The 228162-nt window shown below is 64.4% G+C and carries 206 protein-coding genes, 5 tRNA genes, 1 pseudogene and 2 riboswitches (2 of these 214 only partly in view); of the genes and pseudogenes, 57 read left to right on the top strand and 155 right to left on the bottom strand.

The annotated features are described in order from the left end of the window. From DLM85_RS11885 to DLM85_RS11840, 9 genes are all read right to left on the bottom strand, one after another. A protein-coding gene (locus DLM85_RS11885; protein WP_243635937.1) for a DUF5777 family beta-barrel protein crosses the window boundary here: on the bottom strand, positions 1 to 762 show its 5' portion. It extends 153 nt beyond the left edge of the window; 762 of the gene's 915 nt are visible here — the first part of the coding sequence; its start codon is at positions 760 to 762; its stop codon lies off the left edge, out of view. A gap of 38 nt (positions 763 to 800) precedes the next feature. Further along, positions 801 to 1400 (bottom strand): YceI family protein, encoded by a 600-nt coding sequence (locus DLM85_RS11880; RefSeq protein WP_111478322.1) that lies wholly within the window; start codon positions 1398 to 1400, stop codon positions 801 to 803. 22 nt (positions 1401 to 1422) lie between these two features. Further along, positions 1423 to 1824 (bottom strand): c-type cytochrome, encoded by a 402-nt coding sequence (locus tag DLM85_RS11875; protein WP_133257026.1) that lies wholly within the window; start codon positions 1822 to 1824, stop codon positions 1423 to 1425. A gap of 53 nt (positions 1825 to 1877) precedes the next feature. Then, positions 1878 to 3575 carry a hypothetical protein gene (locus tag DLM85_RS25070; RefSeq protein ID WP_133257025.1) on the bottom strand — a complete coding sequence of 566 codons (1698 nt, stop codon included), beginning with the start codon at positions 3573 to 3575 and terminating at the stop codon, positions 1878 to 1880. Then, on the bottom strand, positions 3550 to 4158 hold the full coding sequence (locus DLM85_RS11860) for an RNA polymerase sigma factor (protein WP_243635936.1): 609 nt from the start codon (positions 4156 to 4158) through the stop codon (positions 3550 to 3552). The genes DLM85_RS25070 and DLM85_RS11860 overlap by 26 nt, the downstream gene beginning before the upstream one ends. Before the next feature lie 441 nt (positions 4159 to 4599). Next, positions 4600 to 7611, bottom strand: coding sequence for a protein translocase subunit SecDF (secDF, locus tag DLM85_RS11855; protein WP_111478318.1), 3012 nt, complete (start codon positions 7609 to 7611; stop codon positions 4600 to 4602). A gap of 167 nt (positions 7612 to 7778) precedes the next feature. Next, complete coding sequence (locus DLM85_RS11850) at positions 7779 to 8147, bottom strand: hypothetical protein (protein WP_111478317.1); 369 nt, start codon at positions 8145 to 8147, stop codon at positions 7779 to 7781. Between the two features lie 179 nt (positions 8148 to 8326). Continuing rightward, a complete protein-coding gene (locus DLM85_RS11845) occupies positions 8327 to 8647 on the bottom strand; it encodes a hypothetical protein (protein WP_133257024.1) in 321 nt (106 codons plus the stop codon). A gap of 34 nt (positions 8648 to 8681) precedes the next feature. Further along, positions 8682 to 11189 carry a TonB-dependent receptor gene (locus DLM85_RS11840; RefSeq protein ID WP_243635935.1) on the bottom strand — a complete coding sequence of 836 codons (2508 nt, stop codon included), beginning with the start codon at positions 11187 to 11189 and terminating at the stop codon, positions 8682 to 8684. 59 nt (positions 11190 to 11248) lie between these two features. Next, positions 11249 to 11352, bottom strand: a riboswitch (TPP riboswitch). A 302-nt stretch (positions 11353 to 11654) separates the two neighbouring features. Here DLM85_RS11840 and DLM85_RS11835 point away from each other — a divergent pair. Further along, positions 11655 to 11891 (top strand): hypothetical protein, encoded by a 237-nt coding sequence (locus DLM85_RS11835; protein WP_111478314.1) that lies wholly within the window; start codon positions 11655 to 11657, stop codon positions 11889 to 11891. Between the two features lie 4 nt (positions 11892 to 11895). Here DLM85_RS11835 and DLM85_RS11830 read toward each other — a convergent pair whose 3' ends face one another. The 4 genes from DLM85_RS11830 to pnuC are packed head-to-tail and all read right to left on the bottom strand — an operon-like array spanning position 11896 to position 14485. Further along, the gene (locus tag DLM85_RS11830) at positions 11896 to 12312 is read right to left on the bottom strand and encodes a GNAT family N-acetyltransferase (protein ID WP_341537765.1); all 417 of its coding nucleotides are present in this window, start codon (positions 12310 to 12312) and stop codon (positions 11896 to 11898) included. Between the two features lie 3 nt (positions 12313 to 12315). Continuing rightward, complete coding sequence (locus DLM85_RS11825; protein ID WP_111478312.1) at positions 12316 to 13197, bottom strand: aldose 1-epimerase family protein; 882 nt, start codon at positions 13195 to 13197, stop codon at positions 12316 to 12318. After that, positions 13194 to 13775: an AAA family ATPase gene (locus tag DLM85_RS11820; protein ID WP_111478311.1), complete on the bottom strand. Its 582-nt coding sequence runs from the start codon at positions 13773 to 13775 to the stop codon at positions 13194 to 13196. The genes DLM85_RS11825 and DLM85_RS11820 overlap by 4 nt, the downstream gene beginning before the upstream one ends. A gap of 32 nt (positions 13776 to 13807) precedes the next feature. Continuing rightward, on the bottom strand, positions 13808 to 14485 hold the full coding sequence (gene pnuC, locus DLM85_RS11815) for a nicotinamide riboside transporter PnuC (protein ID WP_165822118.1): 678 nt from the start codon (positions 14483 to 14485) through the stop codon (positions 13808 to 13810). Positions 14486 to 14689: 204 nt separating this feature from the next. Between pnuC and DLM85_RS11810 the strand changes: the two genes are divergently transcribed. Together DLM85_RS11810 and hrpB are read left to right on the top strand one after the other, a co-directional pair. Beyond that, complete coding sequence (locus DLM85_RS11810; protein WP_111478309.1) at positions 14690 to 15016, top strand: rhodanese-like domain-containing protein; 327 nt, start codon at positions 14690 to 14692, stop codon at positions 15014 to 15016. An 88-nt stretch (positions 15017 to 15104) separates the two neighbouring features. Next, complete coding sequence (hrpB, locus tag DLM85_RS11805) at positions 15105 to 17639, top strand: ATP-dependent helicase HrpB (protein WP_111478308.1); 2535 nt, start codon at positions 15105 to 15107, stop codon at positions 17637 to 17639. A 156-nt stretch (positions 17640 to 17795) separates the two neighbouring features. Here the strand turns inward: hrpB and DLM85_RS11800 are convergent, their stop codons facing one another. After that, positions 17796 to 18617, bottom strand: coding sequence for a phosphodiesterase (locus DLM85_RS11800; protein WP_111478307.1), 822 nt, complete (start codon positions 18615 to 18617; stop codon positions 17796 to 17798). 86 nt (positions 18618 to 18703) lie between these two features. Beyond that, positions 18704 to 19552, bottom strand: a complete 849-nt coding sequence (locus DLM85_RS11795; protein ID WP_111478306.1) for an FRG domain-containing protein — start codon at positions 19550 to 19552, stop codon at positions 18704 to 18706. Between the two features lie 220 nt (positions 19553 to 19772). Here DLM85_RS11795 and DLM85_RS11790 point away from each other — a divergent pair, with 220 nt between their 5' ends. The 10 genes from DLM85_RS11790 to DLM85_RS11745 all read left to right on the top strand — a co-directional run bounded on the left by DLM85_RS11790 (position 19773) and on the right by DLM85_RS11745 (position 31918). Beyond that, a complete protein-coding gene (locus DLM85_RS11790; RefSeq protein ID WP_111478305.1) occupies positions 19773 to 20552 on the top strand; it encodes a DUF2490 domain-containing protein in 780 nt (259 codons plus the stop codon). Between the two features lie 190 nt (positions 20553 to 20742). Beyond that, positions 20743 to 22221 (top strand): IMP dehydrogenase, encoded by a 1479-nt coding sequence (guaB, locus tag DLM85_RS11785; protein ID WP_111478304.1) that lies wholly within the window; start codon positions 20743 to 20745, stop codon positions 22219 to 22221. Positions 22222 to 22455: 234 nt separating this feature from the next. Continuing rightward, complete coding sequence (locus DLM85_RS11780; RefSeq protein WP_111478303.1) at positions 22456 to 24540, top strand: GAF domain-containing SpoIIE family protein phosphatase; 2085 nt, start codon at positions 22456 to 22458, stop codon at positions 24538 to 24540. 20 nt (positions 24541 to 24560) lie between these two features. Continuing rightward, on the top strand, positions 24561 to 24890 hold the full coding sequence (locus tag DLM85_RS11775; protein ID WP_111478302.1) for an STAS domain-containing protein: 330 nt from the start codon (positions 24561 to 24563) through the stop codon (positions 24888 to 24890). Between the two features lie 26 nt (positions 24891 to 24916). Continuing rightward, a complete protein-coding gene (locus tag DLM85_RS11770; RefSeq protein WP_111478301.1) occupies positions 24917 to 25327 on the top strand; it encodes an ATP-binding protein in 411 nt (136 codons plus the stop codon). A 119-nt stretch (positions 25328 to 25446) separates the two neighbouring features. Beyond that, a complete protein-coding gene (locus tag DLM85_RS11765) occupies positions 25447 to 27777 on the top strand; it encodes a peptidylprolyl isomerase (RefSeq protein WP_111478300.1) in 2331 nt (776 codons plus the stop codon). 369 nt (positions 27778 to 28146) lie between these two features. Then, complete coding sequence (locus tag DLM85_RS11760; RefSeq protein WP_111478299.1) at positions 28147 to 29529, top strand: peptidylprolyl isomerase; 1383 nt, start codon at positions 28147 to 28149, stop codon at positions 29527 to 29529. Positions 29530 to 29640: 111 nt separating this feature from the next. After that, a complete protein-coding gene (locus DLM85_RS11755) occupies positions 29641 to 30606 on the top strand; it encodes an AAA family ATPase (RefSeq protein WP_111478298.1) in 966 nt (321 codons plus the stop codon). A 111-nt stretch (positions 30607 to 30717) separates the two neighbouring features. Continuing rightward, positions 30718 to 31179, top strand: a complete 462-nt coding sequence (locus DLM85_RS11750) for a hypothetical protein (RefSeq protein ID WP_111478297.1) — start codon at positions 30718 to 30720, stop codon at positions 31177 to 31179. Between the two features lie 205 nt (positions 31180 to 31384). Beyond that, positions 31385 to 31918: a GNAT family N-acetyltransferase gene (locus DLM85_RS11745; RefSeq protein WP_165822117.1), complete on the top strand. Its 534-nt coding sequence runs from the start codon at positions 31385 to 31387 to the stop codon at positions 31916 to 31918. Between the two features lie 96 nt (positions 31919 to 32014). Here the strand turns inward: DLM85_RS11745 and DLM85_RS11740 are convergent, their stop codons facing one another. Further along, the gene (locus DLM85_RS11740) at positions 32015 to 33145 is read right to left on the bottom strand and encodes a hypothetical protein (protein WP_133257023.1); all 1131 of its coding nucleotides are present in this window, start codon (positions 33143 to 33145) and stop codon (positions 32015 to 32017) included. Between the two features lie 174 nt (positions 33146 to 33319). Here DLM85_RS11740 and recA point away from each other — a divergent pair, with 174 nt between their 5' ends. The 4 genes from recA to DLM85_RS11720 all read left to right on the top strand — a co-directional run bounded on the left by recA (position 33320) and on the right by DLM85_RS11720 (position 37832). Next, entirely contained in the window at positions 33320 to 34408 is a 1089-nt protein-coding gene (gene recA / locus DLM85_RS11735; protein WP_111478294.1) for a recombinase RecA, read from the top strand. Between the two features lie 344 nt (positions 34409 to 34752). After that, positions 34753 to 35580 carry a DUF3108 domain-containing protein gene (locus DLM85_RS11730; RefSeq protein WP_111478293.1) on the top strand — a complete coding sequence of 276 codons (828 nt, stop codon included), beginning with the start codon at positions 34753 to 34755 and terminating at the stop codon, positions 35578 to 35580. 253 nt (positions 35581 to 35833) lie between these two features. Then, positions 35834 to 36544: a response regulator transcription factor gene (locus DLM85_RS11725; RefSeq protein WP_111478292.1), complete on the top strand. Its 711-nt coding sequence runs from the start codon at positions 35834 to 35836 to the stop codon at positions 36542 to 36544. Positions 36545 to 36653: 109 nt separating this feature from the next. Continuing rightward, positions 36654 to 37832, top strand: a complete 1179-nt coding sequence (locus DLM85_RS11720; RefSeq protein WP_243635934.1) for a sensor histidine kinase — start codon at positions 36654 to 36656, stop codon at positions 37830 to 37832. A 102-nt stretch (positions 37833 to 37934) separates the two neighbouring features. Here DLM85_RS11720 and DLM85_RS11715 read toward each other — a convergent pair whose 3' ends face one another. Then, the gene (locus DLM85_RS11715; RefSeq protein ID WP_111478291.1) at positions 37935 to 38117 is read right to left on the bottom strand and encodes a hypothetical protein; all 183 of its coding nucleotides are present in this window, start codon (positions 38115 to 38117) and stop codon (positions 37935 to 37937) included. Positions 38118 to 38246: 129 nt separating this feature from the next. Here DLM85_RS11715 and DLM85_RS11710 point away from each other — a divergent pair, with 129 nt between their 5' ends. Genes DLM85_RS11710 through DLM85_RS11695 form a run of 4 tightly spaced genes read left to right on the top strand, consistent with a single transcriptional unit; the run spans position 38247 to position 41509 of the window. Continuing rightward, complete coding sequence (locus DLM85_RS11710; protein WP_111478290.1) at positions 38247 to 38498, top strand: hypothetical protein; 252 nt, start codon at positions 38247 to 38249, stop codon at positions 38496 to 38498. Between the two features lie 38 nt (positions 38499 to 38536). Further along, positions 38537 to 39277, top strand: coding sequence for a hypothetical protein (locus DLM85_RS11705; protein WP_111478289.1), 741 nt, complete (start codon positions 38537 to 38539; stop codon positions 39275 to 39277). A gap of 29 nt (positions 39278 to 39306) precedes the next feature. Further along, entirely contained in the window at positions 39307 to 40449 is a 1143-nt protein-coding gene (locus DLM85_RS11700) for an SHOCT domain-containing protein (protein WP_111478288.1), read from the top strand. Positions 40450 to 40453: 4 nt separating this feature from the next. After that, positions 40454 to 41509, top strand: a complete 1056-nt coding sequence (locus DLM85_RS11695) for a DUF3089 domain-containing protein (protein ID WP_111478287.1) — start codon at positions 40454 to 40456, stop codon at positions 41507 to 41509. Positions 41510 to 41603: 94 nt separating this feature from the next. Here the strand turns inward: DLM85_RS11695 and DLM85_RS11690 are convergent, their stop codons facing one another. The 7 genes from DLM85_RS11690 to rplM all read right to left on the bottom strand — a co-directional run bounded on the left by DLM85_RS11690 (position 41604) and on the right by rplM (position 46370). After that, positions 41604 to 41972, bottom strand: coding sequence for a hypothetical protein (locus tag DLM85_RS11690; protein ID WP_111478286.1), 369 nt, complete (start codon positions 41970 to 41972; stop codon positions 41604 to 41606). A gap of 36 nt (positions 41973 to 42008) precedes the next feature. Beyond that, the gene (locus DLM85_RS11685) at positions 42009 to 42431 is read right to left on the bottom strand and encodes a hypothetical protein (RefSeq protein ID WP_133257022.1); all 423 of its coding nucleotides are present in this window, start codon (positions 42429 to 42431) and stop codon (positions 42009 to 42011) included. 159 nt (positions 42432 to 42590) lie between these two features. Then, positions 42591 to 43271 carry a carboxypeptidase-like regulatory domain-containing protein gene (locus tag DLM85_RS11680; protein WP_111478284.1) on the bottom strand — a complete coding sequence of 227 codons (681 nt, stop codon included), beginning with the start codon at positions 43269 to 43271 and terminating at the stop codon, positions 42591 to 42593. Positions 43272 to 43663: 392 nt separating this feature from the next. Beyond that, positions 43664 to 44500 (bottom strand): translation elongation factor Ts, encoded by an 837-nt coding sequence (tsf, locus tag DLM85_RS11675; RefSeq protein ID WP_111478283.1) that lies wholly within the window; start codon positions 44498 to 44500, stop codon positions 43664 to 43666. Between the two features lie 193 nt (positions 44501 to 44693). After that, a complete protein-coding gene (gene rpsB, locus DLM85_RS11670; RefSeq protein ID WP_111478282.1) occupies positions 44694 to 45461 on the bottom strand; it encodes a 30S ribosomal protein S2 in 768 nt (255 codons plus the stop codon). Positions 45462 to 45482: 21 nt separating this feature from the next. Next, the gene (gene rpsI / locus DLM85_RS11665; protein WP_111478281.1) at positions 45483 to 45869 is read right to left on the bottom strand and encodes a 30S ribosomal protein S9; all 387 of its coding nucleotides are present in this window, start codon (positions 45867 to 45869) and stop codon (positions 45483 to 45485) included. Between the two features lie 48 nt (positions 45870 to 45917). After that, positions 45918 to 46370, bottom strand: a complete 453-nt coding sequence (gene rplM / locus DLM85_RS11660; RefSeq protein WP_111478280.1) for a 50S ribosomal protein L13 — start codon at positions 46368 to 46370, stop codon at positions 45918 to 45920. A 192-nt stretch (positions 46371 to 46562) separates the two neighbouring features. On the opposite strand from rplM, the gene DLM85_RS11655 reads away from it, so the two are divergent. Further along, complete coding sequence (locus DLM85_RS11655) at positions 46563 to 48041, top strand: hypothetical protein (protein ID WP_111478279.1); 1479 nt, start codon at positions 46563 to 46565, stop codon at positions 48039 to 48041. Positions 48042 to 48121: 80 nt separating this feature from the next. Here DLM85_RS11655 and DLM85_RS11650 read toward each other — a convergent pair whose 3' ends face one another. The 5 genes from DLM85_RS11650 to DLM85_RS25465 all read right to left on the bottom strand — a co-directional run bounded on the left by DLM85_RS11650 (position 48122) and on the right by DLM85_RS25465 (position 52854). Further along, positions 48122 to 48835: an RluA family pseudouridine synthase gene (locus DLM85_RS11650; protein ID WP_111478278.1), complete on the bottom strand. Its 714-nt coding sequence runs from the start codon at positions 48833 to 48835 to the stop codon at positions 48122 to 48124. 220 nt (positions 48836 to 49055) lie between these two features. Beyond that, on the bottom strand, positions 49056 to 50081 hold the full coding sequence (locus tag DLM85_RS11645; RefSeq protein WP_243635933.1) for a YeiH family protein: 1026 nt from the start codon (positions 50079 to 50081) through the stop codon (positions 49056 to 49058). 246 nt (positions 50082 to 50327) lie between these two features. Next, positions 50328 to 51233: a LysR substrate-binding domain-containing protein gene (locus DLM85_RS11640; protein ID WP_111478276.1), complete on the bottom strand. Its 906-nt coding sequence runs from the start codon at positions 51231 to 51233 to the stop codon at positions 50328 to 50330. A 135-nt stretch (positions 51234 to 51368) separates the two neighbouring features. Beyond that, entirely contained in the window at positions 51369 to 52256 is an 888-nt protein-coding gene (locus DLM85_RS11635; protein WP_111478275.1) for a YitT family protein, read from the bottom strand. Positions 52257 to 52437: 181 nt separating this feature from the next. Continuing rightward, positions 52438 to 52854, bottom strand: coding sequence for a hypothetical protein (locus tag DLM85_RS25465; protein ID WP_165822116.1), 417 nt, complete (start codon positions 52852 to 52854; stop codon positions 52438 to 52440). 96 nt (positions 52855 to 52950) lie between these two features. On the opposite strand from DLM85_RS25465, the gene DLM85_RS11630 reads away from it, so the two are divergent. Further along, positions 52951 to 55005: a S9 family peptidase gene (locus DLM85_RS11630; protein ID WP_111478274.1), complete on the top strand. Its 2055-nt coding sequence runs from the start codon at positions 52951 to 52953 to the stop codon at positions 55003 to 55005. A gap of 216 nt (positions 55006 to 55221) precedes the next feature. Further along, complete coding sequence (locus DLM85_RS11625; protein WP_111478273.1) at positions 55222 to 56439, top strand: hypothetical protein; 1218 nt, start codon at positions 55222 to 55224, stop codon at positions 56437 to 56439. Between the two features lie 8 nt (positions 56440 to 56447). On the opposite strand, the gene DLM85_RS11620 is transcribed toward DLM85_RS11625, so the two are convergent. From DLM85_RS11620 to DLM85_RS11585, 8 genes are all read right to left on the bottom strand, one after another. Beyond that, positions 56448 to 58595, bottom strand: a complete 2148-nt coding sequence (locus tag DLM85_RS11620; protein WP_111478272.1) for an FUSC family membrane protein — start codon at positions 58593 to 58595, stop codon at positions 56448 to 56450. Between the two features lie 171 nt (positions 58596 to 58766). Continuing rightward, positions 58767 to 59135, bottom strand: coding sequence for an STAS domain-containing protein (locus DLM85_RS11615; RefSeq protein WP_111478271.1), 369 nt, complete (start codon positions 59133 to 59135; stop codon positions 58767 to 58769). Between the two features lie 426 nt (positions 59136 to 59561). Then, complete coding sequence (locus DLM85_RS11610; protein WP_111478270.1) at positions 59562 to 60536, bottom strand: bestrophin family protein; 975 nt, start codon at positions 60534 to 60536, stop codon at positions 59562 to 59564. Positions 60537 to 60675: 139 nt separating this feature from the next. Next, on the bottom strand, positions 60676 to 61029 hold the full coding sequence (locus tag DLM85_RS11605) for a hypothetical protein (RefSeq protein WP_111478269.1): 354 nt from the start codon (positions 61027 to 61029) through the stop codon (positions 60676 to 60678). Positions 61030 to 61092: 63 nt separating this feature from the next. Continuing rightward, the gene (locus DLM85_RS11600) at positions 61093 to 62925 is read right to left on the bottom strand and encodes a MutS-related protein (protein ID WP_111478268.1); all 1833 of its coding nucleotides are present in this window, start codon (positions 62923 to 62925) and stop codon (positions 61093 to 61095) included. Between the two features lie 38 nt (positions 62926 to 62963). Beyond that, positions 62964 to 64520 carry an FAD-dependent oxidoreductase gene (locus tag DLM85_RS11595; protein WP_111478267.1) on the bottom strand — a complete coding sequence of 519 codons (1557 nt, stop codon included), beginning with the start codon at positions 64518 to 64520 and terminating at the stop codon, positions 62964 to 62966. A 101-nt stretch (positions 64521 to 64621) separates the two neighbouring features. Then, positions 64622 to 68899, bottom strand: a complete 4278-nt coding sequence (locus DLM85_RS11590; protein ID WP_111478266.1) for a PAS domain S-box protein — start codon at positions 68897 to 68899, stop codon at positions 64622 to 64624. Positions 68900 to 69074: 175 nt separating this feature from the next. Continuing rightward, the gene (locus DLM85_RS11585; RefSeq protein ID WP_111478265.1) at positions 69075 to 72149 is read right to left on the bottom strand and encodes a chemotaxis protein CheB; all 3075 of its coding nucleotides are present in this window, start codon (positions 72147 to 72149) and stop codon (positions 69075 to 69077) included. 834 nt (positions 72150 to 72983) lie between these two features. Between DLM85_RS11585 and DLM85_RS11580 the strand changes: the two genes are divergently transcribed. Beyond that, positions 72984 to 73786, top strand: a protein-coding gene (locus tag DLM85_RS11580) for an IS5 family transposase (RefSeq protein ID WP_111478264.1) whose coding sequence is annotated in 2 segments (ribosomal slippage) — positions 72984 to 73314 and positions 73314 to 73786 — 804 coding nt in all. Because the reading frame shifts where the segments join, the coding sequence is not laid out codon by codon here. Positions 73787 to 73850: 64 nt separating this feature from the next. Here DLM85_RS11580 and DLM85_RS11575 read toward each other — a convergent pair. Continuing rightward, a complete protein-coding gene (locus DLM85_RS11575; protein ID WP_111478263.1) occupies positions 73851 to 74492 on the bottom strand; it encodes a response regulator in 642 nt (213 codons plus the stop codon). Between the two features lie 369 nt (positions 74493 to 74861). Between DLM85_RS11575 and DLM85_RS11570 the strand changes: the two genes are divergently transcribed. After that, on the top strand, positions 74862 to 75122 hold the full coding sequence (locus DLM85_RS11570; RefSeq protein WP_111478262.1) for a KGG domain-containing protein: 261 nt from the start codon (positions 74862 to 74864) through the stop codon (positions 75120 to 75122). Between the two features lie 75 nt (positions 75123 to 75197). Here DLM85_RS11570 and DLM85_RS11565 read toward each other — a convergent pair whose 3' ends face one another. Next, the gene (locus DLM85_RS11565) at positions 75198 to 76094 is read right to left on the bottom strand and encodes a cyanophycinase (protein ID WP_111478261.1); all 897 of its coding nucleotides are present in this window, start codon (positions 76092 to 76094) and stop codon (positions 75198 to 75200) included. 418 nt (positions 76095 to 76512) lie between these two features. Next, positions 76513 to 76968, bottom strand: coding sequence for a RidA family protein (locus DLM85_RS11560; RefSeq protein ID WP_111478260.1), 456 nt, complete (start codon positions 76966 to 76968; stop codon positions 76513 to 76515). Between the two features lie 206 nt (positions 76969 to 77174). Between DLM85_RS11560 and DLM85_RS11555 the strand changes: the two genes are divergently transcribed. Both DLM85_RS11555 and DLM85_RS11550 read left to right on the top strand, forming a co-directional pair. Then, complete coding sequence (locus DLM85_RS11555; protein ID WP_111478259.1) at positions 77175 to 77984, top strand: energy transducer TonB; 810 nt, start codon at positions 77175 to 77177, stop codon at positions 77982 to 77984. Positions 77985 to 78072: 88 nt separating this feature from the next. After that, the gene (locus DLM85_RS11550) at positions 78073 to 79617 is read left to right on the top strand and encodes a DNA integrity scanning protein DisA nucleotide-binding domain protein (protein WP_111478258.1); all 1545 of its coding nucleotides are present in this window, start codon (positions 78073 to 78075) and stop codon (positions 79615 to 79617) included. A 108-nt stretch (positions 79618 to 79725) separates the two neighbouring features. Here the strand turns inward: DLM85_RS11550 and DLM85_RS11545 are convergent, their stop codons facing one another. After that, positions 79726 to 80724 (bottom strand): MBL fold metallo-hydrolase, encoded by a 999-nt coding sequence (locus tag DLM85_RS11545; RefSeq protein ID WP_111478257.1) that lies wholly within the window; start codon positions 80722 to 80724, stop codon positions 79726 to 79728. 78 nt (positions 80725 to 80802) lie between these two features. Continuing rightward, entirely contained in the window at positions 80803 to 81312 is a 510-nt protein-coding gene (locus tag DLM85_RS11540) for a DUF4442 domain-containing protein (RefSeq protein WP_111478256.1), read from the bottom strand. A 105-nt stretch (positions 81313 to 81417) separates the two neighbouring features. Between DLM85_RS11540 and DLM85_RS11535 the strand changes: the two genes are divergently transcribed. Then, the gene (locus DLM85_RS11535; protein ID WP_133257021.1) at positions 81418 to 81930 is read left to right on the top strand and encodes a hypothetical protein; all 513 of its coding nucleotides are present in this window, start codon (positions 81418 to 81420) and stop codon (positions 81928 to 81930) included. 80 nt (positions 81931 to 82010) lie between these two features. Here DLM85_RS11535 and DLM85_RS11530 read toward each other — a convergent pair whose 3' ends face one another. The 7 genes from DLM85_RS11530 to DLM85_RS11500 form a co-directional block, all read right to left on the bottom strand. Further along, positions 82011 to 84014, bottom strand: a complete 2004-nt coding sequence (locus tag DLM85_RS11530) for a DUF3857 domain-containing protein (RefSeq protein ID WP_111478254.1) — start codon at positions 84012 to 84014, stop codon at positions 82011 to 82013. 106 nt (positions 84015 to 84120) lie between these two features. Then, positions 84121 to 86082, bottom strand: coding sequence for a DUF3857 domain-containing protein (locus DLM85_RS11525; RefSeq protein WP_165822115.1), 1962 nt, complete (start codon positions 86080 to 86082; stop codon positions 84121 to 84123). Further along, positions 86069 to 89440, bottom strand: coding sequence for a toxin-antitoxin system YwqK family antitoxin (locus DLM85_RS11520; protein WP_111478252.1), 3372 nt, complete (start codon positions 89438 to 89440; stop codon positions 86069 to 86071). The genes DLM85_RS11525 and DLM85_RS11520 overlap by 14 nt, the downstream gene beginning before the upstream one ends. Positions 89441 to 89551: 111 nt before the next feature. Next, the gene (locus DLM85_RS11515; protein WP_243635932.1) at positions 89552 to 90118 is read right to left on the bottom strand and encodes a PPC domain-containing DNA-binding protein; all 567 of its coding nucleotides are present in this window, start codon (positions 90116 to 90118) and stop codon (positions 89552 to 89554) included. Positions 90119 to 90471: 353 nt separating this feature from the next. Beyond that, complete coding sequence (locus DLM85_RS11510; protein WP_111478251.1) at positions 90472 to 91749, bottom strand: hypothetical protein; 1278 nt, start codon at positions 91747 to 91749, stop codon at positions 90472 to 90474. Positions 91750 to 91770: 21 nt separating this feature from the next. Then, on the bottom strand, positions 91771 to 92526 hold the full coding sequence (locus DLM85_RS11505; protein WP_111478250.1) for a hypothetical protein: 756 nt from the start codon (positions 92524 to 92526) through the stop codon (positions 91771 to 91773). Positions 92527 to 92618: 92 nt separating this feature from the next. Continuing rightward, positions 92619 to 93182: an RNA polymerase sigma factor gene (locus DLM85_RS11500; protein WP_111478249.1), complete on the bottom strand. Its 564-nt coding sequence runs from the start codon at positions 93180 to 93182 to the stop codon at positions 92619 to 92621. A gap of 216 nt (positions 93183 to 93398) precedes the next feature. Between DLM85_RS11500 and DLM85_RS11495 the strand changes: the two genes are divergently transcribed. Together DLM85_RS11495 and DLM85_RS11490 are read left to right on the top strand one after the other, a co-directional pair. Continuing rightward, positions 93399 to 94124: an FkbM family methyltransferase gene (locus tag DLM85_RS11495; RefSeq protein WP_111478248.1), complete on the top strand. Its 726-nt coding sequence runs from the start codon at positions 93399 to 93401 to the stop codon at positions 94122 to 94124. Positions 94125 to 94146: 22 nt separating this feature from the next. After that, positions 94147 to 94683 carry a hypothetical protein gene (locus DLM85_RS11490; RefSeq protein ID WP_133257020.1) on the top strand — a complete coding sequence of 179 codons (537 nt, stop codon included), beginning with the start codon at positions 94147 to 94149 and terminating at the stop codon, positions 94681 to 94683. 58 nt (positions 94684 to 94741) lie between these two features. On the opposite strand, the gene amaB is transcribed toward DLM85_RS11490, so the two are convergent. Beyond that, entirely contained in the window at positions 94742 to 96340 is a 1599-nt protein-coding gene (gene amaB, locus DLM85_RS11485; protein ID WP_111478246.1) for an L-piperidine-6-carboxylate dehydrogenase, read from the bottom strand. 453 nt (positions 96341 to 96793) lie between these two features. Between amaB and DLM85_RS11480 the strand changes: the two genes are divergently transcribed. Continuing rightward, entirely contained in the window at positions 96794 to 97786 is a 993-nt protein-coding gene (locus tag DLM85_RS11480; protein WP_111478245.1) for a T9SS type A sorting domain-containing protein, read from the top strand. Between the two features lie 200 nt (positions 97787 to 97986). Here DLM85_RS11480 and DLM85_RS11475 read toward each other — a convergent pair whose 3' ends face one another. The 16 genes from DLM85_RS11475 to DLM85_RS25065 form a co-directional block, all read right to left on the bottom strand. Then, positions 97987 to 99492, bottom strand: a complete 1506-nt coding sequence (locus DLM85_RS11475; RefSeq protein WP_243635931.1) for a Do family serine endopeptidase — start codon at positions 99490 to 99492, stop codon at positions 97987 to 97989. Positions 99493 to 99692: 200 nt separating this feature from the next. Next, positions 99693 to 100133, bottom strand: coding sequence for an Hsp20/alpha crystallin family protein (locus tag DLM85_RS11470; RefSeq protein ID WP_111478244.1), 441 nt, complete (start codon positions 100131 to 100133; stop codon positions 99693 to 99695). 221 nt (positions 100134 to 100354) lie between these two features. Beyond that, complete coding sequence (locus DLM85_RS11465) at positions 100355 to 101179, bottom strand: hypothetical protein (RefSeq protein WP_133257019.1); 825 nt, start codon at positions 101177 to 101179, stop codon at positions 100355 to 100357. Between the two features lie 33 nt (positions 101180 to 101212). Further along, a complete protein-coding gene (locus tag DLM85_RS11460; protein ID WP_111478242.1) occupies positions 101213 to 102409 on the bottom strand; it encodes a M20 metallopeptidase family protein in 1197 nt (398 codons plus the stop codon). 48 nt (positions 102410 to 102457) lie between these two features. After that, positions 102458 to 102853: a hypothetical protein gene (locus DLM85_RS11455; RefSeq protein ID WP_111478241.1), complete on the bottom strand. Its 396-nt coding sequence runs from the start codon at positions 102851 to 102853 to the stop codon at positions 102458 to 102460. 3 nt (positions 102854 to 102856) lie between these two features. Continuing rightward, positions 102857 to 103417, bottom strand: a complete 561-nt coding sequence (locus DLM85_RS11450) for an SPOR domain-containing protein (RefSeq protein WP_133257018.1) — start codon at positions 103415 to 103417, stop codon at positions 102857 to 102859. Then, the gene (gene deoC, locus DLM85_RS11445; protein ID WP_243635930.1) at positions 103398 to 104108 is read right to left on the bottom strand and encodes a deoxyribose-phosphate aldolase; all 711 of its coding nucleotides are present in this window, start codon (positions 104106 to 104108) and stop codon (positions 103398 to 103400) included. Before deoC ends, DLM85_RS11450 begins: the two co-directional genes overlap by 20 nt. 277 nt (positions 104109 to 104385) lie before the next feature. Continuing rightward, the gene (secA, locus tag DLM85_RS11440) at positions 104386 to 107787 is read right to left on the bottom strand and encodes a preprotein translocase subunit SecA (RefSeq protein ID WP_111478239.1); all 3402 of its coding nucleotides are present in this window, start codon (positions 107785 to 107787) and stop codon (positions 104386 to 104388) included. A gap of 210 nt (positions 107788 to 107997) precedes the next feature. Next, the gene (locus tag DLM85_RS25760) at positions 107998 to 108909 is read right to left on the bottom strand and encodes an SDR family oxidoreductase (protein ID WP_207891015.1); all 912 of its coding nucleotides are present in this window, start codon (positions 108907 to 108909) and stop codon (positions 107998 to 108000) included. Between the two features lie 3 nt (positions 108910 to 108912). Beyond that, positions 108913 to 110214, bottom strand: a complete 1302-nt coding sequence (locus DLM85_RS25755; protein WP_207891014.1) for a family 1 glycosylhydrolase — start codon at positions 110212 to 110214, stop codon at positions 108913 to 108915. Between the two features lie 73 nt (positions 110215 to 110287). Then, the gene (glf, locus tag DLM85_RS11430) at positions 110288 to 111472 is read right to left on the bottom strand and encodes a UDP-galactopyranose mutase (RefSeq protein ID WP_111478238.1); all 1185 of its coding nucleotides are present in this window, start codon (positions 111470 to 111472) and stop codon (positions 110288 to 110290) included. Between the two features lie 66 nt (positions 111473 to 111538). Beyond that, positions 111539 to 112762 (bottom strand): glycosyltransferase family 1 protein, encoded by a 1224-nt coding sequence (locus DLM85_RS11425; protein WP_111478237.1) that lies wholly within the window; start codon positions 112760 to 112762, stop codon positions 111539 to 111541. 174 nt (positions 112763 to 112936) lie between these two features. Next, a complete protein-coding gene (locus DLM85_RS11420) occupies positions 112937 to 113464 on the bottom strand; it encodes a GNAT family N-acetyltransferase (protein ID WP_111478236.1) in 528 nt (175 codons plus the stop codon). A gap of 3 nt (positions 113465 to 113467) precedes the next feature. Then, positions 113468 to 114256, bottom strand: coding sequence for a diaminopimelate epimerase (dapF, locus tag DLM85_RS11415; RefSeq protein WP_111478235.1), 789 nt, complete (start codon positions 114254 to 114256; stop codon positions 113468 to 113470). Between the two features lie 21 nt (positions 114257 to 114277). Next, positions 114278 to 114760 carry a DinB family protein gene (locus DLM85_RS11410; RefSeq protein WP_111478234.1) on the bottom strand — a complete coding sequence of 161 codons (483 nt, stop codon included), beginning with the start codon at positions 114758 to 114760 and terminating at the stop codon, positions 114278 to 114280. A gap of 92 nt (positions 114761 to 114852) precedes the next feature. Continuing rightward, complete coding sequence (locus DLM85_RS25065) at positions 114853 to 116025, bottom strand: hypothetical protein (protein WP_133257017.1); 1173 nt, start codon at positions 116023 to 116025, stop codon at positions 114853 to 114855. A gap of 85 nt (positions 116026 to 116110) precedes the next feature. On the opposite strand from DLM85_RS25065, the gene DLM85_RS11405 reads away from it, so the two are divergent. The 3 genes from DLM85_RS11405 (at position 116111) to DLM85_RS11395 (ending at position 119461) form a co-directional block, all read left to right on the top strand. Next, complete coding sequence (locus DLM85_RS11405) at positions 116111 to 117004, top strand: class I SAM-dependent methyltransferase (protein WP_111478233.1); 894 nt, start codon at positions 116111 to 116113, stop codon at positions 117002 to 117004. Positions 117005 to 117136: 132 nt separating this feature from the next. After that, positions 117137 to 118078, top strand: coding sequence for a Ppx/GppA phosphatase family protein (locus tag DLM85_RS11400; protein WP_111478232.1), 942 nt, complete (start codon positions 117137 to 117139; stop codon positions 118076 to 118078). Between the two features lie 321 nt (positions 118079 to 118399). Beyond that, positions 118400 to 119461, top strand: coding sequence for an Ldh family oxidoreductase (locus DLM85_RS11395; protein ID WP_111478231.1), 1062 nt, complete (start codon positions 118400 to 118402; stop codon positions 119459 to 119461). 82 nt (positions 119462 to 119543) lie between these two features. On the opposite strand, the gene DLM85_RS11390 is transcribed toward DLM85_RS11395, so the two are convergent. Beyond that, positions 119544 to 120665, bottom strand: a complete 1122-nt coding sequence (locus tag DLM85_RS11390; RefSeq protein ID WP_111478230.1) for an FUSC family protein — start codon at positions 120663 to 120665, stop codon at positions 119544 to 119546. Between the two features lie 211 nt (positions 120666 to 120876). Next, positions 120877 to 121725 carry a murein L,D-transpeptidase catalytic domain family protein gene (locus tag DLM85_RS11385; RefSeq protein ID WP_111478229.1) on the bottom strand — a complete coding sequence of 283 codons (849 nt, stop codon included), beginning with the start codon at positions 121723 to 121725 and terminating at the stop codon, positions 120877 to 120879. Between the two features lie 242 nt (positions 121726 to 121967). Here DLM85_RS11385 and DLM85_RS11380 point away from each other — a divergent pair, with 242 nt between their 5' ends. Next, on the top strand, positions 121968 to 124343 hold the full coding sequence (locus DLM85_RS11380; RefSeq protein WP_165822114.1) for an alpha-amylase family glycosyl hydrolase: 2376 nt from the start codon (positions 121968 to 121970) through the stop codon (positions 124341 to 124343). 216 nt (positions 124344 to 124559) lie between these two features. Here DLM85_RS11380 and DLM85_RS11375 read toward each other — a convergent pair whose 3' ends face one another. From DLM85_RS11375 to DLM85_RS11350, 6 genes are all read right to left on the bottom strand, one after another. Next, positions 124560 to 126872 carry a TonB-dependent receptor gene (locus tag DLM85_RS11375; protein WP_111478227.1) on the bottom strand — a complete coding sequence of 771 codons (2313 nt, stop codon included), beginning with the start codon at positions 126870 to 126872 and terminating at the stop codon, positions 124560 to 124562. 166 nt (positions 126873 to 127038) lie between these two features. Further along, positions 127039 to 127434, bottom strand: coding sequence for a hypothetical protein (locus DLM85_RS11370; RefSeq protein WP_111478226.1), 396 nt, complete (start codon positions 127432 to 127434; stop codon positions 127039 to 127041). Between the two features lie 148 nt (positions 127435 to 127582). Further along, positions 127583 to 128278 (bottom strand): HupE/UreJ family protein, encoded by a 696-nt coding sequence (locus DLM85_RS11365; protein WP_243635929.1) that lies wholly within the window; start codon positions 128276 to 128278, stop codon positions 127583 to 127585. Positions 128279 to 128305: 27 nt separating this feature from the next. Then, entirely contained in the window at positions 128306 to 129643 is a 1338-nt protein-coding gene (locus tag DLM85_RS11360) for a tetratricopeptide repeat protein (protein ID WP_111478224.1), read from the bottom strand. A gap of 137 nt (positions 129644 to 129780) precedes the next feature. Then, a complete protein-coding gene (locus DLM85_RS11355; protein ID WP_111478223.1) occupies positions 129781 to 131901 on the bottom strand; it encodes a DUF4331 family protein in 2121 nt (706 codons plus the stop codon). Positions 131902 to 132279: 378 nt separating this feature from the next. Then, positions 132280 to 133122: a murein L,D-transpeptidase catalytic domain family protein gene (locus tag DLM85_RS11350; RefSeq protein WP_111478222.1), complete on the bottom strand. Its 843-nt coding sequence runs from the start codon at positions 133120 to 133122 to the stop codon at positions 132280 to 132282. 101 nt (positions 133123 to 133223) lie between these two features. On the opposite strand from DLM85_RS11350, the gene hscA reads away from it, so the two are divergent. Further along, positions 133224 to 135086 carry a Fe-S protein assembly chaperone HscA gene (gene hscA / locus DLM85_RS11345; RefSeq protein ID WP_111478221.1) on the top strand — a complete coding sequence of 621 codons (1863 nt, stop codon included), beginning with the start codon at positions 133224 to 133226 and terminating at the stop codon, positions 135084 to 135086. A gap of 206 nt (positions 135087 to 135292) precedes the next feature. On the opposite strand, the gene DLM85_RS11340 is transcribed toward hscA, so the two are convergent. Then, the gene (locus DLM85_RS11340; RefSeq protein WP_111478220.1) at positions 135293 to 136153 is read right to left on the bottom strand and encodes an aldo/keto reductase; all 861 of its coding nucleotides are present in this window, start codon (positions 136151 to 136153) and stop codon (positions 135293 to 135295) included. A gap of 210 nt (positions 136154 to 136363) precedes the next feature. Continuing rightward, the gene (locus tag DLM85_RS11335; protein ID WP_111478219.1) at positions 136364 to 136990 is read right to left on the bottom strand and encodes a YdeI/OmpD-associated family protein; all 627 of its coding nucleotides are present in this window, start codon (positions 136988 to 136990) and stop codon (positions 136364 to 136366) included. A gap of 65 nt (positions 136991 to 137055) precedes the next feature. On the opposite strand from DLM85_RS11335, the gene DLM85_RS11330 reads away from it, so the two are divergent. After that, positions 137056 to 138261 (top strand): anhydro-N-acetylmuramic acid kinase, encoded by a 1206-nt coding sequence (locus DLM85_RS11330; RefSeq protein WP_111478218.1) that lies wholly within the window; start codon positions 137056 to 137058, stop codon positions 138259 to 138261. Here DLM85_RS11330 and DLM85_RS11325 read toward each other — a convergent pair. The 57 genes and pseudogenes from DLM85_RS11325 to DLM85_RS11045 all read right to left on the bottom strand — a co-directional run bounded on the left by DLM85_RS11325 (position 138258) and on the right by DLM85_RS11045 (position 185701). Then, on the bottom strand, positions 138258 to 138671 hold the full coding sequence (locus tag DLM85_RS11325; protein WP_111478217.1) for a hypothetical protein: 414 nt from the start codon (positions 138669 to 138671) through the stop codon (positions 138258 to 138260). The two genes, DLM85_RS11330 and DLM85_RS11325, sit on opposite strands and share 4 nt — an antisense overlap. Positions 138672 to 138854: 183 nt before the next feature. After that, positions 138855 to 142865 (bottom strand): CARDB domain-containing protein, encoded by a 4011-nt coding sequence (locus DLM85_RS11320; protein WP_111478216.1) that lies wholly within the window; start codon positions 142863 to 142865, stop codon positions 138855 to 138857. 194 nt (positions 142866 to 143059) lie between these two features. Beyond that, entirely contained in the window at positions 143060 to 143374 is a 315-nt protein-coding gene (locus DLM85_RS11315; RefSeq protein ID WP_111478215.1) for an FtsB family cell division protein, read from the bottom strand. A 184-nt stretch (positions 143375 to 143558) separates the two neighbouring features. Further along, complete coding sequence (gene eno / locus DLM85_RS11310) at positions 143559 to 144830, bottom strand: phosphopyruvate hydratase (RefSeq protein WP_111478214.1); 1272 nt, start codon at positions 144828 to 144830, stop codon at positions 143559 to 143561. Between the two features lie 417 nt (positions 144831 to 145247). After that, complete coding sequence (rplQ, locus tag DLM85_RS11305) at positions 145248 to 145820, bottom strand: 50S ribosomal protein L17 (protein ID WP_111478213.1); 573 nt, start codon at positions 145818 to 145820, stop codon at positions 145248 to 145250. Between the two features lie 154 nt (positions 145821 to 145974). Then, positions 145975 to 146964: a DNA-directed RNA polymerase subunit alpha gene (locus DLM85_RS11300; RefSeq protein ID WP_111478212.1), complete on the bottom strand. Its 990-nt coding sequence runs from the start codon at positions 146962 to 146964 to the stop codon at positions 145975 to 145977. Between the two features lie 101 nt (positions 146965 to 147065). Continuing rightward, positions 147066 to 147671 carry a 30S ribosomal protein S4 gene (gene rpsD, locus DLM85_RS11295; RefSeq protein ID WP_111478211.1) on the bottom strand — a complete coding sequence of 202 codons (606 nt, stop codon included), beginning with the start codon at positions 147669 to 147671 and terminating at the stop codon, positions 147066 to 147068. 92 nt (positions 147672 to 147763) lie between these two features. Then, positions 147764 to 148156: a 30S ribosomal protein S11 gene (rpsK, locus tag DLM85_RS11290; RefSeq protein WP_078013176.1), complete on the bottom strand. Its 393-nt coding sequence runs from the start codon at positions 148154 to 148156 to the stop codon at positions 147764 to 147766. Positions 148157 to 148237: 81 nt separating this feature from the next. After that, a complete protein-coding gene (gene rpsM / locus DLM85_RS11285) occupies positions 148238 to 148615 on the bottom strand; it encodes a 30S ribosomal protein S13 (RefSeq protein WP_059072190.1) in 378 nt (125 codons plus the stop codon). Positions 148616 to 148636: 21 nt separating this feature from the next. Beyond that, positions 148637 to 148753, bottom strand: coding sequence for a 50S ribosomal protein L36 (gene rpmJ / locus DLM85_RS11280; RefSeq protein WP_071890035.1), 117 nt, complete (start codon positions 148751 to 148753; stop codon positions 148637 to 148639). A 9-nt stretch (positions 148754 to 148762) separates the two neighbouring features. Then, positions 148763 to 148981, bottom strand: a complete 219-nt coding sequence (gene infA / locus DLM85_RS11275; protein WP_078013177.1) for a translation initiation factor IF-1 — start codon at positions 148979 to 148981, stop codon at positions 148763 to 148765. Beyond that, positions 148959 to 149765: a type I methionyl aminopeptidase gene (gene map / locus DLM85_RS11270; RefSeq protein ID WP_111478210.1), complete on the bottom strand. Its 807-nt coding sequence runs from the start codon at positions 149763 to 149765 to the stop codon at positions 148959 to 148961. Before map ends, infA begins: the two co-directional genes overlap by 23 nt. Before the next feature lie 3 nt (positions 149766 to 149768). Next, positions 149769 to 151082 carry a preprotein translocase subunit SecY gene (gene secY / locus DLM85_RS11265; RefSeq protein WP_111478209.1) on the bottom strand — a complete coding sequence of 438 codons (1314 nt, stop codon included), beginning with the start codon at positions 151080 to 151082 and terminating at the stop codon, positions 149769 to 149771. Positions 151083 to 151098: 16 nt separating this feature from the next. Then, positions 151099 to 151545, bottom strand: a complete 447-nt coding sequence (rplO, locus tag DLM85_RS11260) for a 50S ribosomal protein L15 (protein WP_111478208.1) — start codon at positions 151543 to 151545, stop codon at positions 151099 to 151101. Positions 151546 to 151558: 13 nt separating this feature from the next. Continuing rightward, positions 151559 to 151738 carry a 50S ribosomal protein L30 gene (gene rpmD, locus DLM85_RS11255; RefSeq protein ID WP_111478207.1) on the bottom strand — a complete coding sequence of 60 codons (180 nt, stop codon included), beginning with the start codon at positions 151736 to 151738 and terminating at the stop codon, positions 151559 to 151561. Positions 151739 to 151744: 6 nt separating this feature from the next. After that, positions 151745 to 152263, bottom strand: a complete 519-nt coding sequence (rpsE, locus tag DLM85_RS11250) for a 30S ribosomal protein S5 (protein ID WP_078013182.1) — start codon at positions 152261 to 152263, stop codon at positions 151745 to 151747. Between the two features lie 6 nt (positions 152264 to 152269). Continuing rightward, positions 152270 to 152617, bottom strand: a complete 348-nt coding sequence (gene rplR / locus DLM85_RS11245) for a 50S ribosomal protein L18 (protein WP_078013183.1) — start codon at positions 152615 to 152617, stop codon at positions 152270 to 152272. Between the two features lie 9 nt (positions 152618 to 152626). Next, complete coding sequence (rplF, locus tag DLM85_RS11240) at positions 152627 to 153181, bottom strand: 50S ribosomal protein L6 (protein ID WP_078013184.1); 555 nt, start codon at positions 153179 to 153181, stop codon at positions 152627 to 152629. A gap of 29 nt (positions 153182 to 153210) precedes the next feature. Continuing rightward, positions 153211 to 153609, bottom strand: coding sequence for a 30S ribosomal protein S8 (gene rpsH / locus DLM85_RS11235; RefSeq protein ID WP_059072181.1), 399 nt, complete (start codon positions 153607 to 153609; stop codon positions 153211 to 153213). Between the two features lie 275 nt (positions 153610 to 153884). Further along, a complete protein-coding gene (locus DLM85_RS11230) occupies positions 153885 to 154424 on the bottom strand; it encodes a suppressor of fused domain protein (protein WP_165822113.1) in 540 nt (179 codons plus the stop codon). 126 nt (positions 154425 to 154550) lie between these two features. After that, complete coding sequence (gene rpsN, locus DLM85_RS11225; protein ID WP_111478205.1) at positions 154551 to 154820, bottom strand: 30S ribosomal protein S14; 270 nt, start codon at positions 154818 to 154820, stop codon at positions 154551 to 154553. A gap of 3 nt (positions 154821 to 154823) precedes the next feature. Next, the gene (gene rplE, locus DLM85_RS11220) at positions 154824 to 155378 is read right to left on the bottom strand and encodes a 50S ribosomal protein L5 (protein WP_111478204.1); all 555 of its coding nucleotides are present in this window, start codon (positions 155376 to 155378) and stop codon (positions 154824 to 154826) included. 14 nt (positions 155379 to 155392) lie between these two features. Beyond that, complete coding sequence (gene rplX, locus DLM85_RS11215) at positions 155393 to 155659, bottom strand: 50S ribosomal protein L24 (protein ID WP_111478203.1); 267 nt, start codon at positions 155657 to 155659, stop codon at positions 155393 to 155395. Between the two features lie 5 nt (positions 155660 to 155664). Continuing rightward, positions 155665 to 156033 carry a 50S ribosomal protein L14 gene (rplN, locus tag DLM85_RS11210; protein WP_111478202.1) on the bottom strand — a complete coding sequence of 123 codons (369 nt, stop codon included), beginning with the start codon at positions 156031 to 156033 and terminating at the stop codon, positions 155665 to 155667. Between the two features lies 1 nt (position 156034). Further along, on the bottom strand, positions 156035 to 156325 hold the full coding sequence (gene rpsQ / locus DLM85_RS11205; protein ID WP_111478201.1) for a 30S ribosomal protein S17: 291 nt from the start codon (positions 156323 to 156325) through the stop codon (positions 156035 to 156037). A gap of 13 nt (positions 156326 to 156338) precedes the next feature. Then, positions 156339 to 156539, bottom strand: coding sequence for a 50S ribosomal protein L29 (rpmC, locus tag DLM85_RS11200; RefSeq protein WP_111478200.1), 201 nt, complete (start codon positions 156537 to 156539; stop codon positions 156339 to 156341). Positions 156540 to 156544: 5 nt separating this feature from the next. Continuing rightward, on the bottom strand, positions 156545 to 156967 hold the full coding sequence (rplP, locus tag DLM85_RS11195; RefSeq protein WP_078013190.1) for a 50S ribosomal protein L16: 423 nt from the start codon (positions 156965 to 156967) through the stop codon (positions 156545 to 156547). Positions 156968 to 157003: 36 nt separating this feature from the next. After that, positions 157004 to 157918, bottom strand: a complete 915-nt coding sequence (rpsC, locus tag DLM85_RS11190; RefSeq protein WP_111478199.1) for a 30S ribosomal protein S3 — start codon at positions 157916 to 157918, stop codon at positions 157004 to 157006. A 161-nt stretch (positions 157919 to 158079) separates the two neighbouring features. Beyond that, a pseudogene (gene rplV / locus DLM85_RS11185) lies at positions 158080 to 158424 on the bottom strand (50S ribosomal protein L22); the annotation flags it as partial. A gap of 3 nt (positions 158425 to 158427) precedes the next feature. Continuing rightward, the gene (rpsS, locus tag DLM85_RS11180) at positions 158428 to 158706 is read right to left on the bottom strand and encodes a 30S ribosomal protein S19 (RefSeq protein WP_078013193.1); all 279 of its coding nucleotides are present in this window, start codon (positions 158704 to 158706) and stop codon (positions 158428 to 158430) included. Further along, positions 158706 to 159533, bottom strand: coding sequence for a 50S ribosomal protein L2 (gene rplB / locus DLM85_RS11175; protein WP_111478197.1), 828 nt, complete (start codon positions 159531 to 159533; stop codon positions 158706 to 158708). Before rplB ends, rpsS begins: the two co-directional genes overlap by 1 nt. A gap of 51 nt (positions 159534 to 159584) precedes the next feature. Continuing rightward, complete coding sequence (rplW, locus tag DLM85_RS11170) at positions 159585 to 159872, bottom strand: 50S ribosomal protein L23 (RefSeq protein ID WP_078013195.1); 288 nt, start codon at positions 159870 to 159872, stop codon at positions 159585 to 159587. Next, a complete protein-coding gene (gene rplD, locus DLM85_RS11165) occupies positions 159872 to 160510 on the bottom strand; it encodes a 50S ribosomal protein L4 (RefSeq protein ID WP_111478196.1) in 639 nt (212 codons plus the stop codon). Before rplD ends, rplW begins: the two co-directional genes overlap by 1 nt. A 5-nt stretch (positions 160511 to 160515) precedes the next feature. Further along, entirely contained in the window at positions 160516 to 161136 is a 621-nt protein-coding gene (gene rplC / locus DLM85_RS11160) for a 50S ribosomal protein L3 (RefSeq protein ID WP_111478195.1), read from the bottom strand. Between the two features lie 263 nt (positions 161137 to 161399). Then, positions 161400 to 162782 (bottom strand): O-antigen ligase family protein, encoded by a 1383-nt coding sequence (locus DLM85_RS11155; protein ID WP_133257016.1) that lies wholly within the window; start codon positions 162780 to 162782, stop codon positions 161400 to 161402. Positions 162783 to 162886: 104 nt separating this feature from the next. Then, positions 162887 to 163192, bottom strand: coding sequence for a 30S ribosomal protein S10 (rpsJ, locus tag DLM85_RS11150; RefSeq protein ID WP_111478193.1), 306 nt, complete (start codon positions 163190 to 163192; stop codon positions 162887 to 162889). Positions 163193 to 163216: 24 nt separating this feature from the next. Then, complete coding sequence (fusA, locus tag DLM85_RS11145; protein ID WP_111478192.1) at positions 163217 to 165355, bottom strand: elongation factor G; 2139 nt, start codon at positions 165353 to 165355, stop codon at positions 163217 to 163219. Between the two features lie 99 nt (positions 165356 to 165454). Further along, positions 165455 to 165922 (bottom strand): 30S ribosomal protein S7, encoded by a 468-nt coding sequence (gene rpsG, locus DLM85_RS11140; protein ID WP_111478191.1) that lies wholly within the window; start codon positions 165920 to 165922, stop codon positions 165455 to 165457. 109 nt (positions 165923 to 166031) lie between these two features. Then, positions 166032 to 166460, bottom strand: coding sequence for a 30S ribosomal protein S12 (gene rpsL / locus DLM85_RS11135; protein WP_078013202.1), 429 nt, complete (start codon positions 166458 to 166460; stop codon positions 166032 to 166034). Between the two features lie 225 nt (positions 166461 to 166685). Beyond that, positions 166686 to 166979 (bottom strand): hypothetical protein, encoded by a 294-nt coding sequence (locus DLM85_RS11130; RefSeq protein WP_111478190.1) that lies wholly within the window; start codon positions 166977 to 166979, stop codon positions 166686 to 166688. A gap of 53 nt (positions 166980 to 167032) precedes the next feature. After that, the gene (locus DLM85_RS11125) at positions 167033 to 167773 is read right to left on the bottom strand and encodes a class I SAM-dependent methyltransferase (protein WP_111478189.1); all 741 of its coding nucleotides are present in this window, start codon (positions 167771 to 167773) and stop codon (positions 167033 to 167035) included. Between the two features lie 69 nt (positions 167774 to 167842). Further along, positions 167843 to 168172, bottom strand: coding sequence for a DUF3467 domain-containing protein (locus tag DLM85_RS11120; RefSeq protein ID WP_111478188.1), 330 nt, complete (start codon positions 168170 to 168172; stop codon positions 167843 to 167845). A 46-nt stretch (positions 168173 to 168218) separates the two neighbouring features. Further along, entirely contained in the window at positions 168219 to 168701 is a 483-nt protein-coding gene (locus DLM85_RS11115; protein ID WP_111478187.1) for a hypothetical protein, read from the bottom strand. An 88-nt stretch (positions 168702 to 168789) separates the two neighbouring features. Then, a complete protein-coding gene (gene rpoC / locus DLM85_RS11110; protein WP_111478186.1) occupies positions 168790 to 173136 on the bottom strand; it encodes a DNA-directed RNA polymerase subunit beta' in 4347 nt (1448 codons plus the stop codon). A gap of 377 nt (positions 173137 to 173513) precedes the next feature. Continuing rightward, on the bottom strand, positions 173514 to 177398 hold the full coding sequence (gene rpoB, locus DLM85_RS11105; RefSeq protein WP_243635928.1) for a DNA-directed RNA polymerase subunit beta: 3885 nt from the start codon (positions 177396 to 177398) through the stop codon (positions 173514 to 173516). Positions 177399 to 177745: 347 nt separating this feature from the next. Beyond that, positions 177746 to 178123 (bottom strand): 50S ribosomal protein L7/L12, encoded by a 378-nt coding sequence (gene rplL / locus DLM85_RS11100; protein ID WP_111478185.1) that lies wholly within the window; start codon positions 178121 to 178123, stop codon positions 177746 to 177748. Between the two features lie 60 nt (positions 178124 to 178183). Next, positions 178184 to 178738: a 50S ribosomal protein L10 gene (gene rplJ, locus DLM85_RS11095; protein WP_111478184.1), complete on the bottom strand. Its 555-nt coding sequence runs from the start codon at positions 178736 to 178738 to the stop codon at positions 178184 to 178186. Positions 178739 to 178752: 14 nt separating this feature from the next. Then, entirely contained in the window at positions 178753 to 179451 is a 699-nt protein-coding gene (rplA, locus tag DLM85_RS11090) for a 50S ribosomal protein L1 (RefSeq protein WP_111478183.1), read from the bottom strand. Positions 179452 to 179463: 12 nt separating this feature from the next. After that, the gene (rplK, locus tag DLM85_RS11085) at positions 179464 to 179907 is read right to left on the bottom strand and encodes a 50S ribosomal protein L11 (protein WP_078013211.1); all 444 of its coding nucleotides are present in this window, start codon (positions 179905 to 179907) and stop codon (positions 179464 to 179466) included. A 110-nt stretch (positions 179908 to 180017) separates the two neighbouring features. Next, a complete protein-coding gene (gene nusG / locus DLM85_RS11080) occupies positions 180018 to 180578 on the bottom strand; it encodes a transcription termination/antitermination protein NusG (protein WP_111478182.1) in 561 nt (186 codons plus the stop codon). 25 nt (positions 180579 to 180603) lie between these two features. Next, positions 180604 to 180798, bottom strand: coding sequence for a preprotein translocase subunit SecE (secE, locus tag DLM85_RS11075; protein ID WP_111478181.1), 195 nt, complete (start codon positions 180796 to 180798; stop codon positions 180604 to 180606). Between the two features lie 70 nt (positions 180799 to 180868). Further along, a tRNA-Trp gene (locus DLM85_RS11070) sits at positions 180869 to 180939 on the bottom strand. A gap of 351 nt (positions 180940 to 181290) precedes the next feature. After that, positions 181291 to 182478, bottom strand: a complete 1188-nt coding sequence (gene tuf, locus DLM85_RS11065; RefSeq protein ID WP_111478180.1) for an elongation factor Tu — start codon at positions 182476 to 182478, stop codon at positions 181291 to 181293. Positions 182479 to 182641: 163 nt separating this feature from the next. Further along, positions 182642 to 182713, bottom strand: a tRNA-Thr gene (locus tag DLM85_RS11060). A 38-nt stretch (positions 182714 to 182751) separates the two neighbouring features. Next, positions 182752 to 182824, bottom strand: a tRNA-Gly gene (locus DLM85_RS11055). Positions 182825 to 182856: 32 nt separating this feature from the next. Further along, positions 182857 to 182939, bottom strand: a tRNA-Tyr gene (locus tag DLM85_RS11050). A 179-nt stretch (positions 182940 to 183118) separates the two neighbouring features. After that, positions 183119 to 185701: a M1 family metallopeptidase gene (locus DLM85_RS11045; RefSeq protein ID WP_243635927.1), complete on the bottom strand. Its 2583-nt coding sequence runs from the start codon at positions 185699 to 185701 to the stop codon at positions 183119 to 183121. A 110-nt stretch (positions 185702 to 185811) separates the two neighbouring features. Here DLM85_RS11045 and DLM85_RS11040 point away from each other — a divergent pair, with 110 nt between their 5' ends. From DLM85_RS11040 to frr, 3 genes are all read left to right on the top strand, one after another. Further along, positions 185812 to 186312, top strand: coding sequence for an acyl-CoA carboxylase biotin carboxyl carrier protein subunit (locus DLM85_RS11040; protein WP_111478179.1), 501 nt, complete (start codon positions 185812 to 185814; stop codon positions 186310 to 186312). A 65-nt stretch (positions 186313 to 186377) separates the two neighbouring features. Beyond that, complete coding sequence (pyrH, locus tag DLM85_RS11035) at positions 186378 to 187175, top strand: UMP kinase (RefSeq protein ID WP_111478178.1); 798 nt, start codon at positions 186378 to 186380, stop codon at positions 187173 to 187175. 112 nt (positions 187176 to 187287) lie between these two features. Continuing rightward, positions 187288 to 187851 carry a ribosome recycling factor gene (gene frr / locus DLM85_RS11030; RefSeq protein WP_111478177.1) on the top strand — a complete coding sequence of 188 codons (564 nt, stop codon included), beginning with the start codon at positions 187288 to 187290 and terminating at the stop codon, positions 187849 to 187851. Positions 187852 to 187914: 63 nt separating this feature from the next. Here the strand turns inward: frr and nadD are convergent, their stop codons facing one another. From nadD to DLM85_RS10995, 7 genes are read right to left on the bottom strand one after another with little or no spacing between them, the layout of a single operon-like run. Next, positions 187915 to 188511 (bottom strand): nicotinate (nicotinamide) nucleotide adenylyltransferase, encoded by a 597-nt coding sequence (nadD, locus tag DLM85_RS11025; protein ID WP_111478176.1) that lies wholly within the window; start codon positions 188509 to 188511, stop codon positions 187915 to 187917. After that, positions 188511 to 189095: a guanylate kinase gene (gene gmk, locus DLM85_RS11020; protein ID WP_111478175.1), complete on the bottom strand. Its 585-nt coding sequence runs from the start codon at positions 189093 to 189095 to the stop codon at positions 188511 to 188513. The genes nadD and gmk overlap by 1 nt, the downstream gene beginning before the upstream one ends. Before the next feature lie 9 nt (positions 189096 to 189104). Further along, positions 189105 to 189395: a hypothetical protein gene (locus tag DLM85_RS11015; protein ID WP_111478174.1), complete on the bottom strand. Its 291-nt coding sequence runs from the start codon at positions 189393 to 189395 to the stop codon at positions 189105 to 189107. A gap of 39 nt (positions 189396 to 189434) precedes the next feature. Then, on the bottom strand, positions 189435 to 190085 hold the full coding sequence (locus tag DLM85_RS11010) for a sigma-70 family RNA polymerase sigma factor (RefSeq protein ID WP_111478173.1): 651 nt from the start codon (positions 190083 to 190085) through the stop codon (positions 189435 to 189437). 60 nt (positions 190086 to 190145) lie between these two features. Next, complete coding sequence (locus DLM85_RS11005) at positions 190146 to 191420, bottom strand: O-antigen ligase family protein (RefSeq protein ID WP_111478172.1); 1275 nt, start codon at positions 191418 to 191420, stop codon at positions 190146 to 190148. A gap of 28 nt (positions 191421 to 191448) precedes the next feature. After that, the gene (locus tag DLM85_RS11000; RefSeq protein ID WP_111478171.1) at positions 191449 to 192480 is read right to left on the bottom strand and encodes a glycosyltransferase family 9 protein; all 1032 of its coding nucleotides are present in this window, start codon (positions 192478 to 192480) and stop codon (positions 191449 to 191451) included. Beyond that, positions 192477 to 193247 (bottom strand): glycosyltransferase family 2 protein, encoded by a 771-nt coding sequence (locus DLM85_RS10995; protein ID WP_111478170.1) that lies wholly within the window; start codon positions 193245 to 193247, stop codon positions 192477 to 192479. Before DLM85_RS10995 ends, DLM85_RS11000 begins: the two co-directional genes overlap by 4 nt. Before the next feature lie 117 nt (positions 193248 to 193364). Between DLM85_RS10995 and DLM85_RS10990 the strand changes: the two genes are divergently transcribed. Further along, the gene (locus tag DLM85_RS10990; RefSeq protein ID WP_133257015.1) at positions 193365 to 194111 is read left to right on the top strand and encodes a tetratricopeptide repeat protein; all 747 of its coding nucleotides are present in this window, start codon (positions 193365 to 193367) and stop codon (positions 194109 to 194111) included. A 371-nt stretch (positions 194112 to 194482) separates the two neighbouring features. Here the strand turns inward: DLM85_RS10990 and ahcY are convergent, their stop codons facing one another. Together ahcY and DLM85_RS10980 are read right to left on the bottom strand one after the other, a co-directional pair. Continuing rightward, positions 194483 to 195796, bottom strand: a complete 1314-nt coding sequence (gene ahcY, locus DLM85_RS10985) for an adenosylhomocysteinase (protein WP_207891013.1) — start codon at positions 195794 to 195796, stop codon at positions 194483 to 194485. 121 nt (positions 195797 to 195917) lie between these two features. Further along, complete coding sequence (locus DLM85_RS10980) at positions 195918 to 196682, bottom strand: DUF4397 domain-containing protein (protein WP_111478167.1); 765 nt, start codon at positions 196680 to 196682, stop codon at positions 195918 to 195920. Positions 196683 to 196803: 121 nt separating this feature from the next. On the opposite strand from DLM85_RS10980, the gene DLM85_RS10975 reads away from it, so the two are divergent. Beyond that, the gene (locus DLM85_RS10975; protein WP_111478166.1) at positions 196804 to 197418 is read left to right on the top strand and encodes a hypothetical protein; all 615 of its coding nucleotides are present in this window, start codon (positions 196804 to 196806) and stop codon (positions 197416 to 197418) included. 46 nt (positions 197419 to 197464) lie between these two features. Beyond that, on the top strand, positions 197465 to 198661 hold the full coding sequence (locus tag DLM85_RS10970) for a class I SAM-dependent methyltransferase (RefSeq protein WP_111478165.1): 1197 nt from the start codon (positions 197465 to 197467) through the stop codon (positions 198659 to 198661). A gap of 150 nt (positions 198662 to 198811) precedes the next feature. On the opposite strand, the gene DLM85_RS10965 is transcribed toward DLM85_RS10970, so the two are convergent. Then, positions 198812 to 199411: a DNA-3-methyladenine glycosylase gene (locus tag DLM85_RS10965; RefSeq protein WP_111478164.1), complete on the bottom strand. Its 600-nt coding sequence runs from the start codon at positions 199409 to 199411 to the stop codon at positions 198812 to 198814. A gap of 140 nt (positions 199412 to 199551) precedes the next feature. After that, a riboswitch (cobalamin riboswitch) is annotated at positions 199552 to 199774 on the top strand. Between the two features lie 164 nt (positions 199775 to 199938). On the opposite strand from DLM85_RS10965, the gene DLM85_RS10960 reads away from it, so the two are divergent. Then, positions 199939 to 201885: a TonB-dependent receptor gene (locus DLM85_RS10960; RefSeq protein ID WP_207891012.1), complete on the top strand. Its 1947-nt coding sequence runs from the start codon at positions 199939 to 199941 to the stop codon at positions 201883 to 201885. 27 nt (positions 201886 to 201912) lie between these two features. Continuing rightward, positions 201913 to 202989, top strand: a complete 1077-nt coding sequence (locus DLM85_RS10955; RefSeq protein WP_111478162.1) for a YncE family protein — start codon at positions 201913 to 201915, stop codon at positions 202987 to 202989. Positions 202990 to 203078: 89 nt separating this feature from the next. On the opposite strand, the gene DLM85_RS10950 is transcribed toward DLM85_RS10955, so the two are convergent. Further along, positions 203079 to 203351: a hypothetical protein gene (locus DLM85_RS10950; protein ID WP_111478161.1), complete on the bottom strand. Its 273-nt coding sequence runs from the start codon at positions 203349 to 203351 to the stop codon at positions 203079 to 203081. 225 nt (positions 203352 to 203576) lie between these two features. Here DLM85_RS10950 and DLM85_RS10945 point away from each other — a divergent pair, with 225 nt between their 5' ends. After that, positions 203577 to 203954, top strand: coding sequence for a magnesium transporter (locus DLM85_RS10945; protein ID WP_133257014.1), 378 nt, complete (start codon positions 203577 to 203579; stop codon positions 203952 to 203954). A gap of 11 nt (positions 203955 to 203965) precedes the next feature. Then, on the top strand, positions 203966 to 204529 hold the full coding sequence (locus tag DLM85_RS10940; RefSeq protein WP_111478159.1) for a helix-turn-helix domain-containing protein: 564 nt from the start codon (positions 203966 to 203968) through the stop codon (positions 204527 to 204529). An 11-nt stretch (positions 204530 to 204540) separates the two neighbouring features. Here the strand turns inward: DLM85_RS10940 and DLM85_RS10935 are convergent, their stop codons facing one another. Next, positions 204541 to 204867, bottom strand: a complete 327-nt coding sequence (locus tag DLM85_RS10935) for a hypothetical protein (RefSeq protein WP_111478158.1) — start codon at positions 204865 to 204867, stop codon at positions 204541 to 204543. A gap of 165 nt (positions 204868 to 205032) precedes the next feature. Between DLM85_RS10935 and DLM85_RS10930 the strand changes: the two genes are divergently transcribed. Beyond that, positions 205033 to 206511 (top strand): hypothetical protein, encoded by a 1479-nt coding sequence (locus DLM85_RS10930; RefSeq protein WP_111478157.1) that lies wholly within the window; start codon positions 205033 to 205035, stop codon positions 206509 to 206511. A 2-nt stretch (positions 206512 to 206513) separates the two neighbouring features. On the opposite strand, the gene DLM85_RS10925 is transcribed toward DLM85_RS10930, so the two are convergent. Then, positions 206514 to 207047 carry a hypothetical protein gene (locus DLM85_RS10925; RefSeq protein ID WP_111478156.1) on the bottom strand — a complete coding sequence of 178 codons (534 nt, stop codon included), beginning with the start codon at positions 207045 to 207047 and terminating at the stop codon, positions 206514 to 206516. 465 nt (positions 207048 to 207512) lie between these two features. Here DLM85_RS10925 and DLM85_RS10920 point away from each other — a divergent pair, with 465 nt between their 5' ends. Then, positions 207513 to 209825, top strand: a complete 2313-nt coding sequence (locus DLM85_RS10920; protein WP_424321693.1) for a B12-binding domain-containing radical SAM protein — start codon at positions 207513 to 207515, stop codon at positions 209823 to 209825. Between the two features lie 10 nt (positions 209826 to 209835). Here DLM85_RS10920 and DLM85_RS10915 read toward each other — a convergent pair whose 3' ends face one another. From DLM85_RS10915 to DLM85_RS10905, 3 genes are read right to left on the bottom strand one after another with little or no spacing between them, the layout of a single operon-like run. Beyond that, complete coding sequence (locus DLM85_RS10915; protein WP_133257013.1) at positions 209836 to 210843, bottom strand: dienelactone hydrolase family protein; 1008 nt, start codon at positions 210841 to 210843, stop codon at positions 209836 to 209838. Between the two features lie 56 nt (positions 210844 to 210899). After that, a complete protein-coding gene (locus tag DLM85_RS10910) occupies positions 210900 to 211436 on the bottom strand; it encodes a GNAT family N-acetyltransferase (RefSeq protein ID WP_111478154.1) in 537 nt (178 codons plus the stop codon). Between the two features lie 34 nt (positions 211437 to 211470). Then, complete coding sequence (locus DLM85_RS10905; RefSeq protein ID WP_133257012.1) at positions 211471 to 211737, bottom strand: hypothetical protein; 267 nt, start codon at positions 211735 to 211737, stop codon at positions 211471 to 211473. A gap of 159 nt (positions 211738 to 211896) precedes the next feature. Here DLM85_RS10905 and DLM85_RS10900 point away from each other — a divergent pair. Together DLM85_RS10900 and DLM85_RS10895 are read left to right on the top strand one after the other, a co-directional pair. Further along, positions 211897 to 211969, top strand: a tRNA-Gly gene (locus DLM85_RS10900). An 897-nt stretch (positions 211970 to 212866) separates the two neighbouring features. Beyond that, positions 212867 to 213898: a LacI family DNA-binding transcriptional regulator gene (locus DLM85_RS10895; RefSeq protein ID WP_165822110.1), complete on the top strand. Its 1032-nt coding sequence runs from the start codon at positions 212867 to 212869 to the stop codon at positions 213896 to 213898. Positions 213899 to 214303: 405 nt separating this feature from the next. Here the strand turns inward: DLM85_RS10895 and DLM85_RS10890 are convergent, their stop codons facing one another. From DLM85_RS10890 to DLM85_RS10875, 4 genes are all read right to left on the bottom strand, one after another. Then, positions 214304 to 214714 (bottom strand): hypothetical protein, encoded by a 411-nt coding sequence (locus tag DLM85_RS10890; protein ID WP_111478151.1) that lies wholly within the window; start codon positions 214712 to 214714, stop codon positions 214304 to 214306. A gap of 393 nt (positions 214715 to 215107) precedes the next feature. After that, complete coding sequence (gene uvrB, locus DLM85_RS10885; RefSeq protein ID WP_111478150.1) at positions 215108 to 217147, bottom strand: excinuclease ABC subunit UvrB; 2040 nt, start codon at positions 217145 to 217147, stop codon at positions 215108 to 215110. A 426-nt stretch (positions 217148 to 217573) separates the two neighbouring features. Beyond that, positions 217574 to 219202, bottom strand: a complete 1629-nt coding sequence (locus tag DLM85_RS10880) for an outer membrane beta-barrel protein (protein WP_111478149.1) — start codon at positions 219200 to 219202, stop codon at positions 217574 to 217576. Further along, positions 219183 to 219860: an RNA polymerase sigma factor gene (locus DLM85_RS10875; protein WP_111478148.1), complete on the bottom strand. Its 678-nt coding sequence runs from the start codon at positions 219858 to 219860 to the stop codon at positions 219183 to 219185. Before DLM85_RS10875 ends, DLM85_RS10880 begins: the two co-directional genes overlap by 20 nt. Before the next feature lie 286 nt (positions 219861 to 220146). On the opposite strand from DLM85_RS10875, the gene wrbA reads away from it, so the two are divergent. Further along, positions 220147 to 220761, top strand: coding sequence for an NAD(P)H:quinone oxidoreductase (gene wrbA / locus DLM85_RS10870; RefSeq protein ID WP_111478147.1), 615 nt, complete (start codon positions 220147 to 220149; stop codon positions 220759 to 220761). A 62-nt stretch (positions 220762 to 220823) separates the two neighbouring features. On the opposite strand, the gene DLM85_RS10865 is transcribed toward wrbA, so the two are convergent. Together DLM85_RS10865 and DLM85_RS10860 are read right to left on the bottom strand one after the other, a co-directional pair. Continuing rightward, positions 220824 to 221567 (bottom strand): LytR/AlgR family response regulator transcription factor, encoded by a 744-nt coding sequence (locus tag DLM85_RS10865; RefSeq protein ID WP_111478146.1) that lies wholly within the window; start codon positions 221565 to 221567, stop codon positions 220824 to 220826. A gap of 125 nt (positions 221568 to 221692) precedes the next feature. Further along, positions 221693 to 222838, bottom strand: a complete 1146-nt coding sequence (locus tag DLM85_RS10860; protein WP_165822109.1) for a sensor histidine kinase — start codon at positions 222836 to 222838, stop codon at positions 221693 to 221695. 256 nt (positions 222839 to 223094) lie between these two features. On the opposite strand from DLM85_RS10860, the gene DLM85_RS10855 reads away from it, so the two are divergent. From DLM85_RS10855 to DLM85_RS10840, 4 genes are all read left to right on the top strand, one after another. Continuing rightward, positions 223095 to 224021, top strand: coding sequence for an ABC transporter ATP-binding protein (locus DLM85_RS10855; protein ID WP_111478564.1), 927 nt, complete (start codon positions 223095 to 223097; stop codon positions 224019 to 224021). Further along, positions 224021 to 224839: an ABC transporter permease gene (locus DLM85_RS10850; RefSeq protein ID WP_111478144.1), complete on the top strand. Its 819-nt coding sequence runs from the start codon at positions 224021 to 224023 to the stop codon at positions 224837 to 224839. Before DLM85_RS10855 ends, DLM85_RS10850 begins: the two co-directional genes overlap by 1 nt. Positions 224840 to 225194: 355 nt before the next feature. Then, positions 225195 to 227801, top strand: a complete 2607-nt coding sequence (locus DLM85_RS10845; RefSeq protein WP_111478143.1) for a TonB-dependent receptor domain-containing protein — start codon at positions 225195 to 225197, stop codon at positions 227799 to 227801. Positions 227802 to 228060: 259 nt separating this feature from the next. Further along, a protein-coding gene (locus tag DLM85_RS10840) for a TonB-dependent receptor (RefSeq protein WP_111478142.1) crosses the window boundary here: on the top strand, positions 228061 to 228162 show its 5' portion. 2391 nt of this gene lie beyond the right edge of the window; only the first 102 of its 2493 coding nucleotides appear in the window; it begins with the start codon at positions 228061 to 228063; the stop codon falls past the right edge of the window.

Here is a 228162-nt window from a genome sequence, read left to right as displayed (position 1 = left end):
GGTTTCGATGTCGAAGCCCACGGCCAGTGGGTTGCGCGCCTGCTGCGCGGTGGCCTCCGACAGCACGTAGTAGTACTCGGCCGTGAGGGCAATGCGCTTGGTGAGCTTCTGCCGCACGGCCCCGCCCACGGCGTACACGTCGTTGTCGTCGCCGGGCTGGGGCACCAGGTTACGGTGTACCAGCGTGGGCATCAGCTGGGCCGAGAGGCCGGGGCTGAACTTGCGCGCCAGCAGCGCCTGGTAGCTGTAGGCCATGCGCGCGGCCGTGCTGCGGTCGGCCCCCACGGGAAACTTCAGCGTGGTGATGGTGCTGGTGGCCAGCAAGGTGAGCGTGACGGGCACGGCGCGGGGGCCCGAGTGCTGCCGCAGCGCCTTGTACTTCACGAAGCCGTCGAAGGTCTTGTCCAGGGAGCTGCGCCCGAGGCCCACGGCCAGCCGGTCGTTCAGCCCGTATTCCAGCCCGAGCCGGATGGTGGCCTGGTCGAGCCCGAAGAAGTTGTAGGCGCCGCTGTTGAGCTGCCCGAAGCGGTGCCCGATCAGAAACTGCAGGGAGCCGCTGGCCGGCGTTTCCACCGACTGCCCGTTGACGATGCGCGTGCCCTTGAAGGTAGCGGTGGCGAAGTCGGGCTTGGTCTGGGTAGTGGCTTGCTGCTCCAGCTGCTGCAGCAGGTCGTCCTGGGCGGCGGCCGTCAGGTGCAGGCCCAGCAGCAGGGTCCCGCTCAGCGCAAGCCGCCGCAGCGGCGTGGGGTAAAGAGTAAGCATACGGACGGAGGAGGGAGTGAAAAAGGCAGGCGAGGTTATCAGGGGCGGGTCGGCGGCGCGGCCTGCTGCTGCGACACGGGCGGGGCCAGCTGCGGGCTGCACACGGCGTACACCGTAATGTCCACGGACTTGGCAATGTGCTCCTTGATCAGGCTCGGAATGTCAATCTTGTAGTCGGCCGGGGCCACGGAGAATTTGGCTTTGGCCACCAGCTGCTTGTCGATAAACTCCAGCGTGCCCGGCACCCGCACGCGGCGCTTCACGCCGTGAATGGTCAGGTCGCCCTCCACTTCCACCGGCACCACGCCCGCGGTGGGCAGGCCGCCGTCCGGAATGCCCAGTAGCCGCCCGCTGAAGGTGGCGCGCGGGTACTTCTCCGACTCCACGAAGTTCTCGTTGAAGTGCGCCTGCATCAGCCCGTCGGGAAACGCAAAGTCCTTCATCGTCGCCACGAAGGCCAGCTGCTGGCTGAGCAGGTCGATGGCGGCCGTGACCTGGGTGTTCTTCGCCGAAATGTCTTCCAGCGGCGCATCGGAGAAGAAGTCGATGCTGGCCGAGCGCGTGGTGTAGCGTTGCTGGGCCGAAAGGGGCGCGGCCAGCAGCAGGGCGGCAGCCAGCAGGGAGAAGAGGCGTTTCATGGTGGGGAGCGGTAGGGTAGACTTAGTTATCGGGCATGCCGGCGCGCACCCAGATCTTGACTTTGTTGATGTCGCAGGGGGCGAGCATGGGCCCGCCGTCGGGCATGGCCGGGTAGCCGGGCTTGTGCTGAATCACGCCCAGCAGCTGGCCGGTGCGGCCCAGCGTCTGCACGTCGTGGTGGGCCGTGACGACCACCCCGCTCTCGGCGCGGGTGGGCCCGTGGCAGCGCTGGCAGTGCTGGGCCAGCAGCGGGGCAATGGTGCCGCGGTAGGTGACGCTGACGGTGTCGCAGGTGAGCTGCTCGCTGGCAAACAGCTCCTGCTCGTTCTGGTAGGCGCAGCTGCTCAGGCCCAGTCCGGCGCCGGCGGCCAGGGCCAGCCGCACCGCCACCCCCGCCACGCGGGGCATATGCCGTGAAAACATGGTGTGAAGGAATGTAGCCCGGACCAACGGCCCGCGCCCGGTGGAATGAGGAGTTACAAGCCGTATTTGAGGCCGAAAAACACGCCGCCGCTGCTCAGGCGCACCTTGCCCGCCCCTACCCCGCCCAGGGGCATCTTCAGGTAGGGCTCGGCCTGCACCGACCAGCGCGGCGAGAGTTGGCGCTCCAGCCCGGCCGAGAGGTTCACCACGCTGAACGGGTGCTTGGAGCCTTTCCGGACCTGCCGGGTGTAGGTGTAAGCGGTGCCGGAGTAGATGTAGCGGTACTGCTCATCGCGCATCAGCAGCGACGACAGCCCCGCCCCGACAAAGGCCCGGTACCGCACGCCCTGCCACGCCTCGTAGCGCAGGTTGACGGGAATATCGGTGATGCGACAGGTGGCGTCAATGTACTCGATGGGGTACAGCGGGGGGCGCGCCGGGGCGTAGTCTTTGCTGGAGGCGCGGTAGTATTTCATCGAGCTGAGCAGGCCCACGGTCAGGCGCAGCCGCGGCCGCAGCAGGTACTCCACCTGCAGGCCCGCGCTGTGGCCCGGCCGCTCGAAGCCGGCGCGGCGCACGGTGCTCAGCTCCGGGGCGTAGAGCCCGGTGATGAAGAGGCGACTAGGCACAAACGGCCGCGGACGCCGCCGTACGATGCTGCCGCTGGGCAGCTCCGTGGGCAGCTCCCCGGCTGCTTGCAGCTGCAACGGGGTCGTCAGCGGCAGCAGAGCGGCGGTGTCGTCGGCCACCTCCCCGGCGGCCGTGGTACCGGTAGCGGTGCCATCCGTAGCGGCGCCCGGGGCAGCCAGCGTTGTCGGTTCGCTGGTCGGCGGCAAAGCTCCTTCGTGGTTACTGCCGCTAAGTGCCAGCGGCGGCGCGCCCGCCGAAGCCGTAGTGGCTTGCCCGCCGTTGTGCCCGGGGCCGCGGTTGCTACGGTCGCCGGCAATGCTCCCCGTGCCAGTTTCCCCGACAGCCAACCCCGAACCTTCAGTCAGCGGGGCACCCGTGGCCTGAGTGGTGCTGCCCGGCCACCGAGCATTCCTTTCACGGCGGGCAGCGCTGGGCACCAAGGCCTGCCGGCCCGCGGTACCCGCGGCTAGTAGCGCCGCGTTCGGTTCTGCTTGGTGCCGGCGGCGGCTGTGCCGCGGGCCGGTTGATCTGCCAGAGGCCTCGCCGGCGTCCGTTGCCGCGCCCGGCTCCGCGGCGGTCAGGCCCACTGCGGGCAGCGGTACGCGGCGCGTTTTGCGGCGCGAGGCCGGCCCGGCAGCCAGGTTGACGGGGGCTGATACCGCCCCGGTGGCGGCGCTGGCAAGCAGCGGTTCGGGCACCGCATTTCCAACCTCGGCCGATTCAGCGGACGAGGAAGATGCTGAGGCGGCGTTTGCGGGGGCGGCATGTGTCGCGGCGGCCGTTTTGTGCGCCGCGCCGGATACTGCTCCGCCCCGACTCCGCACCGCTGCAGCCCCTCCGGGGGCGGCCGGGCTGGCCGCGGCCGCGTTCGTGGCCGGTGCGGCTGCCGCCGGCAGGTATTCGCGGTAGCCGCCCCAGAGCAGCAGCAGCACCGCCACAATGCCGATTTCGGCCGCGAACAGGCGGGCTACCTTGCGGTTGACCAGCCGCTGCACGCGGGCCTCGTCCAGTTGCTGCTCCATGCGCGCCCACGCTCCCAGGTTCAGCTCCTCGGGGTAGCGCTCGGCGCCCTGCCGAAACAGCGCGTCGAGTTCCTCATCCGATAGATCCGGCGTATGCATGGTGGCGGTTTTTAAAGAGCAAGGTTTTCAGGTGGGCCCGGGCCTTGGAGAGATTGGACTTGGAAGCACCCACCGAAATGCCCAGCTGGCTGGCAATTTCCTCGTGGGTGTAGCCGTCGATGACGTAGAGGTTGAACACGGCCCGGTAGCCGGGGGTGAGCTGGCCGACCAGCTCAATGATTTCGTCGTAGCTCAGCGCGTCGAGGGCGGTGTAGTGGTCGTCGGCGTACTGCAGGGCCGGCGTGTCGTCGATGGATTGTTGCAGGCGGTGCTTGCCGCTGGCCCGGTACTGGTCGATGGCGGTGTGAATCATGATGCGCTTCAGCCACCCCCGGAACGTGCTGGTCAGCTGGTCGTACTTCGTCGTGTCGAAGCGGGCCACGTCGCGGAACACCTTCATAAACCCGTCGTTGACGGCTTCCATGGCTTCGTCGCGGGTGCGGGCGTAGCGCAGGCAGATGCCCATGGCGTAGCTGTAGTACAGCATATAGAGCCGGCGCTGGCTGCCGCGGTCGGCCCGCTGGCAGCCGCCAAGCAGGCCAAGCAGCAAATCGGGGTCGTGGTCGGGCTGAGCGGAGGACACGGCGGGGAGGAAGTTTACATCAGGCAACTCGCGGGGCAGCGCCCAAACGGTTGCTTGATAGTTGCTAAAATTCCGTGAAATGATGTACCTACATGAAATTCAGGCACAAAGCTTTTCATCGCGTGTTCTGAAAGCAAGAAAGCAGTGAAAAACAGCCGACTAGGCTGTACCTGCGCATGGGAAGCAACCTTCATAGTTAAAGAAAATATTAGCTAGTGTCAATATTTTATTAAGGGTTTTAATCTGGGGCTCGGAGGGCCAAAAGCAAAGCGGCGCGGCCCGTCAAGACCGGGCCGCACCCTTGTTCCCTGTTGACCATCGGCCCTCGCTGAAGCTGGCCAGCCGGATAAAAAAAGTGGTGCCCCGGCATTAGCCGGGGCACCACTACAATCGTCCACGACAGCCGTGGAATCCGCAATAATCCGTCTAAATCCGTGGTCCTTATTGCAGGGCCGTCGACAGCTTGGGGGCGGCGGCATCGGTCGGGGCGCCGGGCTCCGAGCCTTTGGCCTTGCCGGCCGAGGTGTCGAGGATAAGCGGGGCGGCAATGAACAGCGAGGAGTACGTCCCGATGATCATCCCGACAATCATGGCGAAGGAGAACGAGCGCAGCGTCTCGCCGCCGAAGAAGAAGAGCACCGTCACGACCATCAGGATGGTGGTGGCGGTAATCATCGTGCGGGAGAAGGTGCTGTTCAGGGCCGGGTTCACCACCTGCGCGAAGGTCAGGCTGGGGTTTTCCTTGAGGTACTCGCGGATCCGGTCGTAGATAACCACGGTGTCGTTCATCGAGTAACCGATTACCGTGAGCACAGCGGCCACGAATACCTGGTCGATTTCCAGGTTCATGCCCAGGGCCCGGGCAATCGGGTAGCAGGCAATTACGAACAAGGCATCGTGGAACAGCGCCACCACGGCGGCCATCGAGTACTGCCACTTCTCGAAGCGGAAAAGCACGTACACGAAGATGGCCAACAGGGTCAGGCCCAGGCTCAGCACCGAGGTCTTCTTGATGTCGTCGGCAATGGTAGCGCCCACTTTCGAGGTGCTCTGCACCACCGGCGCAGACGAGGCGTACTGCTGCAGGCCGCGGTCGAGGGCGGCGCGCACTTTCTGGTCGGCGGCCACGCTTTCGTCATCGGCCAGGTAGCCGGTGGTGATGCGCAGGCGGTCGGGCGAGCCGTAGGTTTTCACTTCGGTGCCGGCGTCCTGGAACACCTCGTGCAGGTGCTCCCGCACGTCGGAAGCCACCATTTCCTTGTTGAAGTCCACCACGTAGGCGCGGCCCCCGCGGAAGTCCACGCCCAGGTTCGGGCCGCCCTGAATAAACATCAGGATAAAGCCAATCACGATGATCGACGACGAGAGGGCGTAGGCCAGGTAGCGCTTGCCCACAATGTCGAAGTTCACGTTCTGGAACAGGTTGCGCGAGAGGAAGGTCGAGAAGGTGATGCGGGTCGTTTCCTTGCCCTTGATCAGCCACTCGATGATGAGGCGCGACACGAAGAAGGCCGAGAGGAACGAGGTAAACACGCCGATGCCCAGCGTCACGGCGAAGTTCTGCACCGGACCCGTGCCGAAGAAGCCCAGGATGATGGCAATAATCAGCGTGGTGACGTTGGTGTCGAAGATGGCCGTGAAGGCGCGCGAGTAGCCCTTGTTGATGGCGTCCTTGTGCGAGAGGCCGTGGTTGAGCTCTTCGCGAATCCGCTCGAAGATCAGCACGTTGGCGTCAACCGAGGTAGCAATAACCAGGATCATACCGGCAATGCCGGGCAGCGTGAGGGCCGTGCTGAACTGGGCCAGTACGCCCAGGATCAGGAACATGTTGAAGAGCAGCACGGCATCGGCTACCAGACCGGCGCGGCCGTAGTAGAAGGCCATAAACAGCATGATGACGCCCAGACCAGCCAGCGAGGAGTACAGGCCCTGGTTGATGGCTTCCTGACCGAGCGAAGGACCCACTACGGCTTCTTCCACGATGCGCGTGGGAGCCGGCAGCGTACCCGACTTCAGCTTGGTGGCCAGGTCTTGTGCTTCTTCGATGGAGAAGGAGCCCGAGATGCTGGAGTTGCCCCCGGCAATTTCGCCGTTGACGCGCGGGGCCGACTGCACCTGGTCGTCGAGCACGATGGCCACCTGGCGGCCGGCGTTGGCACCGGTCAGCTTCTGCCACTTCTTGGCGCCCGAGGGGTTCATCTGCATCGATACCTCCGGCTGGCCGCTCTGGTCGTAGTCCTGGCGGGCATCGGTTACCACTTCGCCGCCGATGGGGGCCTGCCCGTCGCGCGACTTGCGGATGGGGTAGATGGTCAGCATTTCCTCCTTGCCCACTACGTCGGGCTTGAAGCTCCACAGGAAGGTCAGGTTCGGGGGCAGCGCGGCGCGTACTTCGGGCGAGGCCAGCAGCTTGTTCACGCGGGCGGTGTCGCGCAGGCGGGCACCCAGGGTGCCGGGGCCCACGGCCGTCAGGTAGCGGAACAGGCCCTGGCCCTGCTGGGCGGCGGCGCTGGTGTCCTTGGCGGCGGCTTTGGCGTCCTTGTTTTTGTTGGCCAGCTGGCCGGCCAGCGAGGTGGTGTCGGCGGCAGCGGTAGCGGCCGTGGCGGAGGTGTCGCCGGGAATGGCGGCAGCCGGGGTAGCGGTGCCGGCTTTAGCGGCTTTTTCCTGGGCAATAACCAGCTCGTTGGCCTGGGTCAGGAACGGGCCGATTTCGTCGATGTTCCATACTTCCCAGAACTCCAGCTTGGCCTGGCTTTGCAGCAGCTTGCGGATACGGTCGGGGTTGTCCACGCCGGGCATTTCCACCTGGATGCGGCCCGTGCCCTTCACGCGCTGAATGTTGGGCTGGTTCACGCCGAACTTGTCGACGCGGGTACGCAGGATGGTGAAGGCGCGGGTAATGGCCTCTTCCACTTCCTGGTCGATGGTGCGCAGCACTTTCTCGTCGGTGGTGCCGGCGTCGATGTTGCGGCTGCGGTTGGTGGTGTTGGCGAAGATGCGGGCCAGCCGGTCGCCGGGGGCCACTTCGCGCCAGGCCTGACCAAACAGGGCCGTAAACGAGGTGCTCGGGTTCTGCTTTTGCAGCTGCTGGGCGCGGCTCAGGGCCTGGTTGAACTTGGCATCCTTGGAGTTGCCGGCCATGGCCCGCACAATCTCCACCGGCGACACTTCCAGCGTCACGTGCATGCCGCCCTTCAGGTCGAGGCCGAGGCCCAGCTCCGAGGCGCGCACGTCGCGGTAGGTGTAATCGGCGCCGAGCACGCTGGTGACGGGCGCGCGCCATACCGAGTCGAGGTAGCGCTGGCGCTGGGGTTGGTTGACTTCACCGTTGTGGGTGGCGTAGCGCACGGCATCGGCCTGCACGCGCCGCGAGACGAACGTGAAGTAGAGGAAGTAGACGCACAACGCCGACACGATAAGCGTCAGCGCAATGACTATACCTTTATTACGCATGAAAAAAGGGGTAAATGAATTGCGGGGGTTGGGGTGCGGCCGTTGAAATTCAGCGGCGGCGGCGGCTTTGCGCCGCCTCTTCGGCTAAGGCAAGTCCCGTAGACTTGCTCCCGTTCACCGGCCATCCGTTCGGGCTTTGCCCAAAGCCGGGGCCGGCGCGCGGCCCCTTAGGGCGCGTGCGGCGACAGCGCCGCTTCCAGCAGGCGCGTGCGGAACCAGTCGGGGACGGCCGAGGGCCGTACGGCGGGCGCGGTGGCCCGGAACCAGGCAATTCGGGTAACGGCCACGGGGGCCGCGGGCTCCCAGGCTTCGGCGGCGGGCTGCAGCCAGGGGCCGAGCTGGCTGGTGGCTTCCAGCATCACCTTCTGCTTCACCACCGTGCCCTTGGGCGCGCCCGTCACCCGCACCGGCGCGCCCGCCTTGGCCGCGACGCGGAAGGTGGCTACGGCCTGGTTGTTCAGCCCCACGACCAGCAGCAGGGTAGCGGCCAGCAGGGTGAAGCGCAGACGGGGCAATATGGTGGTGAGAAACAGCACGATGCGAAGCGGGGGCTACAAATATAGTTAATCCTGCTGCTCGGGGAAAGGGATATTGCCTTTGACTGGGGCCGGAATTGGATGTTGACCGGCCGGATAACACCCAAAACGAAAGCCCGGCGCGTCAGACCGACGCGCCGGGCTTGGAACAAAGCAGCGGAGCTCAGCGCGGGCTTTGGTTACGCATCATAGATGGCGTAATGCAGCACACGTTCCGCTTTTGCCAGAGGACCGCTGCCTTTTGCTCCTTCGAGCAACTCGGCAGCCAGGTTTGCCTCCAACATGTAGCGGTACTGAACTCCATCCTTTTGAAACTCCAGCAGGTCGTCCGTTTCAGCGGCCTCGAACAGCCTTACTTCCGACTCCAGATTCAGCGAGTTTTCCATGTAAATGGCCACTTCTCCATCTTCCAGCGCTTCTTCACTGATGCCCAGCATCTGGCACAGGGCTCTGAGCCGGGACGGTGAGGCAAGATAATCGGCAAGTTCGGGGAGTTTCATGGGAGGGATAGTTTGCTTAAAGCTAACGACCTGCTCAGAACTTCACCCCCACCGAGGCCAGGAAGTTGCGCGGGGCCTGCGGGAAGTACCAGTTGAAGCTTTGCAGGCGGCCGTCGGCGCCGGGGTAGGCGTAGGTGTAGCCGTTGGCCGCGTACCGGCGGTTCAGCACGTTATTGACCAGCAGCCCCAGCTCGATTTCCTTTACGAATGACGGACGGAAGCTGTAGCGGACTCGGAAGTCGACCACCTTATAGGCCGCGAGGCGCCGCTCGGCGCTGGCCGTGTTGTCGAGGTACTGCTCGCTGACGGCCTTGCCCAGCAGCGCGAGGCGCAGGCCCTTCAGCGGCTGGCCCTCGAGGGTGGTGGCGCCGACAAAACTGGGCGAGTAGGAAATGGTAGTGGTGCGGGCCACGTCGCCGGGCAGGCTGTCGTTCCGGTAGTTCAGGATGCGGTTGCGGCTCAGCGTGCCATTGGCACTCACGCTCAGGCGGTCGGCAAACAGGGCTACCCGGCCACTCAGCTCCACGCCGGTGCGGTAGCTGCGGGCCACGTTGGTGCGCAGCGCCGTACCCACGTCGTTGAGCTGCCCGGTGGCCACCAGCTGATTGCGGTAGTCCATGCGAAAGTAGTTGGCCTCGAGGCGCACGGCCTGGCGCAGGCCGAACAGGAAGGGCACATCGGGCCAGCTAGCCCGGTAGCCGCCCTCGAAATCCTGAAGCTTCTCCGGCTTGGCGCCGACGTCGCCGGCGGGGCGGTCGGTGAAGTCGGCGCGCACCGGCTCGCGCTGCCCGATGGCGTAGCTGGCGTAGAGCTGCTGGCCCTCGGCCAGGGCGAAGGTGACGCCCGCCTTGGGGTTGAAGAAGGTGTAGTCTACGTGGGTGCTCACGTCCACTACGCCCTTCACGGCCCGGGGCGAGTTGGGCTCGTGCTCCACCCCGTCGATGTTGTAGCGGATGTGGCGCACCTGCGCGTCGCCGTACACGCCCAGGCGCGGCAGCAGCTGCCAGGTGGCGCGGGCGTAAGCGTTGTAGTCGGTCTTGGTGGCGTCGTTGAAGTAGTAGCGCTGGCGGATGCTGCCGCTGGAAGCGTACTGGGCCCAGATGATTTCGCCGTAGTGGTCGTTGAGGAAGCGGTTCCAGGCTCCGCCCACGGTGGCCTGCAGCCGGTCATTGGCGCGGGGCTGGTAGTTCAGGGCGAAGGTGCCGCCATAGAAGTAGTTGTCCAGCCACTTGCGGTCCACCAGGTCGGTGCGCGTAATCGATTGAGCACCCACCACCACGTTGGGCAGGCCGTAGTTGACGAATTTGCGGCCGGCTCGGTAGCTTTCGTAGTAGCCGAAGCCGCGCGTGAGGTGGGCCGTGGCGGCCAGGTTCCAGTTCGCGCCGAGCCCCTGCGCCAGGTGCAGCTGGTAGTGGTTTTGCTGGTAGTTGTCGGTCTGGTTGTCGTAGGTGTAGTAGCTGAAGCGGCGGCCTTCGCGCAGGGCCCGCTCGGCCTCGGCTTCCGACAGCTCGAAGTTATCGACGTACTGCTGCTTCAGCGTCTGGCTGCCGGTCAGGGCAAACTCGGGCACGCCGTTCCATGCCTGGTAGGTTTTTTCGCGGCCCGAGAAGGTGATGAACTTCAGCAGCGTGTTCTTCTGCTGATAGCCGGCCGCCAGGTAGTACGACTTCAGGTCCGACGAGGCGCGGTTCATGTACCCGTCGGAAGCCACGCGCGAGAGGCGGCCGTCGAAGGTGAAGTACTTACCCACCAGCCCGGAGCCGAACTGCACGGTGTTTTTCCAGGTGCTGAAGGAACCGTAGGAGTTCTGCGTCTCGGCGTAGGCTTCGCGGCGGTTGTCGAGGGTGCTGATGTTGATGCTGGCCCCGAAGGCCGCGCCGCCGTTCTGGCTGGTGCCCACTCCGCGCTGAATCTGCAGGCTGCTGACGGAGGAAGCCAGATCGGGCACGTTGACCAGAAAGGAGCCCCGCGACTCGGCATCGTTCAGCGGCACCCCGTTGATGGTCATGTTGATGCCCGTGTTGCTGGTGCCGCGGATGCGGATGTCGGTGTAGCCCACGCCCGCCCCCGCGTCGGAGGTGACGACCACCGAGGGCGTCTGGTCGAGCAGGTAGGGCAGGTCCTGGCCGAAGTTGCGCTTGGCCAGGTCTTCCCGGCTCACGTTGGTGTAGGCCGTGCCGGTGCGGTCGTTGGCGCGCTGGGCCGTTACCAGCGCCTCGCCGATCAGTACGCGGCCGGGCTGCAACGCCAGGCTCAGCTGCTGGGCGCCGGGCTGGCCCTGCACCGAGCGCGTGGCCGCGTCGTAGCCCACGAAGGTGATACGCAGCTCGTGCGCCCCGGCCGCCACGGCCGGCACTTGAAACGCCCCGCTGGCGTCGGTAGCGCCCACGGGGGCGCCGTCGAGCAGGATGATGGCCCCGGGCAGGCCCTGCTGGGTGCGGCCGTCGGTGACGGTGCCGCTGACGGGGCCCTGGGCCCACGCCGCGCCGACGGGCAGGCACGCTAGCAGCGCTGCCCCCGGCAGATTCAACAACTTAAACAAGGTGTGAATGGAAAAAAATGGAACGAAGCCATACCCCAGGGGTCGGAGTCATGGTTTGCTCGCTCGCGGACCGTTTGTTCCCTTCGTCGGTATTAGCCGCATCAGGTTCAATGGGTATTATCTCAGCCTTGCTGCGTACGGCAAAGCACCCCTAAACGCGCCGCAAAGGTAGGCGCGGGCGCGGATTGCCGCAACCCTCGGCGGCAACATCCCGGGCGGCGGGGTCGATGCGACGGGCGTTTTTGGCCGTGGCGGGCCGAGTCGGGCGGTCCGGCGCCCGCCGCTGATTCGGCTTGCCTGGCGGCCGCTGGCGCTAGGATAACCCGCTACCCTTAAGTATATTACCTGTGGTTATACTCCTGCGCAAAAAACCGGGCCCGACCAAAACCAGGCCGGCCTTTGTCCCGTTACCTGCTACATAGCCGACGCCGTGGCGCCGGTGGTCACCCCAGCTCGGAAACCGCCATGATTAGCCTTATCTACTCCCTCGTGGTCCTCACCATTCTGGCTTACTTCATGGTGATGCCGCGCCCCACGCCCGCCCGTCCGCCCGCCACCGACAACGACGACGACGGCGGCGAGCCGCTCGACGACGGCCTGCCCGACCTGGATTTGCCGCCGGGCATCTCGCGCCCCATCAACGACTGGGAGCCCGACTACAACCGCCGCCCGGTGCGCCCGCGCGAGCCGATGCTGCTTTGAGGCTCTAGCTCCCGGCCGGCAGCGCGCAGCTCATGCGCACGTACGAAACCGGGCCCTTGTAAAACGCCTCCCCGTCCACGCCGAAGCCAAACTTCCGGTAAAATCCGGCTGTTGACTGCCGGGCATCACACCACAGCCGCCGGGCCCCGCGCTCGGCGGCTGCTTGCATGAGGTACCGCAGCAAAGCCGAGCCGATGCCCCGCCCCTGCCACGCGGGCTCGGTGGCAAACTTGCGGAAGCGCGCTACTTCCCCATCCACGAACAACGATACCACGCTCACCAGCTTTCCATCTTCGAACGCGCCGAAATGCCAGCCCGCCGCATCTTCGGGCAGCTCGACGTAGGCCGGCGGCCGGTCGGGCCAGAGCACGCGGTGGCGCAGGTCGTAGGTAGTGGCGGCGGGAATAGGGCGGATTTCCACCAGCTACTCGGCGCTGATGGTGTACGTGGCCCGGAACGTGGCGCCGGGGGCCAACGTCAGGATGCCTTCCTTGTCGGCCAGCTCGGTGGGGCCACCCACGCTGCTGGCAATGCCGTGCCAGGGCTCGATGCACACGAACGGGGCGCCGGGGCCTTTGGTCCAGAGGCCGAGGTAGGGAAAGCCGTCGAACTGCAGCTGCACGGCGCGGGGGCTGCGGCGGCTCACCAGCGCGAGGCGGGTGAAGTCGTAGTGCTTCAGCACCAGCGCGTCGTGGGCGAATAGCGCGTAAGTCAGCGGCAGCTCCGGGCCGGTGGTCGGCACGGCTTCGCTCTGCCCGTTGAGCAGGCCGCCCTGCAGCAAGTGGCGCTCCAGCTGCACCGGGTGGTCGAAGCGGAAGGCGTAGTCCTCAAAGGTTTCGTCGGGCAGCAGCGGGCAGCGGAAGGCCGGGTGCGCCCCGATGCTGAACAGCAGCTCCGCGTCGGCCGCCGGGTTGCGCACTTCCCAGATGACGTGCACGGTGGTTCCCTGGAGCCGGTGGGTGATGGTCAGCTCGAAGGCGAAGGGAAACCCCTGCCGGCTGTCGGCGTCGTCCATCAGGCGCAGCTGCACCTCCGTGGCCGACGCGCGCACCAGCTCGAAGGCCCGGTCGCGGGCGAAGCCGTGCTGGGGCAGGCGGTAGGCCTGGCCCTGGTGGTAGTAGGTGTCCTCGGGCAGGCGGCCGACGATGGGAAACAGCACCGGCGCGTGGCGGGCCCACACCGCCGGGTCGGCCGGCCAGAGGTATTCGAGGTGGTCGAGGTCTTTGCGGACGAGGCTGCTCAGCTCGGCGCCGTGCTGGTTGACGCGCACGCGGCACTGCGCGTTTTCAAGGAAATAGGCGCTCATAAGGGAAGTTGAAACGGGTCGCGGCCGGGCAGAATGGAATCGGGCACCCGGCCCAGCAGGGTATCGACCAGAAAGCAGGCTTCTTCGAGGCGGTGGGCCTCTGAGCCGCTGATTTCGGCGAAGTTCGAGAGCTGCCCGCTCAGCTCGCGGCGGTACAGCTCGTAGAAGTACTGGCGCAGGTGCGGATGCTCGCGCCGCGGGTCCGGCTCCCAGGGAATGTCGGTGCCCAGCAGCAGAATCAGGTCGTAGCGGTGCTGCTCGATTTGCTCGCGCACCCAGTTGGGGCACTGCCCGAAGGCGTGCTCGGCCCACACTTTGATGACCAGCAGCTCGGTGTCGCAGAAAATGACCGGCAGGCCGCGCGCTTCGGCTTCGGCCACGGCGGCGGCTTCGGCGGCCAGCTGCCCGCGGGCAATGGCTTCGAGGTCGTCGGGGGTGTAGTCGAGCCCGATGCCGCGTCGGTCGAGGTACTCGCGGGCGTACTCGGGCACCCACAGCGTGCCGTAGCGGGCGGCCAGCTGCTGGCTCAGGGTGGTTTTGCCCGTTGATTCGGGGCCAGTGAGGGCAACGCGCAGCATCAGCGGGCGGCGGAGTACAGGTGCGACATAGACTAGCGGCGGGGTTGTTCTTCGAGGGCGGCGACGACGGGCGGCACGACGGGCGGAGCGGCAGCTTCGCGGCGCTGGCGCATCAGCGCCCACCACTGCCAGAGACCGTACACGGCCAGGCCCAGAAATATCACGTACTGCACGCTGAACAGCACAATGCCGCGCTGCCAATACAGCCCCACGTACAGCACGTCGACACCAATCCAAAGCAGCCAGTTTTCCAGCTTCTTACGCGCAATCTGGTACTGGGCCGCGATGCTAACGGCCGTGGCGAAGTTGTCGAGGTAGGGCGCGGCGGCGTCGGTGTAGGTATCGAACAGGTAGCCGGCAACGGCGGTGAAGCTGCCCACGAAAGCCAGCAGCAGCAGCCACAGCCGCCCGCTGGTGAAGGTGATGGGCAGTTCGGCTTCGGCCGGGGCGCCGGCGGGCTTACGCACCCATTCCCACCAGCCGTAAATGCCGAGCACGATGAACACGCCCTGCAAACCGGCGTCGGAGTAAAGCTTGGCCCGCGCGTACACCACGGCGGCCAGGGCACAGGCCACCAGGGCCACGGGGAAGTTCCAGACCGAGGAGCGGGCCACCAGCCACACGCAGGCCAGCCCGGTGACGAAGCCCCAGACTTCCAGGGCGGAGCTGTTCAGTACGGCCGCCCAGAGTTCAGACCAGAATGCTGCCAAGCAAGGAAATATCGACGGAGGTGAGGACGTAGGCGGGCCGGCCGCTACCGGGCCCACCGCCAAAGCTAACGACTCCCGGCCTACTTTTGCCGGTGAAATGGCGGGATGGTGAAATGGTGAGTGACGCCCTGGCTGCACTATTCGCGCGGTTTTGCTCCTCCAACCATCAAACTCACCGTTTCACCACCCCGCCATTTCACCGCCATGTCCCTGCCCGAACTCACGCCCGAACAACTCCGCGACCGGCTGGCCGCCGGCGAAACCCTGCAGCTCATCGACGTGCGCCAGCCGGAAGAGTTTGAGTACTGCCGCATCGCGGGCAGCCAGCTGATTCCGCTGGGCGAGCTGGCCCGCCGCGCCGACGAAATCAGCCCGGAGCAGCCCGTGGTGCTTATCTGCCACCACGGCGTGCGCTCCATGCAGGCCCTCAGCTACCTGCAGCACCGCCGCGGCCTGCAGAACCTGCTGAACCTGCGCGGCGGCATCCACGCCTGGTCGGTGCGGGTGGACCCGGCAGTACCGGTGTATTAAGGGAAGTGGTGAGATGGTGAACTGGTGAGTGCCGTCTACCAAGCCAGAACGTCAAGCTCACCAGTTCACCATCTCACCACCTCCCCAGTTGACCTTCCCCGACCTGCCCATCCGCGCCGCGCTGCCCGAGCTGCTGGCGGCCCTCGAAGCCGGCAACCGGGCCGTGCTGCAGGCCCCGCCCGGCGCCGGCAAGACCACGCTGGTGCCGCTGGCCTTGCTGGCGGCGCCCTGGCGGCCGGCCGAAGGCAAAATCATCGTGCTGGAGCCGCGCCGGCTGGCCGCCCGCGCCGCCGCCACGCGCATGGCCCAGCTGCTGGGCGAGCCGGTGGGCCAGACCGTCGGCTACCGCGTGCGCCTCGAAAACAAGGTTTCGGCCCGCACCCGCATCGAAGTCGTGACCGAGGGCATCCTCACGCGCCTGGTGCAGGACGACCCAGCCCTGGAAGGCGTGGCCGCCGTGCTCTTCGACGAGTTCCACGAGCGCAGCCTGCAGGCCGACCTGGGCCTGGCCCTCGCCCTCGACGCCCAGCAGGTGCTGCGGCCCGACCTGCGCCTCGTCGTCATGTCGGCCACTTTGGATGCGGCCCGGCTCGGTCCTTGGCTGCAGGCGCCGGTGGTGACCAGCGAAGGCCGCATGTACCCCGTCGAGACCATCTACCTGAGCCCGCGCCGCGCCGCCGGCCTCTCGAACCGGCCCGGGGAGCGGCTGGCCGAGCTGACGCCCGCCGCCGTGCGCGAGGCCCTCGGCAGCCAGGCCGGCGACGTGCTGGTATTTTTGCCCGGCCTGGCCGACCAGCGCCGCGTGGGCGAAAAGCTCGAGGCCACGCTGCCCGCCGACGTGGACCTGCACGTGCTGCACGGCGAGCTGCCGCTGGACCGGCAGGACGCTGCCCTGCGCCCCGCCCCCGCCGGCCGCCGCAAGGTGGTGCTGGCCACCAGCATTGCCGAAACCAGCCTCACCATCGAAGGCGTGCGCGTGGTGGTCGACGGCGGCTTTGCCCGGGTGCCGCGCTTTGTTGCCCGCACCGGCCTGACCACATTGGAAACCGTGCCCGTCAGCCAGGCCGCCGCCGACCAGCGCCGGGGCCGCGCCGGCCGCCTCGGGCCCGGGGTGTGCTACCGCCTCTGGCCCGAAATCGACCAGGCGGTGCTGCCCGCGCACCTGCCGCCCGAAATTCTCACCGCCGACCTCAGCGCCCTGGCCCTGGAGCTGGCCCTCTGGGGCGCCGACGCCCCGAACCTGCTCTGGCTCGACGCACCGCCTGCCCCGGCCCTGGCCCTGGCCCGGGAGCTGCTCGGGCGCCTGGGGGCCCTCACACCCGCCGGCCAGCCCACCCCGCACGGCCGCGAGCTGGCCCGACTGGGTTTGCCGCCGCGCCTGGGCCACCTGGTGGTGCGCGGCCGGGAGCTGGGCCACGGCCCCACCGCCTGCGCCCTGGCGGCCCTGCTGGCCGAGCGCGACATTCTGCGCGCCACCGACGGCCGCCCCGCCCCGCCCGACCTGCGCCTGCGCCTCGAAGCCCTGCAAACCGGTCGCGCCCCCCTGCCCGGCCTGCTGCCCGACAGCCAGGGCCTGCGCCGCGTGCGCGAAGCCGCTACCGCCCTGCGCGGCCGGGCCGGCGTGCAAGCCGCCAACCTCGAGCCCGACCTCGCCGGCCTGCTGGCCGCGCTGGCCTACCCCGACCGCCTCGGCCAGCGCGAAGGCCCGGACCGCCTGCGCCTGGTCACCGGGCAGCGGGTGCAGCTGCCGGCCGAGTTCTTCGCCGGCTCCGACGTGTTTTTCGCCGCCGCCCACCTCGACGGGCCTGCCAACGCACCCCGCGCCGCCCTGGCCGCCCCGCTTTCGAAGGCGGAAGTCGAGGAATTATTCGGGGAGCAGATCAGCGAGCAGGCCGCCGTGCAGTTCGACGCCGCCACTGGCCGGGTGCTGGCCCGCCGGCTGCGCCGCCTGGGCGCGCTGGTGCTGGCGGAAACCAACCTGCCCAACCCCAGCGCCGACGACGTAGCGGCGGCCCTGCTCACGGCCGTGCTCGAGGGCGAACTGCGGGCCCTCAGCTGGACCGCCGCGGCCCAGCACGTGCGCGAGCGGCTGGGCTTCCTGCACCACCTCGCCCCGGCCGACTGGCCCGCCGTGTCCACCGAAGCGCTGCTGGCCGACGCGGCCGAGTGGCTGGCGCCCAACCTGGCCGGCCTGCGCAGCCTCGCCGATGTGGGCCGCCTCGACGTGGCGGAGCTGCTGCTGCAGCGCCTGCCCGGCGGCTGGAGCCAGCGCCAGGAACTGGACCGCCTCGCCCCCTCGCACCTGGAAGTGCCCAGCGGCTCGCACGTGCGCATCGACTACGGCGACGCGGCCGCGCCGGTGCTGGCCGTGAAGCTGCAGGAGCTGTTTGGGCTGGTGGAAACGCCCGCCGTGGCCGCCGGCCGGGTGCCGCTGCTGCTGCACCTGCTCAGCCCCGGCGGCCGCCCCGCCCAGGTCACCCGCGACCTGCGCAGCTTCTGGGAAAAAGGCTACTTCGAGGTGCGCAAGGACCTGAAGGGCCGCTACCCCCGCCACCCCTGGCCCGACGACCCGATGAACCACATTCCCACCAAGCTCACCAAGCGGCGCCTGGAAGGGCTGTAGCGCGGCAGCGGGCGTCTCCCGGCCAAGCGCCGGGGTGCGCCCGCTGCCGCGGCTAGCATTTCGCCCGTCCAGCGCGTCTGCGGGGCGCAAGCCAGTGCCGGGCAGCCCCCCGGCGCTGGTCGTGTCGGCCACCCGAATGCGCCTGGTGGCGCGGCGCTATTCCCGCACCGGCCTGGGCGGCATCAGCCACTCGGCGCCGTCGTACACCTCCACCACCGGGCCGTGCGCGCCGATGGTGCTGGTGTAGCTCAGCAGCCCGGCCGCGTCGTCCCACACGTGCAGCAGCACGGCGGGCGGCTCCATCACTACGTGCAGGCGCTGCTTCTCGCGTGCATCGGGCAGCAGCTGGTGCAGCGTGGAGGGGCAGGTCTGGGCGATGGTGCCGGCAAAGCGCCGCGTGATGCCCGTGTGCACGTGCCCGGCCACCACGCGCTGCACTTGCGGGTGCCGCGCCACCAGGGCCTCGAAGGCGGCGGCCCCGGCCAGCCCCATCTGTTCGTAGGCGTACAGGCCCGTCGGGAAAGGCGGGTGATGCATAAAAATCAGCGTCGGGCGCGCCGGGGCTTCCGCCAGCCGCTCGGCCAGCCAATCCAGGCGGGGCACGTCGAGCAGGCCGCTGTCGTGGCCCGGCAGCAGGGTATCCAGCCCGATGAGCCGCAGCGGGCCGGCGTCGTCCACCACGTACTGCACCAGCTCCGGCAGCGCCTGGCGGCCCTGCTCGCCCATCACGCGCCGCAGCCCGGGGCGCTGGTCGTGGTTGCCCGGAATGGCGTAGACGGGCATCGTCAGCGGCCGCAGCGCCTCCCGGAACGCGGCGTATTCGCTGGCCGAGCCGGTGTCCGTGCAGTCGCCGCTGACGATGACCACGGCGGGCGGGGCGGGCAGGCGCAGCAGGTGCGCCACGGCGGCCCGCAGCCGCTCGGTGGGTTCGTCGTGGCCGTCCTTGATGTGGGTGTCGCTGAGCTGGGCAATGAGCATGGGCTTGCTGATTGGGGGTGACGAATACGTTACGGCAGCACGTACGGCCCCGGGCGGGATGCCTGCTGCCGGTTCGGCCCGCGGTGCTAGCCCAGCAAGTCTTGGCCGGAGCCGAGCGGCTGCCCGCCGTGGCCGGTGGTGGGGCTGTAGTGGCGGTGCAGCCAGCGGCTCAGGCCGCCCAGGCCGGGGAACAGCACCCGCTCGGTGATGTTGGCCTGATCGAGCTTGTCGCGGGTTTCCCACTTCAGGCGGGCCGGCAAGATGATGCGGTAAAACAGCTCCGGGTGCTCTTCCAGCCAGCTGTCCAGGTTGGCGTGCGGCGTCGACATCAGGGCAAACAGTGCGTACTGGTGCACGATGCGCGCATCCAGCGAAGGCGGCTCCAGAAACAGCAGAAACGGCTGCTCGGGCTGCATTTCCTCCAGCTCGCGCAGATTCCGGCACACGGGCTGCAGCAGCTCGGGCGTAAACACGTTGGAGCCCTCGGCGCGCAGGGCCTCGCGCAGCCGGGCGGGCATGTATTCGGCTGCCTTCACGTAGTTCAGCGCCCAGATAACGCCGTCCTGGTGGTAGGCTTCCAGGTCGTCGGTGGCGAAGTGCAGGGCCACGTAGGGCGAGTACGTCCAGTCGAGCAGGCGGGTGGGCAGGCCGTGGTGCTGGGCCACGGCCAGCCAGTCCCACACCGAGGCCTGGTCGGGAATGGCCGTGTCGTGGGCGTACTTGCGGAAGTTGCGCAGCAGGTGGTGCTCCAGCTCGTGGTAGGGCCCGCCGAGACGCTGCAGGCTGGTGCTCAGGGTGTAGGCCCGGGAGCGGACGCCCCGGTACACAAACGGCGAGCGGAACCGGCCGATGCGGCCGTCCCAGGTGTCGCGGAACAGGACGTGCTGCAGCTCCTCCCAGGAGCTGACTTCAATTTCGTTCGGGGAGCTGGACACGGGCGGGGAGCGGTTGGGGAAGAGCGGCTCTGCAAGTACGCAAAGTTGGCGCGGGCGCCGCTACCGCCGGGCCCGCATTACCGGGGCGGCGCCCCGCCGAAAAACATAACATACCAAGGGCTAAAACTTAACATACCAGCGCCTAACATTCCCGTAACATTCCCCGATCTTCGGTAACAGTTTCTTAACACCGGTTGCCCGTCCGTTTTCCCACCCCGGTATGATTTCACGTTTCCGCGCCGCCGGGCTGCTCCTGGCCCTTGTTTTTCCCCTGCTTGCCACGGCCCAGCAGCTGCCCGAAGGCCGCGTGGCCGACCGCAACGACAACGTGTGGGGCGTCTACAACGGCCGCTTCCGCCTCAGCGACAAGTGGGGCCTCTACTCCGAAGCCCAGCTGCGCCGCACCGATTCGGGCCGCCGGCCCCAGCAAAGCGTGCTGCGCCTGGCCGCCGACTACTACGCCGGCCCCCAGCTGCTGCTCAGCGCCGGCGCCATCTACCAGAAAGTGTACCCCTACGGCGCCTTCCCGGCCGCCGACGTAGCCCCCGAGCACGGCTTCTACGAGCAGTTGCAGCTGGGCGACGCCAGCGGCCGGGTGCAGCTGCAGCAGCGCTACCGCCTGGAGCAGCGCTGGATTCGCTGGCCCGAAGCCAGCCGCTACACCTTCCAGCACCGCGCCCGCTACCAGCTGGGCGTGCTGCTGCCGCTGTTCGGCCCCCGCATTGCGCCGCGCATGCCCTACCTCACCGCCGCCGACGAAGTGATGCTCAACTTCGGCCGCCACGCCGCCAACGTGTTCGACCAAAACCGGCTGTACGTCGGGCTGGGCTACGCCGCCTCCCGCCTGGTGCGCCTGGAAGCCGGCTACCTGAATCAGCTGCTGCAGCAGCGCAACGGCCGCGTGTTCGAGCACAACCACACCCTGCAGCTGAGCTTGCTGCTCAACGTGGATCTGCGCCCGGAATCATCGGCGCCCGTTGCTTTGCCGGCGGTTTATTGAATCAGCTTGAACCGGGCCCCGGACCGTCATGCCTCGGCTGCGCTCGGCATGCCGGTCTAACAGCACACGAATCGGCCAACCCCGATCCGGTTAGCTTTCCATTAAGTAAGTCCCTGCGTTGGGCAGAGTAGGGAATTCGCCGTAGCTTTGCGTGGCAAGAGGAGTAAACCACGCTAAAAGCCTTTTGCCTATGGCCGCCGACCCCGCCGCCAAGATTGCCTTCGAGGCCCTGACCTACGACGACGTACTGCTGCTGCCAGCTTACTCCGAGGTTCTGCCCCGCGACGCCGACGCCGGCACCCGGCTCACCCGCCGCATCACCCTCAACATCCCGTTCGTTTCGGCCGCCATGGACACGGTGACCGAGGCCGACATGGCCATTGCTATGGCCCAGGAGGGCGGTATCGGGTTCATTCACAAGAACATGAGCATCAAGCAGCAGGCCAACCAGGTCCGCCGCGTGAAGCGCAGCGAAAGTGGTATGGTGCTCGACCCGATTACCCTCAGCAACACGGCCACCCTGGGCGACGCCCAGAAGCTGATGCGCGACAACAAAATCGGCGGTATTCCCATCGTCGACACCGAGCGCCGCCTGCTGGGCCTGCTCACCTCGCGGGATATGCGCTTCGAGAAGGACCCGGCCCGCCCCGTCACGGAGTTGATGACGCCCGGCAACCGGCTCATCACCACGCCCGTGGGTACCGACCTGGCTCAGGCCGAAATCGTGCTGCAGGACAACCGGGTGGAAAAGCTGCCGGTGGTGGACGCCGACGGCCGCCTGCAGGGCCTCATCACCTACCGCGACATCCGCAAGCGCCGCAGCCGCCCCCGCGCCTGCAAGGACGAGTTCGGCCGCCTGCGCGTCGGGGCTGCCGTGGGCGTGACGCCCGACACCCTGGACCGCGTGAAGGCGCTGGTGGAAGCCGGCGTCGACGTCATCAGCATCGACACCGCCCACGGCCACAGCAAGGGCGTGATTGACATGGTCAGCCGGGTGAAAAAGGAATTCCCGCAGCTGGAGCTGATTGCCGGCAACGTGGCCACCGCCGCGGGCGCCAAGGCCCTGGCCGACGCCGGCGCCGACGCCGTGAAAGTAGGCGTGGGCCCCGGCTCCATCTGCACTACCCGCATCATTGCCGGCATCGGCGTACCGCAGCTCTCGGCCGTGATGGAAGCCGCCCGCGGCCTCGCCGGCACCGGCGTGCCGGTCATTGCCGACGGCGGCATCAAGTTCTCCGGCGACGCGGTGAAGGCCCTGGCCGGTGGCGCGTCGAGCATCATGATTGGCTCCTTGCTGGCCGGCACCGAGGAGGCGCCCGGCGAGGTCATCATCTACGAGGGCCGCAAATTCAAAACCTACCGCGGCATGGGCTCGGTGGAAGCCATGGAGGAAGGTTCGAAGGACCGCTACTTCCAGGACGCCGAGGACGACGTGAAAAAGCTGGTGCCCGAGGGCATTGTGGGCCGCGTGGCCTTCAAGGGCAGCACCGCCGAAGTGCTGTACCAGCTGGTGGGCGGCCTGCGCGCCGGCATGGGCTACGTGGGCGCCGCCGACGTGCCCGCCCTGCAGCAGGCCCAGATGGTGCGCATCACCGGCGCCGGCCTGCGCGAGTCGCACCCCCACGACGTGCAGATTACCCGCGAGGCACCCAACTACAGCTCCCGCTAATTCTGGCTGTGGCCCGGAAGCGGCTGGCGCTGCTTCCGGGCGTTTTCAGGGTTGCTTTACGCCGAACCGCCGCCCACTTTGGGGCGGCGGTTTTGGTATCCCGCTGACTGCCAGCCGTTCCTTGTTAAAAGCCCGTTAAAGGGCTTATCTATTTTCTGGGGGGTTCGTATCTTGGACCTCCTGTCGCTTCCGTTGCCGTTTTTTGACGGCGCCTTGCCCTCTCCACCACCACGCATGATTGCACTGCTCCGCAAGCTTATTCCGCTAGCCCTGCCCGTGGCGGTGCTCAGTTGGCTGGGGCTGTTGCTGTGCATGTTGTTGCGCGCCAGCCCACCCGCGGCGGCCCGCTGGGGCCTGCCACCCGATTGGGTTATTCTGACTACCCAAGCCCTGTTTGCCGCCGGCGTGTTCTTGCACGAGCGCGCCCGCCCCGACCGCCTGCGCGGCACCGAGTTTGTGCCCCTGCTGCGCCAGCTGCTGGTGTGGCCCGGCGCCCTGGCGGCCGTGTGCGTGGTGCTGCACCTGGCCGAGCGCCTGCTGGCCGCCTACGTGCCCGACCGCGGCCCGGTGCTGCTGAATGCGTTCTACGTCATCAACCTCGGCCTCTTCGTCTACTTCCTGGCCCGCACCTGCTACACGTGGCGGTCCTTGGTGTTTTTCCGCTCCCAGCCGCGCATCCGGCAGGAATGGCGCTGGTTTGAGGTGCTGCTGGGCGTGGCCCTGATGTTCCGTCTGGTCAGCGGCGACTCGATTTCCTGGTTTATCCTGCCGGTGCTGCTGGTGCTGGCGGGCCTGGGCGTGTACCTGAGCGCGCACCAGCAGTGGATTGCCTACCTGAACCGCCGCCAGAAGTGGGAAATCGTATTTCTGCAGCTGGCCATCCTGGGCGTTATGACGGTGTTCGGGGCTTACTTCTACAGCTTGCAGAACGACCCGCAGCTGGCCGGTCCGCTGGCTCAGCACGCTTTTCTGGTGCTGACGAGCTTTTTCGCCGGTTTCTACGCCGTGATGGGCTTCCTCGTGACCCTGTTCAACCTGCCCACGGCGGGCGTGTTCGAGCAGAAGCGCGAGGAAATCCTGAGCATGCAGCGCCTTTCCCAGCTGATTCAGAAAGGGCAAAGCGAAAAGGAGGTTTACTCGCTCCTGTTTGACTCCGCCGTGCAAACGGTGGAGGCCGACGCCGCGTGGCTCGACCTCGACACCGACGGCGACGCGCCCGGCTTTTCTTATCAGGTAGATGCGCCCACCCGCGAGGGCATCTGCCGCCTGCTGGCCGACTACAACATCGGCCACATCGAGTACCTCAACAACGACCTGCCCAACAGCGCCGGCTTCCGCGCCCTGGAGCTACCCTACGGCTCGCTCATCGTGATGCCGCTGCGCTCCACCAAGCACCACTACGGCACGCTCTACCTGCTGAAGGAAACCCGCCAGGGCTTCGACCGCGAAAACCTGAGTTTGCTGCAAATCTTCACCAACCAGACGGTGCTCAGCATCGAAAACCTGCGCCTGCTGCAGGAGTCCTTGCAGACGGAGCGGGTAAAGGAGGAGCTGAAGATTGCCAGCCTGGTGCAGGAAAGCCTGATTCCGAAGACTTTGCCGGCCGACAGCTGGTTTGAAATCCGTTGGCACAGCCTGCCCGCCCGCGAGGTCGGCGGCGACTTCTACGACTTTCTGCAGCTCAGCGCCTCGCGCATTGCCATCATCATCGGCGACGTGTCGGGCAAGGGCACCACGGCGGCCTTCCACGTGGCCCAGATGAAGGGCATCTTCCACTCCCTGATGCTGCTCGATAAGCCCGAAAAGGGCCAGCCCCTGCAGCCGAGCAAGTTCATGGCCATGGCCAACCAGGCCCTGAGCCACTGCCTGGAGCGCAGCTCGTTTATCACCGCCTCCTTCTACATCGTCGATTACAAGGAGCGGGGCTTCGCGTTTGCGCGGGCCGGGCACTGCCACACGCTCTACTACAATGCCATTACCGAGGAAACCTTCTATTTCCAGACGGAAGGCCTCGGCCTGGGCATCCTGCGCGACCCGGCGGCCTACGAGAAGCGCATCAAAAACATGTACTACGACTACAATCCCGGCGACGTGATGGTCATGTACACCGACGGCATCGTGGAGGCGCGCAACGCCCAGGACGAGGAGTACGGCGAGGACCGCCTGCGCAAGCTCCTGGAACGCAGCCACTACCTCGAAGCCGAGGACATCAAGCAGAGCATCATCCGCGACGTGGAGGAGTTCAGCCGCGGCCTGCCGCCCTTCGACGACCAGACCCTGCTCATCATCAAGTTCAAGAACGCCCAACCCCTCGCCTGACCCGCGCGTAGAACTCAGCTATGAAAATTGTACCCCACGCCACCACCGATACCCTCACCCTCGCCCTCGACGGCGAACTGGACGCCAGCTCCTCGGTGTCGCTCGACACCGAGCTGACCAAGCCCGACGTGCTCGACTACCGCAAGGTAATGATTGACTGCCAGCGCCTTAACTACATTTCTTCGGCCGGCCTGGGCGTGTTCATCTCGCACCTGCAGCGCTTTCAGGATGCCGGCGTGAAGCTGGTGTTTTTCAACATGCAGGACAAAGTCCACAACGTGTTCGAGATTCTGGGCCTCGACTCGCTGATGACCATTGTGCCCACCCAGCAGGAGGCTACGGCCGTTTAATTTCGTTGTCTACGCCCGATTTCGCCATGCAGCACACCATCCGCGTCAGTTGCAGCCGCAGCAATCTGAAGACGGTGCGCGATTTTGTGGCGGGCGTGCTGCAGGAGCACCAGCTCTCCGATATTCTGCAGAACCAGATTATTCTGGCCGTCGACGAGATTGTGGCCAATCTGATCATTCACTCCAACCAGGAGGACGAGCACAAGCACCTCGACATCCGGGTGGAAATTGCCGACCACGAGTTTCGCTTCGAAGCCGAGGACGACGGGCAGTCCTTCTCCCCCACCGAATACCGCGACCCGGACCTGCAGGAGCACATCCGCATCGGCAAGAAGGGCGGCGTGGGCATTGCCCTCGTCAACCGCATCATGGACCACGTGGAGTACACCACCATTGGCACGCGCAATTTTTGCCGGCTGAGTAAGCGCCTGCCCTGAGCATCAGGCCGCCCCGGGGCTTCGGCAGGCGCCGATTTTTGCGTAACATTGCGACAAGCAGCCGTCCGCGCCGGGCGTGACCTAGCGTACGGACGGCTTTTTTGTGCCAATTAGTTTGTATGCGTAACAACCGCATTCTGTTTTCCGGCGCCGCCGCGGTGGCCGCCTTCCTGGCCGCTTGCCAGGCCGCTAAACCCACTACTGCAACCTCTACCCCGCAGCCGGTCCTGATGACCCTGGGCACCCACGAGGTGCCCGCGTCGGAGTTTGCCTACGTGTACCGCAAAAACAACAGCGCCGCCCCCGATGCCGGCAGCAAGGCCAGTGTGCAGGAATACCTGAACCTGTACACCAACTTCAAGCTGAAGGTCATCGAAGCCGAAGCCAAGGGCCTCGACACCACGCAGGCCTTCAAGCGCGAGCTGGAGGGCTACAAGCAGCAGCTGGCCCAGCCCTACCTGACGGAGAAAAGCGTCACGGATCAGCTGGTGCGCGAGGCTTACGAGCACATGCAGAAGGAGGTCAACGCCTCGCACATTCTCATCCGCGTCACGCCCGAGGCCGACCCCAAGGACACGCTGGCGGCCTACAACAAGGTGGTGGCCCTGCGCCAGCGCGTGACCGGCGGCGAGGACTTCGAGAAAGTGGCCCGCGAAACCTCGGAAGACCCTTCGGCCCGCGAAAACGGCGGCCGCCTGGGCTACTTCACGGCTCTGCAGATGGTGTACCCGTTTGAGGCCGCGGCCTACAAAACGCCGGTGGGCCAGGTGTCGCAGCCGATCCGCACGCGCTTCGGCTACCACATCATCAAGGTCAACGACCTGCGCCCGGCCCAGGGCGAAATCAAGGTGGCCCACCTGATGGTGCGCGCCACGCCCGGCATGCCCAAGGCCGACTCCGTTATGGCCAAGAAAAAGGTCGACGAGCTGTACAGCCGCCTGCAGAAGGGCGAAAACTGGGACAAGCTCGTGGCCCAGTTCTCGGAAGACCAGGGCTCGGCCGCCAACGCCGGGGAGCTGCCGCCCTTCGGCACCGGCCGCATGATTCCCTCGTTCGAGGAAGCCGCTTTCAAGCTGCAGACGCCCGGCCAGCTGGCCGGCCCCGTGCAGACGCCCTACGGCTGGCACATCATCAAGCTGATCGAAAAGCAGTCGGTGCCCACCTTTGAGCAGTCGGAAGCCGGGCTGAAGCAGAAAGTGGCCAAAGACTCCCGCTCGGAGCTGAACCGCGCCGCCTTCATCAAGCGCGTGCGCACCGAAAACCACTTCACCGAAGTGGCCCCGGTGAAAGACCTGCTGCTGGCCCAGGCCGATACCGCGCTGACGGCCGGCCGCTTCAAAACCGATGCCTACCTGACCCGGCTGACCAACGTACCGGCCGCCAAGGGTAAAAAGAGCACCGTGGCCGGCGCCACGCCCGTCTTCACCATCGGCGCCAAGCCCTACACAGTGAAGGACTTCGCCGGCTACGTGGAGCAGCACCAGCAGGCCCGCCCCGGCACCTCGCCCAGCTACGCCATGCAGCTGCTCTACGACCAGTTCGTGGACCAGTCGCTGATGGAGTACGAGCGCGCCAACCTGGAAACCAAGCACGAAGACTACCGCATGCTCGTGAAAGAGTACCGCGACGGAATTCTGCTGTTCCAGCTGATGGACGAGAAAGTGTGGTCGAAGGCCATCGAGGACACCGTGGGCCTGCAGAAGTACTTCACCGAAAACCAGGCGAAGTACCAGTGGGAGCCGCGCGTGCAGGCCACCGTCATCAACGCCGCTACGCCGGAGCTGCTCAAGAAAGCCCAGCAGCAGCTGGCCGTGGGCCAGTACGTGGTGCAGCGCGACATGCCGCCGGCCCTGGAATTCCGCCCCAACACGACGGAAATGACCAAGTCTGCCCTGCTGAACCGCACCCGGCTGCTGGAGCGCCTGGTTATGGATGGCGCCCTGAGCGTACGCATCACGGGCCAGACCAAAGCCGGTGAAAAAGCCAGCCTGGCCAAGGACCGCGCCCAGCGCGTGGTGAAATTCCTGACCGACAGCAAGCTGCCGATGAGCCGCATCAGCTCGGCTACGGCGGCCCGCCCCGGCGCGGCCGTGGCCAAAATCGAGCTGCTCAGCAACCAGACCAGCGTGCTGGAGGAAATGCTGAACAACCAGGCGCAGAACCCGCTGGGCGTGCAGATTCAGCAGCGCGCCTTCCCGAAAGGCGACAACAAAGTGGTGGATGGCGTGCCCCAGCAGCCCGGCACCTACACCGTGCAGCAGGACGGCCGCTACTACGCCGTTAAGGTGGAGAAAGTGCTGCCCGCTGGCCCCAAAACCCTCGCCGAAGCCCGCGGCCAGGCTACCTCCGACTACCAGAACTACCTGGAGCAGCAGTGGGTGCAGGAGCTGCGCGGCAAGTACCCGGTGAAGGTCAACGACGCCGAAGTGAGCAAGCTTACGACCAAGTAAACCACGGATTGGCTGCGCCGAACTTCGTTTCGACGGATTTTTCGGATTGTAGCTCCGCGGCGCTTCGGTTGTGGACGATTTAAGTGGTGCCACGGCGTGCAGCCGTGGCACCACTTTTTTACGCCGCTGGCATCGTCGCCCCTGGCTTTGCGGCGGCTCCCCGCCAAATGACATCCGGGAGCCGGCGGCCGGGTCTGCAACCTCCGCGCGTTTGCCGGGCTCTTTGGGGGTAGCGAAGCCGGCTTTTTGTCTGCGCAGCTATTTATGTTGAAATTTACCGGCCGCTTTTGGCGTTTGCCCCAGCGGGGTGGAGGTGCCGGCCGTCATCGGGCGTTTGCCGGGCCCGCCACCGTTGCTTTTTCTTCTGACATGACCCATTTGTTTCGTTTCGCCGCCCTGCTGCTGCTGGCCGTGCTGGCCTTCGGCAGTACCGAGGCGCAAACCCTGGCCGGGGTAGGCCGCTCGGGCCCCGCCCGCCAGACGGTCGACGGCATCATCGTGAAAGTCGACAACCAGATTGTGCTGCGCTCCGACCTGGACGGCATCTACCAGCAGCAGCTGCAGCAGGCCGAGGGCAAGCCCCTGCCGCCCGACATTCAGTGCAAGATTCTGCAGTCGCTCACGCTCAACAAGCTGCTGCTGGCCAAAGCCGAAACCGACTCGGTGGTGGTGGAAGACTCGCAGGTGAACAACGAGCTGAACCGCCGTATGAACTACTTCATCCAGCAGATCGGCTCGGAGAAGAAGCTGGAAGAGTACTACAACAAGCCCCTGCGCCAGCTCAAGGAAGAGCTGCGCATTCAGGTGAAGGAGCAGCTGGTGCAGCAGAAGATGCAGGACCAGATTGCGGGCAAGGTGACGGTGACGCCCCGCGAGGTGCGCCAGTTTTTCGGCAAGATTCCCAAGGACTCCCTGCCCTACTACTCCACCGAGGTGGAAGTGGGTCAGATCGTGAAGCTGGCCAAGCCCGACGAGAAGGCCGAGCAGGCCGTGCTGGCCAAAATGAACGATTTGCGCGCTCAGGTGCTGGCCGGCGCAGATTTTGCCGCCCTGGCCAAGCAGTATTCCGAAGATCCGGTGTCGGCCAAGGACGGCGGCAACCTGGGCTTCTTCAAGCGCAAGGAGCTGGTGCCCGAGTACGAGGCGGCGTCGCTGCGCCTGGAGCCGGGCGGCCTTTCGCCCATCGTCAAGTCGCAGTTCGGCTACCACCTGATTCAGCTGATCGAGAAGAAGGGCGACTCCTACAACACCCGCCACATCCTGATGAAGCCCGTCTCGGGCGGAGCCGACGTGGATGCGGCTTCGGCGGCGCTGCTCAAGCTCCGCTCGCGCATCCAGCACGACAGCATCACCTTTGCCAAGGCGGCCAAGGACATGTCGGAGGATAAAGAATCGGGTGCCAACGGCGGCCTGCTCGCCAACCGCCGCGACGGCAGCTCCTACATTCCGCTCGACCAGCTCGACCCGGCCATCTTCTTCACCATCGACACGATGAAAGTGGGCCGCATCAGCCAGCCCCTGCCCTACCGCACCGACGACGGCAAGGACGCGGTGCGCATCATCTGGCTGAAGTCGAATACCCCGCCCCACCAGGCCAACCTCAAGGACGACTACCAGAAGATTGCGCTGGCGGCCCTGAACCAGAAGAAAAATAAAGCCCTCGACGAGTGGTTTTTGCGCAACCGCGGCACCGTGTTTATCGAAGTAGACCCCGAGTATGCCGGCTGCAAAGTGCTGGATACCGAACAATAAGCGGTTGTCCGTTGTCAGTTTTTAGTTGTCAGGCCTGACGCAGCCTCCGGGCGCGGAACCTCGACCATACCATACTGACAACTCGCAACTGACAACTGATAACTCCCCTTAATGCGCACATACTCCTCGGACAAAGAAGCGGCTGACGCCCTGGCGCAGTCGTACCGCACCTTGCGGCAGGAAATCGGTAAAGTCATTATCGGGCAGGACGAAGTGGTGCAGCTGATGCTGACGGCCGTTTTCTCGCAGGGCCACGCCCTGCTGGTGGGCGTGCCGGGCCTGGCGAAGACCTTGCTGGTGCAAACCATCAGCAACGCGCTGGACCTTTCCTTCAACCGCATTCAGTTCACGCCCGACCTGATGCCCAGCGACATCGTGGGCTCGGAAACGCTCAACCAGCAGCGCGAATTTCACTTCGTGAAGGGGCCGATTTTCGCCAACATCATCCTGGCCGACGAAATCAACCGCACGCCGCCCAAGACGCAGGCGGCCCTGCTGGAAGCCATGCAGGAGCACGCCGTGACGGTGGCCGGGCAGCGCTACCAGCTGCCGCGCCCCTTCTTCGTACTGGCCACGCAGAACCCCATCGAGCAGGAAGGCACCTACCCGCTGCCCGAGGCGCAGCTGGACCGCTTCATGTTCAACATCACGCTGGACTACCCCAGCTACGAGGCCGAGCTGCAGATTGTGAAAAACACCACGGCCGACCTCAAGCCCGTGGTGCAAAAAATCCTGCACGCCGACGAAATCGAGGCCTTCCAACACCTGGTGCGCCGCGTGCCGGTAACGGACAACGTCATCGAGTACGCCGTGAACCTGGTGCACAAAACCCGCCCCGGCGGGCCCCGCGCCACTCCGCGCGCCACCCAGCTGCTGGAGTGGGGCGCCGGGCCCCGCGCCTCCCAGCACCTCATCGTGGGAGCCAAGTGCAACGCCCTGCTCCACGGCAAGTACTCCCCCGATATCGAGGACGTGCGCGCCGTGGCCCCGGCCATCCTGCGCCACCGCATCGTGCGCAACTTCAAGGCCGAAGCCGAAGGCGTGACGGTGGATCAAATCGTAAAAGAACTTTTGTAAGACATGAGACGATGAGACCTGAGAAGTGAGGTAATCGACCACGTACAACGAACTGGTTGCTGACGTCCATCCCACTTCTGATATCTCACCGTCTTACCTCTCAACTTCGAAATGGAAGTCCAAGGCTACTACGACAGCTTTTCCCGCAACCTGCACATGGCCGACGACGCGCTGCGTGCCGGCCTCGACCTGCGCACCACCGCCCTCGAAACCTCGCTGCCGCTGGAAATCTACGTGCTCAGCGAAGTGCTCAACCACGGCGGGGCGTCGTTTCAGCTCACCACCGACGGCCTGAGCCGCGTGGCCGAGTTCAAGCAGCAGTACGAAGCCAGCTTCGACAGCAGCAACGCCATCATGCGTCGCCTGCTCGACGACGCGAAGGACTACATGAAGACGCCCGAGGGCCGCGTGCTGACCAAGGAAATGCTGATCCGCCGCCTGGAGTTTTTCAACGAGGCCGCCCGGCAGATGAACGTGATGCGCACCCAGCAGTCCTTGGGCAGCCCGGCCCAGTACCGCCACCCGCACCTGCCCGAAGCTGCCCTGATTTCGACGCTGCCGGCTCAGCGCTAACCGCCCCGCCTCGGCATTGATCCAGGCCCAGGCTGCTCTGCGGAGCGGGCCTGGGCCTTTTCACGTCGTTGGCCCCTTCATGAACACGGGGTGGGGCTTCCCCGTGGTGGTGGCCCCGGCCCCGCTTCGGCCGGCTTTTTTGCCGCCAATACTCCTGCGGCGTGCAACCGTTTCGCCCCGCTTTTCGTGTGCCATAGCGCCGCCTATGACGCTTCTGCCTACGCTGCCGCCGACGCCCCTGCGCACGGCCCGCCTGCTGCTCCGCCCTTACCTGCTCACCGATGCGCCCGCCTTCTTCGCCCTGCTCGACGCGGAGGCGGAGCGCCTGCAACCCGCTTTCCCGCGCCGCGTGGCCTCGGTGCGCACCTACGCCGACGCGGAACAGCAGCTGCGCCTGTTCACGGAGCAGTGGCGGCAGCGGCGCCTGCTGGTGTGGGGCATCTGGCAGCTCGGCACCGGCCAGTACCTGGGCGACATCAGCCTGCAGCCCGATTCGCCCCGCATTCATACCGGCGAAATCGGCTACTACCTCGCCGCCGCCGCCGAGGGCCAGGGCTACGCCCGCGAGGCCCTGGCCGCCGTGGCCGATTACGCCTTCGCCGTGCTGCATGCCCGCCGCCTCACCCTGCGCTGCCGCTCCGACAACCAGCGCAGCCAGGCTACCGCCGAAGCCCTCGGCTTCCGCTGCGAAGGCCCCGATGAGGTCGGCATCTGGCACTACGCCCTAACGCGCAGCTGATAGACAGCGCAGAACCGGCGGATCAGGTGCCCTTTCCTATTGATTGCCTTGACTACCGGACTTCCCGACGGCCGTTCGGCTCCGTCTTTTCGCCGCTTATTCGCGCTTGAGCGTGGTCAGGCGGAATTCGCGGTTGAAGTTGATGTAGGTGCCGAAGGAAAACTCGATCTGCCGGTTGGTGAAGTCGTAGAACGGCTCGAAGCGCGTGCTGAGCGTCAGGCCGTCGGTGAGGCGGTAGTCGCTGAAGAAGCGCAGGATGAGCAGGTGACGGTTCCGCTCGGTGTAGGCGGGGTTGCGCACGGTGGCCGAAACCGACTGGTAGAGCGGCCCGCCCTGCGGCGCCACGAAGCCCTGGCCGCGCCAGTAGCTGAGCTGGATTTTCGAAAAGCGGGTGTCGGCGCCCAGGTTCAGGTAGAGGCCGGTGCCGTTCTTGTAGGGCAGCTCCCGCGTGAAGGAATAGTCGTGGAAGAAGGTGCCGTAGGCGTCGGCGTACCAGCTGTGCAAGAATTTGCGGCCTACCTCCTTGCGTACGCGCAGGCCGCTGGCTACGTTGAACAGGGTTTGCAGCGGCGTTTCGATGGTGTCGAGCTGCCCGCCGCGGTGCATGGCCAGAAACTGAAACGGCACCCGCACCAGCCAGCCGCTGGAGTCGCGCACTACAGCCGCATCGGCCACCAGCCCGCCGGCAATGCGCTCCTGGAAGTCGCTGAAGCGGTACTGTTGCCGCTGCCAGTCCACCCAGGCATCCAGGGCCCAGCGGCGGGTGGTGTACTGGTACTGCATGCCCTCTTCCAGCCGGTTGAGCATCACGCGCTCGAAGTCGAACAGCGGCTCGATGTAGTTGTGGTTGAGGTGGGCGTCGATGTTGCCGAACAGGATGCGGTGCGGCCCCGTCTGGTAAATGGCCGTGAACAGCGGCTGCACCTGCCGCAGGCGCGGGTTGCCGTAATCCTTGTAGAGGAAGATGCCGCCCTCCAGCCGCAGCTTGGGACTGGGAAAGTACGCCAGGCGCGTGGCCAGCTGGGTGCCGTAGTAGGTGCGGCCCTCGAAGATCTTGTTGAAATATTCGTTATCCTTCGTAAACAGAAAGGCCTGCACGGCCAGCCGCAGCTGGTTATCGTACTCCGGCCGGACCGGGGCGCGGTACTGAAACGCCCGGTTGTCGAGCTGGCCCCATACTAACGGGCTTATAAAACACAGAACCCCAGCTACTAATAGTTTTAGCAAAGATTTTCTCATATATTTATTGCGCAGTTGGCACAAAAAGGCGGTCGGCTGTGTTAGAAAAAGCTGCCTGCAACGGACGCTAGCGCGGTTTTTACCGTCGTAGCTTCGCCGCTGGCCGCCTGGCCCGAAAGGACTTTCAAACCTACATCATATCTCCCCAACCCCCAGCAACACATGGCTGCTACCACTGACAAGACGGTCAACCAACAAGCCGAGAAACTGAAGGCGCTTCAGCTCACGATGGACAAGCTTGACAAAGCCTACGGCAAGGGCACCGTCATGAAGCTGAGCGACAACAAGGTCGGCGACATTCCCGCCATCAGCACCGGTTCGCTCGGGCTCGACATTGCCCTCGGCATTGGTGGGCTGCCCCGGGGCCGCGTCGTTGAGATTTACGGCCCGGAATCCAGCGGTAAAACCACGCTGACCATGCACGCCATTGCCGAAGCCCAGAAGAAGGGCGGCATTGCCGCGTTCATCGACGCCGAGCACGCCTTCGACCCGCTGTACGCCCAGAAGCTCGGCATCGACACCGAAAACCTGATTATCTCGCAGCCCGACAACGGTGAGCAGGCCCTCGAAATTGCCGATCAGCTGATTTCCTCGGGTGCCATCGACATCATCGTTATTGACTCCGTGGCCGCCCTGGTGCCGAAAGGCGAACTGGAAGGCGACATGGGCGACTCGAAAGTGGGCCTGCACGCCCGCCTCATGTCGCAGGCCCTGCGCAAGCTCACCGGCACCATCAACAAGACCGGCTGCCTGTGCATCTTCATCAACCAGCTGCGCGAGAAAATCGGCGTAATGTTCGGCTCGCCCGAAACCACCACCGGCGGTAACGCCCTGAAATTCTACGCCTCCGTCCGCCTCGACATTCGCCGCATCGGCCAGATCAAGGAGGATAAAGACAACGTAACCGGCAACCGCACCAAGGTGAAGGTGGTGAAAAACAAAGTCGCGCCGCCCTTCAAAGTGGTCGAGTTTGACATCATCTACGGAGAGGGCATCAGCAAAGTCGGCGAAATCCTCGACCTGGCTACCGATATGGGTATTATTGCCAAGTCGGGCTCGTGGTTCTCGTACAACGGCAACCGCCTCGGCCAGGGCCGTGAGGGTGTGAAAACCATCCTGCAGGACAACCCCGAGCTGGCCGACGAAATCGAAGCCAAGGTGCGCGCCATGGCCAAGGGTGAGCCCGAAGCCGTAGCCGCCGCCATTCCGGTGGACCTGAGTGGCCCCGAGGACGGCGAAGACACGCTGTAAGCTCCGCTGATTTGCTGAAAAAGCCCGCTGCACTTCGCAGCGGGCTTTTTTGTGTCTTCTCGGTTTGTAGAGGCGCCTAGTTGCGTCTCGTCGTCCGCGCTACGCGGAAGTATTAAGGTGTGACCATTCAATGACCCGTCTGGAATCCGCGTCGCTCCGGCTGGGATGCCGCCGGATTATTTTCGCAGCGCGCAGAACTTCAACTATATAAACCGCCGTTAATCTGCGCAGCCAGCAAATCCCGTATAAGCCTTTCGCCGGGCAAAACGCCGCGGTATATTTGCTTGGCACCTGCTTTGCCTAGCGTCAAAAAGCCCCCGATTGCATATCGTTTACCTGTTTACATGAACCGTCGCCCCTGGCTTCTGCTTTCCCTACCTGCCCTGCTGAGCGTCGGCCTGATGGCCTTCGCGCCGAACGAGGCGCCGCGCACGATTCGCAACGACAGTTTCCGGCGCGGCGAAACGATGCAGTACAAAGTGCACTACGGCCTGATTACGGCCGCGGAAGCTACTATCGAGCTGGCGGACGACCTGCACAAGGTGAACGAGCGGCCCTGCTACAAGGCCACCGTGACGGGCCGCACCACCGGCTCCTTCGACCTGTTTCTGAAAGTGCGCGACACCTGGCGCTCCTACATCGACACGACGAGCATTCTGCCGCAGCGCTTTTTCCGCAACATCGAGGAAAACAACTACCGCAAGCGCGAAACCGTGGACTTCGACCACTACAAGAACACGGTGGACGTGGAGTCGCACAAACGGGACAAGACCAAGATCAAGCGCGAGTCGTACAAGGTGCCCGACAACGTGCAGGACCTCGTCAGCGGCTTCTATTTTCTGCGCACGCTCGACTACTCGAACCGCAAAGTGGGCGAAATGATCAACGTGAAGGGCTTCTTCGACGACGAGGTGTTCGACATGACGGTGAAGTACATGGGCCGGCAGAACGTGGAAACCAAGGCTGGCGTCATCCGCGCCATCCGCCTGACGCCCAGGATGCCCAAGAACAAGCTGTTCCGCGGCGAAGACGCCATTTCCGTGTACCTCTCCGACGACCGGAACAAGATTCCGGTGCTGTTCGAGGCGGAAATGTTCGTGGGCTCGGTGAAGATTGATATGTACAAAGTCAGCGGCCTGAAAAACAAGCTGGCCGTGGTGGCCAAGAACTAACCCACGGATTCGACGAATTCATCCGGATTACACGGATGCTGGGCAATTGCTATCCGGAAGGCACGGAGTAACCTAAATGGCGTCACGGCCTTAAGCCGCAGCACCATCCGGTTCCGAATCGTCTACGAAATCCGTGTAATCCGGATGAATCCGTCGAATCCGTGGTTCACAATATGGTAACACGCACACTCCCTGGCCAGGCGGTATTTTTGTGGCGCAACGCGTGCCTTTGCTCACCTAAGTCATTCCCGCCGTGCAACATTCTGCCGCTTCCGCTTCCACGCCCTACAAGATTCTGGTAGTCGACGACGACCCGGACATTGTGGAGCTGCTCGAATACAACCTGCGCAAGGAAGGCTACGAGGTGGCGACGGCCCCCGACGGCCGCAAAGCGCTGGAAGTGGCCCCGCAGTTCGGGCCCGATATCATCCTGCTCGACGTGATGATGCCTCACCTCGATGGCATTGCGGCCTGCCGCGAGCTGCGCGCCATGCCCCGCTTCAAGGACACCTACATCCTGTTTCTGACGGCCCGCTCGGAGGAGTTTTCGGAGGTGGCCGCCTTCGACGCCGGCGCCGACGACTACCTGAGCAAGCCCATCAAGCCCCGGGCGCTGATGAGCCGCCTGGCCGCCGTAGTGCGCCGCGACCTGGAGCCCGCCGGCCCGCAGTCCGACGTTATCGACATCAACGGGCTGCGCATCGACCGCACGGGCTTTGCCGTGTATCAGGACGGCCGCAAAATCACGCTGCCTAAGAAAGAATTCGAGCTGCTGGCCTTCCTGGCCGCCTCGCCCCACAAGGTGTTTGGCCGCGACGAGTTGCTGCAGAACATCTGGGGCAACGACGTGTTCGTGCTGGCCCGTACCGTGGACGTGCACGTGCGCAAGGTGCGCGAGAAAGTGGGGGAACACCACATCCAGACCATTAAGGGCGTGGGCTACAAGTTCAACGCGGATAATTAAGACTGATGGCTAAATGGTCAAATTGTTAAATGGCTGGTCGTTCTGACTTCTGGAACGACCAGCCATTTAACAATTTGACCATTTAGCCATTTAAACAACGACTTTTGCGGTGAAAACCAACCAAACCGTCGCCGGGCTGTGGCGCGCCGTGGTGGGCCGCGTCGTGCAGGAGCCGGCCGTCCGCAGCGCGTTTTCGGCCCAGGAGGCGCCCATTCCGTTCGTGTTTCGCCTCCATTTGTCGTCCCGGGCCATTGCCGTCATCATCGCGCTGCTGGTGGCGGGCGTGCTCACGCTGTTTGCCTCCACGGTGCCGCGGCTGCCGTTTCAGCAGGCCGTGCTGGCGGGTGGCATGACGGTGGCCGCCTGTTTTCTGCTGGTGTACCTCTCGTTTGAGGCCCTGATGTTCCGCGAGGTCAACCAGATCTACTCGGGCCTGGAGCACGTCAAGCGCAAGGAGTTCAAGAAGCTCTCCAACAAGTTCCTGTTCCGGCCCGAGCCGCTCAAGCGCATGCGCGAGGAAATCCTCGACATGGCCGTGCGCCGCCAGAAGGAAATCGACGAGCTGCGGCGGCTGCAGCAGCTGCGCTCCGACTTTCTGGCCGACGTGTCGCACGAGCTGAAAACGCCGATTTTCGCCGCCCAGGGCTTCGTCTACACCGTGCTCGACGCGGGCGAAGACGAGGTGTTTATCCGCGAGAAGTTCCTGCTCAAAGCCGCTTCTGCCCTCGATGCCCTCGATGCGCTGGTGCAGGACCTGGTGACGATTTCGCAGCTGGAGAAAGGCGTGGTGCGCATGCGCCGGCAGGCTTTCGACCTGGCCCTGCTGGTGCGCGAAATCTTCGACCAGCTGGAGCAGAAAGCCGCCAAACGGCACGTGACCCTGCACCTGCAGCCCGAAGTGCTACCCGCGGAGGGCATGCCGGTGCTGGCCGACCGCAACCGCATCCGCCAGGTGCTCATCAACCTGATCGACAACGCCATCAAGTACGGCCGCGAGCAGGGCCACGTCACGGTGCGGCTCGCCGACGTGAGCAAGTCGGTGCGCATCAGCGTGCACGACGACGGCGAAGGCATTGCCGAGGAGCACCAGCGCCGCATCTTCGAGCGGTTTTACCGCATCGACAAAAGCCGCTCGCGCGACGCGGGCGGCTCGGGCCTGGGCCTGGCCATCAGCAAGCACATCGTGGAGGCGCACAAATCCACCATCCGGGTGCGCAGCAGCGCCGGGCAGGGCACCACGCTGGAATTTAAGCTGCCGCGGGCCCGGCAGACGCCGCCCGCGGGCTAGCGCCGGGCATGCAGCGTCGTTGTGAAGGCGGCCTAGCCCGGTAAGCAGAAAACGGCCGCCGGGGCTTCCGGCGGCCGTTTTTCGTTTGTATCAGCAAGACGTTTAGCTGGACTTGCGGCCGGAGCCGCCGGGCTTTTTGCCGCCGCCGTCGTGCTTGTTGACGGTGGCCCAGGCGCGGCGCTCGGCTTCTTCTTCCGAGAGGCCGCGCTGTTCGTAGCCTTCCTCGATGTGCTCGGCCTGGCGTTTTTGCTTGTCCGTGTACTTGGACTTATCTCCCTGTGGCATGGCTGTGGATGGTTGGGGTGAAACAAGCGCGGCAGCTACGGTGGTGTACGAGCGGGCCCGAACCGCGGTTTGGGCGGCCCGGCGTTTGCCGTCCCAAGGTGGTATCTTCGTCCCGCCAAATACCCGCCCATGCGCCACGTAGCCGACATTCCGCACCCCGACATGAAACTCACGCTGCTGGCGTGGAACGGCAAGTACCTGCTCAAGTGCGAGCAGGGCCCGCTGGAACAAACCTACAAGGTGGCCGAGCTGGATTTGCTGGGCGGCGACGCCGAGCTGCCGCAGCTGCTCGACGAAACCTTCGTGGCCGCCGTGCTGCGACGCTTTGCCGATATGCGCACCGACTTCGGCGCCGCCCTCGAACGCCACGATTTGGTATAGCCTGGCTTCCACTCTCTCTCACCGCAACTTCCTCCCCGATGACAACCCCCTTCTTCCGCGGCCTGCTGGCCGGGCTGCTGCTGCTGGGCCTGCGCGCCGCCCCCGCCGCCGCGCAGGTATACGACGTGCGTACGAGTACCGTCAGCGTGGACAAGCGCGAACGGCCGGCCCTGAAAGTGCAGGTGGAAGGCCCCGCCAAGGAAGCCCGCGAGTTCTGGCAGCAGTTTCTGAAGGACAGTTACAACATCAAGCTGCGGGCGGGCGGCGTGCTCGGCATTGGCGGCAACAAGGACGTGCTGCTGGCCAAGCAGACGCCGGTATCGAGCGTGTCGGGCAAGCTGCTCGACCTCTATACCAACGTGGTGGCCCCCACCGACAGCACCGCCGAGCTGCAGGTCTTTGCCGCCTTCGACAACGGCAGCACCTGGCTCGACCCGGACAAGACTGCCTCGGAGTTTGCCGCCCTGCGCACCATGGTGCAGAACTTTGCCCGGGACTACCGCCCTTACCACTACAAGCGCGAGGTGGAAGCGGCCGAAAAGCAGCTGGCTGACGCCGAAAAGGAAAAAGTGCGGCTCGACAAGGAAATCAAGAGCCTGGCCGCCGACACGGTGAGCAACCTGGCCAAGATGCAGCAGCTGCGCGAGCAGAACGTGCAGCACGCCGCCAAAATCAAGGACGACCAGCAGAAACTCACCCAGAACGCCACCGAAACCGAGCGCCGCAAAATTCTGGTGCAGCGCCGGCGTGACCGACTGTCCGCGCTTGACCGTAAGTAGCCTGAACCGCCGGTCCTCCTCCGCTCCCCATGGATAAGCCTACCCCGTCTCCCCTCGACACCCTGCGTCAGCTCAAGGAAATGCTCGACGCGGGCGCCATCACCCAGGACGAATTCAACAAGCTGAAGCAGCAGCTGCTGTTTGGCGAAACCAACGCCGCCCCGGTAGCTGCCCCGGTCGATGTACCGGCCGAACCCGTGGCGGTGCCGCCGTTTTCGCTGGATGCGCCCGCCTCGGTGGCCGGCCCCCACGTCATCCCGCCGCCCATCGACGACCCGCTGCTGCCGCCGGTGGCCGCGCCCTACAACACGCCGCCCCTGGAGCCGGTGGTGCTCGACCCCGGTACCCACCGCCCCACGGAAGGCCCCGTGGGCCCGCCGTCCGCCGCGTACGACGCCCCCGTGGAAGATGCCCCGCGCCAGTCCCCGCTGGGGATGGTGCTCATCATCGGTGGTGTGTTGGCGCTGCTGGCGCTGATTGGCTACCTCGTGCTCGGCAACCGCAGCTCCGAGCGCCTGACCAGCAACTCCATCACTGCCGCCGATACCACCGCCGTAGCGGTGGAAGAAGGTCCGCAGGCCGCTCAGCTGGATCTGCCGCCCGTGCAGGCGCCCGAAACGGTGCGCGTGCAGCCCACCATTCCGCTGACCTCATCGCCCCTCGATTCGGCCGTAACCGGCAGCACCACCGACCCCGTCACCGACGCGGCCGCGCTGGAGGCAGCCACCCGCGCCCGGGTGCAGCGGGCCCTCACGGCCTTCTACAACGACCTGCTGACGGCCCCTTTCAACGCCAGTCAGCACTTTGCCCCCCAAGTCGAGCGTTTTTTCTCCCTGCAGAACACCACGCCCGCCGGCATCGAGGATGAGTTGAACCGCACGCACTTCCCTGAATTCACCGAAAGCCGCATCAGCTTCGACCCGAGCACGCTGCAGATCAGCGCCCCCGACGCCGACGGCGCCGTGACGGCCACCTTCCAGGAGCGCGGCCGCTCCCTGCGCAAGTCCTTGAACCAGTACCAGCAGACGCTGGCCCAGGTGCGCGCCCGCTTCGACCGCAGCGGCAAGCTGACGTACTTCCGCCAGGAGCGCCTGCTCGAAAACACGTTCACCGACGCCAAGCCCGCTGCGCCGACCACGCCGGACGCGGGCACCACGCCCCAGTCGAACTAGCCGCATGGGCGCCCCATTACGGCTGGGCTCCTTGTGGCTGGCGGGGCTGGTCGTGCTGCTGCTGGGCAGCGGCTGCATCCGGCTGCTCAAGCCCCTGCGCAGCTTCGCGCACTACACCCCGCCGCCCGTGCCCGACTACAGCCGGCCCGAGAGCTGGGCTACCCTGCCCACCCGCGCCGATTCGGCCGATGCCGTCCCGCTGCACTCCGGCCTGCGCAGCCGGCAGGCCAGTGCCCCGGCCGACGTGTTCTTTCTGCACCTGACCACGCGCGTCCGCCCGCGGGGCTGGAACACGGCTATTGCCAACCGCCACGTCAACCGCTACACCGACCGCTACAGCATCCGCACCCAGGCCAGCGTGTTCAATGCCGCCGGCCGCGTGTACGCCCCGCGCTACCGGCAAGCCACGCTCTACTCGTTTTTCGACAGTACCGCCAACAGCCGGCAGGCCCTGGCCCTAGCGTACGCCGATGTGAAGTCGGCTTTCGAGTACTACCTCGCCCACTACAATCAGAACCGGCCCATCATCATTGCCGCCCACAGCCAGGGTACCTACCACGCCCGGCGGCTGTTGCGCGAGTTTTTCGACCGCGACCCGGCCCTGCGCCGCCGCCTCGTGGCGGCCTACCTCGTCGGGCTGAACGTCGACACGCTGGGCTACCGGGTGCTGCGGCCCTGCCGCGACTCGCTGCAAACCGGCTGCTACGTGAGCTGGAACACCGGCTCCTGGGGCAACGACTACCCGCCCTACGACGGCGCCCTGGTCACTAATCCGCTCACCTGGCGCGTCGATACGGCCTACGCGCCCGCCCGCCTGAACCGCGGCAGCGTGCCCCTCTCCTTCAAGCGCCTCGACCAGCCCGGCGTAGCCGATGCCCAAGTGCACAAGGGCATCCTCTGGACGCACCCGTCGGGCCGCCGCGGCTACTTCCGGTTTCCGCTGCCCGGCAAGTGGGAGCTGCGCCACTCCTACCACCTCAACGACTACGGGCTGTACTACCTCAGCGTGCGGCGCAACGCCGACGCGCGGTTGCGCGCCTGGCAACGCGCCAATCCATGACCAGGCGCCGAAGTCGTTTCGGCTGCAGCACAGAAACGGAAAAGCCCGCTGGCGCAAGGCCAGCGGGCTTTTCTGTTACAGGCAAACGGGAAGCTTAGTTCAGCACCGAAGCCTGGCCTTTCAGTACCTGGCGAGCCATTGCCAGGTTCGTGTCGGCCGAGTTTACGGCCAGGTAGATGAACTTGCCGCCGTCGGCCGACAGCTTCAGCAGGTGCAGCTGGTCGGTCAGGGTCAGCAGGATGTCCTGCACCGTCTGGTTCAGCTTCAGGGCCTGGATGGCTTTCAGCTTTTGTTTGATAACCTCCGTGTTGTAGGCAGCGGCGGTTTCGGCGTCAAACGTAGCCAGGTTGGAATGGTGGGCCAGCGGCATGCCGGTTTCGGTTTCGACAACGGCAACTGCTACGAGCGAGGGCAGTTCTTTCAGAATGTTCTGAACGGCTTGTTGGGGGGTAATGTTTGCCATGAAAGGCGAGAAAAAAAAGGTGGATGTTTAAAAAAATCAGTTGGAATGACGACGCATCACGTCGCGGACCAGCGCCATGTTGGTGTCGGCCAGACGTACGGCTACGTAACACAGGCGCTGCCCGTCGGGCGTGGTGCGCAGGCAGTGCAGCTGTTCGTCGAGCACAATCACCAGGTCGTTGAGCTGCTGGCCGGCCAGCCACGGCGCGGTCAGGTTTTTCTGGGTCTGACTAATCAGCTCCGCGTTGCGGCTGCTGATTTTGTAGGGGTCGAAGCTGGCTACGGTGGTGTAGGCCGCCAACGTTTTCTTCGACTGGATATCCACTACCGCCGCCGCAACCAGCTCGGGCAGGTCGCGCAGCAGGTTGTTGATAACCGCGTCGGCCTTGTAACGTTCGATGCCTAATGCGTCTCCCGTAATTTTCTTCACAACCGTTTTGTGCAGAAAAGGAAGTCTCATGTAGCGGAGGTTCGGCAGTCAGGAAGCATGGAAACAATAGCCCGGCCGGGCTCGACAAAAGTCCCTCCACCGTGGCAGAGGGACTTTTGCAGTAAAGTCAAGCCCAGGCGGCGAACCGGCTTCTTGCGTTCAATGTTGCGCCGCTGGCCTTGCCTTCGGTTAGAAGAACAGCCAGCGCTTTTTCGGGGCCCGCTCAGCAGCGCGCGGTACCAGGGTTACGTTTTCGGTAGCGCCGGCCCGTACCTGCAGCTCTTCTTCGGCGTAGCCGCCGTAGGCGTACTGCAGCGTGGCTTTCTGGCCCACCGGCACCCGCATCGTGTAGGTACCGTTGGCATCGGTGCTGACGCCTACGCGCGTGCCCTTCTGCAGCACGGTGGCGCCCACCAGGGGCCGGCCGTTTTCATCAAGAATGCGGCCGCGCACGGCAACCATGCGCACGGCGCTGGCGGCCTCGGTGCCCATTGCGGCATCCGCCACTTCGGCCACGGCCGGCAGGTTCTCCGTCGGCGTGTTGGGCAGGTTGGTGCCGGCAAACACGGCCCCGCCAACGAGGGCACCGCCCATTACCAGGGTGGCTGCCCGGCGGCGGAAACGCTCCGGTTCGGTTCGGATCAGGTCGAATTGCCGCTGCACCCAGCCTACCGGCTTGACGCTGTGGCCCGTGTTTTTCAGTTCGTAGAAGCGGCGGAGCGTCTCGTCAGCCAGGTCCTTGTTGGCTTTCAGATAAGCATCCACCAGTTCGGTATTCTCGCTTGTGAGGTCCCCGCGCAGGTAAGCGTCCCTGTAAGCGGGCAGCAGTTCACCGGTGGCGCGGTGAAAAGGCGTAGCGCTAAGTTTCATTGTTGGAAAAAGTTAGATTGTTGCAGTGGCAAGAGGCCGGTGGAAGAGCGGGGTACAAAAATGGGCGTTACAGATCTGAATTCGCGGCCCGACAGCCTGCTTAAGGCCGTAATTTCGCCGAACCAGAGACTTTGCTGGCTTAACGCACCATTTTACTAGGTGAATAATATTCCCATTTTGATACCATCAAAGCTAACATTTTATCGGTATCATCCAAATAGTTAGGACGATATTAAATATTTAAACCTACTGTAATGAAGATATTTTAGCATGATATCATATGTGATTGGGAATGCATGTACGGCTGAAAAGCGTTCTAGTTCCCCTTTGTTCATAAAAAAAGCCCGCCGGCAGGGGCCGACGGGCTTTTTACGTATTAGTTACTAGGGGTTTTACGCACCAATGGTTACGCGCTTGAAGTCCGTCACCGTCATGCCTTTCGACGTCTTGTCGAGCAGCTGGGCGATGGTCAGCGAGCCGTCTTTCACGAACTCCTGGTTCAGCAGGGTGTTTTCCTTGTAAAACTTGTTCAGCTTGCCCTGAGCAATCTTTTCCAGCATAGCCTCCGGCTTGCCTTCGGCACGTGCCTGCTCTTTGCCGATTTCGATTTCACGCTCCACGGTAGCCGAGTCCACACCGTCTTTGTCAACGGCTACGGGGCGCATGGCGACGATCTGCATAGCGACGTCGCGGCCTACGCCGGCTACGTCGGTGCCGCCGGTGTTCTTCAGGCCCACCAGTACGCCTTTCTTGTTGTCCGAGTGGATGTACGAAGCCACTTTCTCAGCGTTCAGCGTAGCGTAAGCCACCACGTCGATTTTCTCGCCGATTTTGCCCATCAGATCGGTGATGTGCTCCTGCAGCGAGCGGCCGTCGGCCTGCGGAGCGGCCAGCAGGTCTTCCTTGGTCGCAGCGTTGCTCTTCACGGCCGCGTCGATGGCCAGCTGGGCCAGGGCTTTGAAGTCAGCTACTTTCGCTACCGGCTCGGTTTCGCAGGCCAGGGCCACCAGCTTGCCGTTGGTGCCGTCTTCGCTTACGCTAGCCAGCACGAGGCCTTCCGAGGTGGTGTTGTCCGAACGCTTGTCGGCAATTTTCTGGCCCTGCTTGCGCAGGATGTCCTTGGCCTGCTCGAAGTCACCATCGGCTTCGGTCAGTGCTTTTTTGCAGTCCATCATGCCGGCGCCGGTCATAGCGCGCAGCTTGTTCACGTCTTGGGCGGTAATTGCCATAGCGGTGAAAATTGGGAGAGGTTGATGAGGGTTTCTCGGTAGTTATCAGTTGTCAGTTGCTGGTTGTCAGCGCGAAGGGCTTCAGAACAGCCTGACAACTGACAACCCATAACTGTCAACTAAAAAAGAAGGGAACAACCGGAGCCTGTGTGCTTCGAATGTTCCCTCCTCTCAAATCAGGGGCAGTGCGGGACTATTCGTCGGCGGTCTGCTTTTCCTGGATGGCTTCTTCGTCAGCCTGCTTGCGGTCGGCGTCTTCTTTGTCCACCTTACGCTCCGACAGGCCTTCTTCGATGGCTTTGCCGACAGCGTTGATGATCAGCGAAATCGACTTCGAGGCGTCGTCGTTGGCCGGAATCGGGAAGTCGACCAGCTCGGGGTTGGAGTTGGTGTCGACGATGGCGAATACCGGGATACCCAGTTTCTGGGCCTCTTTCACGGCAATGTGCTCACGCTTCACGTCCACGATGAAGAGGGCGGCGGGCAGGCGGCTCAGGTCGGCAATGCCACCCAGTACGCGCTCCAGCTTCTCACGCTCGCGGTTCATCATGAGCTTTTCGCGCTTAGCCAGGGCGGCGTAGGCGGTATTCTCTTTCACCATCTTGTCGATGGTGCTCATCTTCTTCAGCGACTTACGCACGGTGGCGAAGTTGGTGAGCATGCCACCCAGCCAACGGTCGGTCACGTAGGGCATTTTCAGGCGCTTCGCTTCGTCCGAAACGATTTCCTGAGCCTGCTTCTTCGTGGCTACGAACATTACTTTGCGGCCCGACTTGGCGATGTTGCGGATGGCCGAGGTGGCCTGCTCCAGCGACGCCAGGGTCTTGTTCAGGTCGATGATGTGGATGCCGTTCTTCTCCATGAAGATGAACGGGGCCATTTTCGGGTCCCACTTACGGGTGAGGTGACCAAAGTGGGCACCAGCATCCAGCAGGTCTTTATAGGTTACGGACTGAGCCATGATAGGAGTTCCTCTGGAAGATTAGCGTTTCGAGAACTGGAACGAACGACGAGCCTTGCGGCGGCCCGGCTTCTTACGCTCCACCATGCGGGGGTCGCGGGTCAGGAAGCCTTCTTTCTTCAGGGCCGGACGGGCTTCGGCGTTTTCTTCAACCAGGGCCTTCGAAATAGCCAGGCGAATTGCTTCGGCCTGAGCGGCGATGCCTCCGCCGTGCACGTTTACTTGCACGTCGTACTTACCCACGGCATCGACCGTAGCGAAGGGCTGGTTGACGATGGTTTCCAGGAGCTCGTTGCTGAAGTACGACTTCATGTCCCGGTCGTTGATAGTGATATTCCCTTGCCCGGCTTGCATGTAGATGCGCGCCACCGAGGTTTTTCTTCTACCAGAGGTGTTGGTGATTTCCATGAGTTGAGAATCAATGAGACGCGGCCCGCAGCGGGGCTACGCGGTTTTTTACAGGTTGGTCAGCGAAACCGTGGTGGGCTGCTGGGCTTCGTGCGGGTGCTCGGCACCGGCGTACACGAACAGGTTGCGGTACTGGGCCGCGCCGAGGCGGTTGCCCTGCAGCATGCCTTTCACCGCGTGCTCGATAACCGAGGCCGAGTTCTTGGCCTTTTTGTCGCGGAGGTTGATGCTACGCTGACCGCCGGGGTAGCCCGTGTGGCGCAGGTAGATCTTGTCCGTCAACTTTTTGCCGGTCACGCGCAGCTTGTCGGCGTTGATGACGATGACGTAGTCGCCGCAGTCGGCGTTGGGCGTGAACGAGGGCTTGTGCTTGCCGCGCAGAATGTTGGCAATCTGGCTGGCCACTCGCCCGAGCGTGTTGTCGCTGGCGTCAACAACAACCCAGGCCTTATCGGCCGAGGCTTTGTTCACCGAGCGCGTCTTGAAGCTCAGATGATCCATGGATCAGTTTCTTGTGGGGTTGGGTAAGTATTTACGATTCAGCCCGAAACCCTGAGAAAGAAGAAAGGGTCCGGGAAAAACGGACACAAAATTAGTGCTTTTTGCTTGAGAAGCAAAGCAGTAGCGTAATTAATCCAATTCAGGCCCTCCCGACCGGGCTGCCGTATCTTCGGCGCCCCAACGCTGCTACGCATGATTTTCGCCGATTCCCTGGCTATTCCGCGCCTGCCGGCCCCTCCCCCACCGGCCCCGGCCGACCACCGCTGGGCCCTGCGCCTGACGCTGGCCGGCCTGCTGATTTCGGTGCTGACGGCCTTTCTGACGGGCAATACCTACGACCTGGGCGACAGTATCAACCACTACCTGTTCAGCCGCTACGCCCCCGCGCACCCCGACAACTTCTTTGACTCCTGGGCCAAGCCGGTGTTCGTGCTGCTGACGGTGCTGCCGAGCCAGGCGGGCTTTATCGGCATCAAGCTCTTCAACTGCGCGGTGGCGGCGCTGGCGGCCTGGCAGGCCTACCGCGTGGCCGCGGGGCTGCGGCTGCGCTGGCCCTGGCTGGCGGTGCTGTTCGTGTATTGCACCCCGGATTATTTCCGCATTCAGTTTTCGGGGCTGACCGAGCCGTTGTTCAGTTTGCTGCTGGTGAGCGGCGCGGCGCTGACGGTGCGCAACCGGGCTACCGCGGCGGCCATCGTGCTGTCGTTTCTGCCCTTCGTGCGCTCCGAGGGCTTCCTTATTTTGGCCGTGTGGGCGGTATACCTGGGGCTGACGCGGCAGTGGCGGGTGCTGCCTTGGCTACCCTTCGGCTACGTCGTTTATAGCGTGGCCGGCGCCGTGGTGTACCGCGACCTGGGCTGGGTGTTTCACCGCAACGCCTACGAAACCATTTCGCACTACGGCGCGGGCCGCTGGGGCCATTTCGTGCAGCAGCTGCCGGGAATATTGGGCTGGGTGCTGCTGGGGCTGTTCTGGCTGGGCATGCTGGCCGGGGTGCTGAACTGGCTCACGGCCCGCGACGCGGCCCGCCCGCCCGCCTACCGCTGGGCCGAGCGGCTGCTGGTATACGGCAGCGTGGTGACCTACCTCGGCGCGCACACGGTGTTCTGGGCCCTGGGCCTGTTTGCCTCCTTCGGCATGACGCGGGTGATGGACGCTATGGTGCCGCTGATGGCCGTCATTGCCCTCCAGGGCTTAGTGCTGCTGACCAGCCTCGCCCCGGAGCCGCGGCGGGCTACGGTGGCCTACGTGCTGGCCGCCGCCGTGCTAGTCTTCCCGCTCACTGGCGCCCGCACCGGTTTCCGCTGGCGCACCGACTTCAGCCGTCCGGCCGAGCAGCAGCTCATCGAAGACGTAGCCGCGCAGCTCCAGCCACGCACGGCCGGCCGCCTTCTGCTCTGGGACCACCCGTACTGGGGCATCGGGTTGGGCATCGACCCGTTTGATAGCACGCGGCACCAGCTGTCGAATACCTGGCGCGAGGATAAGCCCGTGCCGGCGGGTACGCTGCTGCTCTGGGACAACTGGTTCTCGCCCACCGAAGCGCGGGTGAGCTACGGGCAGCTACGGCAGGATGCGCGGCTGCGGCTGGTGCGCGAAGACTCGGTGCGCCGCGACGCCCGCAAGCCGGAGAAGGGCTACACGCGGCTAGCGGTGTTTGAGCGTCGGTAAGCCAGGCCAATAAAAACGGCCGGCGCCCCGGGAGCTTACATTGCTCCTGGCGCACCGGCCGTTACTGTCAACTGACTGGTCTAGCTGTACTGGCGCAGGGTGTCGACGAGCACGCGGAAGTCCTTGGGGTACTCGGCTTCTACGCTGATGGGCTCCCCGTCGAGGCCGGCGAAGGTGAGCTGGCGGGCGTGCAGGGCGAAGCGCTTGATGAAAGGCTGCTCCTCCTCGCCTTCCTTCATATTGAACTTGCGCTTGAGCGTGGAAAGGTAGAAATCCTCGCCGCCGTACATTTTGTCGCCGATGATGGGGGCCTGCAGGTACATTAGGTGCAGACGAATCTGGTGCATGCGGCCGGTGACGGGCAGGCACTCGAAGAGCGTGTGGCGGGTGTAGGTTTCGAGGGTGCGCACCAGGGTTTCGGCGTGCTTGCCGCCGGGCGCCAGGCGGGCCTTGCCCTTGGTGGTGGTTTCGATGTTGCGCTCCACCCGCAGGCCGTCGAAGTGGTGCACGCCCCAGCCCACGGCGTGGTAGACCTTGCGCACTTTCCGGTCTTCGAACTGCATGGCGAGGTTGCGGTAGGCCTCGGGGTTCTTGGCCAGGGCCAGGGCGCCGCTGGTTTCCTTGTCGAGGCGGTGGCAGGCCTGGATGTCGTCGTAGTGCTGCCGGGCCAGGCGCAGGATGTTGGGCGCACCCCCTACCCGCTCGTCGAGCGTGGCCAGGAAGGGCGGCTTGTTGATGACGATGTAGTCGTCGTTTTCGAAAATAATGAGGTCCTGAAAAGCGGGCAGCTTCATAAAGCACGGAGTTGACGAGGTTCCCGGATTACGCGGATTCGACGGACGATTTGGCCACCGATTCTGGTTCTGTTGACTGGCGGTCAAGGCTGAGTGGCGGCGCCAGCAGCTTTGCTCAGGCAACCACGCCGGTAATCCTGGGAAAGACTACAAAAGTAACAGAGCCCCGGCTTATCGGCCGGAGCTCTGCAGCGGGTGGGAGCGGCGGGAGGGGTTGGTATTAAGCGACGGTGTGCAGAATCACCCAGAGCGAGGCGGCCGAAATCGTTAGCCACAGCAGCACGCCTTGCATAAACGGCTTCGGCCCCACGGCCTTGAGCACCTGGGTGCTGAGGCCGGCGCCGATGAGAAACAGCGTCACCGTCAGGCCGATTTTGGCCAGCTTCACCATCCAGGGGCCCAGCGGCTGCAGCGCGGGCACGTAGGTGGTCAGCAGCATGGCCGCGATGAAGCCCAGGATGAAGTAGGGCAGCTTGACTTTGGCGCCGGGCGTGCGAAACAGCACCGCTGTACCCAGCGCCACCGGGATAATCCAGAGGGCGCGGGCCAGCTTCACGGTGGTAGCCACCTGCAGGGCCTGGTCGCCGTAGTGACTGGCGGCGCCCACGACCGACGAGGTGTCGTGAATGGCAATAGCGGCCCAGAGGCCGAACTGGTTTTGCGTCATGCTCAGCGCTTCGCCGATAACCGGGAAGAGGAACAGCGCCACGGCGTTGAGCACGAACACCGTGCCCAGCGCCACCGACATTTCCTCGTCCGAGGCCTTTACTACCGGGCCCACGGCCGCAATGGCCGAGCCGCCGCAGATGGCGGTGCCGCTGGCAATGAGGTGGGAGGTTTTGGGCGCAATGCCCAGCCAGCGCCCCACCAAGTAGCCCAGCGTGAGGGTGCCGAAAATGGAGGCCACGGTGAACAGCAGCCCCTCTTGCCCGGCCCGCAGCGCCGCGTGGGCGTTCATGCCGAAGCCCAGCCCGACCACCGACCACTGCAGCAGCTTGCTGGTGTACTGCTTGCTCTGCGCGGGGAAGGGGTTGCCGATGGTCAGTGCCAGCGCCAGGCCCAGGGCCAGGGCCAATGGTGGGGAGCCCCAGGGCGTGAGGCAGATCAGCAAGGCCAGCCCGAAGGCCAGCATTTGCAGCGTAACGCGGTGAGTACCGACAGTGAGCAGGGCGCGGTGCCCGAGCGGAACGGCGTGCCTACAGTCTTCTTCGGCAGGCGCCGCAGTGGGGTGGTGAGCGAGTTTCACGGGTGGAAGGGAACTAGGTGGGAGTCCCCAAAATTACGACCTTCCCTCCCCAACAGGTTATCAATAATATTTATCAGCAATTACTTCTGGTTATAGACTACCGATAAATGACGCGCCCCGGGCAGCCGATTATGCCAAATACACCCGCTGCCGCTGACATCATAGCCAGCCGTTTCAGCATCACGCGTTATCCGTGGGCCCGAACTTGGTGCCGGACGTAGGCATTCTGCGCCAGCCAGCTGACCATCATGCCTTATCCGTAGTTCCGAACTGCTGGTGGGCGTAGCGCAGAAACTGCTCGGCGGCCCGCAGCAGGGGCTGCCCCTGCAGCCACACGGCCTCGAAATGGCGCGTCAGCCGCAGCTCCTCGATGGGCACCACCGCCAGCTCGCCGCTGGCCAGCTCCTTTTTCAGCCCGCGCACCGACACGAAGCCCACGCACTCGGGCGCGGCTTCGAGGTAGGACTTGATGCCCTCGGTGTTGTCGAGGTAGATGGCCACGCGGCACTGGGCCAGGCGGATGCCCCGGTCGCGCAGGGCCAGCTCCAGCACTTCCAGCGTGCCGGAACCCCGCTCGCGCAGCACCAGCGGGTGCCGGAGCACCTCGGCTAGCGGCTGCGGGGCCAGGGCCGCGCCGGTGCCGCGGCGCACGGCCACCAGCTCATCGTCGAGCAGGAATTCGTAGTGCAGGTCGCGGTTTTTCACCTGGCCTTCCACCAGGCCCAGGTCGATTTCGCCGCGCAGCAGGGCTTCGGCCACCTGCTCGGAGTTGCCGATGAGCAAGGTCAGCTCGACGCGGGGGTAGCGGGCCTGGAAGCCGGGCAGAATGGGCGGCACCACGTACTGGGCCAGGGTGGAGCTGGCTCCGAGGCGCAGGCGGCCGGCGGTGGTGTCGTGCAGGGTGTGCAGCTGCTCGGCCAGCTGGTGGTGCAGCTCGTGTACCTGCCCGGCGTAACGCAGCAGCAATTGGCCGGCTTCGGTGAGGCTCACGCGGTTGCCGCGCCGCTCGAAGAGGCGCTGCTCGTAGCTGCGCTCCAGCTCGCGGATGTGCTTGGTGACGGCCGGCTGGGTGATGCACAGCTCCTGGGCCGCCTTGGTGAAGCTCAGGTGCTGGGCCACGGCCTGGAAAACGCGGAGGCGGAAATCGGGCATGATGCGAAGCGCCGGGCACGGCGCCGGGAAGTCAAAAGTAAAGCTGGTAGCTGGCTAGGAATGTGCAGATACTAAACAAAAAGAGCGTCATGCTTGGCGGGGCTCAGCATGACGCTCCAATTATTATCCCGCCTCTTAGTGCAGCGGCCGTTTCTTCACCATGCCGCCCTCCGCGTCGTCGACGGTTTGCTGGATGAGGAAGGCTGCGGGGTCGATGCGGCGGACTTCGGTGCGCAGCTGCGGCAGCTCCAGGCGGGTGACGACGGTGAAGACGATGTCGCGGTCCACGTTTCGGTCGCCGCGCTTGCCGTAGCCGCGCTTGCCCTGGTAGATGGTCACGCCGCGGCCCAGCTTCTCGGTAATGGCCTCGCGGATTTCCTCGCTCAGATCCGACACGATGGTGACGCCGGTGTACTGCTCCAGGCCGTTGAGCAGAAAATCCAGCGACTTGGAAGCCGCCACGTAGGTCAGGATGGAGTACAGCGCCGGCTCCTTGCCCAGAAAAAACGCGGCGGCGGTGAAGATGAACACGTTCAGAATCAGAATCACGTCGCTGACTTTAACCAGCGGGCTGTGCTTGGTGATGAGCAGGGCGGCTATTTCGGTGCCGTCGAGCACGGCGCCACCGCGCATGGCCAGGCCGATGCCGGCGCCGATGAACAAGCCGCCGAACACGGCCGTCAGCAGCTTGTCGGGGGTGATGTCGGGGATGGGGAGTACCGCCAGCGCCACCGACAGGCCGGCAATGGCCAGGGCGCTTTTCAGGGCGAACAGGCGACCGATCTGCCGGTAGCCCAGGATGACGAAGGGCAGGTTGATGACCAGCAGCAGGGCGGCCAGCGGCAGGCCCAGCACCTGGGCCAGCAGCATGGACACGCCGGTGACGCCGCCGTCGATGAAGTGGCTGCCGAGCAGAAAGCCCTTCAGCCCGAAGGCAGCGGAAAGAATGCCCAGAACGACGAGGGCGGTATTTTTGAGCGTATCGGCCAGCGACGACGCGGGTGGGGCAACGGTAGTGGGCATGGGAAGGGTGGCGGACACGCCGCAAAGGCGGTAGCTCGTCAGCCGACGGGCCACCGCAGGACTCGGAAGGGAAAAAGCACGGGCCGTTGCCGCCGGACAGCCGTCAGCCGACAGCCGCCCGGGGTGTGCCCGTGAACGAACGAAGTAAACAGCCGGGACGAAGCTCGACTGTACGGCCTTACTACGGCCCGTTCGGGACTTCCGATGTCAGGCGGGCGGTAGCGCCGAGGTGCGCACGCAGGCCCGGCCGGGTAGCGGCGGGCAGAGCCGGGCTGGGCAGGAAGTCCGGCAGCTGGAGTAGCGCTGGAAGAAGCAGGGCGGACGGCAATGGCAGCGGCTCGGGCGGTGGCTGCGGCGCGGCCACCTCGGCGCCCGGGAGCAGGGCCGCCAGCACCGCGTGCCGGGCGCAGGCGGCCAGGGCCTCGTCGGTTTGGCGGGCCACAACGGCGGTGGCAGCGGCCAAGGGCCGCTCGGGCCGCAGCAGGCCGCTGAGCAGCAGCGCCAGCAGCAGTACCAATTGGCGCGCGGGGCCGCGGGCGCCCCGCCCGCTGGGGGCCGGGCGCTGCAAAAGCTTCATCTGCCGGGAGTTTGCCGTCATGCTCCGGCAAAGGTACCCCAAAATGCGCCGACCCGCCGGCTCAAAAGCCCGCGGGGCTGCCTACCTTCGGGGCTTCACATTCCCCGCCTTTCCCCCATGAAAAAACCGTTGCTGCTGGCCGTGCTGGCCGGCGCTACGCTCTCCGCCTCGGCCCAGCAGACGCTCACGCCGGAGCTGCTCTGGAAGCTCGGCCGCCTGGGCGAGCTGCAGGTGTCGCCCGACCGCAAAACCGTGGCTTTTACCGTCACGCGCTACGACCTGGGCGCCAACCGCGGCAACACCGACATCTATACGGTGCCGGTGGCCGGCGGCACGGTGAAGCAGCTCACCAGCACGCCCTACAGCGAAAACACCCTGAACTGGCGCCCCGACGGCCGGCTGACCTTCCTGGCCGACGAAGGCCAGGGGCCGCAGCTCTACGCCATGAATGCCGACGGCGCAGGCCGGCAGAAACTCAGTGAGTTCACCGACGAAAGCCTCTCGAACCTGAAGTACGCCGGCTCGGGCAAGTTCATCCTCTACACCCAGGATGTGAAGGTGCGCCAGGGCCTGCCGGACCTCTACCCCGACCTGCCCAAGGCCGACGCCAAGCTCTACGACGACCTGTTTTACCGCCACTGGACGCAGTGGGAAGACGACAAGGCCTCGCACGTGTTTTTCCAGCCCGTGGGCGACGACGGCCGCCCGACCGGCTACGGCAAGGACGTGCTGGCCGGCGAAGCCTTCGACGCGCCGGTGCGGCCCCTGGCCGGCTCCGAGCAGCTGGCTTTTTCGCCCGACGGCTACTGGCTGGCCTACACCTCGCGCAAGCTCTCCGGCCGGGCCGAGGCCGCCAGCACCAACGCCGACATCTACCTGTACTCGGTGCGCGACGGGAAAACGCAGAACCTCTCGCAGGGCCTGGAAGGCTACGACATCGAGCCCGTGTTTTCGCCCGACGGCGGGCGGGTGGCCTGGCTGAGCATGGCCACGCCGGGCTTCGAGGCCGACCGCAACGCCATCGTCGTGCACGACCTGAAGACCGGCCGGCACGAGGACATTACCAAGGGCTCGGAGCTGAGCGCGGCCAACGTGCGCTGGGCGGCCGACGGCAAAACCATCTACTTCGCGGCCGTGGTGGAGGGCACCGAGCAGCTGTTTGCCGTCCCGAGCAAGGGCGGCAAGATCAAGCAGCTGACCAAAGGCCTGCAGAACTACAACAGCTTCGAGCTGGCCGGCCCCGACGTGGCCATCTGCAACCGCACGACCATGCAGAGCCCGGCCGAAGTGGTGCGCGTCAGCCTCAGGAATGGCCAGGAAACCCCGCTGACGCAGCTCAACCAGGACGTGCTGGGCCAGGTGAAAACCGGCAAGGTGGAAAACCGCCGCGTGACGACCACCGACGGCAAGCAGATGCAGGTGTACGTCATCTACCCGCCCGATTTCGACCCGGCCAAGAAGTACCCCACGCTGCTGTACTGCCAGGGCGGCCCGCAGAGCCCCATCACCCAGGCCTTTTCGTACCGCTGGAACTTCGCTCTGATGGCCGCGCAGGGCTACATCGTGGTGGCTCCCAACCGCCGCGGCCTGCCGGGCTTCGGGCGCGAGTGGAACGACCAGATCAGCGGCGACTGGGGCGGGCAGCCCATCCGCGACTACCTCTCCGCCATCGACAAGGTAAGTGAGGAGCCCTACGTGGACAAGGACCGCCGCGGCTGCGTGGGGGCCTCGTACGGCGGCTTTTCGGTGTACTACCTGGCGGGCCACCACCAGGCCCGCTTCAAGACCTTTATTGCCCACGCGGGCCTCTACGACCTGACGAGCTGGTACCCCACGACGGAGGAAATGTTCTTCGCCAACTACGAGTTTAAGGGCGCGCCCTGGGACAAAACCGCACCCAAGAGCTACCAGGAGTTCAGCCCGGCCAACTTCGTGGGCCAGTGGGATACGCCCATTCTGGTTATCCACGGCGGCAAGGACTTTCGCGTGCCGGAGGGTCAGGGCATGGAAGCCTTCGGGGCGGCGCAGCTGCGCGGCATTCCGAGCCGCTTCCTCTATTTCCCCAACGAGGGCCACTGGATCCAGAAACCCCAGAACTCGGTGCTCTGGAACCGCGTGTTCTTCGACTGGCTGGGCCGCACGCTGAAACCCGGCGGCCCGGCGGCCAAGTAAGCCCGGCTTGTAGAGCCCCTACGAAAAAGCCCGGCGCCGCCCAGCGGTGCCGGGCTTTTTCGTGCACGGGCGCCTGCTTGGCGCAGCCCGGGCCGCGTTTTCGGCCGCTTCAGCAGGCGGCTGGGCGGCGCCTCCCGACGCCGCGTGTATTCCGGCGGCCGACCTTTTATTTCGGCCGCGGCGGCGGTATGTTTAAGGGCTATATATCTGCCTCCTGTGTTTCGTACCTCACTACCTACGCGGCTGCTGGCAGGCAGCCTGCTGCTGGCCTTGCCGGCCGCAGGGCAGCGCAGCCCCTCGGCGGCCGCCGCCGCCGGCCCGATTCCGGCTCAGGCCCCGCCCCCGCCCCCGCCCCCGCCCCCCGCGCTGGACGACCCCACCGCGCCCCTGCTCCCGGAACCCGACCCGGCCACGCGGCAGCTGTACGCCCGACAGCGGGTGCGCGCAGTACTGAAGGTGCGCCTCGACGACGAAGGCGCCGTGCGCGACACCGTGGAATACCAGGAAATCGACGCGTACGGCCGCCGCACCCTGCTGTGCCGCACCGGCGGGGGCTGGCAGGAGCGCCGCCAGTGGAGCTACGACGATGCGGGTCATTGCACCTCCATGGTGATTCACCCGGTGCCGGGCCGCTCCTTCACCACCATCTACAGCTACAACCCGGCCCTCGGCCGGGGCCGCTGCGAGGTGCTGCAGCCCAGCGGCCGCCGCACCACGGTGTGCGAGCTGCAGCGCCGCGCCCTCGGCGACACGCTGCTGACGGAAGCCCGGTTCTGGTTTCTGACGGTAGGGCGCTATCATTTTCCCCAAACCGGCTTCCGCCGCACCTGGCGCTTTGCCCTGAGCGCCGACACGGTGCTGACGCTGGTGAGCAGCTACACCCCAAAGGGGCGCCACCGGAGCACGCAGCTGCAGTATGAGCTGCGGCGCGACGGGCAAACGCAGGAAACCGGCGCGGTGGATGTGGTCCGGGCTCTGCGGGCGGCTCGGCAGCGGGCCGGGCAGGTACCGTTTGGGCAGCTGCCCGCGCTGCTGCACCGCTCGCCGGCCAGCTTCCGGCCCACCGCCCTGTTTCGCTACGACGCCCGGCAGCGCCTGGCCGAGCACCAGCTGATAACTACCTGGGACTTTGTGCCGACGCCGGCTTACACGACGCTGGTGTCAACCAACGTCCGTCAGCCCCTGACCGCCAGCCCTGGGGCGCGTAGCGCAGCCTTCGGGCAGGCGTCCATTCGCACCGTCACCACCAACACCTACAACAACCAGGACCAGCTCATCGGGCAGCAGCGTCGGCTGCTTGGCACGCGCTACCTCTGGGAGCCCCGGTACTTGGTGCTGTCTTACCAGCCCGATGGGCTGCCGGCCGGCGAAACCACCCGCAGCAGCGCCGACAAACCGGCGTTTTACCGCTACCAGTACCAGTATTACGAGTAAGGCGGCGCCTACGCGGCCACTACGTCCGTCACCTTGCGCAGGTCGCTGCTGACTTTCTGCACAAACTCCAGCTGCTCCTGCAACAGCCGCTCCTCCCCGGCCGGGGCGGGCTTGGTGGCGGGCGGCGGCGGGGCGGCGGGCAGCGGTGCCAGCTCCGGCACGTCGGCGGGGCCCAGCTTGCGCAGGCTTTCCGTGAGCAGCATCAGCGCCTGCCGCACCGGTTTCAGCGCCTCGGCGGGCCGGGCGGGCAGACTGCCGCCGCGCGCCGCGGCGGCCAGCGTGGCAATGTTCGACGACAAAATCAGGTTCAGCACCACGAACTGGTGCACTTCGGCCTCGTGGCGCTGTTTGCTTTTGGGCTCGGAGAGCATGCGCTGAAACGCCGCCGCCAGGTTGGCCGAGCTGATGTACACATCCTTGCGGGCCAGCTTGTAGTCGGTGGTGCTGAGCGTGCCGCCGCCCAGGCACTCGCCCAGGCGGTGCAGGTAGTAGCGGTTGGCCTGCAGCGCGTCGCGCATGTAAGTGGTCAGCTGCTCCGATTCCCAGCGCGGAAACAGCACGTAGCCGGTAGTCAGGGCAATGGCGCAGCCGATAACCGTGTCGATAACGCGCTCCTCGATGACGGCCACGTAACGCACACCCAGGAAGTGAAACATGATGACCAGAAAGGGCGTCAGAAACGTGACCATCACCACGTAGTTCAGGCGCTGGAAGCTGTAGGCCGTTATCATAAACAGCAGCAGGAAGCCGAACTGCGCCAGCTCGTTGGGCACCAGCCAGATGACGGCCACCCCGATCAGGCCGCCCACCAGGGTGCCCGTCACGCGCTGAATGTTGCGCTCCTTGGTCAGGCTGAAGCCTGGCTTGAGCATATACACCGTGGTCATCACAATCCAGTAGCTGTGGTGCCCGCTCACCAGCAGCCGCGCCACCGCGAAGCCGATGATGGCCGCCACGCTCACCCGCAAGGCGTGCCGAAACGTGGCCGACGACATGGTCAGGTTGCCCAGCAGCAGCTCGGGGCTCAGGGACTGGTGCGACACGAAGCGGCTGTAGTCGGCTTCGGCGGCGCCGTTGGGGGCGGGGGCGCGGTAGGTCGGGTCGGTTTCGCGGCTGATGTCGGCCAGGCGCTGGTGCAGGTTGCGCAGCTGCACTAGGATCTTGCGCAGCACCAGGTTGGAGCCCGGCTCCTCTTCCCCGATGCGGTCGATGCGGGCCTTGAGCTGCTCCAGCTCGGGCAGCCGGTCGTGGGGCACGGCGGGGGCGCGGTTGGCCTGAATGGCCAGCCCGATGTGGTCCAGCTCCACGGCCATCACCCGAATCAGCCGGGCCACGTCGGCCAGCACGCCGGTGTGGTTGAAGCGCTGGCGCAGGGCGGCGTAGTCGTAGTAGGTGGCCGTAATCTGCTCGTAGAGGTCCACTGCATCCACGAAGGTCAGTACCAGGCGGCGGCCGGTGCCGGTGGTTTCGCGCACGATCATGCGCGACTTGAACAGCAGCTCGCGGGCCGCGTCCTGCTTTTCGCTCACCGCCACCTGCTGCTGCACCAGCTGGCGGTAGTCGCGGTCGAGGCTGGTTTCAGGGTCGTAGAATTCGGCCTTGAGGCGCAAATACTCGGCAATGGCGTGAATGCACTCCCCCAGAGCCCGCTGCGCCGGCCGGTAGGGCCGGATGCGAAAAAACAGCAGGCACAGCAGCGTGTACCACACCCCGCCCAGCAGCACCAGCCCCGCGTAGCCGGCCAGCTCGGGCAGGGTCATGGCGCGGTCCATGGTCAGAATCATGATCAGCAGCCCGGCCGAGCCGATGGCCCCGGCCCGGGCGCCGTAGACCAGCAGCATGGTCAGGGCAAAGCTGAGCAGCAGGATTTCGCCGCCCAGCACCCACACGTTCAGGCGGGCCACGCCGGTGAGCAGGGCCACCACAAAAATCAGCGCCGTGCAGATCCAGAGCCCGTTGCGCTTGTGAATCACTGGCCCGGGAATGTCCGTCAGGCTGGCGCACACCGCCCCCAGCGACACGGTCAGGCCCAGCTCGAACTGCCCAAGCTGGGCCAGCAGCAAGGTGGGCAGCAGAATGCCGAGCGTGACGCGCAAGCCGTCGGCGAAATCTTGTCCGAAAAAAAAGTATTGGAAGGTGCGTTCGTGTCGGCGCATAAGCGGAGGCGGGCGGCGCGGGCCGGGCCCAAAGCCCAGCCTTAAACGCAACCGCGCCCGAACGTAACCAACGCCCGCCGAAAAAACACCACATTCCCCGAGCAGCCGCTGCGCCCGGGGCGCGGCCGCAGTCCCTGATGCCCTTTGCTGAGCAGCGGCCGGGGCCTTGGCTCAGGAGGCGAAGCGCCGGAACGAGGCGGGGCCGTGGCAGTACCGCTCGGCGTCGAGCAGCGTCGACACCACGGGGAGCGGGGCGGCCGTCAGGGCCTGCAGCTCCAGGCGCACGTCCTCGGTCAGGTGGCAGAGCACCAGGCTCATGCCGTGCCGCGCCAGCCGGTCGTGGTAGTAGGCCAGCAGTTCGGCCGCATCGGGCGGCAGGTGATGCAGGTGGCTGCAATCGACCCACACACTGGATTTGCCGCTGCGGGCGGCGCGGCGCAGGGCGTAGTCGAGCGCATGCTCGCGCTCAAAGCTCGGCGGGACGTCGTCGGCCAGGATCAGCAAGTAGCTCTCCGGCAGAATTTCGCGGTAAACCTCCATAATTCGTGGGAGCAGGTGCGAGAATAGATGTGGCGGCTATAACGGTGGCGGGAGGTCGGGGCGGTCTGGTCAGATTACCAACCGACTTGCTTTTGTTCAAGTCAGTCTTGGCCTGATACCCCTAATATACAAACATCCTATTATTTCCCGGCTTTTTACTGCCTGAATTTTACCAGGTTAGCCTCTGCCTACCCCTTTGCCGCGCTGTTGCCCGCTCCAAGACACCTAAAAAAAAGCCACAACTATTCCTGCCCATCAACGCCCTGCTTTCCGGGTTGGGTGGCCGGCCGGCCCGATTACTCGTCCCGAAGTTTCGACCGGAATCCGTGGACAGCAATTAAAAAGCACGCCGTGCGGAGTGCAGGCTCCCCACGGCGTGCTTTTTAATTGCAGCACCAGCTTTTTTGCTGTTACCCTACGCCCATGCTAGAACAATATATCCTTGACGGGCAGGGTTTTCGGCGGCAGCTCGGTTTCGCCCAGCATCTCGCGCAGGTCGATTTCGATGGTGCGGCAGAGTGCGGTCATCGGCACGTCGTTCATCTGGTACTCGAAGGGGTTTTCGCTGGTGTGGCCTACCACTTCGATGGTATTGAACACCCAGCTCGTGAGCACCGAGAAGGGCACGGTGAGCCAGACCATACCGGGGCCCAACTGGTCGAACTCGCGCAGCAGGCCCAGGGGCAGCATCAGCGAGAACAGGCACACGAACAGGAAGCTGTAGAAGGCGTACTGGCGCGGGAAGGGCGTGTTTTTGATTCGCTCGCAGCCGCCCTGCAGGTCGAAGAGGCGCTCCAGGGTGCGCATCATGTTCACGTGCTGAAAATCGTTGAGCAGGCCGCGCTCCTCGCGCAGGATGCGCAGCTCGGCGGCCTGGCGGCGCAGCAGATGCGCCGGCGGATTGGCCCGCTGCCGCATAAAATCCGACTCTTCGGGCTGCAGAAACGGGGCCACGTCGCTGTCCCACAGGTCTTCGCGCTGCTGCCGCAGCTGCAGGCGCAGGGCGTTGCACCAGGCAATATGGCGGTACAGGAGCCGGTGGTGGCGCTCCGTCAGCTCGCGGGCCGTGGCCTGGGGCCGCACCTCCGTCAGCTCGGGCGCATCGACGCGGGAGGTGATGAACTCCAGCGCCTGAATGGCCCAGGTGCGGCTGGTATTGACGATGCCGCCCCAGATCTGGCGGCCCTCCCAGAACCGGTCGTAGGAGCCGTTGTTTTTGAAGCCGATGTAGAACGCCACCGCCGTGCCCAGCGTGGCCACGGGCTGCCAGGGAATGGAAAAATGGTTGAAGCCGTGGGTATAAAACCAGCAGATAACCAGGTTGTAGAGCGTCAGAATGAGCACACTGCGCCAGGCACTGCGCCAGATAATGCTCCATCGAAGGTTTTGTCGAACGTACATGCGGCTTGGTCGGCGAGTAAGCAGGCGTTGCCCGGCCGACGCCCCGCTTGTACGCAAAAATGCCCGAAGCGGCGGCTTCGGGCACGCAGAAGGTGCCGGCGCGCCGGTGAGGCGCGGGGCTCCAAGCGCGGGCGGGCCGTCAGAGACGCTGAAAACCCATATCCAGTACCGCCTGCAGGTCGGCCTGGCGTACGGTGGCCTGCAGAATTACGCCGGTGGGGCAGCTGCAGGCAGCGCACACGGCTGCCTGCCCGGTGCGGGCGGCATACACGTCGCTGGCCACGATGCCTTGCTGCTGCAAATAAGCCCTGGCCAGGGCTTCCAGCTGCTGGGTTGAGGTGGCCTGGCCCCAACGGTCGGCGCACTGGGTTTGGGCGTAGCTCACCGGCACCGGTCGTTCGGCGGCGGGCACTACGTCGTCATCCTCGCAGCTACCAATCGAGCTCAGCCCCAGGAAGCCAATCAGGCAAGCAAGTAGTCGTACGCTTTTCATAACTGGTGATACGGTTGGTTATATAGCAGAGGTCCGATAATTAGACGACGGTTGCAAGCCCGCTTATTTTTTTGCCAGCTCTATCCCCATGAGCTCCATCAGCTTACTGGCGTTGAATTCGCGGCAGAGGCCGGGCGTGAGGCGGTAGTCGAAGCGGATTTCGTCGCCCTCGATGTCGCTGTTGAAGCTGTAGTTCGTCACGAAGCCGGGCAGCTCCCGGGCCAGGTCGCCCAGCTCCAGGTCGTGGGTGCTCACGAGGCCGCTGGCGGGGCGGCGGTGCAGCTGCCGGATGAGGCCGCGGGCACCGTCGTGCCGGTCGCGGGAGTTGGTGCCCTTCAGAATTTCGTCGAGCAGGAAAAACACGGGCCGGCCGGCGGCCGTCAGGTCGAGCAGCTGGCGCAGGCGCTTGAGCTCGGCGTAGAACGAGGACGTGCTTTCGGCGAGGTTGTCTTGGGTGCGCATGGCCGTAAACAGCTCCAGCGGGCCGATGCGCAGCGCCTGGGCGCACACCGGCCCGCCGGCCAGGGCCAGCACGGCATTCACGCCAATGGTGCGCAGAAAGGTGGTTTTGCCCGACATGTTGGAGCCCGTCACCAGTCCGGTGCGGCCCGGGCCCTCGGTGGCGAAGTCGTTGGCCACGCGGCCGGGGCTGAAGATGAGCGGGTGGGCCAGCTGCGCGGCCACGAAGGTCAGCGGCGCCTCGGTCAGCGCGGGCACGGCCCAGGCGGGGTTGGCGTATTGCACGGCTGCGAGGCTGCCGAGGGCTTCCACTTCGGCCACCACTTCCAGCCAGGGCTCCAGCCGGCCGCCGAGCTGCCGCTTCCAGCGCTCCAGCCGCCACATCCAGAAGAAGTCCCACAGCAGCAGGTTGTTGGCGAAGAAGCCGGCCAGGGTACTCCAGCGCAGCGAGAAATTCTGCGCAATGCCCGCCAGCCGGCCCACGTAGGCCGAGGCCGGGGCGCCGTGGGCCAGCAGCACCTGCCGCAGCTCGGCCAGCCGCGGGGCCGCGCACGCGCGCTGCTCCAGGTGGCGCAGCTGGTCGCGGTAGGCGCGCAGCACGTCGTACATATCCATGCAGCGCTCAAACACGGTGTCGCGCTCCTGCCGGAAGCGGTAGTTGACGGCGTACATCAGCAGCACCGGCCCGGCGGCCAGCCAGCCCGAGGAGCCCGTCAGCCAGGCGGCAATACCCAGAATGGCCAGCGGGGGCAGCACCGGCAGCAACGCCAGCACCCAGCCGCGGCCCTGGTAGAAATCGGGGGCGTGCATCCAGGCCAGGAAGGGGCGCGGGTCGTCGGATTGCTTCGGAAACTGCCGGGCACGGGCCTGCCAGTGCTGCCGCCACGCCACGTCGGCGGCCAGCTCGGCCACGGCGGGCTGGCGCTGCTCCAGCTCGGCCACGGTGGCCGGGGCCTGCAGCCAGGCAGCCAGCCGGTCCTGCCCCAGGCGCGAGGTGGCGCGGCTCAGCAGCTGAAACAGGGAGTGCGGGCCGAACACGTCGAGGTCGGCGGTGTAGGGGTGAGCGGGGTTCTGGTAACGCGGGCCTTCGTCGAAGCCCGCGAACTGGCCGGCCAGACGCGCCAGCTCTTCCTGGTTGATCAGGCGCAGCAGCTGGCGCTGACGTAGCTGGTAGCCCACGCGGCCGTGCCAGCGCATCACCAGCACGAACACCGCGTAGCTGACGGCCAGCCAGCCAAAGGCCGCCAGGTTCTCGTCGCGGCGAAACAGCCACCACGCCCCGCCGGCCCCGGCCAGAAACACGGCCACCCGCAGCCAGCCGAGCAGGCTGTGGCGGCCGGCAAAGTGTTGCTCCTCGGCGGCGTAGGTGGCGAGGTTATCGGTGAAAATGTCCTGCGGCTCGATCTGCAGCGGGCGAATGGAATTGGCAACGGGCATGGGACAAAGCTACGACCCGCCGCCGGGCGGCCCCGCTCCTACTCCACCCGGTCCAGCCCGCGGTCGGCGGGGCCGTTCACCAGCTCGCCGTAGGCCGTGAAGCGGGAGCCGTGGCAGGGGCAGTCCCAGCTTTTTTCCTCGCTGTTCCAGTGCACCACGCAGCCCAGGTGCGGGCAGATGGCCGAGCACGCATGCGCCTGGCCCTGCGGGTCGCGGTACACGGCCACCTTGCTCAGGCCGCGGCGCAGCACGGCACCGTGGCCGGGCTCGATGTCGGCTTCGCTGGCCGCGTCGCCGCCGGTGACGAGGTCGGTGTACTGGGCGGCCACGTTCGCGTTTTCCCGCACGAATTCCTTGAGTGCCGACGGGTGGGCCGACACCCGGCCGGGGTCGTAGAGCTTGGCCCAGGGGTTGTCGCGGTCCATAATCAGGTCCGTCACCAGCATGGCCCCGAGGGTGCTGTGCGTCATGCCGTGGCCCGAGTCGCCGGTGATGATGTAGATGTTGTCGGCGTCGAGCGGGTTGCGCCCGGCGTAGCCCAGCGAGTCGACGGGCTCCAGCACCTGGCCCGACCAGCGGTACTCCACCTGCTGCGTCGTCGGGAAGTTTGCCCGGGCCCATTCTTCCAGGCAGCGAAACCGTTCGGCGTAATCGTCCTCCTGGCCGGTTTTGTGGTCTTCGCCGCCCACGATGAGCAGGTCGTAGGCCTCGCCGCTGGGCGCCGCGTCGTGTACTTCCTGCAGGCGGATGTAGTGGTACGGATCAGGCGTATCCCAGTACAGGGCCCTGGTCACCGAGCCTTTCGGCACCCGAAAGGCCAGCGCGTAGGTGCGGTAAGGGCTCTGCTTGGTGTGCATCACCACCTGGTCGTTGAAGGGCACGTTGGTGGCCACCACGATGTGCCGGGCCCGCACTTCCAGCCCGCTTTCCGTCACCACGCGGGTGTGGTGGCCGCTGTGCACCTCGCGCACCCGGGTGTTGGTGAAGATGCGCCCGCCGCCCTGCCCGATGGCCCGGGCCAGCCCCGCGGCGTAGCGCACCGGGTGAAACTGCCCCTGGTTCGGGAAGCGCAGGCACTCGCCCGAGCGGAAGCCCCGGGCCCCGGCGTCGGGCAGGCGCTGCACCTGCGTGAGGCCGGCGCGGTGGGCGGCTTCCAGCTCGTCGGCCAGCTCCTGCGCATCGCCGCCGGGGGGCAGAAACAAATAGCCGTCGAGGCGCTCAAAGTCGCAATCGATGTTTTCGGCCTGGGCAATGGCTTCGATGCGGTCGATGGCCGCGCCGTGGCTTTGGGCGGCTAGCCGGGCACCAGCCGGTCCGAAGAGCTTTTCGAGGTGGTAGTACCGGTCGTCGAGGGCGTTGGAGAGGTGGGCGGTGGTGCGCCCCGTCTCGCCCGACACGATTTCGCCGTCTTCCAGCAGCACCACGCGCCGGCCCTCGCGGGTGAGGAGGTAGGCCGTGGTCAGGCCCGCCAGCCCCGCCCCGACGACCACCACCTCGGCGTCCGTCGATTCGGAGAGGGCGGGAAAGGCGGGCCGCTCGGCGGTAGCCAGCCAGGAGGTGTTGTGGGCGCCGGAAGTCTGATCGGGGGTCTGCATAAGGTCGCGGGCAGTTGGTAGGGTTGGCTTTAGCTTACGCCCCGCGGCGCGCCGGGATACAGCCGAGGTTGGCCGTTGGCGGGGGCCGCCCGGCGCCCGACTCAGCCGACGGCGGGCTGCTCGGGCGTAGTCAGCGGCAGCTCGATGGTGATGGTGGTGCCCCGCCCGGGCTTGGAGCGAATGTCGAGGCGGCCACCGAGCAGGCTTACCCGGTTCTGAATGCCGGTGAGGCCAATGCCGCCGTGCTTCTGCGTGACGGTTGCCACGTCGAAGCCGGCGCCGTCGTCCTCCACGCTGGCGTGCAGCACCTGGTTTTGCACCTCCACGTAAATAAACGCTTCCCGGGCCTGCGCGTGCTTGATCACGTTGTTGAGCAGCTCCTGCACGATGCGGTACACGGCCGTTTCGAGCAGGCGCGGCAGCGGCTCCGGCAGCACGCCCACGTTCAGGTGCACGGCCAGGTTTTGCTGCGGAATGCGCTTGCATATCTCCTCCAGCGCGGTTTTCAGGCCAAAGTCCTCCAGCACGTTTGGCGTCAGTTCAAACGAGATGGTGCGCGTGGACTTGATGGCCTCGTTGAGCAGCCCCAGCGCCGAAGCGCGGTGCGCCTCGTCGACGGGCTGGTTGTAGAGGTGCAGCTTGGCCGCGTACAGCAACTGGCCCACCCCGTTGTGCAGGGCCTCGGCAATGCGCTTCCGCTCGTCTTCCTGGGTGTGCATGATGGCGCTGAGTACCTCCTTTTCGCGCTGCAGGCGCAGGCGGGTGGCCTCTTCCATCAGGCGGTTGCGCTCGGTCACGTCGCGGATAACGCCGAGCACCCCGGCCACGGCGCCCTGCGCGTCGCGCAGGGGCACGAAGGCCGCATCGAACACGCCCTCGCGCCGGCTGAAGGACACGTTGTAGTAGGTCTGGGCTTCGCCGGCCAGCGCGCGGCGCAGGATGTCGTGGTTGCGCGGAATATCGATGGCGGGCAGCGCCTTCGATATCGGCTGCCCGAGCACCGCCGCGCGCTTCACCTCCAGAAACTGCTCCATGAGGTAGTTCCACTCCGTCACGCGCAGTTCCGCGTCGAAGGCCATGATGCCCTCCTGGATGTTCGACACCAGGCCCTGCAGGAAGGCCGCGTCGGCGGCCAGGCGGGCGTTGGCCTGGTGCGTCTCGGTCACGTCGATGCCGAAGAGCACGCCGCTCTGCTTTTCCTCGTCGAAGAAGCCGTAGTTCTGAAAGTAGGTCTGCTCGCCGCGGCGGGGCGGCTCGCCCACGAACTGCACTTTCTCGCCCGCCAGCAGCCGCTGGATGTAGGGCGTGAGCTGAGGCCAGGCCTCGAACACGTTGCGGCCGGTTATGGCGTTGTCGGCCACGCCGAGGCGGCGCAGGCCGGCCCCCACCACTTCCTGCAGCGTGCCATCGGGGGCCACGCGCGAGAGGACCACGGGAATGGTTGTCAGGATGTGGTCGAGCAGGCGGTTTTTGGAGTTCAGCTCTTCCTGGGCGCGCCGGCGCTCGGTCACGTCGCGGATAAGGCCGGCCAGGCGCTGCGGCTGGCCGGCCTCGTCGTAGTGCACCTGCCCGGTGGAGGCCACGTGGCGCACCGAGCCGTCGGGGCGCACGATGCGGTGCTCCAGCTCGAAGGGCACCCCGTCGCGGATGGTGGTGGTCAGCGCCTCGGCCACGGCCGCCGCGTCGGCCGGGAGCACGGCCGCCCGAATGGCGTTGAAGCTCTGGCGCCGGTCCTCGTAGGGCCGGCCGAAAATGGCCTGGGTCCGCTCGTCCCAAAACAGCTCGTCGTTTTCGAAGCTCCACTCGAACACCCCGGTTTGCGAGGCTTGCAGGGCCAGGCGCAGGCGTTCCTCGCTCGTGCGCAGGCGCAGGTTGGCCCGCCGGAACTCGGTCACGTCGCGCACCACGCTCACCACCCGGCCGGGCTGGTTGTGGTCGTCGTAGAGGGCCTGGCCGCTGATGCGCACGTAGCGCAGCTCGGCCATGGGCGGGCGCAACACGCGCACGTTCAGCGAAAAAGCCAGGTGATTTTGCAGGCTGCGCTGAATCTGTTCCTCCACGCCGGGCAGGTCGTCGGGGTGCAGCAGGCCGCTCAGCCCGGCGGCGGGGTAGCGCCCCGGGCCTTCCCCGAGGCCGAATATTTCGGCCGCGCTGGCATCGACGACAACTTGCTGGGGCTGCGTTTCCCAGAGGCCCACGCCCATGTTGGCCGCGCTCAGGGCCGTGCGCAGCTGCTCTTCGCTTTCGCGCAGGCGCTGCTCGGCCAGGCGGCTCTGGGTCACGTCGTGCAGCACGCCGCTCATGCGCACGGGGTGGCCGGCTTCGTCGTACATCACCTGCCCGTTGGCGCACACGTGGCGCACGGTTCCGTCCGGGTGCTGCACGCGCACTTCCACGTCCAGCACCCCGTCGCCGGTGGCGGCGCGCTGCAGGGCTCCGGCGGCCAGTTCCCGGTCGAGGGGGTGCACCACGGCCAGCAGCTCGTCGAAGCTCAGATCGGGGCCCTCGGCGGGCAGGCCAAACATGTGCCGGGCCCGCGCGTCGACGTAGAACAGCTGGGTGTCGAAGTTCCAGATGCCGATGCCCAGCTCGGCGGCCTGCACGGCGGTGCTCAGGCGGGCCTCGCTTTCCTGCAGGCGCTGGGCGACCAGCTTTTTCTCGGTCACGTCCTGCACCACGCCGGTCATGCTCAGGGCCTGCCCCGTGGGGCTATAGGCCACCTGCCCGCTCGATACGATGTAGCGCACCGTGCCGTCGGGCAGCACCACGCGCTGGTCCATTTCCACGGGCAGGTGCTCCGCAACGGCGCGCTGCAGGGCCGCTTCCACCCGCTCCCGGTCGTCGGGGTGCAGCAGGCGGCGGATGTCGGGGAAGGTCAGCGGGGCCTCGTCGGCGGGCAGGCCGAACATGTGCCGGGCCCGCGCGTCGAAAAACACCTCGTCGGTGACGAAATTCCACTGAGCTACGCCCAGCTCGGCAGCCTGCAGGGCGGTGCTCAGGCGGGTTTCGCTTTCCTGCACGCGCTGCTCGGCGCGGCGGCGCTCGGTCACGTCGCGCCAGCAGATGTGGGTGAGCATGGGCTGTCCGGGCAGCTCGATGGGCGTGAGCACGCCTTCGATCAGCACTTCCTCGCCGGTGAAGCGCTGCATCAGCGTCTCGCAGCGCAGGGAGCCTTCGCGGCGGGCGGTTTCCACGTGGTCGGCAAACCACTCGGCCGTGCGGCGGCCGTCGGGCTGCTGCTCGGGCATGCACACCTCGGCGGGCTGGCCCACCAGCTGCTCGCGCCGCTGGGCCCCGATCAGGTGCAGGGCGGCGGCGTTGCAGTCCACGTAGCGGCCGTCCTCCAGCAGCAGCATGCCGTCGGAGCTTTGCTCGAACACGGTGCGGAAGCGCAGCTCACTGTCGCGCAGGCGTTGGTCGAGGCGCTTCTGCTCGGTGATGTCGCGCCAGACGGCGTGCTGCACCAGCTCGCCGTGCACGCGCATGGGCGTCAGCACGATTTCCTGCCAGATTTCTTCGCCCGTGAAGCGGTGCCGCAGCCACTCGTAGCGGTAGGAGCCGCGGCCCAGCGCCTGCTCCAGCGCCTGCACCAGGCGCTGGGCCGAGAGCGTGCCGTCGGGCTGCCGCTCGGGGCTGAGCAGCAGCGCCGGCTGCTCCACCACCTGTTCGCGGCGGGTGGCCCCCAGCATGGTCAGGGCGGCCTGGTTGCAGTCGACGATGGTGAAGTCGCGCAGGAGCACGGCCGCATCGGCCGACTCCTCGAACAGGGCCCGGAATTTCTGCTCGCTCGCGGCCAGGTCGGCCACGGCCCGGCGGCGGGCCGTGTCGTCGGTGAGGGCCAGGCGGCAGCGGGGGGCGCCTTCCTCGGGGCCCAGGCGCACGCCTTCGAGCAGGGCAAAGAAAGTGCTGCCGTCGGGGCGCTGCATTTCCAGCTCGCAGCTCTGGCTGGCGTCGGCCGCCAGCACCCGCTGCAAAAACGCGTAGAAGTGGGCCCGCTCGTCGCCCAGGGCAACGTACTGGGCGAAGCGCCGGCCCAGCACCGCGCCGCGAGGCGCGCCCAGCAGCTGGCTGGCGCGCAGGTTGAGCTGCTGCACCAGGCCCTGCGCATCGAGGGTGCAGTAGCCCACCGGGGCAAACTCGAAGAGGTCGACGTACTGGCGGTGCAGGGTTTCGCGCTCGGTCTGGGCCGTGAGCAGCTCCTCGTACTGCATTTCCAGCTCGATCTGGTGCGTCTGCAAGTCCTGCGCCAGCCGGCGCACGTCGCGCGGGCTCAGGTTGTCGATGCTGCTCGTGACCAGGCCGCGGCGTTTCTCGGCTTTGCGGCGCAGCTGGTTCATGCGGCGCCGCACCGCGTCATTTTCGTTGGAAGTAGGCTCCATAACGAAGGAATAATCGGGAAGGGCAGCCTGTCCGCGTGCGGCGGCGCGGCAGGGCTACCGTACTGTTACGCTGCGGGGCGGCAGCGGGCCAGTAATCTAAAGGGAATAAATCGACCAGCCGTGCCAGACCGGGCAACCGGGGCAGCCGGGCCGACGACCCGGTGCCCGGCCGGGGCTATTCGCTGAGCTGGCTTACGCCCAGCAGCAGCTGGTCCGTGGGCTTGCCGCCGCTGATAAGCTGGCGGCCGTAGAGCCGCAGGTGGCGCGGGCCCAGCTCCGGAAACGTGGTGTGCACCACCAGGTCGTCGAAGCCCTGGCCGGTGTCGAGGGTGCGGCGGATGGCCGCGGCCAGGGCGGGCTGGTGCCAGGCGCCGCGTCCGAGCTGGTCGAGCTGCTGGCCGCGGACCTGCTCCACCTCCACCTGGAAGGCCTGGGCGAAGGAGCGGTTGACGGACAGCACCCGGCCCGCGCCGTCTACCACCAGCAGCGGCTCGCGCAGGTTTTCGATGATGCTTTCGGCCAGGGCCGTGCTGGCCTGGAGCTGCTGCTCCAGCTGCTTGAGCGCGGTGATGTCGATAAAGGTGATGACGGCCCCGCTGATGTAGTTGTTGAGGGTGCGGTAGGGCAAAATGCGCATGGCAAACCACTCGCCGTTCCGGGTCTGGATGTTCGTCTCCACGCCCACCAGCCGGTCGAGCACCTGGCGCACGTCGGCGGGCAGGCCCTCGTAGCGCAGGTTGTTGGTCAGGTGCGTGATGGGCCGCCCGATATCGGTGGGCAGCAGCGGAATGATGCGCGCCACCGATGGGGTGAAGCGCTTGATGACCATGTCGTTGTCGAGGAAGATGGTGGCAATGCCCGTCGCGTCGAGCAGGTTCTTCATGTCGTTGGCGGCCAGGCTCAGCTCCTCGGTTTTGGTGAGGTACTGCACGTTCAGGGTCATCAGCTCCTCGTTCAGGGTCTGCATTTCCTCCCTGTTGGTTACGGCCTCCTCGTTGGTGCTCTGCAGCTCCTCGTTGGCCGACTGCAGCTCCTCGTTGGTGCTCTTGAGCTCTTCCAGCGACGACCTCATTTCCTCCACCATGGTCTGCAGGCGGTGCTTGGTGTACTGCAGCTCTTTTTCCAGGGCCAGCACCACCGAGTCACGGGTGAGTATTTCCTCCGCTCGCGCCTGCCTGCGCTGCCGCTTGCTGGTGGGCATGCCCTCGAACACGACCAGCAGCAGGCCGGCCAGCGCGTCGGGCGCGTCGAGGAACTTCACCGTGAGGCGAATCAGCTGGTAGCCGCTCTCGGTGCGCAGCTTGATGCCCTCCACCGTCACGTCCTCGTGCTGCTGGTGGGCGCGGTGCACGGCCCCGCTCAGCTCAAAGCCCATTTCCTCGCGGGCCATGTCAAACACGTTCATGGTGCCCAGGCCGGGGGCGGGCTCCAGGTAGCGGCCGGTGCGCCCGTTCACGAACAGGATTTCGCCCTTGCTGTTGATGACCACCGCCGGCGGCGCAAACGTGCGCAGCAGCATCTTCTGGATCAGCACGACGAAGTGGTCTTCTTTGCGCGGGGCCGGGCTCGTAACCGGCGGAGGGATGCTGGGAACGGCGGCTTGGTGCGTCAGCGAAAACGGGAAGTGGGAGATGCGCGCCAGCGAGTACGGCACGTTGTTGCGGCGCGAGATTTTCCACTTCACGTCCAGCGGGGTAAACAGCGTCTGGAAGCCCATCAGGTTTTCCGAGGGCCCGAGCAACAGCAGCCCGTCGGGGCTCAGGGCGTAGTGAAACACGGGCAGCAGGTTGCGCTGCAGCTCGCTGCTGAGGTAGATGAGCAGGTTGCGGCACACCAGCAGGTCGAGCTTGATGAAGGGCGCGTCCTTGTTGATGTTGTGCAGGGCAAACACCACCACGTCGCGCACTTCCTTGCGGATCTGGTAGCCGCCTTCCACCGGGCTGAAAAAGCGCTGGAGCCGGGCCGGGCTCACGTCGCCCTCGATGTTCGGCGGGTAGATGCCGGCCCGGGCGTGGTCGATGCCCTCGGGGTTGATGTCGGTGGCAAACACCTGCACTTTCAGGCACTTGGTGGGCAGCTGATCGAGGCACTCCTGCAGCAGCATGGCCAGGGTGTAGGCCTCCTCGCCGCTGGAGCAGCCCGGCGCCCACACCCGCACCACCGCGTCCACGGGCTTGCGCTGGAGCTGGGCCAGCAGGTAGCCCTGCAGCGCCTCGAAGGCCTCCGGGTCGCGGAAAAACTTCGTTACGCCGATGAGCAGCTCCTTGAACAGCAGCTCCACCTCCTGGGGCGTTTCCTGCAGAAAGCGCACGTACTGGGCAAAGTCGCGGATCTGGTGCGCGTTCATGCGCCGGTCGATGCGCCGGAACACGGTGTTGCGCTTGTAGAGCGAGAAGTCGTGCCCGGTCTGGGTGCGGATGAGCAGAAAGATTTTCTGCAGCGCGTTGGCGGGCCGGGCGTCGCCCCCGCGCAGCACCGCCGACGGGCGCTCCAACGGCGGCTGCCGGGCATACTCCAGCAGCTTGGCCGGTAGCTGCTCGGCCGGCAGCACGTAGTCGACAAACTCGGTGGCCAGCGCGGCGCGGGGCATGGCGGCGTACTCGGCCGTTTCGGGCTCCTGCGCCATAATCATCCCGAAGTTTTCCATCACCATCTTCAGGCCCAGCGCCCCGTCGGAGCCCATGCCGGAGAAGATGACGGCCACGGCCCGCTCGCGCACGTCCTTGGCCAGGCTCTGCAGAAAAAAGTCGATGGGCAGGCGGTGGCCCGGCGCCTGAGTGGGCGGCAACAGCAGCAAGGTGCCGCTGAGCAGGCTCAGGTCCTTGTCGGGCGGCAGCACGTACACCGTGTTGGGCCGCAGCCGCTGGCCGTCCTCCACTTCGTACACCAGCATGTTGGTGAACCGCTGCAGCACTTCGGGCAGGTGGCTGCGCTGGTTGGCGGCCAGGTGCACCACCACCACGAAGGCCATGCCCGGGGCGGCCGGCAGGTTCCGAAAAAACTGCTCGAGCGCCCCGATGCTCCCCGCCGAGCCGCACAGGGCCACTACCGGAAACCAGTCCAGCGGCTCGCCCGAAGCGGCCCCCAGCAGCGGGCCGCCTTCCGGCAGCTCGTCCTCGTCCATGAGCAGCAGCGCCTGATCGGCCAGCGGCTGCTCAGCGGATTCAAGCAGCTGGCCCTCGGATTGAAGGAGGGTACGTTGTTCCGGCGTCGAATCCGACGAGGGTTGATCAGCGGGAGTATCGGGCATAAACCGGAGCCCGGGGCCAACGGCCACCGGGCAGCAAAAGTGAAGGCAGACGGTTGAGCCGAGGCGGCGCGCTCGGCCCAAAGGTACTCCGTTCCCCACGAGTGCGCCCCGGCCGAGCCGGCGCGCAACCAGTAAGCGCCCGGCCCGCGGAGCGCAGTCGAACCGACGGCCGGCGCAGCCAGGCACCGCTGCCGCTTTGCCGAAGCAGCACAACAGCCCGGCGTGGCGCGCCCAGCCGAGGCATCCTGTCGAATGGCCCCGTCATACTCAGCCTACATGAAGCATCTCGTCCGCTTCGCCGGGGTAGCACAGCCGGCGCAGCCCGGAACGAACGTCCGGGCGAGCCTGTGGGGACCTTTCGCGTGTGGGCGTCGGATCCATTCCGCTTTCCTCGGCTTGTCGGGGCGGCTGTGCCCCGTCGGGGCCGCGGGAGGCGCACCGCAGCACGCGCCCTCAAACGCTCCGGGGAAGTAATGCTCCCGCACCGCAGCCCCGGGGCTTCGGCGAAGTTTTTTGGTTGATGACCAGCCGCTGTTGGCCCCTGCGTATAGCCCAGAACCCGCCGCCCCCTTCCGCCCCGCGCCGACGTGCCCACCGCCCCCGTGCAGGAGCCGCCCCCTGGGCAGGCAACGGCACGCCTTCGCCCTAAAATGGTATTCTTCCGCAGTAGCCGGTTCGGAGTGCCTTCCCGGTGGCTTCCCGGAAAAGGCCGGCCCGGCGCCGGGCCTACGCAGCTGCCGGCTTTCAGCACTACCGTTGTCGAGCCGCCAAACGCACGTAGCCTGGCTTCCGTACTAAGAGCACCTAACAAAACCGGCATGCGTATCAGTCGCTATGGCAAAGCCGTTGGTTACAGACGAGTTATGGGCGGTGGTAGCGCCGTTGCTGCCGCCCGCTGCGCCGCATCCGAAAGGCGGGCGGCCGCGCGTGGATGATCGGGCCGCGTTAACGGGGATTCTGTTCGTGTTGCGCAGTGGCATTCCGTGGGAGATGTTGCCCGCCGAAATGGGCTGTGGCTCCGGCATGACCTGCTGGCGGCGCTTGCGTGACTGGCACGCAGCCGGCGTGTGGCAGCGCTTGCACCACGTCTTGCTCGAGCGGCTGCACGTGGCCGGCCAGTTGGATTGGTCCCGCGCCAGCCTGGATGCGCAAAGCGTTCCGGCGGCAAAAGGGGGGCGCACACCGGCCCGAATTCTACGGACCGCGGTAAGCCGGGTACCAAGCGCCACCTGCTCGTAGACCGCCGCGGCACGCCGCTGGCCGTGCAGCTCAGCGCCGCTAACCAGCATGATTCGACCGTCTTTGAAACGCTACTTGACGCGGTCGAGCCCGTGCGCCAAGCCCGCGGCCGGCCCCGCCAGCGCCCCGCCAAGCTGCACGCGGACAAAGGATACGACTACCGAAAATGCCGGCTGGCGCTGCGCAAACGCGGCATCAAAGCGCGCATTGCCCGCCGCGGGGTGGAGTCCGGCCAGCGCTTGGGCCGCCACCGCTGGGTCGTCGAGCGCACCTTTGCTTGGCTCAACCGCTTCCGACGCCTGCGGGTACGCTACGAACGACGTGACGACATCCACCTCGCGTTTACCAAACTCGCCTGCGCCCTCATCACCCTCAAGGCCCTCAAACGGTTTTGTTAGACACTCTAAGCACCCCAAACGGCCACACAACCGCCGCTTACCATCTGCTCGATTCGGCCGCAGCTCAGGCCAGCAGGCCATTCTCCATGGCGAACTTGATGAGGGCGGCCGTGTTCTTGGCCTGGGTTTTCTCGATGATGTTCTGCCGGTGCGTTTCGATGGTGCGCTTGCTGGTGAAGAGCTTGTCGGCAATTTCGGCGTTGGTCAGGCCCTCCGCAATCAGCTTGAGCACCTCCGTTTCGCGGTTGGAGAGGTCGGAGGGCTTTTTGGCGGCCGGCGCGGCGGGGCCCTGCACCAGCTTGCTGAGCAGGTTCAGCCCGATTTCGGTGCAGAGGAAGGGCTTGCCGGCCGCTACCGTACGAATGGCGTGCACGATTTCCTCTTTGCTGGCATTCTTCAGCACGTAGCCCAGCGCCCCGGCTTCCAGCACCTGCTGCACGTACTTTTCGTGGTCGAGCATGCTTAGAATGAGTACCCGCACCTGCGGAAACTGCTGGCGCAGCAGCGGCACGGCCTCGAAGCCCGACAGCTCGGGCATGTTCAGATCCATCAGCACCACGTCGGCCGGGGTATCGGGCAGCGTGTCCAGCAGTTCGCGGCCGTTGCGGGCCTGCCCCACCACCTGAAAATCGGGTACGTCGGCCAGCAGGGCCTGGATACCGTCGCGGATAATGGTGTGGTCATCGACCAGCAGGAGGCGTATCATGGGCGGGGCGGGTGAGGAGCCGGATTCCAAACAATAACGGGGAAAGCCGCCGGTTGTCTGTCCGGCAGCAGCATTTTCAGCACTTGCACGGAAACCGAGGCTGGCCCTACGCAACGCCTCCGTATAAACACGCACGCTCCCCGCGCAAGCCCGCCCCGCGCCGCACCCTCGTGCCGTGCCGCGGCGGCCGGCCAGCCTCGCTATTTGTACGCAGTGATGCGGCTGGCCGGGGCTTGGGCATCCGTACAAAGCGGTAAAATGCGGCCAAGCGGCCGTTTTTCAGGCCCGGCCATTGGCTGTTGCCGCCGGGCTTGCGTTAGTACCAAGGCCCAGCGCATCCTGACTTTTCCTCAACCAAACCCTACTGTTATGGCAACGAACCAATTGACGCAACGCGCTACTTCCGCGGCTTCGGCCGCCAAAGCTGGTGGCAGCCGGCCCCAGGGCAACACCAGCAAGCGTGGCTTTGCTTCGATGGACCCCGAGCAGCAGCGCCGCATTGCCTCCGAGGGCGGCAAGGCCTCGCACGCCAGCGGCCGCGGCCACGAGTGGACTTCCCAGGAAGCCCGCGAAGCCGGCCGCAAGGGCGGGCAGAGCAGCACCCGCCGCAGCACCACCAAACCGGCTTAGGCAGCTTCGCCTCGTCACCAAAAAAGCCTCTGAACAGCTGTTCGGAGGCTTTTTTGATGACTGACTGCCAGCAGCCTACACGTACATATACTCCTGCACCGGCAGCGTGTAGCGCTGCCCGCGGGCCAGCAGGTGCACGCGCAGGTCGCGGATGCTGAACACCTCGCCGGGCCGGACTTCGTGGATGGTGTTGCCCAGGCACTGGCGCCCGTCGACGACGATGACCATGCCGTTGCCGATAACTTCCAGCTCCTGGCCCTCCGTCACCACCACGGCCGTGTCTTCCTCCAGCCCCAGCCCGATGGAGCCGGGATTGGTGGCAATGATCTGGGCCACGCGCACGATGCGGCCGCGGGCCACGAAGTGCGTATCGATGGCCACGTCGTGCATGAACTGCAGGCCCGTGGTAATGTGGATTTCGTCTTTGAAGAAGCCCGCATCGTTGCGGCCCTGGTAAATCATGGGCGTGCTCATGGCCGCCGCCCCCGCCGAGGTGCCCGCAATGACGAAGCGGCTGTGGGCGTAGCGCTCCTTCATCAGCCGGATCAGGGCCGTGCCGCCGAGCAGGGCCGTGAGCCGCAGCTGGTCGCCGCCCGTAAACATGACGCCGGCGGCCTCGCGCAGCACGTTGATGCATTCTTCGGTGTCGGCCTCTTCGCGCGTTTGGATGTTGAGCACCTCGACCCGCTTCACGCCCAGCTCCGTGAAGATCTTCACGTAGTCGGCGGCGGCCTCTTCGGGCACCTGCGAGGCCGTCGGAATCACCACCACGGGCCCGTCGCCGTGCAGCTCCTGCACGAAGCGCTTCAGAATGCTCTCCGGCGCCAGCTCGTCGTCGGAGCGGCCCTCTTCGCCGCCGATATCCTTGATTTCCTTTTGTTCGTGCCCCCCGATGGCAATGAGTACTCCTTTGGGGTGGGGACAATCGGAGGGGGCAGAGTGACGCGGCGCTGGTTTTTTGCTTTTGGACATCCTTAAGTCAGTTGACAAGGTTACGCGGCAGAGCTACATACGCAGCGCCGCGGCCACGGATGTAACCAAATTAGCTCGGCATAACCCGAAACTGCGCGCTTTGCACGCCTTAAGGCTAATTATTTCCAAGCCCTTACCCGCGGGCCGAGGAGCGGTGTGACCGGCCGGAAAAATGGCACAATTACGCGTTTTTCGCCTATGGCGTTCCGTACTAATCCCCCTGCTGGCCGCGCAGCTTCTTGGCTAACACCAGTGAGTCGGGTGCCCACCGTTACGGGATGCGGCGGGGTATTTCTGCTTGCGGCAGCCAAGCCCGGCGGCCCGCCCCAACAGGCAAGGCACCGGCCCCGGTACCGACGAAGCGGGGCCGCCGGAAACAATCCGGCGGCCCCGCTTGGCGTGGGGTCCGGGCTGCTTCCTACCGCTCGCCCACCCAGGCCACGCACTTCAGCTCGATGGCAATGGGCGTGGGCAGGCAGTTGATTTCGACGGTGGTGCGGCAGGGCTGGTTGGTGGCGAAGTACTCGGCGTAGAGGCGGTTGTAGGTCTGGAAGTCGTCCTGCATGTTGGTCAGGAACACGGTTACGTCCACCAGGTCGTCCCAGCGGGCCCCGGCCTCCTCCACAATGTAGCGTACGTTCTGAAACACGGCGTGGCACTGGCTCTCGAAGTCGTAGCGCAGGATGTTGCCGTCCTCGTCCAGCTCCACGCCGGGCACGTGCTTCTGCCCGCGCTGGCGCGGGCCCACGCCGGAAAGAAACAGCAGGTTGCCCACGCGGCGGGCGTGCGGGTACAGGCCCACCGGCTCGGGGGCGCGGGCCGAGTTGCGGGCCGAGGAATCGGGGGCGGGCGTAGAGGCGTCGGGGGTGGTCATGGGCCGAAAATAGCCGGATTTTGTGAGGGCAGGAGGGTATGAAGGTAGGAGGGCAGGAATTTGGGTAGCTAACAGGCCAGGACGCTGCCCGACGGCGCTGCCCGTCTGCCTATCGAAACTATGTCCGCTTACGTTTATAACTTCCTCCCTCCTACCCGCGCCAACTCCTGCCCTCCTACCTTCATACCCTCCTACCCTCGCCCCACATGCTCCGTCCCGTTTGCCTGGCCCTCGTCGTGGCCGCCCTCACCGCCGCCGCGCCCGCTGCCCTGGCCCAGAAAACCAAGCTGAAGTACCCCAAGCAGGCCGCTGCGCCCGAGGTGTACGACGCGGTGGAGAAGCCCGCCGTGCCCGTGGGCGGCGTGGAGGCCTACGGCAACTACATCGGCGACCGGCTGAACTACCCCACCACCGCGCTGCAGGCCGGCGTGCAGGGCACGGTGGAAGTGACGTTTGTGGTGGAGAAAACCGGCGCTACGTCCAATTGGGCAGTCACCAAAAGCCTCTCGCCCGAGTGCGACGCCGAGGCCCTGCGCCTGATCAAGGCCGGCCCGCGCTGGACGCCCGCCCAGCACAAGGGCGGCGTGGTGCGCCAGCGCGTGACCATGCCCATCACCTTCCAGATTCCGCCCGGCAGCGAAACGGCCCCGGCCGGCGCGGCCACCATCATGGGTACGAGCCCAACCAGCGCTGCTGCTACTCCCCTGCAAACCGTAGCTCCTGACGAGCCCGCCCGGCCGGTGGGCGGCACCGAGGCCTGGTTTGAGTGGGTGCAGCAGGTGCAGAAATACCCCGCCCTGGCCCGGCAGCGCAAGGTGCATGGCAAAGTGATGATGGAGTTTGTTATTGAGAAGGACGGCTCACTCACGGGCATCAAGCCCGTGAAGCGCCTGGGCTCCGGCCTCGACGAAGAAGCCATCCGCATCGTAAAATCCAGCCCAAAATGGGAGCCGGCAAAGTATAAGGGCGCCCCCATCCGTCAGAAGATGGTACTGCCGATCCTCTTCCAATTGTAGGCCCGGCCCGCGCCGCTGTATCCGCCGAAACATTTCGGGGCGCGGCGGGTACTTGTAGCACCATTCCTCCCCCTCCCCACGCCGCCCCATGTTCAGTCCGCTGCCCGTCGTCTCGCCCAACGCCATCATCGTCCCGGCGGCGGCCGAATTTACCATCTGGCCCTACCAGCACCGCTTTCAGCAGGCCGCGCAGCACATGGCCGAGGGCATTTTCGACGACCTCGACGCCGAGCTGCAGCCCGTGGTGATGCTCATCGGCATTCCGATGGAGGGCGGCGCGGCCATTTGCCTGGAGCCCGAAACCTGCGGCCTGCCCGCCGAGGCCTTTCGCAGCGTGGTGGCCCGCGGGCAGTATCTGCGCCGCACCGAATCGGAAAGCTGGCCGGCGCGCGAGGGCGACACGGCCGAAATCCGGCGGCGGCGCCACGAGTTCAAGGGCATCAAGCTGGCCGTGCAGGAAGTGCTCGACGAGCTCACGCCCCGCAACGGCGCCCGCCGCTCCTTTGCCGGCTGGCCGGTGCTCATCGGCGAGTTTTTCGTGGTGACGGTGCTGCAGCTGCGCCGCAAGGCCCTGCGCCACCACCCGGCCCTGAAGCCTTACCGCTACTACACCGATGGCCGCCCCTTGGCGTCTTCGCTGATCGAAGCCGCCATTGCGCGCTTCAGCGAGGAGTGCGTGAAGGCCCTGACCGAGCCCGAGCCCGGCTCGGGCCTGCTCACCCGCCCGCGGGATACCGACGAAATTGTGCGGGCCGCGGGCAAGTTCCTGATGGACACGCCCGCCCAGGCCCTGGGCCTCGACCCGGCCGGCGCCAAGCTGTTCAACGTGCTGAACACGGTGTCGTCGTTGCGCTACGAGGGCACGGCCGGCGTGGGGCAGCTGGTGCTGGCCCGCCGCGGCCACCCCAACGTGCAGGAAATCTTCGCCCTCACCTGCCCCACCCCGCTCAGCGACTACCGCGCCGTGCGCAAGCTGCTGCAGATGTCGACGGCCGACGTGAGCCTGCTCTCCGACGGCGAAAACGTGTACGCGCTGGGCCGCACCCTGGGCCAGTACGACGCCACCCGCGAGGACATGTTCGTCATCAGCTTCCTGCACCACTACGTGTGGGAGCTGCGCCACGACGGGCAGGTGCTGGTGCGCGCCGCCTACGGGCAGCCCAACCTGCCGCAGTCCCGCCTCAGCCGCTCGGAGTTCCGCCGCGGCCTGCGCGACACCTTCGGCGTGACGGAGCCCGAGAAAGTGGAGCGCCTGTGGGACGTGCTGCTCGAAGCCAGCCGGCAGAAACACGGTACGCTGGTCGTCATTACCACCGAAGCCCTGGCCGAGGCCGACCGCCTGAAGCTGCAGTGCACGCTCATCGAGCCCGTGCCGCTCACCCCGCTCATCACCCGCCTGGTCACCGCCATCGACGGGGCCGTGCTCATCGACCCGGAGGCGTACTGCTACTCCATCGGCGTGATTCTCGACGGCAAGGCCTCGGGCCGGGGCTCCAGCACCCGTGGGGCGCGCTACAACTCGGCCCTGCGCTACGTGGAAAGCAGCCCGTACCCGTGCATGGCCATCGTGGTGAGCGAAGACGGCCTGGTCGACATCCTGACCAAGGACACGCTGCCCTCGCGGCACGAGTAAGTGGCCGTAGCGCGGGCTTGGCTATGCCTTCCTGCGGTGCAGCCCGCGTCCGTCAGATAGTAACTCCAATCGTTCAGGCAAACGCGGGCTAAAGCCCGCACTACACCCCTACCGCTCCCACCAGCAGGAGCTGAAGCCGGCCGGCGCCACCTCCGTCGGCAGGCCGGGCGTGGGCAGCAGCAGCGGAATACCGGCCGCGGCGGCCAGCTGCTGCACCTGCTCCACCGGCTCGCGCCAGCTGTGGAAGGCCAGGTTGAAGGTGCCCCAGTGAATCGGCAGCAGCACCTTGCCGCCCAGGGCCTGGTGGGCCTGAATGGCGTTTTCGGGCCCGAGGTGGATATCGGGCCAGCCTTCCCCGTAGGCGCCCACTTCCAGCATGGTCAGATCGAAGGGCCCGTAAGCGGCACCGATTTCGGCGTGGCCAGCCAGGAAGGGCCCGGTGTCGCCGCCGAAAAACACGCGGTGCTGCGGCCCCTGCAGCACGTAGGAGGCCCACAGCGTCTGGTTCTGCCCCGTAATGCCGCGGCCCGAAAAGTGCCGGGCGGGCACGGCCGTCACGGTCAGGCCAGCCACCTGCACGGAGTCCGTCCAGTCCAGCTCGTGGATCAGCTGCGGTGCCCAGCCGGCCGCGGCGTAGTAGCGGCCCACCCGCAGCGGGCAGAGCACCGGCACCGTGGGCTGCAGCCGGGCCAGCTGGCGCAGCGTGGCCGGGTCGAGGTGGTCGTAGTGGTCGTGCGACTGAACGATGAGGTCCAGCGGCGGCAGATCGGCCAGGGCCAGCGGCACCGGAAAAAAGCGCCGGCCGAAGCCGAAGGGCAGCGGCGAGGCGTAGCCGGCCCACATCGGGTCGGTCAGGATGCGGCGGCCATCCAGCTCCAGCAGCACCGTGGAGTGGCCCAGCCAGGTCACGCGTAGGTCAGCGGCCGGGCCGGCACAGGCCGCGGCTTCGGTGCGAAATGGGGCCAGCGCGGGCTTGGGCACGCGCTCCTCGGGGCCGCGCAGCATCTTCCAGATGATGGGCAGCATGCCGTTTTCCACGCCTTTGGCGGTGGGCACGGGATTCAGAAACTCGGCGCCCCGACGACGGGCGCGCTGCAGCAAGGACATGGCAAAAACAATCCGCCGAACGGCAACGGGCCGCCGGGGTGCTACCAAGGACGCGCCAGCCGCCGGAATACTTTGCCGCTAGCCGCGCTTTTTTGCCCGAAACGACCAGGTGATGCGGAACACGGCCACCACGTCGCCGGCCGCGTCGCGGCCGGTGCTGGTGGCCTGCACGGTGCGGCCCTCGCCGGTGGCCCGGCTTTCGGCCACGGCCCGGGCAATGGCGGCCCCGTCGGGGCACTCGAAAGCAATGCGCGTGACGGCTTTCTTGGTGAAATCGGCTTCCAGCCCCACCACCAGCATCGATACCGGGGCGCCGGTGCTGGTGTGCATCATGGCCAGCACGCCCGAAGCCATTTCGGCGGCCATGCTCAGGCAGGCAAAGTAGATGCTGCGGAAAGGATTCTGGGTGAGAAACTTGAAGGGCACCGTCACGGTGGCGGCCTCCAGGCTCAGCTGCTGCACGCGCACGCCGGCCAGGCCCGCGGCGGGCAGCCGGCTAAGCAGAAACAGCCGCTGCTTGAGCGGGTGAAGCAACTGGCGGCGGAAAGCGGCCAGCGCGGGCGTATCGACGGGGGCGGGCTGGATCATGGCAGCGGGAGGAATGGCGGGCCGGTAAGGTAGCAGAAATACTCGGCATGCCGACTACTTGCGCACCAGCGCGTTTCCGCGCTTATCTTTCCTTTTTACTTCGCCATGTCCGCTCCCACTGCTCCCGCTTCGCCAGCCGCACTCGATCTGGCACTGGTTGATCAGCTCCTCGATTTTGTACGCCATACCGGCTTGTCCGTGCGCGAAGCCCCGGTGCCGGCCGACAGCTTTCTGCCCGGTCTACGGATCGAAAGCGGCGGGCTGGTGGTGGACCGCCAGCGCCTGCTCTACCCCGGCGACATTCTGCACGAGGCCGGCCACCTGGCCGTGGTGCCCGCCGCCGTGCGCGCCGGCCTCGGCCCCAACATTGCCCACTACCGCACGCCCGACGAAGCCCAGGGCGACGAAATCGTGGCCCAGCTCTGGAGCTACGCCGCCGCGGTGGCACTCGACTTATCGCCGGCCGTCGTCTTTCACGCCGACGGCTACCACGGCCACGGCCAGTGGTTTACGGAAACTTACCAGCGCGGCCAGTACCCCGGCCTGCCCCTGCTCGTCTGGATGGGCCTGACCACAACCGAGGAGTTTCCGCGCCTGACGCGCTGGCTGCGGGAGTAGCCCCGGTCCCGGAAAGCAGCACGGTCATCCTTCGGCCAGGCCTCAGCGTGACCGTGCTTTTACCGAACACTCGCCCCGCGTTACGAACCCTTTTCGAGCACCAGCACCACTTTGTTGAAGTTGGCGGAGGCATTGATGACCTGGCGGAAGGCCTCGAAGTCCTTTTTCGGCCAGTAGATCTGGTTGTAGCTTTCCTCGATCTGCACGGTCACCTGCTGGCCCTGCTGCCGAAAGCCGGAGTGGAAGAAGTACACCGGCTGGTCGGCGGGGCCGGCGTCGGCTTTGATGTTGAGGTCGGCGAGGTTGCGGATGCGGTAGCCGGCCGGAATGTCGAAGACGATGCGGCGGTTGAAGCGGTGGTTGTACACGTTTTCCACGTCGAGCTGCCGCTCCTCCTGCTGGTACAGCGAAGACTGCGGCCCGATCAGCTCCCCAACTTTGAAGAGGTATTTGGGCCCGGCGCGGTCAAGCACGGCGGCCGATTCCACGGTGGCGTCGATGGTGAGCGGGTGCTGCAGGGCGTTGCGGCCCGCCTCGGCGTTCTGGACTTCCAGCGACTTGAACGTGGCGTCGGGCACCGAATTCTTCACCAGCGTCTGCAGCACTTCGGTGCGCTTGTCGGCCGGCATCAGCGGGAAGTAGGGCTGAATGGGCTGGGCCTGGTAGCCGCCGAGCACCTGCCGGATGGCTACGGTGGCCTTGTCCAGCGCCGGGGCGAAGGCCACCCTGATGTCGAGGTCGTGGGGGCTCAGCTCGGCGGACAGGGCCGGCACGTCGCGCAGCACGCCCACGGCCGATTCGGCTGAGCCCAGCTGCACCAGTTTCACCGACAGGGCCTTGCCGGCCGTCCACTCGGCCGGAATCATGCCGTAGCGGTATTCGGGGCGGCCGGGGGCGAGGTACTGCTTGGTGGCGGGAAAGTAGAAGGCGTAATGGTCGAGCTGGTTCCAGGTGTCGAAGTCGCCGTCGAAGGGAATTTCGCTGCGGTCGGCCACCACCACCACCTCGTGAGTGATGTCGTGGGCGCGCAGCAGGCCGGCCAGCAGGCGGGCCATGCCCAGCTCCGAGGCCGTGCGCGTGGCCACCACCTGCCCCACGCGGTACACGCCCGGCCCCACGTTGATGCTGGTCTTGACGCCCTGCTCCAGCGCCCGGATCTGCTCCTCCACCGGCAGGGAAGAGGACACGCCCAGCTGCTTATCAAACTTGGCCACGGCTTTTTTCTCGTCCTTGTCCAGCTCCCATACCTGCCCGTATACCAGCTGGCTGGCGTCGTTCCAGGTGAAAAGGCGGCTGCGGCCGCGCTGGGCGGTGTAGGCAATCTTGAACTCGACGCGCATGCGCTGGGCCGAGCTGTGGGCAAAGGCCTCGTCGTGCAGGGCGGGCACGTCGGCCAGCTGCACGCGCAGGCGGCGCTTGTGGTTGCTGCTGAGCGTATCCACCTTGGCGGCGGGGCCGTGGTAAGTGCGCGCCTCGTAGGTCACGCTCGCCGGGGCAATCAGCTCAAAGTCCACGTCGTGGGCGGGCACCGCGTTCTGCAGCCACTCGCGGCCGAAGTAGTCGGCGTCGGAAAGGTGGGCGTAGATGTATTCGACTTCGCTGCCCTTCTCCACGCCTTCCACGGCGATGATGCGGTAGTTGCGGCGGCTGCCCTCGCCGTCCTTCAGCTCCTTCATGTCCTTGTCCGCCACCTCCACCACCTGTCCGCGGGGGCTCACGGTGCGCGCCCGCAGCTGCACCACCTGCCCGTCGCCGTCGATGGGCAGGTAGATTTTGTTGTACTGCTCGATGCCCTCGTCGGTGTTGACGCGCACGATGCGGTGCTCCACGGTGTACATCAGCGGCCGGTGGCGGGCGTCGAAGGCGTACTCGCGGGCCGTGAAGTCGCGCAGGATGACGGCCGGCTGGCTTTCATCGGCCGCCGACACGGGCAGGCGGGCGTGGCGGTCCTGCCACTTGTAGTCGGCGTAGGTCAACCCGGCGGGCAGCTCGGTCCTGGCGTTTTTCTGCGCCGGGGCCGGCAGCGCGGCGCCGGTGAGCAGCAGGGCCAGCAGCGGCAGGCGGAGGGTGGATATAGCAATCATAAGCGCGAGAATGGCGGGCTATAGCGCGAACTTTCAGTGCGCGTATCGCCGAACGACCACCGCCTGTGACGGAATCGGGCGGGCGTACGCGCACTGAACGGTCGCGCTACAGCGGCTTGCGTTTCAGAATCAAGGCGTCGCGGTAGGCTTCGCTGAGCTGCCCGACGACTTTGTTGTAGGCCGCGAACTGTTTGGGTTCGAGCAGCAGGTAGTTCACATACACTTCCTTGTCCTGCACTACTTTGTTGCCTTCGCGGCGGTAGCTGATGCGGAAGCCGGCCACCGCGTCGTCGGCCTGCACGTTGGCGGGCAGGTGGCTCAGGTCGTAGCCAGCGGGTATTTCAAACTCCGTCAGCTGGCTGGAGCGGCGGCAGTACTCATTGGCGCGGGGCAGGCGGCGGCGCGTCAGGTCGATCTGGTCGTTGGTCAGCTCCCGTTCCAGGTTCAGGTTCACGTACAGCTCGTCGCCGGCGCGCTGCACGTAGTCGTCGAGGTGAAACTGGTAATCCACCGTCAGCGGCTTTTCGGCTTCCGCGAGGCCGCCCACCGTGTACTTGTCGACGAAGAACTTGTTGGATCCGCGCTCCAGCACGCTGCGTACGGTGCGCTGCTGGGTGGTCTGGTCGGCGCCGCGCAGGGTGGCCGTGATGCGGCCCCGGGCGTAGCCGGCCAGGGCCAGCTGTCCGCTGCCGCGCAGGCTGGTGCCGTCGAGGCTGAGCCGGGTGGCGTCGGTGCGGGCGTTTTGCTCGCGGGCCACCACCGGCACTTCGGCCACGCGGCTGTGCTCCTTGTCGAGGCCAATCAGCGCCTCCTTGCCCTGAATCATGGCCGTGGGCAGGCCGAAGGGGTTGTAGGGGTCGGTGGCGTCGAGGAATACCAGCTCGCCGCCGGGCCGCTCGTACACCGCAATCATGTGGTTGTCGACGCCGGGCGTCGCCAGCTCGGAGTAGCGGTAGGGCAGGTCGCGGGTGCCGATCCAGGCCAGGTGCGACTTCAGCCCGGCCAGCTGCAACATTCCGTGGGTGAGGCTGGCCATGTCCTTACAGTCGCCGTAGCGGCGGGTGTACACGGCGGCCGGCGCGTGGGGCACGAAGCCGCGCATGCCCTGCTCGAAGGCAATGTAGCGCACGTGGTCCTGCACCCAGTGGTAGATGTTGCGGGCCTTGTCGTCGGGGGTGGCGGCTTTGGCCGTGAGCGAGTCGACCAGATGCTGCAGCACCGGCGCGGGCGCGGGCTGGTCGAGGTCCTTGACGAAGCTGCGGTAGAGCGTGTAGAGCTCGGGCACGCCCGAGAGCAGGCGCTGCGGCTTGCCGGCCAGCGGGGCTTCCTCCACGAAGTACACCACGTGGGGCAAATACCAGGCGTCGTCGGGCGCGTCGGCGTCGGTGGGCGGGGCGGGCAGGTTGTCGGCCACCCAGCGGTAGACCACGGTGCCGCCTTTCTCTTCCTTGGAAAATTGCACGTTGGCCCCGTCGGCGCCGAAGAGCTTGTAGTTCAGCTTCACCGCGCGCGGGGCCGTCACCGTCAGCTCGGCGTGGCGCACGGGCACGCCGGTGGCGAAGTAAAACGGCTGCAGAAAGCGCGCGTCGCGGAACTTCAGCGTGTAGTCGCTGATGGTGCGGGCGCCGGGGCCCACGTTGGGGTAGGTGAAGTTGGTGGCGCGCACATCGTCGAAGAAGATGCCCGGCCGGATTTCGAACTGCTCGTGAAACTGCTGCACCTTCTGGGCGCGGTAACTCGAACCTGCCGGCACCATCGTGCGGGCCTCAATCTTCTGCAGCCGGGAAAAGTGCGAGCTGAACACGCGGTCCGCAGCGTACGCGCCGGTGCCCTGGGCCACGTGCAGCAGGTCGCGGTGGTGCCGCGCCGACACGACCAGCGAGTCGCCGCGCAACTCCAGCAGCACGTCCTGCCGGTAGTCGAGGAAGACGGCGGGCTGACCGGGAAACTGCTGCCGGGCCTCGGCCAGCAGCTGCGCGGGCTGCTGGGCCTGGGCCGTGCGGGCGCTGCATACGCTCAGCCCTAGTGCGGCCACCAGGGCCGTGCGCTGCCAGTTACTTGCTGCCATAGACGTAGTTGTTCCAGTACGTGTCGGTGCGCTCGGGCTTGCCCTGGGCGGTGTAATGCACGGTGGGGCCGCTTTGCTCGCCGCTGCGCCAGCTTTCCTCGCGCAGCAGGGAGCCATCGGGGCGGAAGTAGCGGCTGCGGCCGTGCTTTTCGCCGTGGGCGTAGGCTTCGTCGGCCAGCAGCTTGCCGTCGGCGCCGTACTCGCGCTGCGGGCCCGTGCTCAGGCCGTCGCGCAGAGTGGTTTCGCGCAGGAGCTGGCCGTTGCTGTGGTAGAGCTTGCAGGTGCCGTCGAACTGCCCGTTGCGGTAGGTTTCCTCGGCGGCCAGCTGGCCGTTGGCGTAGTAGCTTTTCACCGTGCCGTTCTGGCTGCTGAGGTCTTGCCAGGCGCCGGGCTGGCCGCCCGGCTGCAGGCAGCGCCAGGCCATGATGTCGTCCTGCTGGTAGCGTTTTTCATAGATGAGCTGCCCGGCCGGGTCGAAGGTGCGGCACAGGCCGTGCAACTCGCCGCTGCGGTAAGTTTCCACCGCGGCCACCTGCCCGTTGGCGTAGTAGGTAGTCCACTCGCCGTCCTTCTCGCCGCCCGCGTAGCGGCCCTGGCTGCGCAGCCGGCCCTCGGCCGAGTAGTACTTCCACTCGCCGCTGGGCGCGTTGCTCTCGTAGCTGCCCGCCACGGCCAGCTGGCCGCCGGGGTAAAACGCGCGGAAGGCGCCGTCGCGGCGGCCCTGGCGCATGGCGGCGCTGGTTTCCACCTGTCCCGAGGGAAAGTACCACTCGTTGCCGGCGTACAGGCCGCAGGTCAGGCCGGTGCGCAGGCGGGGCTTGCCCGAAGGGTAGCTCAGCTGGTAATTCGGGGCGTCGACGGCCAGCTGCCGGTCGTCGAGCACGCGGCCGGTGGAGTCGTAGGCCACCACGCGGGTGGGCAGGCTGGCCTTGAACCACTGCTCGCCCGAGAGCCGGCCGGTGGGTGTGTAGCTGCGGCGCAGGCCGTTTTCGTTGTCCTGGTAGAAGCCGTATTCCTCGCTGAGCGTGCCATCGGCGTAGTAGTCGCGCCAGGCGCCCTGCCGCTGCCCGTTCACGTACCAGCCTTCCTGGCGCAGCACGCCGTCGGCGGCGTACTCCTCGAAGCGGCCGTGCCGGCTGCCGGCCTCGTAGGTGGTGCGGGTGCGCACGCGGCCGTTGGGGTGAAAGGCTTCCACCACGCCGTCGAGCTGGTCGTCGCGGTAGCGCTGGCGCACCGAGGGCGTGCCGTGGCGGTAGACGTAGGTCCACTCGCCCTGCTGCAGGCCTTGGCGGTAGGTGCCGCTGTAGGCGGGCGTGCCGTCGGGGCGCAGGCCGCGCACGGCCACCTCGCCGTTGCCCGCGAGGTTGTTTTGCTGCAGCGGCTTGCCCTGCCGGTCCAGGTACACCGACTTGCGGGCCCGGTCGTGGTCGTAGGTGATTTCGCTGTAGAGCTGGCCGTCCACGTCAAAGTCGCGGTACACGCCGTGCAGCTTGCCCTGCGCATCATAGGTCTGCTCGGTGGAGGGCTTGCCGTCGGCGTAGAAGGTTTTCCAGAGGCCGGTGCGCTTGCCCTTGGCGTAGCTGCCCTGCTCACGCACCTGCCCACCCGGGTGGTAGCCCGTGTAGGCGCCGTTCATCTCGCCCTGCTCCATCACGGCGCGGTACTCCACGCGCTTGCCGGGGCCGGGGTAGTACGAGGTTATCGGCCCTTGCTGCTTGCCGGCGGCCATGGTCACCTCGTACTCGGGCGTGCCGTCGGGGTAGAAATCCAGCAGCGGGCCGTCGGCCTGGTCCTGCCGGTAGGTGCCGCGCTCCTCCACCTGCCCGCTGGCGTAGTACTTCACGAAGGGGCCGTCCTGCTGGCCGGCGTCGTTGTAGCGCCGCTCCTCGCGCAGGGCGCCGCAAGGGTGGAAGATTTTGGCGGAGCCCACCGGCTCCCCGGCGCGGTACGTGCCGTCGATTTCCAGCTTGCCGGAATCGTAGTACTGCTTAAAGGCGCCCGTCAGCTTGCCCTGCGCGTCGTAGGTGCATTCGCGCTGCAGCTTGCCGTCGGCGAAGTAGTAGCGCCAGGCGCCGGTTTTCTCGCCGCTGGTGTAGCTGCCTTCGCCTTCGAGGTTGCCCTGGTTGTCGAAAAACTGCCAGGGGCCTTCGGGCGTGACCTTGCCCGCGGCGTCGCGCCGGGCGTCGCCGAGGCCGCTGAGCGCGCCTTCGTCGTAGTACCACGCTTCTACCCTGGTAGACTTGCCGCCGCGCTCCACAGTGGTGAAGTCGCGCAGCAGGTTGAGCTGGGGCCGGGCCGCCTCGTAGAGCTTGTTGACCTTGCCCATGTTACCCTTCACCCACTTCAGGGCCTTTTTGTCGTCGGCCGAGCAGAGGATGAGGTAGGTGAAGGTGGTCAGGTTGTCGCCCTGGCGCAGCACCTCCACCAGCGGCCCGTAGGCGCGCTGCCAGAAGTCGGCCGCGGCGGCATCCTTGGCCGCCGGGAATTTCTCCACCAGCAGCTTGGTCTGCTTCACCACGGCGGCCTGGAAGTTCACCGGGCTCGGGTAGTCCTTGCGCAGGGCCACGCGCGAGGCCAGCAGTTCGTCGAGCTCCGCGAAGGCCTCGTTGGGCGTGGTGGCGGGCCGCTTGTCCTTGGCTTCCACTTCCAGGCTGCCCGAGGAAAGCTGCTCGGCCAGGATCAGCACGCTTTGGCTGCCGTCGGCGTCGGGCTGCAGCATCAGGTAGGTCAGGTAGCCGAGCAGGGCGTGGGCCGCGTGGCCCTGCTGCAGCTCCACGCGGGCCAGCTGCAGGTGGCTGGCCGGGTGCAGGGGCCGTAGCTCCAGGCTGCGCTGGTACGAGGCCGCGGCGGCGGCCGTCTGGCCCGTTTGCCCGGCCAGGGTCACGGCCTGGTTGAACCACAGCGTGCCGGAATACGGGTACTGCTTCAGCCCGGTCTTGAAGGTGGCCAAGGCCTTATCGGCCTGCTTCAGCTCCTCCTGCGAGTTGCCGAGCGTGGCGTAGGGCATGGGGCTGCGCTGGCCCAGGTCGATGGCGCGCTGGGCGGCGGCGGCGGCTTCGGCGTACTGGTCGTTGGCCCAGTACGAGAGGGCCAGCTCGCCCTGCACGTCGGCGTAGGCCGAGTCGCTGGCGGGTACGCGCAGGTAGGCGACAATGGCGCCGCCGAAGTCGTTTTTATCGTGCAGCGCAATGCCCTGGCGCAGGGCGTCGCGGCCGAGCAGCGGCATCTGGGTGGGCGGGGCGGCAGCGGCAGGGCGGGTGGCCCGCGGTGGGCCATCGACGGCGGCAGAGGGCTGCGCGGCGGCGGCAGTAGCCAGCAGGCTCAGCAGCAGCGTGGAACCAGCGTAGCGGTGGGGCATAGAAACAGGGTACAAACACGAGCATCCATCCGGGCATAACGCTAGGCGCTATTCGGATATTACTACAATAATACTAAGGAAACGCCCGCAGATTGTACGCCGCCGCGTCACTTATTTTTTCCCTTTCGGCGACTTATGGCTGGCTTTTGCCGGGGCTGGCACGGCCGGACGCACCGCCAGCTCGCGGTAGCCGAAGGTCGGATCAACCTCCCGTTCGAAGGCTACGTCGTCGAGCACGCCCAGCACCAGCTCGGCGGTGGTATACACCACGTTACCGTCGAGCAGGTGCCCGCCGATGGTGCGCCCCGTGGAGTCGGCCACCGAGAGGTGCAGGTGGCTGCCGCTTTCGGCCAGCGTGCCCACCAGCGACACGATTTCGAAGTGGCCGCGGTACACCGTCGGGCCTTCCTGATTGGCCAGCCGCAGCGTCACCTGGGTCAGGCTGCCCACGCAGGTCAGCACGGCCGCGGCGCGCAGGTGCTGCTGCTGCACCAGGGCCGCGAGCTGCTGGCGCACGTCCTGCCCCGGCCGCAGCCGCAGCGTGAGCGTGTGCATGCGCGAGGCGTGGGCGGTAACTTCCGGAGCAGCGGGCGGCGTGGCAGGCATGGCGGCGGGACGTTGGGCACGGGCCGGCGCGCTGAGCAGCAACGCGGCGCCGGCAAGGAACAGAAAACGCATTGGGTAAAGGTACGGCCGCGCCTCCGTCATCCGCAGCCGAACCGTCGCTCGGCGCGGCCAAGGATCTGGTTCCCGCCCCGCCCAAACGGCCGAGCGCGGCCACCAACGCCCAATGATGCCGCGGGCTCGGCGGCTGCGCTACGCTGTTACCGGGAAAGCGTCCGCACTTCGGTGGCAGCGGCGGTACCGGGTGCCAGGAAGGTCCTGGGCTATGCCTCCGGGTGACCGGTCTTTTTTTGTTCCTGCACCTACTCTTACCCGCCGAAAAACAGAAAAAGCCGGTTGCAGCCGGCTTTTTCTCGTCACTCCGCTCGTCCTGCCTTTTCCGAAACAGGGCACGCGGTAAGTTCTGTCTAGCGGTTGAAGCTCACGCTGCTGTAGCGGGCTTTGATGTTCACGTTGCCAGCGGGTTTGGCCTGGGCGCCGCCGTACTGGCCCTGCATTTCAGTGCTCGACGAGCTGTTTTCCTCGCTGTGCACCTTCACCAGGCGCTTGTCCATCAGCACCTTGCCGTTTTCCGAATTCACGTCGAAGTTGAAGCCCGCGTCGTCGGGGAAGTTTAGCAGGATGGTGCTGTAGCCCCCGTCCACGCTGATGCGGCGGAAGTTGGGGCCGGTGGTGCGCACCTCGAAGGCGGGGCAGTACTGCACCTTCATGTCCAGCTGCTCGGCCACCTTGTCGATGCTGAAGCGCGAGTAGCCAGTGGAGCCCTGCAGGTTGTACACCGTGCCCAGGTTCACGTCGCCGTACTTGCTGAGCACGGCCAGGCTCTGCACCGTGCCCATATCAATGTCGGAGCCGTTGTTGCGCAAATCCACGCGCTGGCCTTCTTCCAGCCGCAGGCGCGAATGGTTGGCCTCGATGGTGGCCTGCCGGGCGTAGGGCAGCACGGCCGCGCCGTTGTTGAGGCGCACGTGGTTGCGCGGGCCCTCCAGGCGGCCGGTGCGCAGGCTGCCGTAGCACACAGCCAGGTCGGTGGGGCCGGTCAGGTCGCCGGTCAGGCTCACGTCGCCGAAGCTGTTCTTCACCTTCAGCGGCGTGCTCTTGGGCATCCAGATGGTGTAGTTGATTTCGTAGATGCGCTGCCGGCTCCAGCACTCCTTGGGCATTTCGCCCAGCTGGGTTTTGAGCAGCAGCCCGACTTCGGGGTTGGCGTTTTCCTGCATCAGCACCTGAATCATGTCGAGCAGGCGCTGGGCCTTGTCGTCCTCGTCGGCGCGGGCCACGATGTCGACTTCGGCTTTGATTTCGTTGCGCGTCCAGGTATTCACCTGCACGCGGCCGTAGCGCGTTTCCACCGTCAGCGGGCGGCCCGCCACGGCGGCGAAGGAACGGGTGATTTTGCGGGTTTTCTCGGCCGTCAGGCCGCCGTTGTTGCCGGGTTCGGGTTGCGGCTGCGCGGGGCTGGTCTGCGCCGGAGTCGTCTGCCCGTCAGCCGGCTGCTGCAGCTGCTGAAAGCGGGCGTCCAGGGTTTCATCCCAGAACCGGTCGGCGGGGCAGGGCTGCACGTACCCGCCGGCCGGCCGGGCTGCTGCGGACTGCGCCGCGGCGCCGCGGGGGCCGGCCGCCACGGCCAGCAGGGCCGTCAGCGCCAGGATGCCCTGCCGAAAAGGTCGAATCGGGGAATGCATGGGGTGGAGGGAAAACAAGGGTTACTTGTCGGCGGCGAGGGTGTACGCGTCGTCGTGGTACTGGCGAATCTGCTCGCGGGTGCGCAGCTGCTGGTTCAGGATGTCCAACCGGATTTGCAGGTTCTGGTTCATCGCGTCCAGCACGGCGTTCGGGTCGGGGTTCTGAAACAGGTCGGCGCGCAGCTGCCGGTAGGTGGAGTCCTGCGCGGCCATTTCCTGCTTCCAGTCGGCGTCGTTGGGCATGGTGCCGGGCGCGGCGGCGTCGAGCAAATCCAGCTCGTGCTTTTTCTCGCTGATCTGGGCCGCGTAATAGGTTTCCATGCGCTTCACCGCCTTTTCCAGGCGGCGGGCCGCGGCGTTGCTCGATACGGCCATGGCCTCGGGCTCGTCCATGACGCTCACGGGCGCAGACTGGGCGCCCAGCGTGGTCATGGCGGCCGTGTCGGTGGCGGCCACGGCGCCGGGCGTTTCGTCGGCGCGGCGCAGGCCGTAGCCGCCGGCAACCAACATCAGGGCCACGGCCGCGGCGGCGGCGTAGCGCTGCCAGCCGAAGCGGGCAGCGGGAGCGGTGGCCTGAGGCTGGGTGGGCGCCGGGGCCATCGTGAAGGGGTGCAGGGGCACGACGGGGGTGGGCGTCGCGCCGGAGGCTTCGTCGGCGTCGGCCGGCAGGTCGAGGCGGGCTTCGAGGGCGTCCCAGAGGTCGGGTCGCGGCTCGAAGGCGTCGAAGTCGGCGCGGTTGCGCTCGACGAAGGCCTCAAGTCCGGAGTTGGGTTTCATGACAGTCATGGTCTTTCGCACGGGGCTCCCCGCGGCCGGGGCGCTGATTGGGTGGGGCGCCCTTGGTGGCCGCTGATCTTATGAAACGATGATTACAGTCCTTGTTCGCGGGCCAGGTCCAGCAGCTTCTTACGGGCGCGGCTGTATTGCGACTTGGACGTGGATTCGGTGATGCCCATGATGCTGGCAATTTCGCCGTGGTCGTAGCCTTCCAGCAGGTACAGGGTCAGCACGAGGCGGTAGCCGTCGGGCAGCTCCTGAATGCAGCGGCGCAGCACGTCGGCCCGCCACTGTACGTCGTCCTGCTCGCCCGGGGTGAGGGCTTCTTCGGAGGCGGCGCCGTCGTGCTGCTCGGCCAGGGGCACCAGCTGCAGGCGGCGGTTGCGCAGGCAGTTGATGCTCTTGTTGATGACGATGCGCTTCAGCCACGAGCCGAACGAGGAGTCACCCTTGTAGGTGTGCAGCTCGCGGAAGGCGCTCAGAAACGACTCCTGCAGCACGTCTTCGGCCTCGGCGTAGTCGCCGGTGATGCGCAGCGAGGCGTTGAACATGGCTTTGGCGTAGCGCTTGTATATCTCGGCCTGGGCGCGCCGGTCGCCGAGGCGGCAGCGCTCCACCAGCGGAGCATTAATGTCAACGTAGGCAACGGCTTCCATAGGCGCAGCAGGCGAGGGAGGAGTCAGCGAATCACTAACGGCAGAGGGGGGTGGGTAAAGTTCAGACATCGGCGGCAGATTTTCTACTCCTCTGACCATTAGCGCCTCAAAGACCCCGGCGGATTTACGAAGGTTGCACCGGCAGCAAACCGGGCGAAACCGGCCGTTTTTTCCCAACTTTAAAGCCGATTTTCCCTTGCCTAGCCCCCGCCGGCCATGAAAGAAGTGCTCAAATCCATCCTGAAACGCCTGCCGATTGCCTTTACCAAGAATCAGCAGTACGACGAGCAGACGCGCGCCGTGATTAAGCGCGTGTGCCGCCCCGGCTCGACCTGCATCGATATCGGTTGCCACAAGGGCGAGGTGCTGGACCTGATGCTGGCCGCCGCCCCGCAGGGCCGGCACTTCGGCTTCGAACCCCTCCCCGACCTCTACGCCGACCTGCAGCGCCGCTACGACGCGCCGGGCCTGGCCCGCATCCTGAACGTGGCGCTGAGCAACGCCAAGGGCACGGCCACCTTCAACTACGTCATCAGCAACCCCGCCTACAGCGGCTTGCAGAAGCGCAACTACGACAAGCCCGACGAGCAGGATACCACTATCGAGGTGCAAACCGACCTGATGGACCACGTCATCCCCCTGGATCAGCGCGTGGATTTGATCAAAATCGACGTGGAGGGCGCCGAGCTGCAGGTGCTGCAGGGCGCGGTGGAAACGCTGCGCCGCACCCGGCCGGTAGTCATCTTCGAGCACGGCCTGGGCGCGGCCGACTGCTACGGCACCCGCCCCGAGCAGGTGTACGACCTGCTGACGGAAAAAGCGGGCCTGCAGGTGTCGCTGATGAAGCGCTGGCTGCGCAGCGAGGCGCCGTTTACGCGCCAGGAGTTCGTGCAGCAGTTCGAGCAGGGCAAGAACTACTATTTTATTGCCTATCCGGCGTAAGCCGCCGGAAAACCGATTAGCTATGAAACGTTGCGCATACAGCCTGTTGCTGCTGGCCCTGCTGGCGGGCTGCGGCAAGAAAGCCGACGAAGACCAGCGGCCTCGCATTGATTTTGGGCCCAACGGCGGCGTCACCGAAACCGACGCCAACAACCGCCCGACGGGCCACGTCGATGCTACCGACTGGTCCCTGGACGGAGAGTGGAACGAGCAGGAGCTAGCCCTGTTCAGCTCGCTGAACGTGCCGCTCAACGCGGCTGCCAGTAGTACGTTCAACCGCCAGGCCCTTCGGACGCTGTACCCCAATCCGGCCGGTCAATTGGCAACGTTTCCCTTCGAAAAGCCCCCGGGCATGGCCCTGGAAATCGTGGTGGCCGATCAGCATTACCAGGTTATCAGCCGGACCAGTCTCGGCAGCACCACCGGCGGCTACGGCTTACAGCTCGTCCTGAACGCCGACCAGTACGCCAACGGCCAGACCTACCGCCTGTATTACGTTTTTTACGCGGGCAGTACGCTGCAGGCGAAAGGCCACGGCGACATCAAAATCAGCCGATAAGTAAAAAAGCCCCGCAGCTGGTAGCTGCGGGGCTTTTTTGGGAGCATACGGCACCGGCTTAGATATCGAACTTGATGCCCTGGGCCAGCGGCAGCTGGGTGCTGTAGTTGATGGTGTTGGTCTGGCGGCGCATGTACACGCGCCAGGCGTCGGAGCCGGATTCGCGGCCGCCACCGGTTTCCTTCTCGCCGCCGAAAGCCCCGCCGATTTCGGCGCCCGAGGTGCCGATGTTCACATTGGCAATGCCGCAGTCGGAGCCGGTGTGGGCCAGGAAGGCTTCCGTCTCGCGCATGTTCAGCGAGAAGATGGACGACGAGAGGCCCTGCCGCACGCCGTTCTGCAACTCGATGGCGTTTTCAACGGTGCCTTCGTACTTGATCAGGTACAGAATCGGGGCGAAGGTTTCTTCCTGCACGGTGTGGTACTCGTTTTTGGCTTCCACCAGTGCCGGCTGCACGTAGGTACCGGTTTCGTAGCCCGGGCCGCTGAGCACCTCGCCGCCGGTGAGCAGCGTGCCGCCTTCGGCTTGCACGGCCGCCAGCGCCTTGGTGAAGCTCTGCACCGCGTCGGTATCGATGAGCGGGCCCACGAGGTTGCCCTCCTGCAGCGGGTGGCCGATGGGCAGCTTGGGGTAAGCCGAGAGCAGGCGCTGCTTCACGTCGTCGTACACGTCGGCGTGCACGATGAGGCGGCGCGTGGTGGTGCAGCGCTGGCCCGCGGTGCCCACGGCGCCGAAGAGCACGGCGCGGATGGCCATGTCGAGGTCGGCGTGGGGGGTGATGATGATGGCGTTGTTGCCGCCCAGCTCCAGCAGGGCCTTGCCGAGGCGGGCACCTACCACCGCGCCCACCTTCTTGCCCATGCGCGTCGAGCCCGTGGCCGATACCAGCGGCACGCGCTCATCGGCCGACAGGAGGCTGCCGATTTCGGCGTCGCCCACGATGACGCTGAAAATGCCCTCGGGCAGCTCGTTTTCGCGCAGCACGTCCTTGATGATGTGCTGCACGGCCACGGCCACCAGCGGAGTCTTCTCCGAGGGTTTCCAGATGCTCACGTCGCCGCACACGGCGGCCAGCATGGCATTCCAGCTCCACACGGCCACCGGGAAGTTGAAGGCCGAGATGATGCCGACGACACCCAGCGGGTGGTACTGCTCGTACATGCGGTGGGCGGGGCGCTCCGAGTGCATGGTGTAGCCGTGCAGCTGCCGCGAGAGGCCCACGGCGAAGTCGCAGATGTCAATCATTTCCTGCACCTCGCCCAGGCCTTCCTGCAGGATTTTGCCCATCTCGTAGCTCACCAGCTTGCCCAGCGGCTCCTTGTACTCGCGCAGCTTGTTGCCAATCTGCCGCACGATTTCGCCGCGCTTGGGCGCCGGCACCAGCCGCCAGGTTTTGAAAGCTTCCTGGGCCGTCGTGACGACCTGTTCGTAGTCGGCAGCCGTGGCCACGCGCACCTTGCCGATGAGCTTACCGTCGGTGGGCGACGAAATGCTCAGGATTCGCTCGTTGCTGGTACCGCCCCACTGCAGACCGGTGCTGTAAGCAGCATTGATGGCGTCTACGCCCAGCTCCTGCAGCACCTGCCCGATGCCGTGGTGGTCGTGTTCCTGCACGTCGGTAGCCGTAGCGGTGGCTTCTTCGATGGCTTGTTTCATAAGATAAGGAAGGGTGGGAAGTTGAATCGGGGAATGAGCCGCCGGGGCGACGCCGCAAAGCTAACCAAAAGAAGCAGCGACTTGAGGGCCGCCGGAGGCACAAAGACCCAGATTGGGAAAAGACAATTTCGCAGCATTCAGTCCCTTCACTTCCAGCGCAACAGGGGCATTGGCAACGTTCCCGACAACGTTTGCGGAAATAAAAAAAGCCAATTCGTTTTAGGGTTCAGATTCTGAGCGGACCTTAAACTCCCAAATACGCACTGTCAGCGCTTTTTTTCTTATTCTTACACCCCAAGCAGCCTTCCGGCTTCGCCACTCTCCGCCCGGCCCGGCGGCAACTCAAGCAGCCCGGCCCGCGCTCCACACGCCTCACCGCACCTTTTTGCCCACGGGAATCATTGGTTTCCCGCCCCGAACTGCCCTTTCTTTCTCACCCACTCATTCTTCCTTATGTTACATTTTCTACCCCTCAAGCGCCGCACCAAAGCCCTTCTGTCGCTGACGGCCCTGGCCGCGCTGCCGCTGGTTTCGGCTCAGGCCCAGCTCGTCAACACCTACACGCCGAGCGCGGCTACGGGCGCTACCTTCGTTGCGCTGCCGGCCACGGCCACTTCGCCGGCTCTGAGCGGGGGCAACATCAACGACGGCTGGTACAACAATATCCCGCTGGGCTTCACCTTCAAGTTCGACGACACGAACTACACCACCGTCTCGGCCTCCACCAACGGCTTCATCACCTTTGGGCAAGCCCTGACGGACTCCAAGGTGGATAACAACCTGACCTCCGGCACGCCGCGCCCCATTGCCGCCCCGCTCTGGGACGATATCAGCTTTGCCAACTCCGGCACCGGCACCAGCCCCGACGGCAGCCTGCTCTACAACACCACCGGCACGGCCCCGAACCGCACGTTTACCATCGAGTGGCGCGACGCCCGCTGGGCTCCGCAGGCCGCCGGCCCGGTGCAGTCGTTCCAGGTGCAGCTCGACGAAACCACCAACGAAGTGCGCTTCGCCTACATTCAGGGCAGCGGCACGGTATCGGGCACGCGCTCGGCGTCGGTGGGCATTGCCGGCCGCGCCAACGGCAACTTCATTTCGCTGGCGACGCTGAGCAACACCACCACCTTCAGCACGACTGCCGAAACCACCACCATCACAGCCCGCGCCAGCAACAACCGCGTGTTTATCTTCTCGCCGAACACGACGACGGGCACCAAAACCGCTTCCAAGCTCAGCCCGCTGGCCATTTACCCGAACCCGGCCCGCGAGCTGGTGCAGGTGGAAGGGGCCGCCAAAGGCCAGCGCGTGCAGCTGCTCGACCTGCAGGGTCGCGTGGTGCGTGAGCTGCCCGCCGGCGCCACCAGCCTGAACGTGTCGGACGTGAAAGCCGGCATGTACCTGGTGCGCAGCGGTGCCCAGCAGGCCCGCATCGTGGTGCAGTAGTTTCCACGTCCCCTTGCAAAGCCGGTGCAGCCTCCCGCTGCGCCGGCTTTTTTGTTGGCGCCGGCATCCCGGCCGGTGCGGGTACGCTGCTGGCGCCAGGGCCCGCTTCCGCCGGCGCCTCGTGGCCGCTCAGCTGCCGCCAACAAAAAAAGCCGCCGTCAGGGCTGACGGCGGCTTTTTGGTGAAAAGACAGACGCGGCTTAGTCGACCTGCCCGATGGGGTAGTAGGACTTGCGGCCGTCGGGGTACACGCCCTCGACCAGCGCGCCCTGGCTTTGCTTGGCGGCTTCGAGGTAGCGCTTCACGTCCTGGGGCTTGCTCACCTTGTTCTTGTCGATGCGGGTGATGATGAAGCCGTCGGCAATGCCGGTTTCGCGGAAGTTGGAGCCGCGCACGCCGCTGATTTTGGCGCCGCCTTCCAGGTCCAGCTTGTTCATTTCCTGCCGGCTCAGCGGCGAGAACTTAGCCCCTTCGTACTCGATGGCAGCGGTGGTTTCCTCGCGCACGATGTCCGTAGTGCCGGAGGAGTTGCGCAGGGTGGCGGTGGTGTTGCGGCGGTCCTCGCCGCGCAGGTAGCTCACCTTGATTTTGTCGCCGGGGCGGTAGCGGGCCACCTGCTCCTGCAGCTGCGAGGAGGTATTCACCTTGGCCCCGTTGATTTCGGTGATGATGTCGCCTTCCTTCAGGCCGGCGTCAGCGGCGGCGCTGTTCGAGCTCAGGCCCACCACGTACACGCCGTCAAGCGACTTCAGCTTTTTCTCCGAAGCCAGCGTGGCGTCGACCTCGCGGATGTTCACCCCGAGCAGGGCGCGCTGCACCACTTTGTACTTCAGCAGGTCGTCCACCACCTTGCTCACGATGGAGCTGGGCACGGCGAAGGAATAGCCCTCAAACGAGCCGGTGTGCGAGGCAATGGCCGAGTTGATGCCGATCAGGTCGCCGTTCAGGTTGACCAGGGCGCCGCCCGAGTTGCCGGGGTTTACCACCGCGTCGGTCTGCAGGAACGATTCGATGCCCATGCGGTCCTCGCGGTTGAGGATGTTGATGTTGCGTCCTTTAGCCGAAATGATGCCCGCCGTGACGGTCGAATTCAGGTTGAAGGGGTTGCCCACGGCCAGGACCCACTCCCCTACTTTCACGTTGTCGGACGAGCCGTAGCGCACGTAGGGCAGGTTGTCGGCCTCCACTTTCAGCAGGGCCAGGTCGGTGGTGGGGTCAGCGCCGATGAGCTTGGCGGAGTACTTGCGCTTGTCGTCGAGCACCACCTCAATCTTGTCGGCCTTGTCGATGACGTGGTTGTTGGTCACGATGTAGCCGTTGGCGGCGATAATCACGCCCGAGCCCGACCCGACCTGCGCGCCCTGCGGCTGCCGACGCATTCCTCCGTCGAAGTCGTCACCAAAGAACTGGCGCAGAAATGGATCCATGCGGATCTGGTCGTTCTGCGCCATTTTCGGGGCGTACTCCGTCATCACGTGCACCACGGCGGGCGTCACGGCCGAGGCGGCCGCCACGAAGTTCAGGCCTTCGGGCACGTTGTAGGTGGAGCTACGCAGCGCGCTGGTGTAGCGCACGTTGGGGTCGGCAGCTACGGCCTGCGGCGCATCGGGGCGCGCGGGTTCCAGCAGCTTGTACCCGCCCACGGCCACGCTCCCGCCGAGAATGGCGGAGCCCAGGAGGCCGAGCATCATTTGTTTGGCTTGCATGGGTAAGCTAAGAAGAGGAAAAAAAGTGAGTCCGGGTTTAAAGTACGAAACGCTTCGTGAAGCTCCAATGAGCCAGCGGCGCTTTAACGTTAGATACCCGCCGGCTCGTACAGGGTTGCATCAGTTTGCTAAGTCAGCAACACGCGTACCAACAAAAAAGGCACCAACGGAAGGTGCCTTTTTTGCAGTCTGGTGGCCGGTTAGCGCACTTCAATCTGACGCTTGGTGGTTTTGTCGGTGTCGAAGGGCAGCACGAGGCGCAGCACGCCGTCGGTCATGTGGGCCTCGATGGCGTTGGCGTTGACGGTTTCGGGCAGGCGGAATTTGCGGGCGAACGTGCCGTAGCTCGACTCGGTGCGGCGCACTTTCACGGCGTTTTCGCCTTCCGTAACCGGAGCTTTCCGCTCGCCGCTCACCGTCAGGGTGCCTTCCTGCACGTCGATGGTCAGCGCGTCCTTGGGTACACCGGGCAGGGTGAGCAGCAGTTCGAAGCCGGTGGCAGTTTCCAGCACGTCGGCGGCGGGCAGGAAGCCGGCGCCGGTGGTGTAGCCGGGCAGGGTATCGTTGAACAACTGGCTCAGAACAGCGTCGAAGGGACGCACGGCACGACGGGCGGGCTGGGTGTTGAACATGGTTGCCATAAGGGTATGTGGTTGGGTTGGGTTCCGGAGTTAGGCCGCCGCCAACATGGGGCGGACACTTCTCTATCTATCAATTTCATACCAACCCAGCTTTCCAGCCAAAATGACACTTCAACGCCACAACAGCCGCCGCAGAAATGGAAGCAGTCCGACGTTTTGTTCCCTCACAGCCTTCAGGCCACGATTACAACGCCACCGGTACACTGCCAAAAAGTCAACAATTAGTGCTGCGTCGGTAGCTGCACCCGTTCGAACGGAGCCTTGCCCTGGAACAAGGTGTAGCGTAGGTCGATGCCGACGACGGGCGTGCGCACGTTGGTGCGCCCCCCGGCCACGGGGTTACCGTCGCTGTCGAACTGCGGCAGGAAGACGGCAAAATCGGTTTGGCGCGCTACGTAGGGTGTCAGGTCCAGGTGGTCGGAAAGCCGGATGCCAACTTCGGCCCGCCAGATGCCCTGTTCGAGGGTGCGCTCCTCGGGGGTGTCGTCGGGGGGCTGCAGGCGGATGTTGGCCGCGGCCTCGTAGGCCAGGCGCGGGCGCAGCTTCACCCGCTCCCCCACGTTGTAGAATCGCTCCAGATCAAGGCGCAGACGGGCCTGGCCGAGGTTGCGCTGGGGCTCCGGCCGAAGCTCGTAGTCCAGGCTCAGGCGCTGCCCGAAAGTGAAGCCGAACACGTCGCCGCGGTGGCGCAGCAGCAGCTCGGGGCGCAGCAGGAACTGCAGCCCGCTGTTGCCGTTGGCATCGGTGTAGTTGCGGTTGTAAAACGCCAGGCGGGCGTTGGCACCGCCGCTCCAGTGCTCCGACCAGAAATGCTCGTAGCCGGCCTGGGCCCAGTTGTACTCAAACAACTCGCCGTAGCGGCCGAAGCTGTGCTGGCCGCGCAGGCTGCCCCACCACAGGTCGCCGTTCTGGCGGGCCAGCTCCAGTTGCAGCTCGGTGCGGCCGTTGAGCGGGTTGCGCAGCTGACGCTGGGCAGCGGCAGTCAGGGGAGCGAGCAGGCCCAGCAGGCTGCCCGCCAGCGCTACCCTTATCAATAGTGACTTCATAAGCAGATACAGCTGATTAGCGGTGAACAGGCGTTAGGCTTCCGCGGCCAGCTCGCGCAGGGCCAGCCAGGCCATCAGGCCCGGTCCCACGGTCAGGGCCTGGGCTTCTACGTCGAAGGTGGGGGTGTGGACGGAGGAGGCGAAGCGGCCGTCGAGGGCGCGGGTGCCGAGCCGGTAAAAACAGCTCGGCACCTGCTGCGAGTAGAAGGCAAAGTCCTCGGAGGCCATCCACTGGTCGATGTCCACCACGTTGCCGGCGCCGAGGTACTCGACCATGGCGGCGCGCACGCGGCCGGTCACAGTCAGGTCGTTGTCGAGGCAGGGGTAGCCGCGGCGAATCTCCAGCTCGCAGCTGGCGCCCATGGCCGCGGCCAGGCCTTCGCAGAGCTGGCGCAGGTGTACGTGGGCCTGCTCGCGCCACTGCTCGTCCATGGTGCGGAAGGTGCCTTCGATGTAGACTTCGTTGGGAATCACGTTGGTAGCGCCGTTGGCAATGACTTTGCCGAAGGACAGCACCGAGGGAATCTTGGGGTTGGCGCGGCGGCTCACCAGCTGCTGGGCGGCCACAATCAGGTTGGCCGCCACCAGCACCGTATCGATATTCTGCTCGGGCATGGCGCCGTGCCCGCCCTTGCCGCGCACGGTCAGGTACAGCTCGTCGGCCGAGGCCATGTAGCGGCCCGCGTGGATGCCCACCTTACCGGCCGGCAGCTGCGGAAACACGTGCTGCCCGAGCACCGACTGCGGCGCGGGATTCACCAGCACGCCTTCCTGAATCATGATGGATGCGCCGCCGGGCACCAGCTCCTCGCCGGGCTGAAACATCAGCTTAACGGTGCCCTCGAACTCGTCGCGCAGCTGCACCAGAATGCGCGCCACCCCCAGCAGGGACGAGGTATGCACGTCGTGGCCGCAGGCGTGCATCACGCCGGGATTCTGGGAGCGGTACGGCACCTCGTTCTGCTCCTGAATGGGCAGCGCGTCCATGTCGGCGCGCAGGGCCACGGTGCGGCGGCCGGGGTTGCGGCCTTCGATGTGGGCAACGAGGCCGGTGGTGGCAATGGGCTGCGGGTCGAGGCCGAGCTTGCGCAGTTCGGCCGCCACGTACTTGGCGGTTTCAAACTCCTTGAACGACAGCTCGGGGTGGGCGTGCAAGTGGTGGCGCTGCGCTACCACGTCGGCGGCCTGCGCGGCGGCCAGTTCCTGGATGCGGGTAAGCAAATGCTGCATAGGCCGCAAGGTACAACCGCGCGGCTTGCTGGTCATCTGGTCCCACCCCTACTCAAACAGCACGCTCACGTGGGGCTTGACGGCCAGCAGCATGGCACGGCCCAGCAGGTTGGGACTGAAAGCGGCTTCCATCTGCTCCTCGGCCAGCGTCACGCGGCTGACCAGCACGCAGTCGGCAAACTCCAGGTACTCGCCGCGCTTGTCGTTGTTGTAGCGGATGCGTCCGCGTACGGCCACGGTGAGGTCCAGCAGAATGGCCTCGGTGCCCGTCTGCACCAGCGTCACATCCACCAGGCCCAGGTCAGACCACAAAGACACGAGCAGCACCAGGCCGTCGTGGCGCACGCGGTAGTGCATGCCGCCGTTGTCGTCCTGCGTCGGAATGGCCTCCAGGCCCTGCAACAAATCCAACTCCTCCCACTGCAGCTGACGAATGAGCGGCATAGGCTAGAAGCGGGTTTTGTTGATGAGCACCTGCGCCGGCTGCAGCTCCGCCTTGGGCGCCAGCGGCCGGATGCGCAGCATGGCCCGCTCGGCGTCGAGACGGGTGGCGTAGTCGCCGATGAAAAGGCGGTAAATCGGCTGCTTGAACACCACGTAGTCGGTTTCCTCGGGGTAGCGGCTGATGACGGCCCGGCGAATGGCCATGGCCTCGTCGCGCTCCAGCCCCACGTAGGCCTGAATGCGGTAGCCCGAGGTGTACTTCACGTTCTGGTTGGTGTAGGCTTGGTCGCGCAGGCGCTGGTCAATCTGGGCGTTGACGCTGGCCGTGGGCGTGACGAAGGTTTTGCCGGTCAGCGGCTTGGGCGCGGGCGGCGGGCTGAACTTCGGCCGGTACTTGCTCAGATCCTCGGCCGGCTGGCTGGCCCGGCTGGCGGTAGTGGCGGCGGGCCTGGTGGTATCGGGGGCGGCAGTGGTGGCGCTGGGCGCGGCCGGCCCCGAGGCGGCGCAGCCGGCCAGGGCCAGCGAAGCGAGGAGCACGGGCACGTTAGTAAGCAGTCGGTTCATGGGAGGTGGAGTCGGCGGCGGACGTGAGCAGGGCGAGGCCGGCGGAGGCCCCGAGGCGGTCGGCGCCGGCCTGCACCAGCGCCACGGCCTGCTCGTGGGTGCGGATGCCGCCGGAAGCTTTGATACGGATGTGGGCCGGCAGCTGGTCGCGCATGATCCGGATATCCTCCACCGAGGCGCCGCGGCTGGCAAAGCCGGTGGAGGTTTTCACGAAGTCGGCCCCGGCGGCGGCGCACAGGTCGCAGGCCCGGCGGATTTCGGCTTCCGTCAGCAGCGCCGTTTCGATGATGACCTTCAGGATGCCGCCGCGGAAGTGGCACAGCTCGGCCAGCTGCCCCAGCTCGTCTTCCACCTCCGCGTCGCGCCCCGATTTGAACGCGGCCACGTTCATTACCACGTCGATTTCCGTGGCGCCTTCGCTCAGCGCCTGGTGGGCCTCGAAAAACTTCACCTTGGTGAGCTGGTAGCCCAGCGGAAAGCCCACGACGGTACACACGGTCACGCCCGAGTCGTACAGCTCGTTGGCGGCCACGCTCACGTAGCACGGCGGCACGCACACGCTGGCAAACTGCGCCTGCCGCGCCTCGGCGCACAGCTGCACAATCTGGTCACGGGTGGCCTCGGGCTTGAGCAGCGTGTGGTCGATGCGGGCCGCCAGGACCACGGATTCGACGGATTTTTCGGATTTCACGGATTTTGTGGTCGATTAAATCACGGACTCGTGCGGGCTTCTTCGGACTTGACTACGTTTTCCTTGATTCGCGGATTTCGTGGACGTTCCGCAGGTGGTATTCACCCGCGCTATCCGACGATATTCCGAACCTGAAGGACGCGGCAAAAATAGGTCTAAAAAGACGGAGCCACGGCTTGTAGCCGTGGCTCCGGTTCGTTGAACGACAATCGTCTACGAAATCCGCGGAATCCGATAAATCCGTCGAAACGAAGTTCGGCGTAGCCAATCCGTGGTCTTAGTCGATAATCACGGCGCGGTTGCTGAGCACGTCTTCTTCCACGCTCTTGAACTTCACGTCGCGCACGATGCGGCCATCCATGTACTGCACGCTCACCTTGTCGTTGCGGTTGGCAATTTTCTGCGAGCGGGCGGGCTCCTGGCGCTCCACAATGCCCTCGGCGTTGTCGTCCTCGGCGGTGTAGCCCGATTCCAGCTGCGAGTGCACCTGCTCCTTCTCGGCCTTCACGCGGGGCTGCGGCATGCGCGGCACGGTGTCGGCTTCCTCGAAGAAGATTTCCGGCTCCTCGCCGGGGCCCTGGGTGGTGGCCGGGATGTCGGCGTGGAACAGGAAGGTCACGGTTTCCTCGTTCACCTTGCTGATCATGCGCTTAAACAGCTCAAACGACTCGAACTTGTAGACCAGCAGCGGGTCTTTCTGCTCGTACACCGCGTTCTGCACCACCTGCTTCAGGTCGTCCATGGCGCGCAGGTGCTGGGTCCAGGCCTCGTCGATAAGCGACAGCACGATAACCTTCTCCATGGCGCGGATCAGCTCCTGCCCGTTGGTCTGCTGGGCCTTGCGCAGGCTGGCCACGGCCGTCACCTGCTTGCGCTGGTCGCTGAAGGGCACGGCAATGTTTTCGAACGGGGCGTTCTGCGCCAGCAGGTCGTTGACGAGCGGCAGGGCCGATTCGCCGATGACCTCGTTCTTGGAGTGGTAGTAGCCCAGGGCTTCGTCGTAGAGCTTCTGCACCAGGGCCGGGGCCGGCTGGCTGGCAAACTCGTTGGCCGAAATGTGGGTGTCGTAGCCGAACACGCGAATGATGGCCAGCTGGAAGTCGTTGTAGTCGCCGCTGACCTTGTGGCCCGTCACGATATCTTCCGACACTTCGTAGACCATGTTCCACACGTCCAGCTCCAGCCGCTCGCCGAAGAGGGCGTTGCGGCGGCGGCGGTACACCACCTCGCGCTGGGCATTCATCACGTCGTCGTACTCCAGCAGGCGCTTGCGCATGCCGAAGTTGTTTTCCTCCACCTTCTTCTGGGCGCGCTCGATGCTCGACGTAATCATCGAGTGCTGAATCACCTCGCCTTCCTCCAGGCCCATGCGGTCCATCAGGCGAGCAATGCGGTCGGAGCCGAACAGGCGCATCAGGTTGTCTTCGAGCGAGACGAAGAACTGCGAGGTGCCCGGGTCGCCCTGGCGGCCGGAGCGGCCGCGCAGCTGCCGGTCGACGCGGCGGCTTTCGTGGCGCTCCGTACCGATGATGGCCAGACCACCGGCTTCCTTGGAGGTTTCGCGCAGCTTGATGTCGGTACCGCGGCCGGCCATGTTGGTGGCAATGGTCACGGTGCCCGGGTAGCCGGCGCCGGCCACGATTTCGGCTTCGCGCTGATTCTGCTTGGCGTTCAGCACCTGGTGCGGAATCTTGCGCAGCTGCAGCAGGCGGCTGATGATTTCCGAGTTTTCCACCGTGGTGGTACCCACCAGCACCGGGCGGCCGGCCTTCACCAGCTCCTGGATTTCCTCGGCCACGGCGTTGTACTTCTCGCGCGTGGTTTTGTACACCTTGTCGTGCTGGTCTTTGCGGGCAATGCCGCGGTTGGTCGGGATGACCACCACGTCCAGCTTGTAGATCTGCCAGAATTCGCCCGCTTCCGTTTCGGCCGTACCGGTCATGCCGGCCAGCTTGTGGTACATGCGGAAGTAGTTCTGCAGCGTCACCGTGGCGTAGGTCTGCGTGGCGTCTTCGATGCGCACGTTTTCCTTGGCCTCGATGGCCTGGTGCAGCCCGTCGGAGTAGCGGCGGCCTTCCATCACGCGGCCGGTCTGCTCGTCCACAATTTTCACCTTGTGGTCCTCGCTGACGATGTACTGGTCGTTGAGCTCGAACAGCGTGTAGGCCTTCAGCAGCTGGTTGACGGTGTGGATGCGCTCCGACTTCTCCTGGAAGTCCTGCATCAGCTGCTCCTTCTGGTGCAGCCGCTCCTCGGCCGTCAGGGCCTTGTTGTTTTCGATGGCAGCCAGGTCGGTGCCGATATCGGGCATGATGAAGAAACTCGCGTCTTCGCCCTGACCGGTAATCAGGTCGATGCCGCGCTCGGTCAGCTCGATCTGGTTGTTCTTCTCATCGATGGTGAAGAACAGCGGCTGGTCGGCCTGGGGCATCTGGCGCGAGTTGTCCTGCAGGTAGTGGTTTTCTACTTTCTGCAGAATGGCGCGGTTGCCGGTTTCGGAGAGGAACTTGATGAGCGGCTTGCTCTTGGGCAGGCCGCGGAAGGCGCGGAACAGCGCGAGGCCGCCTTCGCCCTCCTTGGGGCCGTCTTTGCCTTCCTTGATCATGCGCTTCGCGTCGAGCAGGTACTGCTGGATCAGCTTTTTCTGCTCTTCCACCAGGCGCTGGATGCGCGGCTTCAGAATCAGGAACTCGTGCACGTCGCCGCGGGGCACCGGGCCGCTGATGATCAGCGGCGTACGGGCGTCGTCGATGAGCACCGAGTCCACTTCGTCGACCATGGCGTAGTGGTGCTTGCGCTGCACCAGCTCCTCCGGGTCGCGGGCCATGTTGTCGCGCAGGTAGTCGAAGCCGAACTCGTTGTTGGTGCCGTAGGTGATGTCGGCCAGGTAGGCCTGCCGGCGGGCGTCGGTGTTGGGCTGGTGCTTGTCGATGCAGTCACAACGCATGTTGTGAAACTCGTACAGCGGGCCCATCCACTCCGAGTCGCGCTTGGCCAGGTAGTCGTTCACCGTCACCACGTGCACTCCGCGGCGGGCCAGCGCGTTCAGGAAGGCGGGCAGCGTGGCCACCAGCGTCTTGCCTTCGCCCGTGGCCATTTCCGAAATCTTGCCCTGGTGCAGCACCAAGCCGCCGATGAGCTGCACGTCGTAGTGCGTCATCTCCCAGGTCATTTCGGCGCCGCCGGCCATCCACTTGTTGGGCCAGATAGCTTTGTCGCCCTCGAAGCGGATGTGCGGCCGGGTGCGCGCCAGGCTCCGGTCGTGCTCGGTGGCCGTCACCACCAGCTGGCCGTTTTCCTTGTAGCGGCGGGCCGTTTCCTTCACGATGGCGAAAGAGCGCGGCGCAATTTCCATCAGCACCTCTTCCAACTGCACGTTGCGCTGCTTTTCCAGCGCGTCGATCTGGTCGAAGATCTGTTCCTTCTCCTGGATGTCGAGGTTGGGCTGGTCGTTGATACGCGCGTGCAGGCCGGCAATCTGCGCGTCCACGGCTTGCAGGCGCTCATCGATGATGGCGCGCAGCTCGTCGGACTGGCCGCGCAGCTCGTCATCGGAGATGCCTGCCAGTTTGGCGTATTCGGCGTTGATGGTCGCCACGTAAGGAATGATGCCTTTCAAGTCCCGCTCCGACTTGGTGCCGAAGACTTTCGTGACGGCCTTCCCGATAAAATCGAACATGCTGTGTAGGAAAATGTACTGAATGCGCTGGGGCGCACCTCAAAAATACGTTTTCTAAGGGAAAAGCCCCAGACGCGCTCTAAGATGCCCCAGAAATGAACAACCCCGCCTCTTCAAAAAGAGTGCGGGGTTGGCCGGGAAAGAACTATTGGCAGACTTGCAGCTGCTTCACCCGGCGGGTCGTGCCAAAGTTGCGGGTGGTGGTTCTTCCTACGATGCTTGTTTCAGTTCCTCGCCCTTTAGCACGCAGCCCGAGCGGCTAGTGTCGGCCAGGTAACGCCCGAGGCCGTCGTCGGCGGTAGGCAGCACAATCCCGCGGCGGGTGCTGAGGGCGCTGAAAGCGGGGCGCGGCGCGGACCAGCCGAACTCGGCTACCGGGCGCGGACGCACCAGGGCCGTGTTGAGCCCCGCTGCTTCGGCGGCCAGCTGCGCCAGCTGGGCCCAGGTGTAGGTACCGCGGTTGGCCACGTGCCAGATGCCGCTTTCCCCGTCGATGAGCAGGTCCAGAACGGTATTCACCAGGTCCGGGACGTAGGTGGGCGAAATCTGCAGGTCGTCGGCGGCTTCGAATACCCGGCCGCTGCGCATAGACTGCAAGGCGAAATGCACGAAATTCTCTTCATCCCAGGGCCCGAAAAAGGCGCTGGTGCGCACTACCAAGGCCTGCGGCAGGGCCGTCAGTACGTCGCGCTCGGCGAGGCTCTTGCTGCGGCCGTACACGTTCAGCGGCCCCTTGGCGTCGCCCTCGGTATAGGGCACCGACTGCTGCCCGTCGAACACCAGATCCGAGGAAAACGTGAGCAGCTGCACGGCGCGGTGGGCGCAGGCCTGAGCCAGCACCTTGGGCCCGGTGGTATTGACGTGGTAGCACCGGGCAGCATCCTTTTCCGCTTCGTCGACGCGCACGTAACCCGCGGCGTTGACAACGGCCCAGGGGGTGTAGCGCTGCAGGGCCACCTCCACGGCCACCGGGTCGGCAATGTCCAGCTCGTGGCGGCTGAGGCAGATGGCGGCGAGGTTGCGGATTTCGCAGATACGCTCCAATGCCCGGCCCAGGGTGCCCTGGGCGCCGGTAATCAGCAACGGCTGCCCGGCAGTAGCCGGTGCCTGAAATACATTCATAGGCTAGGTGGTGAGTTGGGCAGGCAGGAAGTGGCGGTAAGCAAAACGGTTGGGGCGTTGCCACCAGCCGGCTCCTTGCAGGACGGGATGGTGGTAAGGAATATTGTTGGCCAAGTGCTGTACCATCTTGAATAAGGCCGTGCGCCGGAGCTGCCCGCTGCGCACGTCGAATACGCCGGTTTCGTAGGTTCCGTCGCGGGTGAGCAGGGTGTCCCAGTTGTGGGCTCCCAGGAGGGCCCACACGGTGACGGCCCGCACGTCGGCACCGGCTTCGGCAGCGGCATTGGCGGCATCCCAGGCCTGCTGCAGCCAACGCATCTGCTCTTCGCGGGTGCAGGCCAGCTGTACTTCCGTTACGGCCAGCGGCAGCTGGTAGCGCTGCCAGGCTTCCAGCAGCAGCGTGCGGAGGCCGGCAAGCTGCAGCGGCTCCACGCGCACGGCTTCTACGTCGGCGTAGCGTTCTACCTGGTTGCTGCCCACGCTGTGCGAGGGGTAGCTTTCCAGCCGCTCGTCCAGAAACCGCTCACTGGTAACGTAGTAATTGATGCCGAGCAGGTCCGGCGGCAACGGCGCGGCTACCAGCTCCGCCAGCTCTTCCGCCGTGGCGCCACGCTCCCGGAGGTAGCCGTAAAGCAGGTGCTCGGGCGTTACGCGGCCGCAGAGCAGGTCGAAGCTCAGCCAGCGGCGCTGGTTCTCGAAATCAGCCTGATACAGCAACTGTGGCGTACTGTAGATTTTGCCCAGGTCTTCGGTCTGCACCAGCCGGGCCTGCGGGTTTACCTCCCGAATGGCCAGCATAGCCGCTTTGGTGGCCTGCACCTGATGCAGCAGCATCCGCACGAAGGCCGCGTCGTCGTGGCTATGCGGGTACCACAGGCCGTAGAGGCCGCTGAAGCGGGCGGTGGTCAGCGGCTCGTTGACGGGCGTGTAGTGCGTCACCCAAGGGTAGCGCTCGGCCACCATGCGGGCAAATTGCGCCAGCCCCGTCACGAAGCCGGGCTGATCCATAGCCGTGTAGCGCGGTCCGCTGCCGTGGTGCACCAGGCCCACGATGGGGTCGATGCCCAACTGCTGGAGGCGCGTCATCCGCTCATCGGTCCACGACCAGTCCGGCTCGTCCAGGCTGTCGGGCGCCACGTTTTCCCAGAGTACCGGGTAGCGCAGCTTGCGCACGCCCAGCTCGGCTATTTCATCCAGGTCTTCCAGCCGCTGGCGGTGGCCGCTCAGGCGCGTCTGGTCCGAAAAATCATCTTGCACGCGCCGAATGCTGCATTCGACGCCGCCCCACATTTCCAACAGTGCCATGCGCTAAAAAAAGCCGCGGGGTGTAGCAAGCACGGCAAACTGCTACACCCCGCGGAATTGATACTGGTACTACTTACGCCTGCTGCTTGTTCGGGTCGCGAGGCAGCAGCTTGTCCATCAAACTGGCCGAGCCGGTAATGGCCGGTTTCTTGACCTGTACTTCCTCCGATTTCTCAGTGAGCTTCTTGTACAAAGTCAGCGCCTGGGCCACCACCTGGTCCATGTTGTAGTACTTGTAGGTGGCCAGGCGGCCTACGAAGTGTACGTTGGGCGTCTCGTCGGCCAGCTTCTTGTATTTGTTGTACAGCTCGGCGTTTTCGGGCTTCGGAATGGGGTAGTACGGGTCGCCCTCGGCGCGCGGGTACTCATACACCAAGCTGGTTTTGGGGTGCGTCTGGCCGGTGAGGGCCTTGAACTCGGTGATGCGCGTGTAGAGGTGCTCGTTCGGGTAGTTCACCACCGGGGCTTCGAGGTGCTGCTCCTTGTTGAGCGTCTCGTGCTTGAACTCCAGGGAGCGGTAAGGCAGCTTGCCAAACTTGAAGTCAAAGTACTCATCCACCGGCCCGGTGAAAATCATTTCCTTGAAGGGAATGACGTTCATGATTTCGTGGTAATCCACGTTGAGCATGATCTTGATGTTCGGGTGGTCGAGCATCTTCTCGAACATCTTGGTGTAGCCGTGCAGGGGCATGGCCTGGTAAGTGTCGGTGAAGTAGCGCCGGTCCCGGTTGGTGCGGGTCGGCACGCGCGAAGTCACCGACTTATCCAGCTCCGAGGGGTCGAGGCCCCACTGCTTGCGGGTGTAGTTGCGGAAGAATTTCTCGTACAATTCCCGGCCCACCTTGCTCACCACCACGTCTTCCGAGGTGCGGATAACCGGCACCGCTTCGGCCTGCGACTCAAAGAAGGCATCGACCTCGAAAGAAGTCATGTTGGTGCCGTACAGCTTGTTGATGGTGTCCAGGTTGATCGGAATCGGCACGTGCTGCCCATCCACCGACGCCAGCACCCAGTGCTCGTAGGGACGCCAGTCGGTGAAGTTGGAAAGGTACTCGAATACGTCCTTGGAATTGGTGTGGAAGATATGCGGACCGTACTTGTGCACGAGGATGCCATCCTCGTTGTAGTGGTCGTAAGCGTTGCCACCGATGTGGTTGCGCTTGTCGATGATCAGCACTTTCTTATTGGACCGGGTGGCCAGGCGCTCGGCCAGCACGCTGCCAGCGAAGCCGGCTCCGACGATGAGGTAATCAAACATAGCTCCGAGGGCAGTTTAGGGTTGGTTGGGTAAAAGGAAGCGGTGTGGTCAGCGGCGCTGCTGGTACTAAGCCTGGGCTTTTTTCAGTTCGGCCTGCATCAGATCAACCATGCCCTGCCAGGTTTGGTCCCAGGAGATGGTGTCGAGGTACTCGTCGACGCGCTTTAGCCAGGCCGGGTCGGCGCCGTCCTGCAGCGCTTTTTCGATGGCCTGCTCGAACTCCGGCGCCGTGGCGGCAATGTGCACGAGGCCCAGCTCGCCGTAGGGGCGCACCACGTCGCGGATGGGCGTGCTGACCACGGGGCGGCCGGCGGCCAGGTATTCCGGCGTCTTGGTGGGCGAAATGAACTTGGTGCTTTCGTTGTCGGCGAAGAGCAGGGTGGCCACGTCCCAGCCGCGCAGGTAGTCGGGCAGCTCCTTGTAGTCCTTGCCGCCGAGGTAGTGGATGTTGTCCCCTTTCGGCAGCGTGGCCGGGTCGATTTTTACCACCGGCCCGATGATGACCAGCTGCCAGTCGGGGCGGGCGGCGGCCAACTGGCCCAGCAGCTCGATGTCGAGGCGCTCATCGACCACGCCGAAGAAGCCCACGCGCGGGTGCGGAATGCCGGCCTGGTCGGCCGGATCGGCAGCGGCTTTGCGGGCCTGGCCGAAGTGGGCTTTATCGATGCTGCTCGGGAAGGCGTGGGCGCTGTGGTGCTGCTTGGTTTTGGCCTCGTACAGGCTCTGCCCGCCGGTGAAGACGAGCTGGGCTTTCCGGAACAGCTCCTGCTCGCGGCTGCGCAGCTCGGGGTGGGCGCCCTTGAAGTTGGCCAGCTCGTCCATGCAGTCGTAGATGGTCAGCGCGGGCCGGAACTGCCGCGACTTGGCCAGGAACATGGGCGAGTAGTACCAGGCAATGAAGTCCTGGATCTTTTCCCGTTTGAAGTAGTCATCGAGAATAGCCGCCTGGGTTTGGTCAGCCGCTTCTTCGGCCATGCCCTCGGGCAGGTGCACCACCACGATTTTCAGCTTGCCCTCTTCGCGGTCCTTGATTTCCAGCCAGGGCTCCATCGTTTTGTCGCCCCAGTGCGTGCAGGGCTCCTCCACGTAAAACACGCGGGTCTGCTTGGCAAAGCGCGACAACAGGTGCTGGGGACGCTGCCACACAAAGTCCCAGTGCAGGTGCGCGAAGCACACCAGATCGGGCAGCTGCTGGTCGTTGGTGACTTCGGAAGTAGCCTCGGGGGAAGCATCCGAGGGCGTGTTGTGGGCAGGTGCCGGCGCGTAGGAAGGGACGTCGAGTAAGGACATGCGTAAGAGCGTCAAAGAATTTGGCGGTAGGTGTGGCAATAAGAATTGGTCGGCTCGGTTACACGGCCCTTCTCAACCAAGCGCGGCAGATAGGCATACGCAGAGCCTCGACAAAAGGATACTTACAGGCTAACTCAACTATAAAAAGGCATGATACCCCACAAAAAAACGGGCCTATTGGCCCGTTAACACACATTGCATTTCCACCGCATCTTCCCAGCCTACATCGGTGCTGAGCCACTGGCGGCGCACACCCACGCGCCGAAACGCGGCCCCGCGAAACAGGCGCAGACTGGCCTGGTTATTTCCCGCAATGGTGCAATACAGCTGGTGCAGGTGCAAGGTGCGGCGGGCGTAGCGCTGGGTCAGCAGCAGGGCTTCGGCGGCGTAGCCGGCGCGGCGGCGGCTCTGCAGCACCATAATGCCCACGGCCGCCCGCCGGTGGTGGGGCTCGAAGTTGAACAGGTCGACGGTGCCCACGGCCGCGTCGTCGGCGCGGGCGCAGATGACCAGCCGCAGCTGCCGCACCTCGTAGAAATCGGCCGCAGCGGCATCGAGGTAGCGCTCCAGGGAATAGTGCGAAATGGGCGTGAGCGTGTCGGAGGCCAGGCCCCACACGCTCCCGTCGTTTTCGATTTCGTAGAGGAAGGCGAGGTCATCGGCTTCGAGGGCCCGCAGGTACACGGTGTCGCCGCGCAGCATAGGCTAGAGCTGAATGTCGCCCGCGAAGACGAACTCCGCCGGGCCGTTCAGGTACACCTCGGTAAACGAGCCGTCGGGCTGCTGCCGAAAGCTTACCGACAGGTCGCCGCCGATGGTGCGCAGGGGCACCGGGCTGGCGGCGCCGCGGCGGGCGGCGGCCAGGGCCACGGCCGTCACGCCGGTGCCGCAGGAGTGGGTTTCGTCTTCCACGCCGCGCTCGTAGGTGCGCACCTGCCAGGGCTGCCCGCTCACCTGCGGCTCCTCCACGAAGTTGACGTTGGTGCCGCCGCGGGCGTTGAAAAACTCGCCGAAGCGAATGGCGCGGCCCTCGGCGTACACGTTGTGCTCGGCCAGGGAGCTGGCGGGCAGAAACCGGACGATGTGCGGGCTGCCGGTGTTGAGAAAAATGCCGTCGGGCACTTCCTGCTGGCCGGCCACGTCCATCATGCGCAGGCGCACGGTGCCGTCGGCATCCACGGTGGCTTCGTGCGGGCCGTCGGCGGCGAGGAAGTGGGCTTTGTCCTGAATCACGCCGAGCTGCTGGGCAAAGGCCACGGTGCAGCGGCCGCCGTTGCCGCACATCGAGCCCAGGTAGCCGTCGGCGTTGTAGTACACCATCTCGAAGTCGTAGCCGGGCAGGGTGCGCAGCAGGATGAGCCCATCGGCCCCGATGCCGCGGCGCCGCTCGCAGAGGCGGCGCACCAGGGCATAGTCGTCGGCCGGAAAGGTGCGGGCGCGGTCGTCAATCATGACGAAGTCGTTGCCGGTGCCCTGGTACTTATGAAAACGCATGGAAAAGCAGAGAAAAAGCGGTCAGACCAGCTTGCGCAGCAAGGCCACCTGGCCGGCGTGGTAGAGGTAGTGCTGCGCCGTGCCGTGCAACAATACGTAAACGGAAACACCCGAACCGTCCGGGCGGTTGCGCTCGGCGCCGAGCACTTGGGCGAGGTCTTTTTCGGACAGCGCCTGCGCGGCCGTCATCAGCTGCTCGTGCGCTTTGGACAGCTCGCTCAGGGCCGTCTGCCAGGCCGTTTCATCGGCCACCAGGGGCACGGCGGGCCAGTCTTCGCCCTCGATGAGCACGTGGTAGCGCTGCTCGATGCGCACGCGCACGGTATCGGCCCAGGTGCGCAGGTGCAGCACCAGCTCCCAGATGCTGTGCGCCGACGGAATGGGCCGCGCCGCCGCCTGATCGGCCGAAAGCCCAACCAGCGTAGCCAGCAGCGAAGGGCCGGACCAGGCGTCGCCGTGGAAAGCGCGTTCGAGCTGGTCGAGGAGGCGGGGAAGTTCGGGCATGAGGCTAAAGATAACACAGGCCTCTGGTCCCCGTAGAGATGCCCGAAGGTTTCACGAAGGACGTTTCAGAATAGCTTTACTCCCGCTGAGAATCAGATTAGCCGAGTCCAGCAGACTTCCAGTCCCCGCGGCTCGTGCCGGCCGGTGAGCAGCAGCAGGGTCGGGTGTACTGCCCGCACGGTTTCGACAATGGCCGGCTGCTCGGGCGTCGGGGGCAGCCACGTTACGCCTTCGGCCGGCCCAGCAGTGCGTAGGTCGATTTCGGAAGCAAATTCGTAGGGTCGCTCACGCCGCCAGACGCTTGGCTGATTACGACCGTTAGGCCAACATTCATAGTAGCCATAGCTCACTCGTCGCTTAGGCCAGACGGTTGCGGCGTCCAGTCGAGCAGAACCCAGCCCACCCAATCCTAACGCGAAAACCACTTGATTTTCGCAGATAACCGCATCAGACAGGTGCGGCCTGGGCGTCTGTATTTCGGCTAATTGAAATCTATGCCTCCAATGTTCACCTGCCAGCCACACCGGTTTCATATCACGACGGCGTAATACGGAGATATAGCGAGTGCTGCCTACTTCTCCTACTCCCCACGAGAGCAAGGCAATAAAATGCTCATTCCAGCTGGCCCGTTCGTAGGTCTCGTTGACGCGGTGAAAAGGCAGCTTATGCGTCTTTAGCCACTTTGGCGGCTGGTGTCCATACAGCTGGTATAAAAACAGATACTTAGGGCAGACCACGTTGTCAAGGACCAACAGCTGACCGTAGGCGTCGCGCTGCAAATCATCAACGGCCTTGCCCGGCCCAAATTCCACGGGCAGCGGCAGCGTCGTCAGCGCGGGATTTGCATCGGACAACCGTAGTCGGCTAAAGTATTCTCCGACTGGAACGTCCTTGGCACTCAGATTATGGTGCGCCCAACGGTTGGTTCCACCACCCAAGTACAGCCAGTCACCATCAAGTAACAGCGAATGAACCTCCAGCGCCGGGTGAAGCTTGATGTCGGGTAACCGCTCCAGGCGTTGCCCGCCCGCATGCAGCCGCGCCCGGAACAGACGCATCACCGGTTGCTGCGGGTCGAAGGGCAGCAGGCCGACAAGCCAGCCGGCATTCAGGGCGTGCGGGTTGCGTTTCCGGAGGCGCGTGAACGGAAAAGGCAGCCGGGGGCGTAGCCGGTGCAGCTGCCCGTCGGGCACAATGCGGGCCAGCTGGCAGCAGTTTTTTTGGCTCTGATGAGGTACCACGAACAGTGGCCAGTCTGGATCCATTCGGGGCATGGAACCGGGTAAAGCGGTTAGCTGCAAGATACCGCACGTCGGCCTCACAAGCCCGAATGCCGTACTTTTGCCCCCGATGTACTCCTTCCTCACCACCAGTCCCTGGCCCGACTACGAGCTGCTCGACAGCGGCAACTTCCAAAAGCTGGAGCGCTTCGGGCGCTACGTGCTCAGCCGCCCCGAGCCCCAGGCCGTGTGGGACCCGCACCTGCCCCAGAGCGAGTGGGACCGGGCCCACGCCACTTTCACCCGCGAAAAGGGCGCCAACGCGGCCACCGAAAAAGGCCAGTGGAAGCTCAAGCCGGGCATGGCCGAGCAGTGGTACATCGACTACGAGCGGCCCGACGGGCTGAAGCTGCGTTTCCGCCTGGGCCTCTCCTCGTTTAAGCACGTGGGCCTGTTTCCGGAGCAGGACCCGAACTGGCAGTTTATCTACGAGCAAACCAAGCAGCGCCGCGCCGAAAAGCCCCGGGTGCTGAACCTGTTCGCCTACACCGGCGGGGCCACCCTGGCCGCCCGCGCCGCCGGCGCCGACGTGACCCACCTCGACTCGGTGAAGCAGGTCAACTTCTGGGCCCGCGACAACATGGAAGCCTCCGGCCTCGACGGGGTGCGCTGGCTGGTGGAAGACGCCTTCAAGTACGTGCAGCGCGAGGTGAAGCGCGGCAACAAGTACCAGGGCCTCATCCTCGACCCGCCCGCCTACGGCCGCGGCCCCACCGGCGAGAAGTGGCAGCTCGAAGACCAGCTCAACGAGATGCTGAAGATGTGCCGCGAGCTGCTCGACCCGCAGGACCACTTCTACGTCATCAACCTTTACTCCATCGGCTACTCGGCGCTGATTCTGGACAACCTCATCGACACGATTTACGCGCCCTACGGCCGGCAGCGCGAAATCGGGGAAATCTACCTGCACGACAAGGGCCAGCGCAAGCTGCCGCTGGGTACCTTCTGCCGGTTCGCGAATTGAGAAGGCAGCAGGTAACAAGCGACACGTGACAGGTTGAGCAAGTAACTTGTTGCGGACTCCCGCCTACGTGTCCCGTTTCGCTTCTCACTACTTACCTGTTACTTGTCACGTGCTACGTGTCACCCCAAAGCTATGTCACACAAAAAACGCCTGGCCCTCATCGATATGGGCACCAACACGTTTCACCTGCTCATCGTGGAGCTGCCCGAGCGGCGCGGCGAGGCGCCGCGGGTGCTGCTGCGCACCAAGGTGGGCGTGAAGCTGGGCGAGGGCGGCATCAGCCAGGGCGAAATTGCGCCGGCCGCCTTCGACCGGGCCCTGCACACGCTGCAGGCCTTCCAGGAGGAAATCGAGCTGCACCAGGTAACGGACGTGCGCGCCACGGCCACCAGCGCGGTGCGCGTGGCCCGCAACGGCGCGGAGCTGGTGAAGGCCATTTTCGAGCAGACCGGCATTCGGGTGGAAGTCATTGCCGGCGCCCGCGAGGCCGAGCTGATCTGCAAGGGCATCCGGCAGGCCGTGCCGCTGGGCGACGAGCCGCATCTGCTCATGGACATCGGCGGGGGCTCGGTGGAGTTTATCATTGCCAACGACCAGCAGATTTTCTGGAAGCAGAGCTTTGAAATCGGGGCCCAGCGCCTGCTCGACCAGTTTTTCCGCCACGACCCGCTCACCCCGGACGACGTGCGCGCCGAGCAGGATTTCCTGCGCCACGCGCTGGTGCCCATGCTCTCGGCCGTGGAGCATTTCCGCCCCAGCACCCTGGTGGGCGCCTCCGGCTCGTTCGACACCCTGGGCGACCTGGAAGCCGCCCGGCAGGGCCAGGATTTGGCCCGGCAGCCCGCCGCCCGCGAGGTGTCGCTCGACAGCTTTTACCGCAGCTACGACGAGCTGCTGAACACCACCCACGAGCAGCGCCTGGCCCTGCCCGGCATGACGCCCATGCGCGCCGACATGATTGTGGTGGCCTGCGTGCTCATCGACTTCGTGCTCAACGCCTGCCGCCTCACCCGCATCAAAGCCTCCGCCTACGCGCTGAAAGAGGGCCTGCTGGCCGAAATGCTGGGCGAGTAACTTGTAGAAATGCTCCCGGCGGCTTGTCAGACCCCGTTCCGCATTCCGGAACGGGGTCTGACAAGCGTTTTTGGCCATTCCGCATTCCGGAACGGGGTCTGACAGCCATTTTTGGTCATTCCGGAATGCGGAATGGCCTCTGACAAGCGTTTTTGGTCGTTCCGCATTTCGGAATGGGGTCTGACAAGCGTTTTTGCCCGTTCCGAAATGCGGAATGGCCTCTGACAACCATTTTTGCGCTTTCCGAATTGTGGCCTGAGCGCCGCTGGCTGTTCAGGCTGGCTCGGCCCTCCTCCCCTTCCACCTTTACCTGCTGCCCCCTTGACTTTCGAGTACCAGCGTCTGTTTGATTTTGCCGAGGGCGTGTTTCGCGCCATGGGCTGCCCCGCCGAGGACGCCCGCCAGGCCACCGAAACCCTGCTGTCCGCCGATTTGCGCGGCGTCGATTCGCACGGCGTGGCGCGGCTCAGCGGCTACGTGCGCCTCTGGGAAGCCCAGCGCATCAACGCCGCCCCGCGCATCGGGCTGGTGCACGAAACGCCGAGCACGGCCGTGGTCGACGGCGACGCGGGCCTGGGGCTGGTGGTGGCCCCGCACGCCATGCGGCTGGCCATCGAAAAGGCGCGGGTGGCGGGCACGGGCTGGGTGGCGGTGCGCAACTCCAACCACTTCGGCATTGCCGGCTACCACGCCATGCTGGCTTTGCCGCACGACATGATTGGCATTGCCCTCACCAACGCCTCGCCGCTGGTGGCCCCCACGTATTCGCTGGAGCGCCTGCTCGGCACCAACCCGATTTCCGTCGCCATTCCGGCCGGGGAGCAGCCGCCCTTCGTGCTCGACATGGCCACCACCACGGCCGCCCAGGGCAAGATGGAAATCCTGGAGCGCAAGGGCCTGCCCGCCCCCGCCGGCTGGATTCAGGACAAAGAGGGCCAGCCGAGCAGCAACCCCACCGAAACCCGCAACGGCGGCGCGCTGGTGCCGCTGGGCGGCGAAACGGGCTCCCACAAAGGCTACGGCCTCGGCGCCACCGTCGACATCCTCTCCGCCGTGCTGTCGGGCGCCAACTACGGCCCCTGGGTGCCCCCGTTCGTGGCCTTCCTGCAGCCGCCCGCCGACCCGGTGGGCCAGGGCATCGGCCATTTCTTCGGGGTGATGCGCGTGGACGCCTTCCGCCCCGCCGCCGAGTTCAAAGCGCATATGGACAAGTGGATTGAAACCTTCCGCCAGGCCAAGGCCGTGCCCGGCCAGCAGGTGCTCATCCCCGGCGACCCGGAGCGCCGCATGACGGAGGAGCGGCTCACCCACGGCATTCCGCTGCTGCAGAAAGTGGTGGACGATTTGCAAACCGTTGGGCAGAAGTTCGGCGTGGCGCTGTAAGCCCCATCGTCCTGAACCAAGCGCCGCCCGGTAGTAATCGGGCGGCGCTTGGTGCTTACTGGGGGCCTTCCGTAGCGCCGGCTTACGCTACTTCCTCAGCGTCTTCCGGCCCTTGGGTTTGCGCAGCAGCGGAACTGGTTCGGAAGTACATCAGCGCCTCGCCGAGCCAGAACACGCCCAGCGCAATACCCGCGCCCAGCAGGGTATCGAATACCCGCCCCTGCACCGTGGGCAGCGTGGCACCGGGGTGGCCGAGGGTGGCGTTGAGCAGCGCCATTGGGGTGATGAACAGCAGGGCCAGGGCGTAATTGCGCGCTACTACCACTTCGGTAATACCCTGCAGCAGCATCAGCACCGCCACGGCCAGCAGCCCCGCCGGGTGCAGCAGCCAGATGGCCTCAAACACCAGGATGCCGAGCACCGTGCCCACGACGCGGTGCAGCCCACGAATGGTAGTCAGCCGCCGCGAGGGGCTGGACTGCAGCACTGCCACCGCGCTAAGCACCACCCAGTAGCTGCGGTAGGCGCCCATGGGCCGGCTGAGCAGCCCTGCTACCAGCACCGCCACTACCACGCGCAAGGCGAGGCCAACGGTTTCGGGGGGCAGGCTGAAGCCGGGAAATATCGTTTTCAGGCCACGCCCCAGACTCCGGCGCCGCACCGATGGCAACGCGAGCGGGGCCACGATGACCAGGTAGGCCAGCGCGGCACCTACGGCCACCAGTCCCAGCAGCCGCAGCCCCGGCAGGCCCACGCCGCCCAGGGCCACGGGCGCCGTCAGGCGGCCCGCCACCGCGGCCACCAGCACAAACATCATGGGCCCGGGCGGCCCCAGTCGGTAGCCCAGCACCAGCCCCCCCGCCAGCCCGCTGACCACGACCAGACAGGTCCCGGTCAGCCACAGATTGCCGGCGCACAACACGCCCAGCGCCGCGGCCAGCAGCAGGCCCGCGGCCACCAGCGGCAGCAGGCGGGCCCGGTCGGGGCGGGCGAGGCTGGCCCCGTACAGGGCCGTGAAGCTGCCCAGCGCCGCCTGCAGGCCCAGGGGCTGCTGGCCCAGCAACGTAAACAGCCCGACGGGCAGCCCCAAAGCCAGCGCGGCCTCTAGGCCCACCCGCCAGCGCCAGGGCGCCTCCTGCAGCTGCACGAGGCTGCGCACGGCCCGCCCGGTGCGCGGGGCATAACGTTGTAGAGAGCTTCGCATAAACACGGTACGCAAAGAAAGGCGCCAGCTTCCTTACGCGGTACGCCGGCGCGGACGGCTTGCTCAGCCTCCGGCGCCAGTAAGCCGCCCAGCCCCGATGCCGGCTGCACTTTTCCACCAAAAAAGCCCGGTGCGCTGAGGACTATCCTCGCGCACCGGGCCAACGGGTCGGTAAGCAGCTGCCTGCGCCCCGTTCACTACTGATTCAAGCCTACACCGCCTGCCCGCCGCCGTCGACGGCCGCGTAGACGCGGGCCGCTTCAGCGGTATCGAGGTACTGCGACTGGTAGCTGGGGTCGTTGCCGTTCAGAAACAGGCAGGCCCCCTTGCCGAGCGTATCGATGATCTGGGCGTACTGGTCCATGGGCAGGGCCGGGCAACCGAGGCTGCGGCCCAGGCGGCCGTTCTGCTTGATAAAGTCTTCGCTCACGTACTCGGCGCCGTGCATCACCACGGCCCGCTCGCGGGCGTTGTCGTTGAAGCCCAGGTCCTGGCCGTCGAGCTTGAGAGAGCGGCCGTGCTTGCCCACGTACTCGGCATCGGTCACGTAGAAGCCCAGGCTGCTCATGTTCGACTCGTTCTGGTTGGAGAAAGTGGTGGCCACGTTTTCGCCGGAGTTGTGGCCGTGGGCCACCAGCGTGTGAAACAGCACCGCCTTCTTGTCCAGATCGAGCACCCACAGGCGCTTTTCGGTGCTGGGCAGGTCGAAATCGGCCACGGCCAGCAACTGGCGGCTGGGGTCGAGCTTGTCCTCGGCGCGCAGATTCAGGTAGCCGGTGTAGGCCTTCTCAAACACGTCGAAGCTCAGGCCCTGCTGCCCCAGGTTCAGCTCGTTGTAGAGCTGGCGCGTGCCCTGGGTAAGCAGCGTGACGGGCGACGGCGCGGCGGGGTGGCTAAGGGCCACCGGCAGCTGGTGCCCGTGGGCCTGCGTGGTGCGCACCGGCCCGGCCAGCGGCGTAGCCAGGAACAGAGAAGCCACGAACGGCAGCGCCCGGCGGGCCAGACGGCGCGCCTTGACTTTCAGACGGAGGCGGTGAACGACGCTATTATGCTTTTCCATCGGAGGAGTTTCGTTTGGGCTACAGGGTCTTACGGCCCGTTTAGGCTCTATACGATGCGGCCCCGATATAGGCTGCAACTGATATTATCAACGGGCCGGGGCCGCGGATGATTCCGCCGGGGCTTAAAAACCTTCGCAAACGATTGTGGAACCTAAAAATATTCCGCAACTTACCGCCCCGGTTTGCGTGCACACATCCCGGTTCTGTCCCTTTTCCCTTACCGCATTCCCAACCTTTACTCATGCTGAAAATCTGGCGCACCGCGTCCCGTCTGGGGACGCTGGCCGCAGTCGGTGTGGCCCTCCTGCTGGGCTCCCCCGCACAGGCACAATCCAAAGTCGTCCTCCAGGGCTTCTGGTGGGACTACTGGAACTCCAACTACCCCAACGGCTGGGCCAACTACCTGGCCGAGCTGGCGCCCCGCCTCAAGGCCATGGGCGTCGATGCGGTCTGGATTCCGCCGAGCATCAAGAACGGCAACCAGGGCAACGGCTACTCCCCGTTTGACCACTACGACCTCGGCGACAAGTACCAAAAGGGCTTTGTAGGCACGCGCCTGGGCACCAAGGATGAGTTGCTGCGCATGGTGGCCGTGCTGCACGCCAACGGCATCGAAGTGGTGCAGGACGTGGTGCTCAACCACGTCGACGGGGCCGGCTCGCAGTCGGGCGCGGGCGGGCAGGACCCAGCCGCCTGGGAAGACTACAACACGAGTAAGTACAAAAACTTCCGTTACGTCTCCTACAACACGCCGGCCTCCGCCGAGGACGCCGCCAACTACCTGGCGCGCTCGGGCCGCTGGCCCAAGAACTGGCAGAACTTCAACCCCAACCCCGGCAATAATTCTACTTCCGGCGACTGGAACGCGGTGTATTTCGGGCCCGATGTGAGCTACTACTCCGGCTCTTACGGCAGCAGCTCCAACGCCACCTTCAACCCCGCGCAGACGGCCGATTATATGCGCACCGGGGCCCGCAACTGGCTGATCTGGTATAAAAAGCAGGTAGGCTTCGACGGCGTGCGCCTCGACGCGGTGAAGCACTTCCCGGACTTCGCCACCGAAGATTTCCTGTATAACCTGCAGAGCAACGCCGGCTGGGCCTCGGGCGGCGCGGGCATGTACGCCGTGGGCGAATGGGTAGGCGGCGGCTCCCAGCTCGACCAGTGGTGCACCAACGTACAGAACCGCGCGGGCACCTTTGATTTCGGGCTGCGCAACGGGCTCTACAGCATCGTCAGCGGCGGCGGCAACTTCGACCTCGGCTCGTTGCCGGGCTACCAGCAGGGCACGCGGGTGGTCAACATCGGCGGGCAGTACGTGCACCGCACGGTGCCCTTCGTGAACAACCACGACACGTTCCGGCCCCAGACTGGCAGCACCGGCAACTACACCGGCTGGAACACCGGCTCGGAACTGGCCCCGCACATCGACCCGTTTGACCCGCGCCTCTCGGCCACCTACGCCGCCGCGCTGGCCCTCGACGGCTCCCCGCAGATTTTCTTTGAGGACCTCTTCAACGTGGGCAACACCGGCAAACGCTTCTCGCACAAGCCGACCAATACCACCGACCTGCCCACGCGCTCGGACCTGGAAAACCTGATCTGGTGCCACCAGAACCTGCGCTTCAAGGACGGGGCCTACAAGGTGCGCTACCAGGCCGCCGACCACCTCGTCATCGAGCGCAGCACCAAGGCCCTCATCGGCATCAACGACAACTTCTCGGCCTGGCAGAACAACACGGTGTCGTGCGACTTCGCCCCGGGCACGGTGTTGAAGGACTACTCCGGCGCCAACGGCACGGCCACCGTGACGGTGAGCGGCTCGCAGACGGTGAGCATCAACACCCCGCCCTGCAACGGCACGGCCACCGCCGGCCGCCGCGGCTACTCGGTGTGGGCCCCGGTGAACATCGGCACCAACTACGTGCGCGCCGCCATGAGCACGACGCAGGAATGGGAGCTGAACGACGACCTCGGCGACCGGGACACCCGCTCCCTGGGCCAGGGCGGCAAGCTGCCGGCCTCGTCGACGGCCTGGCGCACGGCCGGCCGCATCTACGTGGCGGCCAACAAGACGGTGAGCTACAACCTGTTTCCCTCCAACGGCGCCTACTCGCTGGTGGTGGGCCTCTACAACGCGGCCGGCACGCTGGTGAGCAGCAAGACGGGCACCGGCACGCTCACGGGCACCTACACGCCCACCGCAGACGGCTGGATTACGCTGCGCGCCCGCCAGAACGCCACCACCAACCCGGCCCAGCCGGCCTTCGTGAAAGTGACCTACACAGCGCCGACCGTCATCAACACCGCCACGGCCGGCCGTAGCGCCACCGTTACCAGCACGGCCGATGCCAAGCTGAACGTGGCCGCCGACCTGCAGCTGTACCCGAACCCGACGGCCGCCGACCGCATCGAGCTGACGCTGGTGGCGCCCGAGGAGCAGACGGTAACGCTGCAGCTGCACGATTTGACCGGCCGCCGCGTGCACCAGGAAGCTTTAAAACTTTACCCCGGCTCGACCACCACGCGCCTGCAACCGGCCCGGCAGCTGCCCGCCGGCGTGTACACGGTGAGCGTGCCCGAGCTGCACCTCACGCGCAAGCTGGTGGTGAAGTAAGCACGGTTCACTTGCACCCCACTAAGCCGCTTCCAAAACCTGGAAGCGGCTTTTTGCTTTTGCGGGCGGCAGGCCGGGTCGTTTGGGGTGTCGTGCCCGTTGCCGGCGTATGGCCCCAGCAGCGCCCGCGCGGCAGTCCTTGCTGATGTTTCCCGATGGCTACGGCCCCCGATGCGGCCGGCAACGTGTATTTGGCGGGCTTGGCAATAACAGCCTCTAGAAAAAGAAGCTGCCTGTCAGCTTGGCGAAGAACGGGGTGCCGGGCGTGAAGTGCAGCTCCGAAACGGGGGCGGCCTCGCCGCGCAGCTGGCTTTCGGTGTCGAACTGAGCCTCGTTCCAGTCCACGTTCAGTAGGTTTTCCACCGTCAGGCCCAGCTGGTAGCGGCGGTGGGTGTAGCTGGCCACGGCGTCGACGAGGGTGTAGCCGCGGGCGCGCACCGAGTTGTCCTCGTTGGCCGGGCGGCTGTCGACGTGGCGGTAGCGCAGGCTGGCGCTCAGGCCGTTGGGTCGTTTCCAGGTCAGGCCGCCGATGCTGGTGCGGCTGGGCGCCAGCGGAATGTAGTTTTCGCCCCGGGGGTCGTCCACCGAGCGGCCGTGGTTCAGGTTCAGGTCCACGTCGGCGAAGAGGGCGGGCGTGAGCTGGTAGCGCACGGCCACGTCGACGCCCAGGCGGCGGGTGCGGCCGGCGCTTTCCACCACGGCCTCGTCGCCCACGTAGATCAGCTCGTCCTGCAGGTGCAGGGCCCACACGGCCAGGTTCACCACCAGCTCGGGCACGGGCTTGAAGTTCGAGCCGACTTCGTAGCCGATGGCCCGCGGCAGGGCGCCGGCGCGGTTGAGCACCACCGAGCGGGCGTCGTTGGAGTGAAAGCCGAAGCCGGAGCGCGCAAACAGCTGCACGGCCGGGCTGAGCTGGTAGTACAGGTTCAGCTTGGGGCTGACGCGGGCTTTGCCGGCCCGGCCCGAGAGGGAGTCCACCCGGTCTTCGCGGAAGCGGAAGCGGAAGTAATCGAGGCGGGCGGCGGCGTTCAGCGTGAGGCGGTCCGACAGCGGCAGCGTGGCGTCGAGCCAGGTGAAGTAGCCCTGCTCCTGCACCCGGCCGCTGACGAGCGTATCCGTCACGCGGCGGCGCACGGCGTGGCGCAGGGCCAGGTCCACGTCGTCGAAGCGGGTACCGAGGCCGAGCGTGGTGCGCAGGGTGCGGCCGCCCACGGCGAAGCCCCGCTCGTAGGTGCCGCGGTAGCCGGCCAGGTGGCGCGCCTCGTTCTGCCGAATCTGGTCCCCGTCCGTGGGGTTGTCGCGGAAGAAGGTGAAGTTGGAGTACAGGTTGAAGCCGTAGCGCGAGTAGTACGCCTGCTGGGTGAGCACCGCGTCGTGGGGCAAATCCACCGTGAGCTGCACGTTGGCATTGCTGCGGGCCGTGTTGCCGCCCTCGGTCGGGTCGATGGAGCCAAAGCGGGTAATCAGGCCCTCCCGGATGGCGCGCTCCGGCACCTGGCCCGAGGCGTCCCAGCGCGAGTTGAAGTGCCAGCCGCTCACCGCCAGCGTGGCGCGCTCCGACAGCTGCCCGGTGTACTTGAGCAGGCCGTTGAAACGGTTGAAGTGCTGCTTCTGCTCGAAATACGAGTTAGTGAAGTTGTACTCGGCGGCCAGGTAGGCGCTTTCGCGGCCGCGCGGGCTGAACAGGTGCCCGTTCTTGCCCAGCAAATCGAGCAGCAGCACCGCCCGGCGCGTGTCGAAGCGACCGACTTCCAGCTTCACCTGGCTTTGCTCCAGGCTGGTTTTGGTGGTGAATTCGCCGGCGCCGGCCGTGGCAAAATCCCCGAAGCGGGCCGAATACGGGCCTTTGTACACGCGCAGCTGCTCCACTACCTCGGGAATGACGAAGTGAAAGTCGGCGTAGCCCTGCCCGTGCGCGTGCGACACCATGTTCACCGGCATGCCGTCGATGCTCACGGCGAAGTCGGTGCCGTGGTCCACGTCGAAGCCGCGCAGAAAAATCTGCTCGGCCTTGCCCCCGCCCGCGTGCTGGGCAATGAACAGCCCCGGCACCAGCCGCAGCAGGTCCTGGGCCGAGTTGACGGGCCGCAGCTGCCGGTCGATGCCGCTGATGGCGGCCACGCTCTGGTTCAGGTCGCGGGGCTGGGCCACGGTGACTTCGGCCAGCTGCAGGGCGGTGGGCACCAGCGCCAGGGTCAGGGGCTCGGGCGCGGCGCCGGTGGCGGCCACGGTCAGGGCCGCGGTCTGGCTGCGGTAGCCCAGCGCCGACACGCGCACCTGATACGTGCCCGCGGGCAGCCCACCGAGGCGGAAGCGGCCCAGGGCGTCGGAGGTGGCTCCGTCGGCGGGGCGGCCGTCGAGGCGCACCGTCACGCCCGGCAGCGGGCGGTGCGAGGTCGAATCGAGCACCGAGCCGCGCAGGGTGGCCAGCGTTTGGGCGCGCGCGGCCGCAGCCGACAGCACAATCAGGAAAAGCAACAGCAAGCCGGGCCGCCGGGTCGGGCAGCCGAAGCGTAGCAGTAAGGGCATAGCGGCAACGCAGTGACGCCGGGCCGGCCCGCGGTTGCGCGGCGGCCAGCCGGTCGTCGGGTGACGAGAATAAGACGGGCGCCCAACCTTCCGCGGCAAGCAGGCGGGTGGATTGGGCCGGGAACGGACGGCTGCCCGGCCTCTGGGCCGGTAGGCATCCGGGGTCTTATCCCCGCCTGGGTGGCGCGTCGGGCTCAGCCAACAGGCCCAGGGCCAGCGCGGGCGTCCACCTCGGGAAGGTGGGCCGGGGCTGGCGCGGGGCCGGGCGCGGCGGCAGCAGTGCTGTTTCCGCCAGCAAGTGCACGTCCGTGCCGTTCACTTGAGCCGCAATGTGGTGCCAGATATCTTCGCCGGCCTGCCGGGGCGTCCAGCGGTGCTGGTCGCCGTTGCAGCGGTCGAAGCAGTCGAGGCGCAGCGCGTTGTCGCGCTGGCAGGTGGCGCGGTGCACGTAGGCCCGTTTGGGCCGGTACCGCTCCCAGTCATCCGTGCGCCGGCCCACGCAGCCGCACGCCACCACCAGCAGGTAGTTGAGCAGCAGCAGCACGATGAAGGCCTGACGCATTTTCGTTGAATTGTTAAATGGGTGAATGGCTAGATAACTGGTTGTTCTGGCGCCAGCAGCCATTCATGAGTGAGGAAGCGGGCGAAAAGCCGGCTCGGGGAATCAATCAGACCACGGCCTGGAACAATCGGACCACGCCCGCGCGGCGTCAGACGAAGAACACCCGCTCGACCGTCCACCAGGCGGCCACCAGCGCAATGCACACCGACATGGGCATGAGCACGCGCTGCTTGTACCAGGGCTTCGGGGCCGTCCACCAGCCGATAATCAGCCAGCAGAGCAAAATGATGCTGACCTGGCCCAGCTCCACGCCCACGTTGAAGCTCACCAGGGCTTCGTAGAACAGGTGCCGGGGCAGGCCGATGTCGCGCAGGATGCCGGCAAAGCCCAGCCCGTGCAGCAGCCCGAAGCCGAACACCACCGCCAGCCGCCAGGGCCGCAGTCGGTCGGTAATCAGGTTTTCGAGGGCCACGAACAGGATGGACAAGGCAATCAGCGGCTCCACCACGCCCGCGTCCACCGAAATCAGCCCGGCGGCGGCCAGGCCCAGCGTGATGCTGTGGGCCACCGTGAAGGCCGTGGCCTGCAGCAGCACCGGCTTCAGGCGCGGCTCCAGCACAAACAGGCTCACGATGAACAGGATGTGGTCGAGGCCCCAGGCCATGTCGGCCGAGAGCGGGATGATGTGCTGAAAGCCCAGCTGCAGGTAGCCCCACACGGCCTGGGGCCGCGAGAGGGAGCTGATGTCGACGTTGCTGAACGGGTGCGCTCCGGCCAGCAGCGGCAGGAAGAGCACCCCGGTGAGCAAGGCCCCGGCGCGGAGCGAAAAGGCAAGCGGTTTCATCGCAGCTTCTTGGGCGAGCGGGGCGGATCAGCGGCGGGCCACCAGCGGCGGCAGCGTGGGGTCGGTCGGGTCGGGCCGGAAGTTGGGGTTCTGCTCGCGGGCCTGCCGCAGCCACGACTCGCCCCGGGCCACTTCGCCGTTGCGCAGGGCAATGCAGCCGGCGCGGTAGAGCAGCTGGGGGTTGCGGCAGTTGGTGCGCAGGGCCTGCGTCATGTACTTGCGGGCTTCGGCATAGTCGCCGCGCTTGTAGTGCACCCAGGCCATGGTTTCGCACACGTCGATGTTGGCCGGACGCCGCTCGTACTCGGTTTGGGCGTGCGTGAGGGCCTGGTCCAGGTCGCCGGCCTTGAGGTAGGCGTAGGCCAGCTCCCGGTCGGTGTAGTGGCCCTGCCCGTCTTCCTCGTCGTTGGTGTTGGCGTGGGCCTGCAGCTGCTTGATAACGTTGCGGGCCGACGCATCGGCCTGCGTAGGCTGGTCGTTGAGGCGGTACAGGTCGGTCAGCTCGTCGTCGAAGGCGAAGTCGCGTACCTGGGCGCGGGCCTGTTTGAGCAGGCGGATGGCGGTGTTGTAGTCGCCGCGGGTGCGGGCCACGCGGGCCATACCGGCCTGGGCGTAGGCGTAGCCGGGGCGCGTCTGCAGGGCCTGGCGGTAGGCCGCGGTGGCACGGGTCAGGTCACCGGAATCTTCGTAGAGGCGGCCGAGCATCACGCGGCACCACTCGGTTTGTTCCAGGCCGGGCACGCCGGCCCGCACGGCCAGGTCCATGGCTTCCCGGGCGCCCCCCACGTCGCCGTGTATTTCGCGCAGGTACGACACGCGCGAGTATGCCCGCAGGTCGGGGCGCAGCTCGTTCATGCGGTCGGCGGCCTTGATGGCGGCGGGGTAGTGGCCCAGTTCCAGGTGCGCATCGCAGAGCAGGCCCTGCACGAAGCCGTTGTAGGGGTTCAGCTCGGCCGCGTGCTCAGCCAGCGTCAGGCCCTGCCCGAAGTGGTGCTGCGAGAGGCTGATGACGGCCTTGGTGCACAGGGCCTCAAAATCGTCGGGGCGCCGGCGCAGCACCTCGTCCACGAGCTTGAGCGCCGCCGCGTCGTAGTAGGTATGGTCGCCGGTCACGCGGCTTTCCTGCACGTAGGCCTGGGCCAGCTGCAGGCGGGATTCGTGGTCGTCGGGGTTGCGGCGCAGGCGCTCCTGCAGGCCCGCTACGGCCTGCTTGGTGTTCAGCCACTCGCCGCCGATGGCCAGGGCGCCGCGGCGCTCCTTCAGCTGCGGCACGGGCACCTCCTTGCGGGCCAGCAGCACAGCCGCCACCGACACGGCAAAACCCACCAGCAGCAAGGCGTATAGGATGCGTCGAGGTAGGGACATAGGGAAAATTCAGGAAGTTGAGAGAAACGCCGCTACGGCTGGTGCCGCCGGCCGCGGCATCGGTGCGGCTCCGATGCGCGGCCGGCGGCGGCCGTAGGCGGGGCGGCACCGGGCCGCCCCGCCGTTAAGCGCCGAGGCTATTCGCCGCGGTGCAGAATGTGTACCGACTGCAGCGTGGTGTTGCCGGTGCGGATGGTGGCAATGTACTCGCCGGCCGCCAGCTTGCCGGCTTCCCAGCGGTACTCGTGCACGCCGGGCGCTTCCGTCTTGTTGCGCACGGGCGTGGCCACCACGCGGCCCATCAGGTCCATGATGACGATGGTCACGGGCATTTTCACGGCCGTTTCGTAGCGGATGGTGGTGCTGGCGCCGAAGGGGTTCGGGTATACCTGCGCCGACATCAGCTGGGGCTGCAGGTTCAGGTTGCTGCTGCGCTGCGAGAGGGCCGTCTGCTGGGCCTTGGTGCCGCTCCAGGGGGTCTGCACGTAGGGGAAGGCGGCCTTCAGCGTGGTGTCGTTGGCCGTGATGCCGGCGTTGAAGCCGACCACGCCCAGCAGGCGCGGCGTCAGCGGGCTGGTCGAGGTGGACGTGTAGTCGTCGTAGAACAACCCGATGGCGGCCAGTACGGCCCCACCCACGGCCTGTAGCTCGATGCGGGTCACGTCGTCTTCGAGGCGGCGGCCGTTCGGGAAGCCGTCCATGTTCGGAATGTTCTGCAGGGCAGCGCTGGCGTTGAAGCGCGCGTCCGTCAGGCCGAGCACGGCGGCCTGCAGCAGGCCTTCCGAGCTGAAGTCGGCCGAGTTGCGCGGCGTCACGGGCACGGCCATGTTCAGGCGCAGCATGTCGCCGCCGGGGTTAGCGGCCGTGGCGTTGGCCAGCAGGAAGTTGTTGATGAAGGGCTTGCCGGCCGTAAGCGGGTTGCGGGGCGTTTTGCCGGTCGCCAGCTGGTACGGAATGGCGTTCGGCACGCCGGTGTGGAAGATGGGCAGAATGTCCACCGAGCGGGGCTTGCCGGCGCGCAGCAGGTAGGGGCCGTAGCCGGCCGGAGCCGGGGCCAGCGCCGTGCCGGTAACCGCCGAACTACCAGCCAGGCCCGACAGGCCGGCGGCGCCGTTGCGGAAGTCGAAGCCGGCAGCGGGCAGGCCGGGGCTGCCGGCCAGCGAAGCCGACTGAATGCGCAGCGCGCCCAGGCCGGGCACGGCGGCGCCGTAGTAGGTCTGGCCGTTGGCCGTGCCTTCGGCCATGTACAGGCCCAGCTCCGGGTTGGAGAGGTAGTCGTCGGTGACGGTGGCTTCGGCGTAGGGCGTCTTGGCGTTCCAGGCGTCTTTGGCGCCGATGGGGTTCACCACCTCGTTCAGCAGCGGCATGCCGATGCGCGACACCTGTACCCAGCTGCCGGTGTGCGTCTGCGTGCCGTCGGTGTTCAGGGTGCGCAGGGCCGGGCGGCTGGCCGAGGCCCACACGCCGATAACGAAGTCCGGATCGAGGATGTTGGCGGCCTGTGCGGCCGTTTTGCCATCCTTCTGCAGCGCCGCAATGGGGATTTGCAGGGCAATGGCGTGGGTATTTTTCCGGGCCAGCCCGTCGCGGGCCTGGCCGGGGGCGCGGATGCCGCCCAGGTCAAAGATGCCGCCCAGGTCGGCGAAGAACGGGTCGTCGACGGGGCCGCAGAACACCTTGCCACCGTTACCCAGCGTCTGCACGGCGTTGGTCATGAGCGTGTTATAGGTCGTGCCCAGGCCGGCCGGCGTGCTGGTGATGGAGCGCGGGCCCACGTTGGGCGGCGGCACTACGCCGTTGGAAATCAGCGTGGTGAAGGCCCCGCCCGCGAGGCTCTGCTCCATCGTGTAGGTGGTCTTCAGGTTTTGCTGCCCCAGCCGGATGTTGAAGAACGTGGTCGGGTCCTGGTTGACGCGCGTGAACGTGAAGCGGTAGGTGATGTCGTCGCCCGTGCTGGTCGACTTGTTCTTGATGTGGATTTCGTACCGCACGTTTTCGCCGAACGTGTTGTAGTTCGGCCCGCCCTGGGGCAGTTCCAGCGGAATGTAGTTGGCAATGATGGTAATCTTGGAGTCGTCGTCCGGCGAACGGAAGGCGTAGAGGTCGGTGTTGTCGGCCAGCGGGTCGTCGGCAATCAACGGGGCTTCGCGGTGGCTTGAGGCTTCCAGCGGGGCTTGCTGCCCGCTGTAGGCCACGACGCCAAGCGCCGCGGCTGCCGACAAGCCCAGGAAGAATAACGGGCGGAAACCGTTCTTCATAGGATTGGGGGGTTTGGTTGGGGAATATGAATCATGCATCCGGCACCATTGCCGGACGACATTTTCCAGGATAAAATGAGTGTGCTGCCCGCCGGCAACCGGCAGGATCAACTCGACGCTAGGGTGCCCCGGCAGCGGGGCGGTAAGGAGGGGCGCGGCTGGCGCTCCATAATCGAAGCAGCCAGGCAATAGAAGAATAAGACGAACGACAGCCGGTGCGGCAGCCAGCGTGCCTTAGTATTCGATTACGGCGTCAGATACGTAAGGAATCCGTAGAAAGATTGGAGGATTCGAAAAAAACATTAGCATTAATCTGCGACAAACCCGGAACCGGACAACTCCCTACCGGAAAAGCCTCACCCGCCCCAGGCAGCGCTGTCATTGCCAAGACGTTGCCGGCAGCCAACGCGAGGCGTACGCTGCATCGGGCCCGTAGATAAACAGGCAGCTCCCCTCCTCCAGCCGGTTGATGATGGCCCGGTACTGGGCGGGCGGCAAGGCCGGGCAGCCGCGGCTATTGCCCAGCTGCCCGTGGCGGGCGAGGTAGTCGGCGCTGGCGTAATCGGCGGCGTGCAGCACCACGTAGCGGCTGCTGGCGTGGCCGTTCTGCCCCCGGTCGAGGCCGTGCAGGCGGCGCGAGAGGCCGTGCTTGCCGCGGTAGGTGTCGCCGGTGCGGTAGAAGCCCAGCGCCGTGCAGGCCGACTTCAGCCGGTCGGAGAAGCGGCGGGCGCGCAGGCCACCCGAGCCGCGGCCGTGGGCCACGTGGCTGTGGTGCAGCAGGCGGCTGTTGCGCACGTCGATAACCCAGAGGCGCGGCTCGGAGGACGGCAACTCCATGTCGGCCACGGCCAGCACGCGGGGGCCGCGCAGCTGCCGGGCCCGGCGCAGGCGCTGGTAGCCGGCGTAGGCCCGCTCCAGCACCGCCGGGCGCAGCGTGGCCGCCTCCGGCCCCAGCGCGGCGTGCAGGCGCCGCACCTCCGCCCGCACCGAGTCGGAAAGGCCGGGCAGCGGGGCCAGCGGCTGGGGCTGCAAGGAATCGGGCAAGCCCGGCAATAGCTTCGCGGGGGCAGGCTGCGTAGTAGCTACGGCCGGCCGGGCACTGATCCGGGTGCTCGGGGGCCCGGCCGATTGCCCGGCGTCGGAGGACTGGCAGGCCGGCAGCAGGCCCAGGCCGCCAAGCAGGCATAACCCCAGCCCCAGAATGGTTGTTGTGCTGCGCATAGGCGGTAATGCCGGCGTCGCCCCCGACCCGGCGGCGTTTCCGTTGTACTTTTGCGCCCCGGCGCGGCAGTCCCTTCCGGGCTGCGTTCTGAGCACTCAATATGGCCAAAGTTTCCATCAACCTGTCAACCGGCGCCCTCCAGCAGGAGGAAATCATCGTCGGCATCGACCTGGGTACCACCAATAGCCTCGTCGCCTACATTCACCCCGAGTCGCGGCAGCCCATTGCCATCAACGACCAGGGCCGCGGCACCATCGTGCCCTCGGTGGTGCACTTCCCGCAGGACGGCGCGGCCCCGCTGGTGGGCAACGATGCCAAGGACTACCTCGAAACCGCCCCCGAGCGCACCATCTACTCGGTGAAGCGCCTGCTCGGCAAAAGCTACCGCGACCTGGGCCAGCACGCCGGCGACCTGGGCTACAAGGTTATCGACGACGACTCCGAGGGCCTGGTGAAAATCCGCGTGGCGGACCGCTTCTACTCCCCCATCGAGCTGTCGAGCGAAATTCTGAAGGAGCTGCGCGCCCGCGCCGAGCACGCCCTTAAGACGCCCGTCAACAAGGCCGTCATCACCGTGCCGGCCTACTTCAACGACTCGCAGCGGCAGGCCACGCGGGACGCCGGCCGCCTCGCCGGGCTGGAAGTGCTGCGCATTGTGAATGAGCCCACGGCCGCCGCGCTTGCCTACGGCATCGGGCTGAACCCTGAGGAGGAAAAGACCGTGGCCGTGTACGACCTCGGCGGTGGCACCTTCGACATCAGCATCCTGAGCCTGCACCAGGGCATTTTCGAGGTACTGAGCACCAACGGCGACACCTACCTCGGCGGCGACGACTTCGACCGCGCCATCGTCAACCACTGGGTGCACCGCCACGAGCTGCAGCAGGCCGTGGCCGACAGCCCGCAGCTCAAGCAGCGCCTGCGCCTGCTGGCCGAGCAGGCCAAGCGCTACCTCTCCGACAACGACCTGTTCGGCGCCCAGCTCGACCAGGCCAACAACCTCACGCTGAACCGCCAGGAGTTCGACGAGCTGATCCGCCCGCTCGTGGAGCGCACCATCGACAGCTGCCGCCGCGCCCTGAGCGACGCCAAGCTCCCGGCCGACAAGCTCGACGCGGTGCTGCTGGTGGGCGGCTCCACCCGCGTACCGCTGGTGTACGATTCGGTGTCCGCGTTCTTCGGGCAGCCGGCCAACGCCTCGCTCAACCCCGACGAAGTGGTGGCCCTGGGCGCCGCCATTCAGGCCGACATCCTGGCCGGCAACCGCCGCGACATCCTGCTGCTCGACGTGACGCCGCTCACCCTGGGCATCGAGACGCTGGGCGGGCTGATGGACCCGATTATTCCGCGCAACTCCAAGATTCCGACCAAGGCCGGCCGCCAGTACACCACCTCGGTGGACGGGCAGGTGAACATGAAGATTGCGGTGTTTCAGGGCGAGCGGGATTTGGTGAAGGAAAACCGCAAGCTGGCCGAATTCGACCTGCGCGGCATTCCGGCCATGCCCGCCGGCCTGCCGAAGATTGACGTCAATTTCATCCTGAACGCCGACGGCATCCTGAAAGTCGAGGCCATCGAGCTGCGCTCGGGCACCCAGCAGAGCGTGGAAATCAAGCCCCAGTACGGCCTCACCGACGAGCAGGTGGAGCAGATGCTGATGGACTCGCTCACCCACGCCAAGGACGACGTGGCCGCCCGCATGGTCATCGAAGCCCGCACCGCCGCCGAGCAGATGCTCTACCAGGTGGACCGCTTCGTGCAGAACAACGGCCAGCACCTGACCGAGGACGAAATTAGCCAGACGCGCCAGCAGGCCGAGGTGCTGCGCGGCACCCTCTCGTCCGGCGACAAAGACACCATCTACCGCGCCCTCGACGACCTGGAGGCCCTGACCAGCCCCTTCGCCGAGCGCGTGATGCAGATCAGCATCAAGCAGGCCATGTCGGGCAAGAAGATTATCTAGCTTCGGCTGACATCAACAGAAACGGCCCGGCGGTATAGCACCGCCGGGCCGTTTCTGTTGATGTCGATTCCAACTGCACGTCATGTCGAGCGAAGCCGAGACATCTTGCGTGCTGATGTCTGAGAGTAAATCCTATTCAACGGGAGAATTACTATCCAGCGAGATGTCTCGACTTCGCTCGACATGACGTTTAGTTTACCCTTTCCCTACCCCAACTGCTCCAGCGCGGCCATATCCTCGGCGGAGAGCTGCAGGTCGGCGGCTTTCACGTTTTCCTCCAGGTGCTTCACCTTGGACGTGCCGGGGATGAGCAGGATGTTGGGCGAGCGGTGCAGCAGCCAGGCCAGGGCCACCTGCTGGGGGCTGGCGCCGAGGCGCTGGCCGATGCCGGTGAGCTTGCTGAGCGCATCCTGGTTGCCGCCGGCCAGCGGGTACCACGGGATGAAGGCAATGTTGTGCTGCTGGCAGTAGTCCAGCTCGGCCTCCCACTTGCGGTTGTCCACGCTGTACATGTTCTGCACCGACACCACCGGAAAAAACGCCTGGGCCTGTTTGATCTGCTCCACCGTCACTTCGGAAAGGCCGATGTGCCGGATCAGGCCCTTCTGCTGGTTGCGCTGCAGCCACGCGAAGCTTTCCTCGGCGGGCACGTTCGGGTCGATGCGGTGCAGCTGGTAGAGGTCGATGCGCTCCTGCTTGAGGCGCTTCAGGCTGCCGTGCAGGGCTTCTTCCAGGTGCCGTGGGCTGGCGTCGATGGGCCATTCGTTGGGCCCGGTGCGCAACAGCGCGCCCTTGGTGCCGATGACGAGGCCGGCGGGGTACGGGTGCAGGGCTTCGGCAATCAGCTCCTCCGACACGTTCGGGCCGTAGCTGTCGGCCGTGTCGATGAAGTTGATGCCCAGCTCCACGGCGCGCCGGAGCACGCGGATGGCTTCGTCGTGGTCCTTGGGCGGGCCCCAGATGCCCTCGCCGGTGATGCGCATGGCGCCGTAGCCCATGCGGTTGATGGTCAGGTCGCCGCCCAGGGCGAAGGTTTTCGAAACGGTGTTGGTGGTCGTGCCGGCCATGATAAGGAAGCTTGAGCGGCGCCGGAAGCGGCGGCCGTGGTGTATAACCGCTAAGTCGGCAAAATGCTTACGTCCGGGTACCACTGACGGCTACCCGGAGCGTCAGGCAGAACCGAAGGTCGACGTAGTAGTCAAGCATCTCGCCGGATAGTACCCCGCTAATTGGAATTGCTATCCGGCGAGATACTGCGCTCTGCACGACGGGCCGGTTTACTCACCCGCTGATGCCTCCCCTCCTGCCCCACCGGCCTTCCGCGCCCTCGGCGGCGTCTGCCGGGCTTCCTCCACGATGGCGGCAATGCGGCGGGCGCGGGTTTCGGGGCGCTTCACGGCCAGCAGGCCCTGCAGGTACATTTTGCGGCGCGAGGGGCTGAGGGCGGCAAAGTTGCGCGCGGCCGTTTCATCGGCGGCCAGGGCCGCGGCTAGGTCGGCGGGCACTTCGTGGTTCTCGGCCGAGTCGATGGCCGACCACGAGCCGTTCTGCCGGGCCACTTCCACCGCGCGCAAGCCGGCGGGCATCATCTGCCCCGCAGCCTGCAGCCGCTCCAGCGTGGCCTTGTTGATTTTCGACCACACGCTGCGGGGCTTGCGCGGCGTGAAGACCTGCTTGTAGCGGTGCGCGTCGAGGCTCACGGCCTTCGAGTCGATCCAGCCGAAGCACAGCGCCTCCTCCACGGCCTCAGCCCAGCTGATGCTCGGCTGCCCGCTGCCTTTCTTGTGGTACACCAGCCAGATGCCGGGGGCGGTTTCGTGATTTTCCAGCAGCCACTGCCGCCACTCGTCGCGGGTGGCAGCGCTGACCAGGGCCAGGTCGGCAAGGGTAGTTTTGGGCGGCATAGCGGCAAGCAGTTGGTAGCGGCGGAAGATACGGCCTCCCAGCCCAGGGCGCTACCTTCACCGCCATGAACCCGCACCTCGCCCGCCTCTGCCGCGTTGCCGCGCAGCCCACGCGCCGCATCCTCGGCCTGATGTCCGGCACCTCGCTCGACGGCCTCGACCTGGCCCTGTGCCGCTTCGAAGGCCACGGCCCCGCCACCCGCCTCACCCTGGAGCAATTCACCACGCTGCCCTACGCGGAAGACGTGCGCCAGCGTATCCGGCGGGTATTCGCCCTTGAAACCGCCTCGCTGGAGGAGCTGACCCTGCTCAACGCCTGGATCGGTACGCTGCACGGCCAGCTGGTGCTCGATGCGCTGCACGGCTGGGGCCTCCTCCCCGCCGACGTCGATGCGGTGGCCAGCCACGGGCAGACGGTGTACCACGCCCCGCAGCACCAGCACCAACGCGCCGAGTACCCGCTCAACGCCACGCTGCAGATCGGCGACGGGGACCACCTAGCTGTGCGCAGCGGCCTCATCACGCTCAGCGACTTCCGCCAGAAGCACATAGCGGCCGGCGGCGAAGGGGCCCCGCTGGCGGCCTACGGCGACTACCTGCTGTTTTCGAGCGCGACCGAAGACCGGCTGCTGCTCAACCTCGGCGGCATTGCCAACTTCACCTACCTGCCCGCCTCCCGCGACGCCGCGTTGGTCTTCAGCACCGACGTGGGCCCCGGCAACACCCTGCTCGACGCCTTTGTGCGCGAGCTGTACCCCGGCCACAGTTTCGACCCCGACGGCCGGTTTGCCGCCGCCGGCACCGCCGATACCGCCCTGCTGGCGGCCCTGCTCGACCACCCGTTCTTCGGTGCCGCGCTGCCCAAGACCACCGGCCCCGAGCTGTTCGGCCCGGCCTACGTGCGCGCGGCCCAGCAGCGCAGCGCCACCAGCGCCCTCGCCCCCGCCGACCTGCTGGCCACCCTCACGGCCTTCAGCGCCGCGGGCATTCGGCGGGCCGTCGAGCAGGCGCTGGGCCCCAATCCGCGGGCGGCCGTGTACGTGAGCGGCGGCGGCATGCACAACCCCACCTTGCTGCGAGCCATTCGGCAGAGCCTGCCCCACTGCCCGTTTGCCGATACCCAGGTGCTCGGCGTCGCGCCCGATGCCAAGGAGGCGGTGCTCTTTGCCGTGCTGGCCAACGAGGCGCTGGCCGGCTCGGCGCTGTCCATCGGGCAGGGGCGACAGCGCGTCCCGGCCGTGACGATGGGCAAGATTTCCCTGCCGGGCTAGCGGGCGGGCGCCGCCTCCGGTTGCAGCAGGCCGAAGCCCTGCACCCGCCGGGCGGCGTTGCTGCCGAAGGTCACGTCCAGCTGCACCTGCGGCCGGGCGGCCGTGGTGTCGCTGCGAAACATGAACGCGCAGAAGGGCTGCGTATCCGTGTCGCCGATGCGAAACCCGAACTTGTAGAGGTCGATGGTGGTGCCGCGGCGCTGGCCCTCGGCGTAGAGCGGCCGCACGGCCACGGCAAAGCTGTCGGCCGACACCCGGGCCTGCGTTTCGGGGGCCAGCAGGCGGTAAGCCGCTGCCCGGTGCCCGGCCAGCACGGCCAGCAGAAACCGCCGCGCCACCTGCACCTGCGAGGGTGCCTCCGCCGCCGGGCTGGCCGGCCGCGCCAGCAGGCACAGCCCAAGGATCAGCATACTGGTCAGCCCGCCGGCCGGCAGCCCGGCCCGAAGTCGAATTGCGCTACGAAACATACCCGCCTAACGCGCCGCCGGGCCTCATAAGTTGCGGAGTGCCGCCAACGCAAATCGGCGGCACCGGCCACGGGTCCGAAAACCCACGACCGATGCCGCCGATACCAGCGGATAGTCTGCCTGCCGCTAGTCGACGATAACCTGACGCGTCGCGTTCAGCTTTTCGCCGGTGATGCGCAGGGTGTATACGCCGCGGGCCAGGCCCGTCGTCGAAATGCTCACCGGGGCCGCATTACCGCGCAGCGTGGTCCGCTGCTCGCTTACCAGCTGGCCCAGGCTGTTGTAGAGGGCCAGGCTGGCCGCCGGGGCCGTGCCGTTGCCGGCAAACTCCACCAGGAAGGGCTGGCCCGTGGTGGTGGGGTTGGGGTGCACGGTGATGGCAAAGCCGGCCGACTGCTCGCGCGCGGCCGTGTTGATGGTCACCGTCAGGGCCCGGCTGGCGACGTTGTTGGTTTCGTTGCCTTCGGTAATCTGGCCCTGCGAGTCGGCCACGTACAGCACGTAGTAGGTGCCGGCGGCCGTGGCGGCCGGAATGGCGAAGGTGCCTACGCGCGTCAGGCCGCTGCCCGCCGGCATCGAGGAGATGCTGATGCTGTGCAGCAGCACGTCGTTGGCGCTGAAGCTGGCGTCGGTGGAGAGGTAGAAGCCGAGCGTGTGGGCGCCGGCGCTTACCATGCCGCTATTCTCGTGGAAGCAGGTAGCCGTCACGTTGTTGCCGGCCATAACGGTGGTCGGCGTCAGCGTCGGCGCGCTGACCGCGAGGTCGGCGGTAACGGCCGTCACGGTGATGGCGACGCCCGTGGCCACGTTGTTGTTCTCGTTGCTCTCGGTTACCACGTTGTTGATGTCGGCGGCGCAGATCAGGAAGTAGCTGCCGGCCGTGGTGGCGGCCGGAATCGTCACCACGTTGCTGCGCGTCACGCTGGTGCTGGCGTTCAGGCCAGCGCCGGTCACGTTGGCCAGCAGGCGGTCGGCGGCATCCAGCGTGTTGTCGGCCGAGAGGTAGTAGGCCACCGGCGTCGAGGCGGCTGCCCCGGCACCGACGTTGTTCACGCTCAGGCTCACGGTGGTGGTGCCACCCGCCATTACGCTCGTGGGCGTGGCCGCCACCTGGGTCAGGGTCAGGTCGGCCGGCACCGTCGATACGCACGATACGGCGGCTTCAAAACCGGAGTACGTGGCGCTGCCGTCGGAGTGGAAGCGCACGGTCAGGGCGCCGCTGGTGTTGGTGCTCGAAGCCGTCACGACCCCGGGGCTGTACACGTAGGTGCCAATCAGCGGGGAGCTGGTGCTGGTGCCGTCGTAAATCGAGACGTAGTCGCAGCAGGTTTCGAGGGCGAACGAGCTGAAGGTGAGGCGCACTTTGCTGCCGGTCGTGCCGGGGTTGATGGTCAGCGTGCCCTCCGAGTTATCGGCGTAGTTGCCGTTGCCGCCGTTGTCGTAGATGTTGGTGTTGCAGCTGGTGATGCTGGCCGAACCCGAGTAGGGCACCAGCGTGCCGTTGATGGGCGTCACGTTGGTCACGTAGATGGAGTAGTAGGCAACGTTGTTGGTTTCGTTGCTTTCCGTCACCTGGTTCAGGTTATCGGCCACGAACAGCAGGTAGTAGCTGCCGGTGGTGGTGGCGGCCGGAATGGTGATGGTGCCCGAACGGTAGCTGGACAGGCCGGCGCTCAGCGCGCCGCCGGTGCTGGAGGTCAGCAGTACGTCGCCGGAGCTGAAGGTAGCGTCGGTGGAGAGGTAGAAGCCGGCGTTGCTCGAAGTGGCCGTGGCCTGCCCCTGGTTGTACACGTAGCCCGACACGCTGGTGCTGGTGCCCGAGTTCATGTTATACGCCCCCGGGTAGAAGCTGCTGACCGTCAGGTCCGGGCTGGGCGGCACCACCGTCAGGGCCACCGAAGCCACGTTGTTGGTTTCGTTGGTTTCCGTTACCTGGCCCTGGTAGTCGGCCACGAACAGCACGTAGTAGCTGCCGGCGGCCGTGTTGGTCGGGATGTAGAGCGAAGCCGAGCGCGACGAGCTGAAGCCGCCCGACAGGGTGCTGCCGTACGAGTAGTTCAGGTAGGTATCGGCGGCGTCCAGCGTGGTGTTGCTCGAGAGGTAGTAGCCCACGTTGCTGTACAGCGCCTGGGTGGTACCCGCGTTGTAGATGTTGCAGCCGGCGTAGATGCTCCCCCCGGCCGAAGTCGTCGAAGGCGTCAGCGCTGCCTGCTGAATCTGCAGGTCCACGCTCGGGGCCGTCACCGTCAGGGCCACCGAAGCCACGTTGTTGGTTTCGTTGGTTTCCGTTACCTGGCCCTGGTAGTCGGCCACGAACAGCACGTAGTAGCTGCCGGTAGCCGTGTTGGTCGGGATGGTCAGCGACATGGCCCGCGACGAGCTGAAGCCGCCCGACAGGGTGCTGCCGTAGGCGTAGTTCAGGTAGGTATCGGCGGCGTCCAGCGTGGTGTTGCTCGAGAGGTAGTAGCCCACGTTGGAGGAGGCGGCAAAGGTAGTGCCCGCGTTGTAGATGCTGCAGGTGGCGTACACGCTGCTGCCGGCCGAGGTCGTGGTGGGCGTCAGCGTCGCCTGCTGGATCTGCAGGTCCACGTTGGGCTGCGTCACCGTCAGGGCCACCGAGGCCACGTTGTTGGTTTCGTTGGTTTCCGTCACCTGGCCCTGGTCATCGGCCACAAACAGCACGTAGTAGCTGCCCGTCGTGGTCGAGGCCGGAATGGTCAGCGTCGGGTACAGCGAGTAGTACTGGCCGGCCGTCAGGCTGTTCACGCTGCCGCTCTGCAGCAGCACGTCCGAGGCATCGAGCGTGGTGTTGCTGGAGAGGTAGTAGCCCACGCGGTGGGCGCCGGCGTTGGTGTTGCCCAGGTTGTAGAGGTAGGCCGACGCGTAGATGGCGGAACCAGCCAGCACGGAGGTGTTGCCCAGCTGGGCCTGCTGAATGGCCAGGTCGACGCCGGGCGGCGACACGGTAATGGCCACCGAGGCCACGTTGTTGGTTTCATTGGTTTCCGACACCAGCCCCTGGTAGTCGGCCACGAACAGCACGTAGTAGCTGCCCGTCGGCGTGGTGGTCGGAATGTTGGTGTAGCCGTAGCGGCTGGTGCCAAACGACGAGGGCGCCAGGGCGCCGCCGTACGTCGAGGTCAGCAGCACGTCCGAGGCATCGAGCGTGGTGTTGCTGGAGAGGTAGTAGCCCACGCTGCTGGAGGTCGTCGTGGCGTTGCCCACGTTGCTGATGTAGCACGACAGCGAAAGGGTGCCGCCCTGCGCCACCGAGGTCGGCGTCGCGCTCGGCGTCTGAATCACCAGGTCGTAGCTCGGGGCGCTGACGGTAAACGACACGCTGGCCACGTTGTTCTGCTCGTTGCTTTCGTTGACGAGGTTGTCGTAGTCGCCCGCAAACAGCAGGTAGTACGAGCCGGGGGTCGTCGTCGTCGGCACCTGCACCGAGCTGCTGCGCGTCGAGGAGCCGCCCACGGCCAGCGAGTAGCCGGTGGAGTAGCCCAGCAGCTGGTCGGAGGAGCTCAGCGTGTTGTCCGTCGAGAGGTAGTAGCCCACGTTGCTGCTCGTGGCCGTGGTGCCCGAGAGGTTGTAGATGCTGCAGCTCAGCGAGAGGTAGCTGCCTGCCACCGCCGACAGCGGGAAGGCCGAGGCGCCCTGCACGGCCAGATCGGGCTGCGGCACGCTGGTCACGCAGGCAATGTTGGCCGCAAAACCAGCGTAGCCGTAGTAGTTGGTGCCGCTCAAGCGCAGCGTGATGGCGCCGCTGGTCGAGGTCCCGTACACCGTCCCGATGTTGGTGGTACCGTAGTACGTCCCGATAATCGGCGCCGACGTGCTGGTGCCGTCGTAGATGGTCAGGTAGTCGTAGTAGTCAATCGACGCCGACGTGAAGGTGAGCTGCACCTTGCTGCCGGTGGTGGCCGGCATAATGGTCAGGGCGCCTGCGCTGCCGACGTAGGGGCCGCTGGCCCCGCCGTTGTCATACAGAGTACCCGCGCAGGTGGTGATGGTGTTGTTGCCGCTTACCGGCATAGTGTACGTTTGAGCGGCAGCCTGTTGCAGGCCCAGCCAGCTCATTACCAGCCATGTCAGCAGCCGGATTTTGTTACCGTACCTCGAAAAGTAAGGCTTCTCCATACCCAAAAAATATTTGTTGGTTAGAATGAACCCCGAAAGTTAAGGCTAAAAGACAATCAAAGTTTTAGCCTGCCCACAAAATATTGCAATAACCTCCCCGGCTCAACGCATAGTGCACTGTTGAGCTGCCTATTCTTCCGAATCAGCTTTGTCCGTGACCGAAAAAGCTGATAATCAGCTTCGCCACTGCCGGCCTATTCCTTCTCCTCCGGCACCAGCAGGAACACGTCCTCCCCCGGGCGCTTCATCACGTATTTCTCGCGGGCAAACTTTTCCAGCATTTCCGGGCTGCTCAACAGCTCGGCCCGGTCCTGCTTTACCTCCTCAATTTTGCCGGTATAGTACTGCTTCTGCTCCTGCAGTTCCCGGTATTTATCCAGCATTTCGTACTGCTTCAGCAGGTCGTTCGAGTCGAACAGCAGCATCCACACCAGGAACGCCAGCCCGGTGAGCAGATAAAAGTTGCGCAGCAACCGCGGTACGCGCCCCAGCACGTCAGAAAAACGCATACCCAAAGATAGGCGCTGCGCAAACTTTGCGCCGCTGCTTCCACTGATTATTTGCCGCTTCGGCCGGCTTGCGCTGCCCGGGCAGCCCACCGCTAAACCCACCCCAACAAAAAAAGCCGCCGTTCTTCCGAACGGCGGCTTTTTCACGACCCGAATCGGCCCACCGGGCCGACCTGCGCCGTCCTTACATGTTCTTGCCGGGGAAGTACGCCACTTCGCCCAGCTCCTCCTCGATGCGGAGCAGCTGGTTGTACTTGGCCATCCGGTCCGAGCGCGACATCGAGCCAGTCTTGATCTGGCCGGTGTTCAGCGCCACGGCCAGGTCGGCGATGGTGCTGTCCTCCGTCTCACCCGAGCGGTGCGACATGATGCTCTTGTACTTGAAGCGGCGGCCCAGGTTCACCGCGTCAATGGTTTCCGACAACGAGCCGATCTGGTTCACCTTGATCAGAATGGCGTTGGCCACGCCCTTGTCGATGCCTTCCTGCAGGCGCTTCACGTTGGTCACGAACAGGTCGTCGCCCACCAGCTGCACTTTGTCGCCCACGGCGTCGGTCAGCTGCTTCCAGCCGCTCCAGTCGTCCTCGTCCAGGCCGTCCTCGATGCTGATGATGGGGTATTTGCGGGTCCACTCGGCCCAGTAGTTGGCCATTTCCGAAGAGGTCAGCTTGTCGCCCGAGCTCTTCTTGAAGTGGTAGTGCCCATCGGAGTAGAACTCCGAAGCGGCCGCGTCCAGCGCAATCATCACGTCGTCGCCCGGCTTGTAACCGGCCGTTTCGATGGCCTGCAGCACCACTTCGATGGCCGCCTCGTTCGACTCAATGTTCGGCGCGAAACCACCTTCGTCGCCCACGTTGGTGCTCAGGCCCTTCTTTTTCAGCACCGCCTTCAGGTGGTGGAAGATTTCCGAGCCCCAGCGCATAGCTTCCGAGAAGCTCTTGGCGCCCACCGGCATAATCATGAACTCCTGGAAGTCAATCGAGTTGTCGGCGTGCGAGCCGCCGTTCAGGATGTTCATCATCGGCACCGGCAGCGTGTTGGCGCCCACGCCGCCCACGTAGCGGTACAGCGGCATGCCCGCTTCCTGCGCCGCCGCCCGAGCAGCAGCCAGCGAAACGCCGAGGATGGCGTTGGCGCCCAGGTTAGCCTTGTTCGGCGTACCGTCCAGTTCCAGCATGATGCGGTCCAGCAGCGCCTGCTCGAACACCGAGAAGCCTACCAGCTCTTCGGCAATCTTGCTGTTGACGTTGTCCACGGCCGTCAGCACGCCCTTGCCCATGTACTTCGACTTGTCGTCGTCGCGCAGCTCCACGGCTTCGTGCTTCCCGGTCGAGGCACCCGAAGGCACGGCGGCGCGGCCCACCACGCCGTTGTCGGTGGTCACGTCTACTTCCACGGTCGGGTTACCGCGCGAGTCAAAAATTTGCCGGGCGTTGATGGCGGCGATGATGCTCATAATCGGAGAATGAAAAAGTGAATTGCGGGCCTGACCAGCCCATGGGGAATCAGTCAGCAAGGCCCGCCCACACGGGCCCGCCGCAAAGAAACACAAGTGCCGGGGATTCGCCTACGCCGCCCGCCAAATCAACCGATTGCGCTGATGAAAGGACGCCCGGCTGAGCGCAGTCGACCCGAAGGTCGGCGTAGCCAGACACCTCTACCGCTGCGCCTGCTTGTTTACTGGAGGCCGGCAACCAAGAACGTCATGCCGAGCGCAGCCGAGGCATCTCGCGTGCTGATGCCTGATACATCATATTCCTCCTCTCCTTTTCAGAGAGGAAGCCGGTGGGTGAGACGAACCAGAGGCGCAAAAAAAAGGGACGACTCCCGCAGGAACCGTCCCTTTCAATTCTCAGCGCGTCAGCGCGGCGAATTACGAAGCCGACTCTTCGGTCTTGTCTTCGCGGGTTTCGCCTTCTTTCAGCGTTTCGGTAGCCGTGTCAGCCGGAGCCGACGTTTCTACCTGCGTGGTCGAAGCAGCGGGAGCGGCCGTGGTGGCAGCGCCTTCCTTCTTGGCACCACCGCGGCGCGAACGACGGGTCGTAGCCTTGGCTTCACCAGCCGATTTGGCTTCCAGCAGGGTGTCGTTGTAGTCCACCAGCTCGATTACGCACATATCAGCGTTGTCACCGGCACGGCCGGCGCTCAGCTTGATGATGCGGGTGTAACCGCCCGGACGGCCGGCAATTTTGCCAGCTACTTCGCCGTACAGCTCCTTGATGGCTTCTTTGTTCTGCAGCTCAGCAAATACGATGCGGCGCGAGTGCGTCGTGTCGTCCTTCGAGCGGGTCAGAATCGGCTCTACGTACTTACGCAGTTCCTTGGCCTTGGCCGTCGTCGTCGTAATCCGCTTGTGCAGGATCAGCGAGATGGCGAGGTTCGACAGCATGGCGCTGCGGTGGGCGGTGGTCCGGCCCAGGTGGTTGTCTTTTTTACCGTGACGCATTGGTCAAGAAAAGTTAGTGGTGTGCTTGCGGACGACGACCACGGCGGGCCGAAACCTCATTAGAACCGTCGCCCCGTGGGGCACACCGGGAAGTGTGAAAAAGAAAAAAGAATGAATGAGCCGAGGGTTTCAGCTCACTCATTCTTCAAAGATACTAGTCTTCTTCCAGACGGAACTTGGCCACGTCCATGCCGAAGTGCAGGCCTTTTTCCTCGACGAGGTTTTCCAGCTCGGTCAGCGACTTCTTACCGAAGTTGCGGAACTTCATCATGTCGGCCAGGTCCAGCTGCACCAGGTCGCCGAGGGTCTTGATGTCGGCGGCTTTGAGGCAGTTGTAGGCGCGAACCGACAGGTCCATGTCCTGCAGCGGGGTCTTGAGGACCTTGCGCATGTGCAGCGTCTCTTCGTCCACGCTGGTCTCCTCTTCGGCCTTGGCCGTTTCGAAGGTCATCGTGTTGTCCGAGAACAACATGAAGTGTTGGATCAGGATGTTGGCGGCGCCTTTCAGCGCATCCTCGGGGTGGATCGAGCCGTCCGTGTGAATTTCCAACAGCAACCGCTCGTAGTCGGTCTTCTGCTCCACGCGGGTGTTCTCGATGCTGTACTTCACGTTCTTGATGGGCGTGAAGATAGCGTCGATGGCAATCTGACCGAAAACTTGGTCAGCCGGCTTGTTTTCCTCGGCGGGCACGTAGCCACGGCCCTTCTGAACCGTGAATTCGAACTCCAGCGAGGTGCTCGGGTCGATGTTGCAAATCACCAGGTCCGGGTTCAGCACCTGGAAGCCGTTGGTGAACTTGTTGATGTCGCCGGCCGTGAAGGACTCCTGGCCGCTGATGCGCACCGTGATTTTGTCTTCGATAACGTCGTTGATCTTCTTGAACCGAACTTGCTTCAGGTTCAGGATGATTTCCGACATGTCCTCGATAACGCCTTCGATGGTCTGGAACTCGTGCAGCACGTTGCTCGTGCGGACCGAGGTAATTGCGTACCCCTCGAGCGACGACAGCAGGATGCGCCGCAGCGCGTTGCCGATCGTCACGCCGTAACCCTTCTCCAGCGGTTTAAACTCAAACGTTCCGTAGAAGTCGTCGGATTTCTCCATTACGACCTTCTCCGGCATTTGAAAAGCGAGAATTGACATAGATGCGGATGTAAGGGATGTTGAAGGAAGGAAGAAACCAATGCAGGAGCCGGCCGCTGCCGGAATAGAATTCCAGGCAGCGGCCGGCTCTGCTATCAGGCTTACTTCGAATACAGTTCGACGATCAGCTGCTCCTCGATTTTCTCGGGAATCTGGTCGCGCTGCGGCGTCGAGATGACCTTGCCGGCCAGCTCCTTGCCGTCCCATTCGAGCCAGCCGAACTGACGGGCGTTGCGCACCGACAGGCTGTTCACGATGGCTTCCAGCGACTTCGACTTTTCGCGCACGGCTACGATAGTGCCGGGCTTCACGTGGTACGAGGGGATGTTCACCACCTCGCCGTTCACCGTGATGTGCTTGTGCGAAACCAGCTGACGGGCAGCGCGGCGCGTCGGGGCAATGCCCAGACGGTACACCACGTTGTCCAGACGCGTCTCCAGGAAAGCCAGCAGGTTTTCGCCGGTGATACCGGGTACGCGGGCGGCTTTGTCGAAGAGGTTAGCGAACTGCTTTTCCAGTACCCCGTAGAGGTACTTCACTTTTTGCTTCTCCATCAGCTGCACGGCGTATTCCGACTGCTTCTTGCGGCGGCCGCGGCCGTGCTGGCCCGGAGGATATGCTTTCTTGGTGAGTGCCTTGCTCGGGCCGAAAATGGCTTCCCCGAAGCGACGGGCAATCTTGGTTTTGGGGCCGGTATAACGTGCCATTCTAGAGAGGTGATTTTTCTGGGAAGAAAAGAAAACTGCCTGGCCACCATAGCTCCCTCACGGGGCGGTAGCGGCCACGCGTCTGCCGTTACTCAGACGCGGCGACGTTTGGGGGGACGGCAGCCGTTGTGCGGCAGCGGCGTCACGTCGCGGATGGTCTGCACCTCAATGCCCATATTTTGGAACGCACGGATAGCCGACTCGCGGCCAGCGCCCGGACCTTTCACGAACACTTCGCACTTGCGCATGCCCAGGTCGTAAGCTACTTTGCCGCAATCTTGGGCTGCGGTTTGGGCGGCGTAGGGCGTGTTCTTTTTGGAACCACGGAAGCCCATTTTGCCGGCCGAAGCCCACGAAATCACCTGGCCATTGTTGTTGGTGACCGAGATGATGATGTTGTTGAACGAAGCCTTGATGTGCACCTGACCGGTGGCTTCCACCTGGACGACGCGCTTCTTGGCTTTGTCTTTTCTCTTTTGTGCCATTTGGTTTTCGCAGAAAACGAGCGAGAGGTGTTGGCGGCAGTTGGAAAGTCATGAAGGCCCGCCGCCGATTCCCGCTATGATTTATTTCGTAGCCTTCTTCTTACCGGCAACGGTCTTCCGTTTGCCTTTGCGGGTGCGCGAGTTGTTCTTGGTACGCTGACCCCGAACCGGCAGCCCTTTGCGGTGACGGAGGCCACGGTAGCAACCGATGTCCATCAAACGCTTGATGTTGAGCTGAACTTCCGAGCGCAGTACACCCTCAGTCTTGTACTCCGAAGCAATGATGCTACGGATTTCACCCGACTCGGCTTCCGTCCACTCGCTAACCTTCTTGTTCAGGTCAACACCTGCTTTGGTCAGGATAGCGGCGGCCGACGAACGACCGATGCCGAAGATGTAGGTGAGGGCGATTTCGCCGCGCTTTTTGTCCGGGATGTCTACCCCTGCAATACGTGCCATGTTCTTCCTATTGCTTGTTGATTAACCCTGACGCTGCTTGTAGCGGGGGTTTTTCTTGTTGATCACGTAAAGCTTCCCTTTACGGCGAATCACTTTGCAGTCGACGCTGCGTTTTTTGACCGAGGCTTTGACTTTCATGGCCGGGGGTTATTTGTAACGGTAAACGATCCGCCCCTTCGACAAATCGTAGGGCGACATTTCGAGCTTCACCTTATCGCCGGGCAGAATCTTGATGTAGTGCATGCGCATCTTTCCGGAGATGTGCGCAATCAGCTGGTGCCCGTTTTCCAGTTCCACCCGGAACATGGCATTAGACAGGGCTTCCAGGATGGTTCCGTCCTGCTCAATCGATGACTGTTTGGCCATAAGGCTGCGAGGTCTGCTGTAACGCTTTTTCTATGTGGGCGAAAGAGGTTAATATCTCCGCTTTATTCTGGCGAACCACCACGGTGTGCTCGAAATGCGCCGAGGGTTGCCGGTCTTTGGTTCGGATGGTCCAGCCATCCTGTTCCTGCACTACTGCTTTCGTACCCAGGTTCACCATCGGTTCGATGGCCATGACCAAGCCGCTCTGCAGTTTCAGGCCCGAGCCACGTTTGCCGTAGTTCGGTACCTCGGGCTTCTCGTGCAGGCTCTTACCGATGCCGTGCCCAACAAGTTCCCGAACCACCGAGTATCCACGTTTTTCCACGTAGTTCTGGATGGCGTAGCCGACGTCACCCATGCGGTTGCCAGCTACAGCCTGCTCGATGCCCTCGTACAAGGATTGCTTGGTGGCTTCGAGCAAGGCTAACACTTCCGGTTTCACCTCCCCTACCGGGTAGGTATAGGCGCTGTCGCTATGGTAGCCGTTGAGCTTCACGCCCGCGTCTACCGAAACGATGTCGCCGCTTTTCAATACATGGTTGCCGGGAAACCCGTGCACTACCACCGCATTGGGCGAAATGCACAGGCTGTATTTGAACCCGTTGTAGCCCTTGAAGGAAGGAACGCCGCCGTGGTCCCGAATGAATTCCTCGGCGCGCTTGTCCAGCTCACCAGTGGTAATTCCTTCCCGGATCATACCAGCAACTTCCCCATGGGCACGAGCCAGCACATCAGCGCTGGCTCGGATCAATTCAATTTCTTCTTCGGTCTTGTAGAGGATCATGGCTTAGGAGGCCAGCGCAATGTTTTGCGTCCGACCTTTCAGCTTGCCCGTTTTCATCATCCCATCGTAGTGGCGCATGAGCAGATAGCTTTCAATCTGGTTCATGGTATCAAGTACCACGCCCACCATGATGATGAGCGACGTGCCGCCGTAGAAGGCCGAGAACGGGCGAGTGACCCCAAACAACAACGCAATGGCCGGAAAGATTGCAATCAGCGCCAGAGCAATGGCCCCGGGCAGCGTGATGTGGGTCAGCACCTCGTCGATGTACTCCGAGGTAGCATCACCTGGCTTCACGCCCGGTACGAAACCACCGCTACGCTTCAGATCATCGGCAATCTGCTTCGGATTCACGCTGATGGCGGTGTAGAAGTACGTGAACAGAATGATCAGTACCGCAAACACTAGGTTGTATTGCCACGAGGTGTAGTCCGAAAACTTCTGGCCGATGAAGTTAGCCGTGTCGCTGTCCTTCCACGCCGAAGCCGCAATGGCCGGCACGAACATCAGCGACTGGGCGAAAATGATCGGCATAACGCCGGCCGCATTCACCTTCAGCGGGATAAACTGACGCTGGGCGTTCAACTGGCTTACGCCGCCCACTTGCTTGGCGTACTGCACCGGAATCTGGCGTACGGCCTGCGTCAGGATGATAACGCCCATAACCACGAAGAACAACACCGCCAGCTCGATCAGGAAGATCAGCGAACCGCGCATCCCTTTCGCCGCGGCTTCCCCGATGATAGCGCCGGGAAAACGCGAGACGATACCGATCATAATGATCATCGAGATACCGTTACCGATGCCCTTGTCGGTGATTTTCTCGCCCAGCCACATGCAGAACAGCGTGCCGGCCGTGAGAATAATCATCGTCGAGACGGTGAAGAATACCCCCGGCGAAACCAAGGCGTCCTGGTTAATCGTGGCGATGAAGCCCACCGACTGCGCCATTACAATAGGAATGGTGAGCAGACGGGTGTACTGGTTGATCTTCTTACGTCCCGACTCCCCTTCTTTCTGCAGCTTCTGGAAGTACGGCACTGCGATGGTCAGCAGTTGCAGTACGATAGAGGCCGAGATGTAGGGCATGATGCCCAGCGCGAAGATGGAAGCGTGGCTAAACGCGCCGCCGAGCAAGGTGTCGAGGATGCCGAAAATCCCGCCCGACTTGGTGTCGAGACGAGACGGATCGACGCCCGGCAGCACAACGTAAGAACCCAGCCGGTAAATGGCGATGAAAAAAAGCGTATTGAGAATCCGCGTACGCAGATCCTCAATCGCAAAAATGTTCTTAATCGTCGTGATAAACTTGTTCATCGCCGGCGTGCTTTGACTACAGGGTCACTGCTTTGCCACCCGCCTTCTCAATGGCTTCGATAGCCGATTGCGAGAAAGCATGGGCGTGTACTTCTACTGCGGCGGTCAGTTCGCCACGGCCGAGAACCTTGATCTTGGCGTTTTTCGACACCAGACCGTGCTGGATGAAGTAGGCCACATCCATCGTACCCGTTGCCGATTTCTCGTTCAGGGCCTGCAGTACGTCCAGGTTGATACCCTTGTACTCCACACGGTTGATGTTTTTGAAGCCGAACTTCGGCACGCGGCGCTGCAGGGGCATCTGGCCACCTTCAAAGCCGATTTTCTTGGAGTAACCCGAACGCGACTTCTGGCCTTTATGGCCGCGCGTCGACGTACCGCCGCGGGTCGAGCCTTCACCACGACCCAGACGCTTGTTGTTGCGTACCGAGCCTTCAGCGGGCTTAAGATTGCTGAGATTCATGATGAGCTGAGGTCTACAGTTCGGTTACTTCGATCAGGTGGCCAACTTTGGCTACCATGCCGGCAATGGCCGCGGTGTTTTCCACCTCGCGGACAGCGCCGATTTTGGTCAGGCCCAGGGCCTTCATCGTGCGCTTCTGACGCTCGGGGCGGTCAATTACGCTGCGCACTTGTTTGATTTGGATCAGTGCCATCGTCGCTTAGCCGTTAAATACTTTGGCGAGGGAGATGCCGCGCTGCTGTGCAATCTGCATCGGGTCGCGCATCTTGTTCAGGGCGTCGAAGGTAGCCTTCACCACGTTGTGGGGGTTCGACGAACCTTTCGACTTGGCCAGTACGTCCTTGATGCCGGCGCTTTCGAACACGGCACGCATAGCACCACCAGCAATTACGCCGGTACCGGCAGCGGCCGGCTGCACCAGCACGAAGCCACCCGAGTACTTGCCTTCCATCACGTGGGGAACGGTGTGCTTGTACAGCGGCACCTTCACCAAGTTTTTCTTGGCATCGTCAATGGCTTTGGCAATGGCGTCGGTTACTTCGTTGGCTTTGCCCAGGCCGTAACCTACGGTGCCAGCGCCGTCACCTACTACTACGATGGCCGAGAAGCTGAAGCGACGACCACCTTTTACCACCTTCGCTACGCGGTTGATGGCAACTACTTTTTCCTTCAGGTCCGACTCGGTGGTCTTCGCCGTGGGTTTATTTTGCTCGCGCATAGCTGCTTAGAAATTCAGGCCGCCTTCGCGGGCACCTTCTGCCAATGATTTAACGCGACCGTGGTAGAGGTAGCCCGAACGGTCGAATACAACCGTCGTGATACCGGCGGCCGTCGCACGCGAGGCCAGCTCTTTGCCTACTGCCGAAGCGGTAGCTACCGGCGAGTCGCCAGCCGTTACGTTCTTCGACGAAGCGGCTACCAGCGTGCGGCCGGCGGTGTCGTCGATGATCTGGGCGTAGATGCCCTTGTTGCTGCGGAACACCGACAGGCGGGGGCGCTCAGCGGTACCCGACACTTTCGTGCGGATGTGGCGCTTGATCCGGAGTCTTCTCTCAGTTTTATTAAAAGCCATGATGCTCGGTTATTTCGAGGCAGTCTTACCAGCCTTACGACGAATCTGCTCACCAACGAAGCGCACACCTTTGCCTTTGTAGGGCTCCACCTTGCGCAACGAACGAATCTTAGCGGCCACCTGGCCGATGAGTTCCTTATCGATGCTGGTCAGGGTGATGATGGGGTTCTTACCTTTTTCGGTAACGGCCGTAGCGGTTACTTCTTTCGGCAGCGCCAGGAAGATGTTGTGCGAGTAGCCCAGGGCCAGCTCCAGCGTCGAGCCGGTAGCAGTAGCCTTGAAACCTACGCCCACCAGTTCCAGCTGGTGCGTGTAGCCGGTGCTGACGCCGGTTACCATGTTGTTGAGCAGCGAACGGTAGAGGCCGTGCATGGCCTTGTGGCGCTTTTGCTCGGTAGGACGTTCTACGACTACGGTGTTGTCTTCGGAGCGTACCGTGATGTCGCGGTCGACAGCGGTTTTCAGTTCCCCTTTGGGGCCCTTAACCGTGATGGTGTTGTCGTTATCAACCGATACCTGCACGCCCGAGGGCAGGCTGATCGGGAGTTTACCAATGCGGGACATATTGTCGGGAGTTTACTGCTGCGTTGAGCTTAGTACACGTAGCACAGCACCTCGCCGCCTACGTTCTGGGTGCGAGCTTCCTTCTCCGTCATTACCCCTTTCGAGGTCGACAGGATGGCAATGCCCAGACCGCTCAGCACGCGCGGCAGGTTTTCAACGTGGGCGTACGTACGCAGGCCCGGGGTGCTGATCCGCTGCAGCTTCTGGATGGCGGGCTTCTTGGTCACGGGGTGGTACTTCAGCGCGATTTTGATCGTGCCTTGTACTGCCGAGTCATCAAAACGGTAGCTCTGAATGTACCCTTTCTCGTAGAGTACTTTCGTGATTTCCTTTTTGATTTTGTTAGCCGGAATTTCTACTACCCGGTGGTTGGCCTTGATGGCGTTGCGCACCCGGGTCAGGTAGTCGGCAATCGGATCTGTGTTCATTTGGATGATTTGAAGGGCATCCCGCGTTAAGGGAACCGCAAAGGTAGGAAAATTTCGCAGCCATAGTCTTCCTATGACGGCGAAATCCTCGGTTAAGACTACTTGACATCCACAGCGTTTCCGCCGCAGCCAATGGTTTCTTGTGGCAACCTGCCAAATGGTGTGTGGGGCGTCCCCCACGGCCCTAGAGCATTCTGGGGTGCAAAGATACGTAAATGCTTAACACAAAAGCAATAGGCAACTTAGCTTAGTTGTCATAATGTTCTGCGGATACTCTAGCGCAACGGAATAGCATCTCTATCCAAATCCCACAAATCAGCTTCTGAATGTTCCTCTAGATAATGCTCGAAGTAGTTCCATCCCTCTTCGCGTATTACTTCAGCTTCTGATTTGAGTATGGGAAGCAACCAAACGAAAATCGTGGTTGGCGAGCTTCCTTCAAACTCATGTAATTCATCAGGCCAGAACACAGGTACAGACGCATACATTCCTGTTACCTCTACCCCATCTATCAGTGGCTTACCTTCTATAACTTCTCCTCTCAATAACCCTTTGCCACTATCAGCAACGCTTTCTGCAAACGTCATGAGAAACGAGGCCACCTCATCAGGCGGATAGGTTTTGTAAGTGCTGAAGATTAACTCTTGCCGAATCTTCTTGCCGTCACCTATGTCGAGCACGAACTTATCCAACCCCAGAGTGCAGTAAGTGGACAGGTCCTCAGCTGGATTTTGCTCGAACAACACCACTTGAATCCCATACTTTTTATTCTTCTCCGCCCACCCACGTGATATTAGCCCGAGGTAGGTTTCCATGTGTTCGTATAGCTTCATAAAGCGACTTGAGTGACCCAAGATTACATCAAAAGAAAACTGCCCAGCCAAAACTCCCGAGAGAGTTTCAGCTGAGCAGTTTTGCTGAGCATTGCTGGCGGTAGCGGACTACCAGCTAGCTTTCGTTACGCCGGGGATTTTGCCGGCCGAAGCCATTTCCCGGAACGTTACGCGGCTGATGCCAAACTTGCGCATGTAGCCACGCGGACGGCCGGTCAGTTTGCAACGGTTGTGCAGACGTACGGGCGAAGCGTTGCGGGGCAGTTTGTCGAGACCTTCGAAGTCGCCAGCGGCTTTCAGGGCCTTGCGCTTCTCGGCGTAGCGAGCTACCAGCGCCTCACGCTTCCGCTCTCTTGCTTTGATTGATTCCTTAGCCATGGATTAGCTGCTTTTCTTGGCGTTAGCAAACGGCATCCCGAAGGCGCGCAGCAGCTCGTAGCTCTGCTCGTCGTTTTCAGCCGTCGTCACGAAGGTAATATCCATCCCGCCAATCTCCTTGATCTTGTCAATGGAGATTTCCGGGAAGATGATTTGCTCCTTGATGCCGAGGGTGTAGTTACCACGGCCGTCGAAGCCTTTGTCGTTGATGCCTTTGAAGTCACGGACGCGGGGCAGAGCCACGGTCAGCAGACGGTCCAGGAACTCGTACATCTGGTTGCCACGCAGCGTCACGCGGGCGCCGATCGGCATGCCCTCGCGCAGCTTGAAGTTCGAAACCGAACGCTTGGCGATGGTCGGAACGGCTTTCTGACCGGTGATGATGGTCAGTTCGTCCACGCCGTTGTCAACGAGCTTCTTGTCGGCTACAGCCTTACCAATACCGCGGTTGATGCAGATTTTGGTAATGCGCGGCACCTGCATGGTGCTCTTGAACTGGAATTTCTCCTGCAGCTGCTGGCGAATCTCCTTGTCGTAAATTTCTTTCAGTCGAGCCATTGTCGGATACTTGATTAGGCGTTAGCCGAGCTAACAAGCTTGACATTGCTGACGTGAATCGGCGACTCGATCTTCGAGATGCCACCCTGGGGGTTCTTGGCGCTCGGCTTCGAGTGCTTCGTGACCAGGTTCAGGCCTTCGATGATGACGCGCTGGGTCTGGCGGTTCACCGATTTGATGACGCCAGTCTTGCCGCGCTCGTCACCGGCGATTACCTGGACGGTATCACCGGTTTTCACGTGCAGCTTCGCGGGCTTTGCTTCTTTGGTTTTCAGTGCCATTGCGGTTAGAGAACTTCAGGAGCCAGCGAAACGATCTTCATGAACTGCTTCTCGCGCAGTTCGCGGGCCACCGGGCCGAAGATACGCGTGCCGCGAGGCTCGTCGTTGTTGTTGAGCAGCACGGCGGCGTTGTCGTCGAAGCGGATGTACGAACCGTCTTTACGGCGTACTTCCTTCTTCGTGCGAACCACCACAGCTTTCGATACGGAACCCTTCTTGGCGTTGCCCGAAGGGATGGCCGACTTGATAGCTACGACAATTTTGTCGCCTACCGAAGCGTACTTTTTGCCGGTGCCCCCGAGGACACGGATGCAGAGCACTTCTTTGGCGCCGCTGTTGTCGGCTACCGTCAGACGGGATTCTTGCTGGATCATATTACTTGGCTCGCTCTACGATTTCTACCAGACGCCACCGCTTGCGCTTGCTCAGCGGGCGGGTTTCCATGATGCGCACCGTATCGCCTTCGCCGCACTCGTTGTTCTCGTCGTGAGCGGTGAATTTGGTCGATTTCGTTACGAACTTGCCGTAAATCGGGTGCTTCATTTTGCTCTCGACCACGACCACGATGGTTTTATCCATCTTGCTGCTGGTCACGCGGCCGATACGCTCTTTGCGCAGGTTACGCTCTACCGTAGCGGTGCCCTGCTGTTCTGCGTTGTTTTCCATTACTAGCGGGGGACTACGATTGCTGCTCCTGCTCGCGACGCTTCAGCTCGGTGAGCAGGCGGGCGATGTTCCGGCGGGCCGTTTTGATGCGGACCGGGTTTTCGAGCGGGGAAATAGCGTGGGCGAAACGCAGGGTTTGCGCGCCCGTCTGCTCCTTGTTGATTTGCTCTTTCAGATCCTCGATCGAAAGGGCACGGATTTCAGCGTTTTTCATCTTGCTTATGCCTCAACGAAGTCACGACGAACGACAAACTTGGTGCGAACCGGCAACTTCTGAGCCGCCAAACGCAGCGACTCCTGTGCGAGTTCCAGCGAAACGCCATCCGATTCAAACAGGATGGTGCCGGGCTTCACAATGGCTACCCAGTATTCGGGCGAGCCTTTGCCCTTACCCATACGTACCTCGGCGGGCTTCTTGGTGATAGGCTTGTCCGGGAAGATGCGGATCCACACTTGACCTTCACGCTTCATAGCGCGGGTCATGGCGATACGAGCAGCTTCAATCTGACGCGCGGTGATCCAAGCGGCCTCCAGCGACTTAATGCCAAACGAACCGAAGTCCAGCGAGCTGCCACGATAGGCCAGGCCGTTTACGCGGCCCTTCTGCATCTTCCGATACTTGGTTCTTTTCGGTTGTAACATGTCTTAGTCTCGAAAAAGAAGTGGAAGGAAGAAGGACTAGCGACGCGGGCCACGGCTTGCGCCGCCGCCTTGACCGCCACGATTAGCGCCGCCACCTTGGCCGCCACGGTTGCCACCGGCACCACCGCCGAAGCCACCTTGGCCACCACGGTTGTCACCGCCGCCACGCGGGCCACGGTCGTTGCCACCACGGCCACCACGGTCGCCGCCACGGCCACCACGGTCACCCCGGTCGCCACGCTCACCGCGCGGGCCACGGTCGCCACGGTCGTTGCCGGCCGGGCCTTGCTGCTGGCTCAGCAGCTGGTTGGGCGACAGGTCGGGCTTGCCGAATACCTCGCCACGCATGATCCACACCTTGATGCCGATTTTGCCATACACCGTCTGGGCTTCCGAGAGGGCGTAGTCAATGTCAGCGCGGAGGGTGTGCAGCGGGGTGCGGCCTTCCTTGTATTGTTCCGAACGGGCAATTTCAGCACCGCCGAGGCGGCCGCCGCACTGCACCTTGATGCCTTCAGCGCCCACGCGGAGTGCGCCCTGAATGGCTTGCTTCATCGCGCGGCGGAACGAGATTCGAGCCTGCAGCTGCTGAGCAATGCTCTCACCTACCAGCTTGGCGTCGAGTTCCGGACGCTTGATTTCGAAGATGTTGATCTGAACGTCCTTGCTCGTGAGCTTTTTCAGTTCGTCCTTGATCTTATCAACTTCCTGGCCGCCTTTACCGATGACCACACCCGGACGAGCCGTGTTGATGGTGATGGTGATACGCTTCAGGGTGCGCTCGATGATAATTTTCGAGATGCCGCCCTTCGGGATGCGTGCCAGAATGTATTTGCGGATCTTTTCGTCCTCTACCAGCTTGTCGGCGAAGTCTTTGCCGCCGTACCAGTTAGAGTCCCAACCTTTAACGATACCGAGGCGGAAGCCAACGGGATTAACTTTCTGTCCCATGGTTACTATTCGGCGGCGTTAGCCGCGGTTTGGGTGTCAGCTTTCTTGGTCGAACGACGGGCCGTCTTCTTAGCGGGAGCAGCTTCAGCAGCCGAGTTGGCGGCGGGAGCGGTTTCCACTTTAGCGGCGGCGTCTTTCAGCCCCTGGCGGCTGCCAATGGCTTCCACCTTCGAGTCGATGATCAGCGTGACGTGGTTGCTACGCTTGCGGATGCGGTGGCCACGGCCCTGGGGGGCGGGGCGCAGGCGCTTCAGCTGGCGGCCTTCGTCAACGAAGATTTCTTTGATGTACAGGTTAGCGTCTTCGATGCGCTCATCCTCGTTCTTCTGCTGCCAGTTGGCCAGGGCCGACAGGAGCAGTTTCTCGATTTTCTCAGCACCCGAATTGGCCTCAAACTTCAACAAGCCCAAGGCACGGGTAACGCTTTTGCCGCGTACTAGGCCGGCCACGAGGCGCATCTTGCGCGGCGAGGTCGGTACGTTACGGAGTTTGGCTACTGCTTCCATGTCTTAGCGCTTGCCTTTATCTTTCTTGGCTACGTGGCCGCGGAAGTTGCGCGTGGGCGCAAATTCCCCAAGCTTGTGACCAACCATGTTTTCGGTCACGTACACCGGGATGAACTTATTGCCGTTGTGCACGGCGAAGGTATGCCCTACGAAGTCCGGCGAAATCATCGAGCGGCGCGACCAGGTCTTCACCACCGATTTCTTGTTGGACTCCTCCATCACCTGCACCTTCCGCTCCAGGCGGAAGTCGATGTACGGGCCTTTTTTAAGCGAACGTGCCATTACTTCTTGCCTTTACGCGAAACGATGAGTTGCTCAGAGTACTTGTTCTTGTTGCGGGTCTTGTAACCCTTCGCGAGCAGGCCTTTGCGGCTGCGCGGGTGACCACCGCTCGAGCGGCCTTCACCACCACCCATCGGGTGGTCAACGGGGTTCATTGCCACACCACGAACACGCGGACGGTAGCCCAACCAACGGTGACGACCGGCTTTGCCGAGACGTACGTTCATGTGCTCACCGTTCGAAACGGTGCCAACCGTAGCCATGCAGGTCACCAGGACCATGCGCATCTCGCCGGAGGGCAGTTTCAGCGTCGCGTACTTTTCTTCGCGAGCTACCAGCTGGGCGTAGGTACCGGCCGAGCGGGCCAGCACTGCGCCGGCACCCGGCATCAGCTCGATGTTGTGAACAATCGTACCGAGCGGCATTTCGCGCAGCGGCAGGGCGTTGCCCAGTTCCGGAGCGGCGCCGGGGCCAGCTACCACGGTAGCACCCACCTGCAGGCCATTCGGAGCGATGATGTAGGCCTTCTCGCCGTCAGCGTAGCTGATCAGGGCGATGCGCGCCGTACGGTTCGGATCGTACTCAATGCTCTTCACGGTAGCCGGCACAGTGTGCTTGCTACGCTTGAAGTCGATGATACGATACTGTTGCTTGTGACCACCACCGATGTAACGGTTGGTCATTTTCCCGGAATCATTCCGGCCACCGGATTTTTTCTTGGGTGCCAACAGCGACTTCTCCGGCGTCGACGTGGTAATCTCGTCGAAACCCGGGGCGATACGGAAGCGCTGACCCGGTGATGTTGGTCTTAGTTTTTTGAGTGCCATTTTATAGCGAAAATGCTCTAGCGAGGGGCCTCGGTCAGAAATTCAGCTGGCTTAGATGCCGCTGTAGAAGTCGATTACTTCGCCTTCCTTCACGGTTACGATGGCCTTCTTGCTGGAAGCACGACGGCCAGTAACGGCACCGGTTTTGGTGAAGCGCGACTTGAGTTTGCCCTGGCTGCGGATGGTGCTGATGCCCACCACGGTCACGCCGTAGAGCTTCTCGATTTCTTTTTTGATTTCAACCTTGTTGGCGGTGCGCTCCACTTCAAAGGCATACTGGCCTTTCTCGTTCAGCGACGTTGCCTTCTCGGTCACGATGGGCTTCTTGATGATGCTCATTACTCAGCGGCCGTGTAAAGTTGGGTGAGCGTCTCCAGACCAGCCTCCGACAGCAGCAGCGTGTCGGTGTTCAGCAGGTCGTGGGTGTTCAGGGCCGTGGGAACAGCCACCTTCACCTTTTGGATGTTGCGGGCCGACAGTACCACGTTCTTGTCAACCGAGCCGGTTACCAGCAGGGTCTTCTTGCCGGTGTTCAGCTTCAGGCCGCTCAGGATGTTCAGGAAATCCTTCGTCTTGGGGCCTTCCAGGGAGAAGTTCTCCACCAGGGCCAGACGGTTTTCGCGAGCAAGTACCGAGAGGGCCGACAGGCGGGCCAGCTGCTTGGTTTTCTTGTTCACTTTGAAGCCGTAGTCACGCGGCTTGGGACCGAACACGCGGCCACCACCGATGAACACCGGCGACTTCATCGAACCAGCGCGGGCACCGCCGGTACCTTTCTGCTTCTTCAGTTTCTTGGTCGTGCGGGCGATTTCAGCGCGCTCCTTCGACTTGTGCGTGCCCTGGCGCTGGTTGGCCAGGTACAGCTTCACGTCGAGGTACATGGCGTGCTCGTTCGGCTCCAGCCCGAAGATTGCGTCGGACAGCGTCACCTTGCGGCCGGTGTCCTCGCCTTTGATCGTCAATACAGAGAGTTCCATCGCGCCTATTTCTCCAGAATCACGTAACCGTTTTTAGCACCGGGTACCGAGCCGCTCACCAGAATCAGGTTATGCTCGTTCACCACGCGCAGCACCTTCAGGTTCTGGATTTTTACACGGTCACCGCCCATGCGGCCAGCCATACGCATGCCCTTGAACACGCGGGAAGGCCAGGAGCAAGCACCGATCGAGCCGGGGTGACGGCCGCGGTTGTGCTGACCGTGGGTTTGGCCACCCACACCGGCGAAGTTGTGGCGTTTTACAACGCCCTGGAAGCCTTTACCTTTCGAGGTACCTACCACGTCCACGAAGTCACCTTCGGCGAAGTAGTCAGCTTTGATTTCAGCACCCAGCGAGTAGGATGCCACGTCGTCGGTGCGGAACTCGACGAGTTTCTTGCGGGGGGTAACTCCCGCCTTAGCGAAGTGGCCAGCCAACGGTTTGTTGGTGTTCTTGGCCTTCTTGTCGCCGTAGCCGAGCTGAACGGCCGTGTAGCCGTCAACGTCGAGCGTCTTCACCTGCGTCACTACGCACGGACCGGCTTGGATGAGCGTGCAAGGCACGTTCCGACCGTCCGCAGTGAAGAGGCTTGTCATACCGATTTTTTTACCGATAATGCCAGGCATTCGAATGGGGTTTTAGAAAAGACACAGAGAAAACGCCCGAATGGCGTTTTCGGAAAGGGAGTGCAAAGCTAGGGAATTGTTAAGACAAAAGCATTACCCTATCTGAAAATAATTCAGATACTCCGGTCTGCCCTTGCGGCTATCAGTCAATCAGTTTGCTGCCCGCAGCAGCAGCCTCTGTCCCCCTTATCCTGCCCGCTTCACGAATCTGGTCAGCAATTTGCTAAGCGCGGCCAAATCCTATTTACGCGCGGCTTATTGGATTATGCCGGGCGCCACTGCCGGCCTTTGCGTACCCCTCGCTCCTGGCGGCATCCGGCTACGCTGCTCAAGGGTAGCAGTAGAAAGAACAACGAGAAAGTGAGGCCAGTCTGCCCTTCCATCGTCGGCTCGACCATAAAGGACAGTGTTACGATGATGTATTGCGCCACCAGCATGGGCGCGTGCCGGCGGCGGGCCCACCACAGCGGGTAGTAAAACGCCGCCACAAAAAATGCCAGTCCCAAGGTGCCGAACGCAACTAGGTAGAACAGGAACTGGTTGTGCGGCTGAATCTGGTGCGCCGCATCGATCTGGGGAAAGAACTCCCGGTAGCGCGCCGACATTTCATCGCGCAGATCAGCCTTACCAACACCGAACAGCGGGTGGTCTTTCCATACCTGCAGGGCCGTCTGGTACGAGTACACCCGGCCAACCAGGGAATAGTTGTTAGCCGAGCGGGTCTGCTCCACCCGGCTGGCGTCGTCCTTGGTATTGTGGTACTTGTTGTAGAACGTGGGCAGCACAAAGTAGCTAGCAACCGGCAGCGTAATCATCAGCGCCGCCACGAAGGCCGCCTTGCGCCAGGCACATTTTTTCACCAGATAGCCAATGGCTACTACTGCCAGCACATACAGCGCGACCAAACCGCTACGAACGGCCAGCAGGTGCAGGAAGCCGGCCAGGAATATCGTCGCGGCCAGCACGGCCGCTCGGCGCCAGCCCGTCAGAACCATACGGTTCAGCATCACGGCGCCCACGGCAATAGACAGCACGATCAGCAGGCTGAACCGAATGTGGTCGGGCACCGTGGGCATTATCTTGGAATGGGTGTACAGCTCGTTGATGTACTCCGCATTCAGCAGGTAATAAATGGTGCTGCCGATGGCGGAAAAAGTGGTGACGCCCAGCAGCAGCTTGTACAGCCGTTTTAAATCACTGATCAGGAGCGGCGGCAAAATCCAGAACGACAGAGGAAGCAGCACGAAGGGCAACTGCAGCAGAATATCGCGCCAGAACTCCTTGGCGTTGGCGGCGCTGGTATTCAGCCCGGCTACCAGGTGCATCAGGAAAATCAGGGCGAAGCCCAGGTATACCGGCCACTTGCTGCGCTGGGCCACTTCTCGGAAATGCGCGAAGTAGCTCAGGGCGCATAACAACAGGCAGCCCTGGCCAATGCTCGACAGCACGCGGAAGAACGGGAAGGTGAACAACCCGGTAATCACCATGCCGCAGCTGATAGCCGCGGCCGTTTGGATGCGGCCGACCGTTAGCCAGGAAGACGTACTTGAAACGGCAGAAATACTCACAGACGTTGGACGCATACCCACAGCTGCACGCTTGGGCGAAACGCAAGTTACCGATTTCGTGCCAGCCTTGCCGGGCACGGCGTTGCTCCCCTTCTACGCAGAGCAGCGGAGGAGGGGAATGGTTGCAAACAAAAAGCCCCACCGGCCGAGGCCAGCGGGGCTTTTTTGCGGAGCCGTTAGGCTCAGACTTTGATTTCTACGTCAACGCCGCTCGGCAGTTCGAGCTTCATCAGAGCGTCCACCGTTTTCGACGAGGTCGAGAAGATGTCCACCAGGCGCTTGTAGGTGCAGAGCTGGAATTGCTCACGCGACTTCTTGTTCACGTGGGGCGAACGGAGCACGGTGAACTTTTCTTTTACCGTCGGCAAAGGAATCGGGCCGCTCACGATGGCACCCGTTGCTTTCACCGCCTTTACGATCTTCTCCGACGACTTGTCGACGAGGTTATGATCGTAAGACTTCAGTTTGATACGAATTTTCTGGTTCATGAGGTCAGCTTGTGAAAGCAATGATTATTTACCGCCTTTTACTTTGGCGATGATGCCTTCGGCGAGGTTCTGCGGCACCTGCTCGTAGTGCGAGAAGGTCAGCGAAGCCGAAGCGCGGCCCGAGGAGATGGTGCGCAGATCGGTCACGTAGCCGAACAGCTCCGACAGCGGAACGTCAGCCTTGATAACCTGAGCGCCAGCCTTGGTGTCCATGCCTTTCATGATGCCACGACGACGGTTCAGGTCACCCGTTACCGGGCCCGTGTACTCGTCCGGCGACACTACTTCTACAGCCATGATGGGCTCGAGCAGCTTCGGAGCGCAACGCGGGGCTGCCTCTTTGTAGCCGAGACGAGCTGCCATTTCGAACGACAGGGCGTCCGAGTCAACGTCGTGGTACGAACCGTGGTAGATCCGCACGCGCATCGAGTCCATCGGGAAGCCCGCCAGTACGCCGTGCTTCATGGCTTCTTCGAAGCCTTTCTGCAGCGGAGCAATGAATTCTTTCGGGATAACGCCGCCGGTGATGCCGTTGACGAATTCCAGACCGGGTTTCTCCGGCTCGGTTTCTTTCGGACCGATTTCGAATTCAACGTGAGCGAATTTACCACGACCACCCGTCTGCTTCTTGTAGACTTCGCGGTGCTCGATTTTCTTGGTAATCATCTCTTTGTAGGCTACCTGCGGAGCACCTTGGTTGATTTCAACCTTGAACTCCCGGCGCATGCGGTCGATGATGATTTCCAGGTGAAGCTCACCCATGCCGCGCAGTACCGTCTGGCCAGTCTCCTGGTCGGTGAATACCGTGAGGGTGGGGTCTTCTTCCACGAGTTTGGCAATGGCCATACCCATCTTATCAACGTCAGCCTGAGTCTTGGGCTCGATGGCGTAGCCGATTACGGGCTCGGGGAACGACATGGACTCGAGCACCAGACGGTCTTTCTCTTCCGTCAGGGTGTCACCGGTCTTGATGTCTTTGAAACCCACACCGGCGGCAATGTCACCAGCCTGGATTTTGTCGATGGGGTTCTGCTTGTTGGAGTGCATCTGCATCAGACGCGAGATGCGCTCCTTCTTGCCCGTCCGGTTGTTGAACACGTACGAACCGGCATCGAGCTGACCCGAGTAGCAGCGGAAGAAGCACAGACGGCCCACGAAGGGGTCGGTGGCAATCTTGAACGCCAGGGCGGTGAAGGGCTCCGAGTTGTCGGGGTGACGCTCTACTTCCTCGCCGGTGTCGGGGTTGGTACCGATGATGGCGGGCATATCGAGCGGCGAGGGCAGGTAGGCCATTACGCCATCCAGCATCGACTGAACACCCTTGTTTTTAAAGGCCGAGCCGCACATTACGGGCGAGAACTTCATGTCGATAACCGCCTGGCGGATTACCTTCATCATTTCCTCGCGGGTGATGCTGTCCGGATCTTCGAAGAATTTCTCCAGCAGAGCGTCGTCGTACTCGGCAACGCTTTCCACCAGCTTCTGGCGCCACTCGGCTACCGTTTCCACCAGATCCTCGGGAACCGGGATTTCGTGGTACGATTTGCCTTGGGTAGCGTCGTCCCACACGATGGCTTTGCCGGTGAGCAGGTCCACTACGCCTTTGAAGGTGTCTTCAGCGCCAATCGGAATCTGCAGGGGCACGGGGTTAGCACCGAGCTTGTCCTTGATTTCGGTTACGGCTTTGAAGAAGTCAGCACCGGCGCGGTCCATCTTGTTGACGAAGCAGATGCGCGGCACTTTGTATTTGTCGGCCTGACGCCATACGGTTTCCGACTGCGGCTCTACGCCCGATACGGCGCAAAACAGAGCAACGGCACCGTCGAGCACGCGCAGCGAACGTTCAACTTCAACGGTGAAGTCAACGTGGCCGGGGGTGTCAATCAGGTTGATTTTGTACTGCTTGGTGTCCGGAGTCGGGTCACCTTGCTCGTTGGTCGGGTAGTTCCAGAACGTGGTGGTAGCGGCCGAGGTGATGGTGATACCACGCTCCTGCTCCTGCTCCATCCAGTCCATCGTGGCGGCACCTTCGTGCACTTCCCCGATTTTGTGGGTCTTGCCCGTGTAGTAAAGAATGCGCTCCGAGGTCGTGGTCTTACCGGCGTCGATGTGCGCCATAATCCCAATGTTGCGGAGGTACTTCAGGTTTTCGTTGACGGCCATGTCAGTATGGGGTCTTAGGAACTTGGGGACTCTAGGATGAGAATTGCGACTTAACAACAATTCCCGCCCGAAAGTCCCCAAGCACCCAAATTCCTATGGTTAGAAGCGGAAGTGCGAGAAGGCCTTGTTGGCTTCGGCCATCCGGTGGGTGTCGTCCTTCTTCTTGACGGCGGCACCTTCACCTTTGGCGGCGGCGATAATCTCGCCGGCCAGCTTGTCTTTCATCGTCTTCTCACCGCGGCGACGCGAGTACTGAATCAGCCACTTCGAGCCAACGGCAATACGACGGTCGGGGCGAACTTCGGTGGGCACCTGGAAGGTAGCACCGCCTACGCGGCGGCTCTTTACTTCCACGGTCGGCATCACGTTGTTCAGGGCTTTGCGCCACTGCTCGAGGCCGTTTTCCTTGGTGCGCGATTCTACCTGCTCCAGGGCATCGTAGAAGATGCCGTACGCCAGGCTCTTCTTGCCGTCGTACATCAGGTAGTTAACGAAACGGGTTACCAGCGTCTCGCCGAACTTGGGGTCCGGCAGGAGGATACGCTTCTTCGGTTTTGCTTTTCTCATGGTATATGAGGAGTCGTGGGGACTGGGGTAGTTCGTGACCTAGCTTCACGCGCTTTGCGGCGCATTACTCAGACCCGTGGTCAACGTTCAGGCCCCAACTGCCTGATTACTATTTCTTCTTGCCTGCGGGTTTGCCACCTTTGCCAGCTGCTGCAGCCGGTTGACCGGGCTTCGGACGCTTGGCACCGTACTTCGAGCGGCGCTGCAGACGGCCGTTTACGCCGGCGGTGTCCAGAGCGCCACGGATGATGTGGTAACGCACGCCGGGAAGGTCTTTCACACGACCACCGCGGATCAGCACGATGCTGTGCTCCTGCAGGTTGTGGCCTTCGCCCGGGATGTAGGCGTTAACTTCTTTGCCGTTGGTCAGACGCACGCGAGCTACTTTACGCATGGCCGAGTTCGGCTTCTTGGGCGTGGTGGTGTACACGCGGGTGCACACACCACGGCGCTGCGGGCACGAATCGAGGGCCGGCGACTTGGATTTCGTCGTCAGCTTCTCGCGGCCTTTGCGCACTAATTGGTTGATGGTTGGCATCTATTGAGCGTTTTGTCCGGGAGGGTCTTCTCCCAAAAAATTAGGCTTGCAAAGGTAGATACTCTGATTTACAATAGCAAACGGGTATTATAACTTAACCTGAAGAGGCCGGCAGGCTCAGTATCAGTGGGTTTGGCGGTAGTAGGGCGGCCGACCTTATAGAATGGTAAAAGCCCGCTCGGAATCGAGCGGGCTTTCGGGAAGCGGAACAAGTCGAAATCAGCGCTAATCCGCTGCCTGCAGCGTCACCGGCCCCAGGTCGGCGCAGCGGCTGAGAACGTAGCCCAGTACCTCCAGGCTGGTGCGGCTGCGGCTGTAGTCGCAGAAGTAGAGGCCGTACTCGGCGCGCTGCAGCTCCGCATCGGGCATACCGGTTAAGCTGCCGGAACCGCGGTACTCATGCCGCCCTAATTCGTCGCAATGGTCGAGGTTGGGGGCTTTGGCGAGGATGCTGTTGGCCTGCTCGATGGTCAACGTGCAGATGATGCGGTACTCAAAGCCCAGTTCTACCAAGCACATTTGCGTGATTCGTAAGCTTATTTACCAATAACGGCATTCCGTAGCGTAGTTTACTACTTACTGATTTTGCCGGTCCGCAGGAATATCGGGAAGCAGACTTCGCGCTTTTCTGCGCCCCATAGCTCCCGCAGCGGCTGCTCAATCTGCCGCAGCGGCTCCTCCCCTACTGCCTGCTGGTAGTGTTGCACGCTGCTCCACGTCTGCAAGTAACGCAGAAACCGTTCGGCATCCCAATGCTGCCGCTCCTCGAAGCGTCGGTGCTGCGCCTCAGCGAAAGGAAACGGAATGCGGGCAAACTCGTCGTCGATGTGCCGGCGGTTCTCGTCCCAGTACGGCCCGACGATATCGGTGTAGAAATGCTGAATCAGCGGGTCAATCTGCGCGTTGACTTTCACCAGACCATAACCCCACTCGGCAATAGTGGCACCGGGCTTGGCTACCCGCGCGGCTTCCTGGTGAAAGGCCGCCGCATCGAACCAGTGCAGGGCCTGCGCCACGGTCACGAGGTCGAAGGTATCGGCGGCAAACGGCGTGTGCTCGGCCCCGCTGACGTGGTAATGGATATTGGGCTGCTCTACTGCCTGCGTCAGTTGCTTCTCGCTGATGTCGGTAGCTTCCACCCGGCCGAAGTGCGGGGCCAGGTCGGCAGCTACCTGGCCGTTGCCGGTGCCACAGTCCCAGGCAGCCGTGCGGCCGGGCGTGATGGACAGCAGGAACTCGTACAGCGCCGGCGGGTAACTGATACGGAACTGGGCGTACTGGGCGGCGTGGGAGGAGAAACGGTCGAGGGCCATTGGCTGAAAATAGCAAGAGCCGCGGACAACGCCGCAGCTCCTGAAGGTTGTCGTCGACAATGACGCGGATTATGCCTCCCCCATCGTCCCGCTGAAGTTCATCGGGAAGCTGGTCATTTCCGTCTGCGTTTTCACCGGGCCAAAGCTCCGCTCGTAGCGGTCCAGGTTGTCCTGCAGCGCCGCCAGCAGCCGCTTGGCGTGCTCCGGCGTGATGACCACCCGGGCTTTCACCTTGGCTTTGGGCAGGCCGGGCATTAGGCGGATAAAATCGATGACGAATTCGCTGCTGGAATGCGCAATCATGGCCAGGTTGGCGTATTCGCCCTCGGCTACGTCTTCCGACAGCTCGATGTTGATTTGTTGTTCTTCGGGTCCGGGAACGGGTGGTTGTTGGGCCATGTGGTCGTCTATGAATGGGCGGAAAGGTTGTATTCCACCGTGTTATTTATTCTGCGGTGCGCTTGCCCGTAGTTACAGTTTCTTCCGAGTACGCTACTGCTTCCTTCACTGGAACGGAAAAGATACCGCCTTTACCGGCTAAAAAGGCCTCGCGCCAATAGTTGTAGCCGTCCATAAAGTCAGCAGTCACGACTTGATTGCTCTTCAGCAATGCTGTCACGCTGGAATCAATAGCAGCCTCAGCGAATGGCATGTGCCCAATAGAATTGCTGGCGCCGGAGAGATTTTGCGGATTTGCCATCTGCAGACCATCAATGCTGACATGGACGATGACGCCATCCTTGGGTGATTGTTCCACTTTGAAAATAGTGAGCGTGGACTTCGGCTCCGCTGGCCGGGTTTTGTACTGCCAAACTTGTCCAATCTGATATTTGGATTCCCTTGTATCCGTCAGCTGGGCGGCATCATCTTTCTGCATGGAACAACTGGTTGAAGTCACTAATCCGATAAGTATAGCGGCAAGCTTCATAAATCAAAAGTAACCCCCTAAAAAGAAAAGCCCGCCGGAATTGCTTCCGGCGGGCTTCCTTACTTAATCAGCCGAAGCGGCCGACGGACTAGTCCGCCGATACTTCGCGCTTGCTGCGGCTGGCGCGGGCGGGGCGCGTTTCCGGGGCGGCCGGAGCGGCGGGTGCCGGTTCCGGATCCTCCGTCGAGCCGACCTGAATGCGCGTGTACTCGCGCAGACCGGTACCGGCCGGAATGAGGTGACCCACGATAACGTTTTCCTTCAGGCCCAGCAGTTCGTCGGCTTTGCCACGGATGGCAGCTTCCGACAGCACCTTGGTCGTCTCCTGGAACGAAGCGGCCGAGATGAACGACTGCGTACCCAGCGAGGCTTGCGTGATGCCCTGCAGCGTCGGACGCGAAACGGCCGGCGAAGCGTCGCGCACTTCCACCAGTTTCAGGTCGCGGCGACGCAGCGAGGAATTCTCGTCGCGCAGCTTGCGGGCCGTCACGATCTGACCACGCTTCAGGATGGAAGAATCCCCTTCCTCCGTCACGACTTTCATGTCGATGATGGAGTCGTTTTCTTCCATGAACGTCACCTTGTCGACCGACTGGTGCTCCAGGAACGAGGTGTCGCCCGGGTCCATGATAATCACCTTCTGCATCATCTGGCGGACGACCACCTCGATGTGCTTATCGTTGATTTTCACGCCCTGCAAGCGGTACACTTCCTGAATCTCGTTCACGAGGTACTCCTGCACGGCACCCGGGCCCTGAATGCTCAGGATGTCGTTCGGCGTAATGGCGCCATCCGACAGCGGCGAGCCGGCACGGATGAAGTCGTTGTCCTGCACCAGAATGTGCTTGGACAGCGGCACCATGTATTTTTTCTTCACGCCGTCTTTCGACTCCACGAAGATTTCACGGTTACCACGCTTCACCGTTCCATAGGTTACCACGCCGTCGATTTCCGACACCACCGCCGGGTTCGACGGGTTGCGGGCCTCGAACAGCTCGGTTACGCGGGGCAGACCACCCGTAATGTCGCGGGTTTTGCCCACGGCGCGCGGAATCTTGGCCAGGATGTGACCGGCCTTGATTTTCTCGCCGTTCTCCACGTTGATGTGCGAGCCTACGGGGATGTTGTACGCCTTCTGGTTTTCGTCGCCGCCCGAACGTCCGGCCTTCACCATAATGGCCGGAGCCATGGTTTTGTCCTTGGATTCGATAAACACTTTCTCGCGGTAGCCGGTCTGTTCGTCCGACTCCTCGCGGTAGGTGATGCCTTCTTTGATACCCTCGTAGACGATGGTACCATCGAATTCGGCCAGAATAACGGCGTTGTACGGGTCCCAGTTGTTGAGCTCCTGGCCCTTCTCTACCTCTTGCCCTTCGTCGACGAGCAGGAACGAGCCGTACGGCACGTGGTTCGAGATGTACACCTTACCGGTGCCTTTCTCCACGATACGTACTTCGCCCGAGCGGCCCATCACCACTTTCACCGGTTCGCCTTCGGCATTCACCGAATCCACGGTGCGCACGTCTTCAAACTCGATGACGCCGGCGAACTTGGCGCGGATGTTGGCTTCCACGGCAATGTTCGAGGCCGTACCACCTACGTGGAAGGTACGCAGCGTGAGCTGGGTGCCCGGCTCACCGATGGACTGGGCAGCAATTACGCCGACAGCCTCACCTTTCTGGACCATGCGGCCCGACGACAGGTTACGGCCGTAGCACTTGCCGCAGATACCACGCTTGGCTTCGCAGGTCAGTACCGAGCGGATTTCCACCGATTCGATGCTGGTGTTGTCGATGCGGCGCGTGATTTCCTCGGTGATTTCTTCGCCGGCCGGCAGGATTACCTCGTCCGTCAGCGGGTCCACGATATCGTGCACCGCCACGCGGCCCAGGATACGCTCGGCCAGCGGCTCCACGATGTCCTCGTTGTCCTTCAGGGCGAAGGTTTCGATGCCGCGGAGGGTACCGCAGTCGACGTCGTTCACGATAACGTCCTGCGACACGTCCACCAGACGGCGGGTCAGGTAGCCGGCGTCAGCCGTTTTCAGCGCGGTGTCGGCCAGACCCTTACGGGCACCGTGCGTCGAAATGAAGTACTCGATTACGTCCAGGCCTTCTTTGAAGTTAGACAGAATCGGGTTTTCGATAATCTCGCCCACCGAACCCTGCAGCGACTTCTGCGGCTTGGCCATCAGACCCCGCATCCCGCCGAGCTGACGGATCTGCTCGCGCGAACCACGGGCACCGGAGTGCATCATCATGTAGATGGAGTTGAAGCCTTGCTTCTCCTTCTCCAAGCGGGACATGAGGGTCTCCGTAATCTGGTTGTTGATACGCGTCCAGATGTCGATAACCTGGTTGTAACGCTCGTTGTCGGTAATCAGACCCATCTGGTAGTTCTGAGTTACCGCCTTCACGTCGTTTTGGGCCTGCAGAATCAGCTCATCCTTCTCTTTCGGGATGTTGATGTCGCCCAGACCCATCGACAGACCACCTTTGTAAGCCGACTGGAAGCCCAGCGTCTTGATGTCGTCGAGGAACTGCGCCGTGCGGGCCATGCCCGTCCGCTTGAACACCAGCGAGATGATCTGCTGCAGCTTCTTCTTGGTCAGCAGCTCGTCCACGAAGCCGACTTCCTCCGGCACGTGCAGGTTGAAGAGCACGCGGCCAGCCACGGTCTCAATCACCTTCGTCACCAGGTTGTCTTCCTCGTCGCGGATTTTCGTGCGCACCTTGATGTAGGCGTGCTTGGAGAGCTGACCTTCGTTGATGGCAATAACAACCTCTTCAGCGGAGTAGAACGCCCGGCCTTCGCCCTGCACTACTTCCTCTTCGGTGGTGCGCTTGCCCTTGGTCACGTAGTACAGGCCCAGAACCATGTCCTGCGACGGTACCGCAATCGGGGCGCCGTTGGCCGGGTTCAGGATGTTGTGCGAGGCCAGCATGAGCATCGAGGCTTCCAGCACGGCGGCCGGCCCGAGGGGCACGTGCACAGCCATCTGGTCACCGTCAAAGTCAGCGTTGAAGGCGGTACACACCAGCGGGTGCAGCTGGATAGCTTTGCCCTCGATCAGACGCGGCTGGAACGCCTGGATACCCAAGCGGTGCAGCGTAGGAGCACGGTTCAGGAGCACCGGGTGGCCTTTCAGCACGTTCTCCAGGATGTCCCACACCACGGCGTCCTTGCGGTCCACGATTTTCTTGGCCGACTTCACCGTCTTCACGATGCCGCGCTCGATGAGCTTGCGGATGATGAACGGCTTGAACAGCTCGGCCGCCATGTTCTTGGGCAGACCGCACTCGTGCAGCTTCAGCTCGGGGCCTACCACGATAACCGAACGGCCCGAGTAGTCGACGCGCTTACCGAGCAGGTTCTGACGGAAGCGGCCCTGCTTGCCTTTCAGCATATCGGACAGCGACTTCAGGGCACGGTTGCCTTCGGCGCGCACGGCATTCACCTTGCGCGAGTTGTCGAACAGGGAGTCGACAGCTTCCTGCAGCATGCGCTTCTCGTTGCGCAGAATCACCTCCGGGGCCTTGATTTCGATCAGGCGCTTGAGGCGGTTGTTGCGGATGATAACGCGACGGTACAGGTCGTTCAGGTCGGAGGTGGCGAAACGGCCACCGTCCAGGGGCACGAGGGGACGCAGCTCCGGCGGAATCACCGGCACCATGCGAATCACCATCCACTCGGGGCGGTTCTCGATGCGGCCGTTGGCTTCGCGGAATGCTTCCACCACGCGCAGACGCTTCAAGGCTTCCGCCTTACGCTGCTGCGAGGTTTCGTGGGCGGCGGAGTCACGCAGGGAGTAGCTCAGCTCGTCCAGGTTCAGGCGCTCGAGCAGCATTTGCAGCGCTTCGGCCCCCATCTTGGCAATGAACTTCTGCGGGTCCTCGTTGGGCAGCATCTGGTTCTCGCGGGGGAGCTTGTCGATGATGTCCAGGTATTCGTCTTCCGTCAGGAAGTCGAACTGCTGTACGCCGTCGGCCTCCAGCAAGCCCGGCTGCACTACCACGTAACGCTCGTAATAGATGATCTGGTCGAGCTTCTTGGTGGGCAGGCCCAGCAGGTAACCAATCTTGTTGGGCAGCGACTTGAAGTACCAGATGTGCGCAACGGGTACCACCAGTTCGATGTGGCCCATCCGCTCACGGCGCACCTTCTTCTCGGTCACCTCCACGCCGCAACGGTCGCAGATGATGCCCTTGTAGCGAATGCGCTTGTATTTGCCGCAGTGGCACTCCCAGTCTTTTACCGGTCCGAAGATCCGCTCGCAGAACAAGCCGCCCATTTCGGGCTTGTACGTGCGGTAGTTGATCGTCTCGGGCTTCACCACTTCCCCGTTCGAGCGCTCCAGAATGGCTTCCGGAGAGGCGAGCGAGATGGTGACTTTCGAGAAGTCTTGAACCAGCTTCTTCGTTTTTGCAAACGCCATGTTGCTTGTGTTTAAGCTTTAGCTTGTTGCTATTTCACCGTTCGGTTTCTTCGGGCAGTGCCCAAACACTCAGAACAGCTCGACTCCGGGAAAAGTGCTCTGCGGGTCGGATAGGTACGCCGCGCAGTAGGTTTTCCGGGTCTGGGCGAAGCCTCGTCGGCTCCAATCGACCAGCTTGTTGATGACTTCCGGGCCCTGTGGTGTTGTCCTGACCTTATCTCGGAACAACGGCCGAAAGCATGTCGCAAAGCCGCTCGTACTATGCGTCTATTCTGCTTAGCCTCCCTCCTATTTGCCGACGAGTCAGCTTAGGGCAGGATGCGCAAAATGGTTGCCGGCACCGAGGCACCGACAACCATTCTGTTAGCAGCTTTTAACTAGTCCAGCGTGATTTCCAGGGCCAGACCACGCAGCTCGTGAATGAGTACGTTGAACGACTCCGGGATATTCGGCTTGGGCAGCACGTCGCCCTTCACGATGGCTTCGTAGGCTTTGGCGCGGCCAATCACGTCGTCGGACTTCACCGTCAGGATTTCCTGCAGGATGTTCGACGCGCCAAAGGCCTCCAATGCCCACACTTCCATCTCGCCGAAACGCTGACCACCGAACTGCGCCTTACCACCCAGCGGCTGCTGCGTGATGAGCGAGTACGGCCCGATCGAACGGGCGTGCATCTTGTCGTCGACAAGGTGACCCAGCTTCAGCATGTAAATCACGCCTACCGTCACGGGCTGGTCGAACCGGTCACCCGACAGACCATCGTGCAGGTACGCGCGGCCCCAATCCGGCAGGCCGGCTTCGGTCAGCTCCTTGGCCACCTCTTCTTCGGTACCACCGTCGAAGATGGGGGTCGAGTACTTGCGGCCCAGCTTGAGGCCGGCCCAGCCCAGTACCGTTTCGTAGATCTGACCGATGTTCATGCGGCTCGGTACGCCCAGCGGGTTGAGCACGATGTCCATCGGGGTGCCGTCGGGCAGGAAGGGCATGTCCTCATCGCGCACGATGCGGGCCACCACCCCTTTGTTACCGTGACGGCCGGCCATCTTGTCACCCACCTTCAGCTTGCGCTTTTTGGCGATGTACACTTTAGCCAGCTGCACGATACCGGCGGGCAGTTCGTCGCCTACTTCCAGCGTGAACCGGTCGCGCTTGAAGCGGGCCGTTACGATGTTGCGGCGCTTGGTATAGTTCTTCACCAGCTCCGCCACCATCCCGTTGACCTTCTCGTCGGCGGTCCAGTTCTCCAGGATGAGGTCCTTGAACAGGTTCACCTCTTCCGGCACGGCGTAGTTGCTCTCGTCCTTGTAGGGGTTCTTCTCGGGGAAGAGGGCATCGGTGATGTTCTTCTTGCCGAATTTGGCCCCTTTGGTCAGCAGCTCGTCGCCAAACTTGTGCTTAATGCCTTGCGAGGTTTTGCCCTCCAGCAGCTGCACCAGCTTGTCGACCATCACGGACTTCACCCCGCGCAGCTCGGCGGCGTAACGGTCCTTCAGCTCCTCCACTTCGCGCTTGGACTTGGCCCGCAGGTTTTTGTCCTTCTTGGGGCGCGAGAACAGCTTCGTCTCGATGACGACACCCTGCAGGGAGGGCGGCGCCTTGAGGGAGGCATCTTTCACGTCGCCGGCCTTGTCGCCGAAGATGGCGCGCAGCAGCTTCTCTTCCGGGGTCGGGTCCGTCTCGCCCTTCGGCGTGATTTTACCGATCAGAATGTCGCCTTCGCGAACCTCAGCACCGATGCGGATGATGCCGTTTTCGTCGAGGTTGCGGACGGCTTCTTCGCTCACGTTCGGAATTTCCGAGGTCAGCTCTTCTTCGCCGCGCTTGGTCTCGCGTACTTCCAGCTCAAACTCTTCGATGTGAATCGAGGTGAAGATGTCGTCGCGGACTACCTTCTCCGAAATGACGATGGCGTCCTCGAAGTTGTAGCCCTGCCACGGCATGAACGCCACCTGCATGTTGCGGCCCAGGGCCAGCTCACCGGCTTCGGTAGCGTAGCCCTCGCACAGCGGCTGACCTTTGAATACCCGCTCACCCTTCTTCACAATCGGAGTCAGGTTGAGGCAGGTATCCTGGTTGGTGCGGCGGAACTTGATCAGCTCGTAGGTCACGCGCTCGGCGTCGAAGCTCACGAGGATGTCTTCGGCGGTGAGGTCGTACCGAACGATGATCTTGTTGGCATCCACATAGTCGATAACACCGTCGCCTTCGGCCACCACCAGGGCGCGTGAGTCGATGGCCACGCGGCCTTCGAGGCCGGTGCCCACGATGGGCGCCTGGGGCTTCAACAGCGGCACCGCCTGGCGCTGCATGTTCGAGCCCATCAGCGCACGGTTGGCGTCGTCGTGCTCCAGGAATGGAATCATCGAAGCAGCCACCGATACAATCTGGTTCGGGGCCACGTCCATGTAGCTGTACTCCGAGGGACCAACCACCGGGAAGTCACCTTCGAAACGGCCTTTTACAAGCTCGTTGATGAAGTTGCCTTTGTCATCGATGCGGGCGTTGGCCTGCGCGATGTGGTGGGTGTCTTCCTCTTCAGCCGTCAGGTACTTCACGTTCTCGGTGGTGTCCACCTTGCCGCCTTCTACCGTGCGGTAGGGCGTTTCGATGAAGCCCATCGAGTTGACGCGGGCGTGCACGCACAGCGACGAAATCAGGCCGATGTTCGGGCCTTCCGGCGTTTCGATGGTGCAGAGGCGGCCGTAGTGCGTGTAGTGCACGTCACGTACTTCGAAACCAGCCCGCTCGCGCGACAGACCGCCCGGCCCGAGCGCCGATACGCGACGCTTGTGCGTCACCTCGGCCAGCGGGTTGGTCTGGTCCATGAACTGCGACAACTGGTTCGTACCGAAGAACGAGTTGATGACCGACGACAGCGTGCGGGCGTTGATCAGGTCAACAGGCTTGAAGTCCTCGTTGTCGCGCACGTTCATGCGCTCCTTGATCGTGCGGGCCATACGGGCCAGGCCGACGCCGAACTGGGCGTACAGCTGCTCGCCTACGGTGCGCACGCGCCGGTTCGACAAGTGGTCGATGTCGTCGACGATGGCCTTCGAGTTGATCAGGCCGATCAGGTACTTCACGATGAGCACGATGTCCTCGTTCGTGAGTACGCGGGCGTCCCAACCCGTGTCGATGCCCAGCTTCTTGTTGATCCGGTAGCGGCCTACGTCACCGAGGTCGTAACGCTTATCCGAGAAGAACAGCTTCTGGATAATGTCACGGGCGGTTTCTTCGTCCGGCGCTTCCGTGTTGCGGAGCTGGCGGTAAATCTGCTCTACAGCTTCCTTCTCCGAGTTGGAGTTGTCCTTCTGCAGGGTGTTGTAGATGATGGCGAAGTCGGCGATGTTGACATTCTCGCGGTGCAGGATGATGGACTTCACGCCCGAATCCACGATGGTGTCAATATCCAGGTCCTCCACCGTCGAGTCGCGCTCCAGGAGCACCTCGTTGCGGTCGATGGACACTACCTCGCCGGTATCCTCGTCCACGAAGTCTTCCGTCCAGGTGCGCAGCACGCGGGCGGCCAGCTTGCGGCCGACTACTTTCTTGAGGGTTTTCTTGTCGGCTTTCACCTCTTCCGACAGCCCGAACAGGTCCAGGATGTCTTTGTCGGTGCCGTAGCCGATGGCGCGCAGCAGCGTCGTCACCGGGAATTTCTTCTTCCGGTCGATGTACGCGTACATCACGTTGTTCACGTCCGTGGCGAATTCAATCCACGAGCCTTTGAACGGGATGATACGGGCCGAGTACAGCTTCGTGCCGTTGGTGTGCTTGCTCTGGGCAAAGAACACGCCCGGCGAGCGGTGCAGCTGCGACACGATGACGCGCTCGGCGCCGTTGATGACGAACGAGCCCTTCTCCGTCATGTACGGGATGTTCCCTAGGAACACCTCCTGCTCGATGGTTTCGAAGTCCTCGTTGTCCTCGTCGTTGCAGAGCAGGCGCAGCTTGGCTTTCAGCGGAACCGAGTACGTCAGGCCGCGGTCGATGCACTCGTCCACGGAGTACTTCGGCGGATCAACGTGGTAGTCGATAAACTCCAGGACGAAGTTCTCGCGCGAGTCGGAGATGGGAAAGTTCTCGGCAAATACCTTGAACAGGCCCTCGTTCGAGCGGTTTTCGGCCGCCGTCTCCAACTGGAAGAAGTCCCGGAACGACTGCAGCTGCACGTCCAGGAAGTCCGGGTACTCGATTACCTTCTTAATCTTGGCGAAATTGATCCGCTCCAGGGCCGTAGCCTTTGCTTTGGGTGTAGCCAATGTGTTAAGAATTAAAATGACACTGGGAGGATGGAATCTTCAAACCATGCCAGTAGCGCGAGCCAACCACTCACGCATCGAAGAATAACCCGGAGGGCTACAAAAACGTTCTTCGGTACAGTTAAGCCGTGGTGGGTTCGCGCTACTGTTTCGCCGTAAAAACGCTCCCAGAGCGTAGAAACGGCTTTTAGCAAAGTTTGCAGGCTACAAACAGGAAAAGACCTGACTTAGTTGCCAGGTCTAATCCATGCTTTGTCGGACTGGAAAAACAGGTGCGGCAAATGAATTAAACCGTGTTCTGTTTAAGGTTTATCAGTCCGGTTAAAGCAGGTAGTGGAGAGAGGTAATTACTTAACCTCTACTTCAGCACCAGCTTCTTCCAGCTGCTTCTTCAGGCCTTCAGCCTCGTCCTTGGTCACACCTTCTTTCAGGGGCTTCGGAGCGCCGTCAACCAGTTCTTTGGCTTCTTTCAGGCCCAGGCCCGTCAGGTCTTTCACCAGCTTCACGACAGCCAGTTTCTGAGCGCCAGCGGCTTTCAGGATTACGTCGAACGACGTCTTCTCTTCGGGAGCCTCAGCAGCAGCGCCGCCGCCACCAGCTACCATTACCGGAGCAGCAGCAGCCGGCTCGATGCCGTACTCGTCCTTCAGGATACCAGCCAGTTCGTTAACTTCTTTAACGGTCAGGCTAACGAGCTGCTCTGCAAATGCTTTCAGATCTGCCATTTTGCAAAAAATTTGGGGTGTTGTTGAAAACGATGAATTGAGAGAGAAAGAGAGCAGCGGTTAGCCTGCGGCCTCTTCTTTTTCCGAAAGGGTTTTGAGGATGCCGGCCAGCTTGTTGCCACCGCTCGACAGAGCGCTGATAACGTTTTTGGCGGGCGACTGGAGCAGACCGATGATGTCACCGATGAGTTCCTGCTTGCCTTTGATGGTGCTGAGCGTGTCGAGCTGGTTGGTACCAACGTACACGTCGCTGTCCAGGTAAGCGCCTTTGAACACCGGCTTGGGCTCAACGCCGCGGCCGTAGTTCTGCGACTTGTAGAAGTCTTTCAGCAGCTTGGCCGGAGCCGAGCCGGATTCCTGCGAGAACAGGATGCCCGACTGGCCTTTCAGCGCCTCGTCCATCGCCGAGGTATCACCCTCCAGACGGTCCAGTGCTTTCCGGATCAGCGTGTTTTTGTAGACCTTGTATTCCATCCCGCGGTTGAAGCACAGGCGACGGAATTCGTTGATCTTCGCCACGGACATGCCCGAGGCATCCGTGATGTAGAAGAAGCTGTACTCGCCGAATTTACCGGCCAGCTCATCTACGAGGGCGTATTTTTCTTCCTTCGTCATGATCAGGCGTGTAATTACTTGGCGGAATTGGCAGCCGTGTCAACCGGTACGCCAGGGCTCATCGTGCTCGAGAGCGTGATGCTCTTGATGTAGGTACCCTTAGCCGACGAAGGCTTCAGACGCTGCAGGGTCTGGATCAGCTCCAGTGCGTTTTCGGCCAGCTGCTGCTCGTCGAACGACACTTTGCCAACCGAGGTGTGAATGATACCGGTCTTGTCAACTTTGAAGTCGATTTTACCAGCCTTCACTTCCTGCACAGCTTTGGCTACGTCCGTGGTTACGGTGCCCGATTTCGGGTTTGGCATCAGGCCACGCGGACCCAATACGCGGCCCAGACGGCCCACTTTCGCCATTACAGCCGGCATCGTGATGATAACGTCCACGTCGGTCCAACCCTTCTCGATTTTCGAGATGTAGTCGTCCAGACCCACGAAATCAGCACCAGCAGCGGTAGCTTCGGCTTCTTTGTCCGGCGTAACGAGGGCCAGAACACGTACGGTTTTACCCGTGCCGTGGGGCAGCGTTGCCACGCCGCGAACCATCTGGTCCGCTTTGCGCGGGTCAACACCCAGGCGTACGTCGATGTCTACCGAAGCGTCAAATTTGGTGAAGGTGATTTCCTTTACCACTTTGGCGGCGTCCTGCAGCGACCGTACTTCCGTCAGATCGAATTTGGCAAGGGCTTCCTTGCGCTTTTTGCTCACTTTAGCCATGGTCTTAGCCGATTACTTGGTGAGGGGGCTTTCGCCCGTAATGGTGAGGCCCATGCTGCGAGCGGTGCCAGCAACGAGTTTCATGGCCGACTCGATCTTGAACGCGTTCAAGTCGGGCATCTTCGTTTCGGCAATTTGGCGGACTTGGTCCCAGGTCACCGAGCCAACCTTGTTCCGGTTCGGCTCTTTCGACCCGCTCTGAATCTTCGCTGCTTCCATGAGCAGGATCGGCGCAGGCGGCGTCTTAATGACAAAGTCAAACGACTTGTCAGTGTACATGGTGATGAGAACAGGTAACACTTGGCCGGCTTTATCCTGGGTGCGAGCGTTGAACTGCTTGCAGAACTCCATGATGTTCAAGCCTTTCGAACCAAGCGCAGGTCCAATCGGCGGGGCAGGGTTTGCCGCGCCTCCCTTTACCTGAAGTTTCAGGTAACCTCTGATTTCCTTGGCCATTTGGTTGATTACTTCGGCTGTGGGTGGCTCCCACCGCCGCTGTGAAAAATGCTCCTATGGAAGCGGCTACCAGTCCGGAGCGGACGACCAGTAGCCCAACTGTAACAGTTCTAAACTTCTTTTTCGACCTGCGTGTAGCTCAGCTCCATCGGAGTGCTACGGCCGAAAATCTTCACGATGACGTTCAGCTTCTTGCGCTCCTCGAATACCTCGGATACGGTACCCGACATGCCCGCAAAGCCACCGTCAATAATCTTCACCAGCTCACCGGCTACGAAAGGCACTTCCAGCGCTGCCGGCTGCTCTTCCGTCTCATCCACGATGCCGAGGATACGGTTCACCTCGCTCATGCGCAGCGGAATGGGCTTGGCGTTCGAGGTTTTACCCTCTTTGTCGCTCAGAAAGCCCAGCACGCCCGGCGTGGTGGTGATAATGTGGTCAACCTCGCCATGCGTTAAATCAGCGTGGATGAGGATGTACCCCGGGAAGAAGCTACGCTCGCGCACCCGCTTCTTGCCATTGCGCATTTCGTACACCTTCTCGGCCGGAATCAGCACCTGCGGCACCAGCTCGTCGAGCCCGTGGCGGTGAATCTCCGTCTCGAGGTATTGCTTGGCTTTCTTCTCCTGGCCGCTCACCGAGCGCACCACGTACCACTTCAATTCTCCCATTGTCCTTACTGGTTATAGGTGAAGGTTAGCGGAACGAGTTGTAAAACGCCTTCAGCAGCGACTCAAACGTCACATCCATCAGGCCTACCACGATGGCAAACACCAGCGAACCGATGAGCACCAGGCCGGCACTCTTCTGCAATTCCTCGAACGACGGCCACGTCACTTTGTAGCGCATCTCTTCGACGGTATCGCGGAAGTATTTCGACAGCTTATCCATGGTTGAAGGACCGGTTGGCGGTAAGGCAAAAGCGGCCGCTTCAGCAGCGGCCGTCTTTAGGTTTAATCTGCACGGGCGGAGAGATTCGAACTCCCATCAAAGGTTTTGGAGACCTCTATTCTACCCTTGAACTACGCCCGTGTAAGTTCCTATTGAGGCGGGTATGCTTCAATTCGGAGTGCAAATGTACCGAAGGTTATGGATAAAACAAATTTGGCTGCAAAAAAAACGCGAACAGATTCTCTTGACAGACCGACAATTACGCTTGATTTACCGTGCCGGCTTCTATGTTTTGGCTAATAGCAGGGTCCATCTGGTCCTTATAGATGCACAAATTCGTCTTCCTACTATAAATGCTCCTGGCTTTTTAGGAAGCCTGCCTATCGGCGTTGCATCGGGTCAACCCAGGTTAGTCACGGCAAGGCCGAAAACACAGCAGCCTCTACCGGTTTCCCGATAGAGGCTGCGCGCCTAATACAACTTTCGTCGTAATTAGTCGAGGATTTCGGTTACCTGACCGGCACCTACCGTACGGCCACCTTCGCGAATTGCGAAGCGCAGGCCTTTCTCCATGGCCACTGCGTTGATCAGCTCAACGGTGATGGTCACGTTGTCGCCGGGCATTACCATCTCCACGCCTTCAGCCAGCGAGATGATACCGGTAACGTCGGTGGTGCGGAAGTAGAACTGCGGACGGTAGTTGTTGAAGAACGGCGTGTGACGGCCACCTTCTTCCTTCGACAGAACGTAAACTTCGGCCTTGAAACGTTTGTGGGGGGTTACCGAGCCGGGTTTGCAGATAACCATGCCGCGACGGATGGCTTCTTTTTCAATACCACGGAGCAGCAGACCTACGTTGTCACCAGCTTCGCCACGGTCCAGGATTTTGCGGAACATCTCAACGCCGGTTACGGTCGACTTGAGGTTTTCAGCACCCATACCGAGGATTTCAACCGGCTCACCCGAGTTGATTACGCCACGCTCGATACGACCGGTAGCTACGGTGCCACGGCCGGTAATCGAGAAGACGTCTTCTACCGGCATCAGGAACGGCTGGTCCGTCAGACGGGGAGGAATCGGAATGAAGGAGTCAACAGCATCCATCAGGGCCTCGATGGTACCAACCCACTTGGCATCACCGTTCAGACCACCGAGGGCCGAACCTTGGATAACCGGGATGTTGTCACCGTCGAAGTCGTAGAACGACAGCAGCTCGCGGATTTCCATCTCAACGAGTTCGAGCAGCTCGGGGTCGTCGACCATGTCGACTTTGTTCATGAACACCACCAGCTGCGGCACACCTACCTGGCGAGCCAGCAGGATGTGCTCACGGGTCTGGGGCATCGGGCCGTCGGTAGCAGCTACCACGAGGATAGCGCCGTCCATCTGAGCAGCACCGGTTACCATGTTCTTCACGTAGTCAGCGTGACCCGGGCAGTCAACGTGAGCGTAGTGACGGTTGGCGGTGGAGTACTCGACGTGAGCGGTGTTGATAGTGATACCGCGCTCTTTTTCCTCCGGAGCGTTGTCGATCGAGGAGAAGTCACGCTTGGCGGCCAGACCTTTGTTAGCCAGCACCGTGGTGATGGCGGCGGTCAGAGTCGTTTTGCCGTGGTCCACGTGACCGATCGTGCCGATGTTTACGTGCGGCTTGGACCGGTCAAAAGTTTCTTTAGCCATTGTAAAGAGATTGGGAAGAAATTTTGAGGGAAAAGAGGGTGCTTACGCGCTGCGGGTATACTGCAAGAAAGCGATACGCAGACTTCTCCCTAGGAAAAAACTGCACGTCGCTTGCTGCAGGCCAGACGGCGGCAGGCGCGCTGCCCCGTTAGGTTCACTCTTGAGCCGTTGCGGGGATTTGAACCCCGGACCTCTTCCTTACCAAGGAAGTGCTCTACCCCTGAGCTACAACGGCTTGAAACTTGACTTATCAGACTCGGTCGGCGGAAAGAGAGCGGGAGACGAGGTTCGAACCCGCGACCTGCAGCTTGGAAGGCTGCCGCTCTACCAACTGAGCTACTCCCGCGTGATGAGCTGATTTAGCAAGAAGAAATGAAGTGGGGGGAGAAGGATTCGAACCTTCGAAGTCGTAAGACAACGGATTTACAGTCCGTCCCATTTGGCCGCTCTGGAATCCCCCCGTTTTCAGGTCTTCGGCCGGATGCCGAAGCTCATTTTGTCCTCTTCAGAACCTTGCTGCGGTGAGTAGGTCGCTGAATTGGATTGCAAAATTAGGGGCTTTCTGATGCAAGTCAAGCACCCGCGCAAAAACCTGAACTATTTTTTTTCGCCCTTTTCCCCAAAAAAGGCCTAAACCGCGCTATTGCAGCAGGTTATAGATACCGATGAGGCGCTCATCTTTTTCCTTGCTGCGAATGTCAGCCAGGGTTGTTTTAAGCGCCGGCATATTGGCAGAGAGTGTCCGCAGCCCGTGGTAGGCCCCGAGCCGTACCTCGTAATGGGGGTTGGTGCGGGCCATCTGCTCCATCTTCTTGAGGGCTTTGTCGCGCTCTACGGCCGGGATGCGGAGCATGTAGGTGCCAAAATCCTGCAGCAGCTGGTACAGCGTAGCGGCGTCGGCGTCGTCAAGCTGGGTGAGGTACCACTGGTAATGGTCGATGGTACCGTTCAACGTGAAGTAGGTAGACAGCGCCCCCACGATAAGCGGGTTCTTCTCGGTGCGCAGGGCTTCGATGCGCGACTGGGCGGCTACCGTCGGGGATTTGGTGAGGGCGGTAATGGCGGCTCCCATAACCAGGTAAGAACTGTCATTCAGGGCCTGACTGAACACCTTGCTGAAGTCCTCGTTCTGGAAAGCGGCGAGGGTAGCAATGGTTACGGCCCGGACGCGGCTGTCCTTATCGGTCGAGGCTACGCGCTCCAGGTCCTTGCGTACGGCGCCGCCCTCGGGGCCCCGGTAGCGGCGCAGCCCTTCGGCGGCAGCAGCCCGCACGCCCCAGAACGGGTCGTTGAGGGCGTTGCGCATCATGCTGCTCACGCCCAGATCCGCCACTTTGGGCTTCAGCTCGGCAATAGCCTGGGTTTTCGAGAGGAAGTTGCGGGCGTGGTAGAACTGGTACACCAGCTCGTCCTGGCTTTTCTCCTCCGTCAACTCGGCCAGCAGGGTTTTATCCGAGTCGAACTGCACCAGCCCGGGTTTCTGGCTGACGGGCAGCTGGAAGGTCTGGCTGGCTTTGGTGACGACGAGGCGGTGGTCGGTGGGCTTGTCGTTGACCCAGGTGGTAACGGTGACGGGCAGGCGGTAGACCGGCTGGTAGAGTGTATCCTGCTTCTGCACCACGCGCAGCGTCACTTTGCCGTCGGCATAGGAATGCGCCACGGCAACCGTGGGGTGGCCGCGCTGCAGAAACCACTGGTCGAAAAACCACATCAGGTCTTCGCCGGTGACTTCCTCGAAGACCATACGTAGCTCGGCCAGCTCGACGGCCGAGAACTTGTGCTGGGTCAGGTAGCGGTTGAGCGCCGTGAAAAACGCGTCGTCGCCGACGTAGTTGCGGAGCATGTGCAGCACCTGCCCGCCCTTCTGGTAGGAATGCCGGTCGAACATGTCCTCCTTGTCGGCGTAGCGGTAGCGCACCAGCGGCTCCCGCTTGCTCTGGGCCTCCTCGAAGTACAGCGCGGCCTGCTTCTGGCTCCAGAGGTCGGCGGCGTCGCGGCCGTACTTGAATTCGTTCCAGAGGTATTCGCCGTAGTTGGCAAAGGCCTCGTTGAGCGGCAGGTTGCTCCACGATTCGGCCGTCACCAGGTCGCCGAACCACTGGTGAATCAGCTCGTGGGCAATGACGTCGTCGCTGTTGCCGTCGAGGAGCTGGCGGCGGGTTTTCAACGTCATCTCGGTGCCGTGCACGGTAGCCGAGGTATTCTCCATAGCCCCCGAGATATAGTCGCGCACCACGACCTGGCTGTACTTCTCCCACGGAAACTCCATGCCCAGCTTCTTGCTGAAGAACTCCAGCATCTGCGGGGTGCGCCCGAACAGCGGCCGGGCATCGGCGGCGTTCTGCGGCTCCACGTAGTAGTCGACGGCCTTGCCGTGCCAGGAGTCGTTGACGACGGCAAAGTCGCCGACGGCCATCATGGCCAGGTAGGGCGCGTGGGCCAGGCTCTGCTTCCAGGTATCGGTGCGGGTGCCGTCGTTGTTTTTCTTCGACGTTACCAGCAGGCCGTTGGACAGGGTCTTGAACTGCCCTTCCACCGTCAGGCTGATTTCCTGCGTCATGCGCTGGTTGGGCCGGTCAATGGTCGGAAACCAGCAGGAGCTGCCTTCCGTCTCGCCCTGGGTCCAGAGCTGGCGGGGCTTGTTTTTCTCGGTGCCCAGCGGATTGATGAAGTACAGACCCTTGGACGCGCGAATGGCCGCGCTGCCGCCGGTGGGCAGCTCGTTGGGCTTGGCCACGTACTGAATGCGCACCTGATACGGCTCGGTGCGGGCGTATGCCCGATCCAGCGTAATAGCCAGACGGCGCTTGTCGTGCTGAAAGTTCAGGGTCTTTTCCTTGCCGCCCGTCACCAGCTTCACGCTCTTCACGTCGAAGCCCTTCGCGTCGAGCACCAGTTGCGTCTGCGGGTAGAAGTGCGGGCGCACCGTGACGGTGGCCGTGCCCAGCAGCCATTGTTTGGCCCAGTCAAAGCGTACGTCGAGCCGGGTATCGACCAGGTCGTGCAGCAGGGTGGCGGCCGGCTGAATGGGGTTGACCGGCGGCAGCCAGTTCGGCACAATCATGATGGACTGGGAAGCCGGCTGCTTGCTGTCGGTCGGCTCGGTGGCCGCGGCCTTGTGGGGGGTGTTCTTCTTAACCGAACCCGGCTTCGAAGGCTGTCCCAGCAAGGTAAAAGGCAATGCAATAGCCAGCGTAAAAGCCCCGAGTGCCGGATATTTCATGAGGAGCTAGTTGGGGTAATCTGAGGGTTGAAGTTCCGAAATAATTTCAGATTCCCTCTATCTTTAAGCCCTTTTCCGCCGCATTCTCCCCCTCATCCTACCCCACCCGCATGCTACAGGTCAGCGCTGGCCCCGGACACTCGTGGAGTGTCGACATCAACACCCACGGCATCTCCGTCGACGAGCAACCCTTTGAGTGGGACCTGATTGAGTTGGGCGAAGGCCGCTACCACCTGCTGTATCAGGGGCGCTCCTACGCCGCCGAATTGCTGGAAATCGACGCGGCCGCCAAGACCGTACTTCTCAAGCTTAACGGGCAGCGTTTTGAGCTGCAGGCCAAGGACCGCTTCGATCTGCTGCTGGATAAACTGGGCATGAGTCAGGCGGCCAGCACCAAGATCAACGAGGTGAAAGCACCCATGCCGGGCCTGATTGTGGCCATTCGGGTGGAGCCGGGCCAGGCCGTGCAGAAGGGCGACCCGCTGCTGGTGCTGGAAGCCATGAAAATGGAGAACATCCTCAAGTCGCCCGGCGACGGGGTGGTGGGCGCCGTAAAAGTGGGCATGCGCGACAACGTGCAGAAGGGCCAGGTGCTGATTCAGTTTGCGTAAGCTGTTTCGGCCGCTCTCCTGCCGCGTCGCGTACGTAGCAAAGTCATCAACCTAACTCCAGACCGTTGAAATACAACCGAATCCTGCTGAAGCTAAGCGGCGAGGCCCTGATGGGCAAGCAGCAGTACGGCATCGATGCTGAGCGCCTGATGCAGTACGCCGAAGAAGTGCGCGCCGTGGCCGAGCTGGGCGTGCAAGTGGCCGTGGTCATCGGCGGGGGCAACATCTTCCGCGGCGTGCAGGCCGAAGCCTTCGGGCTCGACCGCGTGCAGGGCGACTACATGGGCATGCTGGCCACGGTCATCAATTCGATGGCCCTGCAGAGCGCCCTGGAAAAGCTGGGTACGCCCACGCGCCTGCTCTCGGGCCTCACCATTCAGCGCGTGTGCGAGCCGTACATCCGCCGCCGGGCCATGCGCCACCTCGAAAAAGGCCGCGTGGTCATCTTCGGCGCCGGCATCGGCTCCCCGTACTTCACCACCGACTCAGCTGCCTCGTTGCGCGCCATCGAAGTGGAGGCCGACGTGGTGCTGAAAGGCACCCGCGTCGACGGTATCTACACGGCCGACCCTGAGAAGGACCCCACGGCCACACGCTACCCGCAGATTACCTTCGACGAGGTGATGGAAAAGAACCTCAACGTGATGGACATGACGGCCTTCACGCTCTGCAAGGAAAATAATTTGCCCATCATCGTGTTCGACATGAACAAGGAAGGCAACCTGCAGAAGCTGCTCCGCGGCGAGGCCGTGGGTACGCTGGTGACGATGAACGGCACCGAACCCAACCTCGACCCCAAGCACAGCGGTTTGCAGCCCGACCTGCACCACTCCTCCCCCGCCTCCAGCGGGCAACAGGCTTAATTCAATTAAAAATTAAAAATGAAGAATTAAAAATGGGCCCCACGGCACTGCAAACGGGCCCCGCCTTCATTTTTAATTTTTAATTCTCAATTTTTAATTCACCCCTCTACACATGGACGAAGAAATTCAGCTGTACCTGAGCGACGCCGAAGAATCGATGGCGAAGGCGCTGCAGCACACCAACACGGAGCTGAGCCGCATCCGGGCCGGCAAGGCGACGCCCGCTATGCTGGACTCCCTGCGCGTCGACTACTACGGCACGCCCACGCCGGTGGCGCAGGTGGCCAACGTGTCGGCCCCCGACGCCCGCTCGCTGGTTATCCGCCCCTGGGAAAAGAACATGCTGGGCGAAATTTCCAAGGCCATCAAGAACAGCGACCTGGGCCTGAACCCCATTTCGGACGCCGACTCGATTCGCCTGAACCTGCCCCCGATGACCGAGGAGCGCCGCCGCGACCTGGTGAAGCAGGTGAAAAACGAAGCCGAAAACGGCAAAGTCCGCATTCGCGGCATCCGCAAGGACGTGAACGAGTCGTTGCGCAAGCTGCAGAAGGAAGGCGCTTCGGAAGACGCCGTGAAGGACGCCGAAACCAAGGTGCAGAAGTACACCGACAGCTACATCGTGAAGATTGACGACGCGATGAGCAAGAAGGAAGCTGAGATTATGACCATCTAAGCTTCCGGCTTAAGCTGACAAACAACGCGGCCCGGCTGATTCCTCAGCCGGGCCGCGTTGCGTTTACTTGGTCTGGTTGCCGCGCCAGTAACCTTGGGCTTCTATTTCACGCTCCACCGCTTCCGGCACGAGGTAGCGGATGGACTGCCCGGCGCGGATGCTGGTACGGATGAACGTAGCCGAAATATCCAGCAGCGGGGCTTCCACCACGCGTACTTTCGCGGGCAGCGGCTCCGGCAGCGCGTAGCCGGGCCGGGGGTACACGTACACCTCAAACTCGGTCAGCAGGCGGTCGGCCGACTTCCAGCGAGGCAGGCCCGGCAGATTGTCGCCGCCCATGAGTAGCACGAACTCGGTGCCGGGATACTGCCGCCGCAGCTCATCAAGCGTGTCGATGGTGTAGCTGGGCTTGGGCAGGCGGAATTCAATATCAAGGACGCGCAACCGCTCGTTACCGACAATGGCCAGCTGCACCAGCTGCAGGCGCGCCTGCTCGGGTAGCAGCTCCTCCCCTACCTTGAACGGGCTCTGCGGCGACACCACCAGCCACACCGCCTCCAGATCGGTGCGGGTAGCCAGGTGGTTGGCCAGAATCAGGTGGCCGACGTGGATGGGATTGAACGAGCCGAAGAGCAGGCCCACGCGGCGCGGGCTGCTCATCAGACGATGGCCGGCTCGGCGGTGATAAAGTCGCGCACCAGCTTTTCGGCCTGGAAGGTCGCCAGATCGAGGTCGTCGTTGACGATGACGGCGTCGAAGCGGTCCTCAAAGGTCAGTTCGAAGTTGGCCTTGTAAAGGCGGGCCGAAATGCTCGATGCCGAGTCGGTGGCGCGGGACTTCAGGCGCTGCTCCAGCACTTCCAGAGACGGCGGCTTCACGAAAATGCAAAGGGCACGCTCTTTGTAGAAGTCCTTGATGCTGAGGCCACCCTTCACGTCGATATCGAGGATGGCGTGCTTGCCGCCTTCCCAGATCCGCTCGATTTCCGATTTCAGCGTGCCGTAGTAGGAGCCTTCGTAGACTTCTTCCCACTCCACGAACTCGTCGTGGCGGATTTTCTCCTGGAACTCCTGAACGGTGATGAAATAGTAGTCCTTGCCGTTCTGCTCGGCCCGGCCGCGTCGGTCACGCGTGCAGGCCGAGATAGAAAAGCTCAGCTCCGGAATACGCTCCATGAGCCGGTGGACGATGGTGGTTTTGCCGGCCCCTGAAGGCGCCGAAAACGCGATGATTTTGCCCTGCATAGGGCAAAATTAGACCTTTTCGGCCTGTACGCGCGCCATAATGTTGGCAGAAAGACCAGCGGGTACGCCTTTGCGCCCTACGTACTGGTTCACGAAATCGATGAAAACCCGCTGCTTATCAAGGCTATCGAAGCAGGGCGAGCAGTCTTCCGCATGATGGACGAAGTACTCTTCGTCCTCGATGGTAGGCTCTTGGCCTACGATAATTTGGTCGAGGATGGTGTTCACACGCTCACAGTCGGCGCCGGCGGCAATGTGTGCGGCCGGACCTTGTTGGTTGGGTGTAGACTTCGGGGCCATAGCGGAGGAAGTAGGTCGGTGGAGGAGGGTTAAATGTACTTAGTCTTCGTCTTCATCGTACGCTGGGGCAACATCGTCTTCCTCAGAATCGTTGCCGTAACCCATTTTTTTTGCGTAGCGCTCCAGTTTGTCTTTCAAGAAATTACGGGCGCGGTGCAGGCGGGAACGAACCGTTCCGATGGGAATATCGAGCACCTTGGCCATTTCCTCGTAGGTGAAACCTTCCAGGTCGCAAAGGATAATGACGGTGCGAAAATCGACCGGCAACGAGTTCAGCGCGCTGGCTACTTCGTCGCCGATCAGGTCGCGGGTGGCTTGCTGCCGCAGGTCGGGCGAGCTGGCGCCCGTGTCGGCGTCGGCGTCCACGTCCTCGGTGTTGTAATAGCCCTCAATTTCGCTGTAGTCGACCTTGGCGGGCTGCTTGCTCTTTTTCCGAAAATCGTTGATGAACGAATTTTTCAGGATGCGAAACAGCCAGGCTTTGGCGTTGGTTCCGGGCTCGAAGTATTCGAAGAAGCGGTACGCCTTCAGGTACGTCTCCTGGACGAGGTCGTTGGCGTCGTCTTCGTCGAGGGTCAGGCGGAAGGCAAAGTTGTAGAGGGAATCCAGCACGGGCAGCAGCTCGGCTTGGAAACGACGGTCTTTCTCCTCCTTGCTCAGTTTGGGAACCCGTTCGGGAGTGTCGCTCATAGAGGTGGGTGGTTCAGGCAGGTGAGTATTGCCTCGGCTAAATGTAACGAAAGGTTGGGTTCAACGGGTTACACCAGTGGTCTGGCGCCGCCGCTCGGCCGCGACGACCAGAAAGCCATAGAGGAAGACGAACAGGTTGAAGCCTATCTGCATTTCCAGCAGCGAATCGGCCAGGGCCGCCGCCGCGAAAATGAGCAGGTAGTGTCTCACGTACGGATTTTGGCGCAGCCCGGGTTGCACCAGGGGCGTAATCAGTACCCAGAGCCACACCAGCAGGCCTACTGCGCCGGCTCCAACGAGGTAGTGCACGTACTGGTTGTGAACCATCACGCGGTTTTGCTGCGCCAGGCCGTAGGTCTGCCACGCAAACTGCTCGTCCATGGCTTGGCGCACGTCGGCCGGGGCCACGCCCAGCCAGGGGTGCTCGGTTATCAGTACCTGCGCGTTTTGCAGCGCCGCCAGCCGCCGGCCGATGGACAGCTGGTTGATGTCGCGGCCGGCGTTGTATTCCTGCAGGTCGTAGAGCGTGGCGCCGACGCGCTTCTGTACCGAAGGCAGACTGACGTAGGCCGTCACGGCCAGCCCGAGGCCCACCACCAGCAGCCCCAGCGCCAGCACGGGCCGACGAAACAGCAGCAGCACGCCCGAGACAAACAGCGCGGTGTAAAACGCCAGCAGCCCGGTGCGGTACACCAGCACGTGCAGGCTGATGGTGGCCGCGGCGGCGGCACCGAGCAGTAGCCCGCGGCCGAGGCGCCCGGCCCGCGGCTCCTGGCTCAGCGACACGGCCCAGAACGCCGAGAGGGCCAGCATCACGCCGAAGTAAATGTGGAAAATGCCGGTAACCGAGGGCACGTTCTGCCCGGTACCGATCAGCTCCTGCGCCCAGGCGGGGTCGGCGAGGTAGCGGCCCAACGTGGCCAGCCCCAGCAGCGCCGTGCTGCCCACAAAACCTGCGCCCAACCCAAAGCGCTGCCGCCCCGACAGGGGCACGGCCAGGGCAAATGCCAGCGGCACGCCGATGAGCGGCAGCTGCCGGTAAACCTCGTGGCGCCACACGGGCCAGTCGGCGGTGTACCACCAAGTGAGCGGAATGAGCAGGTACAGCGCGGCCGCGCGCTGAGCGGCGCCGTTGCGCAGCCACTGCGCCGCAGCCCGGCGCAGCTGCGGATTGAGCAGCGCCGCCACCACGGCCGCCACCGGCGCCAGCGCCACCAGGGCGCGGGCCGTGCACAGCAGGCCAACGATGCCGGCCACGCAGGCTATCAGCAACAGGTATTGGGAGAGGTAGCCGCGGCGGTACCACTGCGTTACCGGGTTCGGGTGAGCTTCCACGCGAAAAGACAAAAACAAGCGGCCAAAGCTACAACGCGGCCAGGGGCTGCCAAGTATCGATGCGGCTCAGCAGCTCGGCGGCGGCAATAGCTTTGATGCAGGTACAGGCGGTGGGCGCCTGGCGGCAATCCTGGCAGTCGGGCCGGTCGAGCACCACGTACCCGGCGTGCGGGCCCAACGGCGCCCAGCGGCCCGGGTGAATGGGCCGCATGGGCGGAAACACGCCCAGCGCGTGCCGCCCCAGCGCCGCCGCCAGGTGCAGCGGTCCGGTACCGGAAGCCACCAGCCCATCGGCGGCGGCAATGAACGCCATAAACTGCGGCAAGGACAGCTGCCCGGTGAGGTCGGTCAGGATGGGGGCGTGCGCGTGCAGCCACTCGCGCATGGAGTCGCCCTCGGCCTGGGTGCCGCTGACGAACACGCGGTGGCCGCGCTGGTACAGGGCGCGGGCCAGGGCGCCGTAGTGCTCCAGGCCCCACTCGCGGCCGTGCCCGCGGGAGCGGGGGTGCAGAATGATATTCAACTGCCCGGGCCGCTCGCGCGTCAGCAGCCCGGCGTGAGCGGGCGTGAGCGGTGTGGCAGCGACCAGGCGGCCGAGCGGCACCAGTTCGGCCAGGCTGGGCACGGCGGTGAGGCCGAGCGGGCGCAGCAGCTCCATATTGAGCTGGGCCTCGTGCAGGGGCGAGTTGCGGCGGCTCAGCGGCACCAGGCGGTTGCAGGTCAGCCAGTGAAACCAGCGGTTGCGCGTGCCGATGCGCAGCGGAATGCGCGCCTGCCGGCACAGCCGGGCCAGGCGGCGGCTGGGAAACACGTGCAGCACGGCCTCGGCGCCCACGGCGCGTAGCGCGGCTACCTGCTCGGCCACCGGCAGCTGCTGCAGGTCGTCGTCGCTGATGAATTCGTCGATGGCGGGGCAGGCGGCGGCCACGGCGCGGGTGTAGTCGCGGCCGAGCAAGACCACGCGGCAGCCGGGGTAGCGCTGCTTCAGCCAGCCGCAGACGGGCAAAGTCAGCACCAGGTCGCCGATGGCGTCGGTGCGGCTGACGAGGAAGGTGTTCATGCAGTGGCCGGCTTACGGGTGAGCACACGCAGCTTGGCGTACTTCAAAAACACGCCCCAGGCCGACAGCGCGGCAATGCTCAGGCCGGCAGAGCCGTCGAGCCAGCCGCCGCGCACAAGGTAGAGGTGCCAGAACTTCCACACCGGTTTCAACCACAGCTGCAGAGCACCGGCGCGCTTGCCGCGGGCGGCCAGCTCCTCGGCGCCGATGGTCGTGAACTTATTAAGCTGTTGCACGTGGCTTTCGATGGTGGGGTAAGAATAATGCAGCAAATCGGCCTGCAGCTGGCCCACCGTCCGGCCGGGCTGCACCTCGTACCGCTCGTGCAGCAGCTGACCCTGCCAGGCGCCGAGGCGCCGGTCGTAGAGGCGCAGCTTCCGGTCGGGGTACCAGCCGCCGTGGCGCACCCAGTGGCCGCAGTAGTTGGTGAGGCGCGGCAGGCTGTAGCCCGCGTGCTGCCAGCCGGCCAGTACCCGCCGGATTTCCCCGCGCAGGGCCTCGGTCAGCACTTCGTCGGCGTCGAGCTGGAGTACGTGGTTGTGGCGGGCCTGGGCGGTGGCGAAGTTCTTCTGCGCGACGTAGCCGGCGAAGGGATGCACCACGACGCGGGCGCCGTGCTCCTGGCAGATGGCCACGGTACGGTCGGTGGAGCCGGAGTCGACCACCACCACCTCGTCGGCCAGGCCGGCCAGGGCGCCCAGGCAACGGCCGATGTTGGCTTCCTCGTTGAAGGTGATGATGACGGCTGAGAGCGGGACTGCGGGCATAAGGGGCAAATATCGGCAGCCGCGGCCGTTGCTAATGTGCCGCGGGCTTTCCCATATTTACCCGTTCATCTTTTGCCCTATTTCGTGTTGTCAGGTCGTTATACTTTTTTAGCGCTGTTGCTGTGGTTGTTACCGCTGCTGACGCGCGGCCAGTCGCGTTATTACTTCCGCAATGCCGACGTGGCGTTGCCCCGACGAATCAACACCGTCGTTCTGACCAGCGTCGACTTCGATTCGACCCTGCTCAACACCGAGGTCAACCCCGGGCAGATTATCGGCCAGGTGACTGCGCAGCCGCTGGTACGCTCGGCGCGCTACGGGCTGGCCATCATCGATTCAGAACAGGCCTACGAAACCGGTGATTTTCCTCGCGCAGCCAAGCTGCTGGAAACGGCGGCCCTGCACGAGCCCGATAACCCGTTTATCACCTATCAGCTGGCCCGGGCCCTCTACAAAACAGACGCCACCAAGCCCCGCGCCTACACCCTTTACCAGCGCCTGATTACCCAGCTCGACGCGGCCGTGCCGGCTACTGACTCAGCGGTGGCCGTGGATGTGCATTTTGTGGAAGCCTACTGGAAGCTCGGTACCCTACACATGGACAATGAGCAGTGGCCCGAGGCCATTCTCAGTATTTCGCGTTTTCTGCTGGGGGCGCAGACGCTGGATTACCTCGATGCGACCATTCGCGAACAGGCGCTGGGCTACCTCACCGAGTGCTTCTTTGCAATCCACGATGCCGAAAAATGCCGCTACTTCGGCCAACGGGTGCTGAAGCTCAACCCCAAAAATCAATACGTGCGCCCCTATCTGGCGGCCCTGGCCAAGCCGGCACCCAAGCAGCCGGCGGGCCGCAAACGGTAGCACTGGATTTCACTCTTTCTGCCTCATCCAACCGGCCAGCACAGTTCATCAACAGGCCTGGACGGCGTCGGGGCTACCTCTGCTTTCAAGGCACGGTCCGTTCTGCTGAACCGGCGGCGTACGGGGCAACGCGGCTCCGTAGGCACAAAGGCCGGGGCCGCTCCACCACCTACTACCCGACTGTGACGTCCTGGGGCCCGCATAGTGCGGATGAGGACGTAACCGAGCCGGAACGGTAGCACGATTCTATAAATCCCGTTCTACGGCTCACCGCCGGCTGATGCCAGGGCGTGTCCTGGCATCAGCCGGCGGAATAAAGAAAGCCCCGCCGGATTGCTCCGGCGGGGCTTTCTCATCAGGCTTCGAACGGCCTAGTAGCGGTACAGGTCCGATTTAAACGGGCCTTCCACCGGTACTTTGATGTAGTCAGCCTGCTTGGGCGTCAGCTCGTCCAGCTCCACGCCGATTTTGGCGAGGTGCAGGCGGGCTACCATCTCGTCGAGGTGCTTGGGCAGGGTGTACACCTTGTTCTCGTACTGGTCGTGGTTCTGCCACAGCTCCAGCTGCGCCAGCGTCTGATTCGTAAACGAGTTGGACATCACGAACGAGGGGTGGCCGGTGGCGCAGCCCAGGTTCACCAGGCGGCCTTCGGCGAGGATAATCACCTCTTTGCCGTCGATGGTGTAGAGGTCCACCTGCGGCTTCACCGTGTCCTTGGTGTGGCCGTAGTTCTTGTTCAGCCAGGCCATGTCGATTTCGTCGTCGAAGTGGCCGATGTTGCAGACGATGGCCTTGTCCTTCAGCGCGCGAAAGTGCTCTTCGCGCACGATGTCGCAGTTGCCAGTGGTGGTGATGACGATGTCGGCCTCCTTGATGGCGTTGCTCATCTTCTTCACCGCGAAGCCGTCCATGGCGGCCTGCAGGGCGCAGATCGGGTCAATTTCCGTCACGATGACGCGGGCGCCGGCGCCCTGCAACGAGGCGGCGGTGCCTTTTCCTACGTCGCCGTAACCGGCTACCACGGCAATTTTGCCAGCCATCATCACGTCGGTAGCGCGGCGGATAGCGTCCACGGCCGACTCTTTGCAGCCGTACTTGTTGTCAAACTTCGACTTGGTAACCGAGTCGTTGATGTTGATGGCGGGCAGGGGCAGCTTGCCGGCTTTCATGCGCTCCACGAGGCGCAGCACGCCGGTGGTCGTTTCTTCCGAGATGCCGCGGATGCCGCTCACCAGCTCGGGGAAGCGGTCCAGCACCATGTTGGTCAGGTCACCGCCGTCGTCCAGGATCATGTTCAGCGGCTGGCGCTCCTCGCCGAAGTACAGCGTCTGCTCGATGCACCAGTTGAACTCCTCTTCGTTCATGCCCTTCCAGGCGTACACGGCCGTGCCGGCGGCGGCAATGGCCGCGGCGGCGTGGTCCTGCGTCGAGAAGATGTTGCACGACGACCAGGTCACCTCGGCGCCCAGGGCCTGCAGCGTCTCGATGAGCACCGCCGTTTGAATCGTCATGTGCAGACAGCCGGCAACGCGGGCACCTTGCAGGGGCTTGCTGGCGCCGTACTGCGCGCGCAGGGCCATCAGACCGGGCATTTCTGCTTCGGCCAAACGGATTTCCTTGCGGCCCCACTCGGCCAGCGAAATGTCTTTTACCTTATACGGTACGTAGGTCTTGGTCTCAACCATGGTCAGTCGTGGAAATGTCGCAATACAAGTACAAAGTTACCTGATTTGTTCGGCGTAAGCCAATATAACAAAAGCCCGGACGTGGGCCCGGGCTTTTGCATCTGGTCAGCGGCAGGTCTGCCTAGTTGTTTTGGATGATGACGGCCTGCGCGGCCTGGGCGGCCGGCACCCCGGACCCGGCAATGCCGCGCACCAGGATGGTGTAGATTTTCCCGGCTTCGTAGTTTTTGACGCCGGTGCCCGAGCCCGAGCCGTCGCCAACGGCCAGCACCGTCGTGCGCAGCGGCGTACCGGCGGCCGTCACGTTCAGGTTCAGCTGCCCGGCGTTGATGGCGAAGAAATTAGACGCCGCGCCGAAAGCAACGTCACCCGAAATGTCGGTGCCGGGGGTGCTGGGAACGGCCGAGGGCACGGTCAGCCGCACGGGCGTCGGCGCATTGACGGCCAGATGCACGATGCGCACTTTGGCCTGCCCCGAGGCCGGGGCCGCCAGGTCGTCGGTGACGGTGAGGATGGCAGGCGTGGCTCCTATCGTGGCCGAGGGCGAATACGCGAAGGACGAATAGTTCTGGTCCTTGGCAATGGTTAAGCCCTGCGAAACCAGCGCCGTGCTCCCGTTGTTGATGCGCAGCGTGGGCGTGCCGGTATTCACGTTCAGGTAGGTGCTGTTCTGCCCGTAGTTGAGCTGCCCGACCTGGCCGTCGTTGATGAAAGCCGTGACCTGCACGTTGGAGGCGGCCGCCGCGTGCACCAGCATTACTTTGCCCTGATCGGGCGTGGGCGTTACCGGGTCCGGGTCATCGTCGCCGCCGCAGCTGGAGAGGATGGTGGCGGGCACTGCGGCCAGAAGCAGGAGGTGACCAATGCGTTTCAGAGGGTGGTTCATGAAGGAAGGAATTAAGTGAACACCACATGCGTTGGGCGTGAAAACGTAACGTTCGTCGGTTTGGTTGGGCCGTTCGTCGGAAGTTGTACGGAACCGAGTCCCTGAATATTAACTTTGTAGCATGACGTCTACCGCCCTGCTGAAACCGCTGCGCCTGCGCGCCGCTGCTCTCTTCTTGCCCTTGCTGTTTGGCGCCGCGGCTCCGGCCCTGGCCCAGCAGACGCCGGTTGCACCGGGTACCAGCATCCGCCTGAGCCCCGAAGACCAGGACCGCGGCCTGAACGGCGTGCAAAAAAATTTCTGGTTTACCACCGGCGGCGGTGAGCAGTACAAGAACGCGGGCTTCTTCGGCCAGCGTCTGCGCCCTTACCTCGTCGACGAGCAGGCCATTGCCAGCCTCGACCGCTACCGTCGGCAGCGCTGGCTGCATCTGGCCGAGCGGGCCGTGTTTGTGGGCTCGGCTGGGCTGTACGCCCAGCAGGTGTTCAGCGCCGATAAGCCGCAGTACTTCAGCGGCCCGCAGAAAGCCGCCATCGGCGTGGCCGTGGTCAGCCTGATTGCCAATTCGTTTATCACGCGCCACACCAACGAGCATTTTATCCGCGCGGTGGAAGCCCAGAATGCGACTTCGCCGGCCGCGCGCCGTATGGGAATGGAGCGAGCCATGCCCGACCTGCTCGGCGTGACGGCCCCCACGGGCCGGCCGCAGCTGCTGGTGGGCTGGACGCTGCGCTAGTCCCACCCCTACCTTTGCGCCTTTCAGGCGCTATCTTACCGTTGTGATGGACGTTTCTCTGTCGGCGGCCGCCCGGCAATACGTAGCCGAGCACCTGCACGACGACCCCGCCAAGCTGGCCCTGCAGGCCCGCCGTTACCCCAATCTACCCGTACCCGAGCTGGTACGCCAGATTCAGGCCCGCCAGAAGGCCAAGACCAAGCTGCCCGCCTGGGCCGCCAACCCCGACCTGGTATTTCCGCCCGCGCTGTCGGTGGAGCAGGCTTCGTCGGCCCGCACGGCCACGTTCAAGGCCTCCCTGGTAAGCGGCACCCGCCTGGCCGACCTCACCGGCGGCTTCGGCGTCGATAGCAGCCACTTTGCCCGCAGCGTGCAGGAAGTGCACTATGTGGAGCGCAACGCGCAGCTGGTGGAAGTGGTGCGCCACAACCTCGAGGTGCTCGACGTGCCCAACGTGCACCTGCACGTGGGCGACGCCGCCGCGTGGCTGCGCGAGCAGCCCGATGGGCACTTCGATTGGCTGTACCTCGACCCGGCCCGCCGCGACACCGCCGACAAGAAGATTTTCCGCCTGGCCGACTGCGAGCCGGACGTGGTGCGCCTGCTGCCGCTGCTGCTGCGCAAGGCCGAGCGCGTGCTGCTCAAGACCTCGCCCATGCTCGACGTGGAACAGGCCATTCAGGAGCTGGGCCGCGTGCGCCGCCTCTGGGTGGTGGCCGTGGATAACGAGTGCAAGGAAGTGCTCTACGAGCTGGGCCAGGAGCCCGCCGTGGACCCGGAGCGCCTGACGGTAAACCTGTTGCGCGATGGGCGGGAACAAACCTTCCGCTCGAACCGCACCCGGGAGACGAAAGCCGTGCCACGCTATGCCGAACCGCAGGATTACATCTACGAACCCAACGTGGCGGTGCTCAAGGCCGGCAGCTTCAAGAGCATCGGCACCAGCTTCAGCCTATTGAAGCTGCACCAGCACAGCCACCTCTACACGTCCAACCAGCTGCGCGAGGACTTTCCCGGCCGCATCTTCCGCTGCCGGGCCGTGTGCCGCTACGACAAAAAGGAGCTGCTGAGTCACCTCGGGCCCGAGCAGCGTGCCCACGTCACCACCCGCAACTTCCCCGACTCGGTGGCCGATTTCCGCCACCGCACGGGCATCCGCGAGGGCGGCACCACCTACCTGATGGCCACCACCGACCTCACCGGCCGCCTGATCGTGCTGGTGTGTGACCGGCTGGCGCCGTAGCGGTGAGGTGGTGATATAGTGAGTTGTTGTTTGGGCAGCGTTAGCGCCGGCATCAATAACATGGCAACGGCTCCGGCGGCATTGGCTGCCGGGGCCGTTTGCGCATTCAAGCCCTTCGAACGTTAACGCACCAAGTCACTAATCACCAGCTCACTTCGCCGGGCTGGTCCAGGGGCTGCCTTTCAGACGGAAGCGCCACGGCAGGGCGGCGTCGGCGCCGGCGTAGTCGATACCGACGCGGGGGCTGGCGACGATGTCGGCGGCGGCCACGGGCTCCTGTCGGTCTTCGAGCCAGATGAGGTTGCCGGTGAGGTCGGTGCCGTAGTGCGGCACGCCGATGCCGAGGGCCTGGGTGAGCAGGCCGGGACCGGCGGTGAGGTTGCGGGCCGGTTGCGCCAGGCCGCGGCGCAGCTGCATTTCGGCCAGCCCTTCGGTGGGCTCCAGGCCGCGAATGAGCACGGCGTCGGCCTTGCCGGCCACGTTGGTGATGATGTTGAACAGGGCGTAGCGCCCGTAGATCAGGTACACGTAGGCTACGCCGCCGGCTTCGTACATCACCCGGGTGCGCTTGGTGAAGCGGCCGAGGTGGGAGTGGCAGGCCTGGTCGTCGAGGTGGGCGTAGGCTTCGGTTTCGACGATGCGGCCGCCGGTCAGCACGCCGTCGATGCAACTAAAGAGGTATTTGCCCACCAGGTCGCGGGCGAGGGCCACCACATCGGGCTGCCGGTAGTAGGCAAGCGGGAGTTTCATGCGCCTTGTACGGCCAAAATCCGCTCCGGCTGGCCGCAGCAGTTGCGGCACATATACCAACCTACTGACAAGCAACAAGAACCGATCGGCAACCGCCTACAAAATCCGTGGAATCCGCAAAATCCGTCGAATCCGTGGTTATCTTTGCCCCACGCATGGGTGGCCAGACCCCAATCGGGGGGCGCGGCTGAAAAGGGAATGCCGTGAAATTCGGCAGCTGTCCCCGCAACTGTAAGCTTCCATCATGCGCCGGGCCCACCTCGCCACTGTTCCGCTGATGCCGGTCGACCCGACCGGCGGAGGAATGGGAAGGCCGCCCGGCGCGAAGCAAGTCAGGAGACCTGCCCGTGCGCATCTTAGTGTTCGGCGCCTGCGGAGGACGGGCGGAGAATGAATCATTATTGGGCTGCGTCGTCGTCAGGCGGCGGGCCCGGCTTCCCTGATTCTGCCTCAGCCCGGTACGTAGCCCCCGCGGCCGCATGCCTGGTTCTGAACCGAATTTTTCGGCTACGAAAACTTTGGTTCGGTTGTACGCTCCCCGTTTCTGCGCCGCGCTCCATCGCGGCTGGCTGGCGCTGCTGCTCGGCAGCGGCCTCGCGCCGGCGTGGGCGCAGTCGGGCCGCCCCGCCGCCGATTCGGTTCGGCACGTGCTGCCGGCGGTGCAGGTGCAGGCCCTGCGGCCCGCGCGCTACGCCGCCGGCAGCCGCTTCACCTCCCTCGATTCGGCCGCGCTGGCCCCCTACCAGGGCGGCACGGTGGCCGATGCGCTGTCGGGCCGCACGCCGCTGTATCTGCGCACTTACGGACCCGGGCAGCTGGCTTCGCTGTCGATTCGGGGCACTTCGGCGCGGCACACGGCGGTGCTCTGGCACGGCTTCAACCTGAACTTTCCGACGCTGGGCGAGGCGGATTTTTCCCTGTTGCCGGTAGCTGGCCTGGGCCGCGTGGACGTGCAGCACGGCCCCGCGGCGGCGCTTTACGGTACTGGCGCGGTGGGCGGAGCAGTGGTGCTGGGCGCGGCCGCGGCGCCGGCGGGCACGCAGGTCAGCGCGGCGGCCGAGGCGGGCAGCTTCGGCGCCCGGGCCTTCAGCTTCAGCGGCAGCCAGCGCGACGCCCGCGTGGCCGTGCGCACCAGCTTTCTGGTGCGGCAGGCCGATAACGACTTCTATTACTACAGCCGGGAGCTGCGGGGCGAGGTGCGGCGGCGTCAGGAAAACGCGGCCCTCACCCAGAGCAGCCTGCAGCAGGACGTAACGGTGCAGGCCGGGCCGCGCGGTGAGGTGACGGCCGCGCTCTGGCTCACCGACGCCAACCGGCAGATTCAGCCCGCCATCGGCTCCAGCAACACCCACGCCCGCGAGCGGGACCAGAGCGCCCGCGCGGTGCTGGGCTACCGCCGGCGCGCCGCCCGCGGCGAAACCAGCGTGCGGGTCGCCTGGTTTGGCGACCTGATCGACTACCAGAACGACCAGCTCCGCACCAGCCACTCGCGCAGCAGCGTGCGGCAGGCCCAGCTGGAGCACACCTGGCAGTGGCGGCCCACCCTCAGCCTGCGCCTCGGGGCCGAAGCCCAGCACTTCGCAGCCCGCGTCGACGGCTACCGCCGCCCGGTGGCGGAGCAGCGCTACGCCGGCTTCGCGCTGCTGCGCTACGACCCTTCGGCCCGGCTGCGCCTCACGCTGAATGCGCGCCAGGCGGCGCTGCCCGGCCGCCGGCCGCCGCTGGCGCCCACGGCCGGCGCCGAGTGGCAGGCTTGGCGCACGGCCCGGCAGCAGCTGTGGTTGAAGGCCAGCGCCGCCCGCAGCTACCGCGCCCCCACCCTGAACGAGCGGTACTGGCGCCCCGGCGGCAACCCCGACCTGCTGCCCGAAACCAGCGTCGGCGGTGAGGCAGGGCTGCACTACGAGGCCCTGCCCGGCGCCCAGCTCAGCCTGCAGGCCGACCTGACGGCCTACCGCCTGCTGGTGGACAACTGGGTGCAGTGGCTGCCCGACGCCGGCGGCACCTGGACGCCGCAGAACCTGCGCGAGGTGCGCAGCCAGGGCCTCGAAGCCAGCTCTCAGGCCCAGTGGCGCCGTGGCGCCTATCAGCTGCGCGCCTCGGCCGGCTACGCCTTCACCCACAGCCAGAAACGCCGCGGTTACGCTCAGGACGCCGATCCGGTGGGCGTGCAGCTGGCGTACGTGCCGCGGCACACCGCCTCGCTCAGCACCGACCACGACTGGCGCGGCTGGCTGCTGACCACGGCCGCCACCTTCACCGACCAGCGCTTCACCACGGCCTCGGGCTCCGACTTTCTGCCCGCCTACGCCCTGCTGCACGGCAGCGTGGGGCGGCGCTGGCACTGCGGCCGCTGGCAGCTGACAGCCCTGCTGCAGGGCCACAACCTCGCCAACGCCCGCTACCAGAACTACGCCTTCCGGGCCATGCCGCCCCGGGCGGGCACGCTGAGCCTGCGCGCGGCCTGGCACTAACTCGTCACTCACCTTTCCATCATACCCATGTACTTCTCTCCCCTCGCCTCGCGCCTCCGGCCCCTGCTGATGCTGCCCCTGGCGGCCACGCTGCTGAGCAGCTGCGGCAAAGACGAAACCGAAAAAAAGACCCTCGACGCCAACGTGTACGTGCTGAACCAGGGCCAGTACGGCACCCCGAACGGCTCGGTGAGCGGCTACCGCCGCGAAACCAAAGAATCGGAAAAAGACCAGTTTGAGCGGGCCAACGGCCGCACCGTGGGCGACGTGGTGCAGTCGATGACGGTGGTGGGCAACAAGGGCTACGTGGTGGTGAACAACAGCGGCAAGGTGGAAGTGGTGGAGCTGCCCAAGTTCAACGCCGTGGCCACCATCGACGGCCGCTCGCAGCCGCGCTACCTGGCCGCAAACGGCAGCACGGGCTACCTGACCGAGTGGCAAGGATCGTTTTCGGGCTACCTGCCCGGCCGCGTGTCCATCATCGATCTGAACACCAATGCCGTCACCGGCACCGTGACGGTCGGCCGCAACCCGGAACGGGCGCTGGTGGCCGGCACCAAGCTGTTTGTGCCGAACTCCGACGAAAACACGGTCAGCGTCATCGACCTGACCTCCAAGCAGGTGGAATCGACGTTGACGGTGGCCGCGGGGCCAAAATCGTTGGTGCAGGACGCCGCCGGCAACGTGTGGGTGGCCTGTAACGGCATCACGCGCTACGGGCCGGCTCCGACTTACAGCGTCATCTCGAGTGAACCCGGCGCGCTGATCCGGTTCAGCGCCACGGCGCCGTACGCGGTGCAGACCACCCTGGCTTTCCCGGCCGGCGGGCCCTCCGAGTTGCAGCTGTCGTCCGACCGCGCGGCGCTTTACTACCGCTACGGTTCGGGTATTTACCGCCTGGCCACCACCGCCACGGCGCTGCCCGCCACGCCGGTGCTGCGCCGCAGCTTCAACGGCTTCGGCGTCGACCCGAGCAACAACGAGCTGTACCTGGCTACCGGCTCGTTCTCGGCCGATGGCCGCGCCGTGCGCTACAATACCAGCTACGCGCCCGTCGACTCGTTTACGGTGGGCATCGGGGCCAGCGCCGTCTCGTTCCGCTAAGGCTCGTTCGCAGCGACCTGCCCCACTACAGCAAACCGGCCCCGTCAGCTACGTGCTGGCGGGGCCGGTTTGTCGTTGGGCGGCGGGGCTTATTGGTCGGCTTTGCCGTCGTTGTCGCGGTCTTTCCGCTCGCGGGACTTATCGTAAAGGCGCTCTTGGGCGCTGACGGCGGTGTCGCGCTGGGCCCGCATGGTGTCGATGCCGCCGTTGGCGGTTTGCGCGCCGGGGTCGCGGGCTACTTTTTCGGTGCCGCGTTCCACGTTGGTGTCGCCCGATTCGGTGCCGGTGCTGCAGGCGCTGAGGCCGGCGGCCAGCAGCAGGGCCGCGCCCAGGGTGCGCAGCGGGTGGAGGAAGGTGTTCATGGAAGTTGAGGGAGTAAGTATGGTCGGCAGGCAATATACGCAGCGGCCGCAGCCGGCAAAATGCCGCTGCTAGCACAAACGCGGCCGCCGGGCTTTGGTTATGTGGCTGATTGCGGGGCCGCTAAGCAGGGCCGGCCGCCGGCTAGGCCGTCCGATGCGTCCCGGGCCGCAGCCGGCAGCCCCGCGCCGGTCCGGCCGAGCGGTTCTGCGGTCTATCTTTGCCGCATGGCTGCTCCCCGTCGTCGCGCTGCTGCGCCCCGAAATTCCTCCTGGCTGGCGCACCCGCTGGTGCGGCGGGCCGGTATTCTGCTGGCCGTCAGCTTCGGGCTGGCGCTGCTGCTGGTGGCCTACCTGTTCGGGTTCGACGGCTTTTTCGGCCGGCTGGTGGGGGCCACGTTCGTGTGGTTTGTGCTGCTGGGTGTCACTTTTCTGGCGGTGGTGCCGTTTGTCAACTGGGCGGCCGACAACTGGTTTGGCCGCAGCTGGGCCGAGCACCCCACGCCCCAGCCGGCGCGCAAGCCCCGGGCTGCCAATACGCCCAAAACGCCGGCGGGCCCCAAACCAACCCGTTACGCCCCCCGCTCGTCCGCCAACTCCGACTAGCCCCCCGTGCCATGACCACCGAGCTGCACATCAAAAACATGGTTTGCCCGCGCTGCATCAGCACCGTGCAGCAGATCCTGACCGAGGCCGGCCTGCAGCCCACGGAAGTGACACTGGGCCACGCCGTGCTCAGCCCTGCCACCCCGGCCGACCCCGCCCTGCTGCGCCCGCGGCTGGAAGCCGCCGGCTTCGCGCTGCTGCAGAGCCGCGACGAGCAGTTGGTGGAGCAGGTGAAAGTGGCCCTGGCCGCCTATTTGGAGCACCTGCGCTCGGCCCGCGCCCCCCTGACCACGTCGGCGTTTCTGGAAGAGCAGTTTCAGGCTTCGTACGCCCACCTGAGCAAGCTGTTTTCGCGGGTGGTGGGGCTCACGCTGGAGAAGTACCTGATTCGTCTGAAGATTGAGCGGGTGAAAGAGCTGCTCAGCTACGGGCAGCTCACCCTGGCCGAAATTGCCGACGAGCTGCGCTACAGCTCGTCCCAGCACCTGAGCACGCAGTTTCGGCAGGTGACGGGCCAGACGGTGACCGAGTACAAGACCAACCCGCAGCGTACCTCGCTCGACCAGCTGGCCTAGCGCCCGGCGCGCTACTCCGCGTCGTGCATGTAGCAGAAGCTGCTCCGGTCGATGGCCAGCTCCTGGCACCCTTCGTGGGCGCAGCGCAGGGCCGGCGGGCCTGGCCGGGGCGCGGGCACGTAAGTATCCAGGTAGCCGGTTTCCAGGCGGATGCGGTTAATCGTGCGGATGATGTTGCGCAGCGACTCGGCCCCGGCAATCAGGCGCGGACCGGCGCTGGTGGGGTGAAACTGGTGGCCGTAGATGCGGCGGAGCGCCTGCTCGATTTCCTGCTCCGAAGGCCGTAGCTGGGTGCGGTACGCCGCCTGAATCTGCTGATAGAAAGGATTCGTGCTCATACAGGAATGCGGCAGCGGGGCCTACGCGGGTGTTTACGCTTAACACCCAAACCACGCCTCGGGTGCGGCCGGGCCCGCCAAATATCGTACGGCCCGGCCCCTAATCCTGCACCAACCCCTGGGCCGGTATTGGGGTATGTAGGCTAGCACTGACTGCTGCCTCCGATGAAACGACTTCTGCCCCTCCTGGCGCTGTGGCTGCCCCTGGCTGCTGCCGCCCAACACCAGCACAACCCGCCCGCGCAGCCCGCCCGTCCGGCGCCCGCCGATACCACCCACCAGGGCCACGCCATGCCGGGCATGAATCACACCGACCACGGCCAGCCGCCCGCCCCCGACCACACTCAGCACGCCGGCCACCCGATGCCGGGCATGGCGGCCGACTCCACGATGCAGCACGGCGCGCACGGTGCGATGGAAGGCATGTCGCACGCCTACTCGCGCCAGCTGCCCATGGCGCGCAACGGCTCGGGCACGGCCTGGCAGCCCGACGCCACGCCGATGTACATGTGGATGAGCCACCACGGCAAGTGGATGGTGATGAACCACGGCGCCGTCTTCGGGCGCTACACCAACCAGAACCTTGGCCGCTCGGGCGCCCAGCGCGGCGGCCGCACCTTCGACGCGCCCAACTGGCTGATGACCATGGCCCAGCGCAACGTCGGCGCAAAAGGCCTGCTGAACCTGACGGCCATGATTTCGCTGGACCCCATCACCGAGGGCGGCAACGGCTACCCCTTGCTGTTTCAGAGCGGCGAGGCGTACCGTGGCCGGCCGCTGGTGGACCGCCAGCACCCGCACGATTTGTTTTCGGCCCTGAGCATCGGCTACACTCACGCCTTTTCGCCGGACGTGGATTTGACGCTGTACCTGGGCTACCCCGGCGAGCCGGCCGTGGGCCCCACGGCCTTTATGCACCGCATTTCGGCCATGCCCAACCCCGACGCGCCCCTCTCCCACCACTGGGTTGATGCCACGCACATCAGCTTCGGGGTGGCCACCGTGGGGCTGCGCTACCGGCAGTTCAAGCTGGAAGGTTCCAACTTCACCGGCCGGGAGCCCGACGAGCACCGCTACAACTTCGACCGGCCCCGCGCCGACTCCTGGGCTGCCCGCCTGCAGTGGGCCCCCACCCGGGAGCTGGTGCTCGAAGCCGGGCAGGCCTACATCAAAAGCCCCGAGGAGCTGCACCCCGACGACAACGTGACGCGCACCACTGCCGCCGTGCTGCACAGCCGCCAGTGGGCCGATTACCGCTTCGTGGCGTCGTCGCTGATCTGGGGGCTGAACAGCTCGGACCACGGCCGGGAGCACGCCGTGCTGGCCGAAACCAACCTCACCCTGGGCCGCCCCACCCTGTACGGCCGCTACGAGTTCGTGCAGAAAGACCCCGACGAGCTGCAGGTGCCACACCTGCACGAGGGCGCCAGCGCGTTCAACATCCACGCCCTCACCGTGGGCAGCAGCTACCGCCTCACCCAGCTCGGCCGGAAAGGCCCCGAGCTGCACCTGGGCGCGCAGGGCTCGGTGTACCGGCCGGATGCCGAATTGCGCGGCTACTACGGCAAGACGCCGGTTTCGGCCGAAGTGTATTTGCGGCTGAATGCCCCGCTGATGCGCATGGGCGGCGGCATGAAGATGTAGGCTCAGCCGGGTTGCGCCGGGCCTTCGTCGTCGTGGTCTAGCCGGCCGAGGTTGCCCGAAATCTGCGGCGGCACGTCGAAGGTTACCGGAATACCGTGCGGGGCGCCCAGCAGGTTGGTGCCCTGGCGAAAGTTGTTGCCTTCCAGCTGCACGTCGGCCTCGTACCAGCAGTCGAAGAAGTTGACGAAGCCGTGAAACGTATTGCCGAGCAGCCGCACCGGATACCCGGGCTTGTTGTGGCCGCCCGCCTGAAAATCCAGGTAGCCGTCGAAGGTGCAGCCCTGCATCGTCAGGCCCTGCAGGAAGTAGGCAAAGACAAATGCTGCCCTGGCGAAATGCGTTTGTCGCAGCACCACGGGCTGCTGAAACGAGTACCCACCCGAGCCGCGCATATCCTCCACCCAGCAGTGCTCCATCGTCAGGGCGGCCAGATCGAGCGGGCCGGCTATGCGGTAGCCGCGCAGCGCCTCGCCGGCCCGCAGCTTCTGTAGTGCGGCTTCGGCCGTGATGGACAGCAGGTTGCTGGCAGCAGGCATATTCAGTGCTGGTATGGGCCCGCCAAGTTACCGGCCGGATTGTTGGCCGCAGCTATTGCCTGGTCGTTGGCCGCGGGTAAGCCGCAGTCCGTTTCCGGCGCCCAGTAGTCCGCTACCGATGGCCAGTAGTCGGTTTCCGGCGGCCCGCAGTTCGTTGCAGGTGCTCCGCAGTTGGCTGATACCGGCCAGCAGAGCGTTTTCGGCGTCCAGTAGTTTATTTCGGTCGGCCAGTAGTCCGCTGAACCGGCCAGTAGTGCGCTGAACACGGCAGGAGTCCGTTGTGCGTGCCCAGTAGTCCATGCTGCGCGGGTAGTCGATTCTTTCGCACCTGCAGCCCCGGTAACTGCTGCCGCTCCCAGGTTGTCATTGCACCGTCTACAAAATCCGTGGCATCCGAAAAAATCCGCGAGAATCCGTGGTCTACCTTTGTGGGCACCTTTGCCGCCGCGTGGCGGTTGTTGCCCCGTGCCGACGACTTCTACCCTGCCCCTGCGCATCCTGCTCATCACCCCGCCGCTCACGCAGCTGAACACCCCGTACCCGGCCACGGCCTACCTCACGGGCTTCCTGCGCGGGCGCGGCTACCACGCCGCCCAGGCCGATATCGGTATTGAGTTGGTGCTGCGGCTGTTTTCGGCCGCGGGCCTGCGCCGGGTGTTCGACGCCATCGAAGCCGGGCCGTACGAGCTGACAGACAACGCCCGCCGCATGCTGCGCCTGCGCCACCGCTACGAGGCCACGGTGGAGCCGGTCATCCGGTTTCTGCAGAACAAGGACCTGACGCTGGCTTCGCGCATCTGCCACGGCCGCTTCCTGCCCGAAGCCGCCCGCTTCGACAACGTGGCCGACCTGGAATCGGCCTTCGGCACCATGGGCCTCACCGACCAGGCCCGGCACCTGGCCACGCTCTACCTCGAAGACTTGGCCGACCTGCTCAAAGAAACCGTCGGCCCGCAGTTCGGCTTCTCGCGCTACGCCGAGCACCTGGGCCTCACCGCCACCAGCTTCGACGAGCTGCACCAGGCCTTGCAGACGCCGCCCAACCTGGTGGACGAGTTTATGCTGGAGTGCTTTGCCGAGGTGCTGGACCGCGAGCAGCCCGACGTCATCGGCTTCACCGTGCCCTTCCCCGGCAACCTTTACGGGGCCCTGCGGCTGGCGCAGTTTGCCAAGCAGCAGCGCCCCGCAATCCGCACCCTGATGGGCGGCGGCTACCCCAACACCGAGCTGCGCGGCCTCAAGGAGCCCCGCTTTTTCGACTACATCGACTTTCTCACCCTCGACGACGGCGAAGGCCCCTGGCTGCGGCTGCTGGAGGCTTTTTCGGGTTGTCAGTTGTCGGTTGCGAGTTGTCAGGCCGAAAGCAAACAGCTGGCAGCTTTTGCCACGTCTGCCCTGGCAACTGACAACTCGCAACTGGCAACTCAATTTCAGCGCACTTTCCTGCGCAACCCCGCCACCGGGCGGGTGGAGTACCACAACCAAGCCACCACAGCCGATATTCCGCACACTGAAGTGGGCACGCCGGACTACGACGGGCTGCCGATTCAGGACTACCTCTCGGTGATTGAGGTGCTGAACCCCATGCACCGCCTCTGGAGCGACGGGCGCTGGAACAAGCTCACCGTGGCCCACGGCTGCTACTGGAAGCGCTGCTCGTTCTGCGACGTGACCCTGGACTATATCCGCCGCTACGAAACCGCGCCGAGCACGCTCCTGGTGGACCGCATCGAGCAGATTGTGCGGCAGACCGGGCAGACGGGCTTTCATTTCGTGGACGAGGCCGCCCCGCCCCTGGCCCTGCGCGACCTGGCCATCGAGCTGCTGCGCCGCCGCGTGAGCATCACCTGGTGGGGCAATATCCGCTTCGAGAAAACCTTCACGCCCGACCTCTGCCGCCTGCTGGCCGCCGCGGGCTGCATTGCCGTGTCGGGCGGGCTGGAAGTGGCCTCCGACCGGCTGCTGGCCCTGATGGAAAAGGGCGTCACCATTGCCCAGGTGGCCCGCGTAACCGAGGGCTTCACCCAGGCCGGCATCATGGTGCACGCCTACCTGATGTACGGCTTCCCCACCGAAACCGCCCAGGAAACGGTAGATTCGCTGGAAGTGGTGCGGCAGCTGTTCCAGGCCGGCATCGTACAGTCGGGCTACTGGCACCGCTTCGCCATGACGGCCCACTCGCCCGTGGGCCAGAACCCGGCGAAGTACAAAGTGCAGCAGATCGGTCCCGAGCCCGGCGACTTTGCCTGGAACGACCTCTGGCACGACGACCCCACCGGCGCCGACCACGAGCAGTTCGGCCCCGGCCTGGCCAAGGCGCTCTACAACTACATGCACGGCGTGGCCCTGCACGAGCCGCTGCAGTTCTGGTTCGACGAGCTGCGGGTACCCCGTACCACCGTGCCGCGCCAGCTCATCGAATCGGCCCTGACGGAGCCCGGCAAGCCCGACTTGGCCAAGCAGAACATGCGCCTGTTCTGGCTGGGCAACGCGCCCGAGCTGCGCCTGGAAACCAGGCACAAGAAGGGCCGCCCCACCGAGCAGGCCGTGCTGACGTTTTACGAGCAGGCCGAGGACTTCGAGCTGAAAACCACGCCCGTCATCGGCCGCTGGCTGGCGGACCTGCTCACCCGCCTGGCCACCGACTACGACGCCAAGCTGCTGCTGAAGGAAGCCGCCGCCTCGTTCCCGGCTGCCGAGGCAGGGCTGGGCTTCGAGTCGTTTCTGGCGGCGCCGGCCTGGCGGCTGCTGCGCGAGAAGGGCCTGCTGCTGGTATAAGGCCGCGGCCCTACTGGCCCAGCTGATTGCCCAGCCACTGCTTCAGGCTGGGCGCCAGATCGGCCGGTGGCAGCGGCCAGCGCCGCACCGAGTCCGGCTTTTCGGGCCGGCGCAGCAGCAAGGCCCCGTCGGCGGCCTCGTACACCTTCACCCCCGAGCCGCGCCGACGCACTGCATTGCGCAGCAGCTGACTGCTCTCTGACACGTTCAGCGTGGTATCGAGGGCGCCGTACAGGCCCAGCACCGCTGCTTTCTGCCGGCCCAGGGGGCGCAGCCACGCCCGGTCGGCCGTGCCGAAAGCGGCTCCCTGTACCAGTACGAAGCGCGGCGGGCCACCGGCTGGCTGCGCCACGGCCCGGAGCGCCGCCCGGCCGCCGGGCCCGGTGCCCCACACGCCCACCCGTACCGAATCGACGCCGGCTTCGTGCCTCAGGCGCTGCAAGGCAGCGCTGAGCTGCTGCCCGGCCACCGAATCGGGCCCGGCCGCGGGGTGGGCAACGACCACCACCAGGCCCTGACTAGCCAGCCAGTCGGCCCAGCCGTAAGCCGGGCCGGCAGCACCCGCGGCGGGCCAGTACACCAGCGCCGCGCGGTGGCGGCCGGTGTCGAGCGGGACGTAGCGGCGCACGGCTGGAGCACCAGCGGCCGCGGGCTGCCGCGTCACAGCGTAGGCGGGCAGGTCGGGCGCGCCGCGGCGCACGGCCACCAGCTCCGCACGCAGGGTATCGTGCAGCCACACGGCCCCGGTCAGAAAATTCGGCTCCTCGCGCAGCGCCAGCCGGCTACCGCCGGGCAGCCGGCCCGCCAGGGAAGGCGCCTGGTACGCCACGCTGTCGAACCAGCGGCCATACCCCGGCGCCGCCGGGGTGCGCAGCTGCAGCTGCACCACCTGGCTGGCCGAGTCCTGGTAGAGGTTGAGCACCACCGGCAACTCGGCACCCCGGTACGTGAGCGTGCCTTCGTAACGGCCCACGGGGGCGGCGCGCTGCTGCTCAGCCGCCGGCGAGCAGGCCGTCAACAGGCTGATTCCCAGGCCAGCCGTCCACACCCCGCTCCCGCCGAGCCGCCGCATTCTCACAGGCCTTTGCGTAGGATGAAGTCGTTCTGCACGTCGTGGCCCACGCGGTATTCGGCTTCACCGATCTGCCGGAACCCCTTGCGCTGGTAGAACTCCCGCGCCGAGGTGTTTTTCTCCCACACGCTCAGCACCAGGGTGCGGCAGCCACGCTGCCGCGCCTCGTCGATGCAACGGCGCAGCAACGTTGCTCCCAGCCCGGTACCCTGCCAGTCTTCCTGCACGTAGAGGCGCTGCAGCTCGGCGCGGGTGCGCACGTCGGCGCCGGGCTCCGCGCCCAGGGCCGAGCCGATGGTGAGCTTGGCGTAGCCCACCAGCTGCTGCTGCATCAGCGCCAGAAAAAAGACCGTATTGGGGTCCTGCAGCTCAGCCAGCTGCTGTTCCGGGCCGAAATGCTCGGCGAGGTACAGGGCCATATCCTCGGCCGTGTTCTGGGCGGCGTAGGTAGCCTGAAACGTCTGGCGGCCAAACTCAGCGAGTTGGGCGGCGGTGGCGGCGGTTCGTTTGGCCGAAACAATGCGGAGCGGTGACGACATAGCCCGGCAAAGAAACGAAACGCGCAGCCGTTCGTCACGACACGCGGCCGCCGCCGGGCTCGTCGGAGATGCGCCCGTCCTGCCGCATCCGCCAGCCGTAGCGGACGATGAGCACGCCCACGCCCAGCATCAGCACCGACAGCACCAAGTAGGTAGTCTGCACGGCGTTCCAGCCGCCCTGCTGCCATTCGGCCGCCGATACGCCAAACCTTAGTATCTGCGCCGCCACCAACAGCCCGCCCGCCACAATCAGCATTAGCCCGACGACGCGCCGGGTTGCCGGAGAAAGAGAAGTAGCCATAGCTAAACAAAACGCAATATCTGATCGGGCGTTGCCTTGCCTGCCGCCGCGGCGCCCACCTGAACCGCCGCCTCCCGCCCGCCCCAGCGCCCGACGAGATGCGTCCTCACATGTTGGATATTCGCTGCCACTGTGTATTTTTGCCCTACCAAATCATCAGCGGGAGTAGCTCAGTTGGTAGAGCATCAGCTTCCCAAGCTGAGGGTCGCGAGTTCGAGCCTCGTTTCCCGCTCACTTAGAATCAGCCACTTAGACATAGGTCTGAGTGGCTGATTTGTTTTTGATTGAAACCGTAGTTTACACAGCCTAAAGATTGAGTGAACTGCATCATTGGCACGCAGCCGCTTGCCGTCGGTAGAGGCCGGTAAACGTAATTCTCAGCCTACCAAGACCATTGCGGCATATATAGTCCTTTGCCGTGTGATTCATTGCCTTGCTCAAAAGCCCTCTTCTGCGAAATCAGGCGAGGGAGCACGCCTGCCAAGCGGCGCCACTATCTGAACCAACATCGTTCGGTCCGGACTCTGCGGCGCCACTACTGTCCTGAACACTCCGGTCTGCGCCAGGCAGCGGCACGTTTTTTCCGTCGGGCCAGGATTATTGCGCAACAGTCCGTTTCGCCCGAATGCCCAATGTCTCTTGGCTGATCTACGTCACCGGAAAGCCCGCTTTAGATGAAAGCAGACCGGGTTCGGCGGGGTTTTCTCTGCAGCTTGAAACCAGGCGTTCAACAAGGATATTCAGTACCTGAACACGGTTTGGAATACCGTTCAGTCTTCATAGTGCGGTACCGGCCCGCCCGTAAGCAGGCGCAACACGGGCGTCGGCACCGCCAGGCGGCGCAGGCACACCGACGCAGTTTACGCCGACCTCCTTCGCTGGTCCGAGCAGCGCGCTGGCGGGCGGCGTTCATGGGCTGACCACGCCCCGCCACTACCCCGAGCCGCTGGCTTGAACCCGAACACTGCCGATGCCGGGGCTGGCGGAGCTGCCTGACCGGACGTGGCAACAATGTCAGATCGTGCTTATGTTTACTGCCTGCGCACGGCCTGCGCCCTGTTTGCTGCTCCCCATCTTTTCCGCCCGTCCCACCCGTGCTTCCACAGCGTCAACGGGGTTTCTTATTCGCATGAAGGCACCCCACCGGACTTCCATCACCGACCTGGCCCGGGCCCTGAACCTCTCGCCTTCCACCGTGTCGCGGGCCCTGACGGGGCACCCGCAGGTGAGCGAGGCTACCAAACAGCGGGTGCGTGAGCTGGCCGAGCAGCTGCACTTTCAGCCCAACCAGCTGGCCGCCGCCCTGCGCCGCGGGCGCAGCAACACCATTGGGGTGCTGGTACCCTACATCACTGGGCATTTCTTCCCCGAAGTTGTCAACGGCATTGCCATCGAGGCCAGCCGCACGGGCCACAACGTGATGATCTGCCAGTCGAACGAGGACGTGCGGCAGGAGCAGCGCAACATCGAGCTGCTGATGAATGCCCAGGTTGAGGGCATCCTGGTGTCGCTGGCCAGTACCACTCAGGATTTCAGCCACTTCGACGCCGTGCGCCGCGCCGGCACGCCGCTGGTGTTCTTCGACCGCATCGTGGAGGACATGGCCGGGCCCTACACCAGCGCCGTGGTGCTCGACGACCACGCCGGCGCCTACGCAGCGGTGGCACACCTGGCCGGGCAGGGCTACCGCCGCATCGCGCACTTTTCGGGGCCACTGCACCTGAATATCCACCGCAACCGCCACCAGGGCTACCTCGACGCGCTGCGCGACCACGGCCTGTCCGCACCGGAGGAGCTGGTGTTCGTTGCCGACCTCAACCAGGAAACCGGCACCCTGGGCATGCGGCAGTTGCTGCAGCTGGCGGAGCCGCCCGACGCGGTGTTTTCTTCTAATGACCTGGCGGCCGTAGGCGCCATGCAGGTGCTCAAGGCCCACGGCCGGCGCATTCCAGCCGACGTGGCCGTGGTTGGTTTCAGCAACGAGGCCTTCACCGCCCTTACCGAGCCCACCATCAGCTCGGTGGACCAGCGCTGCCACCTGATGGGCCTTACCGCCGTGCAGCAACTGCTACGCCTGCTGGAAGCGCCCGGCAGCGCACCGCTGCCGCCGGTGGTGCTGACGCCCGAGTTGCTGGTGCGCGCCTCCTCCCAACGCCTGTAAGCGCGCGGAAGCAGGCCTGTCCGAGCTATTCCTCGGTAAGCTTGCCAGGACGGCAAAGCGTCAATTCGCGGCTAACACACGTTCGTTCAAGGCATTATATCGAAAAATATTTGGTATTGCGTCGCGGGGGCCGTATGCTTGCGGCTATATGCGGGTAGCCGACCCGCCGATTCTGTAGAATGATGAAACTGGCAGACATGCCCTCCTGTCTCGAGGGTGGAGGTTTGGGAAAAACCGGGGGGACTCTGGCTAACTACTCCGTGGAGGTTCGAGTCCTTCTTCTACAGCGCCGCGGCTGTATCGGCAGCCGTCCTCGGCCTCCTGCCGATACAGCCGCTAACCGCAAAGGGCCCCGCAGATGGTATCTGCGGGGCCCTTTGCTTTCGGGACAGCGGAGTTGCGGGGCTATTTGGCCTTGCGGAAGAGGTAGCGGGTCATGAAAATGCCTTGGCCCGTGGAGCCGCCGCTTTGCAGGGTCTGCGTCAGCGGGGTTACCTGCACCAGGTCCCAGCCCTCGGTCTGCACTTCCTGCAGGTAGCGGATGATGGCTTCCTCGTTGGCGCGCACGTTTTGCATGTTGATGCCGGTGAGGCTGAAGAGGTTTTCCATCGTTGCTTCCTTCGTGCCCTTGAACTCCGGCGTGAAGGTGATGCGGGAGCGACCCAGCCCGCCGGCCACGACGGATTCGATGGTGGTCATCTGCATAAATTGGTAGGTGCCGGCCTTAGATACTTGCGCCAGGCTGCGCTGGGGCAGCAGCGGCAGTAGCAGCAGCAGGAATACGGGCAGCAGGCGGAGGAAGCGGTGGTTGCGCATATGGCTTGGAATAAGAGCGGGTTGTGCGGCCAAAAGTAGCAGCCGCCCCAGCGCCCGGCAACGCATGATGATGTGGCGCTCGGCTGCTGAACAGGCGCCCCAGGTACCATGGCAGCCAGCGCCGTTGCGCTTCCTCATGTCCTCATGTCCTCCTGCCGGGCCGGTGGGTCGATTCGCACCCCATCGAAGCCCACCGGCTGGCGACGCGGGCAGCGCTGGGAGTTTGCGTGGCGCTATTGCGGCTGCCGGGCAAGCGCACCTTCGGCAGCAGCTTCCTCGCCGCCATTTGCCCGGTCGGGCTGGAGCGCGGCGGCCGCGTCAGGGTGGTGCAGAAGCGAGTAAGCCGGCCAGGTCTCCAGGACCTGACCGGCTTACTCGAAACAAGCGGGCAGCTTAGTCCCGCTTGGTTTTTAACAGGTTGCGCAGCGAGGCCAGCTCGTCGCGGAACTTGGCGGCCTGCAGGAAGTCCAGCTCTTTGGCGGCGGCTTCCATCTGCTTCTCGGTCTGCTTGATGAGCTTTTCCAGGTCGGCTTTGCTCATCATGGCCACCACCGGCTCGGCCGCAATGGCCAGGCCGCCGTCCTCGTCGGGACCGGCGTAGGCCTGGGGCTGCTCCGGCACGCGGTAATCGGAGAGGGAAGTCTGCTCCATAATGGCCTCGCGCGACTTGCGCACGGTGCGCGGCGTGATGCCGTGCTCCTCGTTGTAGGCCAGCTGGGTGGCGCGGCGGCGGTTCGTCTCGTCCATGGCGCGCTGCATCGAGCCGGTGATGCGGTCGGCGTACATGATGACCTTGCCCCGGTCGTTACGGGCGGCGCGGCCCATGGTCTGAATCAGGCTGCGCTGGTCGCGCAGGAAGCCTTCCTTATCGGCATCCAGAATAGCTACCAGCGACACTTCGGGCAAGTCGAGGCCTTCGCGCAGCAGGTTCACACCGATGAGCACGTCGATTTCGCCCAGGCGCAGCTGCCGCAGGATTTCCACCCGGTCCAGCGTCTTCACGTCCGAGTGCACGTAGCTGACCTTGATGTTGAGCCGCTCCATGTACTTGGTCAATTCCTCGGCCATGCGCTTGGTCAGCGTGGTCACCAGCACCCGGTCGCCCATCTTCACCCGGTTGTCCACCTCGTCGAGCAGGTCGTCAATCTGATTGACGCTCGGGCGGATTTCGATTTCGGGGTCCAGCAGGCCCGTCGGGCGGATGATCTGCTCCACCACCACGCCGCCGGCCCGCTCCAGCTCGTAATCGGCCGGCGTGGCCGACACGTACACGGCCTGCCGGAACATGCTCTCGAACTCGTTGAAGGTCAGCGGGCGGTTGTCCATAGCCGAGGGCAGGCGGAAGCCGTACTCCACCAGCGCGGTTTTGCGGCTTCGGTCGCCGCCCCACATGGCTCGGATCTGGGGCATGGTGGCGTGGCTTTCGTCCACCACCAGCAGGTAGTCGTCGGGGAAATAGTCGAGCAGGCAGAACGGGCGGGAACCGGGCGAGCGGCCGTCGAAGTAGCGCGAGTAGTTCTCGATGCCCGAGCAGTAGCCCAGCTCCCGGATCATCTCCAGATCAAACTCCGTGCGCTCCACGATGCGCTTGGCCTCGGCGTCGCGCCCTTCCTTTTCGAAGTAGGCGTGCTGCTGCACCATGTCGTACTGAATTTCCTTGATGGCCTGCTGCAGCGTGTCCTTGCCGGTCACGAACAGGTTGGCCGGGAACAGGGCCACGTCCTTTTCCTCGCTGAGCTTCTTGCCGCTCTCGGGGTCGATGCGGTGCAGCGCCTCGATTTCGTCGCCGAAAAAGTAGATGCGGTAGGCGTAGTCGAGGTAAGCGGGGTAGATGTCCACCGTGTCGCCCTTCACGCGGAAGGTGCCGCGGGTAAACTCCTGCTCGGTGCGCGAGTACAGAATCTGCACGAACTGGTAGAGCAGCGCGTTGCGCGAGAATTTCAGCCCCGGCTTCAGCAGAATCATGTTCTTGCCGAACTCCTCGGGGTTGCCGATGCCGTAGATGCACGACACCGACGCAATAACAATCACGTCGCGCCGCCCCGAGAGCAGGGCCGAGGTGGTGTGCAGCCGCAGCTTCTCGATTTCCTGGTTGATGGCCAGGTCCTTCTCGATGAACACGTCCGTGGAGGCAATGTAGGCCTCGGGCTGGTAGTAGTCGTAGTAGCTGATGTAGTACTCGACGGAGTTGTTCGGGAAGAACTGCTTGAACTCGCCGTAGAGCTGGGCGGCCAGCGTCTTGTTGTGGGCCAGAATCAGCGCCGGCTTGCCCGTCTGGGCAATGACGTTGGCCATGGTGAAGGTCTTGCCGGTGCCGGTGGCGCCCAGCAGCACCTGGGCCGGCTCGCCGTTTTCGATGCCCGCCACAAGCTGGGCAATGGCTTTGGGCTGGTCGCCGGTAGGCTTGAACTCAGAGGTCAGTTGATACTCCATGAACCGCAGGTTGCGCTGATGTTTCGCTGATGGACCGCAGATGGCGGTGATGAAGAACTGATGGCGCTGATAGAAAACAACTTCCGTCAGCGCGGCACCCGGCCGGCTCGATGCGGCCAGATTATTCTCCTCTAAACTACAGTTGAGCAGCAGAGGTTTCCACCGTTCTGACAAAACTCAGCGGCATTTTCGGAGGCCGGCCAAGGTAGCCAAAACCCGCCTCGCAAGCACGAATTAGCCCCAGCAACAGCCAGAACGAATCAGCGTCATCAGCAAATCAGTCCCATCAGCAGTCCAGAACGAATCAGCGCAATCAGCGACCAATCACCGCCATCAGTGGTCAAATAAAAACCCCACGACCGGAAACCAGCCGCGGGGTTCGACCCAGGTGAGTGAATGGGTTATACTTCGTTTGACCGACTTTTATCAGCGCGCGGGCTCGGCTTTGCCGCCGCCAAACTCCACGCTGGCCGACAGCCCGAGGGCGTAGGGCCGGGTGCGCTGGCTCCAGGTTTCGGAGGGGTTGGCGTTGAGCGTGGTCAGGCCGGCTTCGGCTTCGGGGCCCACGTTGAGCTGCCAGTTGCCGCTGGCGGGCGAAAACCGTACCCCGGCGCTGCCGCGGGTGGTAGCCAGCATGCGGCGGTACGAGGAGTCGTCGGTGGTGGCCTGCGTGCCGACGGCGGTGCGGTTGCGCAGAATCACGTTGACGGCGGCGCCCACGGCGGCGTACACGCCCCAGCCCTGCTTGCGGCTTTCGTAGCGCACCTGCACGGGCACGCCCACGGTGGTGAGGTGGTAGCGGCCGGTCTGGAATTTCTCGTCGGCGTTGTTATTCAGCAGGGTTTGGGGCACCTCCCGGCCCGTGCGGCCCGATATAACGGCCACTTCGGCGCCGGTCAGCAGCGTCCAGTGCTTTTTGCTGAGCGGCACGGCTACCCCAAACATACCGCGCTGGGCCAGCCCGGTCTGCAACCGGGTGGGCTCTTCGGGGAGCGGGGCGCGCTGGGCCACCGTCGGCGTGGGCATGGCGCTGAAGGCAATGCCGCTGCCCACCACGCTGCTCACGTTCGGGGCGAAGCGCTGGGCCCCGAAGCTCCCCCGCCAGCGCCAATGGCTGCTGGCCGACGCTTTTTGATTGTCCTGCTCCTCAGCAGCGGGGGCCTGAGCCGCCAGCAGCACCGGCGTGCTCAGCAGGGCGGGCTTCAGCGAGTCGGGCACGTTGCTGCCCAGCCCGGCGCGGCGCAGCCGGCTGGCAATGAACGGCATGGCCTCTGCCTCGCTTTCGGCCGCGGCCAACGCGGCAGCAACGCCCGTGCTCCGAACACCCGTGGGCGCGGTGCTGGCCAGCAGGGTGGCGCCAGCATTGCCGCGCGGCGCCAGGGCCGGGCTGGCCGGCAGCAGCGAGCCACTGCGCCCGGCGGGCGAAGCGGCCCCGCCGCCGAAGGTCTGTCGAATAGCGGCTACGGCGCGGTTGATCAGGCTGGGTTGGTCGGCCCGGCCGGCGGCCACCCGGCGCCGGGCGCCAAATGACTCCCGCAGGTTATCCACCGGAGTCGTGGTCGGGGCGGCAGTGGTGCCGGCCAGCAGCCCGGTTTCGGGTTGCGAGACGGCGCCGGCAGCCGAGGCATCCTCATTCGAGAAGCCCGGACGAGCGGTGCTGGCCGCCGGGCTGGCGGCGCGGGCAGTAGCGGTGCTCCGAGCAGTGCCAGCTGCCGAGGGCTGCGCGGCCTGCGCCAGACGGGCGGCGCGGCGGGTGGCCGCGCTGCTGTCGACCACGGCTACTTCGGTGCCGGGCGCGGGCACCAGGGTACGCTGCGTGAGCCAGCCCCCGATGCCCAACGTGGCCACGGCCACAGCCGCGGCGGCGGCGCGGCGGTAGCCCACCAGCCGGCGCCGGTAGCCCTGGTTTTCGCGCAGCAGCAGCTCGTGGTCGAGCCGGTCCCACACGTCGGCGCGGGGCGTCAGCTCGGCCTCGGCCATCTTCTGGCGGAACAGCTCCTCCAGATTGCCGGTGGGTGGCCGGTGGTCGTTATGGTTATTGGAAACGGGTGTCATTGTAATGCTGGTCGAGTCTTTCAAGCTTGGCTTTCAGAATTGCGCGGGCGCGGGAGTACTGCGACTTGCTGGTACCCTCCGAAATGCCGAGCATCTCGCCAATTTCTTTGTGGCCGTAGCCTTCGATGGCAAACAGGTTGAACACCATGCGGTAGCGCGGGGCCAGGTCCTGAACCATCTTGAGTAATTCGGTGAAGTTGTAGTTCGAGAGGATCAGCTCCTCGTCGGCCACGGCTTCGGGGTATTCATTTTCCGTCACGGCCAGCATGGGCGCGTTGCGGCGGTGCTGGCGCAGGGCGGCGTTGATCATGATGCGCCGAATCCAGAACTCCAGCGGACACTCGCGCCGAAACAGGCGCAGGTTGCTGAACACCGTCACGAAGCCTTCCTGCAGCACGTCCTCGGCCTCGAAAGTCGTTTGGGAGTAGCGCGAGCACACGGCCAGCATGCGGCCGGCGTAGCGCACGTACAGCTCTTTCTGGGCCACGCGGCTGCCGTCGAGGCAGGCGTCGATCAGCTCGGCTTCGCTCCAGCGGCTGGCCGGCGTGAGCGGGCGCGTCGCGGCGGGCGGGGCCACCTCCGCGCTTTCGGCCGGCGCCGACATTCCCCCGACCAAACGACCGAGGCTGCCGCCAAAGGCAGCGGCCAGCGCGCTCATATCCGGGCCCGGCGGGTGCGGCCGGGGGCGCCATTGCCCGGCGCGGCGGCGCGGCGGGAGCTGTTGGTAACAGGTAGCGGATGTCTCATGGGCTAAAGGGCCACGAACGAACAAAACGAAGCCGGCCATTCGGCGGCGGTATGAGGATGAGTAGCAGCGGGGCCACTTGGTTGCAAGCTCGGATATTTTTTTGTGCCGAAGCCGGCTCAACCTTACCGCGGCATTTGGGGTACCTACCCGGGTCGAGCCACGCAGGCCGATGCTGTTTTACTCCTGTTCTGCGCCCATGAAAACCCTGATTCTGTTTTACTCCACCTATGGCCACGTCTGGAAAATGGCCGAAGCCGTAGCCGAAGGCGCCCGCGAAGTCGGCGGCAACGAGGTCAGCGTCAAGCGCGTACCCGAAACCCTGCCCAAGGAGCTGCTCGACCAGACCGGGGCCACCGAAGCGCAGAAGGCCTTTGCCCACGTCCCGGTGGCCACAGTGGAAGAGCTGGCCGACTACGACGCCATCATCCTGGGCGTGCCCACGCGCTACGGCAGCCTGTGCGGACAAATCCAGACCTTTCTGGACGGCACCGGGCCGCTGTGGGCCAAGGGCGCGCTGGTGGGTAAAGTCGGGGGGGCCTTCGTGAGCACGGCCACCCAGCACGGCGGGCAGGAAACGACCATCCGCACGGCCCACACGGCGCTGCTGCACCACGGCATGGTCATCGTGGGACTGCCCTACGCCTGGCAGGGCCAGATGCGCATCGACGAAATAACGGGTGGCTCGCCCTACGGCGCCAGCACCATTGCCGGCGGCAAGGGCGAGCGGCAGCCCAGCGAGAACGAGCTGGCCGGGGCCCGCTACCAAGGCAAGCACACGGCCGAAATTGCCAGCAAGCTGGCAGCCAAGTAGCAGGCCCGTTTTCCGAAAAAGCCCTGCTGAACGCGCGTCCGGCAGGGCTTTTTGTTGCCTTTCTACAGCTGGTTGTGCGTCCGGATCAGGCCCATGAAGGCGTCGCGGTAACTGTCGCCGACGGGGAGCAGGCGGCCGGCAAGCTGCACCTTGCCGCGCTCCACGTGCTCGATGCGGTTCAGCGCCACCAGGAAGGACTTGTGAATGCGGGCGAAGCGCTGCGGCGGCAGCACCTCCTCGACGCGGCGAAACGACTGCAGAGTGAGGATTTTGCCGCTTTCGGCGGTGTAAATCATCAGGTACTCCTTCATGCCTTCGATGTAAAGGATGTCGTCGAAGGCTACGCGCTGCAGCCGGTGCTCGTTTTTGACGAACATGGCGTCGGCCGCTACGGGCGCAGGGGCCGCGGCGGCCGGTAACGGAGCCGGCAGAGCCGGGGCGCGCAGCTTGCCGACGGCCTGCAGAAACCGCTCAAAGGCAATGGGCTTGAGCAGGTAGTCGGTGGCCGAAAGCTCGTAGCTCTGCACCGCGTATTGGGCGTAAGCCGTGGTGAAAACCACGCGCGGGGCCGGCTGCGGCAGCAGCTGCACGAACTGCAGCCCGGTGATGCGCGGCATGTGGATGTCGAGAAAAATGACGTCGACGGGGTGGTCCTGCACGAAGGCCAGGGCCTGCAGCGCGTCGTGAAACTGCCCGCACAGCTCCAGAAATGGCACCTGCGCGCAGTAGCCGGCCAGCACATCGAGGGCCAGCGGCTCGTCGTCGATGAGTACGCAGCGGAGCCGGCGGCCGGGAAGAACTTCCATGCGGGAAAGTAGTCAGATCAATCCTGGATTACTATCAGTGAAGCTGCTACGCTGAGCTTCGGCAAGCCGGCGCCGGAAGAGCGGACGGTTCCTGCTCCTTCTGCGGGTTGCCCCAGTCCGGCGTCTCAACCTAGCGCGGGACCGGGCAGCAGCGTGAGGGAGGCGCGGTAATGGCCGGGCGGCGTTTCGAGCAGCAGCTCGTGCCGGCCGGGGTAGAGCAGCTGCAGGCGGCGGCGCAGGTTCACCAGGCCCACGCCCCCGGAAGCCTCCAGCGCCGCTCCGCCGGGCTCGGGCGCCACGGCGTTGTCGACAATCAGCTGCAGGGCGCCGGCGGCCGTCAGCCCGAGCCGGATCTGCACGGCAGGGCGGGCGGTCAGGTCGCCGTGCTTGAAGGCGTTTTCGACCAGGGGCAGCAGCAGCATGGGTGCCACCGGCCACTCGGCCGCGGCGGGCAGGCCGGCGTCGTCGAACACGATGGCGGCCGCGCCGGTGGCGGGCAGGCGCAGCTGCTGCAGGGCCAGAAAGCTGCGCAGGTGCTGCAGCTCCTGGCTGAGCGGCACGGTGTCGGCCCCCGACTCGTAGAGCATGTAGCGCATGATTTCGGCCAGGCGCAGCACGGCTTCGGGGGCGCGGTCGGATTTCTGGCTGGCCAGGGCGTAGATATTGTTGAGCGTGTTGAAGAGGAAATGCGGGTTGACCTGCATTTTCAGCAACGACAGCTCGGTGAGCAGCTGCCGGCGCTCCAGCTCGCGGCGGTTGCGCCGTTCCTGCAGGTAGTCGCCGGTGACTTTCAGGGCCGAGCTGAGGAAAATCAGCATCAGGCCCGTCAGCGCGTAGGGAATGGCCTGCCGCTCCAGTTCGGGCGGCGGCATATCCGCGGGCGTGTTGTAAACCCAACGCGAGGCTCCTACCCGCAGCCCCACGAATACCGTCAGCAGCAAGAGCACGCCCAGCGCGTACCCGGCTACCCGGCCGCGGGCCAGCAGCCGCGGAATCAGCTCGCGCCAGTTCAGGTAGAAGAGGGCGGCGTATAGCGCATCGGTGCTGAAGCTGCGCAGGAGCACGTTCTGCCACAGCGCCCAGGATTGAACTTCGGCCTGGTCGAGGGTGCTGAGCATCTGCCGGATTTGCAGCCCGTCGGTGAGCAGCAGCACGCCCCAGAGCACCGCGTGGGCCCACAGCGGCACCCGGCGCGAGGTAACGGGCTCGGCCGCCGGCCAGGGGGCGGAGCCAAATAGGGGCGAAACGGCGCGGGCGAGCAAGGTGGGCATGGGTTCAGGATGAAAGCCCCGGCAAGCTAGGGCGGTGAACGAGCCGCGGCCGCTTTTTTTCAACGAACCCGCCCGGACCGGCCCCCAACCGCCCGCCGGCCGCCGCCAATCGTCGGGCAGCCCGTTGGAGAACTGAAACGCGGCAATTCGCCACGGCAAAAGCGGCGTTCGGCCCAGGTACATAGGGTTTGGTGGATTTGCCGGCACGGAGTCGGAAGGAGCCGATACGTTTGCCAGCACTGACGCCTTCTGACCTATGAAAACCAACTCCTTACTCGTCGAAACGCGGGCCCTCTCGTTCGGCTTCGGGCCGCGGCCGGTGCTGCAGCAGCTGGATCTGCAGGTGCCCGCGGGCAGCATCTTCGGCTTTCTGGGCCCGAACGGGGCCGGCAAGAGCACCACCCTGCGCCTGCTGCTGGGCCTGCTGCCCGCCCCGGCCGGCACGGTGCACCTCTTCGGCCACGACCTGGCCCGGCACCGCCGCGCCGTGCTCGGGCAGGTGGGCGCGCTCATCGAAATGCCCTCGCTCTACGACCACCTCAGCGGCCGCGAAAACCTGGAAGCAACGCGCCGCCTGCGCGGGCTGCCGGCCGGGCGCACCGCCGACGTGCTGGCCACCGTGGGCCTGAGCGCCGACGCCCACCGCCCCGCCCGCGAGTATTCTTTGGGCATGCGCCAGCGCCTCGGCCTGGCCCTGGCCCTGCTGCCCGACCCGCAGCTGCTCATCCTCGACGAGCCCACCAACGGCCTCGATCCGACGGGCATCATCGAGATGCGCGCGCTGCTGCAGACGCTGCAGCGGCAGCACGGCAAAACCATTCTGCTCTCCAGCCACCTCATCAGCGAGATTGAGCGCGTGGCCACCCACGTGGGCGTGCTGCAGCAGGGCCGGCTGGCTTTCCAGGGCAGCGTGGCCGAGCTGCAGCGCCGGCAGCAGGGCCACGCTCAGGTGGTCATCGATACCGAAGACGCGGCCCGCTGCCAACTGCTGCTGCCGGTGGACCTGGGCGGCGCCGCCGTGCTGGGCCCGGGGCGGCTGGGGCTGCCTTACCACTCGCCCGAGCAGATGGCCTACCTGGCCCAGCAGCTGGTGCTGGCCGGGCAGCCCGTCTACGCCCTGCACTGCCAGCAGCCCAGCCTGGAGCAAGCCTTCCTGCACCTGACCGAACCCGCCCTAGCCTAATGGAAACCACCCTCACTTTCGCCCAGCCGGGCCCGCTCACGCAGCTACGCCGCTGCCTCGCGGCCGACGTGCTCAAGCTCAAGCACACCCCGGCCCTGTGGCTGACCCTGGGCAGCGGCGCGCTGCCGGTGCTGCTCTTCGGCCTGATTTTCTTTTTCAAGGGCCAGTTTCTGCTCAAGCCCGGCGAAAACCCCTGGCCGGCCTACATCCTGCAGAGCTGGCAGACGGCCACCGGCCTGCTGCTGCCGCTGTTCGTGGTGCTGCTCAGCAGCCTGGTGCTCCACACCGAAAACAAAGCCATGGCCTGGAAACACCTCTACGCCCAGCCGCTGAGCCGCGCCGCGGTATTTGGCAGCAAGCTGCTGGTGCTGCTGGGCCTGAATCTGCTGGCCCAGGTGGCGTACGCGGTGCTGCTCGTGGCCTCGGGCTGGCTGCTGGGCCTGCTGCGCCCCGCGCTGCACTTCGCCGACTTCGCCGCCCCGCTGGGGGCCGTTGTGCCCCTGCTCTGGCACACCTTCGTGGCCACGCTCGGCATTCTGGCCCTGCAGTACGTGGCGGCCTTGTGGTGGCGCAGCTTCGCGGCGCCGGTGGCCGTGGGCATGGCCTGCACCATTGCGGCCCTCACCCTGATGCGCTGGGACTACATCGACTGGGTGCCCTACGCCGCGCCGCTGCTCAGCCTGAAGGCCGTGGGCAAGGGCCTGGCCGTGGGCTGGGCGCTGTCGACTTCGGGGCTGCTGGCCCTGGGCTGGGCCGCCGCGACGCTGCTGCTGGGCTACGTGCTGCTGGGCTTCCGCCACGAAGGCGCGGCCCGCTGACCGCCGCCGAACATAGTTCAGCCACAATTTTGTCTGGCGGAAATGCAACCCCGCCCCGAGTCGCCCCGACCCTTGTCCCATATGCTACCCAAAGGCCCACCCGTGCTACCGCTTATCACATAATTGAGTGATTGTCTGACGACCAATTCCGCCGGTCCTTTGCCCTGAAATAGACCTGCTTACCAGCGGCCACCCCTTGCCGCTTGCGCGCCGCGGGCGCCCGCTGCCCGCCGCCTGATTTTTTCCGCTTGCAGTCCACGGCGCTGCCTCGCCGGAGCCCTCTCCGGCGCCCCGCGAAGCGGCTACTCCCGCAGCCTTGCTGTATCAGCGTCCTCCCTCCGCCCTCCCTTTACCCATGAAGAACTCCTTACTCCTGCTGCTCGCTTCCGCGGGCTTGCTTGCCACCAAAGCGGCCGCTCAGGCCCCGGCCACCCGCCCTGCCGGCGCCCCGGCCAGCGGCGCGCCCACCGGTGCGCCGGGCGGCGCCAGCCCCAAAGCCGCCATTCTGCCCGCCGCCCCGCGCGGCAACGGCCGCATCTCGGGCACCGTGCTCGACGCCGCCACCAAACAGCCCGTGGAGTTTGCCACCGTGGCCCTGCTGCCCGCCACCGGCGAGCAGCCGCTGGACGGCGCCGTGGCCGACGACAAGGGCCGCTTCGTGCTGAAGGGCCTCGCCCCCGGCTCCTACCGCCTTTCCGTCAGCTTTATCGGCTACGGCGCCTCGGTGCAGCCCGTCACGCTGGCCGAGGGCAGCATGAGCGCCGACCTGGGCACCATCGCGCTGCAGAGCCAGGCCAAGCAGCTGGGCGAGGTGCAGGTGACCGGCGAGCGGCCGGTGGTGGAAAGCAAGCCCGACCGCCTGGTGTACAACGCCGCCCAGGACGCGACCAACAAGGGCGGCACCGCCGCCGACGTGCTGCGCAAGGCCCCGATGGTGAGCGTGGACCCCGACGGCAACCTGCAGCTGCGCGGCTCGGGCAACGTGCGCGTGCTCATCAACGGCAAGCCCTCGGCCGTGGTGGCCGGCGACATTGCCGAGGCCCTGAAGCAGCTGCCGGCCGACCAGATCAAGAACGTGGAGGTGATTACCTCGCCCTCGGCCAAGTACGACGCGGAGGGTTCGGCGGGCATCATCAACATCGTGCTGAAGGAAAACAACCTGCAGGGCGTGAACGGCAACGTGGGCCTGGCCGCGGGCACCCGCAACTCCAACGGCAACGTGGCCCTGAACGCCCGCAAGGGCAAGTTCGGGCTGTCGTCGGCCCTCAACGGCTGGGTGTTCTACTCGCCCGGGGAGCAGCGCGTCGACCGTACCGACCGCAACGTGCTCAGTGCCGACGGCCTCACCACCACGGGCCGGCTGATGCAGCGCAACGAGGGCCGCACCCTCGGCGGCGGCGGCAACGGCCGCATCGGGCTGGAGTTCGAGCCCTCGCCGCTGCACACCTTCAGCCTCTCGGTGAACGGCAACATGTTCCGCAACCGCAACCGGGCCGACATCTACAACACCTACACCCTGGACCAGGGGCAGGTAAACACCAACAACCCGCTGTTCGGCAACTACACCCGCGACTTTGAGCAGCAGTTCCGCACCCAGAGCTACGACCTGACCGGCACCTACACCCGCAACTTCGGGCAGAACAGCCGCAAGGAGTGGACGGTGCTGGCCCAGCACAACCGCAACCGCAACAACCGCGAGTACGAGGTGGATCAGTTCGGCCTGAACGACCCCGGGCAGCAGAACGTGGTGTTCCGCGAGTTCAGCCCCAACCTTTCGCGCAACCTGGAAACCACCCTGCAGACCGACTACGTGCACCCGCTCTCGGACAAGCAGACGGTGGAAGTGGGCGTGAAGCTGATTGACCGGCAGGTGGAAAGCGAGTACAGCGTGCAGCGCGACTCCACCGGCCGCCAGGGCCTGCGCCTGATTCCGCAGCTGACCAACAACTACGACTACACCCAGCGCGTGCTGGCCGGCTACGGCACCTACGCCACCAGCCTGGGCAAGAAGTACAACGTGCGCCTCGGCGCCCGCGTGGAGCGCACCGATCTGGAGGGCAACTTCGAAACCCAGGACCAGCCCTTCCGGCTGGACTTCACCAACGTGCTGCCCAACGTGGCCCTGACGCGCAACCTCAAGCAGCCCGGCTCCTCGCTGCGCCTGAGCTACTCGCGCCGCATTCAGCGCCCGAGCATTTTCTACCTGAACCCCTACCGCAACGAAACGGACCCGCGCAACATCTCGCAGGGCAACCCGGAGCTGGACGCCGAATTCACCGACAACTACGAGCTGAACTGGAACACCTTCGTGAAGACCTCGGTGATTAACGTGTCGCTGTACTCGCGCCAGACCAACAACGCCATCGAGCGGGTGTACCGCACCGACGAGCAGGGCCGGGTGGTGTCGACCTTCGGCAACGTGGCCCGCAACCAGACCTACGGCCTGAACCTGTTCGGCTCGGTGAAGCCCCTGCCCAAGTGGGACGTGAGCGGCAACCTGAGCGTGTTCTACGTGGACCTGTACAGCAAGACGCTGGAGCAGATGGGCCAGAAGGGCCGCAACTCGGGCGTGGTGTACTCGGCCAACCTGAACTCGGGCTACAAGTTCGACAAGGGCTGGAGCCTGCAGTTCTTCGGCATGCTGAACTCGCCGCGCATTCAGCTGCAGGGCCGCAACTCGCCCTGGCAGATGTACTCCCTTGGCCTGCGCAAAGACCTGCTCAAGGGCAAAGCCGACCTGACTCTGAACGCCGACAACCCCTTCTCGCGCAACATCCGTCTCTACAACGACTTCGACAACGGCCGCTCCGACTCGCGCAACACCACGCTGGTGTTCAACCGCGGCGTGCGCGTGGCCTTCAACTACCGCTTCGGCAAGCTGGAAAACAAGCCGCGCCGTCCCAGCCGCAGCATCCGCAACGACGACCAGAAGGGCGGCGACGGTGGCGGCCAGGGCAACTAACCCAATCCGGGCGGCGGGGCATCTTGGTGAGTGAGTATTTTTTCGCCGCTCGTTTTTGCAGGCAGCAGGCGTTTCCTTCGGGAGGCGCCTGCTGTTTTTGTTACGGCCCCCGGCCGATAAATGTCCGCCGGCCCTGCAATCGGCAGCGGGCAGTTGCGTTAGTTTGCAGCCGGTTGGCCCGGCTACCGCATTAGCATACCAGTTTACCCGAGGAATCACCGCCCCGGCATTATTGCTTTCGACTTACCCGTTTCGCCCAATGACCTACCGTGTACCCCTGCTCCTGTGGGCCTGCCTATCGACTACGGCTGCCCTGGCCCAAACCGCCGCGCCCGCCCAAACCGCTCCGGCCCCGCGCGGC

It is taken from the genome of Hymenobacter edaphi (genome assembly GCF_003258365.1).
In the GTDB taxonomy this organism is placed as follows: domain Bacteria; phylum Bacteroidota; class Bacteroidia; order Cytophagales; family Hymenobacteraceae; genus Solirubrum; species Solirubrum edaphi.
The sequence above is the reverse complement of the archived record's forward strand: the minus strand, read 5'-3'. Positions and strand labels throughout refer to the sequence as shown.

Coding starts and splice junctions, on each gene's coding strand:
- DLM85_RS11880 (WP_111478322.1), bottom strand. CDS start 1,400: ATGAAACGCCTCTTCTCCCTGCTGGCTGCCGCCCTGCTGCTGGCCGCG.
- DLM85_RS11875 (WP_133257026.1), bottom strand. CDS start 1,824: ATGTTTTCACGGCATATGCCCCGCGTGGCGGGGGTGGCGGTGCGGCTG.
- DLM85_RS25070 (WP_133257025.1), bottom strand. CDS start 3,575: ATGCATACGCCGGATCTATCGGATGAGGAACTCGACGCGCTGTTTCGG.
- secDF (WP_111478318.1), bottom strand. CDS start 7,611: ATGCGTAATAAAGGTATAGTCATTGCGCTGACGCTTATCGTGTCGGCG.
- DLM85_RS11845 (WP_133257024.1), bottom strand. CDS start 8,647: ATGAAACTCCCCGAACTTGCCGATTATCTTGCCTCACCGTCCCGGCTC.
- DLM85_RS11835 (WP_111478314.1), top strand. CDS start 11,655: ATGATTAGCCTTATCTACTCCCTCGTGGTCCTCACCATTCTGGCTTAC.
- DLM85_RS11825 (WP_111478312.1), bottom strand. CDS start 13,197: ATGAGCGCCTATTTCCTTGAAAACGCGCAGTGCCGCGTGCGCGTCAAC.
- DLM85_RS11820 (WP_111478311.1), bottom strand. CDS start 13,775: ATGCTGCGCGTTGCCCTCACTGGCCCCGAATCAACGGGCAAAACCACC.
- DLM85_RS11810 (WP_111478309.1), top strand. CDS start 14,690: ATGTCCCTGCCCGAACTCACGCCCGAACAACTCCGCGACCGGCTGGCC.
- DLM85_RS11800 (WP_111478307.1), bottom strand. CDS start 18,617: ATGCTCATTGCCCAGCTCAGCGACACCCACATCAAGGACGGCCACGAC.
- DLM85_RS11790 (WP_111478305.1), top strand. CDS start 19,773: ATGATTTCACGTTTCCGCGCCGCCGGGCTGCTCCTGGCCCTTGTTTTT.
- guaB (WP_111478304.1), top strand. CDS start 20,743: ATGGCCGCCGACCCCGCCGCCAAGATTGCCTTCGAGGCCCTGACCTAC.
- DLM85_RS11780 (WP_111478303.1), top strand. CDS start 22,456: ATGATTGCACTGCTCCGCAAGCTTATTCCGCTAGCCCTGCCCGTGGCG.
- DLM85_RS11775 (WP_111478302.1), top strand. CDS start 24,561: ATGAAAATTGTACCCCACGCCACCACCGATACCCTCACCCTCGCCCTC.
- DLM85_RS11770 (WP_111478301.1), top strand. CDS start 24,917: ATGCAGCACACCATCCGCGTCAGTTGCAGCCGCAGCAATCTGAAGACG.
- DLM85_RS11765 (WP_111478300.1), top strand. CDS start 25,447: ATGCGTAACAACCGCATTCTGTTTTCCGGCGCCGCCGCGGTGGCCGCC.
- DLM85_RS11760 (WP_111478299.1), top strand. CDS start 28,147: ATGACCCATTTGTTTCGTTTCGCCGCCCTGCTGCTGCTGGCCGTGCTG.
- DLM85_RS11755 (WP_111478298.1), top strand. CDS start 29,641: ATGCGCACATACTCCTCGGACAAAGAAGCGGCTGACGCCCTGGCGCAG.
- DLM85_RS11750 (WP_111478297.1), top strand. CDS start 30,718: ATGGAAGTCCAAGGCTACTACGACAGCTTTTCCCGCAACCTGCACATG.
- DLM85_RS11745 (WP_165822117.1), top strand. CDS start 31,385: ATGACGCTTCTGCCTACGCTGCCGCCGACGCCCCTGCGCACGGCCCGC.
- recA (WP_111478294.1), top strand. CDS start 33,320: ATGGCTGCTACCACTGACAAGACGGTCAACCAACAAGCCGAGAAACTG.
- DLM85_RS11730 (WP_111478293.1), top strand. CDS start 34,753: ATGAACCGTCGCCCCTGGCTTCTGCTTTCCCTACCTGCCCTGCTGAGC.
- DLM85_RS11715 (WP_111478291.1), bottom strand. CDS start 38,117: ATGCCACAGGGAGATAAGTCCAAGTACACGGACAAGCAAAAACGCCAG.
- DLM85_RS11710 (WP_111478290.1), top strand. CDS start 38,247: ATGCGCCACGTAGCCGACATTCCGCACCCCGACATGAAACTCACGCTG.
- DLM85_RS11705 (WP_111478289.1), top strand. CDS start 38,537: ATGACAACCCCCTTCTTCCGCGGCCTGCTGGCCGGGCTGCTGCTGCTG.
- DLM85_RS11700 (WP_111478288.1), top strand. CDS start 39,307: ATGGATAAGCCTACCCCGTCTCCCCTCGACACCCTGCGTCAGCTCAAG.
- DLM85_RS11695 (WP_111478287.1), top strand. CDS start 40,454: ATGGGCGCCCCATTACGGCTGGGCTCCTTGTGGCTGGCGGGGCTGGTC.
- DLM85_RS11690 (WP_111478286.1), bottom strand. CDS start 41,972: ATGGCAAACATTACCCCCCAACAAGCCGTTCAGAACATTCTGAAAGAA.
- DLM85_RS11685 (WP_133257022.1), bottom strand. CDS start 42,431: ATGAGACTTCCTTTTCTGCACAAAACGGTTGTGAAGAAAATTACGGGA.
- DLM85_RS11680 (WP_111478284.1), bottom strand. CDS start 43,271: ATGAAACTTAGCGCTACGCCTTTTCACCGCGCCACCGGTGAACTGCTG.
- tsf (WP_111478283.1), bottom strand. CDS start 44,500: ATGGCAATTACCGCCCAAGACGTGAACAAGCTGCGCGCTATGACCGGC.
- rpsB (WP_111478282.1), bottom strand. CDS start 45,461: ATGGCTCAGTCCGTAACCTATAAAGACCTGCTGGATGCTGGTGCCCAC.
- rpsI (WP_111478281.1), bottom strand. CDS start 45,869: ATGGAAATCACCAACACCTCTGGTAGAAGAAAAACCTCGGTGGCGCGC.
- rplM (WP_111478280.1), bottom strand. CDS start 46,370: ATGGATCATCTGAGCTTCAAGACGCGCTCGGTGAACAAAGCCTCGGCC.
- DLM85_RS11655 (WP_111478279.1), top strand. CDS start 46,563: ATGATTTTCGCCGATTCCCTGGCTATTCCGCGCCTGCCGGCCCCTCCC.
- DLM85_RS11650 (WP_111478278.1), bottom strand. CDS start 48,835: ATGAAGCTGCCCGCTTTTCAGGACCTCATTATTTTCGAAAACGACGAC.
- DLM85_RS11640 (WP_111478276.1), bottom strand. CDS start 51,233: ATGCCCGATTTCCGCCTCCGCGTTTTCCAGGCCGTGGCCCAGCACCTG.
- DLM85_RS11635 (WP_111478275.1), bottom strand. CDS start 52,256: ATGCCCACTACCGTTGCCCCACCCGCGTCGTCGCTGGCCGATACGCTC.
- DLM85_RS25465 (WP_165822116.1), bottom strand. CDS start 52,854: ATGACGGCAAACTCCCGGCAGATGAAGCTTTTGCAGCGCCCGGCCCCC.
- DLM85_RS11630 (WP_111478274.1), top strand. CDS start 52,951: ATGAAAAAACCGTTGCTGCTGGCCGTGCTGGCCGGCGCTACGCTCTCC.
- DLM85_RS11620 (WP_111478272.1), bottom strand. CDS start 58,595: ATGCGCCGACACGAACGCACCTTCCAATACTTTTTTTTCGGACAAGAT.
- DLM85_RS11615 (WP_111478271.1), bottom strand. CDS start 59,135: ATGGAGGTTTACCGCGAAATTCTGCCGGAGAGCTACTTGCTGATCCTG.
- DLM85_RS11610 (WP_111478270.1), bottom strand. CDS start 60,536: ATGTACGTTCGACAAAACCTTCGATGGAGCATTATCTGGCGCAGTGCC.
- DLM85_RS11605 (WP_111478269.1), bottom strand. CDS start 61,029: ATGAAAAGCGTACGACTACTTGCTTGCCTGATTGGCTTCCTGGGGCTG.
- DLM85_RS11600 (WP_111478268.1), bottom strand. CDS start 62,925: ATGCCCGTTGCCAATTCCATTCGCCCGCTGCAGATCGAGCCGCAGGAC.
- DLM85_RS11595 (WP_111478267.1), bottom strand. CDS start 64,520: ATGCAGACCCCCGATCAGACTTCCGGCGCCCACAACACCTCCTGGCTG.
- DLM85_RS11590 (WP_111478266.1), bottom strand. CDS start 68,899: ATGGAGCCTACTTCCAACGAAAATGACGCGGTGCGGCGCCGCATGAAC.
- DLM85_RS11585 (WP_111478265.1), bottom strand. CDS start 72,149: ATGCCCGATACTCCCGCTGATCAACCCTCGTCGGATTCGACGCCGGAA.
- DLM85_RS11575 (WP_111478263.1), bottom strand. CDS start 74,492: ATGATACGCCTCCTGCTGGTCGATGACCACACCATTATCCGCGACGGT.
- DLM85_RS11570 (WP_111478262.1), top strand. CDS start 74,862: ATGGCAACGAACCAATTGACGCAACGCGCTACTTCCGCGGCTTCGGCC.
- DLM85_RS11565 (WP_111478261.1), bottom strand. CDS start 76,094: ATGTCCAAAAGCAAAAAACCAGCGCCGCGTCACTCTGCCCCCTCCGAT.
- DLM85_RS11560 (WP_111478260.1), bottom strand. CDS start 76,968: ATGACCACCCCCGACGCCTCTACGCCCGCCCCCGATTCCTCGGCCCGC.
- DLM85_RS11555 (WP_111478259.1), top strand. CDS start 77,175: ATGCTCCGTCCCGTTTGCCTGGCCCTCGTCGTGGCCGCCCTCACCGCC.
- DLM85_RS11550 (WP_111478258.1), top strand. CDS start 78,073: ATGTTCAGTCCGCTGCCCGTCGTCTCGCCCAACGCCATCATCGTCCCG.
- DLM85_RS11545 (WP_111478257.1), bottom strand. CDS start 80,724: ATGTCCTTGCTGCAGCGCGCCCGTCGTCGGGGCGCCGAGTTTCTGAAT.
- DLM85_RS11540 (WP_111478256.1), bottom strand. CDS start 81,312: ATGATCCAGCCCGCCCCCGTCGATACGCCCGCGCTGGCCGCTTTCCGC.
- DLM85_RS11535 (WP_133257021.1), top strand. CDS start 81,418: ATGTCCGCTCCCACTGCTCCCGCTTCGCCAGCCGCACTCGATCTGGCA.
- DLM85_RS11530 (WP_111478254.1), bottom strand. CDS start 84,014: ATGATTGCTATATCCACCCTCCGCCTGCCGCTGCTGGCCCTGCTGCTC.
- DLM85_RS11525 (WP_165822115.1), bottom strand. CDS start 86,082: ATGGCAGCAAGTAACTGGCAGCGCACGGCCCTGGTGGCCGCACTAGGG.
- DLM85_RS11520 (WP_111478252.1), bottom strand. CDS start 89,440: ATGCCCCACCGCTACGCTGGTTCCACGCTGCTGCTGAGCCTGCTGGCT.
- DLM85_RS11515 (WP_243635932.1), bottom strand. CDS start 90,118: ATGCGTTTTCTGTTCCTTGCCGGCGCCGCGTTGCTGCTCAGCGCGCCG.
- DLM85_RS11510 (WP_111478251.1), bottom strand. CDS start 91,749: ATGCATTCCCCGATTCGACCTTTTCGGCAGGGCATCCTGGCGCTGACG.
- DLM85_RS11505 (WP_111478250.1), bottom strand. CDS start 92,526: ATGAAACCCAACTCCGGACTTGAGGCCTTCGTCGAGCGCAACCGCGCC.
- DLM85_RS11500 (WP_111478249.1), bottom strand. CDS start 93,182: ATGGAAGCCGTTGCCTACGTTGACATTAATGCTCCGCTGGTGGAGCGC.
- DLM85_RS11495 (WP_111478248.1), top strand. CDS start 93,399: ATGAAAGAAGTGCTCAAATCCATCCTGAAACGCCTGCCGATTGCCTTT.
- DLM85_RS11490 (WP_133257020.1), top strand. CDS start 94,147: ATGAAACGTTGCGCATACAGCCTGTTGCTGCTGGCCCTGCTGGCGGGC.
- amaB (WP_111478246.1), bottom strand. CDS start 96,340: ATGAAACAAGCCATCGAAGAAGCCACCGCTACGGCTACCGACGTGCAG.
- DLM85_RS11480 (WP_111478245.1), top strand. CDS start 96,794: ATGTTACATTTTCTACCCCTCAAGCGCCGCACCAAAGCCCTTCTGTCG.
- DLM85_RS11475 (WP_243635931.1), bottom strand. CDS start 99,492: ATGCAAGCCAAACAAATGATGCTCGGCCTCCTGGGCTCCGCCATTCTC.
- DLM85_RS11470 (WP_111478244.1), bottom strand. CDS start 100,133: ATGGCAACCATGTTCAACACCCAGCCCGCCCGTCGTGCCGTGCGTCCC.
- DLM85_RS11465 (WP_133257019.1), bottom strand. CDS start 101,179: ATGAAGTCACTATTGATAAGGGTAGCGCTGGCGGGCAGCCTGCTGGGC.
- DLM85_RS11460 (WP_111478242.1), bottom strand. CDS start 102,409: ATGCAGCATTTGCTTACCCGCATCCAGGAACTGGCCGCCGCGCAGGCC.
- DLM85_RS11455 (WP_111478241.1), bottom strand. CDS start 102,853: ATGCCGCTCATTCGTCAGCTGCAGTGGGAGGAGTTGGATTTGTTGCAG.
- DLM85_RS11450 (WP_133257018.1), bottom strand. CDS start 103,417: ATGAACCGACTGCTTACTAACGTGCCCGTGCTCCTCGCTTCGCTGGCC.
- secA (WP_111478239.1), bottom strand. CDS start 107,787: ATGTTCGATTTTATCGGGAAGGCCGTCACGAAAGTCTTCGGCACCAAG.
- DLM85_RS25760 (WP_207891015.1), bottom strand. CDS start 108,909: ATGAATGTATTTCAGGCACCGGCTACTGCCGGGCAGCCGTTGCTGATT.
- DLM85_RS25755 (WP_207891014.1), bottom strand. CDS start 110,214: ATGGCACTGTTGGAAATGTGGGGCGGCGTCGAATGCAGCATTCGGCGC.
- glf (WP_111478238.1), bottom strand. CDS start 111,472: ATGTTTGATTACCTCATCGTCGGAGCCGGCTTCGCTGGCAGCGTGCTG.
- DLM85_RS11425 (WP_111478237.1), bottom strand. CDS start 112,762: ATGTCCTTACTCGACGTCCCTTCCTACGCGCCGGCACCTGCCCACAAC.
- DLM85_RS11420 (WP_111478236.1), bottom strand. CDS start 113,464: ATGCTGCGCGGCGACACCGTGTACCTGCGGGCCCTCGAAGCCGATGAC.
- dapF (WP_111478235.1), bottom strand. CDS start 114,256: ATGCGTTTTCATAAGTACCAGGGCACCGGCAACGACTTCGTCATGATT.
- DLM85_RS11410 (WP_111478234.1), bottom strand. CDS start 114,760: ATGCCCGAACTTCCCCGCCTCCTCGACCAGCTCGAACGCGCTTTCCAC.
- DLM85_RS25065 (WP_133257017.1), bottom strand. CDS start 116,025: ATGGATCCAGACTGGCCACTGTTCGTGGTACCTCATCAGAGCCAAAAA.
- DLM85_RS11405 (WP_111478233.1), top strand. CDS start 116,111: ATGTACTCCTTCCTCACCACCAGTCCCTGGCCCGACTACGAGCTGCTC.
- DLM85_RS11400 (WP_111478232.1), top strand. CDS start 117,137: ATGTCACACAAAAAACGCCTGGCCCTCATCGATATGGGCACCAACACG.
- DLM85_RS11390 (WP_111478230.1), bottom strand. CDS start 120,665: ATGCGAAGCTCTCTACAACGTTATGCCCCGCGCACCGGGCGGGCCGTG.
- DLM85_RS11385 (WP_111478229.1), bottom strand. CDS start 121,725: ATGGAAAAGCATAATAGCGTCGTTCACCGCCTCCGTCTGAAAGTCAAG.
- DLM85_RS11380 (WP_165822114.1), top strand. CDS start 121,968: ATGCTGAAAATCTGGCGCACCGCGTCCCGTCTGGGGACGCTGGCCGCA.
- DLM85_RS11375 (WP_111478227.1), bottom strand. CDS start 126,872: ATGCCCTTACTGCTACGCTTCGGCTGCCCGACCCGGCGGCCCGGCTTG.
- DLM85_RS11370 (WP_111478226.1), bottom strand. CDS start 127,434: ATGCGTCAGGCCTTCATCGTGCTGCTGCTGCTCAACTACCTGCTGGTG.
- DLM85_RS11365 (WP_243635929.1), bottom strand. CDS start 128,278: ATGAAACCGCTTGCCTTTTCGCTCCGCGCCGGGGCCTTGCTCACCGGG.
- DLM85_RS11360 (WP_111478224.1), bottom strand. CDS start 129,643: ATGTCCCTACCTCGACGCATCCTATACGCCTTGCTGCTGGTGGGTTTT.
- DLM85_RS11355 (WP_111478223.1), bottom strand. CDS start 131,901: ATGAAGAACGGTTTCCGCCCGTTATTCTTCCTGGGCTTGTCGGCAGCC.
- DLM85_RS11350 (WP_111478222.1), bottom strand. CDS start 133,122: ATGCGCAGCACAACAACCATTCTGGGGCTGGGGTTATGCCTGCTTGGC.
- hscA (WP_111478221.1), top strand. CDS start 133,224: ATGGCCAAAGTTTCCATCAACCTGTCAACCGGCGCCCTCCAGCAGGAG.
- DLM85_RS11340 (WP_111478220.1), bottom strand. CDS start 136,153: ATGGCCGGCACGACCACCAACACCGTTTCGAAAACCTTCGCCCTGGGC.
- DLM85_RS11335 (WP_111478219.1), bottom strand. CDS start 136,990: ATGCCGCCCAAAACTACCCTTGCCGACCTGGCCCTGGTCAGCGCTGCC.
- DLM85_RS11330 (WP_111478218.1), top strand. CDS start 137,056: ATGAACCCGCACCTCGCCCGCCTCTGCCGCGTTGCCGCGCAGCCCACG.
- DLM85_RS11325 (WP_111478217.1), bottom strand. CDS start 138,671: ATGCTGATCCTTGGGCTGTGCCTGCTGGCGCGGCCGGCCAGCCCGGCG.
- DLM85_RS11320 (WP_111478216.1), bottom strand. CDS start 142,865: ATGGAGAAGCCTTACTTTTCGAGGTACGGTAACAAAATCCGGCTGCTG.
- DLM85_RS11315 (WP_111478215.1), bottom strand. CDS start 143,374: ATGCGTTTTTCTGACGTGCTGGGGCGCGTACCGCGGTTGCTGCGCAAC.
- eno (WP_111478214.1), bottom strand. CDS start 144,830: ATGAGCATCATCGCCGCCATCAACGCCCGGCAAATTTTTGACTCGCGC.
- rplQ (WP_111478213.1), bottom strand. CDS start 145,820: ATGCGTCACGGTAAAAAAGACAACCACCTGGGCCGGACCACCGCCCAC.
- DLM85_RS11300 (WP_111478212.1), bottom strand. CDS start 146,964: ATGTCAATTCTCGCTTTTCAAATGCCGGAGAAGGTCGTAATGGAGAAA.
- rpsD (WP_111478211.1), bottom strand. CDS start 147,671: ATGGCACGTTATACCGGCCCCAAAACCAAGATTGCCCGTCGCTTCGGG.
- rpsK (WP_078013176.1), bottom strand. CDS start 148,156: ATGGCACAAAAGAGAAAAGACAAAGCCAAGAAGCGCGTCGTCCAGGTG.
- rpsM (WP_059072190.1), bottom strand. CDS start 148,615: ATGGCACGTATTGCAGGGGTAGACATCCCGGACAAAAAGCGCGGCGAA.
- rpmJ (WP_071890035.1), bottom strand. CDS start 148,753: ATGAAAGTCAAAGCCTCGGTCAAAAAACGCAGCGTCGACTGCAAAGTG.
- infA (WP_078013177.1), bottom strand. CDS start 148,981: ATGGCCAAACAGTCATCGATTGAGCAGGACGGAACCATCCTGGAAGCC.
- map (WP_111478210.1), bottom strand. CDS start 149,765: ATGATCCTCTACAAGACCGAAGAAGAAATTGAATTGATCCGAGCCAGC.
- secY (WP_111478209.1), bottom strand. CDS start 151,082: ATGAACAAGTTTATCACGACGATTAAGAACATTTTTGCGATTGAGGAT.
- rplO (WP_111478208.1), bottom strand. CDS start 151,545: ATGAATCTCAGCAATCTTAAGCCCGCTGAAGGCTCGGTACGCAACAAC.
- rpmD (WP_111478207.1), bottom strand. CDS start 151,738: ATGGCACTGATCCAAATCAAACAAGTGCGCAGCGTAATTGACCGCCCC.
- rpsE (WP_078013182.1), bottom strand. CDS start 152,263: ATGCGCGAGCAAAATAAACCCACGGCGAAGACCACCGAGTCGGACCTG.
- rplR (WP_078013183.1), bottom strand. CDS start 152,617: ATGGCTTTTAATAAAACTGAGAGAAGACTCCGGATCAAGCGCCACATC.
- rplF (WP_078013184.1), bottom strand. CDS start 153,181: ATGTCCCGCATTGGTAAACTCCCGATCAGCCTGCCCTCGGGCGTGCAG.
- rpsH (WP_059072181.1), bottom strand. CDS start 153,609: ATGAACACAGATCCGATTGCCGACTACCTGACCCGGGTGCGCAACGCC.
- DLM85_RS11230 (WP_165822113.1), bottom strand. CDS start 154,424: ATGGAAACCTACCTCGGGCTAATATCACGTGGGTGGGCGGAGAAGAAT.
- rpsN (WP_111478205.1), bottom strand. CDS start 154,820: ATGGCTAAGGAATCAATCAAAGCAAGAGAGCGGAAGCGTGAGGCGCTG.
- rplE (WP_111478204.1), bottom strand. CDS start 155,378: ATGGCTCGACTGAAAGAAATTTACGACAAGGAGATTCGCCAGCAGCTG.
- rplX (WP_111478203.1), bottom strand. CDS start 155,659: ATGGCACTGAAAACCAAAGAAGCAAAGCCCGCGAAGCTGCACGTGAAA.
- rplN (WP_111478202.1), bottom strand. CDS start 156,033: ATGATCCAGCAAGAATCCCGTCTGACGGTAGCCGACAACAGCGGCGCC.
- rpsQ (WP_111478201.1), bottom strand. CDS start 156,325: ATGGAAAACAACGCAGAACAGCAGGGCACCGCTACGGTAGAGCGTAAC.
- rpmC (WP_111478200.1), bottom strand. CDS start 156,539: ATGAAAAACGCTGAAATCCGTGCCCTTTCGATCGAGGATCTGAAAGAG.
- rplP (WP_078013190.1), bottom strand. CDS start 156,967: ATGTTACAACCGAAAAGAACCAAGTATCGGAAGATGCAGAAGGGCCGC.
- rpsC (WP_111478199.1), bottom strand. CDS start 157,918: ATGGGACAGAAAGTTAATCCCGTTGGCTTCCGCCTCGGTATCGTTAAA.
- rpsS (WP_078013193.1), bottom strand. CDS start 158,706: ATGGCACGTTCGCTTAAAAAAGGCCCGTACATCGACTTCCGCCTGGAG.
- rplB (WP_111478197.1), bottom strand. CDS start 159,533: ATGGCACTCAAAAAACTAAGACCAACATCACCGGGTCAGCGCTTCCGT.
- rplW (WP_078013195.1), bottom strand. CDS start 159,872: ATGAGCATCATCAAGAAGCCCATCGTGACCGAGAAGGCAACGTCGCTG.
- rplD (WP_111478196.1), bottom strand. CDS start 160,510: ATGGAACTCTCTGTATTGACGATCAAAGGCGAGGACACCGGCCGCAAG.
- rplC (WP_111478195.1), bottom strand. CDS start 161,136: ATGCCTGGCATTATCGGTAAAAAAATCGGTATGACAAGCCTCTTCACT.
- rpsJ (WP_111478193.1), bottom strand. CDS start 163,192: ATGAACCAGAAAATTCGTATCAAACTGAAGTCTTACGATCATAACCTC.
- fusA (WP_111478192.1), bottom strand. CDS start 165,355: ATGGCCGTCAACGAAAACCTGAAGTACCTCCGCAACATTGGGATTATG.
- rpsG (WP_111478191.1), bottom strand. CDS start 165,922: ATGAGAAAAGCAAAACCGAAGAAGCGTATCCTCCTGCCGGACCCCAAG.
- rpsL (WP_078013202.1), bottom strand. CDS start 166,460: ATGCCAACCATCAACCAATTAGTGCGCAAAGGCCGCGAGAAGCTGACG.
- DLM85_RS11130 (WP_111478190.1), bottom strand. CDS start 166,979: ATGTGCTTGGTAGAACTGGGCTTTGAGTACCGCATCATCTGCACGTTG.
- DLM85_RS11125 (WP_111478189.1), bottom strand. CDS start 167,773: ATGGCCCTCGACCGTTTCTCCTCCCACGCCGCCCAGTACGCCCAGTTC.
- DLM85_RS11120 (WP_111478188.1), bottom strand. CDS start 168,172: ATGGCCCAACAACCACCCGTTCCCGGACCCGAAGAACAACAAATCAAC.
- DLM85_RS11115 (WP_111478187.1), bottom strand. CDS start 168,701: ATGAAGCTTGCCGCTATACTTATCGGATTAGTGACTTCAACCAGTTGT.
- rpoC (WP_111478186.1), bottom strand. CDS start 173,136: ATGGCGTTTGCAAAAACGAAGAAGCTGGTTCAAGACTTCTCGAAAGTC.
- rplL (WP_111478185.1), bottom strand. CDS start 178,123: ATGGCAGATCTGAAAGCATTTGCAGAGCAGCTCGTTAGCCTGACCGTT.
- rplJ (WP_111478184.1), bottom strand. CDS start 178,738: ATGACGAAGGAAGAAAAATACGCCCTCGTAGATGAGCTGGCCGGTAAA.
- rplA (WP_111478183.1), bottom strand. CDS start 179,451: ATGGCTAAAGTGAGCAAAAAGCGCAAGGAAGCCCTTGCCAAATTCGAT.
- rplK (WP_078013211.1), bottom strand. CDS start 179,907: ATGGCCAAGGAAATCAGAGGTTACCTGAAACTTCAGGTAAAGGGAGGC.
- nusG (WP_111478182.1), bottom strand. CDS start 180,578: ATGGGAGAATTGAAGTGGTACGTGGTGCGCTCGGTGAGCGGCCAGGAG.
- secE (WP_111478181.1), bottom strand. CDS start 180,798: ATGGATAAGCTGTCGAAATACTTCCGCGATACCGTCGAAGAGATGCGC.
- tuf (WP_111478180.1), bottom strand. CDS start 182,478: ATGGCTAAAGAAACTTTTGACCGGTCCAAGCCGCACGTAAACATCGGC.
- DLM85_RS11045 (WP_243635927.1), bottom strand. CDS start 185,701: ATGAAATATCCGGCACTCGGGGCTTTTACGCTGGCTATTGCATTGCCT.
- DLM85_RS11040 (WP_111478179.1), top strand. CDS start 185,812: ATGCTACAGGTCAGCGCTGGCCCCGGACACTCGTGGAGTGTCGACATC.
- frr (WP_111478177.1), top strand. CDS start 187,288: ATGGACGAAGAAATTCAGCTGTACCTGAGCGACGCCGAAGAATCGATG.
- nadD (WP_111478176.1), bottom strand. CDS start 188,511: ATGAGCAGCCCGCGCCGCGTGGGCCTGCTCTTCGGCTCGTTCAATCCC.
- gmk (WP_111478175.1), bottom strand. CDS start 189,095: ATGCAGGGCAAAATCATCGCGTTTTCGGCGCCTTCAGGGGCCGGCAAA.
- DLM85_RS11015 (WP_111478174.1), bottom strand. CDS start 189,395: ATGGCCCCGAAGTCTACACCCAACCAACAAGGTCCGGCCGCACACATT.
- DLM85_RS11010 (WP_111478173.1), bottom strand. CDS start 190,085: ATGAGCGACACTCCCGAACGGGTTCCCAAACTGAGCAAGGAGGAGAAA.
- DLM85_RS11000 (WP_111478171.1), bottom strand. CDS start 192,480: ATGAACACCTTCCTCGTCAGCCGCACCGACGCCATCGGCGACCTGGTG.
- DLM85_RS10995 (WP_111478170.1), bottom strand. CDS start 193,247: ATGCCCGCAGTCCCGCTCTCAGCCGTCATCATCACCTTCAACGAGGAA.
- ahcY (WP_207891013.1), bottom strand. CDS start 195,796: ATGGTTGAGACCAAGACCTACGTACCGTATAAGGTAAAAGACATTTCG.
- DLM85_RS10980 (WP_111478167.1), bottom strand. CDS start 196,682: ATGAACCACCCTCTGAAACGCATTGGTCACCTCCTGCTTCTGGCCGCA.
- DLM85_RS10975 (WP_111478166.1), top strand. CDS start 196,804: ATGACGTCTACCGCCCTGCTGAAACCGCTGCGCCTGCGCGCCGCTGCT.
- DLM85_RS10970 (WP_111478165.1), top strand. CDS start 197,465: ATGGACGTTTCTCTGTCGGCGGCCGCCCGGCAATACGTAGCCGAGCAC.
- DLM85_RS10965 (WP_111478164.1), bottom strand. CDS start 199,411: ATGAAACTCCCGCTTGCCTACTACCGGCAGCCCGATGTGGTGGCCCTC.
- DLM85_RS10955 (WP_111478162.1), top strand. CDS start 201,913: ATGTACTTCTCTCCCCTCGCCTCGCGCCTCCGGCCCCTGCTGATGCTG.
- DLM85_RS10950 (WP_111478161.1), bottom strand. CDS start 203,351: ATGAACACCTTCCTCCACCCGCTGCGCACCCTGGGCGCGGCCCTGCTG.
- DLM85_RS10945 (WP_133257014.1), top strand. CDS start 203,577: ATGGCTGCTCCCCGTCGTCGCGCTGCTGCGCCCCGAAATTCCTCCTGG.
- DLM85_RS10940 (WP_111478159.1), top strand. CDS start 203,966: ATGACCACCGAGCTGCACATCAAAAACATGGTTTGCCCGCGCTGCATC.
- DLM85_RS10935 (WP_111478158.1), bottom strand. CDS start 204,867: ATGAGCACGAATCCTTTCTATCAGCAGATTCAGGCGGCGTACCGCACC.
- DLM85_RS10930 (WP_111478157.1), top strand. CDS start 205,033: ATGAAACGACTTCTGCCCCTCCTGGCGCTGTGGCTGCCCCTGGCTGCT.
- DLM85_RS10925 (WP_111478156.1), bottom strand. CDS start 207,047: ATGCCTGCTGCCAGCAACCTGCTGTCCATCACGGCCGAAGCCGCACTA.
- DLM85_RS10910 (WP_111478154.1), bottom strand. CDS start 211,436: ATGTCGTCACCGCTCCGCATTGTTTCGGCCAAACGAACCGCCGCCACC.
- DLM85_RS10905 (WP_133257012.1), bottom strand. CDS start 211,737: ATGGCTACTTCTCTTTCTCCGGCAACCCGGCGCGTCGTCGGGCTAATG.
- DLM85_RS10895 (WP_165822110.1), top strand. CDS start 212,867: ATGAAGGCACCCCACCGGACTTCCATCACCGACCTGGCCCGGGCCCTG.
- DLM85_RS10890 (WP_111478151.1), bottom strand. CDS start 214,714: ATGCGCAACCACCGCTTCCTCCGCCTGCTGCCCGTATTCCTGCTGCTG.
- uvrB (WP_111478150.1), bottom strand. CDS start 217,147: ATGGAGTATCAACTGACCTCTGAGTTCAAGCCTACCGGCGACCAGCCC.
- DLM85_RS10880 (WP_111478149.1), bottom strand. CDS start 219,202: ATGACACCCGTTTCCAATAACCATAACGACCACCGGCCACCCACCGGC.
- DLM85_RS10875 (WP_111478148.1), bottom strand. CDS start 219,860: ATGAGCGCGCTGGCCGCTGCCTTTGGCGGCAGCCTCGGTCGTTTGGTC.
- wrbA (WP_111478147.1), top strand. CDS start 220,147: ATGAAAACCCTGATTCTGTTTTACTCCACCTATGGCCACGTCTGGAAA.
- DLM85_RS10865 (WP_111478146.1), bottom strand. CDS start 221,567: ATGGAAGTTCTTCCCGGCCGCCGGCTCCGCTGCGTACTCATCGACGAC.
- DLM85_RS10860 (WP_165822109.1), bottom strand. CDS start 222,838: ATGCCCACCTTGCTCGCCCGCGCCGTTTCGCCCCTATTTGGCTCCGCC.
- DLM85_RS10855 (WP_111478564.1), top strand. CDS start 223,095: ATGAAAACCAACTCCTTACTCGTCGAAACGCGGGCCCTCTCGTTCGGC.
- DLM85_RS10850 (WP_111478144.1), top strand. CDS start 224,021: ATGGAAACCACCCTCACTTTCGCCCAGCCGGGCCCGCTCACGCAGCTA.
- DLM85_RS10845 (WP_111478143.1), top strand. CDS start 225,195: ATGAAGAACTCCTTACTCCTGCTGCTCGCTTCCGCGGGCTTGCTTGCC.